The 230,686-nt window shown below is 59.7% G+C and carries 204 protein-coding genes and 6 pseudogenes (1 of these 210 cut by a window edge); 121 read left to right on the plus strand and 89 right to left on the minus strand.

The annotated features are described in order from the left end of the window. Positions 1-643: 643 nt before the first annotated feature. The 6 genes from EOS_RS10015 to EOS_RS10040 all read left to right on the plus strand — a co-directional run bounded on the left by EOS_RS10015 (position 644) and on the right by EOS_RS10040 (position 5,258). Positions 644-1,582 (plus strand): aldo/keto reductase, encoded by a 939-nt coding sequence (locus tag EOS_RS10015; RefSeq protein ID WP_047846478.1) that lies wholly within the window; start codon positions 644-646, stop codon positions 1,580-1,582. 33 nt (positions 1,583-1,615) lie between these two features. Further along, a complete protein-coding gene (locus EOS_RS10020; RefSeq protein ID WP_047846479.1) occupies positions 1,616-1,999 on the plus strand; it encodes a nuclear transport factor 2 family protein in 384 nt (127 codons plus the stop codon). A 421-nt stretch (positions 2,000-2,420) separates the two neighbouring features. Next, positions 2,421-2,792, plus strand: a complete 372-nt coding sequence (locus EOS_RS10025; protein WP_047846480.1) for a DUF6697 family protein — start codon at positions 2,421-2,423, stop codon at positions 2,790-2,792. Positions 2,793-2,965: 173 nt separating this feature from the next. Next, positions 2,966-3,733 carry a tetratricopeptide repeat protein gene (locus EOS_RS10030; protein WP_047846481.1) on the plus strand — a complete coding sequence of 256 codons (768 nt, stop codon included), beginning with the start codon at positions 2,966-2,968 and terminating at the stop codon, positions 3,731-3,733. Between the two features lie 138 nt (positions 3,734-3,871). After that, on the plus strand, positions 3,872-4,264 hold the full coding sequence (locus EOS_RS10035) for a carboxymuconolactone decarboxylase family protein (RefSeq protein ID WP_047846482.1): 393 nt from the start codon (positions 3,872-3,874) through the stop codon (positions 4,262-4,264). A gap of 37 nt (positions 4,265-4,301) precedes the next feature. Continuing rightward, entirely contained in the window at positions 4,302-5,258 is a 957-nt protein-coding gene (locus EOS_RS10040) for an SAM-dependent methyltransferase (RefSeq protein ID WP_047846483.1), read from the plus strand. Between the two features lie 9 nt (positions 5,259-5,267). Here EOS_RS10040 and EOS_RS10045 read toward each other — a convergent pair whose 3' ends face one another. Then, positions 5,268-6,662 carry a heavy metal sensor histidine kinase gene (locus EOS_RS10045; protein WP_047846484.1) on the minus strand — a complete coding sequence of 465 codons (1,395 nt, stop codon included), beginning with the start codon at positions 6,660-6,662 and terminating at the stop codon, positions 5,268-5,270. Continuing rightward, positions 6,659-7,330 carry a heavy metal response regulator transcription factor gene (locus tag EOS_RS10050; RefSeq protein ID WP_047846485.1) on the minus strand — a complete coding sequence of 224 codons (672 nt, stop codon included), beginning with the start codon at positions 7,328-7,330 and terminating at the stop codon, positions 6,659-6,661. The genes EOS_RS10045 and EOS_RS10050 overlap by 4 nt, the downstream gene beginning before the upstream one ends. A 521-nt stretch (positions 7,331-7,851) precedes the next feature. On the opposite strand from EOS_RS10050, the gene EOS_RS10055 reads away from it, so the two are divergent. From EOS_RS10055 to EOS_RS10080, 6 genes are all read left to right on the plus strand, one after another. Beyond that, positions 7,852-9,108, plus strand: coding sequence for an efflux RND transporter periplasmic adaptor subunit (locus EOS_RS10055; protein ID WP_047846486.1), 1,257 nt, complete (start codon positions 7,852-7,854; stop codon positions 9,106-9,108). A 12-nt stretch (positions 9,109-9,120) separates the two neighbouring features. Further along, on the plus strand, positions 9,121-12,225 hold the full coding sequence (locus EOS_RS10060; RefSeq protein WP_047846487.1) for an efflux RND transporter permease subunit: 3,105 nt from the start codon (positions 9,121-9,123) through the stop codon (positions 12,223-12,225). 20 nt (positions 12,226-12,245) lie between these two features. Then, positions 12,246-13,739: an efflux transporter outer membrane subunit gene (locus EOS_RS10065; protein ID WP_047846488.1), complete on the plus strand. Its 1,494-nt coding sequence runs from the start codon at positions 12,246-12,248 to the stop codon at positions 13,737-13,739. Between the two features lie 924 nt (positions 13,740-14,663). Further along, positions 14,664-14,981: a DUF4148 domain-containing protein gene (locus tag EOS_RS10070; RefSeq protein ID WP_047846489.1), complete on the plus strand. Its 318-nt coding sequence runs from the start codon at positions 14,664-14,666 to the stop codon at positions 14,979-14,981. 658 nt (positions 14,982-15,639) lie between these two features. Continuing rightward, entirely contained in the window at positions 15,640-16,440 is an 801-nt protein-coding gene (locus tag EOS_RS10075; RefSeq protein WP_152693106.1) for a hypothetical protein, read from the plus strand. A gap of 77 nt (positions 16,441-16,517) precedes the next feature. Beyond that, a complete protein-coding gene (locus tag EOS_RS10080; protein WP_047846491.1) occupies positions 16,518-17,765 on the plus strand; it encodes an oligosaccharide flippase family protein in 1,248 nt (415 codons plus the stop codon). A gap of 32 nt (positions 17,766-17,797) precedes the next feature. Here the strand turns inward: EOS_RS10080 and EOS_RS10085 are convergent, their stop codons facing one another. After that, positions 17,798-18,400 (minus strand): serine O-acetyltransferase, encoded by a 603-nt coding sequence (locus EOS_RS10085; RefSeq protein WP_047846492.1) that lies wholly within the window; start codon positions 18,398-18,400, stop codon positions 17,798-17,800. Between the two features lie 1,162 nt (positions 18,401-19,562). On the opposite strand from EOS_RS10085, the gene EOS_RS10090 reads away from it, so the two are divergent. From EOS_RS10090 to rfbD, 11 genes are all read left to right on the plus strand, one after another. After that, positions 19,563-21,758 carry a polysaccharide biosynthesis tyrosine autokinase gene (locus EOS_RS10090; protein ID WP_047846493.1) on the plus strand — a complete coding sequence of 732 codons (2,196 nt, stop codon included), beginning with the start codon at positions 19,563-19,565 and terminating at the stop codon, positions 21,756-21,758. Between the two features lie 5 nt (positions 21,759-21,763). Then, positions 21,764-23,014 carry a hypothetical protein gene (locus EOS_RS10095; protein WP_053063829.1) on the plus strand — a complete coding sequence of 417 codons (1,251 nt, stop codon included), beginning with the start codon at positions 21,764-21,766 and terminating at the stop codon, positions 23,012-23,014. Then, on the plus strand, positions 23,011-23,853 hold the full coding sequence (locus tag EOS_RS10100; protein ID WP_047846494.1) for a glycosyltransferase family 2 protein: 843 nt from the start codon (positions 23,011-23,013) through the stop codon (positions 23,851-23,853). Before EOS_RS10095 ends, EOS_RS10100 begins: the two co-directional genes overlap by 4 nt. A 2-nt stretch (positions 23,854-23,855) precedes the next feature. Beyond that, positions 23,856-24,899, plus strand: coding sequence for a glycosyltransferase family 4 protein (locus EOS_RS10105; protein ID WP_053063830.1), 1,044 nt, complete (start codon positions 23,856-23,858; stop codon positions 24,897-24,899). 42 nt (positions 24,900-24,941) lie between these two features. Next, positions 24,942-25,769 carry a glycosyltransferase family 2 protein gene (locus EOS_RS10110; protein ID WP_047846495.1) on the plus strand — a complete coding sequence of 276 codons (828 nt, stop codon included), beginning with the start codon at positions 24,942-24,944 and terminating at the stop codon, positions 25,767-25,769. A gap of 115 nt (positions 25,770-25,884) precedes the next feature. Then, the gene (locus tag EOS_RS10115; RefSeq protein WP_160312475.1) at positions 25,885-28,680 is read left to right on the plus strand and encodes a DUF4838 domain-containing protein; all 2,796 of its coding nucleotides are present in this window, start codon (positions 25,885-25,887) and stop codon (positions 28,678-28,680) included. A 37-nt stretch (positions 28,681-28,717) separates the two neighbouring features. Next, a complete protein-coding gene (locus EOS_RS10120) occupies positions 28,718-29,746 on the plus strand; it encodes a glycosyltransferase family 4 protein (RefSeq protein WP_047846496.1) in 1,029 nt (342 codons plus the stop codon). 14 nt (positions 29,747-29,760) lie between these two features. Next, positions 29,761-30,822, plus strand: coding sequence for a dTDP-glucose 4,6-dehydratase (gene rfbB, locus EOS_RS10125; protein WP_047846497.1), 1,062 nt, complete (start codon positions 29,761-29,763; stop codon positions 30,820-30,822). Between the two features lie 18 nt (positions 30,823-30,840). Further along, complete coding sequence (gene rfbA, locus EOS_RS10130) at positions 30,841-31,734, plus strand: glucose-1-phosphate thymidylyltransferase RfbA (protein ID WP_047846498.1); 894 nt, start codon at positions 30,841-30,843, stop codon at positions 31,732-31,734. Beyond that, positions 31,719-32,270, plus strand: a complete 552-nt coding sequence (gene rfbC / locus EOS_RS10135; protein ID WP_047846499.1) for a dTDP-4-dehydrorhamnose 3,5-epimerase — start codon at positions 31,719-31,721, stop codon at positions 32,268-32,270. Before rfbA ends, rfbC begins: the two co-directional genes overlap by 16 nt. A gap of 10 nt (positions 32,271-32,280) precedes the next feature. Next, positions 32,281-33,174, plus strand: a complete 894-nt coding sequence (gene rfbD / locus EOS_RS10140; RefSeq protein WP_047846500.1) for a dTDP-4-dehydrorhamnose reductase — start codon at positions 32,281-32,283, stop codon at positions 33,172-33,174. A 49-nt stretch (positions 33,175-33,223) separates the two neighbouring features. Here the strand turns inward: rfbD and EOS_RS10145 are convergent, their stop codons facing one another. Continuing rightward, positions 33,224-34,201, minus strand: a complete 978-nt coding sequence (locus EOS_RS10145; RefSeq protein WP_047846501.1) for an O-fucosyltransferase family protein — start codon at positions 34,199-34,201, stop codon at positions 33,224-33,226. A gap of 1,161 nt (positions 34,202-35,362) precedes the next feature. Here EOS_RS10145 and EOS_RS10150 point away from each other — a divergent pair. From EOS_RS10150 to EOS_RS10160, 3 genes are all read left to right on the plus strand, one after another. After that, entirely contained in the window at positions 35,363-36,505 is a 1,143-nt protein-coding gene (locus tag EOS_RS10150; RefSeq protein WP_047846502.1) for a sterol desaturase family protein, read from the plus strand. A gap of 125 nt (positions 36,506-36,630) precedes the next feature. Beyond that, entirely contained in the window at positions 36,631-37,818 is a 1,188-nt protein-coding gene (cfa, locus tag EOS_RS10155; protein WP_047846503.1) for a cyclopropane fatty acyl phospholipid synthase, read from the plus strand. 153 nt (positions 37,819-37,971) lie between these two features. Beyond that, positions 37,972-38,586, plus strand: a complete 615-nt coding sequence (locus EOS_RS10160; protein ID WP_047846504.1) for an HAD family hydrolase — start codon at positions 37,972-37,974, stop codon at positions 38,584-38,586. Positions 38,587-38,634: 48 nt separating this feature from the next. Here the strand turns inward: EOS_RS10160 and EOS_RS10165 are convergent, their stop codons facing one another. Continuing rightward, positions 38,635-39,060: a phasin family protein gene (locus EOS_RS10165; RefSeq protein ID WP_047846505.1), complete on the minus strand. Its 426-nt coding sequence runs from the start codon at positions 39,058-39,060 to the stop codon at positions 38,635-38,637. 1,108 nt (positions 39,061-40,168) lie between these two features. On the opposite strand from EOS_RS10165, the gene EOS_RS10175 reads away from it, so the two are divergent. Both EOS_RS10175 and EOS_RS10180 read left to right on the plus strand, forming a co-directional pair. Continuing rightward, a complete protein-coding gene (locus tag EOS_RS10175) occupies positions 40,169-40,768 on the plus strand; it encodes a LysE family translocator (RefSeq protein ID WP_047846507.1) in 600 nt (199 codons plus the stop codon). A 224-nt stretch (positions 40,769-40,992) separates the two neighbouring features. After that, entirely contained in the window at positions 40,993-41,922 is a 930-nt protein-coding gene (locus EOS_RS10180; RefSeq protein WP_047846508.1) for an alpha/beta hydrolase, read from the plus strand. 73 nt (positions 41,923-41,995) lie between these two features. Here the strand turns inward: EOS_RS10180 and EOS_RS10185 are convergent, their stop codons facing one another. Next, positions 41,996-42,889 (minus strand): NAD-dependent epimerase/dehydratase family protein, encoded by an 894-nt coding sequence (locus EOS_RS10185; RefSeq protein ID WP_047846509.1) that lies wholly within the window; start codon positions 42,887-42,889, stop codon positions 41,996-41,998. 207 nt (positions 42,890-43,096) lie between these two features. On the opposite strand from EOS_RS10185, the gene EOS_RS10190 reads away from it, so the two are divergent. The 4 genes from EOS_RS10190 to EOS_RS10205 are packed head-to-tail and all read left to right on the plus strand — an operon-like array spanning position 43,097 to position 47,320. Beyond that, the gene (locus EOS_RS10190; protein ID WP_235442765.1) at positions 43,097-44,098 is read left to right on the plus strand and encodes an ABC transporter permease; all 1,002 of its coding nucleotides are present in this window, start codon (positions 43,097-43,099) and stop codon (positions 44,096-44,098) included. A gap of 54 nt (positions 44,099-44,152) precedes the next feature. Continuing rightward, a complete protein-coding gene (locus EOS_RS10195) occupies positions 44,153-45,100 on the plus strand; it encodes a sugar-binding protein (protein ID WP_047846510.1) in 948 nt (315 codons plus the stop codon). Between the two features lie 26 nt (positions 45,101-45,126). Beyond that, a complete protein-coding gene (locus tag EOS_RS10200) occupies positions 45,127-46,632 on the plus strand; it encodes a sugar ABC transporter ATP-binding protein (protein WP_047846511.1) in 1,506 nt (501 codons plus the stop codon). 31 nt (positions 46,633-46,663) lie between these two features. After that, positions 46,664-47,320, plus strand: coding sequence for an aspartate/glutamate racemase family protein (locus tag EOS_RS10205; protein WP_047846512.1), 657 nt, complete (start codon positions 46,664-46,666; stop codon positions 47,318-47,320). On the opposite strand, the gene EOS_RS10210 is transcribed toward EOS_RS10205, so the two are convergent. From EOS_RS10210 to EOS_RS10220, 3 genes are all read right to left on the minus strand, one after another. Then, complete coding sequence (locus EOS_RS10210; protein WP_047846513.1) at positions 47,295-48,074, minus strand: Crp/Fnr family transcriptional regulator; 780 nt, start codon at positions 48,072-48,074, stop codon at positions 47,295-47,297. The two genes, EOS_RS10205 and EOS_RS10210, sit on opposite strands and share 26 nt — an antisense overlap. A 193-nt stretch (positions 48,075-48,267) precedes the next feature. Next, the gene (locus EOS_RS10215; RefSeq protein WP_047846514.1) at positions 48,268-49,563 is read right to left on the minus strand and encodes an MFS transporter; all 1,296 of its coding nucleotides are present in this window, start codon (positions 49,561-49,563) and stop codon (positions 48,268-48,270) included. 111 nt (positions 49,564-49,674) lie between these two features. Continuing rightward, positions 49,675-50,769 (minus strand): tartrate dehydrogenase, encoded by a 1,095-nt coding sequence (locus EOS_RS10220; RefSeq protein WP_047846515.1) that lies wholly within the window; start codon positions 50,767-50,769, stop codon positions 49,675-49,677. A 112-nt stretch (positions 50,770-50,881) separates the two neighbouring features. Here EOS_RS10220 and EOS_RS10225 point away from each other — a divergent pair, with 112 nt between their 5' ends. From EOS_RS10225 to EOS_RS10240, 4 genes are all read left to right on the plus strand, one after another. Next, positions 50,882-51,793: a LysR family transcriptional regulator gene (locus EOS_RS10225; RefSeq protein ID WP_047846516.1), complete on the plus strand. Its 912-nt coding sequence runs from the start codon at positions 50,882-50,884 to the stop codon at positions 51,791-51,793. A 359-nt stretch (positions 51,794-52,152) separates the two neighbouring features. Next, on the plus strand, positions 52,153-53,526 hold the full coding sequence (locus EOS_RS10230; RefSeq protein WP_047846517.1) for a sigma-54 dependent transcriptional regulator: 1,374 nt from the start codon (positions 52,153-52,155) through the stop codon (positions 53,524-53,526). A gap of 612 nt (positions 53,527-54,138) precedes the next feature. Then, positions 54,139-54,432: a hypothetical protein gene (locus EOS_RS46175; protein WP_152693107.1), complete on the plus strand. Its 294-nt coding sequence runs from the start codon at positions 54,139-54,141 to the stop codon at positions 54,430-54,432. A 428-nt stretch (positions 54,433-54,860) separates the two neighbouring features. After that, positions 54,861-56,009 (plus strand): methyl-accepting chemotaxis protein, encoded by a 1,149-nt coding sequence (locus tag EOS_RS10240; protein WP_047846519.1) that lies wholly within the window; start codon positions 54,861-54,863, stop codon positions 56,007-56,009. A 17-nt stretch (positions 56,010-56,026) separates the two neighbouring features. Here EOS_RS10240 and EOS_RS10245 read toward each other — a convergent pair whose 3' ends face one another. From EOS_RS10245 to EOS_RS10280, 8 genes and pseudogenes are all read right to left on the minus strand, one after another. Continuing rightward, entirely contained in the window at positions 56,027-56,641 is a 615-nt protein-coding gene (locus EOS_RS10245; protein WP_047846520.1) for an ankyrin repeat domain-containing protein, read from the minus strand. 67 nt (positions 56,642-56,708) lie between these two features. Continuing rightward, positions 56,709-58,162: pseudogene (locus EOS_RS10250) on the minus strand (catalase). Between the two features lie 980 nt (positions 58,163-59,142). Continuing rightward, the gene (locus EOS_RS10255; protein WP_053063831.1) at positions 59,143-60,219 is read right to left on the minus strand and encodes an ABC transporter substrate-binding protein; all 1,077 of its coding nucleotides are present in this window, start codon (positions 60,217-60,219) and stop codon (positions 59,143-59,145) included. A gap of 94 nt (positions 60,220-60,313) precedes the next feature. Beyond that, positions 60,314-61,384 (minus strand): ABC transporter ATP-binding protein, encoded by a 1,071-nt coding sequence (locus EOS_RS10260; protein WP_047846521.1) that lies wholly within the window; start codon positions 61,382-61,384, stop codon positions 60,314-60,316. A 2-nt stretch (positions 61,385-61,386) separates the two neighbouring features. Continuing rightward, positions 61,387-62,169 (minus strand): ABC transporter permease, encoded by a 783-nt coding sequence (locus EOS_RS10265; protein ID WP_047846522.1) that lies wholly within the window; start codon positions 62,167-62,169, stop codon positions 61,387-61,389. Positions 62,170-62,186: 17 nt separating this feature from the next. Then, positions 62,187-63,101, minus strand: coding sequence for an ABC transporter permease (locus EOS_RS10270; RefSeq protein ID WP_047846523.1), 915 nt, complete (start codon positions 63,099-63,101; stop codon positions 62,187-62,189). After that, positions 63,098-63,628 (minus strand): NAD(P)H-dependent oxidoreductase, encoded by a 531-nt coding sequence (locus EOS_RS10275; RefSeq protein WP_047846524.1) that lies wholly within the window; start codon positions 63,626-63,628, stop codon positions 63,098-63,100. Before EOS_RS10275 ends, EOS_RS10270 begins: the two co-directional genes overlap by 4 nt. 22 nt (positions 63,629-63,650) lie before the next feature. Continuing rightward, entirely contained in the window at positions 63,651-64,964 is a 1,314-nt protein-coding gene (locus EOS_RS10280; protein ID WP_047846525.1) for an NtaA/DmoA family FMN-dependent monooxygenase, read from the minus strand. 365 nt (positions 64,965-65,329) lie between these two features. Between EOS_RS10280 and EOS_RS10285 the strand changes: the two genes are divergently transcribed. Continuing rightward, positions 65,330-67,099, plus strand: coding sequence for a helix-turn-helix domain-containing protein (locus tag EOS_RS10285; protein ID WP_082163294.1), 1,770 nt, complete (start codon positions 65,330-65,332; stop codon positions 67,097-67,099). 164 nt (positions 67,100-67,263) lie between these two features. Then, positions 67,264-68,043 (plus strand): alpha/beta hydrolase, encoded by a 780-nt coding sequence (locus tag EOS_RS10290; protein WP_047846527.1) that lies wholly within the window; start codon positions 67,264-67,266, stop codon positions 68,041-68,043. 157 nt (positions 68,044-68,200) lie between these two features. On the opposite strand, the gene EOS_RS10295 is transcribed toward EOS_RS10290, so the two are convergent. From EOS_RS10295 to EOS_RS10305, 3 genes are all read right to left on the minus strand, one after another. Continuing rightward, positions 68,201-70,525, minus strand: a complete 2,325-nt coding sequence (locus tag EOS_RS10295) for a PIG-L family deacetylase (protein WP_053063832.1) — start codon at positions 70,523-70,525, stop codon at positions 68,201-68,203. Positions 70,526-70,665: 140 nt separating this feature from the next. Next, a complete protein-coding gene (locus tag EOS_RS10300; RefSeq protein ID WP_047846529.1) occupies positions 70,666-71,784 on the minus strand; it encodes a nickel/cobalt transporter in 1,119 nt (372 codons plus the stop codon). Next, positions 71,778-72,395 (minus strand): DUF1007 family protein, encoded by a 618-nt coding sequence (locus EOS_RS10305; protein ID WP_160312476.1) that lies wholly within the window; start codon positions 72,393-72,395, stop codon positions 71,778-71,780. The genes EOS_RS10300 and EOS_RS10305 overlap by 7 nt, the downstream gene beginning before the upstream one ends. Positions 72,396-72,764: 369 nt before the next feature. Here EOS_RS10305 and EOS_RS10310 point away from each other — a divergent pair, with 369 nt between their 5' ends. Next, positions 72,765-74,450: a SulP family inorganic anion transporter gene (locus EOS_RS10310; RefSeq protein WP_047846530.1), complete on the plus strand. Its 1,686-nt coding sequence runs from the start codon at positions 72,765-72,767 to the stop codon at positions 74,448-74,450. Positions 74,451-74,657: 207 nt separating this feature from the next. Beyond that, the gene (locus tag EOS_RS10315) at positions 74,658-74,849 is read left to right on the plus strand and encodes a YqaE/Pmp3 family membrane protein (RefSeq protein WP_047846531.1); all 192 of its coding nucleotides are present in this window, start codon (positions 74,658-74,660) and stop codon (positions 74,847-74,849) included. 330 nt (positions 74,850-75,179) lie between these two features. Here EOS_RS10315 and EOS_RS46180 read toward each other — a convergent pair whose 3' ends face one another. The 7 genes from EOS_RS46180 to EOS_RS10350 all read right to left on the minus strand — a co-directional run bounded on the left by EOS_RS46180 (position 75,180) and on the right by EOS_RS10350 (position 80,983). After that, a complete protein-coding gene (locus EOS_RS46180) occupies positions 75,180-75,512 on the minus strand; it encodes an MFS transporter (RefSeq protein ID WP_047846532.1) in 333 nt (110 codons plus the stop codon). Positions 75,513-75,590: 78 nt separating this feature from the next. Continuing rightward, complete coding sequence (locus EOS_RS10325; RefSeq protein WP_047846533.1) at positions 75,591-77,231, minus strand: methyl-accepting chemotaxis protein; 1,641 nt, start codon at positions 77,229-77,231, stop codon at positions 75,591-75,593. Between the two features lie 200 nt (positions 77,232-77,431). Then, entirely contained in the window at positions 77,432-78,073 is a 642-nt protein-coding gene (locus tag EOS_RS10330; RefSeq protein WP_047846534.1) for a DUF1109 domain-containing protein, read from the minus strand. Between the two features lie 365 nt (positions 78,074-78,438). Beyond that, positions 78,439-78,942, minus strand: a complete 504-nt coding sequence (locus tag EOS_RS10335) for a DoxX family protein (protein ID WP_047846535.1) — start codon at positions 78,940-78,942, stop codon at positions 78,439-78,441. Positions 78,943-78,947: 5 nt separating this feature from the next. Beyond that, on the minus strand, positions 78,948-79,727 hold the full coding sequence (locus EOS_RS10340; RefSeq protein ID WP_047846536.1) for an HvfC/BufC N-terminal domain-containing protein: 780 nt from the start codon (positions 79,725-79,727) through the stop codon (positions 78,948-78,950). Further along, positions 79,717-80,586 carry an MNIO family bufferin maturase gene (gene bufB, locus EOS_RS10345; RefSeq protein ID WP_063177455.1) on the minus strand — a complete coding sequence of 290 codons (870 nt, stop codon included), beginning with the start codon at positions 80,584-80,586 and terminating at the stop codon, positions 79,717-79,719. The genes EOS_RS10340 and bufB overlap by 11 nt, the downstream gene beginning before the upstream one ends. An 85-nt stretch (positions 80,587-80,671) precedes the next feature. Then, entirely contained in the window at positions 80,672-80,983 is a 312-nt protein-coding gene (locus tag EOS_RS10350) for a BufA1 family periplasmic bufferin-type metallophore (RefSeq protein WP_047846537.1), read from the minus strand. A 1,186-nt stretch (positions 80,984-82,169) separates the two neighbouring features. Here EOS_RS10350 and lhpH point away from each other — a divergent pair. The 6 genes and pseudogenes from lhpH to EOS_RS10385 all read left to right on the plus strand — a co-directional run. Further along, positions 82,170-83,078: pseudogene (lhpH, locus tag EOS_RS10360) on the plus strand (trans-3-hydroxy-L-proline dehydratase); the annotation flags it as partial. A 182-nt stretch (positions 83,079-83,260) separates the two neighbouring features. Then, the gene (locus EOS_RS10365) at positions 83,261-83,986 is read left to right on the plus strand and encodes a haloacid dehalogenase type II (RefSeq protein ID WP_047846540.1); all 726 of its coding nucleotides are present in this window, start codon (positions 83,261-83,263) and stop codon (positions 83,984-83,986) included. A gap of 120 nt (positions 83,987-84,106) precedes the next feature. Beyond that, a complete protein-coding gene (locus EOS_RS10370) occupies positions 84,107-84,832 on the plus strand; it encodes a haloacid dehalogenase type II (RefSeq protein ID WP_047846541.1) in 726 nt (241 codons plus the stop codon). 42 nt (positions 84,833-84,874) lie between these two features. Next, positions 84,875-85,369, plus strand: coding sequence for an Lrp/AsnC family transcriptional regulator (locus EOS_RS10375; protein WP_047846542.1), 495 nt, complete (start codon positions 84,875-84,877; stop codon positions 85,367-85,369). A gap of 398 nt (positions 85,370-85,767) precedes the next feature. Then, complete coding sequence (locus tag EOS_RS10380; RefSeq protein WP_047846543.1) at positions 85,768-86,010, plus strand: type II toxin-antitoxin system CcdA family antitoxin; 243 nt, start codon at positions 85,768-85,770, stop codon at positions 86,008-86,010. Beyond that, positions 86,010-86,330 (plus strand): CcdB family protein, encoded by a 321-nt coding sequence (locus EOS_RS10385; RefSeq protein WP_047846544.1) that lies wholly within the window; start codon positions 86,010-86,012, stop codon positions 86,328-86,330. Before EOS_RS10380 ends, EOS_RS10385 begins: the two co-directional genes overlap by 1 nt. 388 nt (positions 86,331-86,718) lie before the next feature. Here EOS_RS10385 and EOS_RS10390 read toward each other — a convergent pair whose 3' ends face one another. Further along, positions 86,719-87,645: a LysR family transcriptional regulator gene (locus EOS_RS10390; RefSeq protein WP_047846545.1), complete on the minus strand. Its 927-nt coding sequence runs from the start codon at positions 87,643-87,645 to the stop codon at positions 86,719-86,721. Positions 87,646-87,759: 114 nt separating this feature from the next. Between EOS_RS10390 and EOS_RS10395 the strand changes: the two genes are divergently transcribed. The 5 genes from EOS_RS10395 to EOS_RS10415 all read left to right on the plus strand — a co-directional run bounded on the left by EOS_RS10395 (position 87,760) and on the right by EOS_RS10415 (position 94,342). Next, positions 87,760-89,160 (plus strand): M20 family metallopeptidase, encoded by a 1,401-nt coding sequence (locus EOS_RS10395; protein ID WP_047846546.1) that lies wholly within the window; start codon positions 87,760-87,762, stop codon positions 89,158-89,160. 60 nt (positions 89,161-89,220) lie between these two features. Continuing rightward, positions 89,221-90,531 (plus strand): MFS transporter, encoded by a 1,311-nt coding sequence (locus EOS_RS10400; protein WP_047846547.1) that lies wholly within the window; start codon positions 89,221-89,223, stop codon positions 90,529-90,531. An 11-nt stretch (positions 90,532-90,542) separates the two neighbouring features. Continuing rightward, the gene (locus tag EOS_RS10405) at positions 90,543-91,688 is read left to right on the plus strand and encodes an aminotransferase class V-fold PLP-dependent enzyme (protein WP_047846548.1); all 1,146 of its coding nucleotides are present in this window, start codon (positions 90,543-90,545) and stop codon (positions 91,686-91,688) included. A 139-nt stretch (positions 91,689-91,827) separates the two neighbouring features. Next, positions 91,828-92,952, plus strand: a complete 1,125-nt coding sequence (locus EOS_RS10410; protein WP_047846549.1) for a cupin domain-containing protein — start codon at positions 91,828-91,830, stop codon at positions 92,950-92,952. Positions 92,953-93,169: 217 nt separating this feature from the next. Beyond that, the gene (locus EOS_RS10415; protein WP_047846550.1) at positions 93,170-94,342 is read left to right on the plus strand and encodes a porin; all 1,173 of its coding nucleotides are present in this window, start codon (positions 93,170-93,172) and stop codon (positions 94,340-94,342) included. A 159-nt stretch (positions 94,343-94,501) separates the two neighbouring features. On the opposite strand, the gene EOS_RS10420 is transcribed toward EOS_RS10415, so the two are convergent. Both EOS_RS10420 and EOS_RS10425 read right to left on the minus strand, forming a co-directional pair. Continuing rightward, positions 94,502-94,732: a hypothetical protein gene (locus tag EOS_RS10420; protein WP_047846551.1), complete on the minus strand. Its 231-nt coding sequence runs from the start codon at positions 94,730-94,732 to the stop codon at positions 94,502-94,504. A 220-nt stretch (positions 94,733-94,952) separates the two neighbouring features. Continuing rightward, positions 94,953-95,579: a TetR/AcrR family transcriptional regulator gene (locus EOS_RS10425; RefSeq protein ID WP_047846552.1), complete on the minus strand. Its 627-nt coding sequence runs from the start codon at positions 95,577-95,579 to the stop codon at positions 94,953-94,955. Between the two features lie 475 nt (positions 95,580-96,054). On the opposite strand from EOS_RS10425, the gene EOS_RS10430 reads away from it, so the two are divergent. Then, positions 96,055-96,894, plus strand: coding sequence for an aldo/keto reductase (locus EOS_RS10430; protein WP_053063834.1), 840 nt, complete (start codon positions 96,055-96,057; stop codon positions 96,892-96,894). A 487-nt stretch (positions 96,895-97,381) separates the two neighbouring features. Here the strand turns inward: EOS_RS10430 and EOS_RS10440 are convergent, their stop codons facing one another. Beyond that, positions 97,382-97,915 carry an RES family NAD+ phosphorylase gene (locus EOS_RS10440; RefSeq protein ID WP_047846554.1) on the minus strand — a complete coding sequence of 178 codons (534 nt, stop codon included), beginning with the start codon at positions 97,913-97,915 and terminating at the stop codon, positions 97,382-97,384. After that, a complete protein-coding gene (locus EOS_RS10445) occupies positions 97,912-98,286 on the minus strand; it encodes a DUF2384 domain-containing protein (protein ID WP_047846555.1) in 375 nt (124 codons plus the stop codon). Before EOS_RS10445 ends, EOS_RS10440 begins: the two co-directional genes overlap by 4 nt. A gap of 498 nt (positions 98,287-98,784) precedes the next feature. Between EOS_RS10445 and EOS_RS10450 the strand changes: the two are divergent. The 7 genes and pseudogenes from EOS_RS10450 to EOS_RS10470 all read left to right on the plus strand — a co-directional run bounded on the left by EOS_RS10450 (position 98,785) and on the right by EOS_RS10470 (position 104,369). Then, a pseudogene (locus EOS_RS10450) lies at positions 98,785-99,975 on the plus strand (tyrosine-type recombinase/integrase). A 464-nt stretch (positions 99,976-100,439) separates the two neighbouring features. Further along, on the plus strand, positions 100,440-100,829 hold the full coding sequence (locus EOS_RS45605; protein ID WP_047846556.1) for a hypothetical protein: 390 nt from the start codon (positions 100,440-100,442) through the stop codon (positions 100,827-100,829). A gap of 480 nt (positions 100,830-101,309) precedes the next feature. Continuing rightward, a complete protein-coding gene (locus EOS_RS10460; protein ID WP_200908625.1) occupies positions 101,310-102,383 on the plus strand; it encodes an MFS transporter in 1,074 nt (357 codons plus the stop codon). A 159-nt stretch (positions 102,384-102,542) separates the two neighbouring features. Further along, on the plus strand, positions 102,543-102,863 hold the full coding sequence (locus tag EOS_RS47730; protein ID WP_200908626.1) for a hypothetical protein: 321 nt from the start codon (positions 102,543-102,545) through the stop codon (positions 102,861-102,863). 291 nt (positions 102,864-103,154) lie between these two features. After that, positions 103,155-103,325 (plus strand): annotated as a pseudogene (locus EOS_RS48005) (malonic semialdehyde reductase); the annotation flags it as partial. A 160-nt stretch (positions 103,326-103,485) separates the two neighbouring features. Next, positions 103,486-103,652, plus strand: a pseudogene (locus EOS_RS44325) (TIGR00366 family protein); the annotation flags it as partial. 24 nt (positions 103,653-103,676) lie between these two features. Further along, positions 103,677-104,369 (plus strand): cytochrome b/b6 domain-containing protein, encoded by a 693-nt coding sequence (locus EOS_RS10470; RefSeq protein WP_047846687.1) that lies wholly within the window; start codon positions 103,677-103,679, stop codon positions 104,367-104,369. A gap of 44 nt (positions 104,370-104,413) precedes the next feature. Here EOS_RS10470 and EOS_RS10475 read toward each other — a convergent pair whose 3' ends face one another. Next, positions 104,414-104,833, minus strand: a complete 420-nt coding sequence (locus EOS_RS10475) for a CHRD domain-containing protein (RefSeq protein ID WP_047846557.1) — start codon at positions 104,831-104,833, stop codon at positions 104,414-104,416. A gap of 636 nt (positions 104,834-105,469) precedes the next feature. Here EOS_RS10475 and EOS_RS10480 point away from each other — a divergent pair. Further along, positions 105,470-106,807, plus strand: a pseudogene (locus tag EOS_RS10480) (MFS transporter). Positions 106,808-106,941: 134 nt separating this feature from the next. Here the strand turns inward: EOS_RS10480 and tnpA are convergent. After that, the gene (gene tnpA / locus EOS_RS10485; RefSeq protein WP_047846558.1) at positions 106,942-107,376 is read right to left on the minus strand and encodes an IS200/IS605 family transposase; all 435 of its coding nucleotides are present in this window, start codon (positions 107,374-107,376) and stop codon (positions 106,942-106,944) included. Between the two features lie 163 nt (positions 107,377-107,539). Between tnpA and EOS_RS10490 the strand changes: the two genes are divergently transcribed. Together EOS_RS10490 and EOS_RS44330 are read left to right on the plus strand one after the other, a co-directional pair. Continuing rightward, positions 107,540-108,331 (plus strand): SDR family NAD(P)-dependent oxidoreductase, encoded by a 792-nt coding sequence (locus EOS_RS10490; protein ID WP_047846559.1) that lies wholly within the window; start codon positions 107,540-107,542, stop codon positions 108,329-108,331. Between the two features lie 8 nt (positions 108,332-108,339). Beyond that, positions 108,340-109,209, plus strand: coding sequence for an SMP-30/gluconolactonase/LRE family protein (locus EOS_RS44330; RefSeq protein ID WP_075645309.1), 870 nt, complete (start codon positions 108,340-108,342; stop codon positions 109,207-109,209). Here EOS_RS44330 and EOS_RS10495 read toward each other — a convergent pair. Then, positions 109,108-109,611 (minus strand): serine hydrolase domain-containing protein, encoded by a 504-nt coding sequence (locus EOS_RS10495; RefSeq protein ID WP_053063836.1) that lies wholly within the window; start codon positions 109,609-109,611, stop codon positions 109,108-109,110. The two genes, EOS_RS44330 and EOS_RS10495, sit on opposite strands and share 102 nt — an antisense overlap. Positions 109,612-109,905: 294 nt before the next feature. Between EOS_RS10495 and EOS_RS10500 the strand changes: the two genes are divergently transcribed. The 9 genes from EOS_RS10500 to EOS_RS10540 all read left to right on the plus strand — a co-directional run bounded on the left by EOS_RS10500 (position 109,906) and on the right by EOS_RS10540 (position 118,684). Beyond that, the gene (locus EOS_RS10500) at positions 109,906-110,412 is read left to right on the plus strand and encodes a metal-dependent hydrolase (protein ID WP_047846560.1); all 507 of its coding nucleotides are present in this window, start codon (positions 109,906-109,908) and stop codon (positions 110,410-110,412) included. Positions 110,413-110,724: 312 nt separating this feature from the next. Next, on the plus strand, positions 110,725-112,812 hold the full coding sequence (locus tag EOS_RS10505; RefSeq protein ID WP_235442766.1) for a TonB-dependent siderophore receptor: 2,088 nt from the start codon (positions 110,725-110,727) through the stop codon (positions 112,810-112,812). A 431-nt stretch (positions 112,813-113,243) separates the two neighbouring features. Continuing rightward, a complete protein-coding gene (locus EOS_RS10510; protein ID WP_047846562.1) occupies positions 113,244-113,933 on the plus strand; it encodes an ABC transporter permease in 690 nt (229 codons plus the stop codon). A 17-nt stretch (positions 113,934-113,950) separates the two neighbouring features. Beyond that, on the plus strand, positions 113,951-114,664 hold the full coding sequence (locus tag EOS_RS10515; RefSeq protein ID WP_047846563.1) for an ABC transporter permease: 714 nt from the start codon (positions 113,951-113,953) through the stop codon (positions 114,662-114,664). 63 nt (positions 114,665-114,727) lie between these two features. Next, positions 114,728-115,519, plus strand: a complete 792-nt coding sequence (locus tag EOS_RS10520) for an ABC transporter ATP-binding protein (RefSeq protein WP_047846564.1) — start codon at positions 114,728-114,730, stop codon at positions 115,517-115,519. 85 nt (positions 115,520-115,604) lie between these two features. Further along, entirely contained in the window at positions 115,605-116,579 is a 975-nt protein-coding gene (locus EOS_RS10525) for a GlxA family transcriptional regulator (protein WP_047846565.1), read from the plus strand. 85 nt (positions 116,580-116,664) lie between these two features. Then, a complete protein-coding gene (locus EOS_RS10530) occupies positions 116,665-117,468 on the plus strand; it encodes an ABC transporter substrate-binding protein (RefSeq protein WP_407639120.1) in 804 nt (267 codons plus the stop codon). Between the two features lie 106 nt (positions 117,469-117,574). Then, positions 117,575-117,724 (plus strand): hypothetical protein, encoded by a 150-nt coding sequence (locus tag EOS_RS46985; protein WP_160312477.1) that lies wholly within the window; start codon positions 117,575-117,577, stop codon positions 117,722-117,724. Positions 117,725-117,859: 135 nt separating this feature from the next. Beyond that, positions 117,860-118,684 (plus strand): transporter substrate-binding domain-containing protein, encoded by an 825-nt coding sequence (locus EOS_RS10540; protein WP_047846568.1) that lies wholly within the window; start codon positions 117,860-117,862, stop codon positions 118,682-118,684. A gap of 25 nt (positions 118,685-118,709) precedes the next feature. Here EOS_RS10540 and EOS_RS10545 read toward each other — a convergent pair whose 3' ends face one another. Then, positions 118,710-119,633, minus strand: a complete 924-nt coding sequence (locus EOS_RS10545; protein ID WP_047846569.1) for a LysR substrate-binding domain-containing protein — start codon at positions 119,631-119,633, stop codon at positions 118,710-118,712. Positions 119,634-119,842: 209 nt separating this feature from the next. Between EOS_RS10545 and EOS_RS10550 the strand changes: the two genes are divergently transcribed. The 7 genes from EOS_RS10550 to tdh all read left to right on the plus strand — a co-directional run bounded on the left by EOS_RS10550 (position 119,843) and on the right by tdh (position 127,625). Beyond that, positions 119,843-120,541, plus strand: coding sequence for an aspartate/glutamate racemase family protein (locus tag EOS_RS10550; protein ID WP_047846570.1), 699 nt, complete (start codon positions 119,843-119,845; stop codon positions 120,539-120,541). Continuing rightward, positions 120,538-122,010: a dihydropyrimidinase gene (gene hydA / locus EOS_RS10555; protein ID WP_047846571.1), complete on the plus strand. Its 1,473-nt coding sequence runs from the start codon at positions 120,538-120,540 to the stop codon at positions 122,008-122,010. The genes EOS_RS10550 and hydA overlap by 4 nt, the downstream gene beginning before the upstream one ends. Positions 122,011-122,052: 42 nt before the next feature. After that, on the plus strand, positions 122,053-122,994 hold the full coding sequence (locus EOS_RS10560) for an N-carbamoyl-D-amino-acid hydrolase (RefSeq protein ID WP_047846572.1): 942 nt from the start codon (positions 122,053-122,055) through the stop codon (positions 122,992-122,994). Between the two features lie 22 nt (positions 122,995-123,016). Further along, positions 123,017-124,291: an MFS transporter gene (locus tag EOS_RS10565; RefSeq protein WP_082163301.1), complete on the plus strand. Its 1,275-nt coding sequence runs from the start codon at positions 123,017-123,019 to the stop codon at positions 124,289-124,291. A 178-nt stretch (positions 124,292-124,469) separates the two neighbouring features. After that, positions 124,470-125,237: an SDR family oxidoreductase gene (locus EOS_RS10570; protein ID WP_047846573.1), complete on the plus strand. Its 768-nt coding sequence runs from the start codon at positions 124,470-124,472 to the stop codon at positions 125,235-125,237. A gap of 144 nt (positions 125,238-125,381) precedes the next feature. Beyond that, positions 125,382-126,581 carry a glycine C-acetyltransferase gene (locus tag EOS_RS10575; RefSeq protein ID WP_047846574.1) on the plus strand — a complete coding sequence of 400 codons (1,200 nt, stop codon included), beginning with the start codon at positions 125,382-125,384 and terminating at the stop codon, positions 126,579-126,581. 15 nt (positions 126,582-126,596) lie between these two features. Then, positions 126,597-127,625 carry an L-threonine 3-dehydrogenase gene (tdh, locus tag EOS_RS10580; protein ID WP_047846575.1) on the plus strand — a complete coding sequence of 343 codons (1,029 nt, stop codon included), beginning with the start codon at positions 126,597-126,599 and terminating at the stop codon, positions 127,623-127,625. Positions 127,626-127,670: 45 nt separating this feature from the next. On the opposite strand, the gene EOS_RS10585 is transcribed toward tdh, so the two are convergent. From EOS_RS10585 to xylA, 5 genes are all read right to left on the minus strand, one after another. After that, the gene (locus tag EOS_RS10585) at positions 127,671-132,545 is read right to left on the minus strand and encodes an NAD-glutamate dehydrogenase (RefSeq protein ID WP_047846576.1); all 4,875 of its coding nucleotides are present in this window, start codon (positions 132,543-132,545) and stop codon (positions 127,671-127,673) included. 95 nt (positions 132,546-132,640) lie between these two features. Continuing rightward, positions 132,641-133,840, minus strand: coding sequence for a sugar ABC transporter permease (locus tag EOS_RS10590; protein ID WP_047846577.1), 1,200 nt, complete (start codon positions 133,838-133,840; stop codon positions 132,641-132,643). Then, complete coding sequence (xylG, locus tag EOS_RS10595) at positions 133,837-135,393, minus strand: D-xylose ABC transporter ATP-binding protein (RefSeq protein WP_047846578.1); 1,557 nt, start codon at positions 135,391-135,393, stop codon at positions 133,837-133,839. Before xylG ends, EOS_RS10590 begins: the two co-directional genes overlap by 4 nt. Before the next feature lie 75 nt (positions 135,394-135,468). After that, positions 135,469-136,497, minus strand: coding sequence for a D-xylose ABC transporter substrate-binding protein (gene xylF, locus EOS_RS10600; protein ID WP_047846579.1), 1,029 nt, complete (start codon positions 136,495-136,497; stop codon positions 135,469-135,471). A 253-nt stretch (positions 136,498-136,750) separates the two neighbouring features. After that, on the minus strand, positions 136,751-138,067 hold the full coding sequence (xylA, locus tag EOS_RS10605) for a xylose isomerase (RefSeq protein ID WP_047846580.1): 1,317 nt from the start codon (positions 138,065-138,067) through the stop codon (positions 136,751-136,753). 242 nt (positions 138,068-138,309) lie between these two features. Between xylA and EOS_RS10610 the strand changes: the two genes are divergently transcribed. Beyond that, positions 138,310-139,518, plus strand: a complete 1,209-nt coding sequence (locus EOS_RS10610; RefSeq protein ID WP_047846581.1) for a XylR family transcriptional regulator — start codon at positions 138,310-138,312, stop codon at positions 139,516-139,518. Between the two features lie 12 nt (positions 139,519-139,530). Next, positions 139,531-140,616: an aldose epimerase family protein gene (locus EOS_RS10615; protein WP_047846582.1), complete on the plus strand. Its 1,086-nt coding sequence runs from the start codon at positions 139,531-139,533 to the stop codon at positions 140,614-140,616. A gap of 28 nt (positions 140,617-140,644) precedes the next feature. On the opposite strand, the gene EOS_RS10620 is transcribed toward EOS_RS10615, so the two are convergent. Together EOS_RS10620 and EOS_RS10625 are read right to left on the minus strand one after the other, a co-directional pair. Next, positions 140,645-141,049: a cupredoxin domain-containing protein gene (locus EOS_RS10620; protein WP_235442767.1), complete on the minus strand. Its 405-nt coding sequence runs from the start codon at positions 141,047-141,049 to the stop codon at positions 140,645-140,647. After that, positions 141,046-142,011, minus strand: coding sequence for a metallophosphoesterase family protein (locus EOS_RS10625; RefSeq protein ID WP_047846583.1), 966 nt, complete (start codon positions 142,009-142,011; stop codon positions 141,046-141,048). Before EOS_RS10625 ends, EOS_RS10620 begins: the two co-directional genes overlap by 4 nt. 276 nt (positions 142,012-142,287) lie before the next feature. Here EOS_RS10625 and EOS_RS10630 point away from each other — a divergent pair, with 276 nt between their 5' ends. The 4 genes from EOS_RS10630 to EOS_RS10645 all read left to right on the plus strand — a co-directional run bounded on the left by EOS_RS10630 (position 142,288) and on the right by EOS_RS10645 (position 144,996). Next, positions 142,288-142,896, plus strand: coding sequence for an RNA polymerase sigma factor (locus EOS_RS10630; protein ID WP_047846584.1), 609 nt, complete (start codon positions 142,288-142,290; stop codon positions 142,894-142,896). Then, positions 142,886-143,569, plus strand: a complete 684-nt coding sequence (locus tag EOS_RS10635; RefSeq protein ID WP_047846585.1) for an anti-sigma factor family protein — start codon at positions 142,886-142,888, stop codon at positions 143,567-143,569. Before EOS_RS10630 ends, EOS_RS10635 begins: the two co-directional genes overlap by 11 nt. Positions 143,570-144,077: 508 nt before the next feature. Then, positions 144,078-144,440: a hypothetical protein gene (locus tag EOS_RS10640; RefSeq protein ID WP_407639121.1), complete on the plus strand. Its 363-nt coding sequence runs from the start codon at positions 144,078-144,080 to the stop codon at positions 144,438-144,440. A 25-nt stretch (positions 144,441-144,465) separates the two neighbouring features. Next, positions 144,466-144,996 (plus strand): YMGG-like glycine zipper-containing protein, encoded by a 531-nt coding sequence (locus EOS_RS10645; RefSeq protein WP_047846586.1) that lies wholly within the window; start codon positions 144,466-144,468, stop codon positions 144,994-144,996. Positions 144,997-145,886: 890 nt separating this feature from the next. Here the strand turns inward: EOS_RS10645 and EOS_RS10650 are convergent. Next, a complete protein-coding gene (locus tag EOS_RS10650; protein ID WP_082163302.1) occupies positions 145,887-146,711 on the minus strand; it encodes an IclR family transcriptional regulator in 825 nt (274 codons plus the stop codon). 163 nt (positions 146,712-146,874) lie between these two features. On the opposite strand from EOS_RS10650, the gene EOS_RS10655 reads away from it, so the two are divergent. The 5 genes from EOS_RS10655 (at position 146,875) to EOS_RS10675 (ending at position 151,029) form a co-directional block, all read left to right on the plus strand. Continuing rightward, complete coding sequence (locus EOS_RS10655; RefSeq protein ID WP_047846587.1) at positions 146,875-147,642, plus strand: ABC transporter substrate-binding protein; 768 nt, start codon at positions 146,875-146,877, stop codon at positions 147,640-147,642. Positions 147,643-147,673: 31 nt separating this feature from the next. Beyond that, positions 147,674-148,330 carry an amino acid ABC transporter permease gene (locus tag EOS_RS10660; protein ID WP_047846588.1) on the plus strand — a complete coding sequence of 219 codons (657 nt, stop codon included), beginning with the start codon at positions 147,674-147,676 and terminating at the stop codon, positions 148,328-148,330. Next, positions 148,327-149,073: an amino acid ABC transporter ATP-binding protein gene (locus EOS_RS10665; RefSeq protein ID WP_047846589.1), complete on the plus strand. Its 747-nt coding sequence runs from the start codon at positions 148,327-148,329 to the stop codon at positions 149,071-149,073. The genes EOS_RS10660 and EOS_RS10665 overlap by 4 nt, the downstream gene beginning before the upstream one ends. A gap of 9 nt (positions 149,074-149,082) precedes the next feature. Continuing rightward, positions 149,083-150,375, plus strand: coding sequence for an NAD(P)/FAD-dependent oxidoreductase (locus EOS_RS10670; RefSeq protein WP_047846590.1), 1,293 nt, complete (start codon positions 149,083-149,085; stop codon positions 150,373-150,375). Positions 150,376-150,558: 183 nt separating this feature from the next. Then, positions 150,559-151,029, plus strand: a complete 471-nt coding sequence (locus EOS_RS10675) for a hypothetical protein (RefSeq protein WP_047846591.1) — start codon at positions 150,559-150,561, stop codon at positions 151,027-151,029. Between the two features lie 109 nt (positions 151,030-151,138). On the opposite strand, the gene EOS_RS10680 is transcribed toward EOS_RS10675, so the two are convergent. Further along, complete coding sequence (locus EOS_RS10680; RefSeq protein ID WP_082163303.1) at positions 151,139-152,671, minus strand: GGDEF domain-containing protein; 1,533 nt, start codon at positions 152,669-152,671, stop codon at positions 151,139-151,141. 824 nt (positions 152,672-153,495) lie between these two features. Here EOS_RS10680 and EOS_RS10685 point away from each other — a divergent pair. The 3 genes from EOS_RS10685 to EOS_RS48010 all read left to right on the plus strand — a co-directional run bounded on the left by EOS_RS10685 (position 153,496) and on the right by EOS_RS48010 (position 155,316). Further along, positions 153,496-153,720, plus strand: a complete 225-nt coding sequence (locus EOS_RS10685) for a hypothetical protein (RefSeq protein ID WP_047846593.1) — start codon at positions 153,496-153,498, stop codon at positions 153,718-153,720. A 418-nt stretch (positions 153,721-154,138) separates the two neighbouring features. After that, a complete protein-coding gene (locus tag EOS_RS10690; protein WP_235442768.1) occupies positions 154,139-155,095 on the plus strand; it encodes a glycoside hydrolase family 71 protein in 957 nt (318 codons plus the stop codon). Continuing rightward, complete coding sequence (locus EOS_RS48010) at positions 155,086-155,316, plus strand: hypothetical protein (RefSeq protein ID WP_235442769.1); 231 nt, start codon at positions 155,086-155,088, stop codon at positions 155,314-155,316. Before EOS_RS10690 ends, EOS_RS48010 begins: the two co-directional genes overlap by 10 nt. A gap of 16 nt (positions 155,317-155,332) precedes the next feature. Here EOS_RS48010 and pyrE read toward each other — a convergent pair whose 3' ends face one another. Continuing rightward, positions 155,333-155,848 (minus strand): orotate phosphoribosyltransferase, encoded by a 516-nt coding sequence (gene pyrE, locus EOS_RS10695; protein WP_047846594.1) that lies wholly within the window; start codon positions 155,846-155,848, stop codon positions 155,333-155,335. 277 nt (positions 155,849-156,125) lie between these two features. On the opposite strand from pyrE, the gene EOS_RS10700 reads away from it, so the two are divergent. Beyond that, positions 156,126-156,524: a hypothetical protein gene (locus EOS_RS10700; RefSeq protein WP_235442770.1), complete on the plus strand. Its 399-nt coding sequence runs from the start codon at positions 156,126-156,128 to the stop codon at positions 156,522-156,524. Positions 156,525-156,761: 237 nt separating this feature from the next. On the opposite strand, the gene EOS_RS10705 is transcribed toward EOS_RS10700, so the two are convergent. Further along, positions 156,762-158,393: an NAD-dependent malic enzyme gene (locus tag EOS_RS10705; RefSeq protein ID WP_047846595.1), complete on the minus strand. Its 1,632-nt coding sequence runs from the start codon at positions 158,391-158,393 to the stop codon at positions 156,762-156,764. Between the two features lie 159 nt (positions 158,394-158,552). Between EOS_RS10705 and EOS_RS10710 the strand changes: the two genes are divergently transcribed. Beyond that, positions 158,553-159,452 carry a LysR family transcriptional regulator gene (locus EOS_RS10710; protein WP_047846596.1) on the plus strand — a complete coding sequence of 300 codons (900 nt, stop codon included), beginning with the start codon at positions 158,553-158,555 and terminating at the stop codon, positions 159,450-159,452. 265 nt (positions 159,453-159,717) lie between these two features. Further along, positions 159,718-160,044 (plus strand): DUF4148 domain-containing protein, encoded by a 327-nt coding sequence (locus tag EOS_RS10715; RefSeq protein WP_047846597.1) that lies wholly within the window; start codon positions 159,718-159,720, stop codon positions 160,042-160,044. A gap of 164 nt (positions 160,045-160,208) precedes the next feature. Here the strand turns inward: EOS_RS10715 and EOS_RS43490 are convergent, their stop codons facing one another. From EOS_RS43490 to EOS_RS10735, 4 genes are all read right to left on the minus strand, one after another. Then, on the minus strand, positions 160,209-160,928 hold the full coding sequence (locus EOS_RS43490; RefSeq protein ID WP_053063837.1) for a hypothetical protein: 720 nt from the start codon (positions 160,926-160,928) through the stop codon (positions 160,209-160,211). A 13-nt stretch (positions 160,929-160,941) separates the two neighbouring features. Continuing rightward, entirely contained in the window at positions 160,942-161,724 is a 783-nt protein-coding gene (locus tag EOS_RS10725; protein WP_047846694.1) for a fumarylacetoacetate hydrolase family protein, read from the minus strand. 112 nt (positions 161,725-161,836) lie between these two features. Then, positions 161,837-163,084 (minus strand): formyl-CoA transferase, encoded by a 1,248-nt coding sequence (gene frc, locus EOS_RS10730; RefSeq protein WP_047846598.1) that lies wholly within the window; start codon positions 163,082-163,084, stop codon positions 161,837-161,839. Positions 163,085-163,590: 506 nt separating this feature from the next. After that, positions 163,591-164,247 carry an FkbM family methyltransferase gene (locus EOS_RS10735; protein ID WP_200908628.1) on the minus strand — a complete coding sequence of 219 codons (657 nt, stop codon included), beginning with the start codon at positions 164,245-164,247 and terminating at the stop codon, positions 163,591-163,593. Between the two features lie 613 nt (positions 164,248-164,860). Here EOS_RS10735 and EOS_RS46990 point away from each other — a divergent pair. Beyond that, positions 164,861-165,031, plus strand: a complete 171-nt coding sequence (locus tag EOS_RS46990; protein ID WP_160312478.1) for a hypothetical protein — start codon at positions 164,861-164,863, stop codon at positions 165,029-165,031. On the opposite strand, the gene EOS_RS10740 is transcribed toward EOS_RS46990, so the two are convergent. The 5 genes from EOS_RS10740 to oxlT all read right to left on the minus strand — a co-directional run bounded on the left by EOS_RS10740 (position 165,009) and on the right by oxlT (position 169,576). Further along, a complete protein-coding gene (locus EOS_RS10740) occupies positions 165,009-165,764 on the minus strand; it encodes a GntR family transcriptional regulator (protein WP_047846599.1) in 756 nt (251 codons plus the stop codon). The two genes, EOS_RS46990 and EOS_RS10740, sit on opposite strands and share 23 nt — an antisense overlap. Beyond that, on the minus strand, positions 165,754-165,975 hold the full coding sequence (locus EOS_RS10745; RefSeq protein WP_047846600.1) for a hypothetical protein: 222 nt from the start codon (positions 165,973-165,975) through the stop codon (positions 165,754-165,756). The genes EOS_RS10740 and EOS_RS10745 overlap by 11 nt, the downstream gene beginning before the upstream one ends. 114 nt (positions 165,976-166,089) lie before the next feature. Continuing rightward, on the minus strand, positions 166,090-167,118 hold the full coding sequence (locus EOS_RS10750; RefSeq protein WP_047846601.1) for a 2-dehydropantoate 2-reductase: 1,029 nt from the start codon (positions 167,116-167,118) through the stop codon (positions 166,090-166,092). A 134-nt stretch (positions 167,119-167,252) separates the two neighbouring features. Then, positions 167,253-168,224: a LysR family transcriptional regulator gene (locus EOS_RS10755; RefSeq protein WP_047846602.1), complete on the minus strand. Its 972-nt coding sequence runs from the start codon at positions 168,222-168,224 to the stop codon at positions 167,253-167,255. Continuing rightward, positions 168,221-169,576 carry an oxalate/formate MFS antiporter gene (gene oxlT, locus EOS_RS10760; RefSeq protein ID WP_047846603.1) on the minus strand — a complete coding sequence of 452 codons (1,356 nt, stop codon included), beginning with the start codon at positions 169,574-169,576 and terminating at the stop codon, positions 168,221-168,223. Before oxlT ends, EOS_RS10755 begins: the two co-directional genes overlap by 4 nt. Before the next feature lie 367 nt (positions 169,577-169,943). Between oxlT and EOS_RS10765 the strand changes: the two genes are divergently transcribed. Together EOS_RS10765 and EOS_RS10770 are read left to right on the plus strand one after the other, a co-directional pair. After that, on the plus strand, positions 169,944-170,864 hold the full coding sequence (locus EOS_RS10765; RefSeq protein ID WP_047846695.1) for a LysR family transcriptional regulator: 921 nt from the start codon (positions 169,944-169,946) through the stop codon (positions 170,862-170,864). 132 nt (positions 170,865-170,996) lie between these two features. Further along, complete coding sequence (locus EOS_RS10770; protein ID WP_047846604.1) at positions 170,997-171,347, plus strand: hypothetical protein; 351 nt, start codon at positions 170,997-170,999, stop codon at positions 171,345-171,347. 147 nt (positions 171,348-171,494) lie between these two features. Here the strand turns inward: EOS_RS10770 and EOS_RS10775 are convergent, their stop codons facing one another. The 10 genes from EOS_RS10775 to EOS_RS10820 form a co-directional block, all read right to left on the minus strand. Beyond that, positions 171,495-172,946 (minus strand): aldehyde dehydrogenase family protein, encoded by a 1,452-nt coding sequence (locus EOS_RS10775; RefSeq protein WP_047846605.1) that lies wholly within the window; start codon positions 172,944-172,946, stop codon positions 171,495-171,497. Between the two features lie 64 nt (positions 172,947-173,010). Beyond that, entirely contained in the window at positions 173,011-173,454 is a 444-nt protein-coding gene (locus EOS_RS10780) for a PAS domain S-box protein (RefSeq protein ID WP_235442771.1), read from the minus strand. A 101-nt stretch (positions 173,455-173,555) separates the two neighbouring features. Further along, positions 173,556-174,806, minus strand: coding sequence for a formyl-CoA transferase (frc, locus tag EOS_RS10785; RefSeq protein ID WP_047846607.1), 1,251 nt, complete (start codon positions 174,804-174,806; stop codon positions 173,556-173,558). A 112-nt stretch (positions 174,807-174,918) separates the two neighbouring features. After that, positions 174,919-176,673: an oxalyl-CoA decarboxylase gene (oxc, locus tag EOS_RS10790; RefSeq protein WP_047846608.1), complete on the minus strand. Its 1,755-nt coding sequence runs from the start codon at positions 176,671-176,673 to the stop codon at positions 174,919-174,921. Positions 176,674-177,020: 347 nt separating this feature from the next. After that, a complete protein-coding gene (locus EOS_RS10795) occupies positions 177,021-177,641 on the minus strand; it encodes a nucleoside/nucleotide kinase family protein (protein WP_082163304.1) in 621 nt (206 codons plus the stop codon). Between the two features lie 106 nt (positions 177,642-177,747). Continuing rightward, positions 177,748-178,623, minus strand: coding sequence for a sugar phosphate isomerase/epimerase family protein (locus tag EOS_RS10800; protein ID WP_047846609.1), 876 nt, complete (start codon positions 178,621-178,623; stop codon positions 177,748-177,750). After that, on the minus strand, positions 178,620-179,612 hold the full coding sequence (locus tag EOS_RS10805) for an ABC transporter permease (protein ID WP_235442772.1): 993 nt from the start codon (positions 179,610-179,612) through the stop codon (positions 178,620-178,622). Before EOS_RS10805 ends, EOS_RS10800 begins: the two co-directional genes overlap by 4 nt. Positions 179,613-179,647: 35 nt before the next feature. Next, a complete protein-coding gene (locus EOS_RS10810; protein ID WP_082163305.1) occupies positions 179,648-180,661 on the minus strand; it encodes an ABC transporter permease in 1,014 nt (337 codons plus the stop codon). Next, entirely contained in the window at positions 180,654-182,165 is a 1,512-nt protein-coding gene (locus tag EOS_RS10815) for a sugar ABC transporter ATP-binding protein (RefSeq protein ID WP_087881919.1), read from the minus strand. Before EOS_RS10815 ends, EOS_RS10810 begins: the two co-directional genes overlap by 8 nt. 167 nt (positions 182,166-182,332) lie before the next feature. Next, complete coding sequence (locus EOS_RS10820; RefSeq protein WP_047846612.1) at positions 182,333-183,325, minus strand: substrate-binding domain-containing protein; 993 nt, start codon at positions 183,323-183,325, stop codon at positions 182,333-182,335. Positions 183,326-183,567: 242 nt separating this feature from the next. Here EOS_RS10820 and EOS_RS10825 point away from each other — a divergent pair, with 242 nt between their 5' ends. Beyond that, complete coding sequence (locus tag EOS_RS10825) at positions 183,568-184,632, plus strand: LacI family DNA-binding transcriptional regulator (protein ID WP_047846613.1); 1,065 nt, start codon at positions 183,568-183,570, stop codon at positions 184,630-184,632. A 21-nt stretch (positions 184,633-184,653) separates the two neighbouring features. Here EOS_RS10825 and EOS_RS10830 read toward each other — a convergent pair whose 3' ends face one another. Together EOS_RS10830 and metE are read right to left on the minus strand one after the other, a co-directional pair. Next, the gene (locus tag EOS_RS10830) at positions 184,654-185,562 is read right to left on the minus strand and encodes a pyridoxal-phosphate dependent enzyme (RefSeq protein ID WP_047846614.1); all 909 of its coding nucleotides are present in this window, start codon (positions 185,560-185,562) and stop codon (positions 184,654-184,656) included. A gap of 145 nt (positions 185,563-185,707) precedes the next feature. Beyond that, complete coding sequence (metE, locus tag EOS_RS10835) at positions 185,708-188,011, minus strand: 5-methyltetrahydropteroyltriglutamate--homocysteine S-methyltransferase (RefSeq protein WP_047846615.1); 2,304 nt, start codon at positions 188,009-188,011, stop codon at positions 185,708-185,710. Between the two features lie 140 nt (positions 188,012-188,151). Here metE and EOS_RS10840 point away from each other — a divergent pair, with 140 nt between their 5' ends. Continuing rightward, positions 188,152-189,063, plus strand: a complete 912-nt coding sequence (locus EOS_RS10840) for a LysR family transcriptional regulator (RefSeq protein ID WP_047846616.1) — start codon at positions 188,152-188,154, stop codon at positions 189,061-189,063. 38 nt (positions 189,064-189,101) lie between these two features. Here EOS_RS10840 and EOS_RS10845 read toward each other — a convergent pair whose 3' ends face one another. From EOS_RS10845 to EOS_RS10855, 3 genes are all read right to left on the minus strand, one after another. Then, the gene (locus EOS_RS10845; RefSeq protein WP_047846617.1) at positions 189,102-190,142 is read right to left on the minus strand and encodes an AraC family transcriptional regulator; all 1,041 of its coding nucleotides are present in this window, start codon (positions 190,140-190,142) and stop codon (positions 189,102-189,104) included. 18 nt (positions 190,143-190,160) lie between these two features. Continuing rightward, on the minus strand, positions 190,161-191,045 hold the full coding sequence (locus tag EOS_RS10850) for an oxidoreductase (protein WP_047846618.1): 885 nt from the start codon (positions 191,043-191,045) through the stop codon (positions 190,161-190,163). Between the two features lie 141 nt (positions 191,046-191,186). Further along, positions 191,187-192,191: an aldo/keto reductase gene (locus EOS_RS10855; protein WP_047846619.1), complete on the minus strand. Its 1,005-nt coding sequence runs from the start codon at positions 192,189-192,191 to the stop codon at positions 191,187-191,189. A 117-nt stretch (positions 192,192-192,308) separates the two neighbouring features. Between EOS_RS10855 and EOS_RS10860 the strand changes: the two genes are divergently transcribed. After that, positions 192,309-193,199, plus strand: coding sequence for a LysR substrate-binding domain-containing protein (locus EOS_RS10860; protein WP_047846620.1), 891 nt, complete (start codon positions 192,309-192,311; stop codon positions 193,197-193,199). Positions 193,200-193,215: 16 nt separating this feature from the next. On the opposite strand, the gene ltaE is transcribed toward EOS_RS10860, so the two are convergent. After that, on the minus strand, positions 193,216-194,247 hold the full coding sequence (gene ltaE / locus EOS_RS10865) for a low-specificity L-threonine aldolase (protein WP_047846621.1): 1,032 nt from the start codon (positions 194,245-194,247) through the stop codon (positions 193,216-193,218). 602 nt (positions 194,248-194,849) lie between these two features. Here ltaE and EOS_RS10870 point away from each other — a divergent pair. Then, positions 194,850-195,029 (plus strand): hypothetical protein, encoded by a 180-nt coding sequence (locus EOS_RS10870; RefSeq protein WP_047846622.1) that lies wholly within the window; start codon positions 194,850-194,852, stop codon positions 195,027-195,029. Positions 195,030-195,041: 12 nt separating this feature from the next. Beyond that, positions 195,042-196,661, plus strand: a complete 1,620-nt coding sequence (locus EOS_RS10875; protein WP_200908629.1) for an IS66 family transposase — start codon at positions 195,042-195,044, stop codon at positions 196,659-196,661. A 26-nt stretch (positions 196,662-196,687) separates the two neighbouring features. On the opposite strand, the gene EOS_RS10880 is transcribed toward EOS_RS10875, so the two are convergent. Then, a complete protein-coding gene (locus EOS_RS10880; RefSeq protein WP_047846624.1) occupies positions 196,688-197,056 on the minus strand; it encodes a calcium-binding protein in 369 nt (122 codons plus the stop codon). 320 nt (positions 197,057-197,376) lie between these two features. On the opposite strand from EOS_RS10880, the gene EOS_RS10885 reads away from it, so the two are divergent. From EOS_RS10885 to EOS_RS10920, 8 genes are all read left to right on the plus strand, one after another. Next, positions 197,377-198,588 carry an AAA family ATPase gene (locus tag EOS_RS10885; RefSeq protein WP_047846625.1) on the plus strand — a complete coding sequence of 404 codons (1,212 nt, stop codon included), beginning with the start codon at positions 197,377-197,379 and terminating at the stop codon, positions 198,586-198,588. Positions 198,589-199,774: 1,186 nt separating this feature from the next. Beyond that, on the plus strand, positions 199,775-200,449 hold the full coding sequence (locus tag EOS_RS49185; RefSeq protein WP_407639123.1) for a cobaltochelatase CobT-related protein: 675 nt from the start codon (positions 199,775-199,777) through the stop codon (positions 200,447-200,449). Between the two features lie 88 nt (positions 200,450-200,537). After that, positions 200,538-201,068: a MarR family winged helix-turn-helix transcriptional regulator gene (locus EOS_RS10895; RefSeq protein WP_047846698.1), complete on the plus strand. Its 531-nt coding sequence runs from the start codon at positions 200,538-200,540 to the stop codon at positions 201,066-201,068. 6 nt (positions 201,069-201,074) lie between these two features. Further along, positions 201,075-203,216: an FUSC family protein gene (locus EOS_RS10900; protein ID WP_047846627.1), complete on the plus strand. Its 2,142-nt coding sequence runs from the start codon at positions 201,075-201,077 to the stop codon at positions 203,214-203,216. Between the two features lie 40 nt (positions 203,217-203,256). After that, positions 203,257-203,466: a DUF1656 domain-containing protein gene (locus EOS_RS10905; RefSeq protein ID WP_047846628.1), complete on the plus strand. Its 210-nt coding sequence runs from the start codon at positions 203,257-203,259 to the stop codon at positions 203,464-203,466. Beyond that, on the plus strand, positions 203,463-204,476 hold the full coding sequence (locus tag EOS_RS10910) for an efflux RND transporter periplasmic adaptor subunit (RefSeq protein ID WP_047846629.1): 1,014 nt from the start codon (positions 203,463-203,465) through the stop codon (positions 204,474-204,476). Before EOS_RS10905 ends, EOS_RS10910 begins: the two co-directional genes overlap by 4 nt. Further along, positions 204,473-205,927, plus strand: coding sequence for an efflux transporter outer membrane subunit (locus tag EOS_RS10915; RefSeq protein ID WP_082163306.1), 1,455 nt, complete (start codon positions 204,473-204,475; stop codon positions 205,925-205,927). The genes EOS_RS10910 and EOS_RS10915 overlap by 4 nt, the downstream gene beginning before the upstream one ends. Positions 205,928-206,045: 118 nt before the next feature. Then, on the plus strand, positions 206,046-207,110 hold the full coding sequence (locus tag EOS_RS10920; RefSeq protein ID WP_047846630.1) for a zinc-binding metallopeptidase family protein: 1,065 nt from the start codon (positions 206,046-206,048) through the stop codon (positions 207,108-207,110). Between the two features lie 44 nt (positions 207,111-207,154). On the opposite strand, the gene EOS_RS10925 is transcribed toward EOS_RS10920, so the two are convergent. Then, a complete protein-coding gene (locus EOS_RS10925; protein WP_047846631.1) occupies positions 207,155-208,525 on the minus strand; it encodes an MFS transporter in 1,371 nt (456 codons plus the stop codon). Between the two features lie 430 nt (positions 208,526-208,955). Between EOS_RS10925 and EOS_RS10930 the strand changes: the two genes are divergently transcribed. The 3 genes from EOS_RS10930 to EOS_RS10940 all read left to right on the plus strand — a co-directional run bounded on the left by EOS_RS10930 (position 208,956) and on the right by EOS_RS10940 (position 212,694). Beyond that, complete coding sequence (locus tag EOS_RS10930) at positions 208,956-209,930, plus strand: hydroxymethylglutaryl-CoA lyase (protein ID WP_047846632.1); 975 nt, start codon at positions 208,956-208,958, stop codon at positions 209,928-209,930. Between the two features lies 1 nt (position 209,931). Then, positions 209,932-210,315 carry a VOC family protein gene (locus EOS_RS10935; protein WP_047846633.1) on the plus strand — a complete coding sequence of 128 codons (384 nt, stop codon included), beginning with the start codon at positions 209,932-209,934 and terminating at the stop codon, positions 210,313-210,315. A gap of 351 nt (positions 210,316-210,666) precedes the next feature. Next, positions 210,667-212,694 (plus strand): ATP-binding response regulator, encoded by a 2,028-nt coding sequence (locus tag EOS_RS10940; protein WP_047846634.1) that lies wholly within the window; start codon positions 210,667-210,669, stop codon positions 212,692-212,694. 119 nt (positions 212,695-212,813) lie between these two features. On the opposite strand, the gene EOS_RS10945 is transcribed toward EOS_RS10940, so the two are convergent. Further along, complete coding sequence (locus EOS_RS10945; RefSeq protein ID WP_326972917.1) at positions 212,814-213,527, minus strand: response regulator transcription factor; 714 nt, start codon at positions 213,525-213,527, stop codon at positions 212,814-212,816. A 262-nt stretch (positions 213,528-213,789) separates the two neighbouring features. Here EOS_RS10945 and EOS_RS10950 point away from each other — a divergent pair, with 262 nt between their 5' ends. Next, a complete protein-coding gene (locus EOS_RS10950; protein WP_047846636.1) occupies positions 213,790-214,251 on the plus strand; it encodes a response regulator in 462 nt (153 codons plus the stop codon). A 39-nt stretch (positions 214,252-214,290) separates the two neighbouring features. On the opposite strand, the gene EOS_RS10955 is transcribed toward EOS_RS10950, so the two are convergent. Next, positions 214,291-214,755, minus strand: coding sequence for a membrane protein (locus EOS_RS10955; RefSeq protein WP_047846637.1), 465 nt, complete (start codon positions 214,753-214,755; stop codon positions 214,291-214,293). 134 nt (positions 214,756-214,889) lie between these two features. On the opposite strand from EOS_RS10955, the gene EOS_RS10960 reads away from it, so the two are divergent. Next, positions 214,890-215,072, plus strand: coding sequence for a hypothetical protein (locus EOS_RS10960; RefSeq protein WP_047846638.1), 183 nt, complete (start codon positions 214,890-214,892; stop codon positions 215,070-215,072). Between the two features lie 268 nt (positions 215,073-215,340). Here EOS_RS10960 and EOS_RS10965 read toward each other — a convergent pair whose 3' ends face one another. From EOS_RS10965 to EOS_RS11025, 13 genes are all read right to left on the minus strand, one after another. Continuing rightward, entirely contained in the window at positions 215,341-215,565 is a 225-nt protein-coding gene (locus EOS_RS10965) for a hypothetical protein (protein ID WP_047846639.1), read from the minus strand. A gap of 386 nt (positions 215,566-215,951) precedes the next feature. Continuing rightward, positions 215,952-216,155: a cold-shock protein gene (locus EOS_RS10970; protein WP_031362000.1), complete on the minus strand. Its 204-nt coding sequence runs from the start codon at positions 216,153-216,155 to the stop codon at positions 215,952-215,954. 248 nt (positions 216,156-216,403) lie between these two features. After that, entirely contained in the window at positions 216,404-216,688 is a 285-nt protein-coding gene (locus tag EOS_RS10975; protein WP_053063838.1) for a DUF6723 family protein, read from the minus strand. Further along, positions 216,685-216,969: a hypothetical protein gene (locus tag EOS_RS10980; protein ID WP_047846640.1), complete on the minus strand. Its 285-nt coding sequence runs from the start codon at positions 216,967-216,969 to the stop codon at positions 216,685-216,687. Before EOS_RS10980 ends, EOS_RS10975 begins: the two co-directional genes overlap by 4 nt. 67 nt (positions 216,970-217,036) lie before the next feature. Beyond that, positions 217,037-217,414 carry a hypothetical protein gene (locus tag EOS_RS10985; protein WP_063779069.1) on the minus strand — a complete coding sequence of 126 codons (378 nt, stop codon included), beginning with the start codon at positions 217,412-217,414 and terminating at the stop codon, positions 217,037-217,039. Positions 217,415-217,882: 468 nt separating this feature from the next. Next, positions 217,883-219,232 (minus strand): MFS transporter, encoded by a 1,350-nt coding sequence (locus tag EOS_RS10990; protein ID WP_047846641.1) that lies wholly within the window; start codon positions 219,230-219,232, stop codon positions 217,883-217,885. A 106-nt stretch (positions 219,233-219,338) separates the two neighbouring features. Next, on the minus strand, positions 219,339-220,529 hold the full coding sequence (locus EOS_RS10995) for a CaiB/BaiF CoA transferase family protein (protein WP_047846642.1): 1,191 nt from the start codon (positions 220,527-220,529) through the stop codon (positions 219,339-219,341). A 103-nt stretch (positions 220,530-220,632) separates the two neighbouring features. Next, complete coding sequence (locus tag EOS_RS11000) at positions 220,633-221,562, minus strand: LysR family transcriptional regulator (protein ID WP_047846702.1); 930 nt, start codon at positions 221,560-221,562, stop codon at positions 220,633-220,635. A gap of 62 nt (positions 221,563-221,624) precedes the next feature. Then, the gene (locus EOS_RS11005) at positions 221,625-223,028 is read right to left on the minus strand and encodes an efflux transporter outer membrane subunit (RefSeq protein WP_235442775.1); all 1,404 of its coding nucleotides are present in this window, start codon (positions 223,026-223,028) and stop codon (positions 221,625-221,627) included. Positions 223,029-223,036: 8 nt separating this feature from the next. Continuing rightward, complete coding sequence (locus EOS_RS11010; RefSeq protein ID WP_047846644.1) at positions 223,037-224,611, minus strand: DHA2 family efflux MFS transporter permease subunit; 1,575 nt, start codon at positions 224,609-224,611, stop codon at positions 223,037-223,039. Continuing rightward, entirely contained in the window at positions 224,608-225,708 is a 1,101-nt protein-coding gene (locus EOS_RS11015) for an HlyD family secretion protein (protein WP_047846645.1), read from the minus strand. Before EOS_RS11015 ends, EOS_RS11010 begins: the two co-directional genes overlap by 4 nt. A 52-nt stretch (positions 225,709-225,760) precedes the next feature. Then, positions 225,761-226,183 (minus strand): MarR family winged helix-turn-helix transcriptional regulator, encoded by a 423-nt coding sequence (locus EOS_RS11020; RefSeq protein ID WP_047846646.1) that lies wholly within the window; start codon positions 226,181-226,183, stop codon positions 225,761-225,763. Between the two features lie 124 nt (positions 226,184-226,307). Further along, complete coding sequence (locus tag EOS_RS11025; protein ID WP_047846647.1) at positions 226,308-227,204, minus strand: LysR family transcriptional regulator; 897 nt, start codon at positions 227,202-227,204, stop codon at positions 226,308-226,310. 212 nt (positions 227,205-227,416) lie between these two features. Here EOS_RS11025 and EOS_RS11030 point away from each other — a divergent pair, with 212 nt between their 5' ends. The 5 genes in view from EOS_RS11030 to EOS_RS11050 are tightly spaced (at most 47 nt apart) and all read left to right on the plus strand, a layout consistent with a single transcriptional unit that may run on beyond the window. Further along, positions 227,417-228,157, plus strand: coding sequence for an IclR family transcriptional regulator (locus EOS_RS11030; RefSeq protein ID WP_047846648.1), 741 nt, complete (start codon positions 227,417-227,419; stop codon positions 228,155-228,157). A 47-nt stretch (positions 228,158-228,204) separates the two neighbouring features. Next, positions 228,205-228,951: a transporter substrate-binding domain-containing protein gene (locus EOS_RS11035; RefSeq protein ID WP_047846649.1), complete on the plus strand. Its 747-nt coding sequence runs from the start codon at positions 228,205-228,207 to the stop codon at positions 228,949-228,951. 26 nt (positions 228,952-228,977) lie between these two features. Beyond that, on the plus strand, positions 228,978-229,643 hold the full coding sequence (locus EOS_RS11040) for an amino acid ABC transporter permease (protein WP_047846650.1): 666 nt from the start codon (positions 228,978-228,980) through the stop codon (positions 229,641-229,643). Between the two features lie 2 nt (positions 229,644-229,645). Continuing rightward, positions 229,646-230,425 carry an amino acid ABC transporter ATP-binding protein gene (locus tag EOS_RS11045; protein WP_047846651.1) on the plus strand — a complete coding sequence of 260 codons (780 nt, stop codon included), beginning with the start codon at positions 229,646-229,648 and terminating at the stop codon, positions 230,423-230,425. Beyond that, positions 230,422-230,686 carry the 5' portion of a formimidoylglutamate deiminase gene (locus EOS_RS11050; protein WP_047846652.1) on the plus strand. It continues 1,145 nt past the right edge of the window, so the window shows 265 of its 1,410 coding nt (coding positions 1-265); its start codon is at positions 230,422-230,424; the stop codon falls past the right edge of the window. The genes EOS_RS11045 and EOS_RS11050 overlap by 4 nt, the downstream gene beginning before the upstream one ends.

The following is a 230,686-nucleotide window of genomic DNA, read 5'->3' on the forward strand; positions in this document are numbered from 1 at the left end:
GGCGTATTGAATAAAATCACCCTACCCGGCCAACTTGCCACGTACGGTATCGTCAATCGATGCCTTGAAGGGGAAGGCTATTAGTCGAATCGAATATAGGGGAAAGAACAAACGAATCACTGCTTTGAGCCACGCCAAGTGGCCTCTGCGGGTCGGCTGCGGAAGTGTGGCATCGGTCCGTCGGCCATTAGAAAGCTTCCCCTGCCGCCCTGGAATTCGTCTGCTACACTGAACCAAGAAGCAGACCTATTGGGCGCTCGGTTTGACCCTTATGGCGGCGGCTAAGTTGCGAATCAACGCGACTCCGCCAAGACTTCAACTCCCGCACACTCGATACAGAATTCGGCCTTTAGAGAGAAGGGCTTCACGGCCACGCTGCTGCTCGCATCGGGTTATCGAGACGATTCCGACCCCTTTGCCAACGCTCCGAAGTCACGCCTGCCGATGAAGCGGCAGTTCACATTCCTTCGAATAACGAGACTCAGTAGGCAGTTCACGAACTCTTTAGCTAGGGATTCGCTATGAAACGGTTAGCCGACTCAATGATGTCGACGTTTTTTCTGTTCATGGACCTGGCGCCACAATCGCGCGCTCAAGCATCTGTCCTTTGTCGCTGGGCGCGAGATAGTGCGGAGGTGTCGTCATGACTGATCCTTCCGATTTTCGGAGCAGAAGGATAGTGCTTAATCACGGCGGCGGCCGTATGCCCGCGCTCGGATTTGGCACGCTGATCCCCGATGCAGCTACGACCACCCGCTCTACCAGAGACGCGCTGGAAGCCGGATATCGACACTTCGATTGCGCCGAGCGATATCGCAACGAGCGTGAGGTGGGCGAGGCCCTGCGGGTAGGGCTTGCTGCTGGAGGAATCGCGCGCGAAGACATCTTTGTGACCACAAAATTGTGGAACTCCAATCATCGGCCCGAGCGTGTCGAACCGGCTCTCGAGGCGAGTCTTGGCAGGCTCGGGCCCGACTATCTGGATCTCTATCTCATTCACACTCCGTTTGCGTTTCAGCCAGGGGATGAGCAGGATCCGCGCGATGAAAACGGCGATGTCATCTACGATAAAGGCGTGACTTTGCTCGACACGTGGAAGGCGATGGAAAATCTCGTCGACCATGGAAGATGCCGCGCCATCGGACTGTCTGACATCAGCTTGAACGAATTGCGGCCCCTCTACGAATCGGCACGAATCAAGCCGGCCGTGGTGCAGGTCGAAGCACATCCGTATCTTCCGGAAACGGAACTTCTGGAATTCTGCAAGGAGAAAGGGGTAGTGTTTTTGGCCTTTGCGCCATTGGGTCACGGAATAAGGCCGGGGCCGCTTGAGGACCCGGTCATTTCCCAGATTGCCGGGCGAATTGGAAAGACGCCAGCGCAGGTACTGCTTGCTTGGGCGGTGCAGCGTGGCGGGGCTTTGCTTACCACCCCCAAGACTGCGGCCCGCGCGCGAGAAAATTTCGACATCTCTGCGCTTCCAGCAGACGCGTTTGACGACATCAATCGGATTCAGACCAGGCAGAGGTTCAACGAAGTCGTCAAGACTGGCAGCCCGGGCTTCATCCCGCAAAGTAAATGATAGTGAAACGTGGACCGCGGTCGGAGGCAGCCGATGCATGAGGAAAAAATACGTGAAGCCCTGAATGCGCACTGGAACGCGTCGGCAGCCGGCGATCTCGACGCGGAACACGATATTTACGATGACGATGCCGTCTGTGATTATCCTCAATCAGGTGAACGAATCCTCGGGCGGATCAATTTGCAGGCATTGCGGAGTCATCATCCAGATAAGCCATCGGGTTTCGACGTCAGGCGAATTCAAGGAGAAGGTAATCTCTGGATCACGGAATACACTATCGCCTATCAGGGGCGAGCGGCATACGTGGTGAGCATCATGGAGTTCTGCAACGGTAAGGTCGTTCACGAGACCCAGTATTTTTCGGATCCCTTTGAAGCACCGGGTTGGCGGAATCGATGGGTGGAGCAGATCGCGTGACGTCGCGTTGCGGGCGCCCCGTGTCCACCGTCCGGTGAGAGTCGAGAAAACTCATCCGCTTTTCTTGTCAGCGGACATTCGTAGCAGCGCAACCACGAGGTATCCCGAACGACCGCAATGGCCGAACTTCGGGCGTTCGCCTCGACAAGACGATTGTCTCTTCATGACCCCGACCTTGCCTTTCGGGATCGGCTTATATCGACCCGAATGAGCTAGCCCACCTCCTTGCCGCGACACACCAGATTTTCCCGTCGCCACTGACCACGCGGCTGCCTACCGCGCACATATAGCCAGGATCGCAAGAACCCATACATACGGGCGGTTTATCTCCGCAGCAATAGATTTGATCTATTTTTTACGCACGTTCCGCTATCGTTCGAGGTTGAAGTGGGAGTGTGTCGTATACGTTGCTGGAGATAGCATGTTCGAATTAGGAAAAGAGTATTCACGCGAATACATTCACGCGGTATGCGGGGGCAATAAACAAGCGTTTTTACCGGCTAGCAAAGGAAAAATCGTAGCCGCTTGCCTGCGGCCAGATCTGAATCCTCAAGCGCCTGACGTGATCATCTGCAACAGTAGCAGCTCGGCCCGGGCAGCGGGAAGAACGCTTGCAAGGCAGGGCGGCTCCATCCCTGTGTTCATCGAGCAGGCGACGGATCGCCTGCGATACGCAGGTGACTACGCTGTCGCTGAATCGCTGACTGCGCCTCTGGATTGTGAGCCTTATGCCCGGAATACCGGTTTCACCATCCGGCAGATATCGCGGGTCATCAAGCTCAAGCGCTGTTAGCCCGCAGCCCTGTGGAGCGCATGTGCCCCCGCCCATGAAAGGTTTCATCCCACGACCTGGACATTGAGCCGGGGGCAACTTTATTATTCGCTGGACGCGTACTACTCTGTATATGAGGAACACAAAGGATGCGGACCCGCCGCATAACTCTGAGCCCTCAAAAACGAATGCACATGCCATACCTGGGAATCGGTCTTCACGTAATTGTTGCGATCTACTTTGCCGTGCATGCGGTACGTAGCCGCCAGAACATATACTGGCTTTTGCTTTTGTTTGCTTTCCCGATGCTGGGAAGCCTCGTGTATTTCTTCGCCATCTACCTGCCAAGCCTGCGCCAGTCGCGCGGCGCGCACGTGGCCACGCGGGCCATCTCTCAACTGGTCGACCCTAATCGTGCGATACGCGAGGCGCGCTCCGACTTCGACCGCGCGCCCACCGTGGAGCACCGCATGCGCCTGGGTGCAGCGTTGCTTGCGGCCGGCAACGCCGGCGAAGCGCTCGAGCACTATCAGGCCGCTGCGAACGGCCCCTTCGCCACTGACCCAGCGCTGCTGCTCGGCCTGGCACAGGCACAGTTCGCTGTTGGTCAACACGCCGCAGCCGACGCTACCTTGTCCAGCCTGTTTGCTGCCAACCCGCGGGCGCGTCAGCAGCCCGAACCGGCCTTGCTCTATGCGCGCACCCTGGCCGCGCTTAAGGCGCCCGGAACGCAAGCGGCCTTCGAGCAGGCCCTGGCGTGCGCCAGCGACGCCGCACCCCGGTGCTTGTTCGCAGACTGGCTGGCCGGGCAAACGGATGAAGCAGATCACCGACGGGCCAGCAGCTTGTATGCGGAAATTGCTCACGATGCCAAACACTGGCCGCGTCACGCCAGGGAACACAACCGGGAATGGCTGCAGCGCGCGAACGCGGCGCTGGCCACGGCATCGTCACGTCGATAAACGGCGGTTAAGACCCGCCATGCTCAGTTGGCGAATGGGCAAGTATCAGGTGACGACGCAGCGCGCTTTCGGCATGCTCCGCTCGTTGGAGGGCATAATCTTCAAAGGCAAAATCGTGCCGATATCGAGGAGAAACACATGAGCTACCCAGGTCCGGTCGAGTACGACCAAGGCGCGCCCGCGGTCCGCGCGGTATACGACGATATTATGCACACCCGCCAAGTGGACGACGTCAACAACTTCTGGAAATTCATCGCGAATCACCTTCCAACGCTTGCGCGCACGTGGCATAGCCTCAAGGACATCATGGCGCCGGGAGCACTGGATCCGCTGGTCAAGGAACTGCTCTACGTTGCGGTCAGCGTAACCAACAACTGCGCATATTGTGTGGCGAGTCATACGGCGGCCGCCCGTCGCGCAGGCATGACCGACGAGATGTTCGGGGAATTGCTTGCCGTCGTCGGCATGGCGAACGAGACCAACCGGCTTGCAGTTGGATATCGCGTGCCCATAGACCCCGCATTCGAATAAAATCGATGAGACAACTCCCTTAGCCGCAGGCTGAAGAATGAAAAAAACCCCTGAATCCCAAGCCTCAGACACTAGTCACAATCCACTGATATCTCACGGCGCCGACTCACAAAATGGCTGGGAAGATCGGCTGCAGGCTATCAAGGCACGGTTGCGCAAGGCAGGCGATCTTCCGGGTGCAACCGTTGACCAGCAAGTCAGCTTGCTGGAGCAGTTATCTGCTTTCGAACTCGGCCGGTTCCTGCTTGAGAATCGTGGTCTGAATGCGTACTGGACGCACCAGTTGGTGACCTACCGTCAAGGTGCCGAACCGGCGGGCTCACTATCCCCGCTCGAGGTCCGGATTTTCGAGAAGTTGCCCGCCGTACTGGCAACCCGGGAACGTTTCGGGATCTTCCGTCAACAGTTACAAACCTTGCTCAAACCGGGGCTTGCACTGGCATCGATTCCCTGTGGGTTGATGGGTGAATTACTGCTGCTCGACTATGACGGGCAGTCCGATATCACCTTGACAGGCATCGACCTCGATCAAGAGGCGTTGAATGGCGCCCTGGCGCTGGCGAAAGAACACGGGCTAGCCGATCGCTTGTCGCTGCGCTGCGAGGACGCCTGGATTTCTGGACCAGAAGGGGAGTTCGACGTACTCGCGAGCAACGGTCTAAATATCTACGAACCGGACAATGCTCGCGTAAAAGCGCTGTATCGCTCGTTCTTCAACGCGCTGAAACCGGGAGGCACGCTGGTCGCGAGCTTCCTGACACCACCGCCGGCTCTGTCCGAAGAGTCTCCGTGGAATCTGACAGAAGTCGACCATGAGTCGCTGGCGCTTCAGCACCTGATGTTTGTACGCATCATTGAAGCGAAATGGAGCGCCTTCCGTACGCACGGGCAAACCATGGCGCAACTCGAGGAAGCGGGTTTTGTCGATATCAGGTTTATCAATGACCGCGCGCGTATGTTCCCAACCGTTGTCGCTCAAAAGCCGATGCGATAAATACCGGATTCAGGCGAGGCGCGGAAAATACAGTGCGAAGGTCGTGTTGTCGCGTTGGCTCATGACGTCGACTTTACCCCGATGCGATTCCATGATGGATTTCACAATCGCGAGGCCCAGGCCCGTGTTTTTTGCTGACCCCTGTCTCGACGCATTGACCCGATAAAACCGATCGAAGATCTTCTCGACGTGCTCAGGTGGAATAGGCTGGCCCTTGTTCGTGACCTCGACGACTACGTATCCTTCCGACTGGTAAGTGCGCAGTTCGACGTCGGATCCCACGGCGGCATGGTCGAGCGCATTCGACACCAAGTTGCTGACTGCCCGCCGAAACATCAGCGGGTCCGCCAGGATCCTGGTATTCCCATTGATGACGAAGTGGACGCCCGCTCCCTCTGCGATGCCTTGAAAATACGAGGTCAACCTGGCGAGTTCAAATTGGCAGTCGACTTCGCTCAGCTTCAGGTGCTGCTTCGAATTGTCCGTCCGCGCGAGAAACAACATGTTCTCGATCATGCGCTGCAGGCGTTCGCACTCTTCAATATTGGACTCGATGAGAATCTCGTAGTCTTCAGTCGTCCGCGTGCGCGATAGCGTAACCTGCGATGAACTGATCACGTTCGCTAGCGGCGTTCGCATATCGTGCGCGAGATCGGACGAAAACTGCGAAAGGCGCAGAAACGCCCGCTCCAGACGATCAAGCATGCGGTTGACCGATGTGGCAATCTCCTGCAGTTCGACCGGACCGGCGGCTATATCGAGCCGCTCGTTCAAGCGATGCGCTTCGATGCTGGACGTCTGGTGGCCAATGGTCTTGACGGGTGAAAGACCCTGCCTGGCTATGGCATAACCCAGGGCACCCATCAGAATCGCACCGGCCGCTATCGCAAGCCAGACGTCTTCCTGATAGCTTCTGAGCAGCGAGTGCCGCTCGCTTGCTACATGTGCCAGCACGATGCGAATGGTTTCTCCCGATGGCAAGGTTTCGTCAGCATAGATGCAGCGAGACGATCCGATGGTCGGGGGATTACATGAATACGCCGCGTGTTGATAGTGACGCCCCGGCCCGACAGAGTTCAGCTTGCGGGCAGGCGTGATGGAGTGCTCCACCAGCATATCGCCGCGCTTGTCGGAGAGGGCGAGAAATACTGCGGGGTGCGACTGCAGGACTTCGTGGAACACGGCGCTGTGTTGAACCACCGCTTGTGTTGAACCGAAGTCGCGAGCCTGTTGCAGGAACTGATCAAGCTTCTCAGCGATCTCCATGTCGTCGCGTCGTTGCAGTTCGAGCGCCAGAGCGTTGTACAAGAATCCGCCTACCAGCGCGAACGCCAGCAGGGCGACGATCGAAAATGCGACTGTCAGACGCTTGAGCAGCGAATAGGGCTTGGCGACGGCAGTCACGACCGGTCCTCGAGGACATAACCCATGCCTCGAACGGTATGCAGCAATTTCTTCTCGAAGCCGTTGTCAATTTTCGCGCGCAGCCGCTTGACGGCGACGTCAACCACATTCGTGTCGCTGTCGAAGTTCATGTCCCAGATCTGGGAAGTCACGAACGTTCGTGTCAGCACCTCGCCCTGCCGCTCGGCAAGGAGTTGCAACAGAGCGAATTCCTGCGCGGTGAGATCGATGCGAGCGTTTGCGCGCCGGCTCCTTCGCCTGACCAGATCGACTTCGAGATCCCCTACGGTCAGGACATCGCGTGTCGCACGCGGTGCCCGGCGAATGAGCGAGCGAATCCGCGCGAGAAATTCGACGTAAGCAAACGGTTTGGACAGGTAGTCGTCTGCGCCCAATTCGAAGCCGGCGACCTTGTCGTCGACCGTGTCTCGTGCGGTGAGCAATAGCACCGGCGTGTTTTTCGTCATCCGCAAGCGCTTGAGCACCTCGAGCCCGCTCAGTTCCGGGAGCATCACGTCGAGCACGATCAGATCGAACTCTTCATGTAGCGCCAGGAAGAGGCCGTCTTTTCCATCCGCGGCGGTATCGACAGTGAAACTTGCTTCCGTCAGCCCTTTTCGAAGATAGGACGACATCTTCGGCTCGTCCTCGATGATCAGTATCCGCATTGCACGTTTAATTTGATGATGGGAAGCCGGTGGGTTCGATCCCAAAGCTACCGCAGGTTAGCTTGACGATAAGGGCGCAAAAATGGCGACAAAATTACATTTTTGTCATGTAGCAGCACCCGGCAAAACAGTCATCCGGTTAGCACGTCGCCGTCATGTTCCAGCTGACAAGCTAGCGAATCCGATCGTATCAGTTGCGCTTCGCGTTGTCTTTTTGCGGCTTTTTTACAAGCAAATGCGGCTCTGAGGACACGTCCAGGAACCCGCTCTGCAGATGACCGGAATGTCATTTTTCCGCCACGATATGTTCAGTGGTGCGATCCAACAATCGAGACTCTCAGAGGCCGGCCTCAACGACTTTCGTTCGGGCCTTAAGCATCCTTAATCGATTGATCAAAGAAAATGAAAAACATTCAGGCTGCAGCAACGTGTATGTTCGTTTGTCCAACCGTGGCGGGTGAGGCAGTGAGTCCCACCATGTGGCGGCGGATACCGCGGTGGAACCCTTTCGGAGCTGCATCATGCTGATCCGCAAGCGGCTCTATGTATCGATCGGCGCGGCAGGCGCCGTTATCCTGGGCGGTCTCGCCGTTCATCATGCGCAGTCCTCGCCGGCGCCGAATCCGGCGCTGGCCGCTGCCACCGAGGCAGCGCCGGCGGTGCCCAATGCAGTGGACGTATCGCGCGAGGCGCTGGGCAATATGAATTTGCACTTTGCCACAGCCGAGCTCCAGCCTCTGGTGCGCACGACGCAGGTCACGGGCGTGGTCGGCTTCAACGCGAAGCGTCTGGCTCAAGTCAGTTCTCCTTCACGTGGACGTATCGAAGCGATCGACGTGGTCGTCGGACAGCACGTGCACGCGGGCCAACGGCTCGCCATCCTGGACGACTTCGATCTCAGTGACGTGCGCAGCCAGGTGGCCGGTGCGCAGGCCGCGGTCGCCGATGCGGCAGCGGCGGCCACCACAGCCGAGATAGCGTTGTCACGCGGCACCGAACTGCTCGGCATTGGGGCAATGGCCCAGAGCGAACTCGAACGTCGCCGCGCAGCGGTGGCGAGTGCACAGGCCACGTTACGCTCGCGCCAGGCGGAGCTGCAAAAATGGCAAGGCATGAGACAACGGCTTCAGCCAACCGGATCGATCGCGAGGAGCGGCGAAAGCAGCGCCGTTGCCCAACTCAGTCCTCGCGATTCGCTGGGCGCAGTCGTTGCGCCCTTTGACGGTGTCATCAATACGGTGGGCGCCGCACCCGGCGATATTGTGGACACGTCTCTGCAGATCTTCACGGTCGCGGACCTCTCCACGGTTTGGATGCAAGCCAACGTCCCCGAGCGTGAACTGAGCGAGATCAAGGAGGGCGACGCGGTCACAGTCACCGTGGATGCTTATCCCGGCAAGCAGTTTGCGGGACATGTCGCCTACATTGCCGATCAGGTCGACCCAAACACCGGCACCGTTACCGTACGAGCCGACGTGCCGAACACCGACGGTGCGCTGCGCGCCAACATGTTCGCGACGGCAAACATTGCCTCGCCGCTCGGCCGCAACGCCGTGCTGGTACCCGATGAAGCCCTGCAGGATGTGGACGGTAAAACGGCGGTCTTCATTCCTTCCGGTGCCGGCCATTTCACGAAGCAGATCGTTCGCACGGGCATGAGCAGCGACGGGTTGACCGAAGTTGTCGACGGCTTGGCGGCCGGCACGCGGATCGTGACCGGCGGAAGTTATTGGCTAAAGGCCGATTTCCTTCAGAACGCCATTCCAGACGAAGGCTGAGAGGCCACTCACATGATCACAAAAATTGTCGAATCGGCGCTGCGGAACCGCGCCGTGGTGCTGATGCTGGTCCTGCTGCTGGTCGGTATCGGTTTCATGAGCATGGACCGTCTGCCCTTCGATGCCGACCCCGACATCTCGCCGCTCCAGGTGCTCGTTACAACACAGGCGCCGGGACTTGCGCCACTCGATGTCGAGCGCAACATCACCGCGCCGATCGAACTTGCCTTGCAGGGTCTGCCGGGCATGCATGGCCTGCGCTCCATCTCGCGATACGGCGTTTCCGTGCTTTACGTGCGCTTCGCGGATGGCGGGGACATGTACCTCGATCGCAACCTCGTGACCGAACGCCTGCGCGACGTGCAGTTGCCGCCGGGCACCAGTCCGCCGCAGTTAGGTCCTCTCTCCGATGGCCTGAGCGAGATCTACCAGTTCCAGGTGCGCGGCAAGGGACGCTCGCTGATGGACCTGCGCACGATCCTCGACTGGCAGGTCGCTCCGCGGCTGCGGCAGGTGCCTGGCGTGGTGGATGTGAACGTCAATGGCGGCGAACTCAAGACCTACGAAGTACAGGTATCGGACGATGCGTTGACTCGCTACGGCCTCTCTATCGACGACGTGTACAACGCCGTGCAGATGAACAACGGCGCAGCCGGGGGAGCCACGATCGAACATAACGGCGGCGAGGCCATTATCCGCGGCGAGGGATTGCTCCAGAGCCGCGCGGACATCGGCAACATTGTGCTGCGCACCCGCAGCGGCGGAGCGGCGCTTTACGTGCGCGACGTTGCGAAGGTGGTCGAAGCGCCGATGCCGCGCCTGGGTGGCGTGACGCGCGACGGCAAGGGCGAGGCCGTTGTCGGTGTGGTGTTGATGATGCTCGGACAAAACACGCGGGTGGTCGCGCAGAATGTCGAATCGTCTATCAGGCAGATCCAGAAGTCCCTGCCGCCCGGCGTCGAGATCGCTCCTTACTACAACCGCGCGGATCTCATGAATCGCGTACTGCATACCATTGCCCACAATCTCGCCGAGGGTGCGATTCTCGTCATGGTCGTGCTGTTCCTGCTGTTGGGGAATATCCGCGCCGGGCTGATCGTGGCGCTCGCTATCCCGCTCTCCATGCTGGCCGCGATCACGGCGATGTACTACGCCGGCATGTCCGGCAACCTGATGAGCCTTGGCGCGATCGACTTCGGCCTGCTGGTCGACGGTGCGGTCGTCCTGATCGAAAACGTGGTGCGCAGGCGCGCTGAAATGCCGGATCGTCCGGTCGAGCAAGTAGTCCGCGAGGCTGCACAAGAGGTGGCGCGGCCGGTCACCTACGCCGTCATGATCATCACCGCCGTGTACCTGCCCATCCTCAGCTTGCAAGGGGTCGAAGGGAAGATGTTCAAGCCGATGGCGATGACTGTGATCTTCGCGCTCATTGCATCCCTCGCGCTGACCCTCACACTCATGCCGGTACTGGCGAGCTTCCTGCTGCGGCGTCGCGTGGCGGAACATGATAGCCGCATTATTCAGTGGGCTCGCCGGGTCTACCGGCCGGCACTGACACGAACCGCCCGCCATCCCGCCATTACCATGGGACTGGCCGTGCTGCTGCTGTTGAGCGCCTGCATCGCCGGCTCGCGGCTCGGCGCGGAATTCCTCCCACGCCTCGACGAAGGTGCCCTGACTGTTACTACGACCAAGCTGCCGGGCATTTCGCTGACATCGGCCATCCAGACTCAGACGATGATCGAGCGTACGCTGATGCGTTTTCCGGAGGTGCAGTCGGCAGTCACGCTGGGAGGAACTTCCGAGATCCCGACAGACCCGATGGGCGTCGAGCAGAGCGACACCTTCATCATGCTCAAGCCCACCGCCCAGTGGCGCACCGCACGGACGCAGGCGGGGCTGATCAGCGCCTATTCAGACGCATTGAACCGCGCCGTGCCCGGCCTGCAACTGAGTTGGGCCCAGCCTATCGAGATGCGCATGGACGACATGCTGCAAGGCGTACAGGCCGATCTTGCCGTGCGGATCCACGGCAACGACCTCGACCTGCTGCACGATGCGGCCGAGCGCGTGGCAGCCGTTCTCGCGCGGGTTCCGGGAGCAGCCGACGTACAGGCCGAGCAGACCGTCGGCCAGCCTTACCTGCGTATCGTCGTCAATCGCGAGGCGGTGGCGCGCTACGGCCTGAATGCCAGTCAGGTACTCGACCTCGTGCAGTCCCTCGGGGGCCGCACGGTGGGCACGATCGTCGATGGGGACGGCCGGTTCGACATCCGTGTTCACCTCCAGCCGAATGACAGGAACAGCGTCGCGAGGATCGGCGATCTTCGCGTGAGCGACGGTGCAGGCCGCGCGGTCCCCCTTAGCGAGATCGCGGACATACGGATGGAGCCGGGACCGTCGGCGATCGCGCGGGAGCAGGGGCAGCGCGTCATCACGGTTCAGGCTAATGTGCGCGGCCGCGATCTTGCCGGCTTCGTGGCGGCCGCACAGGAGGCGGTAACGTCCCAGGCGCATTTGCCGCCGGGATACACCGTCTCGTGGGCCGGCAGTTTCCAGAATCTGCAGGAGGCCATGTCCCGGCTCACCATCGTCGTTCCGATAGCGCTCGCGCTGATATTCGCTCTTCTGTTCCTGATGTTCAAAAGCATGCGGCTTGCAGCCCTTATTTTCTTCAACGTGCCGTTTGCATCGATTGGCGGAATCTTCGCGCTCTGGATGCGCGGCCTGCCATTCAGCATCTCCGCTGCAGTCGGCTTCATCGCATTGTTCGGTATCGCGGTGCTGAACGGCGTGGTGATGGTGAGTTACATCGAAGAGAAGCGCGCAGCCGGCCTCGATCCCGTGGAAGCGGCCATGCAAGCGGCAATGACACGGCTTCGTCCGGTGCTGATGACCGCGACTGTCGCGAGCCTGGGTTTCCTGCCCATGGCGCTTTCCACAAGCTCAGGCGCCGAAGTTCAGCGCCCGCTTGCTACGGTAGTGATCGGCGGCCTGGTCTCGGCCACGCTGCTGACGCTATTGGTCCTGCCCGCTGTGTATCCCTGGTTCATCGGCAAGCGACGGGAATCGCGGGCGTTGGTCGAGCCCGCGTCGCGGCCGCAACTCGCAGAATAAGAAAGGTAGGTTTCCCAGTCATGGCTTCAAAACGCTCATCAAGCCTGTTCGCGACACTGCTGCTCGCGGGTTGTGCCGTTGGACCGAACTTCAAGCAGCCGTCCGCGCCGGCCGGTGCCGGATACACGCCGGAGCCACTGGCGCCGGCCACGGTGTCAGCGCCGGGTGCGCTTGGACAGGCGCAGAAATTCGTTCAAGGTAAGGATATTTCCAGTCGATGGTGGGAGCTGTTCCGGTCACCGCCCCTGAACGATCTCGTGGACCGGGCGCTCAAGGCCAATCCCACCATAGCGGCGACGCAGGCGTCGCTCAAGGTCGCCCAGGAAAATATGCTGGCGCAGGGCGGGTCGCTGTTTCCGAGCGTCAGCCTGGATACGTCCGCCAGCAGGAACGAGACGTCGACCGCGAGCCTTGCACCGGTTGCCGCAAATGGCAAGCCGATCTATTCACTCTATACGGCCGGCCTTAGCGTTTCATATTCACTCGATGCGTTCGGTCTTAATCGCAGGACGATCGAGTCCTATGCGGCGCAGGCCGACAATCAGCGCTTCGAACTCGAGGCGGCGTACCTGACGCTGAGCACTAACGTCGTGCTCGCTGCGGTCCAGGAGGCTGGATTACGCGGCCAGATCGCGGCTCAAGAGGAGACGATCCAGGCCGACACGAAACTCCGGGACATCCTCCAGCGCGAATATGCAGTGGGGGAAATCGCCCAATCGGACGTCATTCAGCAAGACGCCGTCCTGGCCCAGGCGCAGCAACTGCTGCCACCTCTGCAGAAACAGCTGGCGCTCCAGCGCAACGCGCTGATTGCGTTGGTAGGCGGCCTGCCGAATCAGGATGTCGTCGAGAATTTCGATCTTTCCTCATTGCATCTGCCTGAGGACCTTCCAGTGAGTATTGCTTCGAACCTGGTCGTTCAGCGCCCCGATATCCTCGCCGCGGCGGCGACGCTGCATGCGGCTAGCGCGCAGGTCGGCGTCGCGATTGCCGACCGGTTGCCGCAGCTTTCATTGACGGCGACGTTAGGCACGTCGCCCAATGCAATAGCTAGTGCATTCTCGCCGTACAACCAGTTTTTCACGGTGGTCGGGAAGTTGTCGCAACCGATTTTTCAGGGCGGAATGCTGTTGCATCGTCAGCGAGCGGCACAGGCCGCATTCGACCAGGCTGCCGCGCAATACCGAGTGACGGTAATCGGCGCCTATCAGAACGTGGCCGATGTCCTGAGGGCCTTGCAGTACGACGCCAACACACTGCAAGCCGCCGTCACCTCCGAGCAGGCGGCTTCCCGAAGTCTGGAACTGGCACGCCGTGAACAACAACTCGGGTCGATATCCTATCTGTATGTCTTGAATGCAGAGCAGACCTATCAGGCTGCCCGGCTCGCGCTGGTACAGGCGCAGGCGGCTCGCCTGTCCGACACGGCGGCGCTGTTTCAGGCCTTGGGCGGGGGCTGGTGGAATCGTCCCCAAGCGAATCCGCGAGGCAGTGCACAGATAGCGGGCAAGTGATTTTTCGTCCGGCTGTTTTGGCCGGGTGACAAAATCATTTTCACAATTTATTTGATTCGATTTCCTCAATAATTCATCCATAGTGTGGAGGCGGCACTGGACTGACGCCCGGATTTGCGCCCTGACAATGCTGGACTCTTATGCTGTGGCCGGTGCTCCTCTGTTCTATCGGCGCAGGCATCGTTCCATACGTGACGGGTGCTTTTCAGATTACGGAAACGTCATTTTCGCGTCACCTCACGTTTGGGTGCGCGATCCAATAATAGAAACTGTACGAGATCAACACACAGTCCGGTTTCTCGCTCTCAAGCAGATTTTAGAAGATTAAGTTTGCCGCTGAATTAGACACTACGACGTTTTAAACATGAGCGTTTTCTGATGATCGTCGAAACTGGCTTCTCGTTAATAATTATGTATAACTGAATAAAATACATTGCTTTGACCGCTTGATTAGTCTTCAACGGAAGACCACGCTGCAATCGGTCGACGCATCACCTCAAAGGTCAACTCATGGCGACAATATCTTCTACGCTGGGCCGTCTTATCGTCACTTTGGTTTTACTCGGGGCGGTGGCGGGGTGCGCCGCCCCTGCGGCGGGAAGAAGCTTGTATGCATCGCGCTCCAGCGAAGCACCGAGACTTCCGCCTAGCTATCCCTGTCAGAACATGCACGTGAAAACATTGAACTGTCCCTCGAGATGAGCGGGCTATCGCGGTAGCGGGAGCTTGTTTCGTTCGCACCCGGATCGCGGCGGCAACGAATATCAGAACATGACGGCGATGTAATGTACGCGTCAGTCTTGCGTCACTCCCTCTTGCGCAGAATAAGGCTTACTCACTCTCCTCACGACGAGGCGGTGAGACCCGAGGCTTCATTCGCAGTGTGTGAGGCCGTCCACAGCTAAATGCAAAAGGTAATCCACCATGAAATCTCTTATCTATGTAGCGTTGGTTGCAAGCGCGCTGGCCGCTCCGGTTCTCTCGTTTGCGCAGGAGTCCAATGGGCCGGTGACGCGTGCTGAAGTGCGCGCGGACCTGGTACGTCTGGAACAAGCCGGATATCGCCCGGGCGTGAACGACGTGCACTATCCAGCCGATATTCAGGCCGCTGAAGCGCGCGTTCAAGCGCAGGACGGCACGACGCTGAATAACACCGCGGTCGGCGGAGTCTCGGATGGTTCCTCGCAGGCGGGCGCACCAACAACAATTCCTGGCGCTCACTCGATCTATTTTGGTCATTGATCGATCGGTACCCGGTTTGCATATGCTACGAACTGGCTCTCAGGCGTTATCCACGGCGAGCCGGCAGTGCTTCTACTTCGACCACGACGTCGGCCCGTGGTGGGTAACCCAACACCTTTGATGCAGGTTCCACCAACGTTCGCTCCCGGCACCGACCCGGGTAGTAGACGTTCGCGCATTGGCCCACGCTAAATTTCTCCGAACGATGTTGGGACAAATGGAGCCTCAGACTCGCAAGTGCAGGATCGTTGCGATGGTGCATGTTCCGGTGGTGTCCTGAAATCCCGCGCAACAACTCACGCTCTCCACGTTCCCGCCGCTCTTCGAGTCGTACTGCTACTCCTTATTATTTCAACACGGGGCAAGGCGACTTAGCCAAATTCCGACAAAGCACAGATTCAAGGCGACATGCCGGGTTTTCACCGTTTTGAGATGTTCTACTGACCTAATATAGCCGTTGAGTTGTGGCTGACCTGAGTTGTATGCTGAAGGTCGACAGCCCAAGGCATGGGTCATTTGGCTAGGCGGCAAATCTGGCACCGCGGCCTTAATGGGGTCTTGAATTTTACTTGTCGTCAACCTGGACGTTGAGCAGGACCAACATGAGGGATGAATTCACATGGATGGCGAGGGCGACCGTAGCGTGAAAGGAGAAGATATGCACATGATCGTTGTAGTTTACTACCCCGCTTACTTGAAGAAAATCGCACAAATTACGCGGGTCTTCGCCGCCTGGCAAGAAATGAGATCGTTGCGAGTAGTAGTAAATAACCCGGCAATCAGCGAAAGTCATGCAGAAAGCGTATTTTCCAACGTCTCCTCGCACGTAAAGATCATTCGACACGACAATGAAGGGCTCGAATTTGGTGCGTACCAGCGAGGCTTGAACGACCTGAGAATGAGCGTTCCTGGAAGTTTCGCTTGCTTGTTTGCTAACGACACACTCGGCACGCATCAGCCAGTTGACAAATTTTTCTTGCGAAACCTGCACCGCGCGGCACGCACCCATATGGGGACGAAATTCATCGCGGGCCGGATCGATTCAGCGGTACGGCAGGTCGAAGTCAACCATCTCCTTGGCACACGTTGGGTGCGCTCCAATCTTTTCGTAATGGATGATGCCGCGCTCGTGAGCATCGACCACGCGATCTACGCGCCGGAGCTGAACGCTTATATCAACGATAGTCCGGACGAAGACATTTTTTTTGGACCGGGCGTTGCTCGTTCTCTCAGGCAGCACATATCGGGCTGGCTCCTCTCAACGGATCCACCAGCCTGGTACAAGGCCGAACCGCTGTCGGTTAAAAATCACGCCAAGATGGCAAATAAAGCCCGATGCATACTCCAGGAGTTATTTTTCAGTATGCGTCTTGCAAATTCTTCAACCGGCTTTGTTCAGCCGTCTCCGTTGACTATCGTGGAAAAAATTGCAGTTAAAGCAGGGTTGAAGAAATTTTAGCTGAAGTGGAGCGTCCGTTGCGAAATAAGATTCGCCTCCGAATGCTTCGAACCGACCAATTTTAACGAACGAGTACCATGGCATCGACAAGAAAAAGTATCGTTGCTCTCTATGCGGTCCAGCTGATAACTTACGCTCTGCCGTTGATCACGATACCGTATCTTTCGTACGTCCTGGGTCCGGCCGGTATCGGTACGATCGGTTATGCGCAAACGGTCGCACAAATCCTGCTGATTTTTGTCGATTTCGGGTTTGATCTTACGAGCACTAGAAAGATTGCCATCCACAGGAATGAGCCGGGCATAATAAATAGAATATATTGGACAACGATGAGCGCAAAAACCGTGCTGGCGTTGATCGGTTCGGGAATCCTGATTTTTCTCGCTCTGGCTGTTTATAAAAGTCCCGAAGATCAAACTTCGCTGTTACTCGCGAACCTGGTTTTATGGGGGAACGTGCTCACTCCCACTTGGCTGTACCAGGGATTGCAGCGAATGTCGGTGCTTGCGGCGTCGGTTGTGGTGACAAGAATCGTCCTATTGGCGCCGCTTTTCTTGCTTGTAAAGGGGAGTGGGGACGTCGGGCTGGCAGCGGGTTTGCAATTTGCGCCCTCATTAATTTCTGGCCTGGTCCTTACGGCAATTGCATTTTTTCAAAGTGAAATACGTCTTAAGGTCGAGACAACGGCCGAATCGATCCTCGCAGAAGCGAAGGAATCGTATCATCTCTTTCTCAGTTCGGCTTTGACCTCAATATACATGTATGCCAACGTGTTGCTCTTGCGATTAATAAGCGGCAGCGTCGGCGTGGGGTACTACGTTGCCGCGGATAAAATAACAACACCTCTTCGCCAACTTTCAACACCTCCCATACAAGCGTTTTTCCCGAAGATATGTGGCATGTATGCGGAGGGTGACCATCTCGGCGTTCAGAAAATCATACGACGGTTTATTTTGGCATTTTTGGCCTCAGGCATACTGATTTTTGTGGGATTTGAGCTCTTTGGTGCGTGGTTCATCCAGAATTTTTTTGGAAGCAAATTTCATGAAACCTTCCAGATATTGCGGGTAATGATTATTGTGCCCGTTATCATCGGTGTTGCAGCGACACTCGTTCAACTTCGCCTCATCGCCTCTGGAAATCAGGCCGTGCTTAAAAAGATCTATTCTCTCGGCGCTATTTTCCACGTCTGCCAGGCACCGTTCGTCATCTATTATTGGGGGGCGGTGGGCGCAGCTTATTCTGTAGTAGCAACCGAAGTACTAATGACTGCCATGATCATCTATGCTTCTAAAGAGGTCAGCGAAAAGTACCGTTTTGCATAACGCGTTGGCGGCGTGGAAAACGCTGAAAGTGATCAAGAAAGTGATTCGTTCACGCGCTTGCCATCGCGTTTGACAATCCGGGCGGGAACACCAACAACGGTTGAGTTAGCCGGCACGTTTTTAACGACAACTGCATTCGCCCCGACCTTCGAGTTGTTCCCTAGTGTAACGGCGCCGATCAGTTTGGCGCCTGCGCTGATCGTCACGTTGTCGCCAATGGTTGGGCAGTCGTCGGTATTGGAATACCCAATCGTAACCTGTTGATTTATCCAGCAGTTTGCTCCGATCGACTTCGCAGCAATTATCGTGGCAAAACCGTGCTGAATGAACAAGCCAGGTCCAATAACGTCGGTCGAGATGAACAGGGTGTTCATTGGGCGGCACAACGGATTGACGATTTTTCCGAGCCAACCCACGCGATGATAAAAAAGATTCCGATATTCGGGGTAGATGGTCATCAATCGAATGAACGCGAGGGCAGGGCCGGATTTTTTATCTTTCATATATATGTCGTTCCAGCGATCGATATCGGCTCGAATCAGCCCATTTTTATCCCGGGTTGCCAGCAGAATTAAATGGGGAATGAGACGAATAGCACTGAATACCATGCCAATCGTTTTAAGAAAATTCTTCATAATATGTGGCTACTAAGGAAAACAGAGTGATCGCCGTATCGTGTTCGAGCGTGATGACAGATGGTCTCGCTCAGAACGTTCGCGCGCCGGTAGTGGTTGGCGCGGCGCAGATGGATGGATGGATGCGCTGCGAGCATCGACGGCAGCAACACAATGAATATGTCCAATCCCGCATCTGAAGCTTGATTCGGAATCCGAACGATAGATAAGGCTAGCCAACAACTTGCCTGCTTTCCGCTGTCACTTCCGTGCCGACGCACCGTCCGGGTGCGAGCAACGCGCGGAACGGGCTGTGTTGCGATCTCGTGCATGCCAAGCGTGCCCTGTAATTACGCGCGCTCGCAATGAAGCTGCACGGCTTTGGTGAGTGCGGCCTGTAATGCATCTTCCGGGTTGTCAAAGAATCCCGTGGACGGGGTGTATGGACGTGCGTCGCTACGGGACCGCAAGTAATACGTGTATTTCGGACCAAGCTTACGAACTTCGATCAGATACTCCCCGTCGTCATGTGGACTGTATGTGTACACGAGAATGCCTCACATCGCCGATAAGTTTGAGACGAAGCGTAGCCACGAAGAAACGCATCGTCAACCGCGCGGGTGAAGTTGACGGTCGAGATTTTTTTGATGGAACGTCATTAGGGAGTCATAGAACAGGCCATTGAGTGTTTCGCAAGGCCTGTCGACTTCCTTGCAGATCGTACCAAATTTTTTCCAGTAAGAAGGAATGCAGTGCAATTGTTACGCGCTGACAAAATTTATTTGTGAGGCGTTAGGCTTTGCAAAGTCTTTGGTCGTGAGAGCGCACGGACGCGACGTCTCTATCAAGTGCGGATCTGACTCCGGCTTCAAGACTTCTTTACAGTTTTTTGACACGTTAGGTATCCTTATCGTAACAGTGTGTAATAAATCCGATTTTCACGATACGAAACAGTCGGTGCTCAAGCGCACGTCCGCCGTAAGTTCTTGGTTAAAAGATAGTAGATAGAAGACAACAACGGGGACTCAATCGCCAAGTCTCGTTTCCGGCGGGTTCGTGTGATTTACTCCTGCCTAGCAACCAAAGAGTTGCTTCCTGCCACCGGAGACTGGCCCCATGAAACGAATTTTCACTCATATTTTCGAGTTCTATGTTTCGAGCTCTGTGACGAGACGAGAGTTCTATGACGAGACGAATCGCGCCGCGCTATATCGACCCGCCAGTGAGGGATGACGTTTCGCTGTCTGAGAACGTTGATGTTGTAATGGAAAACCGAAAGACGGTTTTCTGGGTCGTAGTAACCATCTTCTTGCTAGGTCTTGCCTACGCGTTCCTTGCGCCGCCAGTCTATCGCGCAGACGCCATGATTCAGGTCGAAGACCCGAACAGCAGCAACACCAGCAGCCCAACACCCTGGCAGAACAAGGACGCGAGTACTCCGTTCGACCCTGCTGCCGCGACTGCTGCCGAGTCTGAACTGATCCGTTCCCGCGCAGTCATCCAGCCAACCGTCAAGGCGCTCAACCTGAGCGTTGACGCGACACCAAAATACTTTCCGGTCATCGGTCACTGGATCGCGCGGCAGATGACGGGCAGCGAGCCGGCCAAGCCGTTACTCGGCTTGAGTGGTTACGCGTGGGGTGGAGAGAAGATCAGCGTCGCCACGTTTAGCGCGAAGGAGGACGAGACCTACACCCTGACGGCCGGGACTGGCGGCTCCTACGTTTTGCAGAACAGTGACGACATCATCGTCGCGCGAGGGACAGTAGGCGAGGACACGGTTGGCAACGATCAGGGCGAGAACGTTTCGATCAAGGTCAGCAGTCTTGCGGCCAATCCCGGTACACGGTTTTCGGTCAAGCGTTTGCGTGAACTAGATGCAATTGATCGTTTGCAAAATGACCTGAAGGTCGAAGAGCTGGGTAAACAAGCTGGAATTCTTTCAGTTACGCTTGAAGGTCAGGATAACGTAAAAATTACACAGATTGTCAACGAGATTGCGCGTAAGTATGTCGCACAGAATGTGGAACACAAGAGGCAGGAAGCGCAGACAACACTTGCGTTCCTGGACCAGCAGTTGCCCATACTGAAGACGGCGCTTGAGCATTCCGAAAATGCCTACAACGCGTTTCGCAACGCGCACGGTACGGTCGACTTGAGCGAGGAGAGCCGATTGCTACTTGGGCAAATGGTAGATGCCCAGTCCAGGCAGATGGACCTCGAGCAGCGGCGCAACGAGCTCGCGCATCGGTTCTCGGACCAGTACCCGGCTGTTGCTTCTCTGACCCAGAGCATCGAACAGTTGAAGGAGCAGCAACGCGCCTTCACCGATCGCGTCGCGGTGTTGCCAAACACCGAACAGAACGCGCTCAGGCTGTTGCGCGACGTACGCGTCAATACCGAGCTGTATACGAACATGCTCAACAGCGCACAGCAGTTGAACATTGTCAGGGCGGGGCAGATGGGCAACGTCCGGGTGGTCGACTGGGCGATGACGTCAGCCAAGCCGGTCAAGCCGAGAAAGACGGTCATTGCCGGTATGTCGCTGATGGTTGGGTTGGTCCTGGGTCTGGGGATGCCCTTCCTGCGTCGCCGATTTCGTCCGGGCATGGAGCACTCCGAGCATTTCGAGCATGTCCTCGGTGCACCGGTCTACTCGGTCGTGCCTCACAGCGAGAAGCAGGCCAAGCTCGAGAACCGGTTGCGTCGCGGCGCGAAAGGACAGCATTTGCTGGCTACGCAGGCGCCGGACGACATTGCGGTCGAAGCAATTCGCAGCCTTCAAACAGCGCTTCACTTCGGCGCGTTTCAACCGCAGAACAACATCATCCTGCTCACTGGGCCGCGGCCGGACGTAGGAAAATCGTTCCTCGCTGCGAACCTCGCTACCGTATTGGCAGCGGGAGGAAAAATGGTGCTGCTGGTCGATGCAGACATGCGCGGCGGCGATATCAACACGTACTTCGATGTCCCGGCCAGCCCGGGCTTGTCGGAAGCCGTAGGAGGTCAGCCGCCTGAACGTTTGATACGCCGTGGCGTAGCGGGGACCAATCTCGACTTTCTTCCAAAGGGCACGAAGCCGGGCAACCCGACTGAACTGCTGATGAGCAACCGGTTCAAGAGCTTGCTCGACGAGTTCTCTAGGCGCTACGACGTGGTCGTGATCGATGCGCCACCGCTGCTGGCCGTAGCGGACGCAGCGGTAGTCGCGCGCTACGCCGGTACGACGCTGTTCGCAGTGCGGCATGGACGGCACACCTCGGCCGAGATCGCTGAAGCCGAGCGGAGACTGTTGAACGCGAACGTTGAAGTGAGCGGTGTGCTGGTGAACGACGTGCCGCAGCGAAGCATGAAGTACGGGTCGTACTACCCGGGGTAACGCCGATGAAACCAGTTCGTGCGGCGCGGGTAGGAGAGCAAGGATTCGACCGCTACCCAAGCGCTGCGAATACATTCCGGCGTTCAGACGATACGCGACACGTTCTGTTCGACGTGTTCTTGCTCAGTGGTCTGTTGCTTCTGTCGCTGCAGTGCACGCAAGTGGGCGGGGCCCAGTTGAATCAGTTCTGGTCGTTGATCGTGTTCGCGCTGCTGCTGGCGACACGAAGCGTCCATGTGATGGGCCGCGAGGTGCTTGCTTATCTTTTCTTTCTCGGTGTCGCCATATGGCTGACATTGTTTGCGGGTTATCCGCATACGAAGGAAGTGCCGCAGATCATCAAGTTTGCACTCGTGTATCCGGTGTTTTATCTGGTGGGCCGGCAGTTTGGCCGCCACTATCTGGAGAACAGGCTGCCTTATGGGTACGTTACCTTGATCGTTTTTTTCTTGTTCCAGATTGCCTTGCAGAAGCTCGATGTCCCCTACGTCTACAAGCAAGTGGAATTCATGCAAGACGCCATACACGGCTCGTTTCTGGAGCGTAACTGGTTCGCGCTGTTCTTTTTCGGCGCGAGTTACATGTTGTTTCTCCAGTCGGACCGCAAGCCTTTCGACGTATCCATACTCCTGGCGTTCGGGGTGGCGAATGCGCTGGTGAGCGAGTCGAAGACCGTGCTGATTCCCTGCGGCATCGTACTCATGATGCAGTTGAAGGGCTATAACGGCATCAAGCTGCTACTGCTGGCGCTGGGTGGCGGGCTCTATTACTGGCGATTCGGCGGGGAGCTTTCGGGTGACATGTTGAACGTTCGTCTTGAGGAAGAGCGCGGCCTGGCGTTCACCATCAGCATGGGTCTGATTGCGCAGGACTGGCTGGGCCACGGCTTCGGTTTTGTTGAAAGCTTTTTCTCGACCGCCGTGGTCGACGTCAAGGGATTAGGTGCTGGTACGAACTCAGTCTTTTCCTCGCCGATCGACATGGCGCTGATCGCAGGCATCCCCGGGCTGATCGCATGGCTGGTGTTTTTCTGCGGCCTGGGTCTTGGTTGGGCGACGATGATTTGCTTGGCGCCAATAGCGGCGTGGTCAATATCGAATCCATTGCATCAGAACGAGACGGCCTATTTTCTTATCGGCTATCTCGTATCGTGGGGGCGCGGTGGGCCTTCCATAGCGGCTCGCGCGGCCAGGAGCTTACGTAGTCGCGCTGAACGATTCGGCTCGCCGGTGCAGGTTCACGGTGAGCCGATATGAAATTCTCGCTGATCATGGCGACACTGGGGCGCAGCCGAGAGATCGAGCGTTTGTTCCGTTCTCTTGCGGAGCAGACCTATCGTAATTTCGAACTGATCGTCGTGGACCAGAATCACGATGACCGCGTGACCGCGATCATCGACCGCTTCAAGGATGATTTTCAGATTGTTTATTGTCGTTCGGAGAAAGGCTTGTCGCGTGCGCGCAATGTCGGACTGCAAGCTGTAAGCGGAGACATTGTTGCCTTCCCGGACGACGACTGTTGGTACCTGCCGCACGTTCTCGAATTCGTGGCAGGCAAGCTCGGCAGTGACGCCGCACTCGCCGGAGTGACCGGGTGCAGCGTAGACGGCGACAACAACCCTTCACAGGGGCGTTGGTCAACGAGCCCGTTGACGGTCAACCGCTACAACATCTGGACCTGTGCAACGTCGTACACGATCTTCCTACGTACAGAACCTGTACGCGCCGTGGGAGGGTTCGACGAGCAACTGGGCGTGGGTTCGGGTTCGCGCTGGGGCGCGGGAGAAGAAGTCAATTTTCTTCTTGGCGTGCTCAATGCCGGATACAAGGTTTGCTACGAGCCGGCGCTGCGTGTCTGCCACCCGGAGCCGCTGGCGATCTACGACGAAAAGGCTTACGCCCGTGGAAGGCTCTACAACCGCGGTTTCGGCCGGGTACTGTCGCTGAACCGGTATCCGATGCATTTCGTTCTCTACGTCGCTGCCAGGCCGGCCGCTGGCTGCGTGGTGTCGTTTCTGAAAGGAGACCTGGGTCGCGCGCGCTATTACTGGATCGCCGCGACGCATCGTGTGCTCGGATGGGTTGATCAGGGATAGATATGAATAATTACTCTCGCCTCGCTGTTGCCCTACCTGCGCTCACTGTCTACGCGGACCTTCGCTGGCCGGCGAAGACGGGCATCGGTAACGTGATGACGGCTTGTATGGAGCGTGCGCCGGCTGAAATCAGCATCGTCCCGTTGAAAATAGAGAGTGGCCTGGGCAGTCCCTGGTCGCCTTTCGCGATTTCGCGGGCGCTCGATGACGAGGACGATGGCGTGTTCTGGAATCCCGGGTTTGTTCCTCCGGCGTTCAGCAACCGGCCGGCCGTCGTGACCGTCCATGATTTGACGCATCTGCATTTTTACTCGCGGCTGCATCGCGCTTACTACGATGTCCTGTTCAGGCGAATGTACCTGCGTTGCGCAGCAGTGATCTGCGTTTCCGACTACACGCGCAACGAGTTCCTCGCGTGGTCGGGCATGCCTCGCACCCAGGTTCACGTTGTGTACAACGCGGTAGATCCGGCTTACGCAAACAACGACGAGGTGCTTGAGTCCGATGCCCCTTATATCCTTTATCCGGGCAACCGGCGGAACTACAAGAATCTCGAGCGGTTGCTTACGGCCTATGCACGCTCGTCGCTTCCCGCGAGAGGAATCCACTTGATGCTGACGGGCAATCCCGACGCAGCGCTCAAGGAACTGGCGCACGCCCTGGGCATCTCATGGCGCCTGCGCTTTGCAGGAGATGTCCCGGACGCGTCAATGCCGAAGCTGTACCGGGGAGCACTCTTCGTCGCTTTTGTATCGCTTTATGAAGGATTTGGTTTGCCGATCCTGGAAGCAATGGCATCGCGCGTACCGGTGCTCACCTCGAACGTGTCGGCAATGCCCGAAGTCGCCGGTAGTGCGGCCATTACCGTCGATCCAAGGTCGGTTGACGACATCACCCAGTCGATGAACCGGCTTGCAGAAGACCGCGTCCTGCGGGAAGAGCTGATCGAGTGCGGTTGTGAGCAGGCGATGCGATTCAGTTGGGATCGTTCAGCCGATGAACTTTGGACCATTGTGGAACAAGCGTCGCTGGCAAGAAAACAATAGCTTCATTGTCCGGCGTACTGTGTAGCCCGTTGCGAGGAAGCCATGAACACTGAAGGCCATTTGAACGTTGTAATAGTAAACTTTCGTACACCTGATCTTACTGTAAGGTGCGTGAAATCACTGCTCGCTTTGCGCATTGCGCGTGCGTCCGACATGGTCATTGTCGAAAACGCTTCACCCGATGACTCGTATCAGCGTTTGCGCACGGAGCTGCCAGATGGCGTGCGCCTCGTGCGCGCGTCGATGAATCGCGGCTTTGGGGCAGGAGTCAATCTCGGCGCGGTTGCCGGGACGCGAGAAAGAATCCTTGTCCTTAACCCCGACACCTACTTTGTCGACAACAGCATCGAGAAAGCGCTGGCCGTTCTGGACACCGCGCCGGACGTCGCCATGGTCGGGTTGGACTTGACCTATCCCGACGGCGTGCGCCAATACTCCGCGCGCCGCTTCTACAGTCTCCTGGATATCATCGGGCGTCGTACGCCGCTCGGTAAGCTGAGGTTGCTTGAACACCGTGTCAAGCGCCACATGATGATCGAGGCCTGGATTCCCGGTGTGCCTTTCGATGCAGACTGGGTCATGGGAACCGGGTTCATCGTGAAGCGGAATGTTTATGAAGAGCTGGGCGGCATGGACGAGCGCTATTTCCTCTATATGGAAGACGTCGATCTATGCGCGCGCGTGTGGAATTCCGGCTATCGAATTGCCTGCGTGCCCGGCGCGCGCCTGATGCACGACCACCAGCGGCAGTCAGCCGGAGGGCCGCTGTCGCGCGCAGGCCGTTATCACTTGCAGAGCCTGCTGCACTTCCGTAACAAGTTCCACTTGCCGCTGTTGATGCCGCCCAGCATCGATGGCGTCAAGAGATAGCGCGATGCGCGTTGTCACGCTGTGCCCCCTTGCGGAAACAATTGAGCGCTTGCACCCGCCGCGCGCTAGCGGGTCTTTGTGGCTTCGAGCGTTTCTCGTCATCTCGGTCCTCGCGATGACTTGTTTTAGCCGCCACGCGTTCGCCGCGACGCTGCTTGTCAACGGCGATTTCGTACAAGGCACGACAGGCTGGTGGGGAGAGAAGTTCGCCATTGCCCCCGATGCAAAATACGGCAATGCGCTCGAGGTGCAGTCGGGTTACGCCGCCCAGGACAAGATCGTCATCCAGGCAGGCCGGCGTTATCGAATCAGCTTGAACATCCGCTCTATCGATGCTCCTGCGAAGACAGCGTTCGTTCAAATCAGCTTTCGCGGTCCTGGAGTCGATCCGGGCTGGAGAGGGATCGAATCTGTCCAGCAGCCCTGGGGAACGGAACCCGCGCTGGTGGTGAACAACGGCATCGACAACGAGTGGCACAGCTCCAGCGTTGTCGTGCAAGCGCCCGAGGGGGCGAACCAGATGATCCTGTATCTGCGTAAAGCGAAGGGGCAGTCCGGCGCGGCGCGATTCAGCAGGATCAGTGTGACGGCGACCGACGATCCCGTGACGACAGCCGACACATTGCAAGGTGCGCTGATGCGAGCGAAACTTTTGCCTGCTCCCATCGCCGCTGGGAAACGGGAAGCGTTGCTCGCCGCGATCATCAAGTCGGGCGGACCGCCTGCGCGGACGCTCACGCTCGCGGATCATGGCGCCACGCGATACCACGTGCAGGTCGGAGCACTCGCCGATGCCGTGACGTTGCACGCTGCCACCGATCTTGCCAATTACCTGAAGCGCATGACCGGCAGTAACTTCGGGCGGCTTGCTGACGACAACGCGCCGCAGGAGGGGCCGTCGATTGTTATCGGCCTCGACAACCGGCTCGCGCGTGCGTTGTGCCCCTCGGCCGCTTTTGAAACACTGAGACCGGATGGATTTGTGCTGTGTACCTCGGGCGAGAATCTCGTGATTGCGGGCACAACATCGCGCGGCACCTTGTACGGCGTGAACTGGTTTCTCGATCGGGTGCTTGGCGTGAAATGGCTCGCTCCCGATGCCACGTATGTGCCATCGCGGCCCACGTTGCAAATCGATGCACCTCATGATCGACAGGTTCCGCGCTTCGCCTACCGCGAGGTCCTCAGTTGGGAAGGACAGGACAAGGCTTTCCGCGCGCACAACTTGTTGAACGGCGAGTCTCATGGGCCGTCGTTCGAACCCACGCCCGCCGAACTTGACGACTGGGATCACAGCTGGCTGGCGAAGGGGGGCGACGCATCGTTCTGGGACTTGCTGCCGCGCGATAAATACTGGAAGAGTCATCCGGACTGGTACGCGGGTGGCCAGGTCGCAATGATGAATGCCGATGTCCGCCGGATCATGGCGGAACAAATCGTCGAGAGGCTCAAGGCCTTGCCGGATTATAGAAAAGTCTGGTTCGGGATTCACGACATGGATTGGGGCTGGGACATGGATGCGGACAGCCGCAAGTTCGCTGACCAGCACGGCGGCAATCCGTCCGCACCGTTGGTTGACATGGTCGAGGACGTGGCCAAGCGGGTGAGAGCGGTCATGCCGGGCGCCCGGTTCGCCTTCAACGCGTATCACTGGGGTTTCGCGCCACCGGCCGGCATGGTGTTGCCGGATTACATCCTCGTCTATCCGATGACCATCCAGGTGGACTACAGCACGCCGCTGAATCTTGGCCGCAATGTTCAGTTGGGCCGGAGCCTGGCTGGTTGGAACGTGATGGCAAAACACATGCTCGTGTGGGATCACGTGACGAATTTCGCCGGCTTCCTGCAGCCCACGCCGAACATCTATCCGATCGGCGCCAGCATCAAGTGGCTGGCGACGCTCCCGAGCGTTTCAGGATACTTCGCGGAAGGGAGCTGGGCAACGCCCGCTGCGGAGTTCGCGAGCCTGAGGGTCTGGATGATAGGACGTCTGCTGTGGGATCCGCGGCAGGACGTGCACCAACTGGTGACTGAATATTGCCGGGACTACTTCGGAGCGGCTGCACCGCAACTGGTTGCGTATATCGACTTGATGCATGCCGCGCTGGCTGCAAGCGGCGACGTCCTGTCCGAGCAGACGCCCGTGAACATGAAGATGTACTCCCCGCAATTTGTTGCACAGGCAGACAAGCTGTTCGACAAAGCAGAGCAGGCGGTCGCAAGTGATCCAGCGTTGTTGGCACGCGTGCGTCAGGCTCGCATGCCGCTCGATTTCGTGATCCTCGTGCGTCGTCGCGAGTACCAGGACGCGCAAGCGGTCCCCGGCTGGCAGCTCGACTATGCGCAGCGAATTGCGCGCTTCAACAGCACTGTGCAACGCACGCATGTGTCTGCATACCGTCAGGAGGGAGACCTCGATGGGCTCAACCAGCTGCTTGCCATCGAGCGTCGCCCTGCCAGCCGGCCGGCACCGAGTGCGGGACTGCCGTCTGGGGACTGGAGCGATATCCAGGATCTCGGCCTGAATATTTATAGTTCGGCGCGGATTGTCGCGGATGCCACAGCTTCCGACGGGGCGGCGATACGCATGCCCGGAGACTCGTCGGTGTGGGCGGCCCAGCTCAAACTCGACAAGCTGCCCCGTGAGGGCAAGTGGGACCTGTTCGTCGATGTTCGGGTCGCGGGCGGAGGAGAGGGCGGCGTGCGGGTCGGCTCGTATCCGCCAATGGATCGCTTCGAACAGGTCCCCGCTAGCGCGTTGAACCGCGGAAGGTACCAGTCGATCTCCGTGCCCGGTGGCCCGTTCGTCTTCGAATCGGATCACGAGAAGGGCGTGTATGTGCAGGCAGTCGATATGAAGGCCGGCGACGCGGTGTTCGTGGACCGGGTCGTCGCCGTCAGGCACAAGTGATGGGCCGGCTCTCTGAAACGACTCCGACAGGTGAAGCATGAAGACTCATTCGACCGTGGCAATGAACGAAAAGCGAGTGCTCTACTCTGGTTTCCGCTGGGACCATCATGACGAGGTCTCGGGGTATCACCACGTCGTGGCGTCTAGCGCGGACTACGTCGACGGCGGTGCGTTATGGGGCGGCCACAGCGCAGTAGGGTCTCGTTTGCGGAGAGTCAACTTCCTGCTGATCGACGTGCTGACGGTCGTACGCGCGTTGCGTTACCGGTCCGTGCTTTTGTTCTATCCGGAGCAGACGGGTTATTTCTCCGCGCCGATTTTGCGCATTCTCGGCAAGAAGGTGATCTATGTAGTGCATCTGGGCGAGGACTATTGGCTCGAGCGTGATGACTCCCTGTTCCTCAAGCTCAAGCGCTTCAATCTCCGCTTCGTGAGCAAATTCATTACCTTGACCCAGCAGCAGAAATCGATTTTTGAAAGTCGGTTCCCGGGGAAGGTAGCGCGGATTCCACATGGCACCTGGTGCCGGACACATAACCCTGCGCAGGGACCCGCCAGCGACAACAAGCTGCATCTGACCGTAGTAGGTGACACCTATCGCGACTACGCGTTGCTGGCACGTATCATCGATTTTTTTCTCCATGCCGATCCGAACGTGGTTTTTGATCTGGTCGGGATGAAGTACGAGAAGCTCGGCGAGAGCCGGCACGCAACCAACGTCGTTTGCCACGGCCGCCTCGACAGCCGGCAGTATCAGGACATCATCGAAAACTCGCTGTTCCTGCTATTGCCGCTGAAGTTCGCTACCGCGAACAATGCTTTGCTCGAAGGCCTCGTCGCCGGCGTTCCGGTGATCTGCAGCAATGCGCACGGCGTGCGCGAATATCTTCCTGCAGGGGACTATGTGTTCGATTCGATCGAGGATCTTGCACTGAAAGTGCAACGCCGAAGCCAGTTGACACAAGCCGAACGGGCGGCAGAGGCCGAGATGCTGACCTCGTTTGTGAAGGAAAACTATTCGTGGGATGTGATTCGTAACAGGGTCATCGATTATTGCCTGGTGTAGTCAAGAGGAATGCCATGATATTAGTGACAGGCGGTGCGGGTTTTATCGGCTCCAACTTCGTGCTCGACTGGCTGCAGGGCACCGGCGAATCCGTGCTCAACATCGACAAGCTGACGTACGCGGGCAATCTCGGTACGCTCGAGCCATTGCACGGTAACGTGAAGCACGTCTTCGTGCGCGCCGACATCTGCGATCGTGGCGCGATGGATGCGCTGTTGGCGGAACATAAACCGCGTGCGATATTGCACTTCGCTGCCGAAAGCCATGTCGATCGATCGATTCATGGTCCGGCCGACTTCGTGCAGACTAATGTGGTGGGCACCTTCACGCTGCTCGAAGCCGCGCGCGCCTACTGGATCACACTGCCGGCAGCTCAGAAGGCGGCGTTCCGGTTTCTGCACGTGTCGACCGATGAAGTTTTCGGTTCGCTCTCGGAAGACGATCCACCGTTTTCCGAAACAACACCTTACGCTCCGAACAGTCCCTATTCCGCCACGAAGGCCGGATCTGATCACCTCGTTCGAGCGTATCACCACACCTACGGTTTGCCGGTTTTAACAACCAACTGTTCGAATAACTACGGACCCTATCAGTTTCCCGAAAAACTTATTCCGTTGATGATCGCCAATGCACTCGCCGGCAAGCCGCTGCCTGTGTATGGCGACGGCAACAACGTGCGCGACTGGCTTTATGTCGGGGACCATTGCGCTGCAATTCGTCGCGTACTTGCAGACGGAAAACCGGGTGAAACCTACAACATTGGTGGCTGGAACGAAAAGAAAAATCTCGATGTCGTGAGCACGCTATGCGATCTGCTCGATGCGTCAAGACCGAAGGCAGAGGGCTCCTATCGCGAGCAAATCACCTACGTAAAGGATCGTCCGGGTCACGACCGTCGCTATGCAATCGACGCTCGCAAGCTCGAACGCGAAGTCGGCTGGAAGCCGGCGGAAACCTTCGAGACCGGGCTGGCCAAGACCGTTCGATGGTATCTCGACAACCGGGAATGGGTAGATGAAGTCGCTTCGGGTGAATACCAGAAGTGGGTAGAGGCCAACTATGCAGAACGCGTGTAACAACCAAAAGGACTGACGATGGCACGAAAAGGCATTATTCTCGCCGGCGGTTCGGGAACACGGCTTTACCCGATTACGACAGTCGTATCGAAGCAGTTGCTGCCTGTGTACGACAAGCCGATGATCTACTATCCGCTGTCGACGCTCATGATAGCGGGCATTCGCGACGTGCTGGTCATATCCACGCCGCAAGACACGCCGCGGTTCGAATCGATGCTCGGCGATGGCAGTCATTGGGGAATGAATATCCAGTACGCGATGCAACCATCGCCTGATGGGTTGGCGCAGGCCTTCATCATCGGCAAGCAGTTCATCGGCAACGACCCGTCTGCGCTGATTCTCGGCGACAACATTTTCTACGGTCACGATCTCGGCGCACAGCTTGAAAGTGCCGACCTGCGCGCTGACCGCGCCACCGTGTTCGCTTACCACGTGCATGATCCCGAGCGTTACGGTGTAGTGGAGTTCGACGGCAAGTTCCGCGCCTTGTCGATCGAAGAAAAGCCGGTCAGTCCGCGTTCGAACTACGCCGTCACGGGACTCTATTTCTACGACAGCAACGTTTGCGCAGTCGCCGCCGACATCAAGCCGTCGCCCCGTGGCGAGCTCGAAATTACCGACGTGAACTTACACTATCTGGAACGGGGCAAGCTTGATGTCGAGATCATGGGGCGAGGTTATGCATGGCTCGATACAGGCACGCACGACTCTCTGATTGAAGCCGCGACTTTCATTGCGACGTTGCAGCGGCGGCAAGGGCTGGTGGTCGCGTGCCCGGAAGAGATTGCGTATCGGCGGAACTGGATCGACGAGGAGCAACTGCTCAAGCTTGCCAAGACGCTTTCGAAGAATGCGTACGGCCAATATCTGCTCAACCTTTCCAAGGATCAGGTCGCATGGCAATCCACGTAACTGCTACGGCGCTGCCCGAGGTCAAGCTCATTGAGCCGAAGGTTTTCGGCGACAAACGTGGCTATTTCTACGAGAGTTTCAACGGCCGCGAGTTCGCTGAGAAAGTGACGCCGGACGTTGAGTTCGTGCAGGACAATCACTCGCGTTCGGCACGCGGCGTGTTGCGTGGTCTGCATTACCAGATCGCGCATGCGCAAGGAAAACTCGTTCGCGTGGTGGAGGGCGAGGTTTTCGACGTCGCCATCGACATTCGCAAGCGCTCACCCAATTTTGGCAAATGGGTCGGAGTGAAACTGTCGGAAGAGAACCGCAGGCAACTGTGGGTTCCGCCAGGGTTTGCACACGGCTTTCTGGTGCTATCAGAGTCGGCGCAGTTTTTATACAAGGCTACTGATTATTGGTATCCCGACCATGAACGTAGCATCCTATGGAACGATCCTGAGATCGGTATCGAGTGGCCGCTGGAAATTGAGCCGTTGCTAGCCGCAAAGGACGCCGCGGGGAAGCGGCTTATCGAAGCCGAGCATTTCGCGTGAGGATCATCCGGTGAATGGACGCAAACAGCACACGATTTTGCTGACTGGTGTGAACGGTCAGGTCGGCTTTGAACTGGAGCGCAGTCTACAAGGCCTTGGCCGCGTGGTGGCGTTTGATCGAAGCAGCCTCGATCTCGCGGACCTCGATCAGATGCGGCGGGTCGTGCGCGAAGTAAAACCGGCTGTGATCGTGAACCCGGCGGCGCATACGGCGGTCGATCGCGCCGAGAGCGAGTCGGATGTAGTCATGCGGCTGAATGCGCATGCACCGGAAGTGTTGGCTAACGAGGCCAGGCGTCTCGGAGCGCTGCTGGTTCATTACTCTACGGACTACGTCTTCGATGGTAAAAAAGAAGGGGCGTACGTAGAAGACGATGCGGTCAATCCTCAGAACGTTTACGGTAAGAGCAAACTCACGGGCGAACAGGCGATAACGGCGTCGGGATGTGCGCATCTTATCTTCCGAACCAGTTGGGTGTATGGGGCACGAGGAAAAAACTTCCTCCAGACAATGTTGCGGTTAGGCGCCGAGCGTGACGAGTTAAGCGTTGTAGCCGATCAGTTCGGTGCGCCAACCTGGTCGAACACGATTTCAACGCTGACGTCGAACGTGTTGTCAGAAGTGCTCACTGGGGACATGGACTGGTGGGGGCAGGACTCCGGCATCTATCACCTGACGGCTTCGGGTTCAACCTCATGGTATGGATTTGCCGAGGCAATCTTCGAACGCTCGAAGCTGCGGCGCAAGCCTGTGCTTAAGCCGGTTCCGGCGGCCTCATATCTGAGCGCTGCAACGCGGCCCGCAAACTCGCGATTGTCGAATCAGAAGCTGTTCACCACGTTCGGCGTAATGGCGCCAAACTGGGACGAGGCGCTGGATCTGTGCTTGAAATCGTCCGCTTGAACAGAGCTGCGGACAGTGTTGGAGGTGTTTGAGCGGTCGCACAAACACCTCAAGACACTGGCGACAATTCGGCAGCTTTGCTCTGCAGTTCCTGCTCATCCCAAAGCCTGCTGTCGGGAAACCAGAACGCGTCCGGACGAGGCGGTGACGCGAGCTTCACCGGAAGTGACGGATCGAATATTTTGGACCAGGCCGACAAGTAAGATGGCGTTTTCACAAGCAATCCGCAATTCGAAAGCAGCAAGCTTGAAACCAGCGCTTCACGCCCGATTTCGAGTCCTGGGTAGCCGCTGAAATGGATAGGCACGCTGCCGCGTGCGAGTAATTTCGCAGGCGCTGCCCTGACTGGCTTTCCGAATGGCCACGCGATAAAAAAGTCGATAAACGCCTGTTCGTCGCTCGATACGAAAATATTGCTTAAGTTCGGGTTTTCCGCCAGCACGGATTCCACCAGCCGGCAAAATTTTTCCCAGGAAACCGGGATGGCCTCCAGCTTTTTATCGGTGCCTCTGAAATGGACGCCGAGGGTCGACTTGCTGATTTCGAGCCTCTTGCAGATCGACCTGACTTCGTCTGCGATATGCGTGGCCGGTCGATAATGTGACAGGAAGAGTTCGCTCGCAGACTTGAGTTGCAGTCGGGTTTCATACCGCTGTCGGAGGCCCAACTGAACCAGATCGCGAACTGTCGATGTTCTCACCTTCTGCGTGGACGTTGCCTCTGGCGGTGTCCGTACGGTCTCAAAGTAGGCCGAGAACCAGTCCATTTCTCCCAACGGATCGCCGTATATACCACCGCGTGCGGAAATGCGCGGTGTCAGGCCTTTCTCCTCGCAATACATCAAGATAAACAAGATCATCTGCATCACCGAGAAAAACCCGGAATTCTCCTGGATCTCGATGGCAAACACCCCTTTGTTCAAACGCTGCCTTGCGTGGAGGGAAACCCGGCTTGGCGCGGCCAAAGAGTGCTTGAACCCTTCGCTGCGTCGGATCAGTCTTGCCCGGTCGATTATTTTTCGCAACATGCTGAACTCCCAATTGTTTGGGTTATTTATTTGAGATTGCACACGCTGCTTTACGAATTAAAAATGGAATAACCCTTTAAATGGAAGTGCCGTCGTGTCTGGACGGCAGCTCGTATTGCCGGTTGTAAATCATACACGTTGGTAAAAGGCATTGAATAAATGATCAGGCCGACAAGCGTCAGGGCGCGCGGCGAAAAATCGCCGCGACTCATCGGGCCGGTCCTTAGGGTTGAGTTGTATCGTTCGTATGGCTAATAGAATCAGGCACCTCGTTTTATGTTTTATCGGGCTGTATGGTCAGAATAACATCGCTACATTCTTCATCAAGTAAATTTGTCCCGCTCAGGTGTCCTTGCGCACAAAGGGCTGGTGGTTTCCTCTATCCAAGCCCGGCATCTGGACTCGCCGTGCGCTTCCACCCGACTACGGACGCGGCCTGCTAGCGCAAGCGAGGTGGCCATGCACCTGTGCATGGATTAGAGACTTCTCGCTGCGCCCGGGTAGTGTCGTCGCGGCGGGGAGGTATGCCCGCGGCGCTCAGTCTTCTTCGATTAAATATATTGGTTGAAATGATAAGCAATCCAGATCATATGGAAAATTGTTTTGCTGTCTGTCACGATTGAACAAACGTCAGCGACGCGCCCTAACGTGCACGGTAACGCTCGGAGTCCTCGAACCCGGCCGAAGCCGCGCCGAGGGAGACCAGCCCCCGTCATAAATAACGCAATTCGAATTCTTCATCGTTATGCTTTACTCGGCTAACTCGAGCGTTGACGAAGCTAAATCAGGCAAGCGTCATGTAAGTGTTTGGTAAGTGAAGCATCGGCACGATTGACGCGGCTTTTTGATTGTGTCATCCGTGAAATACCGGCGTTGACACGCCAACGCCACCGGTTAGCAAGCGGTGTTTGCGGAGATTCTGTACGATTCCGGGTTAATCGATGATTAGCTATCACGACGGCGTTCCAGGGGGGCGCTGCTGAGGGCCATGACTGATTCGCAGCGGCCGCGCCGAACGGGTAGGGCTGCCAGATTTCCAATCCTTACCCGGCACGCCGGCAAGCTCGGCCGGCTTGACCACCTGTTCCCGCTGCAATCGAACCGTTGGTTGCGTGAACCTGGACGCTTCGTATAGCCGACACCACTTTGCTGAGATTGTGAATGGACAAGATCATCGTTTTCATACTGCCTGTTTTCGTTGTTCTGATCGGCGCCGAGTTCGCTTACGGCTGGTTCAGGCAACGTAATACCTATCGGCTGAACGATTCACTGAGCAGTCTCAGCCAGGGCCTGATAAGCCAGTTGCTGGCGCTGGTCACGCAGCTCTTCCAAATTGGCTTGTATGCCCTTGTGTTCAATGCGCTGACCCCAACCCCTAACGTCAGGCTCTGGGATACCTGGTACGGCTGGCTGATCGCCATCGTCCTGTTCGATTTCTTCGACTATTGGCTGCATCGCGCTGGGCATGAGTGCGCTGTCATGTGGGCCGCCCATGTCGTCCATCATCAAAGCCAGCACTTCAATTTCTCGACCGCCTTGAGGCAAGAAAGCACCGTCGCGCTTATTGGCTGGATCTTCTACCTTCCCATTGCGGTGATAGGCGTGCCGCCGGAGCAGTTTGGCGTTGCCGGACTCATTGTCCTCGTGTATCAATTCTGGATTCACACTGAACACGTCGGCAAACTCGGCTGGTTCGATCGCGTGTTTTCTTCGCCTTCCAACCATCGTGTGCATCATGCGGTTAACGACCAGTACCTCAACAAGAATTACGGCGGCATGTTCGTGATCTGGGACCGGATGTTCGGGACTTTCGCGGAGGAACGGGAGCCTTGCGTCTATGGAACGAGGACGCCCCTGCAAAGTTGGGATCCGGGCTGGGCAATCTTCGCGGAATACTGGTCGCTCGTGCAGGCAACCCGTCAAGCGAGGTCGTGGGCAGACAAGTGGCGCATCTGGCTCAAACCTCCGGGCTGGCGACCTTCCGACTCCAGTGCGAACCTTCAGGCAGAGCCCTCTGCGCCAACGTTCGACCTCGACGCGGCGAAGCAGTTGTACGGAGAGCCGCTTGCCAGCAGCGCTGCGATATTTGCGTCCGTGCAATTTGCCCTGATGATGGGAGCAACGGCGGGTTATCTATGGTATGCGGAGGAGCTTTCATATTCGACGGAGCTGGGGCTGACCGCTGTTATCGTCGCCGGACTTTGGGCTTTGGGGGCGTACTTGCAAGGCCGTGTGAGCGTCATCCCGGTCATTCTGGCCGACCTAGCGGGCGTAGCGGCTGCGGTCCTGATGTTCAGAGCTTGACCGTCGCTTGGCCGTCACTTCCGCGGCGGTTCGAAGGTGAACGCCCCCCAGGCTACAAGCGCGTGAATTCTGACACTGGCCCCTTTTGCGTTACAGTGCGCTACAACCCTTTCGGTCAAGAGGCAATGGTGACGATCAACACGAATCGCAATGAAGCCGTCCTAGCGGACACCGCCTCTCCCAAGCTTAGACGCGCCGCACCCAAAATTATCACGCAGTTACTTGAGCATGCAGGGGTTCAAGTAAATGGCCCAGCGCCCTGGGACATTCAGGTCCTCGATAAAGCATTCTTCCGGAAGATGTTCTCGACGTGGGAGTTGGGAATTGGCGAGTCGTATATGGACGGCGACTGGGATTGCGAAGAACTGGACAGCTTTTTTCATCGGATAGCGAGTACTGACCTTGAACAAACCGTAGTCGGCCCGGCAAGGATCAGATTCATTGTTGAAATGGCGCGGCAAAAGCTGCTGAATGCGCAAAGCAAGAGTCGCGCATTTCAAGTGGGTGAGCGCCATTATGATATTGGCAATGACATCTTTGAAAGCATGCTGGACTCGCACATGATGTATTCGTGTGGCTATTGGGAGCAGGCTCAGACACTTGAAGAAGCCCAGTTGCACAAGCTTCAGTTGATATGCCGGAAACTGCAACTCAAGCCCGGCGAGCGTCTGCTGGATATTGGCTGCGGTTGGGGCGGCCTGGCCCGATACGCTGCAACGGAATACGGCGTCGAGGTCGTGGGCATTACCGTTTCCAAGGAGCAGCAGAAGCTGGCGCAGGAACGGTGCGCCGGCTTACCCGTGACGATTGAGCTCACCGATTATCGGAATCTCACTGGTCAATTCGACAAGATCGTTTCGGTCGGAATGTTCGAACACGTCGGCCCGAAAAACTACGATATTTACTTCAACATTGTGAGGGATCTGCTGCGCCCGGATGGCTTATTCTTATTGCACACGATTGGTAATTTCGTGACAGAAAAGAAGACGGATGCCTGGATCGATAAATATATCTTTCCGAACGGCCATTTACCGTCGGCCAAACAAATAGCGACTTCTCTGGAAGGGCGCTTTCTTATTGAAGACTGGCATAATTTTGGCCGGGACTACGATAAGACGTTGATGGCCTGGTCTGCCAAATTCGACGAAGCATGGCCGCGCCTGAAGGCTCAGTATGACGAACGATTCTATCGGATGTGGAAGTACTTCCTCTTGTCGTCCGCCGGCTTTTTCCGATCGGGCCAAGGCCAGTTGTGGCAGTTGGTGCTGAGCAAGCGCGGACGGAGTGATGCGTATCGATCCGTCCGTTCCTGAATTTTTTTGATTATGCTGAAATTCGGCCAGTAACCGAACGTGCCGGATCGTCGGCGCACCGAGGCACAATAGACGCTGCCGGCGGTCTGAAGGAAGGCACATCGCCGGATGGGTTCTTCCTTTTCTGGAAGCTTTCGACGTGAGGCCGACAGCATGACAGCATCCACCACGCTGGTCCTGTTCGACATGGAGGGCGTACTGTCTCACTACGACCGCTCCGCACGAGTCGACCACTTATCGGCCGTATCAGGTCAGGCACCCGAAACCGTGCGTCATGCCATCTGGGGATCCGGGCTTGAAGCACGCGCCGACGCGGGCCAGATCAGCGACGACGAGTATCTGAGCGAATTGGGCGATCTTCTAAGCTGCCGCATCAACCGCAACGACTGGCTGGCTGCTCGCCGCGCGTCTATCACGCCGTACACGGAAGTGATCGCGCTCGCCGCGAGAGTCGCCGAGCGCAATCGGATTGCGGTGCTGACCAACAACTGCCGTCTGGTCACCGATCATATCGGCTATCTGAATCCTGCAGTCGCTCAGCTCTTCGGTTCCCACGTCTATGCATCCGCTTCGTTCGGCGCAGCGAAGCCGGCGCCTCAAGCCTATCTTCGCTGCCTTGAACAACTGGGCGTTGGGGCGGCCGACACGCTTTTCATCGACGACACAGACGCTAACGTAGCGGGTGCGATCAATGCCGGCCTTCACGGATACAAGTTTGTTAGCGCCGATGCGTTATCAGAAGAACTGGAGCGGCGCCGGTTGATGTAGTGCTGCCCGAACCGATTGTCTCGGCAAGGGCAGGACGCTCTGCAACGGCTACTGCTTCGGTTGCTCCAGCGACGACTTCAACTCCTTGGCCGCCTCTTCAATTCGCTTTGTCACAATCGCATACGCCTCGGTTTGAGCCTGCTGCGTCTTTTGGGCAATATCCTGCATGTCGGCAAGCGCTTGATGCAGTGCTTTTTGAACGACCTCGGTCGGATTGGCCGAGGCTTCTTTCGGCGAGCCGGCGAACTGCTGCGCGATGCCTTGGAAATCACTGAGCGCCCGGCGCAGGATTTCGATCTGTTTATCTCGAAGCGCTTCTATGCCGCCGAACGCGACGCGGTTCGCGGCGGCGAGGGCTTCGACGTCTTTTCTGCGTGCATCGAGGATTGCCTGGACGTCGAAACCGGGAAGCTTGTATTGCTGAAACATCGCGGAAAACTGACTGAACGGATCGCTGTGCTCGGGCTTCGTCATGTGCGTCTCCCTGGGGTTATTTGCGTTCTCGGAAACGTTGACGCTCCTCAGGCGTGGAGGGCGCGCCTAACGCTTGTTCGATAGTACAGGGGAATGATCTTTGCGCAATCCAAGGGAAAACGCGCACAGGGCGACGAGCTGCGGCTAGCGGGTTTCCAGAAACGGCGCGAACATAGCGGTGCGCGTCGGCTATTCCTAGCCGACTAAGTATTTTCGAAGTGATGCATTCACCTCGACTGGCCGGTCTGGCAAATATCTTGCCATGTCGATTTTCCGCGCAAAAGTACAGGGACGACCGTAAGCCGCAAGGCTGTAAACTTAAGTGACAATTATTCGGGAACGTGGCTATTTCTCGAGACTCTTATTAAATGGAATGAGTCCCGCGGAGCGGCTATTTTTAAGTTCACCGGGGCACGGGCGAGTGCTGCGAATGCCGCCTGATGCGTCGTCGCCTCCCGGTTGGGAATAGATGCATCGGATGCGCAAAGCATTTAAGGTTTTCATGGAGTCAGCAATGAAAGTCGCGACAAAGAATATGTTGATGTCAGTCTTGATTATCGGTATGTCAGGCGCGGCCTATGCGCAGTCAGGGGGCACGACCGACGGTGAGAATGGAACGCTCGTTCCTGGCGTCAGCAGTGCTGGCACGGCGACGCCAGGCGCCATGCCCCCCAGCAATGACCTGAGAGCCGCCGCTGGCCTCTCGAAAGGCTCAGACGGCATAATCAGCAGCATGAGGGCCAACGGCACGAGAACAACCGAGAGTTCAGTCGTAAGACCGCCTAATCGCACGGGCACCGTGTATAGACCGTAACGGGTGAACGACGCGCTCGCCACCACCCGCAAGAAGCATCGCCCGGATCAGAACGGGCGTTTGGGCCACCGGCCCGCGATCATGAAATAGCCGGGCTGATCGAATTCGCAGCGCACTCGCCGGCCGCGATAGGAGGAGACCGGCGAGCAGCGATCAAAAGCATCCAGCGGAATTGGCTATTCTTCAAGCGGCCGTCCGGACCTCGTTGTCGGAGCGTATTTATTTTGCGCGCGGTCCTGTGAAATCTGCGTGTGATAAAAAGCATACTGCTCCAGCCTTCCTATTCGCCAATACATGCTTTCAATTTCCAGCACAGCACTGTTCGTGCTCGGCACTGTCATCGTGCTGATCATGCCGGGCCCGACCAATACGTTGCTCGCCGCGGCGGGGCTAAGGGACGGGGTCATGCGCTCGGCGCGGCTAACTGGCGCTGAGCTAGCCGGCTATGTCGTCTCGATTACGGTCTGGGGACATTTCCTCTCACAGGCTGCACATTCGCTGACATGGCTGCCGACGCTCGTGCGTATCGCCAGCAGCATCTTTATTGCGTACCTCGCGATAAAGATGTGGTGTACAGCGGTCTTGCCCCCAACGTCCGGGCAACAGGCGATCGGCCTGCGAACGCTGTTTGTCGCGACCTTGTTCAATCCCAAAGCGATCCTGTTTGCCGGCACGATTTTTCCGGCGGTTGCGTTCGCGAGCTTGCCCGCCTATTTCGAAGCGATGGCTATCTTCGCCACCCTGTTGATTCCGATTGGCCTCGTGTGGGTCATGTTCGGTGCGGCGCTCGGCAGCGGCCGGCTGATGTGGATCAGTCCCGCTCATCTGCTCCGCGGTGCGTCGATCGTGCTGGGGACGTTCTCTTTGTCGCTGGCTTGGGTCGCGTTTCACTAGCGTGGATGGTCTTGGCGGCGTCGCTGCTCGAGCGCCTGAGTCACTGTCTTTGAACGGGAAAGCTCATCCCAGCCGTTTTTTCCTTGACGTCGCAACGCGTCAACTTGTAGTCGTAAGTGGGCGATTTATGGACAAATTGAGCTTGTACTTTATGGCATTACATCGACGGGCAGTGGACAACCTATAAAGTCGGATAACTAACTAAAAAAACTAGATAAAAAGCGATGCTCGAAGCGGAAATGACGGAGTTTGTGCGACGCACCTATGAAATGTATCCGCCGGACGCCGCCACCATGACGATTGCCGGGCAACGCCGTCTGTACGACAACTACGCCAAGGCATTTACACCAGCGCTGCCTGACGGTCTGAGTATCGAAACAGCAGCGCTTTACTCGGCCGCCGGACATCGTATTCCGCTGCGGCGGTATCGAAAGACGAACGGCGTGGGTCAAGCAGGCACCGTGCTTTACTTCCATGGAGGGGGCTTTGTGCTGGGATCGCTCGATAGCCACGAGGCGATCACCGCGCGTCTCGCGGCCGATACGGGCATGCACGTGATCGCCGTGGACTATCGGCTCGCGCCTGAGCATCCCGCGCCTGCCGCCCATGAGGATTGCGTTGAAGTCACCCTTGCCGCCATCAACGGCACGCTGCCGTTTTCGGGACTTCCGGCGAAGTTACAACTCGTCGGCGATAGTGCCGGAGGCAATCTCACCGCGAGCGTTGCCGCGATTCTCCGTGACCGGGGTATCACTGGCGTAGCGGGCGTGGTGGCGATCTATCCGGCGCTCGCACGCGAACCGGAACTGCCCGCGCGCGAGACCGAGGCCAACGCTCCGATGCTCTCGCTGACCGACGTCCGTGCGTACCGCGATCTTTACTGGCAAGACAGGGAACCCCATCCGCAGATGACACCGCTCGCCGCCACCCACTTTGGAGGCCTGCCGCCAACATTAGCCATCGGCGTCGAACATGATCCACTGCGTGATGACGCACGCGTTTACATCGAACGAATCAAGGCCGCGGGAGGAGAGGGCCATCTGTGGATAGGCGCAGGACTCGTACATGGATGCCTGCGCGCACTCGGTACTAGTCCGGGCGTGAAGAAACTGTATCAAACAGTCTGTGAATTTCTGACGCGCGTGCAGGTTTGATAGGGCAGAGAAGACTGCAGAAAGAGTCTGGCAAGCTGAGGATGGCGCCCAGGCTACCCTCAGCGAAGACGACTTACCGCGGTGCTTGCTCCCTCCACCGATACTGTTGCTGCCAGCCGAGCAGCTTTTTCAGTTTCTCGTTACTCAGCAAGGTCTCGAACTGTCCAAGTTGCTTCTTGACAGGCACGCCCGGATAAAACCGTTTCAACAACTCCGCTGTCGGCAGATCGGAGGACACATCGTCAGCCGCGACGTTCATCACTTCGAAGCCGAGCCCGTCCTTTTCAATGCCGAGCCGGCAAGCGGTGGCCAGATCGCGTCCATCTATATAACTCCATGCGATCCGCTTGCGCAATCCGGGGTCCTTCAGCCATCCCGGGAATTTCTGATAGTCAACCGGATCAAGTACGTTGCCAATGCGGAAGCAATAAATATCCGCGCCCGTACGTGCATGAAACGCCTTGGCTGTGACTTCGTTGATCACCTTGGACATGGCATAGCTGTCCATGGGGTCGACCGGATACTGCTCGTCCAGCGGGAAATATTGAGGATCCCGATGCCGGTGAGCGAACACTATTCCATACGTTGTCTCGCTGGAGGCGACGATTACCTTCTTGATGCCAAGCTTCGAGGCAGCGTCGAGCACGTTGTAAGTCGCCATCACGTTGATCCGGAACACCTCGTTGTCGGTGGTGACCAGAATGCGCGGAATCGCAGCGAAATGAACGATTGCGTCGATGGGCTTGGGCTCGAGATCGTCATCGAACTCCTTGGGCGTGGTACTCGACGCCATCGCGTTGAATACCTGCCCCGCGTCAGTTAGATCGGTAATCAATGTACGGGCCACCGGCTTCGCCATGGGCACGCGATCGAGATTAAGCACTTCGTAGCCGTGTGCTACCAAGTCCTCGACGACCCATTTTCCCGCAAGCCCGCTGCCGCCGGTCACTATTACTCGCTTCGTCATACGCTGTGCTCCTGGTTCGATTAATGGGTCTTGACCTTGGAACCAATATTACCGACGGCCAAGCACGAGTTCTGTGACGAACTTCATAGTCATGCAAAGACCATGATCAGGGACAACCCCGATATGGTTGTATGACGCGCGTCACAGACTTGAAGAACGCAGCCACCTAGCATCCTCCTAAACCAGAATTAAACGGAGAAGACACCGGTGACCGCAATATCGTCCAAAGAGGATCCGCAGCCACATTCGGTGCGTCTTGCCGACATGCTGCGTAGCTGGCTCAAGATCCGAGAATTGAATGTTCTATCGGTATTGCTATTAGTCGGAATCCTGATCAGTATTTTCTCCCCCTATTTCCTGACCACGAACAACCTGATGGGCGTGTTCCGGTCATTTTCGCTGGTCGCCATCATGTCGATCGGCATGATGCTTGTCATCATCACGGGCGGCATCGATCTGTCGGTGGGCTCCGTGATGGGCTTGTCGTCGCTTGTTACCGCGCTGGCCTTTCAACATGGAGCCGGTCCTATCCTGGCCGTGATTGCCGGACTGTCGGTCGGTCTCGCCGTCGGATGTTTCAATGGATTTCTGATCACCTGGATTCAGTTGCCGCCGTTCATTGCCACGCTCGGCACACTGAGCATTGGCCGGGGCTTGATGTACATGATCACCAAAGGGGTTCCGGTCACACCCGACGTGCCCGACAGCTTCACCTTCCTCGGCCAGGGATACATTGGCTTCGTGCCGTTCCCGGTGGTCATCATGATCTTCCTGACAATATGTTTTTCGGTGCTGATGCGGCAAACCCGTTTCGGCCGGCATGTCTATGCCACCGGCGGCAACGAGATGGCAGCCCGGCTTAGCGGCGTGCGTACCTTCCGCGTGAAATTCATTGTCTACGCGCTCTCGGGACTCATCGCCTCCATTGCGGGCATCGTCAGCTTCTCGCGGTTTGTTTCGGCAGAGCCTGCGTCGGGGTTCGGCGCCGAGCTCGATGTCATTGCGGCAGCGGCCATCGGCGGCGCAAGTCTCTCGGGCGGAGCGGGCAGTGTCGAGGGAGCGATCATCGGCGCGGCGCTGGCGGGAATCATCACTAACGGCGTTGTGCTGCTGAATATCGACACGTACGCACAACAGGCTATTACAGGCTGCGTGATCCTGATTGCGGTCAGCATCGACATCTGGCGCGTTCGTCGAAAGGGGCATTGACGCCCGCATCGTCTTAACCTTGCTGCACCACTACAAATAAACATGGAGATAAAAATGGACAAGAATTTTCGCCGCGCGCTAAGTATCGGATTCTCTACGGTTGCTTTATCGCTAGGCGTATCGGCGCACGCCAAGGACGCGAAAGATATTTCCGTCGCGGTGATTCCGAAGGTAGCTGTGCCGTTCTTCGACGATTGCAACAAAGGCGCGCAAACGTCCGCCGACAAGCTGGGTGTGAAGTATCAATGGGTGGTGCCGCAAAACACGCAGGGTTCGACACAGGTACAAATCATTGAGGATCTCATTTCCAAACACGTTGATGGCATCGCTATTTCCGTCAACGAACCGAAGTCGGTCGAGAGCGTGATGAAGCGCGCCGCACAAAGCGGGATAAAGGTGCTGACTTACGACTCGGACTCGCCCAAGAGCGGCCGTTCGATGTATATCGGCACGAACAACGAAGCGGCCGGCGCGACCATGGCCGAGACAATGGGCAAGGCGCTTGGCGGAACCGGTGAAGTCGCGGTCGTGACCGGGCAGCTTGGCGCGGTAAACCTTAACGAACGCATTGCGGGAATCAAGAAGGGGTTGGCGAAATATCCGGGTATCAAAATCGTGGAAACCCAGGGCACGGACGACGACCTTGCCAAAGGCGTTTCAGTAGTCGAGACCACGCTGCGTGCGCATCCGCAGTTAAAGGGCATTTTCGGCGTGAGTCAGGTCGGTGGGCCAGCTGTGTCCAAGGTGCTCAATACCAAGGAGTTTGGCGCCATGAAGGGCAAGCTCGAAGTCCTTGCCTTCGACGATCTTCCCGACACCCTCAAGGCGCTTAAAGACGGCTCGATTCAAGGGATCATGGTCCAGCGCCCGGTAACCATGGGCTCGCTTGCAGTCGATCATCTGGTCGCGCAGATCCAGGGTACGGATACGTCGCCGCCCAAGGACATTGACACCGGCGTGACGGTCGTGACCAAAGACAATGTCGGAACCTATACCAAGTAACCCGGTCGGGAAGCCAAGGGAAAGTGATGGAATCGCCATTTCTGGAGATGCGAAATATCTCCAAGACGTTCCCCGGTGTCAAGGCACTCGACGGCGTCAACCTTCAGATCAGGCAAGGGGAGGTGCTGGCGCTCGCCGGGGAGAACGGGGCGGGCAAGAGCACGCTGATGAAGATACTGACGGGTGTCTATACCCCCGATCCAGGGGGCAGCATCCTCATCGAGGGCAATGAGATCGCACTGCGCGATAGCAACCACGCACGCGTGCTTGGGATCGGCATTATTTATCAGGAGTTGTCGGTCGTCGAGAACCTTAGCGTCGCGGAAAATCTTTTTCTCGCCAGGGAGCCGCTCAATCGCGTTGGTTTGCTCGACCGCGCACGCATGAACAGAGATGCGAAAAAGATGCTTGAGATGATCGAGCTTGATCTCGATCCTTCCGCGCGCGTGAGTGGATTGAGCGTTGGGCAGCAACAGATGATCGAGATCGCCAAGGCGCTTGCTTACCAGTCGAAAGTCATCATCATGGACGAGCCGACAGCTTCGCTTAGCCATCACGAGACGCGCACGTTGCTGGGGCTGATCAAACGCTTACGCGATCGAAAGATTGCGGTGGTCTACATCTCGCACAGGCTGGAAGAGATTTTTGAACTCGCCGATCATGTGACCGTGCTTCGCGATGGCCGTACCGTAGACACATCGCCAATCGCGGAAGTCACACGCGATTCGCTGGTTCGCATGATGGTCGATCGTGAGTTGAGCGAGCTATATCCAGAGTCTGCCTCTCACGCAAGCGCGGAACCGGTACTGGAAGTTCGCGACTTGTCGTTGCGTGCAGTGAGGGGCGCCGAAGCCAGGATCCGGAACATCAGTTTCACGTTACATCGCGGTGAAATTCTTGGCGTTGCGGGACTGGTCGGTTCAGGGCGTACGGAGATCATGGAGATGATCTTCGGCATGCGCCCCTGCACGGGAAGTATCGCCATCGAGGGGAAGCCGGTGACAATCCGCAACCCTCATGACGCGATAGAACAGGGTATCGGTTTTGTGACTGAGGACAGGAAAGCGCAGGGACTCGTGCTGGGAATGAGCGTGCGTGAAAATTTCAGTCTCACCCATCTGAAGCGCTATTCACCCTTCCAGTTTCTACAACGCGCGAAAGAAGAGGCTAGTTGCAAACAATTTGTACGCAGCCTTGGCATCAAGACGCCTGGCACCGAACAGAAGGTCGTCAACCTTAGCGGTGGCAATCAACAGAAGATCGTGATTGCCAAGTGGGTGGCGCGCAATCCCAAGGTTTTAATCGTGGACGAGCCCACGCGCGGCATTGACATTGGCGCGAAGGCGGAGGTGCACGCGCTGCTGGCGCGTCTGGCCTCCGAAGGCATTGGGATCATTGTGATTTCGTCGGACCTGCTGGAAGTGCTGGCGGTCAGCGACAGGATTTTGATTGTGCGTGAAGGGCGGTTGAATGGCGAGATGACGCGTGAGCAGGCGACCCAGGAACGCGTGATGGCGGCAGCAACCGCTTGACCCCTGTTTTTAACCGATTGAATGGAAAACCATGACAACCATAGCTGTTATTCATACTGGCCCGGTAACGGTTCTGCCGATCAAGAATCAACTAAGCGAGTTGATTGCCGATGCTCGGGTCATCAACATCATGGACGATAGTTTGTTGAACGATGTCCGCACAGCGGGGCATCTGACACCCGAGGTCGCCAGCCGCATCTATAGCTATATGTCGAATGCGCAGGCGATGGGCGCGGACATCATTCTCAACGCGTGCTCGTCGGTTGGCGAAGCGACGGACGCGCTAAGAGATCTGATCCGCACGCCGATCGTCAAGATCGACGAATCCATGGCGGAAGAGGCAAGTGCGATCGGCTCGCGCATTGGTGTGGTCGCGACCGTATCGACAACACTGGATCCGACCGTGCGCCTGATTCGCCGCAAGGCCGAAGAGCGCGGTCGGACCGTCGATGTAACCGAGCGGATCGCGGAAGGCGCTTTCGAGGCACTGCTCAGCGGTGATGGCGCACTCCACGACGAGATTCTGAAAAGGACGATTATCGAGCTCGCCGATCAGGTCGACGTCGTGGTGCTCGCACAAGTCTCCATGGCGCGTCTTGTCCCCGCGCTGGGCGAGTTGCGCGTGCCGGTGCTGTCCAGTCCGCGTAGCGGCGTCGAGGCGGTCAAACGCGCGCTAGCGGCGCTTTGACGACCTGGCCGTTGACGGGACGCGCGGTGAACGACGTTGACAAAACCGCCTGTCCCGACACTATCTTTCGTCGCAAGAATTTCGCGACGAAGAGGGGCGTCAGCACGATCTTGCGTTCATGGATGGCGGTCAGCCCCTCGGCCTTGAGGTCGTTGAAGTGCCGGTTGACCGATTCACGCGAGGTGCCGATAAATTCCGCGAGCTTGTCTTGCGGGATCGACAGGTCGATCAGCACGGCATCTCCTGTACCCAGGTAGTCGAATTCAATCCCTATCTGGTTGGCGAACATCGCGAGAATGTTGGTGAGACGCTTGCGGACGTCATGCAGCGACAGGTTTTCGATCAGTTGCTGCGCCTCCTGCCATCGCTGGTAGTGGCTGCTCAGAACAAACTGGTTGATGACGTCGTAGCGCGCGAGCAGTTGCTTGAAATCCGCCTTGCGGATGTAGCAAATCATGCTTGGTGCAAGCGTCTGCGCATGATGCGAATAATTGGCTTCGTTCAGGACGTCGCCGTCGCCGAACAGCATTCCCGCCTTGATGAACGAAAGCGTAATTTCCTGTCCGTCCTCGGTCAGCCTGAAGAGCCGGACGCTGCCGGTCTTGAGCAAATACACATGCTCGCTCAGGTCTTCCGGCCTGTAGATGGTCGCGTTTTTTCGCACGGTCCGGTGATCGCTGAAGGCCGGCATGACCTCATCGAGACAGTGACGTTCGATTAGCGAAAGCAGCTCACTTTTTCCGACAAACCACATTACGTGTCTCCTTGAAATGTGTCCTGGGTAATGACGAACGCATGTGAAGTGTTTTTATAAAGGCGTTCGTCACCTGTTCGAATCATGAAGCCTACATGTGGCCCTCTAGCATTGCCCATAAAGAGTAACACTGCACCGGATACTGTGCAGTGTCGACGTGGATTACCGGTTCGCGTCTCGCGACGCACCGGCGCTAGTGCGCGGCAGGCGCCACTTGATATCTCCTTCGACCGATCATCAACGTAAGCAGTGCCGACACTGCCAGGCTTCCCGCAACAACGTAAAGCCCGGCGGCATATCCGCCGGTAACCGATTTCAACCAGCCAATGGCAAAGGGCCCGACGAAGCCGCCCAGATTGCCGATCGAATTGATCATCGCGATGCCGGCAGCAGCACCCGCGCCGGACAGGAACGTGCTGGGCATTGCCCAAAGCGGCGCCTTGGCGGCGCTGATGCCGACGTTGACGAGCACGAGCGCCAGGACGACACCCAATGCAGTTTCGGTCGAGCCAGCCCACGCGAGGCCGACGCCGGCTACCACGCAAGGGATGACAACGTGCCAGGTGCGCTCGCCGCTGCGGTCGGAATGCCTAGCCCAGAGCACCATCGCCAGGACCGCCACGACGCTTGGAATGGCGTTCAACGCGCCGGTACCGAGGGCGCTGAAACCGAACTGACGGATGATCAAGGGTGCCCACAGGCCAAGCGTATAAAGTCCCGCCGAGGTGCCGAAGTAAATCAGCGACATCACCCACACGCGCGAGTCGCGAAGGGCGCTCAACGCACCCGATGCATGGCCCGCCTGCGATTCGCGACCCATGCTTTCTTCACGCAACGTCGCGATGAGCCACGCTTTTTCATCGGCGGCAAGCCACTTTGCTTTGTCCGGAGAATCGGTCAGGACCCTCAAGACGATCAGGCCAAGGATCACTGCCGGGATCGCTTCGATGATGAAAAGCCATTGCCAGTCCCTAAGGCCCGCCAAGGCTGGCATCTGCATGATGGCTCCCGAGATCGGCGAGCCGATCGCCGTTGAAAGCGGAGCCGCAGCCATGAATGCCGCCGCTGCAACAGCCCGTTGCCGCGTCGGAAACCATTGACTCAGGTAAAGGATGATGCCGGGGAAGAAACCGGCTTCGGCCACGCCTAGCAAGAAGCGTAACAAGTAGAACGAGTTCGGCCCGACGACGAACGCCGACGCGGCCGAAACAAGCCCCCATGTCACCATGACGCGGGCAATCCAGATGCGCGCGCCCACCTTGTTAAGAATCAGGTTCGACGGCACTTCGCACAAGAAATAACCCAGGAAGAAGATGCCGCCGCCGAGGCCGAACATGGTCGGTGTCAGTCCCAGGTCCTTGTTCATGGTAATGGCCGCAAAACCGACGTTCACCCGGTCAAGGAAGCTGACGAAGTAAAGCAGCATCACGAACGGCAGGATGCGCCACGTCAGCTTGCGAACCACACGGCCTTGTAAATCGTTAGTCATGCAAGTCTCCGCTAGTCGCCCGTGACAGGGTTGTCCGGGCGCTCTATCTGTTTTATTTTTATTGCCCTAGACGCTTGGGCAATCTCTCAGGCAGCCCTCCCAGGAAATCTCTTAGGCCGCCTCGGATGTCACCGCCGAATTCGACGCGAGGAGGGCGCACACGGCTTCGGTAACCTGCGCAGTGGTTGCCTTGCCGCCCAGGTCGCCGGTGTGCAGCGTCGGGTCTCCCGTAACGTGTTCGATCGCAGTCATCAACGCGCGCGCTGCACCCCTCTCGCCGAGGTGCTCCAGCATCATCACGACCGACCAGAATGTGCCGATCGGATTGGCGAGGCCTTTCCCCATGATGTCGAAGGCGGAACCGTGGATAGGCTCGAACATCGAGGGATAGCGGCGCTCGGGGTCGAGGTTGGCGGTCGGTGCAATGCCAAGACTGCCGGCAAGTGCCGCTGCCAGGTCGCTCAGGATGTCCGCGTGAAGATTCGTGGCAACCAAGGTATCGAGCGAGGCCGGGCGGTTCACCATGCGGGCGGTCGCGGCATCGACGAGTTCCTTGCCCCAGGTGACGTCCGGAAACTCCTTCGATACTTCCAATGCAATTTCATCCCACATCACCATGGCGTGACGCTGCGCATTACTTTTGGTGATCACCGTAAGCAGCTTACGGGGGCGCGACTGTGCAAGGCGAAATGCAAATCGAAGAATCCGCTCGACGCCTGCCCGGGTCATCAGGGATACATCGGTTGCGACCTCGATCGGATGTCCCTGATGCGCACGGCCGCCAACGCCGGAATACTCACCCTCCGAGTTCTCCCGGACGATCACCCAGTCGAGGTCCTTCGGAGAACAGCGCTTGAGCGGACCCTCGATGCCAGGGAGGATGCGCGTGGGGCGCACATTCGCGTACTGGTCGAAGCCCTGGCAAATCTTGAGGCGCAATCCCCAAAGCGTCACATGATCGGGAATGTGCGGGTCACCTGCCGAGCCAAAGAGGATTGCGTCCTTGTCGCGAATCGCGTCGAGTCCATCGGCTGGCATCATGACGCCATGCTGACGGTAATAGTCGCCACCCCAGTCGAAGTCTTCGAACTCAAAACCGAAGTCGTTGCTTCGCGCAGCGATTGCTTCAAGCACGCGCTTTCCCGCTGGCACGACTTCCTTGCCGATTCCATCGCCCGGAATGGTTGCGATGCGATAAGTCTTCACGGTGCTCCTCCTCATTAGTAAACATATGGCTAATGCTAGAGCCTTAGCTGGTTGCGGAAATGCTGCTAGACTCAAACCGCTGTTAACTTAAAGTTAATAATTGGGTGAGTTAATGCGTTCACTAATACAGCCGGAAGACTTGCGGTTTTTTTCGGTTTTGGCGACTAGCGGAAGCCTGACTGCTGCCGCGCGCGAACTGGGCTTGAGTACCGCGGCGGTAAGCAAGCATTTGTCGCAGATGGAGTCGCGCGCCGGCGTGGCGCTTGTCAGCAGGACGACTCGCCGAATGAGCCTCACGCCGGAGGGCGAGCTTTACCTGACGCGTGCGCGGCGAATCCTTAGCGAAATGGACGACCTCTCGCAGCTGCTTGGCGGTTCGCAAGCTGCTCCCAAGGGCTTGCTAAGAGTCAATGCAACGCTTGGTTTCGGACGAGGTCACGTTGCGCCGCTAATTTCGAAGTTCGTTCGCGCGTTCCCGGAAGTGGATGTGCAGCTTCAGCTTTCAGTGGACCCGCCGCCGTTGAGCGACGATACCTTCGATGTCTGCGTGCGTTTCGGTGAACCGCCGGATGCCCGCGTCATCGCGCGGCGCATTGCGCCTAACAGGCGCCTGCTCTGTGCGGCTCCTTCCTACTTCGCTAAGCGGCGAATACCAAGAAGCCCCGCCGAATTGTCTCAGCACAACTGCATCGGCATTCGACAAGGCGACGACGGATACGGTGTGTGGCGGCTCATAAGCGGGCGGGGCGCAGCGGAGAAAACAGAGACGGTGCGCGTGCGCGGCAACCTGACTACGAACGACGGCGAAATTGCCGTGAAATGGGCGCTTGATGGCCACGGTATTCTGATGCGCGCGGAGTGGGATATAGCGGAGTATCTTTCCGACGGCCGTCTGGTCCAGGTGTTACCGGAGCATAGAACGCCCGGCGCCGATATCTATGCGGTGTATCCGCAGCACTTGCAGATGACGGCACGAGTGAAAGCGTTTGTCGAGATGCTCGTACAGACGTTCGGTGCTGAGTAGTGGTTAGCGGAATTCGCGGCGGCTCCATACACGTATCTGTAAGCCGGATCTAAGCCTCATCTAATGTGCAAAGCACCGCAAGGGCGAGGGACTGCCCGCGTTTGCCGTTTACACATTTCAGTTACATATAGCGACCTTTTCTCATCGACAGAAACGCAACTTAACTTTTCGTTTCACCTGTCGTGAATTGGCGCCGCTACGATTTCGTCATGATGGGAACTCCGCCTCGCTGTGGGACCTCTCTAATTTTCCGCTAAGTGTGCCTCCATATCGCTTGAGGTGACGAACGATCGTAAAGGAATGGAAAGCCGTTAAGACCGAGATGTAAAGAAGGGCCTACCAGAGAACCTCTTACAACCATGGACAGCGCTCATCGCACGCTTTTATACATTGGCGGTAAGCCAAACGAATCGCTTCTAAGGCGCCTTCGCGATCGCGCCTGGCTTGTCGTACCGGCGATGAGCGCCAACACCATGGCGAAGCTGGCGCGCGCGCCAATGGCAGGCCTGCTCGATTTGACTGATGGTATTCACGAAGGCCGGATCGCGAGGGTCGAACAGCTGTCACGTTCTTTGCTAGTGGCATGGGTCGCGCTGGTATCGCAAGAGACGCGAAAGTGGTCGGCCGTGCGAGACGTAATCGCAACACATTGCTTTGACTTTGTAACGGTACCGACATCGCATGAGCGGATCGTGAATGTAGTTGGCCAGGCTATTGGTATGGAGGTTCTTCGTTCCGAGGTGGAGCCGCCAGAGCTTAATGATGCGTTAAGCGACGGCATGATAGGTTCATCCGAGGCGATGCTGGAGCTTCATCGAGCCATTGGAAAGGTCGCCGCGACTGATGCAACGGTTTTCATTTCGGGCGAGTCGGGGACAGGCAAGGAATTGACCGCGCAAATGATTCACGCCCGGTCGGAGCGCCGCGATAAACCTTTCGTCGCCGTGAACTGCGGCGCCGTTCCGCACGATCTCCTGCATTCGGAACTGTTCGGCTACGAACGCGGCGCCTTCACCGGTGCTACACAACGCAAGATAGGGCGCGTCGAACAGGCTCGTGGCGGCACCTTGTTCCTGGACGAAATTGGCGATCTTCCTTCCGAAAGTCAGGCCGCGCTGCTGCGTTTTATCCAGGAACGCAAGATCGAACGGTTGGGCGGTCTTGAGAGTATCGACGTCGATGTCCGGGTGATAACGGCGACGCATCAGGATATGCAAAGTGCCGTGGACGAAGGTCGTTTTAGAGCAGACCTTTTCTTTCGGCTTTGCGTGCTTCAGGTTCGGGAGCCGCCTCTTCGCGTGAGAGGCAAGGACATTACCGAACTTGCAGCACACACGCTTGAACGATTCAAAGACGAGCGCGAGCGTCGGATACACGGCTTCGCACCAGACGCGATCGCGGTATTGCATAACTACGGCTGGCCTGGGAACGTCCGGGAACTGATCAATCGTGTGCGACGCGCGATAGTTTTGTCTGACGGTAAATACATCACTGCCGAGGACCTTGAACTAACGGACTACGTGTCGCTCGCGCCAGACTCGCTTCGGGAAGCGCGGGCGGCGGCAGACAGGCGGGCGATCGAGCTCGCGCTATTTGTGCATAGGGGCAGGGTTGTCGACGCCGCCCGTGGCCTTGGCATCTCGCGGGTGCATCTGCATCGGCTGATGCAGGAGCTCGGAATACCCCCGCGAGCAACCGTTGACGAAGTACACGATCTCAGTGATACGGGGTGAAGCTTTCCGAGGCGGCCGATGAACCTCTGAATGTAAGTGATGGAGAATCATATGCGCTTGCTCGAGTCAATCGACCACACCGCGTGGGCCACATGCCAGCGGTGCGGAAACACCTGTTCAGGCGGCCAACGGTGCAGCCGATGCGGCCAAACGCCGACCCTCCTGCAACGTCTAGCAAGTTTTTCCAACTTCTCGAACGGAAAGAAAGGTGGCTCGCGCGCCATCCTGCGTCGCACGCGTTCGCGAGGCGCGTATCCGGGACTGGCAGAAACCGCGCTTCTTTTTGATCAGGAACGCAGGAGGCGCATGACGCGAATTGCGCTTGCTTGCGCGATTTGCGCTGTAGCAGTCGCTACCTATTTTTTCGCGGCACCTCATCTTGCGGGCATCGGTTTGCACCCGCGAGCCGATGACGCACACATACTTGTAGCAGGGCCAGTGATCAAAAGCGGTGCGGCGGCTGCGCCAGGAACGAACGTCTTGCCGACACAGTCGTCGCAATTGAATAGCGGCCGAAATGCCGACACTAAATCGGTAACGAATGAGAACGCGCGAACGCAGAATCCCGATGTCAGCGAATTTTATCGCTCGTTGCAGAGCCGGAATCTATTCGTGGCCCACCGGCGTCTCGCCGGGATGTCGGAGAACGGTAAAGGTCCCGGCCAGTTGGAACAGATGCACGCCGACCTGGCCAGCCGCGAACATATGCGGGATGAATATATGCAACGCGCCAGGCACTGCCGTGACGTAGACGACTGGCAGTGCGTTTCCGAAAACGCCACGCAAGCGTCCGCCATCGATGCATCCAGCGTGCAGGCAAAACGTCTTGTCGCCCTGGCAGCGAAGGAAATGGGCAATGGTTCGGGTGGGTTGCATAGGGGCCGCGCTATCGGGCACCCTGCGTGATATCGGCCAGAGCATCTCTCACGTCGCCAATCAAAGCTGGCCACCCCGCCTCGCGCTGGCGGAACAGATACATATTGTTGGGGTACCACGGTGATCTGGATCCTGTTCGATGCCAGCGCCAGTCAACCCCCGTTTGCGGCAGCATCAACCAGCACGCAACACCCAGCGCACCGGCCACATGACGGGCTCCTTGCACTGTGGTCGGTCGCCGATACTTAAGGGATCGCTTATCTCGCGCCCGCAAAATCCGCGAAAAAACATTACTCGGCTCTCGTAAACCCGGTTGTCGGGCATCGCAGGGACGGCCGTAAACACTGACAACAGCAAAGAATATCGGGCGCTGTGCCTGACAACGAGGCGACGCGCTCCAGTGTCTTACGCGAACGGTCCTGACCGGCGCAGACGGAGCAGGCCAGAGTGAGTGAACGATGATCAAACTTTCGAACTTCCGCTTGACGACGCGAATTACGTCGGGCTTTGCAGTGATGGTGCTTCTGGTGGCCGGCGTGGGCGCTATGGCGATCTGGGCGATGCAAAGTGCACTGGATGCCCAGGCATCGACCGCATTGCGCGCACGGATGGGCACGATGTTGTGGATGGTCGGTGTTGCCTCGGTTTGCGCAGCAGCCGTTGGCATCGCGCTCGGCTGGGCGATTCGACGCAGCATCAAGATACCGGTCGAACGAGTGGTGGCGTCAGTCGGACGCATTGCGGGCGGGGATCTGGTTACCCGGGTCGAATCGCACGGCCGGGACGAAATTGCATGGCTGAACCATGAGCTTAACCAGATGCGCAAGAAGCTGCAGACCACGATCGCCGACGTAAGGAGTTCAGCGGAAGCCGTTGCCCAGGCGTCGGGCGAAATCGCTTCCGGAAACAACGACCTGAGCGCGCGTACCGAGCAACAGGCAATCAGTCTTCAGCGCACCGCACATTCAATGGACTCGCTGACCGACACGGTCAAGCACAACGCCGACCACGCGCAGCAGGCCAATCATCTGGCCGCGAAAGCAAGCGATGTTGCGATCAAGGGCGGCCGGGTGATGAACGAAGTCGTGACGACGATGGGCGAAATCAACGCGAGCGCCAGCAAGATCGAGGACATCATCGGTGTGATCGACGGCATCGCGTTTCAAACGAATATCCTGGCGCTGAATGCGGCGGTCGAGGCCGCGCGTGCAGGCGAGCAAGGGCGAGGCTTCGCGGTGGTCGCCACGGAAGTGCGCGGACTGGCACAGCGCAGCGCCGCCGCCGCGAAGGAGATCAAAGCGTTGATCGGCCAGTCGGTGACGAAGGTCGAGGCGGGTGTCCGGCTAGTCGATCTGGCAGGTAACACCATGGGCGAAATCCTGAAGAGCGTGGAACAGGTCACCCAGATCATGGGCGAGATCAGCACCGCCAGCGCTGATCAGCGAGCCGGCATCGAGCAGGTCGACGAGGCTATCGCGGAGATAGAAAGCGTCACCCAGCAGAACGCTGCGCTGGTCGAACAGGCTTCAGCTGCAGCGGGGTCGTTGCAGGAGCAGTCGCAGACGCTCGCAAACGCGGTGAGCATTTTTCAGATCAAGAAAGTCTGACTCGGACAGCCACGCGTTTATTGCGTCGCGCCGACCTGGCGCAGTGCATCCTCTGCAACCATGTTGCGTTGTGCGGTCGCCATTTGCAACGCGGTTCCACCACGTGCGTCGACATGATTGACGTCAGCGCCGTGGGCAACAAGCACGGGAATCATATCGAGCCGGCCGAATAGCGCAGCAAACGACAATGCCGTTTCCCCCGCGTTGTTGGTTTGATCGATATTGCAATGCGTGTCGAGCAGTATCTTCGCAATATTCGTCTCGCCTTTGAAGAGCGCGCCCATCAAAGCCGTGTTGCCGTGTACGTCGGCGGCGCAAGCGTTGGCTCCCGCGGCAAGAAGCACCTTCAAGGTATCGGGGTGATCGTCGTATGCGCTCAGGATGAGCGCGGTATATCCCTGGGGCGTTTTCGTCTCCAGCGGGTAATGTGCATCGATCAGCGCCTGCACAATATCCGTACGCCCGGCACGCGCGGCGGCAAACCAGTCATCCGAAATTCGCGTGGCATCGACCAGTCCCGAATAGCCGCCCGGCAAATAAGCGTGCTCCGCACAACCCGCCATTAACAGTGCGGCTATGGCAGTGACCGTGGCGGCGCGAACAAGATGCCGCGCGGTGGAAAAGCATCGCATTATGTTCTCCGTAATGAACCATATTCAACCAACAGGGAGCCCGCTTGACGCAGGCTCCCTTAGTGCTTCAGTTTTCGCTCAGGTGCGCGGCCGCATCCTTCACCCGCGCAACATCCGCGTTGGTCGCACGCGCAAGGCGAGTACCGTAGTCGGCATCGGCCTTATAGAAGTACGAAAGCATGGCGTACTTGTTCGCGTCGTTGGTGACGCGGCCAAGGTCGCCCGATAGCGCCGTGATGAGGTCGGTCTTCCCGGTTTCAGACAACGTCCGGTAGTACTCACCGGCCTGACGGAAGTCGAGCGTCTTATGGATCGCTCTTTGCTGCGTCGTGCCCATGAGCGGCGTCTGCACGGACTTGTACTTGTCCTGCTGGGCAATCTCAGCGACTCCGGAAGGCTCATAGTTCACCTCACCCTTTCGATCGCCGGCATTCATGAAACCGTCCTGGTTGTTATTGCTGACCGGGACGACCGGGCGATTGATCGGCAACTGGTTGTAGTTCGGGCCAAGGCGATACATCTGCGTGTCGGCGTAGGAGAACAAGCGTCCCTGCAACATCCGGTCCTCGGAAGGCTCGATGCCCGGCACCAGCCGCGAGGGCGCGAATGCCGACTCCTCCGTCGACTCGAAGTAGTTATCCGGAACGCGGTTGAGCGTCATCGTGCCGACCTTCTGTTCAGGGATGGACGATGGCCACACCTTAGTGTCGTCAAGCGCATCGAAATCGAACTTGTCCAGGTCCTTGGGCGAGAGCACCTGGATGTACAGGTCCCACTGCGGATACGAATGCGCCTTGACCGAGTTGTACAGGTCGTTGGTCATCAGGTTCCAGTCGGCGCCGATCGAATGCGGGATGTCCTGAGGACGAATGCCTTCGACCCCTTGACGGCTCTTCCAGTGAAACTTCACGTAGTGGACTTCGCCCTTGGCATTGACGAACTTGAACGCGTGCACGCCGTAGCCGTCCATGTGCCTGTATGAATCCGGCATGCCCTCGTCCGTGTAAAGGTGCGTGAGCATATTCGTCGCTTCAGGCGAATGGGAGAAGAAATCGAACGCCAGGTTCGGGTCCTGCACACCCGTTACGGCCGATGGTTTGTTCGCATGCACGAAGTCCGGGAACTTGATGGCGTCGCGAATGAAGAAGATCGGCCAGTTGATACCGACCATGTCCCAATTGCCCTGCTGCGTGTAGAACTTGACAGCAAAGCCACGCGGATCGCGAGCTTGCTCCGGCGATCCACGATAGCCCATCACCGTCGAGAATCGTACGAACACCGGTGTCTTCGTCCCAGGAGTGAAAACCGCAGCCTCGGTCAGCGAACTGATGTCGCTGGTCGGCACGAACTCGCCAAAAATCCCCGTGCCCCGCGCATGCACGACGCGTTCGGGTATGCGCTCCCGATCGAAGCGTTGCAGCTTTTCGATGAGATGCGAGTCCTGCAGAAGAACCGGCCCTCGGGCCCCGCCGTCTGGGAATTCTGGTTATCGCCGACCGGCGATCCGCTATCCGCGGTCATGCCTTCAGCGTAGGCGAATTGGGCAATTGATATTGCCGAGATAAACGAGAAGGTACTTGCGGCGATTTGTTTCTTGGATATTTTCACGTTGTATTCCTGTTTCAGGTGGAAACCGCAGGAATACTAGAACCCGGTCATTCGACGCGCCAATCTCTTTTTTCTATGAACGCAATAGCAACTGGTTTTTATGGAATTAAGAAACATTACAGAAGCGAAAAAGAAATCGGATTAATTCTTGTTGCGTGATCGGTGAACCCCTGATAAATCATCGAGATATATGACGTGAATGTGAAGGCAGTGAATTATTGCGGTTTCCAGAGAAAACTCAGATCAAGGCGTCTTTGCATTGCTGTTCCATAAACAATGCATGCTCCGTTTGCAGCGCTACTGGAAGCTGTGGTGGCCGGAGGCGACGTTGTGTGAGTGTATTGTGTGCCGGTGTCCTGACGGACGCTGTTAAGGCTGACTTGAGTGGAGCACATCACAATTGCGTGAATTTTGGGATATCGTTTATGAGGTGTTGATTGTTTGTCTCTGATTTTTACGAATTATTTTATTGTGACGTAGATCACTAAAAAGTCAAATGGCGCGGGAGGCATGGGAGCAAGAACCGTTGAGGAAATCGGATGACCCAGCCGGATTACCGGGCCAATTGATATCACGCGTCCGCATCAATACATTGCAGATACCTTTGAACTCTGTGACAAAATCAATCGCGGAGATATTCCGTGTCGCTAGTTCATGAAACTAAGTCGCTGTTGCGAAATTAGTTGAGTGGACGGGGGGCGTTCGCACTCGGGGTTGGTCTGGGGTTTTTGGGGCGGGTGGTCGGGGGTGATGCTGGGTTGCTGCTTTCGGCCTTAGTGGTCTGCGGGAGTTAGACAGACCGGCCACGGACGCAGAAAGCAGCAACCCGGCATTGACCCCGACCACCCACACCGGCAGCCCCAGACCAACCCCGAGTGCGAACGAAACCCCCGTCACTTGGCGAAGTCGGTCTTAATCTGCTCCCAAAGTTCGACATATTGAGCACGACGCGCGTCGGGTACCGGATGCACGAAGCGCAGGCGCTTTTGCACGTCGGGCGTGCCCATCACCACACGGTTAAACGCATCGGCAGGAAGTGCATCCACCGCAGCCCGGTTGGCGGATACCGCAGCGCCTATGTCCGTGTCCCACTTTACATAGAATTCCTTACTAAGCATGAAGTTGATGAACTTGGCGGCATCGGCGGGATGCTGGGACGTATTCGGAATAGCCATCGCATCGAGCCAGGCAATGGCGCCTTCGTCGGGGATCACGAACTTCACCGGCAGCTTGTAGCGTTTGGTCGCCCGGGCGGCGGCACCGGCCCAGATCGCGCCGATATCGAAATTGCCTGCCGCCATGCCTTTGAGCCACTCATCCTCGGACGACCAGAACATGCGCACCTGGGGTTTCAGATCGAGCAGCTTTGCCTTGATCTTGCCCATGTCCGGTGGATTGTTGATGTCCTGGCCCGTCGCCAGCGCGGCGAGGTTCACCGCGAAGGCAGAGTCGTCGCGCATAGCCAGGCGGCCCTTGAAACGGGGATCCCACATTGCCTGGACCGAGCCGATATTGCCCTTGACCTTGTCCGTGTTATAGGCAAACGAATTGATGCCCCACACCCAGGGCACGGCGTAGAGGTTACCGTTGAAATTCAAGTCGGGGCTATTGCGCATTGAAGGCTGCACGGTGGCCATGTTGGGAATTGACGATGGATCGATCTTCTTCAAGAGGCCAGTCTGATAAACCGCCAACACGGTCTGGTTGCCGATCACGACCACGTCGTAAGCGCCCGGGTTGGTGGCCAGCTTGGTGCGCATCTCCTGGTCCGAGCTGTAGTAGTCGTTCACCACTTCAATGCCGGTTTGCTTCTCGAACATCTCCAGTGCGAATTTCTCGTCGGTGCCATAACCGTGCCAGTTCAGCACGCGGATCTGCGTCGCCGCATGGGCGTATCCACTGAACAGACCGGCGGTCGCGAGCACGGTACCCAACGCCCAGGTCAACAGGCGATTCTTCAGCTTAGCCATCGATATTTCCTCTCTTGTGTTCGCCAGGGACAACCAGCTTGTAACGCGGTAGCAGACGGCGGGTATTGCGGGTATTGCAACCACCGCCGGGGTCTTAGTTCACCAGCAGCGTATCTGCCGGGTTCCATTCAATGACGGCTTGCTGGCCCGGATAAAGGGCGCAGCCATTGTTGTTCTGCAAGAAGAGGTTCAATTGCTGGTCGCCCATCTCGATCTTGTAGGTGATGCTGTTGCCGGTATAGATCTCGTGAGCAATCCGGCCGGTGATGCGGTTGGCCAGGTTCTGCGTCGATCCGATAGCGGAGGCGTACAAGCGCTCGGGACGCACAGCCGCCAGCACCTTCTCCCCGGTTCGCCGGTTCGATCCATGGGATGAATAGATGATTTGTCCGTCTTCCAGCGTGACGTGGGTGACACCGTTCACCTGCGCGGAGACCTCGCCGGGAAAGAAATTGGACTCGCCCAGGAAGCTCGCCGCGAAGCGCGTTTCCGGCCTCTCGTATACCTGCCTGGGCGTGCCGACCTGTACGACCTTGCCGCCGTTGATGATGGCGACACGGTCCGACATGATCAGCGCCTCGTCCTGATCGTGAGTGACGAAGATGGTGGTGATGCCGACTTCGCGCTGGATCTTTTTCAGCTCGATCTGCATTTCGTCACGCAGTTTCTTGTCTAGCGCGCCTAGCGGTTCATCCAGCAGCACCACCCGCGGTTGCGTAGCCAGGGCACGGGCCAGCGCCACGCGCTGTTGCTGGCCGCCGGACAGTTCACTCGGGCGGCGCTCTCCGAAGCCCTGCATGCGTACGAGTGCCAGCAACGCTTCGGTGCGCCGTTTAATTTCATCCTTGGGACGATGCCGCACGGACAGGCCGAAACCAATATTGTCGGCAACGCTCAGGTGCGGAAAGAGCGCGTAGTTCTGGAACATCATGCCGATCTCGCGCTGGTTGATCGACACGTCGCGCATGGGGCGGCCATCGATCTCGACGCTGCCGCTGTCGGGTTCCACGAAACCCGCAATCGATCGCAACAGGGTCGTCTTGCCGCCGCCGCTCGGGCCCAGCAGCGCGAAGAATTCTCCTTCCGCGATGGATAGCGAAATGTCGTCCAGGGCCCGCGTCTTGCCGTAGTCCTTGAAGACATGCTTGATATCGACTCTACTCATGCTCAGCGCTCCCCACCGAATTTGCTGAATCGTGCGAAAACACCCATCAGTCCCATGGAAAACAGGATGATGAGGGTCGAGATGGCATTGATCTCGGGCGTGTAGCCCTTGCGGATTGCCGAGTAGATTTCCACCGGCAATGTCGAGACGCCGATAGGCGCAAGGAAATACGAAATGACAAACTGGTCGAAGGAAACCGCGAAGGCGAACAGCGCCGCCGCGACGATTCCCGGCGCAAGCAGCGGCACGGTGATGCGCCAGAAGGTCTGCCATGCGCTCGCGCCAAGGATGGTGGCGGCTTCTTCCAGCGATAGGTTGACGGACTTCAGCCGGCTGCCGACGATCAGTACGACATATGGTAGCGACAACGCAACATGCCCCAGCAGGATGGCATGCAGGCTGCGGTTGATGCCGACCCAGTAGAAGAAGATCATCATCGCCGTTCCGGTGATCAGCCACGGAAAGATCAGCGAGGGCATCAGCAGCAGGTGCAGCAGCGGTTTGCCGGCGAATGAGTAGCGCGCGAATGCCAGCGCTGTCAGCGTGCCCAGCAGGGTGGCGATCAAGGTGTTGGTCATCGCGATCAGGACGCTGTTCAGGCCGGCCTGGAGCAGTTCATTGTCCTGGGCCAGCGTCTTGAACCAGACCAGATCGAACTGAAAGGGCAACTGGTACAGTTCCGAGCGGTTGAACGCCATTGCCATCATGATGACGATGGGCAGGTAGAGGAAGACCAGCACGAGCCCCAGATAGCTGGAGGCCAGTGCGCCGAGCAGACGTTGCATGGATCAGCTCCTCTTTGTCAGCCGGCCAGATGCCGGCGCAGCAGGGGGAAAAACAGCGCCATGACAACCAGGATCATGGCGAGCAATACAAAGCCCAACGCGGCGCCCAGTGGCCAGTTGAAGGCGGCCGTGAACTGGCTCTCGATCAACGTGCCGAACATGATTGCCTGCTGTCCGCCCAGCACCCGTGCTTCCATGAAGGAGCCGGTCACCGGAACGAAGGTCAGCACACAACCCGCCACCACGCCCGGCAGACTGAGCGGCAGGATCACGCGCAACAGGGTTTGCGTACGCGAGGCGCCCAGGCTGCGCGCCGCCTCGATCAGCGCGTCGTCTATGCCTTGGAGCGCGACATAGCAGGTCAATACGAGGTAGGGCAGATACGCATGGACCAGGCCGATCACAATCGCCGGATAGGTGTAGAGAATGTCCACCGACAAGCCGGGCGCGATCATATGCACCAGATGCCCGAACAGCCCGCTGTCGCTGAGCACCATGGTCCAGGAGAAGGCGCGCACCAGCGCGTTGCTCCAGAAGGGCAGCATGACCAGCAGCAGGATCGCTTCGCGCCAGCGTCCCTTGACGTGCTTGGCTAGCAGGAAAGCAGCCGGATAACCGATCGCGAGGCAGCAGAGCGTCACCTCCAATGCCAGCGTTAGCGAGCGTCTCGCATTGATCAGATAGAACGGCTTGGTGAAGATGTCCCAATAGTGCTGCAGGGTGAAGCTACCGCTTTGCCCGGCGATCGGCGCTACCGTCAGCAGGCTGAAATACAGCATGGTCAGCATCGGCAGGAAGACGGTGATCAGGAGCCAGAGATAGGTCGGCCCGGTCATGGCGGCCAGTGCACCCGTTCTCCGGCTCCTGGCGCTCGACCGCCGGTTTTCTTCCACCGCGTCGAGCACACCCGAGGTCGAGCTGTTGGAACTCATGCGATAGCTCCGCGATAGAGCGCGATGAATTCACCCACGGCTTCGCGGCAGCGGGCAAGGAGCAAGGGGTCGACACAGCGACCATCGACGAACTCGCTGTCGGATGCGTAGACCGCTGTCGGCACGGTATGGGCGCCGAAGAAGCCGAACAGCGGACGCATCTGGTGTTCCACCATCAAGGCGTGGCGCAACCCGCCGCCGGTGGCACCCAGCAGCACGGGTTTATTGCGCAGGCTCAGAGGATCGACCAGATCGAACACATGCTTGAACAAGCCTGAATACGACCCCTTGTAGACCGGGCTGGTGACAATCAGTCCTTCCGCCTGCTCGATGCTTTCCACCAGCGCGCGAGAAGATGCGTCGAGTTCGTCCTTTTGATAACACGCTCCCATTTGCCGCCCGTGCACCACGAGGTCGTGCACTTGCACGGGCAGCCCGCTGACAGTCTCGAAGGTGTCGACGAGGGTCTCCAGCAGCGCCCGGGTCTTCGACGGCATATGCGTATTCGCGGACAGCGCGATGATCATGTCAATTCTCCAGCCATCAATATCAGTCTTTGAGGTTTTGCCGCAGCGTATTGCCGCTGTACGCCGTACGGAACACGCCTCGCCGCTGCAACTCGGGTATCACCGCGCGGCACAGGGATTCGTGAGAGCCGGGGAAGTAGATGGGAGCTACGACAAAACCATCGCACGCACGCGCGTCGAACAGCGCCTGCATCTGGTCTGCAACGCTCTCGGCTGTGCCCACGAACTGGTCGGGCAAGGATTTTTCCGCGGCGCGCTTGAAGTCGCCACCCTCGGCGGCGGCGCGTTGCCTGAGGAAATCCGTGACGCCCTGGATACCCTGGTTGCCCTGCAACTCGGCGAGCCCGGCATCGGTGGTATCGCTGGTGACTTTCGACAGGTCGGCGCCCACATTGCTCGAACTCGCCGCCAGGACAAGCTCGGGATTGGCCAGCGCGTTGAGGTACTCGGCTTTCTCCCGTGCGATGGATTCGGTTTCGCCTACCACGATGGTGCCTTGCAAAAGGATCTTGCAGTCGTTCGGATCGCGTCCGCCGGCGCTCATTCGCTCATGCATGTCGTTGTAATACGCTTGCATGGCGGCGGTTGTGCCATGAACCGTGAAGATGAGTTCGGCCCAGCGTGCGGCAAAAGCGCGGCCCCGTTCCGATGAACCCGCCTGCATCAGCACAGGCCGGTTCTGAGGGCTGCGCGGAATGGAAAGCGGCCCGCGCGTTGCGACCCAGCGGCCCTTGTAGTCGGCGTATCTCACCTTGCCCGGATCGGCGAAAACGCCCGTGCGCTTGTCATGCACGAACGCGTCCGGTTCCCAGCAATCCCACAGCGAGCAACAGGCTTCCAGAACTTCGTCGGCGTGATCGTAGCGCTGTTCACGGGGAAGAATACTGTCGAAGCCGAAATTCTGTGCTTCCAGATCCGTCGCCGACGTCACCACGTTCCAGGCCACGCGACCCTTGCTCAGCACATCGAGTGAATTGAGGGAGCGCGCAAGATGATAGGCATTAAAGAAGGTGGTGGACAGCGTCGCGCCCAGGCCCAGATGACGGGTAGCGGCGGCCATCAGCGGCAACACAGTCATCGGGTCCAGATAACTGACCTGGCCGCCGTGCTTGACGTAGCTGTCGAGGCTGCCCTTGTGAATATCGTACAGGCCGAACAGATCGGCGAAGAAGCAGGCGTCCACGCAGGCCGCCTCCAGCTCCTGCGCGATCTGCTGATAGCGCGAGGGTTCGAACAGGTTGTCAAGACGGGCTTCAGGATGACGCCAGCCTCCGACGTGGACCGCCGTGGGACCGGTTTTCAGATAAGCCACCAGGTGCATCATTCGCTTGGACATCTTGTCTTCCGTTTTTTTAGGAGTGTCCAGACGATAAGCAGCCGATAAGCCCTCGTCTTCACCGGAAAGAGAGGGGATTTGCGCCGGTCCGATCCTACGGAAAGACTGTCCTCCTTTAAAAACAGGAACATGGCGTTAGTCTTCTCCTACGAAAGAGTGGAGAGCGCAGGCCCGGGGCGCCTGGAGGCTACGAGCGTGTTTCCCGGGCTTCGCGGCAAGCGGTGCGCCCCAGGCCTCGGCCGCGAGCGTTCGGCCCGGCAGGGTCCTTTTTGATCGCTTACGATTTGTGCTTATAAACCGGCGGCCAAGCCGGTGGCTAGGGCGCCAAATAAAGCGGGTGTGGAATTCAGCTTCTGGAGCGGTGCATGAGCGCAAATAGGTGCGATGAGCGGGTGCCCGGCGTGGCACGGTCGATGACTGAACCGGCGCAGCCGGACGTCAACGCGGTCGACCGGCAATGGGCGCGTCTGTATAACGCGTTCGACCACACGGAAGGTCTCGACGCGACGCTGCATAAACTGACGGCGCTGGCCTGTACGTTGTCGCCGTGGTATGCGAGCGCGGTGGTGGCTATCGATAAAGAGGGCGGGTTTATCGAGCGTCTCGCGGAAACCGGCGAGCGGGCTCCGATCTTTGCGCTGCTGCCGACACGCTGGCCGTTGCAGACGAGCCCCTGCAGGGAACTTATGCGGACCGGCGAGAACCTCATCATCACCGACGTGGGCGCCTGCCGCGACTATCCGCTCTATCAGGCTGAAGCGGTGGCGCAGGCTTATCGTGGCGTGGGCTTGATGCCGTGCGGGTCGGACGGGGCGGGGCGGCCGCTAGCGTTATCGGTGCACAGCCGGGAAGCGGTAGAGGATTCAGATGATATGCGCGAGCTGCTTTCGCGGCTGGCCTGCATCGCGCGTGGCGAAATTCTCCGCGCCAAAGCCTGCGATGCCGAGCAGGCACGGCTTCGCAGGATGGAGCGTTACGCCGGGCTGGGCGCCGAATTAATGGAAAGCGTACTTGGCGGCCGGAGCGCGTCCGAGGTCGTCGGGCAGATGGCGCATAACGCCGGTTTTCGTCTGGCGCTGCTCGACATTCCGGCGCAACGCGCCTATTTCACGCATGCAAAGGATGAGGCGCTGGCGCCCGCGTTGCTCGCGGACTGGCATAACCGTGGCACTGCTTCAACCCATTCTCCAAGCGGTACGGTCGCGCTAAGCGAGCCCATCGTGATCGAAGGGCGTCTTGCGGGAGCGGTGATCTATCTCGACGGCACCATTGCAGCCGATGAAGTGCGCTACCTCTTGCTCCACGTTAAATCCGCGCTGAGTTCCTTGCTGCTGCGCAGTCATCTGCACGCCGTCGGGATGGCAGCGGGACTCAAGTCGATATTCGAAACCCTCGCGACGGGCGAGTGGCAGAACAGTCAGGTGTTCGCCTCCAGTGCTCGCCACCTGGGTCTCGATCCGGCGGCTCCCGCACAATTGTTCGCGCTGAACATGGACGCCGGGGTGGCCGCCGATGCGCCCGAGCGGCTCGCGCATCCACTGGCCTCGTGTTGCCCGGGAGCCGTATGCGGCCGGGCGGCCGACTTGCTGCTGATCTACGTGCCCTGTCCGTCGGACGGCCTTTCATCAACGATGAAACAGCGCATAGCGCAGATCGTCAACGATACCTTGTCGTTGTCCGCGCGGGCGCTCGCCGAGAGCCCGGTGATCACGGCCATCGAAGCCTATCCGGGCGCGATACGCACCTTGCGCCACGTGCTGCGACTAGCGCAGGCCCTTGGGCGCAGCGGCCGGGTGACCATGGCCACCTTCGATCCCTTTGCGTTCCTCGCGGCCACGCTCGATAAGAACGCGGCGCCCGAATTCATCACTTCGACGCTGGGTCAGATACGCCGCTACGACACGACCCATTCGACCCGTTTCGTCGATACCTGCATGGCGTTCGGTGAAAGCGGTTGCCGCTATCAGGAGACGGCGGACCGCCTGCATATCCACGTTTCGACGTTACGGTACCGGATAGCCCGGATCAGCGAACTGTTCAACATTCAACTGACCGATCCAGACGTGCGCTTTTCGCTGGATCTGGCTTTTCGCCTGGAGCGGTTGTTGGGAGACGGGGCGTTGGCACATGGGTAGGGAGCTGCGCGTGATTCGCGTGAATAGTTGACGCGTGCTTCTCCCTGGTGGCGCTTTCGTCTTGCGCGGGAGTGAGCGGAAAAATATTTTCATAGCGACGGGAATAGCGGGATGGGTAGCGGTGTTCGTCCCATTGCAAACCGCAAACTTCCCAGGAATTGAAAATGAAAATCCGTCACGCTACGTTACTTTTGTCGCTCATCGCCAGTGCCTTCATTTCAGCCGGCGCCATGGCTCAGCAGACCCAACCCGCCAAAGGTCCCGTCAAGAACATCGTGCTGGTCCATGGTGCGTTTGTTGGCGGTTCGGGCTGGAGGCCGGTCTACGATATCCTGACCAAGGACGGTTATAACGTCACCCTGGTCCAGGAACCGCTGACGTCGTTCGCGGAAGACGTGACCGCGACCAAGCGCATTCTCGATCGTCAGGACGGACCCGCTATCCTGGTTGGTCATAGCTACGGCGGCGCGATCATCACCTCGGCCGGAAACGACTCCCATGTCGCCGGTCTGGTCTATATTGCGGCTCACGCGCTGGACACGGGCGAGACCGAAGTGGGCAACGGCAAGAAGTTTCCGAATTCCGCAAGGCCGCTCGTGAAGACACCAGACGGTTTTCTGTTCCTCGATCCGGCCAATTACCCGGCCGACTTCGCCGCGGACCTGCCGTTGAAGCAAGCGCAATTTGAAGCCCGCGCGCAGATGCCGACATCGGCCACGGTTTTCTCGACCGCAATGACCGATCCCGCATGGAAAGTGAAGCCTAGCTGGTACATGGTCGCTAAATCGGACAAGATCATCAATCCTGACCTGGAACGGATGTACGCAGCGCGTGCGCACAGCCATACCGTCGAGATCACCGGCGCGAGTCACTCGGTTTATGAGTCGCATCCCAAGGAAGTCGCGGCCTTGATCGAGCAAGCTGCCGAACACGCACAGGACTAAGCTTCATTTTCACGAAGAAGAATAGGGCAGGAATCGCTGGACAGTTCGATTCCATATAGATAGGAATACTTATATCTGGATAGAGTCGAATTGCTCAGCGATCCAAGCCCTCAAGGCTTTGGATACTTTCTTGAACGGAACCGTCTGACACACCTCGTTACTGCGACAGCGTGTTGATCCATAACGCTTCCGAAAAGAGCCCCGGCAAGTCGCCCCAGATCTGCACCGGACCGAGCTTAAACGACGGTTCGAAGTCGTAGCCGACAAGACTCGGTGCGCCACCGGTGAAATAGAAATCGCCGAGCCTGGCGTTTGCGCGCTTGAAAAGCACCAGCGTTTCATTCCGGTCACGCCGTACAAGCGCGGGAACAGCGTCGGCATAGGACGATTCATGCAGGGTGGCGACCTTGAGGGGCTCCCCGAACTGCGCGCCGCCTTTCATTCGCCACACATCGATATTAGGTCCATCTCCTCGTGGCTGAAGCACGACCAGATCGTCGAACCCATCGCCGTCCACATCGCCCGCTACCACCTTCGCGAAAGCGGGTGCGAATTCCGCATAGGTGTTACCGCGTAGCCGGCCAGCGAACGCGCTGCCCGAACTGGCGAGCTGCGTGACGGCCATCGCCGAATTCACCGTTTCGATCGCGATCAAGCCAGTGCGCTGCTGTGATCCAGCCACGCGAGCAGGCAGGAAGCGCGCGTTCGTACTAAGTCCGCTTGCCTTCATCCAGAGCGCGGGTGCACGCCCGGTCATGCCCTCGCTCGCGACTACCCAAAGGTCAAGCGTGGCGTCGCTGCGTTTTTGCGCGATCGTCACGCCGGCGCGGCCGCTGCCATTGAAGTCTCCGGCCACGTATTGCTGCGCGCTGGCGGGCGTCAAGGCAGAGGAGGTCTGGTACCAGAGGTGCGGCGCCTCGAAGCGCGTACCGGTGCTGCGCATCAGCCAGAAGGCGGTGCCGCCGTTACGCGGGGCGATGACCATCAGGTCGTCGCGTCCCGTGCCTTCGAAGTCTCCGAGCAGGAAACGCACGCTGTCAAAGCAGAGCGTGTCACCGGCGCATGTGGGGGTGCCGGCATGGGCGTCGAACGGCACCGCGTTCATATACCACGGCGCGGCAGTCGGCAGCCGCGACATGTCCGCGACCCACACGTTGAAGCCCGGTCCATCCCGGCGACGCTGCACGTAGACCGTACTGATCCGCTTCTCGCCGTCGACGTCCCCTCGAACGTCCCCGTACATCGCTGCGTCCTGACGCAGATCGGTCCATTGCGAGTGAGGCGTGGGCGCCCATCGCGATTCCGCGGTCAGCGACGAGCAGCGCCCGGCCAACAGCGTGCCGTCGTGTGCCGCGAGGCAGTGTCCGAGCGGGGTGTACACGAGGCCAAAGTCCCACGGTGTCCATTTCTGAGCCGCTTCGTTTTGACTGCACGGTTCTTCGACCAGGTTCCCGCTGCGTTCCGCGACGCACTGCTGCGTCGATTCATCGACGAGCTGCGAGTTGTTCTTCGTGCCCGGCATGGCCGGCACCGGTTGCCAGTGCCAGTCCTGTGTCTTCGCGCCCGAGCAGGCTGCAAGTGTCGGCTTGCCGTTCGCGCCGGCCGAGGTCAGGCACTGGCTCGTATACTCGTTGACGAGGTTGCTCGAGCGCGGCCGGAACTCCAGGCCTGCCGAACTCGAACTGGACTCGGTCCAGTAGCGGCGCGCAATCCAGTTGCCGTCCCACTGATATTCGCCGAAGACGTGCTCGCCGTTGTCGTCGCCATCGATGGCGAAGTAGGACGCCACGTCGTCGCGCTTGTTCTGCGTATCGCCGGCGCTGAGGTTTTTCGGCATGCCTCCGGTCGGATACGTGACGTGATAACCAATCGGGATGCTCCGGTTGAGACCCTGGGCGACCACGCGCGTGATCCTCGCGGCATAGATATGGTCGGGGTGTTCGATGAAAGGCACCGTGTCCGGGTTCAGCGTGTAGATCGCGGTCGCGGGAGCGAGGATCTGCTTAAGCGTGGCTACGGTCTCCGCGCGGTCGTAGTGAGTAGCGCCGGAGCCGTCGTTGTTGATGGGATAGGTGTCGATGGTTGCACCCTGGTCCCACATCAGGCCGAGCGGCACCTTGCCGCCGCGTACCCCGCCTCCCGGCATCCGCAATTCCAGCAGCGTCACCTTCGGCTGCTGTTTCAGCACCATCTGGTGGACGGGTTTTCCGGCGAACATGACCGTCGATTCGATCCAGTCGTCCGGTACGCCCGCCATGCGCGCATAGGCCAGGCGCGTGCCTTTTTCGCGCAGTTTCACGTAGTCGAAGTTTGCGCCGTTAGCCCCGCCGATCAGGTGCACGGTGGTGACGCACCAGCCTGCCTCCAGCTTGTCGCTGATGCCTGGATTGACGAAGAGCAGGTCGTCGTCGAGGTGGGCAACGACGGTGACGAGCGTGCCGGCATGGCAATCGGCTGCACGCGAGCTGACAGGGGCGAGCATTGCGCCTATCCCCGTCATTACCAGCAGTAGCGCAGCAGCCGATCCCCGCAGCCGACTGCATGTTCGCATGACAACCCCGTATGACATTTTTTTGGCCCACGTAATTATTGGCCCATCCAAGCCGACCGCCCGATCAGACGTCAGGCGAGCGTTGCAGCCTGCGTTCCGGACACTAGCGCAAACACTTGCCACGCCGCGAACGCCGTGATGAAAAGGGCGCCTGCGAGAGCCAGGCCGAAACGAACTCGTTCGATTTTCTGGTGCCTGAAAACAGCCGCTTTCGATACCATCCGGTTCATCGACAAACTCGTCATGCCGATCGCCAGGACCGTGCAAGCGACACCTGCACCCATCGCTAGCGAGGCAAGCACGCCCACTATAAAAACCTTGTTGGCGAGCGCCGCAATCAAGACAAAGATGGCGCCTGCGCACGGACGCACACCGACTGCAACGCCCGTCATAAGTATCCGCCTGCGGACCCGGGACGGTCCTCGTTCAGCGTCCGTTGGCGTCCAGCGTGCACGGGAACGTCGTTGAGCCAAACTCGCCCCGAGATACCGGGCCTGGTCCTTCTCATCCGAACCCGCCTGTATCAGGCTCACGTGTTTCTTCGGCACGAGCTCCAGACGATCGACGTCGCAACAATCGCGCCTGGTGACGACCGCCCATAACGTCCACGCACCGACGCAGAGCAAGACAATATAGCTGGCGAGTTCAAGACTCGACGCCCGGGTCAATACGCCGCGCAGTCCCTCGCGGCTCAACCATGCCGCGCCTCCGACAAGAACAATCGCGGACATCGACTGAACCAGCGCACTCCATCCGCTCAGGAGGGCTGCATCGACGAAACGTGCCCGGTGCGACGCCAGATATGCACTGACGACGATCTTGCCGTGTCCTGGTCCCAATGCGTGCAACACGCCATACACGAACGAACACAGCACGATCATCCCCGTGGTGAACAGGTCTGACCCATCGCGCTCGTTCGCGAGCGTCTCCTGCAATTGTTCGTTCAGCGTGCTTTGCAGATGGATGCTGGCGTTCACTGCATCGCGGATGATAGATGGCATCGCGCCGGGTGCGGGTCGAGGAGCATCGGCCGTGTTGGCAGCGCTTGGCGTACAGGTCGAAGTACGCCCGAAGACGTCCGTGGTTTGAGCAAAGACGCTATGCGAAGCGAGCATCATGGCAAGAGCCAGACACACACCAATCGCCTTGCGATGTGCGCCGCCGAACCAGCTTACGAAGCATGTCAACACGATAGTCTGCTCGCTTGAGGAAAGAGGGTGCCGCCGAAAATCGGGTGGTCGTGATCCTCGAATGGCACGGCCCGGCACGTATCCGGCTTGCCTGTACTGAGCGTCGGCATGGGCTGCGCAGCGTTTTCAAAATCTACGAAAAACGTATCGTCCCAGACGCCGAGCGTCACTCGCGCGCGCTTGACGTCCACCGGTTTTCCGAGCGGCATCAGGAATCGATATACAACGTGGCCGTCCTCGATACCCACACTGAAGTCACGTGGTTCGCCCAGGGCAACGGCCTTGCCGTCGGCAAAAACATGCGTGAAATAATCCGCGCCCTTAAGCGATGAAAAGGCCTGAGCCTTGAACGTCGCCGTGTAACTTGCGTTGAGCGGACCGGACTTTGGCATGCTGGAGAAATCGCCGACCATCGAAAACGGGAAGCCTTTCGAAAAGGTCCACGTCTCCTGCACGGCAACGAGCAGCGTTCCTTGCGTCTGGGCGACCATCGAGTAATTGATCCACACATGCGGATGCGCTTGGGGTGAGGCCGGAAGCGCACCAAGCAACAGGGCGCAACACGCGGACAGCAGATAGCGATGAAACCAGCGCAGAAGCAAGGATCTCATCGACGAATTCGCGGATACCCGCGAGCCCGGCCCGTTGAACGTTCCGGCCGGAGCATTAGCATCTGCGCTGGTCTTCGGCCCTGTTAGCACGGTCCGGACAGGGCATAGCCTCATGTAACGAACGTAGTGCCGGTTACCTTTCAGAAAGCTCACGCTCATGTCACCCTCGCAGTGACGAAACATGCCTATGTTCGCCCGCTTTATAGCATGGCGTTTTTCTATTGCCCACGAGATGCAGCCCAGACACCCCGCCCGGCGAGACAGCCGTCAAGAAACCTTGCTCTTCCAAATCAAGTTGCGGCACGATGCGCCAATGACAAAATTCATTTTTATCGCACCCTCGGGTGCGACATCGTTCGGGGACGCACAATGCGCTTTAACTTATTGAAGGGCGTCCTGCCGCTCGGCCGCGCTACGGCACTCCGCGATCTCCTGGCCGGTGTGACGCTCGCGTCAATGGACATCCCGCAAGTACTGGGTTACGCGCGCATAGCGGGAATGCCGGCCGTGACCGGTCTTTACACCGCATTTTTACCGCTCCTGGCATTCGCGATCTTTGGCGCGTCTCGTCATCTGGTCGTCGCAGCGGACTCCGCGACGGCCACGATCTTCGCCAGCCGGCTGTCGACCATGGCAGCGGCCGGAAGCCCGCAATACATGGCGCTCGCCGGGGTCGTCGCGCTGCTGACTGCCGGACTGCTATTGATCGCGCGGATCTTCAAGCTCGGTTTCCTGGCCGATTTTCTATCCCGCACCGTCTTGCTCGGCTTCCTTGCCGGCGTCGGCATTCAGGTCGGCGTCGCCATGCTGGGCGACATGCTCGGCGTCCACGTGGGGTCGTCCCGGACCGTGGGGCAGATCGAATCGATTATCCTCCACCTGCCTCAGCTGTCGGTTCCGACACTGGGTATCTCGGTGGCGGTGGTGAGCTGCATCCTCATTTTCAAGCGCCTTTTGCCGCATCTTCCCGTCGCCATGTTCGCAGTGGTCGGCGGCATTGCGGCAAGTTATGCCTACGACTTCGCCGGACATGGAATCGCGGTCGTAGGTCCGGTTGCCGGGGGCCTGCCCGCGCTGAGCTTCCCGGTTGCCACCTGGGAGCAGACGCTGGACCTGGTACCCGTGGCCGCTTCGTGTTTTGTCATGATCATCGCGCAAAGCGTCGCGGCGGGCCGCGTGTTTGCGGAGCGTTATCACGAACCCGTCGACGCCGATGCCGACATCCTGGGGATAGCGGCAGCCAACGCAGTTGCGTCGATAAGCGGGGCGTTCGTGGTCAACGGCAGTCCGACCCAGACCGCCATGGCGGATCGCGCCGGTGCGCGCAGCCAGTTCGCGCAAGTGGTTTTCGCGGGCGTCGTGGGCGTGGTGTTGCTGTTCTTCAGCAAGTGGCTACAGTATCTTCCGCACTGCGTGCTGGCGGGCATCGTCTTCACGATCGCCATTGGGCTGATCGACGTGAAAAGTCTTTACGCCATCCGGCGCGAAAGTCCTGGCGAACTCACGCTGGCGCTCGTCACGGCCACAGCCGTGGTGGTCATTGGCGTGGAGGATGGAATACTTCTCGCGGTCGCGTTGTCGTTGCTGCGCCATGTACGCCATAGCTATCATCCGCACACCATGATGCTGGCGCCCACTGCGGCCACTGGCGGACGCTGGGCGCCCGTGCCCGCGACGCCGGGCACCCAGACGGCACCCGGCCTGATCGTTTACCGGTTCGGCGCCGACCTGTTTTTCGCGAACGACCATTTTTTCGTCGACGATGTGCGTCACCTGCTCGACCGCGCGCCCACGCCAGTCCGCTGGTTCATAGTCGATGCCGGCGCCATCACGGATCTGGATTATTCGGCGGCAAGGACTCTCGCTGAATTCTGCCAGAGTTTGAAGCAGCGTAGTATCAACGTGCTGTTTGCGCGCGTTAACCAGTATCTGCGAGCCGATATGGACCGCCACGGAATCACGGTTGTGCTGGGGGAAACGCACCTCTTCGAGACGCTGCATGCGGCGCTTGTCGCGGCTGGATTCGATCCGTCGGCGGCCTCGAGCACGCATTAGTGATGCACCGGATGGGACAGGCGAGACGCCGCACCGCAGCAAGCTCCAACGCTGAGCGCGGCGTAGAACAGCAATCGCCAATCGTTGATCAGGGTCGTACGGAAAGGGCTAAAGTTTCAAAACCGCAGGCCGTTATAGCGTGGTCGTACGACGTTATACCGCGGTCGTCACCGTTGGATGACCTTCCACTAACATTACGGAAAAACCATGCGCCTCCTGCTCGCCATTTTCTTGCCCTGGCTTCAGTTCTTCACGATTGGCCGGCCGTTTGCCGGGATCATTTGCCTCGCGCTTCAACTCACGGTTATTGGCTGGATCCCGGCAGCGATCTGGTCGGTCTACGCACTGAGCGAATACAAGACTGACCGGAAAATCGCGCGCGCGGTCGCGGGGCGGTAAGGGCAGGGGTTTTCGTTCGCACTTGGTCGAAGGCCCGCGAAGCCGAAGCGGCGGATGTCCTGGAGGACATCAAGGCTCGTGTGGCGGAATTCGGATTTACGGTCGATGACGTGTTCTCTGCCGGCAAGAGAATACGCAAACGCCACGAACGCAGCGGACCCACGTATCGAGATCCTGTTTCGGGTGCAACGTGGAGCGGGATGGGCCGCGCACCTGGCTGGATCAGAGACCAGCCGGGCACACGGCCCACGACCGATCCGGCCGATGCCAAGCGCCCAACCTACGCCGGCTGCGCAAATGCGTGTGGGATAGAACCCACCCACGAAAGCATTAGCCTGCCTGACCGTCCACAATGCAAAAGCCCGCGCAGAACACGGCCGGCAACACCAGGCCAAGGTTCGCACCCACCGACCCCACAATACTAATGAAAAGCGCCGCGCACGCAAACGCCACACCGAGCACCAGAGTAGGCGTGATCCGATCCGAGAGATAGCCGACGACCAGCGCGCCGATCGTGCCGCCAACCTGAAAATACGCGGTAGTGCGAACAGCATCGCCGGTATGAAGCCCGCTGCCGATAAGCACGGCCGGCAGCCAGTTGGTAAAGAAATACAGAACGACCAGATTCATCACGATCGACAGCCAAATCAGCGATGTTGCCACCGCCCGCCTTGGCCTAGAGCGTTAAGACGAGACCCAGTCGGTTTGCGGTTCTACTGCGTCGCGAACGACACACGTTCCTCAACTGGCAGTTTCTGGAGTGGCGTTAGCTGATGGTAAAGCGGCGACTGCAACTCGAGGCGTCGGAAAGTCAGCCCTTGAAGGATCGGCTCCCAGCTTGAAGATCGACACTATCTCGCGTAGCGTGCTGGATTGTGCCGCCATCGACTGCGCGGCGGCAGACGCTTCTTCAACCAATGCGACGTTTTGTAGTGTCACCTGGTCCATCTGCGCGACGGCGGTATTGACCTGCTCGATGCCGGTAAGCTGTTCAAGGGACGCTGCAGTAATCTCCCCCATCAGGTCGGAGACACGTTTGACTGCCAGGACTACTTCGCCCATGGTCGTCCCCGCTTCTTCGACCAAAACCGAACCAGCCTTCACACGGTCAACGGAATGCGCTATCAGCCCCTTGATTTCCTTTGCCGCGCTGGCACTTCGTTGCGCGAGGGTGCGCACTTCCCCGGCGACTACGGCAAAACCGCGACCTTGATCACCAGCACGCGCTGCCTCCACCGCTGCGTTCAGCGCGAGAATGTTGGTCTGAAATGCAATAGCTTCGATCACGGCAATAATATCGGCAACCTTTGCCGAGCTTGCCGATATAGCGTGCATGGTCTCGATCACCCGGCCCACTACGTCGCCGCCACGTTGTGCGATATCGGAAGCGTTTGCGGCAAGCGTATTGCCTTGTCGGGCGCTTTCGGTGTTTTGCTTGACGGTGGCGGTCAGCTCTTCCATGCTCGCTGCGGTTTCTTCAAGTGACGCTGCCTGCTCTTCCGTGCGCTGGCTCAGATCCGTATTGCCTGCCGCGATCTGATCAGCTCCCGTAGCAATGCTCTCGCTGCCAGATCTAACACGCCCAACTACTTCTGCGAGTCTCTCATTCATGTGTTTCAGCGCTCGCAGAAGTTGGCTTGTTTCGTCTTTGCCACTCACTTCGATCCTCGAGGTCAGGTCGCCTTGCGCGACCGTTTGTGCAATCTTCACGGATATGCTGATTGGAACCGTAATGGAGCGGGTGATGACGAACGCGACAACGAGGCTCAATGCAATGGCCATTCCGATCAGCATCCACGTGAACAGCAATGCGTTGTGAAACGCGGCCGCAGCCTGCGCACTGTCGTCGTCCGCCCCCTGGCTGTTCAACGCAATATCCTGCGCGACAAGTTCAGTGACCGTGGTGAACGCGCGCGAAGACTCACCCTCGGCGAGAGATCGGGCGTCAGCGAAATGCTCATCTCCGCTGTCGGAAAGCGCATTCAGCTTTTTGTCCAAAGAGAGATAGGTGTTCCACGCCGCCTTGATCTTGTTTGACAGCTGCAGTTCCTCGGCGGAGCCCACCACTGCCTCGTATTGTGGCCACACTCGCGAAAGCTCACTAAGCGCTGCGTCATGCTTCGATCGTTGGGACTTGCGTTCTGAAGAACTGGTTGCGATCAGGTAACCTAAGGATGCTTGGCGAGTCTCACTAGCCAGCGCCTGGATATTGCCTAGCCGCTGGACGCTGGGAAGCAGGTTCGTTGCGAGGTCCTGTGTGCCGTCATAGATGCGAGAAGCCTGAACCAGGCCTAGCGCGCCTACCAGACATAACAAAACGAGCGTCGCGCCAAATCCTATTCCAAGGCGAACGCCGATCCTGAGGCTACCAATAACTTTCACGATTTTTCCTTTGTGTGTGTCGACCGCTATAAGCAAAACGACATCGAGAAAAGATTCTTAGGCGCCGCAGAAGCCTATGGGAAAGGCGATCGCGGCGAGGTGCAATTAAAGGGCGTGGGCAGATGACACGCCGGTATTGACGGTCATGCAAGCGTTAACTGATACGTGGTTCAACGTAACAAGGTGTTGCTTCCGCTGCCTTACCACCGCAAGTAAATCGGAGCAAGTGCAGCCCCTATGCCGGCGGTCACGACAACTGCCAGTACATACCAGACACCCCAGAACGGCACGGACATCTCTGAACAGTAAAGGGAGTACACAAGCAGTCCTTGCGCGCCGGCGAGCAGTCCGACACCTGCGCCAGCCAATGCAAGGCGGGTAGGGGCGAGTCCCTTCATGGCGCGCATCACAGCGGCAAGTGATGGCAGAGACAGCAGAACGACATTAGCCGTGGTGACTCGCCATGTTGTCCCCAACATCAGTTGCAGACGATAGCCTGGCGGTGTCGCGAGCAGAATAAAGATGACCATGAGCATCATGGTCACGAAGGGCATTGCGACCGCGAACCATGCAAGCTTGAGCAGCGCGCCGGGACGGCCAAGACATGCAGCGAGTTTCATTGCAGTCACAACGGTCGCCGTCGGAAACGCAAGCCGTACCCAGAACATCGTCGTCAGTATCAGTTTCGGCATATCGCTCCTGATGCCGTAGAGCACCACCAGCAACGCCATGCTGCCCGCAAAGCCAACTATGAGCGCTCGATTGAGCCTTCTCGATACGGCATTGGACTCGACGGGCGTCAGATCATTAGCCAGCCGAAATATCAGATCGCCGGTTTTCATTTCGCCTCTTCGTGTCGAATCTAAGCGCGCGTCCGTTTGACGGTATAGTCGCTACCGCCGGGAAGCAGGCGCAAGCTTCCAGATGACACATGGTGATGGCGCCAGGCTTACCACGCGTGCTCGTTCCTTTCCTTCTGAAACTTCAAGTACTTGGCGTTCCGCCAAGTACTCCTGCAGAGGAGAAGTCCAGATATCGCTGGCAATTGAACGGGGACGGGCGGATTTGGACCTCACCGTTGGTTAGTCGGAAAACACTTCCGAAGTCCTATAGGACTCTTGATGGTCGTTCCAGTCGGGTAACACATCGAACCTCACGTCCAGGAGAACATTCAGCGCACCAGCCCGTGTTTGGTAGATGCTCCGGGTCAGGATCTGGGCGACTTGTCACCAAGCATATAGTCAATGGAAACCGCGCCTGGGCCCCACGCCGCGATTCCCAAGGCCATTGCAAACCAAGTCAGGTGGATCGGCCAGCCGTCCGGTACAGTCAGCTCGATGATGCACGTCATAAGTATGATGCCGGCTGCAGCGAACCGGGTTCCGAAGCCAAGTACGAGCAGCACCGGGAACGTTACCTCACCGCAGCCCGATAGAAATGCAAAAACAGCTGGGTGAGGAAACGGATATGGACCACCCGGGAGGTGCAACTTGAACTCCTCCGTGAACAGGTCGATCGCCGTATCGTTGAGTTGAAGGAATCCGTGCCATTTGAGGATGCCCGATTTCCAGAACGGCACGGCCAAGGCAAGCCGCAGCACCAGTTGAACGAGCCACGGTTGCGCGAGCCGCTGGATCAGCCGCTTCGCCGTGCCAATCGTGGATATGACAATGCCTGGAAACGGAAGTCTTACGTCTTGTTGGTCTGACATGTTGATCAATCTCCATGTTCAATGGCGGTAAACACGCCGGCTGAGATCATCCCTACCAGGTTGGCCTGGAGATCGAAGGAAGGGGCTTCTTGAAATGCGGCCGCGACCGCTTCACCCAGTGATGCACCCCCGAGAAGACTGATGAGGAAGGTCGCACCACCGGGCGGCAGGCGCGATACCACCACGTCCCGCTCCGGTCGCGTCACGAGTGCATCCTCCGGTTCGCTTGAGCGGAGCGGAGCAACAGGGCCATCAGTCCGGTTCATCGCAAAGATTGCGACGGCCGGATAGGGTGATCGTACGATCCGCGCGGCGGGGTGCGCCTTGAAACGCACGCTTGCCAGCGACGCCGGCTCAATGCTTCCCAACGCTTCGGCAGCAAGCACGGGCAGGTCGGCAGCGTGATAGGCATCCAGCCACGCCCGCTCGATGCGCGCCGTATCCGCCAGCCACGGCATGTCACGGGAATATTCGTAGGACTCGATGAACGCAGGAAAATCCCGCCCGTACTCGAACAGCAACGGCGAAGCAGGAGGAGTTTCGCGAATGTGGAAACGGGCCATCGCCCTGAAGAATTCGACGCCCGTAATGCGCTGGATAGCAGGATAGATAGCAGCGAGCGCGTCGATCAAGCTGACCGTGACGTTATTACGATAAATGTTATAGCGCTTGATTACGCCCTTTCCCGACGGGGCGACCACGTCGTCCGATGCCACCATCGCGGGGTCCGTCAGACCCGGTGCAAACGCTGCGGCGTAGTCGTATAGGCGATATTCAGACCTCATGGTTGAGCTCCCCGGTCAGCACTATCCCGTGTTCATTCATGATCCGCCGAGCCGTCATTGCCTGAGCCCGCAAGACGGGCCAGTCGGGAAGGTTGCTATCCCATTCGATCAGCGTTGGTCTCGGTCCAATGCGCGATACGACATCCCTGTAAAGCATCCAGACAGAATCGGAGATGACGCGGTCGTGGCTGTCTATGAGCAGCAGTTCGTTCTCGTCGTCGAGTTGCTCGCTATGGCCGGCGAGGTGTATCTCCCCCACGTGTTCAAGTGGGAAATCGGCGAGGTACGCTGAGGCCGAAAAACCGTGATTGTTCGCCGATACAAAAACGTTATTGACGTCCAATAGCAGTCCGCAGCCGGTGCGTTGCGAGACCTCGCGGATGAAGTCGGTTTCGCTCATTGTCGAGGAAGCGAAAGCAACGTAGGTCGACGGATTCTCAAGGAGAATGGGACGTCTTATCGCTTCCTGCACCTGGTCGATGTGCGCGCACACCTTATCGAGCGTGTCTTTCGTGTACGGCAAAGGCAGGAGGTCGTTGAAGAATGTTCCGCCGTGTGAGGACCATGCGAGGTGCTCGGACACAAGCATGGGCTCATAGCAAGCGACCAGGTCGCGAAAGCGCGCGAGATGGGTTAGATCGAGTGCTTCCGGTCCGCCGATCGACATACACACGCCGTGAATGGAAAGCGGATAGTCCTCACGAATGGCCGAAAGCACCCGATGTGGCGGACCGCCAGCGCCCATGCAGTTTTCTGCATGAACCTCGAAGAATCCGTCCTTCAGGCCGTCGGCGAGAATCGCGGACAGGTGTTCATGCTTGAAACTCGTTCCGACAATCGCCTGAGCGCCGGGCTTCATTTGAAAGGGGCGGTCTGGTTCGCCAACTGCCGTTGTGCTGGTGGAATCGTCCATGTCCGCCCCGTTCCTTTTGTCGTTCGCCGGATCAGGACTTCAGCGGGGTGAGGGAGCCGTGGCCGCCACCCGGCACTTCGATACTCGCGCACGTGCCGCCCTGAACGAACTTCCACGAGTTACCCTGGAAATCCGTCGCCGAAGTACCCTGGCACGTAGTGCCGGGACCGGCGGCGCAGTCGTTTTGTCCCTTCAGGGCGACGCCGTAACACTTCTCCTTGTGCGCGGCGACAGCAGCGGCTCCTTCGGCCGGCGTAAGCGGTGCTGCGTGGGCAATCGATGCGAGCAAGCTCGCGACAACGCCAGCGAGCAGGGTGGCACTAACAGTGGTTTTTGCAGACATTGAATCTCTCCGGTAGTTGGGATAGAAGGTACCCGTGATGGGTACGTTATCTATTTCGAGGGGGGCAGCTGTTTGGTTACAGGGGAATCGTTTTTTTTGCTTTCAACCTGCGGAGCGATGAAATCAGCCATTTGATTAGGAGATGACATAGATCTGTAACAAGCAGCAGTCGAACCTTCTTCGCGGAAGGTCGCCCGCGCCGACCACGGTATGGGATGCCGGCATGATGCTGGAGATTGCGGTCGCCACGGCGGAGCAGTCAGATGCGATCGAGCAGGTGAGCCGCGTCGTCGAACACCTAGATCGAACGATCTCAGTAGACTGCCGCACTCGTTGAGCGAACGGCGACAGCCGCCGGCTCATTGAGGGGCGAAGCTGCGCGTCTCATGGATTCAGTAAGCGTGTTTCGACTCCCGGGCGGGCCACCTTTTCGTCTGAGGGCGGTGCCGAGACGTTGCCGCCCGCTATCGGCCCGATGGCGATGGCGGGCACGTGACCGATTGTTTGTGGTTTTGCGGTGTGCCCCTGAAATATCTGGATAGAGCGGCTTTTCATCAATTACCTGGCTGCCGTTACTCGGCAATAGACCGAGGCCACGAGACCCCTCATGTGGCTTGCGGCACTGCTGATGTTGTGTGCGGTGTTGTCGTCGTATGCCGCCGGTTCGTGCAGCGCGATGGGTGGTGCGGGTACCGCTGCAGTCGTAGAGCTTTGCACCAGTGAAGTTTATTCAAGCTGCCCGCCAGCAGACCACGAGCTGAGCCGGCTGAGAGAGCCGATGAGTGCGACACAGGTGGTGATTCCGTTGGGATTGCAAGTCACTTACCGGCTGGAAAGACGTTCTGGCGCAGAAAATCTTCGATGCCCACCAGGAGAATCTGGTCGCCGTGCATCAAGGGTGATTGATATATACCCTCCAATTTTTTTTGAATGGTGAAGAGCTCCGGATGTGGCGAGGTACATTACCCGAGGCGGTCCGGAAGATCAACGCAAAACCGGCTGGCTCCCGTAAGTATCACTTTGACTTTGACTTTGACTTCGACACCGGGACCGGGACCGGATGATACGGTGGCGCTAGATGCCACCGTAGCCCCGCGCAATCCGGAGGTTGCCGGGTCTCTGTATCTGATTGTCACCGAAGATGCCTTGTCTTGCATGTGCTGCGTCCCTGGCTCGACCCGGTCCCCTCGTGGAACGCCGCGCATCGGTGCGCGAGAACGCGGACGAGATCCGTCAGGCCCTGATGTTTGAGCCGCGTGGCCACGCTGACATGTACGGCGGTTATCTGACGTCGCCAGTTTCACCGACAGCAGATTTCGGCGTCATCTTTCTCCATAACGAGGGCTATAGCGATCATTGTGGGCATGGCGTAATTGCATTAGCGACAGCTGCGGTTGAACTTGGATGGGTGCAGCGCCAGAGTCCGGAAACGCGGGTAGGTATCGACGCGCCATGCGGATTCATTGAGGCATTCGTGAAGTGGGACGGCACGCACGTGAATGGTGTTCGATTTATCAATGTGCCGTCGTTCATCTACCAGCGAGACGTCACGGTCGAGACACCGACCTACGGGACGGTGACCGGAGACATCGCATTCGGTGGCGCCTTTTACTTTTATACAGACGGTGCACCCCATGGTCTCGCGATTCGAGAGTCGTCGGTCGAGACGCTCAAGCAGTTTGGCGCCGAGGTCAAGCTTGCCGCCAATCTCGCGTATCCGGTCCTCCATCCGGACATTCCCGAGATCAATCACATCTATGGGACCATCATTCATGGCGCGCCGAGATCTGATGAGTCGACTCAGGCGAATTGCTGCATCTTCGCCGATCGGGAAGTCGACCGTTCGCCTACCGGATCAGGAACCGCGGGCCGCATCGCCCAACTTTACCTTCGTGGCGAAATCGAGCGGGGAGAGGTACTCGTCAACGAGTCGATTATCGGGTCTGTGTTTCGCGCTCGTGTGCTGGAAGAAGTGCAGCTTGGCATGTACCCGGCGGTGATCCCGGAGGTCGAAGGCTCCGCTTACATTTGCGGATTTGCCAACTGGGTCATCGACGAGCGTGATCCGCTCAAATACGGGTTCCTCGTACGTTAAAACCGTGTATTGGGTGGCCCGATCGCGGCGACATAGCAAACAGGAAGAACCCCGCAGCAGATTATGCTGATGATGTGCGGGCGATCAACAGAGATTGCCGATGCGGTGCGCAACATGAGTAACGGTTGCTGGGCGTGCCCAATAGACTAGGTCTAGCTCACCAACCAACAGGAGGAGTTACTATGAAACTGACCGACTTCGATACACTGACTTTCGACTGCTACGGCACGCTCATCGACTGGGAAACGGGCATCTTCGAGGGGTTGCGTCCTCTGCTCGAACGCGTCAACCCGCCGCTCGCGCGGGATCAGGTTCTCGAAGCCCACGCACGTCATGAGTCATCGCAGCAGGCCTACACGCCGGCTAAGCGTTACCAGGAATTGCTTCCGATCGTGTACAAGCGACTGGCCGAGGAATGGCAGGTGCCTTTCACGCACGAGGAGTGCCTGGCCTACGGCAAGTCCGTACGTAATTGGCCGGCATTCGAGGACTCTGCAGACGCGCTGCAGTATCTGAAGAAGTACTACAAGCTGGTCATCCTGTCGAACATCGACAACGACAGCTTCGCGGCCAGCCAAGCGAAGCTCCACGTCGAATTCGACGCGATCATCACCGCCGAGGACGTCGGCTCCTATAAGCCGTCGCCGCGAAACTTCGAGTACATGCTGGACAAGCTGGGCGACCGCGGTATCCGGAAGGAGAAGATCCTCCACACCGCGGAAAGCCTGTTCCACGACCACAAGCCCGCGAACGCGTTCGGGCTTGCATCGTGCTGGATCTATCGCCGCCATTCGCAGACCGGTTTCGGCGCGACGATGAACCCTGGTGAACAACCCACCATTAACTTCCGCTTCAACAGCATGGCGGAGCTTGCGAAGGCTCACCAGGAAGTGCTGCTGCAGAAGTAGGCAATCTACGTCATTCACCGGCGTTCGTGCCGGTTTGATTCGCCGCGCCGCTACCGGCGCGGCGTTTCCGAGCGCAGCGCGGTCCGCGCGAGCCGGAACACCCCAGTTAAGGAGCCCTTCATGCGGCTGACGGATTTCAAGGCCCTGACATTCGACTGTTACGGCACCCTGATCGACTGGGAGTCGGGCATCGTCGCGGGTCTGTCCGCGTTGGTCTCATCGCTCGACCCGCCATCGACCCGCGACCAGGTGTTGGAAGCGCACGCCCGCCACGAGTCATATCAGCAGAGCGCGACGCCCGACATGCCGTACAACCGGCTGCTCGAGGTGGTCTACAAGCGGCTCGCGGAGGAGTGGGGCGTCAGCTACACGCGTGAGCAGGCGGAGGCCTATGGCCGTTCGGTCCGCCATTGGCCTGCCTTCCCGGATTCGGCAAGTACGCTGCAGTATTTGAAGAAGTACTTCAAGCTGGTCATCATATCGAACGTGGACAACGAGAATTTCACCTACAGCCGCGCCAAGCTGCATGTACCCTTTGACGTCGTCGTCACGGCTGAGGACGTGGGAAGCTACAAGCCGTCGAGCCGTAATTTTGAATATGCGCTCGACGTGCTGTCGACGCTCGGCGTGCGTAAGGACGAAATCATGCACGTCGCGGACAGCATGTACCACGATCATGAGCCGGCCAACCGGCTGGACATTCGTTCATGCTGGATCCATCGGCGCTTCGAGCAGCGCGGACTCGGCGCGACGATGCGCACATTTGCAGAGCCGTCTGTCGATTTCAAGTTCACCAGCATGGCGCAGTTCGTCAAGGCGCATCACGAGGAACTTTCCCGCGTTTAGCGGGAAAGCCGGTTCGCCCGCCGTTTTCGAGAATAGAACGATATGAGCAACCGACCCAAACTCGACCGGATCGACATCAAGATCCTCGCCGAATTGCAGAGGAGCGGCAACATCACGAACGCGAATCTCGCGGCCGCCGTCGGCCTTTCTGCGAGCCCATGCCTGCAGCGCGTCAAGCGTCTTGAATCAGCCGGTGTGATCTCGGGATACGGCGCGCACGTGAATGTCGCGAAAGTGACCAGCATCGTGTCGGTGTTCACGGAAATCATGCTGCACGATCATCGGCGCGAAGATTTCGTGCGTTTCGAGGCGAACGTGCGGGATTTCGACGAAATTACCGAATGTCACCTGGTGAGCGGTGGGTACGACTATCTGCTCAAGTTCGTCGTCAAGGACATTGGTCACTACCAGGAAGTGGTTGAGCGCCTGCTTGACCGCAATCTCGGCATCGAGAAGTATTTCAGTTACATCGTGATCCGTTCGCCGTTCGTCAAGCACGGAGTGCCGCTCGACAAGTTGCTGACAGATAACGACTGAATCGACGCGCGAGGACCGGCGCGTCGACCCATTGTCCATCAATCTGTTCTTCAAGCGAGCGTGTTATGTGCGCTTCGAAGTTCAGCGCGCACGTCCGGCTGATAGTGGATGAGTCGATCGAGTTCGCGCATCGTCATGGTGATCATCCCGGTAAGCGCCACGATGAACTCCGGCAGTCTGAAGAACCGGCATTCAGCATGGCCCGAAAACGGCTTGGCTACGACATTTGTACTTTGCCTAAGTACGACATTACAACTTTGCTCTAATACAACTTAAAAGTTGATAATTTATCTTATGTCAAATTAAGATCCAAACCAGTTGCGGAGAGGAATATTCTCCACGAGTGATCGCCGATCATGTGGGCTATAATGCACATGTTTTCACACATGGAGGTGCGCATGGGTAAGGCACTCGAAGTCCGGGCACGCAAGTCTACGAACGTCACGCTGCCGCCTGAAGTCCTGGATCGGGCCAAGGAGCTCGGGATCAACCTTTCGCGCGCGAGTGAACGTGGCGTGCGCGAGGAAATTCAGGAGACCGAGGCTCGTCGTTGGGCCGACGACAATGCCGAGTTGGTCGCAGCATACACTGCGATGGTTGAACGCGACGGGCTGCCGCTCTCGAAGTACAGGACGTTTTAATGGCGCGTTTTGATCTCTACGCTAATCCCGACGATGAGACTCGGCGACTCGCACCGTATCTGCTCGACGTGCAGAGCACGCATGTCGGAATCTTGCCGACGCGCATCGTGATACCTTTGCGACCTACCCCGGATCTCGGCTTCTCAGGCAAACCGTCTGATTTGCTGCCAGTATTCGAGATCAATGGTGCGAATCACTTCCTCGACACGCCAGCCATGAGTGCTGTTCCCTTGAGCGCGCTTGGCAGGCGCATCGGCTCCTTTGCGGATCACCGCGATGCCATCTTGGCCGCGCTCGACCGAATTTTCGGCGCCTACTGACTAAAGGCAACATGGGGTTGGTCTGCTAGGCGGAAACTGCCCAAGGTGCAGAAATCAGCGGCTCTTTTGACACTCGACGTTGCGCGCTTGTGTTGATCGCCAACTTCTATAATTCCGTCTATCTCACTGCCTGGCACTGCCTCCCTTTTCGTGATTCGTGCGCCGCTGTGTTATGTGGCTCATAGACTTGCCAAGCTTTCGTTGAGATTTGCCCTCCGCTCGATGCAGCAGTCATTAATTAGTTCGCATAACTTATTAAAGTTCGGCAATTCGCTTTATTCAAAATTACTTTGAATGGCCCGAGCGCAAGCTTTCACTGACGTGGTCGACGATGCCCAAATGACGGCGGCCGACATCTGTCCAGCAAGTCCTTCTATCTCCCCACTCGCTATATACCAAACATTCCTTTCGCGGTAGCGTTAAGATCCTGCACGATCCAATCTATGCACTCTTGCGCTAATCCATCCAAAGGCCGCCCCGCAAGTGTCTTGACCTGAAGACGGCGCTGCTGCAAGAGCGGGTTGTCGAACGGCAGTGCGATCAACCCGTCGCCTGCCAATCGCTTTGCGACCGAGACATAGCCCGAGGGCATGACGGCGCGCGGCACTGTTTGTACGAAACGGTACAACGCGGCCACATACCGGCTACTGACGAAGGGCACGATCTCTATCCCTTCGACGTTGCACGCAATATCGAACAGTTGACGGTTCGTCGTACCCGGGTCTTGCAACAGCACCGGGAAGCGGACGATGTCGGCGAGCTGTACGGTCGTGTGGCTCGCAAGATCATGGTCACGGCGCATCAACGCCATAACCGGGGCCGGTAACGTCAGGCGTACGACCACGCCGGGCTCCGGCTTGAAACTGAATGACAGCGCAATCGATACCTCGCCGCTCATCAGCATCTGGCTCGCGACTTCTGACGAGACAACTTCCAGTTCGACGGCCGCATCGGGATGATTCGAGTAAAAGCCGCCGAGCGACACGGGAAGGAAATCGAACGCAAAACCTTCGGTGCAGGCAATCCTGATGGTCCGCGCGCGCTTGCGTTCGTCACCCTGGATCTCGGCGATGACCGACTGTGCGTCGGCGAGACTGCGCTGCGCGTGGCGGGCAAGAAGCCGGCCTGCATGCGACAGCACCATGCCCCGCGCGTGCCGCTCGAAGAGCGCCACGCCCACATCCCCTTCGAGCTTTGCAATATGCCGGCTTAGCGCGGACACGGTCAGCCCGAGTTTTTCCGTCGACGCCGTCAACGATCCAGACTGCGCGACCACCGAAAAATAATAGAGCGAAGGCTCGAGCAATTTGCGCATATTCGGACCCGCGGCAAGGTTTGACGAAAACGCAAATGTACCTTGTTTGATTGCGAATACAAAAAAGATCGCGGGGCATTAATCTGGCTCGACTGACACACCGAGCCGCCTTGAATGACACGCCAGAAAGCCATCGATCATGTATCCGCCTACTTCGACAGCGGCAAATTTCGTGCTGATCTAAGCCGCCGCATTGCGCGGCGAACGGAAAGCCAGCTTGAAGAAGCGGCCCCGGCGCTGCGCGCTTATTTATCGGATGAAATAGCGACCGCGCTCGACGCAATGGGCTTTACGACTGAAATCGCCGATAACCCCATCGCCGGGATGCCACCGGTGCTTCTTGCCCAGCGCATCGAAGCCGCGCATCTGCCCACCGTGCTCATCTATGGGCATGGCGACGTGATCAACGGCGACGCGTCGAACTGGACCAGCGGGCGTTCACCGTGGGAGCTTCAGGTTGAAGGCGAGCGCTGGTACGGTCGCGGCACGGCTGACAACAAGGGCCAGCACTCGATCAACCTGGGCGCGATTCAATCGGTTCTGCACACACGGGGATCGCTCGGGTTCAATGCAAAAGTGATCATCGAAATGGGAGAAGAAGTAGGTTCCCCAGGACTCGATGAAACTTGCCGGCTGAACGCAACGCGACTCTCGGCCGACCTTTTGATTGCATCGGACGGACCACGTCAGAAGGCATCCTCTCCCACCATTTTCCTGGGTTCGCGCGGCGCACTTCATTTCCGGCTTACCGTCAGGAACGAGTTTGGCGCACGTCATTCGGGCAACTGGGGCGGCGTGCTGGCGAACCCCGGCACCGTGTTGGCCAACGCCGTGGCGAGCCTTGTAGACGGTCATGGCCGAATCCGGATCAACGGACTGCTCTCGCCCCCGATTCCAACGCGCGTCAGGGAACTAGTCTCGGACCTTGAAGTCGGGGCGGACGAAGGCGACCCGCCACTTTCCGGTGGCTGGGGAGAGCCGGGCCTGACGGCGGCGGAGCGGATCTATGCCTGGAACACACTCGAAGTACTGGCGATGAGAACAGGCAACGTCGAGCGCCCGATCAGCGCGATTCCGAACGCTGCCGAGGCCGTTTGCCAATTGCGGTTCGTGGTGGGCACCGATTGGCGCAACGCGAAGGCGATCATCACCGACCATCTGCGCCGCGAAGGCTTTCCTCAAGTCGAGGTGTCCATCGAAGCATCGGGGAGTGCCACACGCCTCGATCCCGATCACGCGTGGGTGAACTGGGCCCATGCGTCGATTGCCGCGACCACCGCCAAGGCCGTGACAATCCTGCCCAACCTGGGCGGGACCATTCCGAACGACTGCTTCGCGACCACCCTGGGGCTGCCCACCATCTGGATACCGCACTCGTATCCGAACTGCCGGCAACACGCACCCGACGAACACCTGCTTGCAAGCGTGGCCCGTGAAGCGCTGCAGCTCATGACGGGGCTTTTCTGGGATCTGGGCGACCCATACGCAGCCATGCCGGGGCGGATCAGCGCATAGGTCAAGCGCCGATACCCCGTCAACCTCATCCGACCGCTACCATCAACGGGAAATTCCGCCATGGCCTCTTCTGTCACCGAAGAATCCGGACAACGCATCGCCAACGAGATCGACAAGCCGCTGAAGCGCCTGATCTTCGCGACCAGCATCGGCAACGCGCTCGAGTGGTTCGACTTCGCCGCCTATGGATTTTTTGCCGTCACGATTTCGAAGCTGTTTTTTCCTGCGCACGATGAAACGGTGTCGTTGCTGCTGACCTTTGGCACCTTCGGGCTGTCATACGTTTTCCGGCCACTCGGTGCGTTGTTGCTCGGACGTTACGCCGATCGACGCGGGCGCAAGGCTGCCTTGCTTGCGTCGCTTGGACTGACCATGATCGGCACGCTGGTGTGCGCGATCATCCCGACGTACGCAAGTATCGGCCTTGCTGCGCCGATCGGACTGATGATCGCTCGCATCCTGATCTCGTTCTCAACCGGCGGAGAATTCGGCAGCGGCACCGCGCTGATGATCGAGCAAAAGTCCAAACGCAAGGCCTTTCTCGGCAGTTGGCAATTCTCCAGCCAAGGCATGAGCACCGTGCTCGCGTCGTTTGCCGGACTGGCCCTGAGCACGCAGCTCTCGCCCAGCCAGATCGAAGCATGGGGCTGGCGCGCGCCGTTTATTTTCGGGCTGCTGGTGGGCCCGGTCGGGCTGTATATCCGCAAGCATATCGACGACACCTTGCCCTCTGCGCAATCGCGTGATGCGTCGGAAAACAGCGCACCGATCAGGCAGTTGCTGGCCGGCTACAAGGGACGAATTTTGCTCGCGGCGGGCATCATGGCGGTATCGACCGCAGCGAGTTACCTGATGATTCTCTACATGCCGACCTATGCGGTGAAGCAGTTGCATCTGCCTGCGTCCACAGGGTTCGCTGCCACCGTCGTGACCGGCACGATCCTGATGGTCGTGACGCCGCTGATGGGTCATTTCGCCGATCAATACGGTCGCGGCCGCATGATGGTGGTGTCGGCGATGGCCACGCTCCTGACGATCTATCCCTGCTTCAAGTGGCTGATGTCAGCGCCGTCGATGGCCGTCCTGATGAGCATCATGTTTCTGGCCGGCCTGCTGAAAGCGATCTACTTCGGCCCGCTCGCAACCGTCCTCTCCTCGCTTTTTCCAACCAGCATTCGTAGCACAGGTCTCGGCTTCAGCTACAACATCGGCGTCATGGTATTCGGCGGCTTTACGCCATGGCTCGTGACCGCGATGATCGGATGGACGGGCGACCCTCTGTCGCCGAGTTTCTACCTGATGGGTTGCGCCGTGCTGAGCCTTGCGTGCATCGGGATCTACAACAAGAACAAGACGGTCAAATACCTCTGAAAGGACGGGTCATGATTCATACCTCAACGCCCGGCGACGGCGATTTCAGCGGCTGGTTGATGTATCACTCAGTGGGTGTCTTCCCCGGGCAAAAGAAGGCGATCACTGAGGCGCTCGCTAGCTTCACCGCTTCCTGGTGCGCACCTGACGACCAGCGATGGGACATCGCCTTGAACGCGCGATCCGCACTGCTCGCGAACTGGGCAACGCTGATTGGCGCAAATCCCGCCGACGTGTTCGGCGCGCAAAATGTGACTGAGGCGTTCGCGCGGTTTATCGACGGGCTCGACGACAATGCCCTGCGCGGGCGCACCGTGCTCGCCGCAGCGGACTGCTTTCCCAGCCTTCATTTCCTTCTTGCCGGCCTCGCCGAGCGACGTGGGTTCACGCTTCGCACGGTAGCTGTTCGGGACGGTGAGGCATATGTCCACGATGATGATTTCATCGCGGCCTGGACGCCCGATGTCGCACTCGCCCTGGTGACATGGGTGTCGTCGCTCACGTCAAAACGCGTGGATCTTGAGACCCTCGCTGCACACGCGCAAAGGCAGGCAAGCCTGGTCGCCGTCGATCTCACCCAAGGTATGGGCATCCTGCCATTCGACGTACGCACAACCGCCGTCGATTTCGCCTGCGGGTCGACGCTCAAATGGTTATGCGGCGCACCAGGAACGGGGCTGGGCTATGTGTCGCCTGCCCCGATGAAACGCGGCATGAGGCCTGCCACACGCGGTTGGTTCAGTCAGGAGAATCCATTCAATTGGGATATCGAAGCATTTTCCTACGCACCCGATGCCCGGCGTTTTGACACGGGAACGCCATCCGTATTGCCCTTCATTGCATCGAAGCCAGGCTTTGACTGGATGCTCGCTCAACCGGCAGGCTCGGTCCGCGTGCACAACCTGAACCTGTGCCACCAGATCATCGAGATGGTCGATCGCTTGGAATATCGCCTGCTGTCACCTCGCGACGATCAAGCCCGCGGCGGGAGCATCATGGCGGAACTACCCCGCCATGCCGATGCCGGGCAAGTAATCAGCATGCTGGCTTCGCAGCGCGTGAGCGTCGACGCCCGTGGCCGCACGCTGCGTATGTCCCCGGGTGCGAGTACGACGTCCGGTGGAATCGAGCGCCTCGAACGGTGCCTTTCGCAATGACTTCCCGCTACCCGGCACGATCGAACGCACCACGACAATCGGGCATTGCTTGCACGCTGACCGGGCCGCCGCTGCCCTTCCCCCGCGAACCCTTCAGGAGCGCTCACGCCAATTAATCCCGCCGTCCAGGAAGAACGACATGAACACCCACGCCCCCGCACCCGCCAATGCGACCAGTACGATTACCGGAATCCGGGCTTTCCACGTCCCCATGAGCTGCCGGGAACTGGTGCCCACCATGCAGTTTTTTGTCGATGCACTCGGTTTTCGCATCGATGCGATCTATCCCGCCGACAACCCGGGCACCGCGATCCTTTCCGGCCATGGCCTGACGATTCGTTTGGGGATCGGCTTGCCGCACGGCATTGAGGAACTGCATCTGCTGTGCGATGACCCCGGGCAGTTGCCGCCCGGCGCGCGCTCGTTGACCGCTCCCAACGGCGTCGTCATCCGCCTCTCGCCCGCCGATCCGCCAATGAAGACGCCGGCGACCCGCCAGGAACTGGTGTTATCGCGCGCGGATGCCGCCGCATCATGGAGCGTCGGGCGTGCTGGAATGCGGTATAGGGATCTCCTGCCGGACCGGCATGGCGGTGCGTTTATCGCCTCGCATATTCGTATCCTGGAAGGTGGCCCTGTCCCCGACTATGTGCACTTTCACAAAGTCCGGTTCCAGATGATCTTTTGCAGAAAAGGCTGGGTGCGGCTTGTGTACGAAGCGCAAGGCGACCCATTTGTCTTGAACGCGGGCGACTGCGTGTTGCAGCCCCCCACGATTCGTCACCGCGTGCTGGAAAGCTCAGCAGGCGCCGAGGTGATCGAACTGGGAAGTCCGGCGGAACATATCACCATGGCCGATTACATGTCGTCACTGCCGAGTTCCGATTACGACCCCGAGCGTGAATTCGAAGGCCAGCGTTTTGTTCGACACATTGCGGCGAACGCAACATGGCTTCCATGGAAAACGGCGGGCTTTGTAGCAAGCGACACCGGTATCGGAACCGCAACGAAAGGATTAGCGGGTGTTCGCGTGATCCGCACGGCGGGAGAGAGCCCCTTGACTCAACGCGTCCACGATACCGAGTTCTGCTTCTTTTTCGTCCTGTCAGGAACACTCGAAGTTCATCAGGGCGACGACACCTACACCCTTTCCACCGACGACAGCATCACCCTTCCTGGCAACATGCCGTATCGCTTCGGCCATTGCAGCACCGATCTCGAGTTGCTTGAAGTGACCCTGCCGGCAGATTTCTCGCTTCAATGATCCTGAGACCAGGCTCGACCGGATCGCCGTGACACGCGCAGCCGGTCGAGCCTTGTTTGATTCGCAAACCTGTCTTGTTTAATTGCGAACGCTGAAAGCCGGCGAATTCGATACTGTTGTTGCTATTGCGTCGCCACATCCGGCTTGAGTAGCCAAGGTGCTTTCTCCGTCGAATCAAATTGAATTCTATATAAATAGTTATCCGAATCAATATCCCATGAAAACCAAACTTCTTTGCGCCACCCTCTTCGTCACGACCTCCGGTTTGGCACATGCACAAAGCAGTGTCACGCTTTACGGGCTTATTGACTACGGGATCAATTATCAAAGCAACAGTGGCGGCGGCCGCGTTATCGCCGGATCGAGTGGCATCATGCAGGGTTCGCGCTGGGGCTTCAAAGGCGTCGAGGATCTGGGCGGCGGATTGTCCGCCATTTTCACCCTGGAGAACGGATTTGATCTTGGAAAAGGATCGTCGCTGCAAGGCGGTCTTGAATTCGGCCGCCAGGCATTCGTGGGCCTGTCGAGCGCGAGTTACGGGACGCTCACGTTGGGCCGTCAATACGATTCCCTCGTCACGTTTGTCGAGACGAAAATGAACTCGGCTAACTATGGCGGCGGCACGACATCGCACCCAGGAGATCTGGATAACCTGAACAACAGCAAGCGCATCAACAATTCTGTCAAGATCGCGACCCCGACTTTTCGAGGTCTGACCCTCGGTGCGGTCTATGGACTCGGTGGCCAGGCAGGCGATTTTTCCCGCAACCAGATCTGGTCGGTCGGCGGCTCGTACGACGCCGGTCCGTTCTCCCTGGGTGCGGCGTACCTGAATGCGCGCAACCCTAACCAATCGTATTTCACCAGCACACCGACGGATGTGTCGGGTACGAGCCTGAACAACATGACGTCGAGCCCCATATACAGCGGATATGCGTCGGCGCATTCATATCAGGCCATCGCGGCTGCCGCAAAGTATGACGTGGGCAACGCGACCGTCGGTTTGGTGTACAGCAATGTCCAGTTCAAGAGCCTTGGCGATACATCGTCGGGAAGCGACCCCCTGCACCTGTCGGGCACGGCAAAATTCGATACCGGCGAAATTAACCTCACTTATCGATGGACACCGGCGCTCTTCACCGAGGCCGTTTATAGCTACACGCGAGGCTCGGGCACGGGTTCAATCGGAACCTCGCAATACAACAACGTCTCATTGTCACTGGATTACCTTCTCTCGAAGCGAACCGACGTGTACGTACTGGGCACGACGCAATTTGCCAGCGGCACCGATTCAACCGGACAGGCTGCCCGTGCGACGATCAACGCGCTTACCGCCTCATCGACGAATCGTCAGTCATTCGTACAAGTCGGCATTCGACATAAGTTTTGACCGCCAATCGCGCCAGAGACTCGCTAAGCAACGGTGTTAGGGTGCCCTCAAGAAAGGGATTTTTTCGTGCGCTAAGCCGACACTTCAAGCGGTACAGAGCCTCTGCCCGACGTTTAGCGGCGAATGGGACACGATCGTCCATCCGAACACCGTGCGTGCTCACTTCTCTGGTTGCGTCCGATGGCTACGCTCGGATTTGTGCACATCTCGATAACGAAGCATTTTTATCAACTGCTGCTCCTTCTCTTCGTCGAATCCACAGGTGTGGCGCCACTCACTCGGGTTCTCGTAAGTCCCGAACAACATGTCCCACCACGTGATATCGCCGTAGTTATTCTTATGCCGGCCGTAATACACTTCGACGAGACTGGGGACAACATGTTCTGCCATTCCCTTCTGAGTCAGTTCTGGAGGAGTTATGTCGCAGTCCAATAGGCAATTGCATCGCGCCCACGTCCTCGCTCACAGTGCCGCCCGTCCTTTGGTTGGAAGGCGCGTCAGCGACTCGAACCAAAACCTGAATACGGCCGAGACCTCCTTGGGTATCGGCTGGAGGTTTTAGGCGAAGACAGGCAGCAATTGCGCCTCGATCGATGGTTCGGTTGTCGCGTTAGGAGTCGGCACTTTTGACGCGGCCTCTCCGGACCGGCGGCGGTCGGGCGGCTGGCCCATCGATCAGACTCTGGAACATCGCGGCGAGATCATCAAAAAGGCCCGCGCCGCTTGCATCGGCCAAGGCGCTGGTGCCAATCACTTTGCGGAAAAATTGAAAGCCAGTGGCCAAAGCAAGGATCATGGCAGCGCGCTCACTTGCTCTCGGACCCTGCAGTAGAGCCGTCAATGGGCGCTCACAATTGCGAGCGAAACTGTCGCGCAAAATATCCGCCGCTCGCGGATTGGGCGCGGAGCGCAGCAGCAGAAGCAAGACATCGCTGCGCTCGGCACCCTTTTCCTTTTTGTCCATGATCTCGGAAGCGAAGCGCTGGGCAAGCAGCGTGCGATCGCCTTGAAACAAACTGCTATCGGCAAACGCTAGCTCAACAACCGCGGAGAATAGTTCTTCCTTGGAGCCGAAGTATCTATTCACAAGAACGGCGGTCACGCCGGCTGCCTGCGCGATTTCCCGAACGCCAATCCCATCATAACCGTGACGCGAGAATGCGGCCAAAGCGGAATGCAGAATTGCGTCGCGGGTTGCCGCCGCGTTGCGTCCCCGCTTGGGTGGATCGGATGTCAAAGCTTGCTCCCCTGCGATGTATACGGATGTTGACTTACCCTCCAGTGCAAGTATACAGTGGACTACATGCGAGGCTCAATTCCTTTCGGCCGCCGCTCGACTGCAGACGACGTTTTGGCAGGTCTTGACTTGTCGGGCCGCACCATACTACTGGTCACGGGTTGCAGCTCGGGCATCGGGTTTGAGACGTTTCGCTTGCTCGCCGCGCGGGGTGCCACGTCATCGGGCTGGCCCGATGACGTGAGGCCGCACGATTCGCGTGTGAGCGGGTAGGTGGGTCTTCGACACCCGGTGCATGTGACCTCGCGAACCTAGACTCGGTGAATGCGACATGCGCGACGGTGGTGAAGCTTTGTCGTTCGCTGGACGCGATAGTGGCCAGTGCCGGCTTAATGGGATCGACGCGGCTCGACGTTCGTGAAGGCGGCGAGCTTCAGTTCCCGATCAATCATGTGAAGAGTAAGGAGTCTTAAGTATGGAAATGCGAGAATTTGGGGGCACCGGAATACGGGCGTCGGTCGTCGGGTTGGGCTGCAACAACTTTGGTATTTATCAGAACGCTGCGCAGGCTGTAGCCGTCGTTCGCAAGGCGCTCGATGTCGGAATCAATTTCCTGGACATGGCTGGCGAACATGGGAGCGGGCTAGAGGAAAGCCTGGTCGCTGAGGCGCTGGGGCGGCGCCGCAAAGAGGTAATCATCGCCACGAAATTCGGGCAAGCCGAAATGCTCGGGCTCAAGGACGGCGACCTCGTCTTCAGCGAGGACAAGACTCGTCAAGGCGCCTCCCGCCGCTGGATCATGCAGGCCGTGGAGGAAAGCCTGACGCGCCTGAAGACAGACTATATCGATCTCTATCAGGTGCATGTCGCCGATCCCGAAACGCCGCGCGAAGAAACCTTGCGTGCGCTCGATGATCTGGTGCGCCAAGGCAAGGTGCGCGCGATCGGCGAGGCGGCGACCTTCGCCACCGCCGACGACCTGAACGCCTCGCAAGCCATCGCCGCCGCCAATGGCCTGACGCCCTTTGCCACCATGGAGGCCAATTACAGCATCCTGGTGCGTGACGCCGAGAAGACGATCATTCCCGCGCTGCGCGATCACAAGATGCGCTTGCTGCCCTATATGCCCCTCGCCAGCGGTCTGCTGAGCGGGAAATATCGCGGTGGCGCAATTCCGACGGGCTCGCGCTTGGACCGGATGCCGTTCATGAAGGGTTTCCTGCCGCAAAATCTAGGCGCCATCGATCGCTTGCAGGCTATCGCCGCCGACCGCGCGGAAATCGAGGTGAGCGCGCCCGGGCCCGTCCAAGGGTGAGGGCATGTCCTAGTGACTGACCTCGAAGGGCTGCGTCGGCTACTGCCGGTGGTCGATGGCAAAGCGGCCATTGATCAGCCGTGCCCTTTCTCGGTCATCACAGCGTCTCATAGCGGCCGGCGGCTTTTGTTGGACCAGCGGCAGCACAGACCGACGACCTGTCGGCAAACTCGGCCGGCGAATGACCGCAGTCCATTCGAAACGCGACACGGCGCGAATGATGCGTTGACCGACCATATCGGGTCGAAAGTGCGCATTCGCGGAATGCGTACGCGGCTTTTCGAGACGACCAAGTAATCGAATGGCCGTTCAGCAGCGTACAACGGCCACCTCAAGGCCGATGAGCCACAGTCGGCTACCCAGTGATTTTGAGTTTTGATACGGCCTCGGTCGACTTCTGCCTGACGCGGTCAGCTTAGGCCGCCATTCGATCGCCACGGCGCAGCGTTGTCCGAGAAAGCATTTATCGACCAGCCGTGCTTCAATTTCATCCCCGCGACCACGAAGACGCGTTCTTCGGCAGCAGCGCCCCGGGATCAAACACACTGGCCTTGTATCCAGTCGTTTTCGCCAGCTCTGGAAAGAGGACGAGACATATCCCCGATGGACTGCGCGCCGAGCGATACAGTATGCCTGGATACCCGGCCTCCCTGACGAGATCGCCAACAACCCAACTGGGCGGTTCGATCTCGTCCAGGAACGCCATCCCCTTCCAGTTACAGTACGCTTCAGCCCAAATCGGATTCCACGTCTCTTCGACAAAGCCACCCGTGAAATCAACCACGTTCTCGGCCGTCACCAGAAAACTCGCCAGGGTCGCCGGCGGCAGGATCGGGGATTCGCTCTGGTATTCGAGCAGCGCAACATCGGCACTGGCCGCAAGATAGCGAGCCTCAACGCCTTGACGGTTGAATCGTCCGCCCCTTGCGGCAGCACCTGCACCGCTTTCCGGTTGATACGCCCACTGGGGCGTGAAGGCCCTGAAAAAGGTGTCCTCAGGCCCAATGTGCGTCAGGATCATCCCGTCGAACCGCTCGCAATCGAAAGCAGATACGAAATCACCGCTTCCGTCTTACCCGCCGACACCAGTTGCTCGCCTGTACGGTGCTGGAATTCAGGGATCGGCGTATTTTTATACCAATACATCGCCTGAGCCTGATCCGGATTGATCTCCATCGCGGCCGACAACACCCTGAGCGTGTCGCGCATGAACTGTTGCAGTTTCACGTTCGCGGGTGCCGCCGATACTGTGGCGCGATGGACGTGAGCGAGCTCCGCCAGGTCTTGCTGGCGCAAATGAAAGGCCGCAGCAAACCGTTCCGGCGCGATAAGCGGCCGGTCTGCTGCCTGCAAGCCCTGAGCGAATTGCTGAAAATCAAGAACAGCCGACATAGAACCTCCGTCGATTTATTGCTGATTTTACGTCGTTTTTCTGTCGATTTCAAGCTGGTACCGCGACGCCAAGCGATCGCACTGCCCGTTGCACGAACATCTGGCCCCGTTAAGTCAACTCTATCATCGCCGTTTCCTGGTTTTATCTCCCCATCAGGGGCGCGCGCCTGCGCTGTGCTGCCGCACTACGTGCCGATAAGCCGTGCTAGTCGCACGAACAAATCGTCGATGCTTGTACGGTACGCGATACGCTTAGAACCTGACCGATTCGAGCGAGTGAATAAATGAAACTCCATCTCCATCGCCATCATCCCCTCGGACGGCGGCCTTTCAAGTCGCGTATCGATCCAACTGAAAAACAGCCAGATCCAGCGAACGACACAACGCTTCGCGACGCATGATCGCAAGCCAACATTCCCCGAACCTTTGTTTCTTGATCCGTGCGCTTCATCAACTCGAGAAAAGCCACGTCACTGATGGGCAAAGCGCGACACCGGATTGCACAGCGATGCGGAGAAGTCCGAGCAACTGCCGCTTGAACCGCTCGAGCAGTTGTTTCTGCCGCCCGATCTCGACGGTGGCCACGGCACGAACCGCGCGCTCGGCGCCCGTTCCCAGATTGCCGCGCACACCGACGTCGATGCCATCAAGGCGTGGCTCGCGCGCTTCGCCGAGACGCAGGCGACCTTCGACACCTACCGCAAGGAGTCCGAACGCCTGCTGCTGTGGTCGACCACCGAGCTGCGCAAACCGCTCTCCTCGCTCACGCACGAAGACCTGCTGCTCTACCAGCGGTTTCTTTCGGATCCTCAGCCGGCGCAGCGCTGGGTCATGACCGGTCGCAAAGTGGCCCGGTCAGATCCGCGCTGGCGGCCGTTCGCGGGACCGCTCTCGCCCGCCAGCCAGCGGCAGGCGTTTGTCATAGTGAATACCCTGTTCGCCTGGCTGGTCAGCGCGGGTTACCTGGCCGGCAATCCGCTGTCCCTGTCGCGCCAACGGGCACGCAAGGCCAGGCCACGCGTGACACGCTTCCTCGAGGACGATCTCTGACAGGCCGTCAAAACCTCGATCGACGCGATGCCGCGTGACACCGCACGCGCGCAGGAGCACTACGCGCGCGTGCGCTGGCTGATCTCGCTGCTCTATTTGATGGGTCTGCGCATCTCGGAAGTCGTGAGCAACCCGATGGGCGGCTTCTTTAGACGGCGCGATCGCGACGACCAGGACCGCTGGTGGCTGGCGATCACCGGCAAAGGCAACAAGGAACGCTTGCTGCCGGCGACGACCGAACTGATGGCGGAGCTCGCACGCTATCTCCGACACTACGGTCTCGCTGCCTTCGCCTATGGCGGTGAAACGACGCCGTTGCTATTACCGATCGGGGGCATTCACCGGACGATGACACGCGGCGGTGTACACCTAATCATCAAACAGGTGTTCGACAACGCGATCGACCATCTGCAGTCGACGGGCGAAGCGCACGAGCGCGCGGCCGAGCGGTTGCGCCAGGCCTCCGCTCACTGGCTGCGGCACACAGCGGGCTCACACATGATGGACGGGCAAGTTGACCTGCGATACGTGCGGGACAACCTGGGGCATGCATCGATCTCGACGACCAGCCAGTACCTGCATGCGGACGACGACGACCGGCATCGTGCCACGGAGGCCGGACTGAGACTCAACTGGTAGCACGATGACTATTGCTTCAAGTTCCGCATTAGCAGGACCGTGACCGGTACCCACCCAGAGGCCGCTATTGCGCCCAGCGAATGCCTCAAATTGTTAAGGATTGTAGGACGCCTGCCCTGCGACCCAGAAGCGACGTTCGACATTCCGACTGACGGGCGTCAGGTCACAGGGCGCAGAGCAGACATTCGGGAAATCAGCGTTGGGCCAGTATCGTGGCCACGCTGACCGTTCGCGTATTGCCGGCGGCGGCCATCCGTCGCGTCCGCTTCAGTACTTCGCGATCGGTTACCGGCCACATCTGGTTCGGAGTCGATTCGGTCGGATCGTCGCAATCGGCCTCGAAATCGATGCTTGAGTCGTGACTACGCGATCATGCCAATTACAGTTAATTACAACTGTCCGGCGTTGCGGGCACGTGCCGTTCGTACAATCGACGCACTCAAGCAAACTTTTGGAAAACGAAGATGAAAACAGTGCATTGGATTGCCGCCGGCCTCGTGGCGCTCGCGTCCGTGTCGTCCTTTGCGGCAGCGGGCGGCAACGGCGGCGGTAATGGAGGCGGCAGTGGCGGCGCCGGACACGGTGGCGTGGGCGGCAACGCGGGCGGCATGTCCGCCGGCCACATGAGCAGCAAGGGAGTAAGCAACACCAATGGTTTTAGTTCAGCCGATCGCGATGCCGGCCTTGCCCGCGCGGCGGATCGATCGGACTCGCAAGCAGATCGTGCCGGCACGCATACGAGCCATGCCGGCCTACATGCGGGGCATGCCGTTCACTCCCATTCACGCTCGCTTGCACGGGTGAGCACGCATCTTCACCACAGCAAGCCCTCCACCATCAGCCATTCGAGCTAACAGAGCGCAAAGGGCGCAGGCGCCCGTATTTGTCCATCGTTTTTCTCGTCAGCAGTTTACGATCGGCGATACGCTCTCACGCATATGCTAGCGCGGCGCCACTATAATTCTGCCGATCAGAAGTCATGGGACATGGCTTTTGGTTTTCGAGAAACGCTTGCTTGACTTCGCCCTAGTGGGTCATCGAAGCGCGGTCGAGGCATCTCTCGTCTTACCAAACACACGGCATTGAATTGCGCGTTCCCGCAACGCGGTGTTTGACTAAGGCTTGACGTAACAGAATTCGCCTCGAACTCCTTACCACGTCAGAACTGGTACGGCGCCTGTTCTTAGGTTTCTGGTGGTTTGCGATTGGCCAGACGCCACCACGCGGCGTGCCCAATGAGTCGTGGTGGAAGTTGATCAAGATGGGCGCAATCCTTGCGATGTGATCTCTCGTTGGGCCGATCATCGAACGACCAACGTGCTACTTTGAGCCCCATGAAACCTTCAGATCGGCGCGCACCTGACGGGTCACATCCGAGATCAACTCAAGCTGTCGAGAATGCAGCGACGGGTAACTTCTGGGTATTGATCGCCGCGATTCTTGGCTCGAGCTTGGCGTTTGTCGACGGTACGGTTGTCAACATCGCGCTGCCTGCAATACAAAGTGGACTTCACGCGACCTCGAGAGACCTCCAGTGGGTGGTTGAGTCTTATGCCCTGTCGCTAGCGTCGCTGCTGCTCGTCGGAGGTTCGTTCGGCGATAGCTACGGCAGAAAAATGGTCTTCCTGTTCGGTACAGTTTTATTCGCAATCGGGTCGGCATGGTGCGCGTTCGTTGGATCAATCGAAGGACTGATAGCTGCCCGGACAGTTCAGGGGATCGGTGCCGCTTTCCTTGTGCCAGGCAGCCTATCGCTCATCAGCTCGGCCTACCCGCCCAGCACTCGCGGGCGCGCAATCGGTACCTGGTCGGGATTCACAGCGATGATGGGCGCGGGTGGCCCCGTGCTCGGAGGCTGGTTGGTCGAACACTTTTCGTGGCGATCGGTATTCGTGCTCAATCTGCCGTTAGCGGCGGTTGTTGTGGGCATCACGCTATGGCGGGTAAACGAGAGCAAAAACGAAAAACTTGATGAAGCGCTGGACTGGTCAGGGGCGTTATTAGCATCGATAGGACTCGGCGGAATTACGTACGCACTGGTCGAGGCTTCTGAAAAAGCGTCAGGCGTTCTGGTAGCTGCGTCGGCTGGCGTTATCGCTCTCATCGCCTTTCTGATTCGCGAGGCTCGATGCCCCGCTCCGATGGTGCCATTGGCACTCTTCAAGTCGCGCACATTTGCAGGCGCAAACCTGATTACGTTCTTTCTCTATTCCGGACTTGGGGGAATACTTTATTTCCTGCCGTTCACCCTTATTCAGATCCATCATTATTCTGCGGCTGAGGCCGGAGCCGCGCTATTGCCGTTAATCTTTATTATCTTCGTGCTTTCACGATGGACTGGCGGACTGGTCGCAACCTATGGCGCGAGAGCGCCACTCACCGTGGGCTCCATCATCGTCGCTGCGTGATTTGCGCTTTTGGCATGGCCCGGAGTTGGCGGTTCGTACTTAAAGACCTTCTTCGCGCCAGTCATCGTGCTTGGCCTGGGCATGGCGATTTGCGTTGCCCCGCTAACCACGTCGGTCATGAACGCCGTTCCAGAGAATCAGTCGGGAGTCGCATCCGGGGTGAACAACGCGATATCTCGAGTCGCCGGGCTTCTCGCCGTAGCGGTCTTCGGCCTTGTCCTATCGGTGCTATTTAATAAATCGCTCGACGTGCACCTTTTGCCGCTCGGCCTTTCTCAAGCCATGCAGCGGCAGGTGAACGAGCAGCGCGCGCTTCTTGGTGCAGCGGTCAATCCGGACGCCCGCGTCATGGAGGCGACGCGCGAGTCATTTGTTTTCGGGTTCCGCGTGATAGTGCTAATCGCATCTAGTCTCGCGCTTGCGAGCGCCATCAGCGCATGGCTTCTGCTTGACCATGACAAGAAGCGTCGCAGACCTTGACAACTCAATGGTCGTGGACCTGAAAGGCCCGTCGAATTATTGATAGTCGCCGGGATTCTCAATGAAAATTTCCCGACATATTCCCAAGGTGCATGTCTTTTGTTCTTTGGGCAAGCATTTGCATGGCGGTGTCGAATCCAAGTGTTGATGGTCGTTAATTCTGCTAGCGCAGTTGCCCCCGACTCCGTACGTCGTGTCACGGTAATCCGTCGAACGGCTTTCTCGATGGGCTCGAACACTGTGTGGGGCTTGACAGTCCCGCTGCTGTCGGGCCCATTGAGAGCGTGCAAAATCTATGAATTTTTTCCTGCGAGCGCACAGGAGGGCACCTTCCAGCAGGAGTACTTTCCCGACAGCCACATCAAGTCGAATTTCCTCTGCAATCTGGGCTATGGTGATCCGGCAGGGTTGTTCCCGCGCAGCCCACGCCTAGATTTTGACGAGGCCTGCAAATTGCTCTGACCTTCAGGAACCCTGCTTCGCGGGCCTGATCTCCCTCGCCTAGGTGCAAACGGCTCACATGCCGGTGGATCAGCATGTGGGCCCAATTGCATGGCCACTGCAAAGAAGACGTTCCGGTCCGGTGCGGGCATATCCATACGACCCGACACAAACATGGGTGCATGCGGACCTGGCCAAGGCGGCGATGGCAATCGCTTTCGGCGAGGCTTGGACCAATATGGTGCAACCGTTCTGGCGCTGCCGGCGCTCGCGATTGCGGGGCTTGGCGTACGGGGCATCATGGGCTACTGCGTCACCGCGTTGCTATTCCCCGGCGTGGTGTTCATCCACTTGCGGACGGAGGCGCGACACATGGATGCTAATGAACTTGTCACGCGGCCGACACAGCCTGTCCGCCGCCCGGTGCTGGTCTGGGACGCGCCGGTGCGACTGTTTCACTGGCTGGTGGTCGTGCTGGTCACGGCGGCCTATGTCACCTTGAAGCTGAACTGGATCGACTGGCACGTCCGGGTAGGCGAGATGCTGCTCGCATTGGTTATTTCCCGGCTGCTGTGGGGCTGGTTTGGCAGTGAGACCGCGCGCTTTCGCAGTTTCGTGGCGTCGCCCGCGGCTGCACTTCGCCATTTGCGTCACCTATTTCGCCGCGAGCCGGATGTGCAGGTGGGCCACAATGCGGCCGGCGGCTGGATGGTGCTGCTGCTGCTCGCGTTGCTGCTGGTCGAGACGCTGAGCGGGCTCTACGTCAACAACGACATCGCCGACGAAGGGCCGTTGACCGAACTGGTGCCCGCGTGGCTCGCCAACGCTATCTCGACGCTGCACGGGCTTGTCTGGGACGTGCTGCTCGCCGCGGTGGCGCTGCACGTGCTCGTGATCACTCTCTACGCAGTAGCGAAGGGACACAACCTGCTGCGTCCGATGCTAAACGGCTACAAGCTGTTGCCCTCGTCCATCGATGCGCCGCGGCAGACGCCAGCGCTGCTGGCGCTGCTGCCACTCGGCGTCGGCGCTGCCGTGGTGATGCTGCTCGCGGCTTATCTCTGAGCTTGCCGCGAACCTGATCTCGGGGTGCCGCTTCAGTGGTTGCGTCAGTTGCTCTTCGGCGGCACCACTTGGCCGCGGATCTCGCCGTTCGGATTGTTCTTGGTGTGAACGTTGATGTACATGTCACCGGCTTCGAACATCTTGGCGTCCTCCGGGGATAGCGTGGCCTGACCGCTTATCGAACTCGTCATCTCCATTTTGCCTTTCTGAGACACGCCGGCGTTTTTGCCGGCCGGGGCGGGCCCATGGAAATGCGCCATCGTGGCCTGACTCGGCAGTCCGCTGAAGCTGACGTTCCAGGTTACGACCCGCGTGCTGGGGTCGTACGTAAGGTCGGCGCTGCCGCTGCCTGGAGTCTGCACCGGCGGAACCTGTTGGGCGCCCGTCAACGGCACTTGAAATGAGACCGGCGCGGCTTGCGCCAAGGTCAGCGTACCCGCTAAGGCCAGGCCACCGAACACCATGAAAGCGCGCTGCGAGATGGATCGTGACGTTTGGTTTTCTCCTTTTGGGTTTGCCCTTGCTGGGCGGTAGCCGTTATCGAAGAGTGCGGAAGACCTCGTCGGTGCCACTGGCAGCCAAAGAGGTGAGACAAGGATAGACGTAAGCCGCCGGTAACTCCAGGTGAGGTCCCAGATGGAAGCCTTTGGCCTTGAAGTGCTTGATCTTGGCCATTTTTGTCCACCCTCCGAAAACTGAAAATGCGCCTTCGGAAAGCACGAGGAGCCGGCACAATCCACCCAAGTTAAGAAATAGGATCTTTCAGCAACGTTTTTGCGTCATGGATTTGTGGGGTTTCGAGTGGTGTTTTCGTTGCTTTGAGATTCGTGGCCGATGATGGAAGGTATGGCGTGCGCTGAGGGCCAAGACGTCGGCCGGCAACGTCGCGGCGGGTGATCGCAGGCTTTGCGCACGGCGCTCGCTTGCATAAGCCAGATCAATATCCTAATTTTTTGATAGTCTCGCAGGAAGGAAGCAGTGAGCGGGAAGCAAAACGCACGACGCACATCGTGTTCGACCAACTGGCTCACAGCAACGGCCACAATTTTCCCCCGCCGTGCGGCGTCGGGCCCGCCGCGCGACGCTCATGGACTTCCGACATGACCCTATCCAGTCAAGCCCGGAATGTGTCGACCAGACCGCCGGTCCCTCGCTTGTCGACGCTCAGTCACATACAGATCGCGTCGCTGTGGTTTGCGCTCTTTACGCAATGGATGACGGTCGTTCCGGTGCTCGTGCCGGCACAGGTTGCCGAAATGCTCGGAAGCGATGCCGCGTTAAAGGAAGGCGTGACCGGCTCCGTCATTGCGGCCGGCGCATTCATTGCGATGGTCGTGGCGCCGCTGGCCGGGGCGCTTTCAGATCGCTGCTCTGCAAAACATGGGCGTCGGCGACCGTTTCTCGTCGCTGGCGTGTTCGGCACCTCGGTCGCACTGGTATGGCTTGCATCGTTCAACGGCGCGGGGAGCGTATGGCTGTACACGCTCGCGTTCCTGCATCTCCAATTCTGGTGGAACTGGGCGGCGGGTCCGTACGCCGGGCTGGTGCCAGATGTCGTGCCGAAACAGGAAGCTAACCGCGCGAGCGCGTGACTCAACGTGATGACCGTGCTCGGCACCATCACTGGCAACGTGGTGCTCGTTGCGTTCTATTCTCCGCGTCGCCTGTATCCCACGGTTGCCACGTTCATTGCGATCATGTTGCTCTGCCTTTGGCTGACGATTTGCGGCTCGCGCGAGCCGACGCCTGCCGGATCCCGCGAACGGTTCGAGCTCTTCGCGTTCATCCGCTCGTTCTATCTCGATCCACGCCTGCATCGCAACTTCTACTGGGTACTGGTAACCCGCCTGTTCGGTAACATGGGAATCTGGTCAATCTTCACCTTCATGTTGTACTACCTGCAGGACGTGATAGGCATTCGTCATCCGACCAGTCTCCTGAATGGGCTGCTTGGTGTCGGCGTGGTGCTGGCGATCCCGGCCAGCCTCCTGGGTGCGCGGCTCGCCGACCACCATGGCGTCGTTCCCGCCGTCCGCGTGACAAGCTGGATCATGGCCGGGGCTGCAACCGGCTTTGTCCTCCTGGCGTTGCATCCGAACCTGTTGCTGGTGATCACGGTCGGGCTGGTTTTCTGCGCCGCTTACGGCACCTATCAGTCCGTCGATTGGGCACTCGCGCTGCAAGTGTTGCCAGACGATGCGTCCGCCGGCAAGGACATGGGCATCTGGCAAGTGTCGATGGTGCTACCGCAGATCCTCGGCCCTGCCGCGACCGGGTGGATGCTGTCATGGGTCAAGGGGTTTGCCGGTGCCGGACCCGCCTACGTCGCCGCGTTCGTCGTCGCCGCGGTGTGGTTCGTGCTGGCGGCGTGGCTCGTCTCGCGGATCAGGATTGCTTCACGGCAACACGTATCCACCGGACTCGTCAGGCGATCATGATATGGCGCCCGCCTCGCCCATTGCGTTCTCATCCCGGCGCATGACCAGTAGTCAGATACCACCGGCAAAGCCGGTGGCTTGAGATTGTGAGCGCCTCAAAGGCGCCCATAAAATCGTGAGCCGCCCGTGGCGGCTTATTCCATGACCAGCTTCATCTGGTCGTAGCGCTCGTCCTCTTCCTCCTGGTTGCGGATATAGGCTCGTACCATGTGCTCGTCCAGCCCTACCGTGGATACAAAGTAGCCTCGAGCCCAAAAGTGCTCGCCGGTGAAGTTTCGTTGCCGTGCTCCGAACTTTCGCGCTATCTGAATCGCGCTCTTGCCTTTGATGTATCCGACCACGTTGGATACGGCATACTTTGGCGGAATGCTCAAACACATATGAACGTGGTCGGCCATGATGTGCCCTTCGACAATCTTCGATTCCTTGTGGCCCGCCGGTTCGTGAAATATCTCTCCCAGCTGCCGCCGCAGCACGCCGAAAATTCGCTTCTTCCGTCGCTTCGGAATAAACACCACGTGATATTTGCAGTCCCAACTCATGTGGCGCAGGCTCTGATACTCTTTCATCGTGAATCTCCGTCTCTTGGCAGAGATAGGAAATTCGCGCCGACCGTCGTAAAGGTCAAACCTTGGTGAGTCCTCCGGCAGAGCAGGAGGCTTACCTCACTGAGTTAATCATCCGTCAATCTACTGTTGCCTGTATAACAGCGGGCAGGAAAACGGGGGCGTTGTGAGTGAGCTAATAGGCAAAGGCGCGGTCGTGACCGGCGGTGGACGCGGTATCGGGCTGGCATGTGCACGGTTGATCGCCAAGCGCGGTGGATCCGTAGTATTGCTGGGGGAGGACCCTGAAGTGCTAGAACAGGCAGCGGCGACGTTGCGCGCCGAAGGACTCAATGTCACCGCTATCGTCGCCGATGTTGGCATCGAGGACGAAGTTGCCGTCGCGATGGAACAGTCCGCCGCATTTCTGGGTTCGATCGACATTCTAGTTAATAATGCGGCGATTCAGCCCTATGGCACCGTTGCGTCCATGGGATCGGCTCAGTGGGACAACGTCATCCGTGTCAATCTACGAGGAACGTATCTGGCATGTCATCACGCATTGCCATACATGCTCAGGTTACAACGCGGTTCGATCATCAACATCGCCTCAGTACAAGCGCTTGCCAACCAGACCCGGGTGGCGGCCTATGCCACCTCGAAGGCTGGCATGCTTGCTCTAACGCGCTCGCTCGCCGTGGATTTTGGCCCTTCGGGCATACGCGCAAATGCAGTCTGTCCGGGCTGCATCGATGCGCCGATGACACGCTTTGCGGCCGCTCAAACCGCTCCGGGGCGAGAGGAAGAAATCCTTCGGGAATGGGGAAAGGCGCAGCCGCTCGGCCGAATTGGGCGCCCGGAAGAAGTCGCTGAGGTCGTCGCCTTCCTCGCCAGCGATCGCGCAAGTTTTTGCACAGGAGCGGAATTCAAGGTTGACGGGGGGCTGATGGCAAGCCTCGGCGTGACATTGCCGGAGTGATAGAAACCATGGTTGACATGCAATGCGTCTGGAATGGCGAGGCGGTCCTCGGTGAGGGACCGGTCTGGGATGTTGCAGAGCAAGCGCTCTTCTGGGTCGACATCAAGAAGCAAACAATCCATCGGCTTGATCCGCACAATGGGGCCGTCCAGACATGGGGCATGCCAGGCCAGATCGGTTGTGTGACACTGGATTACGGTGGAAATTTCATAGCAGCCTTGCAGCAAGGCATTTTTCGCGTCGATAGGTCCAGCGGCGTCTGCGAGCTGCTGGTCGATCCAGAGCCTGCTCTGCCCACGAACCGGTTCAACGACGGTAAGGTAGACCCGCAGGGTCGTTTCTGGGCGGGCACTCTGCCCGACAACGAGGTGTGGGACCCCGTTGGAAGTCTCTATGTTCTCGGTAGCAATGGTATCTGCGAACCACGTCTGGCCGGTCTTCGTTGTTCGAACGGCCTTGGCTGGAGTCCGGACTGTCGCACCATGTACGTCACCGACAGCATGGTCGGTACCATCTGGGCTTTTGATTTCGATGGATTGAACGGTGCACTCAGTGCCCGACGCATCTTCGCACAATGGCCTATAAGCGAGGGCGTACCCGACGGTCTTGCTGTGGATGAAGACGGCCATGTCTGGACAGTGGTCTGGGACGGATGGTCTATTCGTCGTTACACGCCGTCGGGTCGCCTCGTGAAAACCGTTCCGATACCCGTCCAGCGACCAACGAGCTGTGCTTTCGGCGGCGCTCGCCTCGACATCCTCTATGTAACGTCGGCCTCAATAGGCATGGACGCTCATGGGACTCTTGATGGCGCACTCTTCGCGTTCGAACCCGGCGTGAAGGGGCTGCCTATACCCAGATGCGGGATTTCCCCCTGAAACTTCACGGGTCCAGTGATGCGTGGGGTTCGCGAGCAGCGCCTTGAAGTAACGTGGGTCATCGGCGTGATCGTATAAGCCCGCGCTGTGGCTCAAAAGCTGACGGACCGTGATCTTCTCCGTACGATATCCCCGGGATTTCAACAAGCGGTTCTGCGTTGGCGTGAGCAGCGGCGAGATGGGCTCATCGAGGGCAAGCGCACCTTGCTCCCACAGGCGCAGGACCGTCGCCGCGACGAATGTCTTGGTATTGCTCGCGACACGCAGCGGCGTGTCGATGGTCAGCGCTCTGGCGGTGGACGCATCCGCCATCCCCGCCGCGATGCCCCAAGGCTTCGGCACGTCTTTGCCCGTGACAAACAGGGTCATCGCCGCCTGCTGCTCGTGCAAGGCTGCAGTCAAGACTTCCGGTCGTAGAAAATCTAAACTCCTCTCCTGGTTATCGATGCAAGCTCAAAGCACCCGCGTGGATGTTGTTGGCGCACCTCGAAGATTACCGGGAAACGTCCGCTGAACCGATCGGCGACAAAAACACGCTTGCGGCGAACGCGAGCGCCCTTCTTCCGGCTATCTCCCGTAAGCCAGTCGAGTTTTCAAATTCACCGCGCCCTGAACATGCCACGACATCGCGCACAACGCGCAGCTCTTGTGTCAACATGCCCGACCTTATTTCATCGCTACACGTAGCATCACCTCATGGCTTCGAAGAACGCGCATCACGCGACTGGGTGGGCAGCAGGTTTGATCGCAGCAGCAGTCGTCAGCAAGGCAGGCGCAGCCGGCCCGTATCACCTCTGGAGCGCGCTGAGTGTTTGCGCAGGCGTGTTCGGCGGCACCGCGCCAGACTGGCTCGAAGTGGCGTGGTGGACGCGAGCGCGAAAGTTATGGATCACGCACCGCACGCTCACGCATTGGGGCGTGGGCTGGCTCGCACTGCTCGCGGTTTCGTACCATTTTCTCGGCATCCACCCGTGGGCCGCCATTAGCTTCGGCTTCGCATGCGGCGGCTTGATGCATCTGTTCGCCGACTGGCCCAACCCGCTGGGCGTACCGTGGCTCATCTCGCGACACTCCCTGAACTGGTGGAACAGCGGCCGATGCGACGCGCTGATCGTCGGCGCGGCATGGATCGCAGCAGCCGTGCTGGTGGACCACGTCTGGTTCCACAGCGCCTACGGTCTCAGGCTGCTTCACGCGTTCTGAACACGCGCTAACCGGTGTCTCCCACGGCTACTCCGCTCGATAGCCGAAGGGATTCCGTTAATTTACTGTTGTATGTAAATGCGAATCACTTGTATTATCGTTTACCTGCGTTCCGGGTAAATTCACGAGAGCGCGGGCCAAAGGACCGCTAAATGGGGGATGTTTGCAGCATCGAACGGCGGTCCGTCATAAATCGACACACGCCAACCGATGACCGACCACCACCACCGCCGTACCAAAACCAACAAAACTCCTGCCGTCGCGTCAGTTCCACTTCACCTCGGCGCCGGCCTTCTGATCAGCGCGGGTGTGATGCTCTCGAGCTTGTCATCGGCTGCGATGGCGCAGACCGCCACGGACGCCGATCCAGACACCAAGGTCCTGCCGGCGATGAAGATCACCGCGGAACGCGATACGGTGCCGCTGAAGGTCGAAACCGTCAGCGGCGGTGCACTCGGTAGTCGCAAGCAGGTCGATACGCCGTTCTCCACGCATGCGATATCCAGCGAGGAAGGCCAGGACCTGATGGCATCGACGGCTAATGACCTTTTCAAATACGATCCCGCGGTGACAAACGGCGGCGACAACCTGACCGGTGAGAACTCGTTCTTCAGTGTTCGCGGTATCCAGATCGATTTTCTCAACGGCATGAAGGTGGACGGCCAGTCGTTCCCGGCGTGGGATACCGAGCTCGCGCTCGAACCGTTCGAACAAGTCGAACTGCTCAAGGGCCTGTCCGGTTTCATGTACGGCTTCGGCGCGCCTGGCGGGATCGTGAACTACGTGCTCAAGCGCCCGACCGATGACCCGTATCGCAGCTTTTCGGTGGGTTATCAGTCGGCGGGAATCTTCAGTGAAAAGCTCGACGTGGGCGGCCGCTTTGGTCGCGACGATCGTTTCGGCTACCGCTTCAACGTCGCGAACGAAGAAGGCAATACGGCGGAAGCGAACGGCCACGTGCGGCGCAAGGCGGCTTCGCTCGCACTCGACTTTCGCATCACGCCGGATCTCACGTGGACGGTGGACGGGCTCTATCAGAAGCGCAAGACCAACGGCACGCTGTTTGGCATCTATCTCGGTTCGGGCGTCGGTGTACCCGACGCAGGCTCAATCAGCCGCAGCCTGACGCAGCCGCAGAACTTCTACCAGACCGAGATGGCGTCGTTCGGCACGGGCCTCGAATACAAGATCTCGCCAAACTGGAAAGCGAACATCAAGTACCGTTTTGCAAAGGAAAACCGGACAGAGGCAGACAGCCAGTTATCCGTCTTCAACAACGCTGGCGATTATACGAATACGCTCTACGCGGCATTGACGCGCTACTTCTATCAGAACGTCGACGCGATGGTCCAGGGCACGTTCAACACGGGAAGCGTCAAGCACGACGTGGTCGTCGGTGCGGGTTTCCAGACGCAAACAAGCGAATACGACAACAGCACCGGCTGGAACAACGGTTACGACCTGGGCACCGGCAACCTGTATGGCAGCACGCTGCTCACGAACGCAGACGTGAACATTGGCGGCAACATGTACCGTCAGTCGCGCACGACGCAGGCAGCGCTCTACGCAAGCGATACGGTGCAGTTCACGTCACGCCTTTCGGCACTCGCCGGCGTGCGTTATACGCAGTTCCGCGAGCATGTCTATGATCCGAGCGGCGCGGTGTCGTCGCAATACAGCGCCGATCCGGTTTCGCCGACGTTCGCGCTGATGTACAAGACCGACCCGTATTCCACGCTCTACACGAGCTACGTCGAATCGCTGCAGCAAGGCGGTGCAGCGGGCAATACGAACGCCAACTTCCCGACGACCTACGGGCCGCTGAAGAGCAAGCAATATGAAGTGGGCTTCAAGACCGACCGCAAGCATTGGGGGGCGAACATCGCGTTGTTTCGCGTCAACCAGGGCTATGAATACACGAACACGGCAAATGATTTCGTGCAGGACGGCCGCAAGCAGTACACCGGCGTCGATGCAAGCGGCTGGTATCAGCTCGCCGAGGACTGGCGTGTGATGGGCGGCGTGATGTGGCTAGACGCCAAGTCCGTGGATGTGGACGACCCATCCGTCGACGGCAAGCGGGTCTACTCGACGCCGCGTTTCACCGCCACGGGACGCGTTGAATACAACCCGTCCACCATGCGTCGCCTGACGCTTGCCGTGGGCGGGAAGTACGTGGGCAACATGGCGGTCGATGCGGCCAACACGCAGTTCGTGCCCGCCTATACGACCTTCGATGCAAGCGCCAAGTATGAAACGCGCATCGGCGGAGAGGACGTGACGTTCCGCGCAGGCGTGAACAACCTGTTCAATCGACGCTACTGGATGTCGTCCTGGGGTTACTTCGTGCTGCCGTCCGCGACACGCACCTTCGTCGCGAATGCCACGATCGTGTTTTAAGCTGATGCAGCGTTAAACGCTCAGCCGGAACAACACCTGAAACGCCCGCGCTTCGATCAGAAGTCCGGGCGTTTTAACTTTCCTGCCGGTCTTCAATCCGGCGAGCAAATCTACCCTGCCAGCCGCTGCTAAAAGCGCTTTGCCGGCCCCCTTGGTTTCTATCGGAAAAGCGACGCAAAACCTGTGGATTCCGCTCGCTGGCCCGCACGGCGCAAAGCGTCATACGAATGCCGCGACGCGCAGAAGCCCCTGTCCCGTGGACCATCGCACGCCATGGTCCTTGACCAAAGCGCATGTTGCAGCGCAATAAACACCTACCCCGGCATTTGAGCAATTAATTTTCGCTGGTGACTATCGGCGCCAGTCGTGCGGACAATGCCGCCGCCATAAGGCGCATGTCCGCACGATCCCTTCAACAGACGGAGACGCACTTGTTCCTTTACGGTTATGGTCCCCTGCTGCTGGCGGGCGCGAAGCAGACGGTCGAGCTCGCGGTCCTGTCTCTCGCGGTATCCGTCCTGCTCGGACTGGCAGGCGCGAGCGCCAAGCTTTCGCGCAACCGCGTCACACGCGGCATCGCCACGGCCTACACGACGCTGATCCGCGCGGTGCCCGACCTGGTCCTGATGCTGCTGCTTTTCTACAGCATCCAGATCGCGGTCAACAACCTGACCGATGCTTTCGGCCTGGACCAGTTCGACATCGACCCGTTCACAGCGGGTGTTCTCACGCTTGGTTTCATCTACGGCGCGTACTTCACCGAAACCTTTCGCGGCGCTTTTCTCGCGGTGCCGCGCGGACAACTGGAAGCAGGCAGCGCCTACGGCATGAGCGGCGTGCGTGTGTTCGTCCGCATCCTGTTTCCGCAGATGATGCGCTTTGCGCTGCCCGGTATCGGCAACAACTGGCAGGTGCTGATCAAGGCGACCGCGCTGGTATCGATCATCGGTCTCGCCGATATCGTCAAGGCCGCGCAGGATGCCGGCAAGAGCACCTACAACATGTTCTTCTTCATCATGATCGCGGCGCTGGGCTACCTCGTCATCACCACTGCCTCGAACATCGTGCTGCTGTATCTCGAACGCCGCTATTCCACCGGCGTGCGGCACGCCGACCTCTAAGCGCCGGACGACCCCTCATGATCCAGATACTTGCCGACTACTGGCGCCCGTTTCTCTACTCCGACGGCATGCGCGCCTCGGGTCTCGTCGTCACCTTGTGGCTGTTGGCGAGCTCGATCGCGCTCGGGTTTGTCACGGCGGTTCCGCTTGCCTGTGCACGGGTCTCGAAGAACCGCTGGCTCTCCACGCCGGTGCGCATCTACACTTACGTGTTTCGCGGCACGCCGCTCTACGTGCAGTTGCTGCTGCTCTACACAGGTATGTACAGTCTCGAATTCGTGCGTTCGCAGTCGTTGCTCGAAGCGTTTTTTCGCAGCGGCTTCGACTGCGCGATCGCGGCCTTCGCACTCAATACCTGTGCATACACCACCGAGATATTCGCGGGTGCGATCCGCTCGACACCGTACGGCGAAGTGGAAGCAGCACGTGCTTATGGCATGAGCACGTTCACCGTGTACTGGCGCGTGATCCTGCCTTCCGCACTGCGCCGCTCGCTGCCGCTGTACAGTAATGAGGTGATCCTCATGCTGCACGCCACCACGGTTGCGTTCACGGCGACCGTACCGGACATCCTGAAGGTCGCACGCGACGCAAACTCGGCAACCTATCAGTCGTTCGAGTCGTTCGGGATCGCCGCGCTGATTTATCTGGTGGTGTCGTTCGTGTTGATCGGCGCATTCCGGCGCGCCGAAAAGCGCTGGCTTGGGTATCTGGGTACGGCGCGTCGTTGAGATTCAAATCAGATCGTTACCTTGTTTAAACCGTATTACAGTCATCACTCTCGGGAGTACGCGTTGGAGCTAACCGCCAAAGATGCCGCGACGAAACTGGTCGCGCAAGACATTCACAAGCGCTACGGCGACAATGAAGTGCTCAAGGGCGTGTCGCTTTCCGCTCGTGCGGGCGACGTCATCAGCATCATCGGTGCGAGCGGTTCGGGCAAGAGCACGTTCCTGCGCTGCATCAATTTTCTCGAGCGGCCGAACGCGGGGCAGATCGTGGTGGACGGCGAGACGGTGCTCGTCAAGGCGGACCGCGCGGGCAACCATGACGTGGCCGACCGCAAGCAGTTGCAGCGTGTGCGCACGAAGCTCGCCATGGTGTTCCAGCACTTCAACTTGTGGTCGCATATGACGGCCATCGAAAACGTGATGGAAGCGCCGAGGCATGTGCTGGGTCTCTCGAAGAAGGAAGCGGAAGAGCGCGCGCGGATGTATCTTGACAAGGTCGGTCTCGCGCCTCGCATCGAGAAACAATATCCATCGCATATGTCCGGTGGGCAGCAGCAACGTGTGGCGATTGCGCGCGCACTGGCAATGCATCCCGACGTGATGCTGTTCGACGAACCCACTTCGGCGCTCGACCCGGAACTGGTCGGTGAAGTGCTGAAGGTGATGCAGAAGCTTGCCGAAGAGGGCCGCACGATGATCGTGGTCACGCACGAAATGGGCTTTGCCCGCAACGTCTCGAACCATGTGATGTTCCTGCATCAGGGCCGCACGGAAGAAGAAGGCGCGCCGGCCGACGTGCTCACCGCACCGAAGAGCGAGCGGCTGCGCCAGTTCCTCTCCGGCAGTCTCAAGTAAGCGCGTGAGCGTAAGCGTGAACCCGGGCCTGGGCGCAAGCGCAAAACCGCTCAAGGTGGCAATAGTCGTACTGCCGCCCTGTTCCATGAGCGGTGTCGGGCTGATCCTCGACAGCCTGCGTCTCGCGAACGAGATCGACGGCCATGCGCTCTACGAGTGGCAAATCTGCTCGTGGGACGGCCGCCCTTTGACGTTCGCCGGCGGAGCGCAGCTTCCCGCAGACTCCGCGTTCGGCGATGCCATTAGCGGCGACTGGCTGATCGTGGTCAGCGAGCGATATCAGCAGTTCGCCGACTACCGGCTCTTTCTGCAAAGCCTCTCGCGCGTCGGCGTCCGCACCCCGCGCGTGACCGGTATTCACCACGGCGTCTGGTGGCTCGCAATGGCCGGCCAGTTGAGCGGTTACCGCGTGGCGGTGAACTGGGAAACCTACCAGCAGTTCGCAGAGGAATTCGAGCGTTCCATCGTCACGCAGCAGATCTTCGAGATCGACCGCGACCGTTCGACTTGCACGGGCGGCCAGGCGACCGTCGACTTCATGCTGGCGATGATCGCGCGCGACCAGGGCGCGGACCTGGCGGAACGGATCGCCGATTCGCTGGGTATCGGCGTGCTGCGCTCCGGCGAAGAGCGCCAGCGCATTCCGTTCGTGACCGCGCCGGGGGAGCGCCATCCGCGCCTCAACGACGCGCTGCAATTGATGGAAGCCAACATTGAAGACCCGCTTGCCACCGATGAAATCGCCGGGCTCATCGGCATCTCGCGACGTCAGCTCGAACGCCTCTTTCGCCAGTACCTCGGCGCGATGCCGTCGAAGTACTACGTCAACCTGCGCCTCACGAAGGCACGCACGCAGTTGCAGCGCACCAGCAAGTCGGTGGTGCAGATCAGCCTCGCGTGCGGATTTGCATCGGCGGCGCATTTCTCCAATGCGTACCGCGACCGCTTCGGCGTGACACCGCGCGAGGAGCGCCGCAACTGGATCGAAAAACATAGCGGGCAGGCCCCGGATGAACCTCGCGGCGGCGCGCTGCTCGGGTCATCGCGCGAACCCGTTTGATTGTCTTTAGCCCTTAGTCCCGCGTTCGCCGGTTATCACCGTCCGAACGCATAAAATGTCCGCCCCAAAACCTGAGAGGTACAAGTTGAAGAACGTTTTTTGGCTGAATCATAAAGTCGCCGCTTTCGCAGTCGCTGCCACCACCGCGTTCGCCGCTTTAAGCGCGCAGGCCGCGGATTTCAAGGAAATCCGTTTCGGCGTCGAGGCGTCGTACGCACCGTTCGAATCGAAGTCGTCGAGCGGCCAGCTGATCGGTTTTGACATCGATGTCGGCAATGCGGTATGCGCGAAGCTCAAGGTTAAATGTGTCTGGGTCGAGAACTCGTTCGACGGTCTGATCCCGGCCATGCAGGCACGCAAGTTCGACGCGATCAACTCGGACATGACCATCACCGACCAGCGTAAAGGGGCCATCGATTTCACCAATCCGATCTACGCAATCCCGAATCAGCTGATCGCGAAGAAAGGCAGCAAGATCCTGCCCACAGCCGATGGCCTGAAGGGTGCTCACGTCGGCGTGCTGCAAGGGTCGATCCAGGAAACCTACGCGAAGGCGAAGTGGGCGACGGCGAGTGTCGACGTGGTGTCGTATCAGGCGCAAGACCAGGTCTATGCGGACCTCGCGGCCGGCCGGCTGGATGCGGCTTTCCAGGACGCGGAAGCTGCGTCGAAGGGCTTTCTGAAGACGCCGCAGGGCGCAGGCTTTGCGTTCGCGGGACCGGCAGTGGCCGATGAAAAACTGCTCGGCGCGGGTGTGGGTTTTGGCGTGGCCAAGAACAACCATGCATTGAAAGATGCGCTCAATCACGCGCTCGCGGATCTGAAGTCCGATGGCACCATCGATCAACTGGCAGCGAAGTACTTCGATGTGAAGGTGGTGGTGAAGTAAGACGGGTCGACGACACTCAAGCCGAGTGTCAACACTGTGCCGGTAAATGGTCTGCAACGACCTCGCCGGCACAACTCGACATAGATCGCTCTCACACCGGACGCTCGTGACGCCGCCCGCTGCCCTGCACTCGCATCACAACGAAGGCCATGGACCGCGTGCCCGCTTCCTGATCGTGCAGGACGGCGGGCTGTATTACCACGGGCGCACGATGGGCTTTGCGTTTGCGGATGACTCCGGGAATGCCGAACCATAGCCTGCAGCTATATCGCATCGATATTGGTCTATTTTTTTTGCTCCGTCGTGGTTGATAGCATCCGCCGGTCTTTTCGCAAGATTGTCGCAAGAGCCGACGACACGCGTTGTCCACTCACCTTCCACGGAGCATCCGATGAAACTGTTCCCCTCTTTCCCGCGGCCTCGCGCCGCTCGCCGCAGCCGCCTGCCTGCTCTTGCCGCACTGGTGTCGCTGGTCGTTGGAATGACCGTTCAACCCGCTAATGCGGACCAGCTCGATTCCATTCGCGCAGCGCATGTGCTCAGGGTTGCCGTGCCGGAAGACTATCCGCCCTTCGGTTCGCCCGGCGCCGACATGAAACTTCAGGGCTACGACATCGACATGGCGAACTTGCTGGCGAAGACAATCGGTGTCGAGGTGAAACTGATCCCAGTGACGAGCGCGAACCGCGTAGCCTACCTGCTGAGCGGCCGCGCCGATCTGACCATTTCCTCGCTGGCGAAGACGGCGGACAGAGAGAAGGTCATCGACTTTTCCCAGGCCTACGCACCGTACTTCCAGGGTGTGTTCGGTCCCGCCGACGTCAAGGTGGCAGGACCTGCCGATCTGGCCGGCAAGACAATTGGCGCAACACGCGGCACCGTAGAGGAAATGACGATTACGCAGACCGCGCCGCCGAGCGCCACGATCAAACGTTTCGACGACAACGCCGGCACGATTGCCGCGTTCCTCTCCGGACAGGTTCAGTTGTTCGCGGCGGGTAACGTGGTGGCGACGGCGATCATCGCGAAGCATCCGCCGCGCGTGCCGGAGAGCAAATACATCTTCCGCAATTCGCCGTGCTATATCGGCGTGTTGAAGGATCAGCCGCGACTGCTGGATCTCGTCAACCAGACCATCGACCGGGCCAAGCACGACGGCACGCTGAACAGCATCTCGCAGAAGTGGCTCGACATGCCGCTGCCGGCCAATCTCTGACATGCGGCGGACGTTGCGCTAGAGACTAGACACCCGGCACGGCCTCCAGCACCTGCCGCAGTACGTCGAGAAACGCGCGGGCCGGATGCGACAACGGCTCCGCTCGTGAGTACACGGCTTGCACCTCCAGTGTCTTCTCGGGCCGCAGCGGGCGCACGTCGATGCGCTCGCGCAACGCGGCATCCAGGCAGAACGGGTCGACGAGCGCCACGCCCACGCCCTCCTGCACCAGCGTGCAGGCACTGATTGCCGAACGCACTTCGACGATCGGCGCCGGTCGTGGCTCGCTGCCGAACGCCTCGCCCACCACTCGCCCAAGGGGAGTGTCATGACCATAATCGATCCATGGCCGCCCCTGCAGATCACGCAGGCGCACGGTCTTGTGCGCGGGTAGCCAGCCAGCCGGACTGACGCACATGAGCGGCACCTTGACGAGCGGTTCCGTCGCAAGGTTCGGGTGCACCACGTCGAACATCGATACGCCGAGATAATTCTTCCCGAACAGCACCCGCGGAATCAGGTTGTTATGCGTGAGCGGTTCAAAATGGATCGGAAGGTTCGGATAACGCCGGTTGAAGACTGCAATCGCGCGCGGCACCAGATGCGCCCCGAGACTCGGACTGCAGACCACATTCAGCTTGCCGCTACGCCCTTCCACGAGCGCCCGCACGAGTTCGTCGACGCGTTGAACACCCGCGTAAGCCGACTCCACCTCCTCGAAAATACGCCGGGCTTCGGGAGTCGGATAAAGACGGCCCCGCGAGCGTTCGAAAAGCAGGAAACCGAGCCGCTCTTCGGACACCGACAGCACCCGGCTCACCGAAGGCTGGGCGATAAACAGCATGCGCGCCGCCTCGCTGATCGAGCCCGCGATCATGATGGCGCGAAACACTTCAATCTGACGCAGGCTCATCGTAAGCCTGCGTTGCGGCGAGTCGTCGTAGGTCATCAGCTCTCCAATTGCCTCTCGAGTCCTGTCGGCTGGGGCGGCCCGACGGCGCAAGCTTAACGCTATCCACACGCCCGGACGAGATGCATGCATGCCGTCTATACCCCTTAAATTTTGGCGTATTTCACTACTGGAGCGGCGATTGATATCGTTACAGCCTATCCAGCGCAAGCGTGCACCACGATTGCGCGTTTCAAGGCGATCCCTCCATGATTCAGCCGATCCACGTCATCAATCCGAACTCGCTCGCGGACGTCACCAGGCGCATTGATCGCACTATTCAACCGGGTGCGCCAGCGGGCGGTCCAGCCTTGCGTTGCGTCACGCTCGAGACCGCTCCGCCCGGCATCGTCTCGCAACGGGATGCGGACGCCGCCGCGACGCTCGTCGCCGACTACGTGGAGCGCAATGACGCGTCCGCCAGCGCCTTCGTGATTGCCTGCTATAGCGATCCCGGCCTGTTTGCCGCGCGTGAAGTGACGACGAAGCCTGTGATAGGGATCGGCCAAGCCGGTCTTTCAGCTGCCCTTCAGTTGGGCGAACGGATTGGCGTGATTGCCGTGAGCTCGCGTGGCATACCCCGTCATCTGCGTTATTACCGCACGCTGGCGCTCGATCGCCGGATCAGCGCCGAACTCGCGATCGACCTGCCTGTGGCCGATTCCGGCGATGAAAACCTTGCACTGCAACGCCTCATTGAAACAGCGAAGAGCTTGCGCGACGACACGGGCGCCGACGTGATCGTGCTGGGCTGCGCGGGCATGGCCGAACTGCGCTCCCGCGTGGAAGCCGCGGTGGGTGTGCCCGTGGTCGATCCCTGCACGGCAGCGCTCGCGTTCGCTATCGCGCGCGTGAAGGATCACGCCGAAGCAACGCGTCATCAACTATCCCAGGGCGCATCCCTATGACCGGTTTCGATCTCACCATTCGCGGCGGCACCGTGGCCAGCGACACGGAGGTGTTCCGCGCCGATGTCGGCATAGTCGGCGACCGTATTGTTGCCGTCGAAACCGGTCTGCCTCCTGGGCGCCGCGACATTGATGCCAAGAACCACCTTGTTTTGCCGGGCGGCGTGGATACGCACTGCCACGTGGAGCAGCGCTCGGGAATGGGCCGCATGGGCGCGGACGACTGGTACTCGGCGAGCGTATCGGCTGCGTTCGGCGGCACGACGACCATCGTGCCCTTCGCGGCCCAGCATCGCGGCATGTCGCTCAAGCAGGCAGCCGCCGATTACGCCGCGCTCGCGTGTCAGAAATCGGTCATCGACTACAGCTATCACCTGATTCTCTCGGAGACCGATCCGCAGACGCTTCAGCATGATCTGCCGGAGTTGATCCGCTCGGGCATCACCTCCTTCAAGGTCTACATGACCTACGATCAGTTGAAGATCGACGATTATCAGATGCTCGACGTCCTGGCCGTCGCCGCCCGCGAGCGGGCGCTCGTAATGGTGCATGCCGAGAACAACGATGTGATCCGCTGGGTCTCGCAGCGCCTGCTCGAACGCGGTTACACCGCGCCGAAATATCACGGCACGAGCCATGTGCAACTGGCTGAGACTGAAGCGACGAATCGCGTGATCCAGCTCTCGCGCCTGTTCGACGTACCCGTCCTGATCGTGCACGTATCGGCGCGTGAAGCGCTCGCGACCATCCAGGCCGCGCAAAAAATCGGCGCGCAAGTGTACGGCGAGACCTGTCCGCACTATTTGCTGCTGACGGAAGACGACATGGACCTTCCCGGCACAGAGGGCGCGAAATATTGCTGCAGCCCGCCGCTGCGCGATGCCGCTGCTCAGGAAGCACTATGGGACGCGCTCAGGCAAGGCACGTTGCAGACGCTATCGTCGGACCATGCGCCGTACAGATACGATGCCAGCGGCAAGCTGCCCGAAGGCGACAAAACGACCTTCAAGCAGATCGCAAACGGCCTGCCCGGACTGGAGACGCGCTTGCCGCTGCTGTTCTCGGAGGGGGTTGGAAAAAACAGGCTGTCGATACCCGAATTCGTCGCGCTGAGTGCGACCAATCACGCTCGCCTGTATGGTCTTTTCCCGCGCAAAGGGCTGCTTGCACCGGGCGCGGACGCCGACGTCGCTATCTGGAATCCAACGCGCGAAGTGACGCTTACCGCAGGTGCGCTGCACGATCAGGTGGGCTACACCCCCTACGAGGGAATGACCATCAAGGGCTGGCCGGAAACGGTCGTAAGCGCCGGACGCGTGATTGTCGAGAACGGCCGGTTGAACGCGGCGCGCGGCAGCGGCCGCTTCATCCCGCGCTCCACGCCCATGCCGTGCACGACTGAACGTGAGCTCACGCCATCGACTCGCTTTTTCCGCTCGTTGACCGGCAGCAAACCGGTCTCCTTGTAATCCGCTTACGTAATTCGAATCGATTTCAACCAGAGGTCAAGCATGCGTAATTCCCGAAAACTCGGTCTCGCCGTGGCGCAGATGGGTCCTGTCAACCTCGCCGATGATCGCCCCAAAGTGGTCGCGCGTCTCGTCGACATGTTGCGCGAGGCGAAGGGCCGCAACGCAGATCTGGTCGTGTTCCCGGAGATGGCGTTGACGACGTTTTTCCCGCGCTACTGGATGAGCGAGGAGGAAGCGGTCGAGCGCTTCTTCGAGCATTCGATGCCCAACGCCGCCGTCCAGCCCCTCTTCGATGCAGCCCGTGAACTCGGCATCGGCTTTTATCTCGGCTATGCAGAGCTGACACCCGAAGGCCACCGCTTCAACACCGCCGTGCTGGTCGATAAGGAAGCGAAAGTGATCGGTAAATATCGCAAGATCCATTTGCCCGGTCACGCAGACCATAAGCCCGATGCGCCATTCCAGCATCTCGAGAAGAAGTTCTTCGAGGTCGGCGACCGAGGTTTTCCGGTATTCGAGTCGTTCGGCACGAAGGTCGGTATGTGCCTGTGCAACGACCGTCGCTGGCCGGAGACGTGGCGCGTGATGTCCTTGCAAAGCGCGGAGCTCGGCGTGCTCGGCTACAACACGCCCTCATGGAATATTCACTGGAACGAACCGCCGCATCTTCGCATGCACACGCATCTGATTTCGCTGCAGGCCTCGGCTTACCAGAACGCGATGTGGATCGGCGCGGCAGCGAAGTGCGGTTTCGAGGACGGCTTCCATATGATCGGCGGTTCGGTGATCGTGGCGCCATCGGGCGAGATCGCGGCGCAATCGTCGAGCGAAGAAGACGAGGTCATTTTCTTCAACATCGATCTCGCCATTGGCGACACGTTCCGCGAGCATGTGTTCAATTTCGCCAAGCATCGCCGGCCCGAGCATTATGGATTGATCGTCGAGCGCACCGGTGCAGGCGCGCCGCTGCCTCACGACTAAGCGCGCACGGAGCCCTTCCTTCATGACAAGCTACAAGCAAGATGGCGTCGAGGCACTCGAGGTCACTGCACACGAGAGCAGCAACATCCTCGCGCCTCTCGCGGCCCCAACGCAGAGCCCCGTTCGCGCGCTGATCGCAGCCGTTTCAGGCTACGCGATGGACGGATTCGATCTGCTCATCCTCGGCTTCATGCTGAACCTGATTTCCGCCGACCTCGGCCTGACGAGTTCTCAAGCCGGATCTCTGGTGACGTGGACGCTTATCGGCGGCGTGGTGGGCGGCTTGGGCTTCGGCATCCTGAGCGACTATCTCGGCCGCGTTCGCGTGCTGACCTACACCATCCTTCTCTTCGCGCTGTTCACGGGCCTCTGCGCGCTCGCGACGAGCTATGGCGACCTGCTCGTCTATCGTTTTATCGCGGGTGTCGGGCTCGGTGGTGAGTTTGGTATCGGCATGGCGCTCGCCATCGAAGCGTGGCCTGCGGACAAACGCGGGCGCGTCTCGTCATATGTCGGCATGGGTTGGCAACTGGGTGTGCTCGCGGCGGCTATCGTCACGCCGCTGCTGCTGCCGCATATCGGCTGGCGCGGGATGTTCGTGGTCGGCCTGTTTCCGGCAGTGGGATCGTTCATCATCCGCAAGGCCATTGGCGAATCCGAACTATTCGTGCGCACGCACGCTGCGAAGAAACGCGAGTTCCCGATCAAGACCCTGTTTCGCGACAAAACCACGACAAGACGTAGCATCGGCGTGATCATCCTGTGCTCGGTCCAGAACTTCGGGTACTACGGCCTCATCGTGTGGATGCCGGGTTATCTTTCAAAGATGTTCGGCTACACGCTCACCAAGTCGGCCATCTGGACCGGCTCCTCGATCCTCGGCATGCTGGCCGGCATCTGGATCTTCGGGCAGCTTGCTGACCGGATAGGACGCAAGCCGGCGTTCGTCGGTTATCAAATCGGCGCGCTCGTGATGGTGTTCATCTACTCGACCCTGACTACCCCCAATGCGCTTCTGATCGGCGGCATTTTCCTGGGCCTGTTCGTGAACGGAATGATGGGCGGTTATGGCGCGCTGATGGCGGAGCTCTATCCAACCCATGCTCGCGGTACCGCGCAAAACGTGTTGTGGAGCATCGGGCGCGCGGTGGGCGGGTTTGGTCCGCTGGCTATTGGTGCGCTCGCGACGCACTATTCGTTCGGCACGGCGATCGCTTTGCTGGCATCGATTTATATCGTCGATCTGCTGGCAACGATCTTCCTGATTCCAGAGTTGCGCGGCGTCGAGCTGGAATGATTCCTCTGATGTAAAAACGAAAGGCGGACACTTCGTACCGGCGGGTCTTCTTCGAGACCCGCCGCTTTGCGTTTCATGCGGCCGTTCCCACGGCCTGAGACAATGCCATGTTGGCGATCCTGCCCGGTCGCGGCTATCGTATGAAACGCGGTGCGAACTCCACACAGAGGACACGTGCATGTCAGAGTTATTCGATTTGAGCGGCCGCACGGCGCTCGTCACGGGATCGGCACGCGGTATCGGCTTCGCGCTTGCGGAAGGATTGGCGAAGGCAGGCGCGTCTGTGATTCTTAACGGCACACGCGCCGATACCGTTGCAGAGGCAGTGGCCCGCTTAGAGGCGAAGGGTTTCGCCGCTACCGGTCGCGCGTTCGACGTGACCGACGAACACGCTGTCGCCGAGGCCTTCGCGCAGTGGGACAAGGACGGTGTCCACATCGACATCCTGATCAACAACGCCGGCATCCAGTTCCGCAAGCCGCTTGTGGAACTGGAACTCAGTGACTGGCAGCGCGTGATCGATACCAACCTGACCAGTGCATTCATCGTCTCGAAGCAGGTGGCCAAGCGCATGATCGCGCGCGGATCGGGTGGCAAGATCGTGAATATCGGTTCGCTGACGAGCGAGGCAGCACGCGCAACCGTGGGCGCGTACACCGCGGCCAAGGGTGGCATCAAAATGCTGACGCGTGCGATGAGCGCCGAATGGGCCGCGTCGAATATCCAGGCGAACGCCATCGGCCCGGGCTACATCCTGACCGACATGAACCAGGCGCTGATAGAAAACGCCGCGTTCGATGCATGGGTGAAAAGCAGCAATCCATCTCAGCGCTGGGGCAAACCCGAAGAACTGGTCGGCACGGCGGTGTATCTCTCTTCGACGGCGTCGAGTTATGTGAACGGCCAGATCATCTACGTCGATGGAGGCTGGCTGGCGGTTCTCTAGGTTCTCCGGGTTTTCCGATCCCGGTCAGCGCCGTCCGAACGTTCGCGCAAATGGCATTTTCCTTCATACTGGCAGCCGCGCCATCGAAACGGCGTTGCCGTGCGGTCCTCGTGACTGTCCTCGTATTACTTAGGAGCATGATCCATGCACGATTCTTATCTTGCGCATGTGCGCAGCACCCTCGATCAGATTCGCGCCGACGGTTTCTACAAGACCGAGCGTGTGATCTCGAGTCCGCAATCCGCCGACATCCGGCTCGCGGGCGGCGGCGACATGCTGAACTTCTGCGCCAACAATTATCTCGGTCTCGCCGACGATGCACGCCTGATCGAGGCCGCAAAAGCGGGCCTGGATCGCGACGGATTCGGCATGGCGTCGGTGCGGTTTATCTGTGGCACGCAGACCGTCCACAAGGAACTCGAGCAAGCGCTTGCCGCCTTCCTGCAAACCGACGACTGCATCCTGTACTCGAGTTGCTTCGATGCAAACGGCGGCCTGTTCGAAACCCTGCTCGACGAATCCGACGCCATCATCAGCGACGAACTGAATCACGCGAGCATTATCGACGGCGTGCGCTTGTCCAAGGCGAAGCGTTATCGCTACAAGAACAACGATCTCGCCGACCTTGAGACGAAGCTGCGCGAAGCGGATGCAGCCGGCGCGCGTTTCAAGCTGATCGCCACCGACGGCGTGTTTTCGATGGACGGCATCATCGCAAATCTTGCCGGCATCTGCGATCTCGCCGATCGTTACGGCGCACTGGTCATGGTCGACGACTCGCATGCAGTAGGCTTTATCGGCGAAAACGGACGCGGCACGCCAGAGCATTGCGGCGTGCTGTCGCGCGTCGACATCATCACCGGCACCTTAGGCAAGGCGCTGGGCGGCGCGTCCGGCGGTTACGTAGCCGCGCGCCGCGAGATCGTCGAGTTACTGCGGCAGCGTTCGCGTCCTTATCTGTTCTCGAATTCGCTGGCGCCGAGCATTGCCGCTGCCACGCTCAAGGTGCTGGAACTGCTGGCGAGCGACGAGGGCGCCCGGCTGCGTGCCAGCGTGCGAGCCAACGGCGCGCATTTCCGCGACGCCATGAGCAAGCTCGGTTTCACGCTCGTTCCCGGCGAACATCCCATCATCCCCGTCATGCTCGGCGACGCGCAAGTCGCCTCGCGCATGGCAGACGCGCTGCTGCACGAAGGCGTCTACGTGATCGGGTTTTCGTTCCCGGTAGTGCCGAAAGGCCGCGCGCGTATCCGCACGCAAATGAGCGCCGCGCATACGCCGGCACAGATCGATCGCGCCGTGGATGCGTTCGCGCGCGTCGGCCGCTCCCTGGGCATCATCTGAGACATCGAGACAACCATGAAAGCACTGGCAAAACTAGAACGTGCACCGGGCCTGACGCTGACTCGCGTGAAGAAACCTGAAGTCGGTCATAACGACGTGATGATCCGCATCACGCGCACGGCCATCTGCGGCACCGACATCCATATCTGGAAATGGGACGAGTGGGCGCAGAAGACGATTCCCGTGCCTATGCATGTGGGTCACGAATATGTGGGCGAAATTGTCGAGATGGGGCAGGAAGTGCGTGGCTTTGCGATCGGCGATCGCGTGTCGGGAGAAGGTCATATCACCTGCGGCTTCTGCCGCAACTGTCGTGCGGGGCGTAGGCATCTGTGCCGCAATACCGTGGGCGTAGGCGTCAATCGTCCCGGTGCATTTGCTGAATTTCTCGTCATTCCCGCATTTAACGCGTTCAAGATTCCGCCGGAAATTTCCGACGATCTCGCCGCTATCTTCGATCCGTTCGGCAATGCAACGCATACGGCGCTGTCATTCAATCTCGTCGGCGAGGACGTGCTGATCACGGGTGCCGGGCCGATCGGCATCATGGCCGTGGCGATTGCCAAGCATGTCGGCGCGCGCAATGTGGTCATCACCGATGTGAACGATTATCGGCTGGAGCTTGCCCGCAAGATGGGCGCGACGCGAGCAGTGAATGTATCGGAGACCTCACTGCGCGACGTGATGGCCGAGCTGCACATGACGGAGGGGTTTGACGTCGGGCTTGAAATGTCCGGCGTGCCGAGCGCGTTCACCGGCTTGCTCGAAGCAATGAATCACGGCGGCAAGGTGGCGTTGCTTGGCATTCCGCCGGCGCACATGGCCATCGACTGGACCCAGGTGATTTTCAAGGGACTGGAGATCAAAGGTATCTATGGCCGCGAGATGTTCGAGACCTGGTACAAGATGGTCGCCATGCTGCAAAGCGGGCTCGATCTTTCCCCTATCCTCACGCACAGCTTCGCCGTTGACGACTACGAAGAAGCGTTCGCGACTATGCTCTCAGGCCAGAGCGGCAAGGTGATTCTGGACTGGACCGTTTGAGACCGCGCAGGGCCGGAATCATGTCTATGCTCCGGCCCTACGCGACTACGCGCGTTCCAGCGTCGCTATCTCGCGGACCACAACCAGCAGCATCGAAAGACTCGCACCGGTCGTCGCGCGCAATTCTGCAAGCAAACGTGCGTAACGTTCGACCGCGGCCTCCCTTCTCGACCGCCAGTTTTCAACGATCACTTCGGTTGCATCGATATCGCGTGTCTGTTCGAGCGCGCTGATCGTCAGTGCGCGCTTGAGCCGCGCGAGTTCTTCCAAAGCAGCCGCCCGCGCGAGCAGATCCCAGTGAGTGGACGCCGGCAACGCCATCGCACGCTCGGCGATCCAGCCGTAGTTCAGCAACGTGCCTATAGCGAAGTAAACGCTCGCGACCACCTCGAGACTACGGCCGCAACTTGCCGCCACTTCGGCACTATCGAGCACGGCAGTCGGTATCTCTCCGCTCGCCGCCTGCGCCGCCAATACCTCTTCGACGCCCGCTTCCTCCAGCACGCGGCGCCGTTCTGTCCATTCTTCGAGCTCTCCGGTAGGGAGCAAGGCCGGCAACTGCGGAGCAAGCCTTTGCGCGGCCTCACGACACCGCGCGACCCGCTCGGCCGCGAGACTAGCGTCCTCCGTCGATACCTTCAGGTGACGCAGGAACCAGAGCGTCGCGCCCTCAAGCAAACGCACCACATCGACAAACATGCGTGCCTGCACTTCGTCGGCGACGCGATTGTCGAGTGCGTCGATATTGCGCCAGATCTCGTTCAGATCGAATACATCGCGCGCCATGATGCAGGCGCGCACAATCTCGCTCGGACATGCATCGGTCTCCTCCATCAACCGATGCACGAAGGTGCAGCCAACCCGGTTGATCAACGCATTCGTCAAGTGTGTGGCGAGAATTTCACGCCTGAGCGGATGGCGCTGCATCGGTTCGCTGTAGCGCGCCTGCAGGGGCAGCGGGAAATACTCGGGCAGCATGCTGGCGACAAGCGGGTCCTCTGGAACATCGGAGGCAAGCAACTCGTCGTACAGCCACATCTTGCTATAGGCAAGCAGCACAGCGCGCTCGGGCGACGTGAGCCCTTGTTTGGCCGCCTGACGTTCGGTGATCTCTTCATCGGAGGGCAGGAATTCGATCTTGCGTTTCAGCCGACCCGCGCGTTCCAGCCAACGCATCAGCCTCGCCTCGGCGTCAAGCATCTCGGCCACGTAGCGGTTCGCGATCGATAACGCCTGCGTCTGCGCATAGTTGTCCTTCAGCACGAGCAAGCCGACTTCATCGGTCATCTCGGCGAGCAGCGCGTTACGCTGCTTTTCGGTCATCTCACCGTCGGCCACGACAAGGCCCAGCAGGATCTTGATGTTCACCTCATGGTCCGAGCAGTCCACGCCCGCGGAATTGTCGATGGCATCGGTATTGATGCGTCCGCCTTGCTGCGCGTATTCGATCCGGCCAAGCTGCGTCACGCCAAGATTGCCGCCTTCGGCAACTACCTTGCAGCGCAGTTCCGAGCCGTTGACGCGCACTGAGTCATTGGTGCGGTCACCAACCTGTGCATGGGTCTCGCGCATCGACTTAACATACGTGCCCACGCCGCCGTTGTACAGCAGATGGACGTCTGCCAACAAAATCGCGCGGATCAGTTCGTTCGGCGCGAGCGTCGGCGCTGTTACGCCGAGCGCGGCCTGGACCTGCTTCGATAGCGCAATCGTCTTTGCCGTTCGCGGGAAGACACCGCCACCGGCTGAAATCAGCCCGACGTCATAGTCTGCCCAGCTTGAACGCGGTAGTGCGAACAGCCGTTCGCGTTCATTGAAACTCGCGACGGTATCGGGATCGGGATCGAGGAAGATGTGGCGATGATCGAACGCCGCGATCAGGCGGATATGACGCGAGAGCAGCATGCCGTTGCCGAATACATCGCCCGACATATCGCCGATACCGACCACGTTGAAATCCGTCGTCTGGGTGTCGAGACCCATCTCGCGCGAATGCCGCTTCACCGACTCCCACGCGCCGCGCGCGGTGATCGCCATTCTCTTGTGGTCGTAGCCTACTGAACCGCCCGAAGCGAAGGCGTCATCGAGCCAAAAACCATATTCATGCGCGATGGCGTTGGCGTAGTCGGAGAACGTGGCCGTGCCTTTATCGGCCGCAACGACCAGGTACGGGTCGTCGGGATCGTGGCGCACGGTGTCGGGCGGCGGCACGATGACACCGGCCACGCGGTTGTCCGTCACGTCGAGCAGACCGCGCAGGAACATCTGATAGCACGCCACACCTTCACGCGCGAACGCTTCACGATCGGTCAGCGGCGGCGGGTTCTTCACCACAAATCCACCCTTCGATCCAACCGGCACGATCACGGTATTTTTCACCATCTGCGCCTTCATGAGGCCGAGCACTTCAGTGCGAAAATCTTCTCGACGATCTGACCAGCGCAAGCCACCGCGCGCGACCTTGCCGCCTCGCAAGTGCACCCCTTCGACGCGTGGCGCATAGACCCAGATCTCAAACATTGGCTTGGGTTCAGGCAAGCCTGGCACCATCGACGGATCGAGTTTGAATGACAGATAAGGTTTTGGCTTACCTTCGGCATCCTTACGAAAATGATTGGTCCGCACCGTCGCGTTGATGACACCCAGGAACTGCCGTAGGATGCGGTCTTCGTCGAGATTGGGTACGTTGTCCAGCGCGGTTTCTATTTCGGCAAGCACATGCTGCGTGCGTGTGTCGCGAAGTTCACGGCTTTGGGGTTCATCGCTGGCCGAGCCGGGAAGTGCCGGATTGAAGCGCACCAGGAACAGCTCAAGCAACTTGCGCGCGATCGCCGGATTGCCGGTCAGCGCGCGTTCTATGTAGGCGTCGCTGAACGTCGATCCTACTTGCCGCAGGTATTTCGCGTAAGCGCGCAGGATGGTGACGTCGCGAGCGCCAAGTTGCCCGCGCAGGACCAGCCGGTTGAAATCGTCGTTCTCGACTTCACCGGTCCAGACACTCGCGAACGCGTTCTCGAACAGCTCCTTGACGCGATCGATGTCAAATTCCACATCGTCGGCAAGCTCCAGGCCGAAGTCGTGTATCCAGGCGTGCGGCGCACCAAGCGGTTCGATGCGGTAAGGCCGTTCTTCATCCACGCGCACGCCAAGATGCTCCAGCATCGGCAGGCTATGCGACAGCGCGATCGGATCGCCCACGCGATACACCTTGAAACGAAACGCCCGCCGCCCCGCTTCAATGGGCCGGTAAAGACTCATCGCCAAACCGCCCGCCCTCACCTGCGTCTGTTCGATCAGTTCGATATCGCGCACCGCGGTACGCGCCGGATAATCTTCGCGATAACCGGCCGGGAAGGAATCCGCATATCGATTCAATAGCCGGTTGCCCTGCTCTTCACCGAAACTATCGATCAGCGCATCCGCGAGATCATCCTGCCAGCGGCGCGCAACCTGCACGATGCGTTGTTCGAGTTCGCGTGTATCGGCTTCGGGCATCGCGCCTTTATCCGAACGCACCGTGATATAGATGCGTGCCAGCGGCGACTCGGACAGCAGCGGCGTGAACTCGATGCTCTTGCCGTTGAACGCCTCCATCAGCACTTTCGCAATGCGCTTGCGCAGGTCCGTGTTGAACTTGTCACGCGGCACGAAAACGAGGCACGAGACAAAGCGGTCGAAACGATCGCGCCGCACGAACAGGCGTGTGCGCTGATGTTCCTGCAAGCGCAGCACGCCGAGTGCGATGTCGAACAGGTCGTCCTCATCGGCTTCGAAGAGTTCTTCGCGCGGATATTGCTCGAGCACCGTGACCAGCGACTTGTGCAGATGCCCCTTCGCGAGAAAGCCGGCACGCCTGATGATGTTCGCGCATTTGCGTCGCACGATCGGTATCTCGGACGTGGGAACCAGATACGCGGTCGACGTGTACAAGCCGATAAACCGGCGCTCTCCGATCACCTTGCCGTCCGCGCCAACCCGCTTCACGCCGACATAATCCAGATAACCCGGCCGATGCACGGTCGCTCGCGAATTAGCCTTGGTGAGAAAAATCGGCGCGGAGCCATTGATGATGGCCGCGGCGGCGGGAGGCAATGGCGTGACGTTATCGGCTGTGGGCGGACGCAAGCTTTCGCGCAGCAGTCCCGCGCCGGAACCCGGCACGCCGCGCAGCGCGAAGACGCCATCTTGCGTAATGAGTTCGTAGTCGCGGTGCCCGAGGAAGGTGAAATGATCCGCGACCATCCACTCCAGGAACGCACGAGCCTCTACGCCCTCCGCGCCTGTCTCACGCGTTTTCATTTCACCGATGGTCGAGCGCGCCACCTCGAGGATCTTCGGCCAGTCTTCCACCGCAGCACGCACGTCGCCCAACACACGCGCAATGTCGCTGCGCAGTTCTTCGAGCTTTGCGGCCTCGCTGCATCGGTCCACTTCGAAATGAATAAACGACTCGAGATGCGATTGCGGGTCGCCGCCGTCGACGTGACCCAACGCGATGCGCGTGATCGCGCCGCTTGCGTCGCGGGAGACACGGAACACCGGGTGAATGGCGGAGTGCATCGCCAGGCCGAGACGGTTGACCGCCATGGTCACCGAGTCGACGAGGAACGGCATGTCGTCGTTGACGATCTCCACGATCGTGTGATCGGAGTGCCAGCCGTGTTGTTCGAGGTTGGGGTTGTATACCCGCAGGACCTCGTGGCCTGTCACGAATTTCTGCGCCGTCTGCCAGTGTGCCATAGCGGCGCCGTAGAGATCGGCTATATCGCGGCTCTGGACGTCTTCGGGATCGGCGAGTTCGTAGTAGTGACGCAGGAGTGGGTCTATGACGTTGAACGCGGGCTCTGGCAGCCTCCCCCGTGCAAAGTCGACCACATCGGTAAGGAGATGCGCTACGCGCTCTTCGTTCTTCGTCAGCATGGTCGCTCCCGGATCTAGCACGTTCGGTGCTCGGATTATGCGCCAAGTTTTGTGACACTTGGCCTCCGGTCAAACCACCATTGAAAACCCTGACGCTAACGCTGATTAGACCCCGACACGACATCGATCCACACCGCCAGCACAAGAATGCCGCCCTTCACGATCATCTGCCAATACGAATCGACATCGAGCATCGACATGCCATTGTCCAGGCTCGCCATCACCAGCGCCCCGATCAGCGCGCCATAGACCGTCCCCGAACCACCCCGCATCGAGGTCCCGCCGATGAAGCACGCGGCGATGGCATCAAGCTCGCCCATCGTCCCCGCCGAGGGCGATCCGGCTGCCAGCCGCGCCGTGTTGACCAGCCCGGCAAGCGCACACATCAGCCCCATCAACGCAAAGATCATCAGCTTCACGCGGTTTGTATTCACTCCCGACAAACGCGTGGCCTCAAGGTTTGAACCGACTGCATAAATGCGCCGGCCGAACACCGTCTGCGTCGCGATATAGGTGAAAATACCGAGCAGCGCAAGCAGCAGCAATACGGGTACGGGAATACCGCCGTACCGGTTCAACGTGGTCACGAACGCGAGCAGCACGAGCCCCGCCGCGACGATCTTCACGCCGTCCTGCCAGAGCGGCACGACCGGCAAGTTATAGCGCAAGCGGTTCTGCCGCTGGCGCACGGTCAGTGTCACCAGCAGTACGAACAGCACAACGGCCAGCGCATTGCCCGCCATCCGCGGCAGATAACCCTGGCCGATAAACACCAGATGGTCGGAGACCGGCGCGATCGTCGAACCGCCTGTCACACCGAGCAGCACACCGCGATACGCCAGCATGCCGCCGAGCCCCACAATGAACGACGGCACCCGCAAATAGGTCGACCACCAGCCGTTGAACATGCCGATCGCGATGCCAAGCAGCATGACCGCCGGCACGGTGAACTGGATCGGCCAGTGATGCGAGACATCCAGAATCGCGGCCACGCCGCCGAGCAACCCGAGCAACGAACCCACCGACAAATCGATCTCGCCCGAGATGATCACAAAGACCATGCCGCACGCGAGCATGCCGGTGATCGACATCTGCCGCAGCAGGTTTGAAAGATTGCGCGGTGTGACGAACGCGCCATCGGTGAGGAAGGAAAAGAAGATCCAGATGACCGTCACTGCAAGCAGCAACGCCAGCAGCTTATAACGCGTGAACAGTTGCCTGAAGCGTTGCCCGGATGATGCGCTCGCACCGCTGGTGGCGCTGCGTTTCGGAGACGAAGTGACGTCAGGAGTCATGCGACGCTCGCTTGAAAAGAGGGGGTCTGAGGGGTCGCGCGGATGGCCGCCGCCAGGATATGTTCTTGCGTGAGCCCAACATTAACGAAGTCGCCGCGTAGTTGACCCTCGCCTATCACCAGCACGCGGTCGCTTACACCAAGCACTTCATTCAGTTCAGACGACACCACGATAATCGACACACCGCGCCGGGCCAGCGCGAACATCAGCTTGTATATCTCGAACTTGGCGCCGACGTCGACGCCGCGCGTGGGTTCGTCGAGAATAAGGATTGCCGGGTCGGTCAGCAGCATCTTGGTCAGCACGGCCTTCTGCTGATTGCCACCCGACAGGCTGGCGATAGACAACATCGGCGTGGCGGCGCGTACGGAGAGGCGCTTCATCTCGGTATGAATCGTGTCGAGTTCAGCAGCGGAATCGATCCGGCCACCCTTCGCAAAACGGTTCAGCACAGCAAGCGTGATGTTATGTCCCACCCCGAGTTGCGGCACGATGCCGTGGCGCTTGCGGTCTTCGGGCACCATGCCGATGCCGGCATCGATCGCATTGGCCGGCGTCTTGATCTTGAGGCGCTTGCCGTTCAGATAAACCTCCGCCTCACTGATGCCCGGATAAGCCCCGAAGATCGCCTGCATCAGTTCGGTCCGCCCCGCGCCGACCAGGCCCGCAACGCCAAGAATCTCGCCTTTGCGCAGCGAGAACGAGACATTGTCCACACGCTTTCGCCGCGAGTTGGTTACGTCAAAACACGTGACGTTGCGCGCCTCGAAGATCACTTCGCCAATGTCATGCGGCTCGCGCGGGAACAGGTTCTTGATCTCGCGGCCGACCATCATCGCGATGATGCTGTCGGTGCTCAGATCCTTCATTGGCTGCGTGGCGACATGCTTGCCGTCACGGATCACGGTGATGGTGTCGCAGACGGCTTCCACTTCGTCGAGCTTGTGCGAGATGTACACACACGCCACGCCGCGCTTCTTCAGATCGCGCACGATATCCAGCAAGATCCGTATCTCGCTTGCTGTCAGCGAGGACGACGGTTCATCCAGGATCAGCAGCTTCGCGCGCTTGTTCAACGCCTTGGCGATCTCGATCAGTTGCTGATGGCCGCCACCGTAGTTCATCACGGGCTGCGCCACGTTGATGCCGCTGATGTTCAGTTCGCGCAGCAGTTCGTCGGCGCGCTGATACATCGCCGCATAGTTCATGCGGCCGCCGCTCAGCGTGATCTCGTTACCGAGGAAGATGTTCTCCGCCACCGACAACTGCGGCACCAGCATCAGCTCCTGATGAATGATGACGATACCCGCATCCTCCGTATCGCGGATATTGGCGGCCCGTAAAGGCTCACCTTCCCAGCGAATTTCGCCTTCCCACGTACCGTGCGGATAGACGCCGGACAACACCTTCATCAGGGTCGATTTTCCTGCGCCGTTTTCGCCGCACAAACCGACGCATTCCCCCGGCGCGACGACGAGATCGATCCCGTCGAGCGCCTTCACGCCGCCAAACGTCTTGACGATGCCGTGCATTTCCAGCAGCGGGTTTGCCATGCAGTTTTTATCCTGGACAGTGAATCCGCGTGAAGGCCTGTGCGGCCTTCACGCCCTGCGTGACGCAGCAGGTTATTAATTTCCCGCCAACTGGGCCTGCGTGTAGAAACCGTCCTTCACCACCGCATCGACATTGCTCTTCGTCAGGAGCGTCGGCTGCAGCAACACGGTGTTGACCTGCTTCATGCCGTTGTCATATTTAGCGTTGTAGGCCGGTTGCTGCCCTTTAGCCAGATCCACCGCAAGTTTGGCGGCTTCGCCCGCAATCAGCTTGAGCGGCTTGTAGACGGTCATGGTCTGCGTGCCTCCCACCAGACGCTTGACCGCCGCAAGATCCGCATCCTGGCCGGAAATAGGTACCTTGCCTGCAAGGTGTTGCGCGGCCAGCGCCTGGATGGCGCCGCCGGCCGTGCCATCGTTAGACGCGACAATGGCGTCGATCTTGTTGTTGTTCGCGGTAAGCGCGTCTTCGGTGATGCGCAGCGCGGTCGCCGCGCTCCATTCTGGCACCCATTGCTGGCCGACAATCTTGATGTCGCCGCGGTCGATTGCCGGCTTCAGGATCTTCATCTGCCCTTCACGCAGCATCTTCGCGTTGTTGTCGGTCGGTGCGCCGCCGAGCAGGAAGTAGTTGCCCTTCGGCTGCGCGTTGAACACGCCTTGTGCCTGCATTTCGCCGACCTTCTCATTGTCGAAGGAGATGTAGGCGTCCACATCGGCGTCGAGGATCAGGCGGTCATACGACACCACCTTGATGCCTGCCTTCTTTGCTTCGGCCACTACGTTGCCGAGCGTTTTCGAATTGAACGGCACGATCACGATGACATCGACGCCACGCGAGATCAGGTTTTCAATCTGCGATATCTGCCGTTCTTCGCTGGCATCGGCGGATTGCACGGACACTTTGGCGCCCAGCTTCGTGGCGGCGGCAACGAAATAATCACGATCGCGCGACCAGCGCTCGACCCGCAGATCGTCAATACAGAAGCCAATTTCAGGCTTGTCCTTGCTTGCGTGAGCCAGGGACGGAAGCACGGTCAAACTTGCGAACATCGCTCCACAGACTAGCGATCCGAGCACGGCACGGCGTTTTGCGGACTTCATGTCTCACTCCTTTTTATGGTTGACTAGCCGATACGTCTCCCTGCGTGGCCGGTCAGGGCAACGCATAGGCGAGAGAGGAGACGTCGGCGGAATCTACTGCTTGCGCCGCGATCCATGTTCGCGGTCGTTGGTTTTACAGAAGCTTGTCTCTTGATTTTGTCGTTAGCTTGGGCCTTCATTCGCCTTGGACGCAATTGCGAAATCGGCCGGGCCGCTTAATGATTTTAGATGCGGATTTTGCAGGGTAAGCGTGTCACTTATAGATTGCCCTGTTCACGATATTTTCGAGTTGCTCCTGTTGGCCGCTCACATGCTGAGGGTTAACGCGACGTGCCAGCGCGTCAATGGCCAGTGATTCGAGAGAGTAACCGCCCGAGAGAATCTTGCGGCCGAATTCCGTGTCCCATCCCGCATAACGCTGGTTCTTGAACTCCGCAAGCTTGTCGTTCTCGACCAGCGTAGCCGCCCGTTCCAGAGCGATCGCTATGACGTCGATCGCGCCGATATGACCATAGAACAAGTCCTCCGGCGCCACGCTCTGACGCCGCACTTTGGCATCGAAATTCATACCGCCCGTGCTAAAGCCCCCGTGCCTCAGGATCTCATACAGCGCCAGCGTCAACTCTTCAACGCTGTTCGGAAACTGGTCGGTGTCCCAGCCGTTTTGCGGATCGCCCCGATTCGCGTCGACACTGCCAAAGATGCCGAGCGCGTAAGCCGTCGCAATCTCGTGATGGAACGAATGCCCCGCGAGCGTTGCGTGATTCGCTTCAATGTTCACGCGGATTTCATTTTGCAAACCGAACTGTGCGAGAAAGCCGTGGACCGTCGCCACGTCGTAGTCGTATTGGTGTTTGGTCGGTTCCTGCGGTTTCGGTTCGATCAGCAAAGCGCCCTTGAAACCGGTCTTGTGCTTGTGCTCGACCACCATGTTGAGAAAACGCCCAAGCTGATCGCGCTCGCGCTTGAGGTCGGTGTTCAGCAGTGTGTCGTAACCCTCGCGGCCGCCCCACAGGACATAGTTTTCGCCCCCAAGCCTATGGGTAGCCTCCAGCGCCTGGAACACTTGCGTGGCCGCGAACGCAAACACTTCCGGGTTGGGATTGGTCGCAGCGCCTGCGGCATAACGCGGGTGCGAGAACAGATTCGCCGTGCCCCATAACAGCTTGATGCCGGTTTCTTCCTGCTTGGCCGCCAGATAGTCCGTGACGCCTTTGAAGTTGTTGACGTAGTGTTTGATGCTGTCGCCTTCGGGCGCCACGTCTGTGTCATGGAAGGTGTAATACGGCGCACCCAGCTTCGAGAAAAATTCGAACGCGGAGTCGGCTTTCACATGAGCCCGTTCGATTGCGTCGCCGGGCTGCTGCCACGGCCGGTGAAACGTGCCCTGCCCGAACATGTCCACGCCGGGCCATACGAACGTGTGCCAGTAACAGACCGCCAGCCGCAAGTGATCTTCCATGCGCTTGCCGAGAACAAGCTTGTCGCGGTCGTAATGGCGGTAGGCTAAAGGATTGTCGGACTGCGGGCCTTCGTAACGCACGGCGGGCAGATGCTCGAAATACGACATGGACGTCTCCTTCTTTTAATGTGGCCCCATGCTGCCAGCTTCGCCCCGCACCCAGCAATTGCGAAATCCGCCAGCGCTCATGGTGTTTCTTCAGCTTAGTGGAAATCAGGCTGGCGGTCAGCCGATAGCCGGGCCTAGAATCAGCAAACGCTAAAAACAGCCGCATACAACACGCGCATATTGCGCTGCAACGGAGACGACGGACCTATCGCGGCACTGCGGTATGGTTCGTCCGGAGCTCGATGACACGACCACAGACCGCTCAGACCTCGCACCGGATCGCGCTGCTGTTCAACGCGAACAAGGTGTATGACCGCGAGGTCATTACCGGCATCGGCAATTATCTGCTGTCCACGCGCGTGGCGTGGGATCTTTTCCTGGAAGAGGATTTTCGCTGCCGGCTGAACGGCATCGAACGATTTGAAGGCGACGGCATCATCGCGGATTTCGATGATCCGGCGGTGGCCGAAGCACTCGGAGATTCGCAGTTGCCTGTGGTCGCGGTGGGTTCGTCTTACGCGGACGCCGCTTGTTATCCGGCCAAGCTGCCTTATATAGCCACTGACAACGCCAAGCTGATGTCGCTTGCGTACACGCATCTGATCGGCGCGGGCTTGCAGCGTTTTGCGCTGTACAGCCTGCCGGAAGCACCGGAAAACCGCTGGGCGCAAGAACGTGAACTGGCATTCAAGGCGCTGCTCGCCGCCGATGGCCTCGACGCGGATATTCATCGCGGCTTGCCGACGAGCGCGCCGGTCTGGAGCCAGGCAAGCGCGCAACTGACCTCGTGGCTGGAGAGTTTGCCGAAGCCCGTTGGCGTGATCGCCGTGACCGATGCCCGCGCGCGTCATCTGCTGCAGGCGTGCCTCATCTCCGGCATTCCCGTGCCTGAGCAAGTAGCCATCATTGGCATAGACAACGATCCGCTGACGCGTTCACTCACCCGCATACCGCTTTCTTCGGTCATTCAAGGTACCGAAGAAATGGGCCGCACCGCGGCGCATTTGTTGCACCAGATGCTGGGCGGCGCGCGCTTTCACGGCAGACGCATTCTCGTGCCGCCGGTCGGCATCAACGTGCTCGAATCGACGCGCCATCAGCCTGTATCGAGTCCCTATGTCATGCGTGCCCGCCACTACATCCGGCAATATGGATGCCAGGGCATCAAGACAGAACAGGTGGCCGATTACGTCGGAGTATCGCGCTCGTCACTTGAGGATCATTTCCGCCGTGAACTCGGCTACACCGTGCATCAGGAAATCCTGAATCACAAACTCGATGTTGCAAAGCAGCTCCTGGCGCGTCACGACTTATCCAGCGCCGAAGTTGCTATCCGTTGCGGTTTCACGTCGCTGCAATACATGTACGCCGTGTTCCGCCGCGAGCTGGACTGCACGCCGCGCGAGTATCAGGAGCGCTTGCTCGTCGCGCCTTGCGCGCAACCCGGCTGATCCTCGCCCTCTATGTATCTCGCCGATATGCCCGCCATCGTCCGTCCAGGCTCTGCGCGCGTAAGTGTCGAACGCTGGGGCGAATTGCCCGGTGGCGATGTTGCGCGCCTGTTCACGCTACGCAACGTGCACGGCATGCGGGTGACAATCAGCGATCTCGGCGCAACGCTGGTCTCGTGGAATACCGCGGATCGCGCGGGACGTGTGGCCGATGTCCTGCTGGGTCACGACACACCGGCTGAATATTTCGCCGGCCACGCTTATCTGGGCGGTGTGATCGGACGCTGGGCAAACCGGATCGAGAACGCCCGCTTCGCGCTCGACAACGTGGCGTATTCACTCGATCGCAATGAGGGCGACAACTTGCTGCATGGCGGCGCGGCGGGATTTCACCGGGCGCTGTGGGATGCACAGGAAGTAGATGGCGGACTCGTCCTCACGCATGAATCGCCGGAAGGTGACGCGGGCTTCCCAGGCAACGTGTCAACCACATTACGCTACACGCTCGACGACGACGGCACGTTGACACTCGCCTATGAAGCCGTATCGGATGCACCTACGCCGCTCAACCTGACGAACCACGCGTGCTTCAACCTGTCCGGCGATGAAACCGCCGACATCCGCGGCCATGTTATTTCCATCGATGCCGACACCTTCTTCGAAGTCGACGCCGCCCTGATCCCCGAAGGCCGCGCGCAAGTCGCGGGCCATGCGTTCGACTTCCGCGCAAGTGCTCCGCTCGGTGCGCGACTCGACTGGCCGCACGATCAGCTCGCGCGTGCGGGCGGCTTCGATCATTGTTATGTAGTAGGGGAAAGCGGCAACGCGCTCAAACCCGTCGTGCGGCTCTACGACCCGGGCAGCGGCCGCGAGTTGACGATGGGCACGAGCACACCCGGCGTGCAGTTCTATACCGGTAATCATCTCGATGGCATCGTGGGACGGCATGGACGGCGCTACGGCAAACACGCCGGCCTGTGTCTCCAGGCCGGCGCGTTTCCGAATCAGGTCAACATGGCGGACGCCGGAAGCGTGATCGTGCGCCCCGGCGAGCCGTATCGGCAGGTCACCTGGTATCGCCTGGGCCTACAGCAATAACGTGTTGTTGCGCCGTCCGCCAGCCCATCTATTTCACGACGATGGTTCCTGTCATATGCGGATGAATCGAGCAGAAATACTTATACGTGCCGGGCTTCGAGAACGTCTGTGAAAAGTGCTCCCCGGAATCGATCGGCGCTGATTTAAATTCGCGCGGCGTTGCGTCGTTGACGATGGTATGAGGCATATCGTCATGGTTCTCCCAGGTCACGGTCGAACCCGAGGCAACGGACAACTGAGCAGGACTAAAGGAAAAGTTGTCGATCACTATGGTGGTAGCCGGCTTCGTGTCGGCCGCGAATGCGGGTGCAGCGGCTAGCGCCGTTGCCAGCCACATTGCGGCCACGGTCTTGGCCATTGTCCTGGCCACTAAAGCACGCCCAAGATCAGGCATTGTCATCATCGCTCTCCGCTTGTTTGGATGGCTGCTCATACGCTGAGCCGGGTGTCGACTACTGCGAGCTGGCCCTTACCCGGGACATAGTTGACCGAACGCACGCCAAGCATTTTGCGCAGCTGGTCGGCGGGGACTTTCATCGGACCGGGACCCGCTGCCGTGCCGGGCGCCGGCTGCGGAAAGGCCGTTGACAGCGCGGAGTAGAAACTGATTTCACCTTCAACCTTTTGCGCGACCTGATGCACGTGGCCGTTGAGCACCGTGACGGAACCGAAGCGCTTCATCAAAGTCAGGGCACGGGCGCTGTCGTCGGTGCCCCACCCCCACTGCGGATACAGCGACCAGAGCGGGATGTGCGCGAACACCACAATTGGCGTGCTGCTCGTGCGTGCGTGCAGATCCTGTTGCAACCAGGCGAGTTGTTCGTCGCCGAGAAAACCCAGGCCACCGCCTCGCAGGTCCAGCACATTGGTCAGGCCGATAAAATGAACGCCGCTTTGATCAAAGCTGTACCACTTGGGGGCGGACGGTTTTGAAAAGCGCTCGAAATACGAATTGCCGTCGTCGACCAGAACATCGTGTTCGCCCGGGACGTAGTGCACGTCGAGCCCCGTGCTCTGGATGATCTGCGTGGCGGTGTCGAACTGGTCCGGCTTCGACAAATGGCTGATGTCGCCGGTATGAATAATGAACTTGGGCTTTTCCGAGCTCGTGCGAATCTTGTCGACGGCTTCCTGCAGCGTGCTCGCGGGGTCGAGGTTCGGGTCCTTGCTGAAGCCGATATGACTGTCGCTGATCTGCACGAAACTGAACGCGTGACGGTCCACTTCGGCGGCCTGCGCGGTTCCGCCAATCAGCTTGGACCCGGGTACGCCGCCGTTCAGGGTCCAGAGCATGCCGGCGCCGGCCCACGCCATGCAAGTCAGTGCGGTGCGCCGTCTGGCACCATGTTCGGTGAGTGGTTCGGGCGGGACAGCGCTTGTGTCGAGGTCGGGCATGAATGGCTCCTGGTAAATGGGCATGGGCAATGCGCATTGGGCGTACGTTGCCCATGTCCATCTAACTCAGCAGCCTGCAGTTTTATTCCCGCTAAATTTTTTTGTTAAAACCGCATAATTGGGAACAAAGCGGGAATAAAGCCGGAAGCTCACCAGTAAGTACAGTTGAGAGCCGGCGGGTTTGATTGCGAACCGACCGGCACCCGTAATGCGCGTTGGCGCATGGCGCACGTTAGGCACGGTCCGAGGCAACACCGGTTGCCAGGGAGAATACTGATGGCGAAGCGCTCGCCGGTTCGTTTCGATGAGGTGATGCTGCCGCATCTGGACGCGGCGTATAACCTTGCTCGCTGGTTGAGCGGCAGTCCCACGGACGCCGATGACGTCGTGCAGGAAGCCTTCCTGAGAGCCTTTCGTTTCTTCGATGGCTACCAGGGCGACAATCCACGCGCATGGCTGCTGGCGATCGTGCGCAACACCTGGTTCACCGAATGGCGCAGGCAGCGTCACCGCGCGGATGCCACGCCGTACGACGACTCGCTCAATGTCGACGAGCAGCTTCCCGGCTGGGCCGATGAAAGCGGCGACGATCCGGAAAAGCTGGCGGTCCGCCAGGACGAGACCGAACTCGTGCATCGGGCGCTGGCTACGTTGCCTGTCGAGTTTCGCGAGGTGATCGTGTTGCGTGAGCTGGAAGATATGAGCTACAAGGACGTAGCAGCGGTCGCGGGCATACCGCTCGGCACGGTCATGTCGCGGCTATCGCGTGCTCGCCGTTTGTTATGTACGGCCGTGCGGGCGGCCCAGGGCGGGTCGGAACTACCGGCCATTCGCCTGATCAAGACACCACCCGCCGGTCCGGAGGAGTCCAAGCGTGGAAACTAAACCTAACTCATCGCTCGCCGACAAGCTGCGCGACGGTTCGCTTTACGAACGGGCGCCGGCATCCTTGCGTGCGCAGGTGCAAGCCCGGCTGAAGGCAGAAACAGCCAGGAAAAATCCGTCGCCGTGGAACTGGTCGTGGCGCATGGCCGGCCTGCCGTTCGTTGGCGGTGGAATAGCGGGGATCGCTTTGTGTTCGGCGGTATTCATGACGCTGCTCTGGACGCAACAGCCGCCCCGTGGCGGCGATCTGCAGCAGGAGATCGTGTCGAGTCATGTGCGGGCGCTGATGTCGGCGCGCACGATGGATGTGCTGTCGAGCGACCAGCATACGGTGAAGCCGTGGTTCAACGGCCGCATTGACTATGCGCCGCCGGTGGTCGACCCTCAGGCGCAAGGGTTTCCGCTGGTCGGTGGCCGGCTCGATTATGTGGATCATCGTCCGGTTGCTGTCATGATCTACCGGTATCAGAAACACCCGATCGACTTGTACGTGTTCCCCGATGATCACGGCAAGACCGCGTCAATATCGACACCTTTGATTACCCAATCCGACGATGGTTATTCGCTCGTCGAGTGGCATCAGGACGGCATGACTTACTGGGCCATCAGTGATGCGTCGCCGGTCTACATCAAGCGATTCGCCGACGCGATCCGAGCCGGTACACGGCAATAGGATGGTCCGCGTGGCTTGACACCGGTGGTCCGCGTTTCAAGCGTTCGCGGACCGCTCGGTGCACATCTTCATGATCTGGCCGTCGCCCTCGCCACTTGTTTCGTGCGCCGTCGAGCGAAGGCTTCTTCCTCTCACGAACGGCCTCATGCGGAAGGACGCTCCACGCCCGGGAGCGTTGGGCGAACCATGCTTTTCGACCATCAGGACGATGCCACCGGATTGCCTCCGGCAAGTTACGGCATGCGTTTCCAAAACCCCTCAGTATGACCTGCGATTCTTTCGAAGGCTGGTTGTAAAACACCTTACTTACGACTGCCCAATCCCGTTTATATGCGGTGTCAAAGTTTCCTCTGTAACGATTGGAAAAATGGCGCGTAACGTCTGTAATGGCACTTCGTGGTCAACTGAATTAGCGTTAAGTTGTGCTGGTTAAGCGCGTCGGACAGCGGGAGGGGTCCGTAATCTGCTTACAGAAAATTACTCTTCAAACCAGGTTGGGAGAAACGTCGTGAAACGCCTGAATCCTTGGCTACCGCTGGCGGCGGTGGCAGTTGCTGCGGCCTGCGTTTGCGGACCCGCGAATGCTGCACGCGTCGGTGTTTATTTTGGGGTGGGCGCGCCTTACTACTATCCGGTCGCGCCTGTTCCGTATTACTACCCTTACCCGCCGGTGGTGGCCGTGCCGGCGCCGCCGCCCGTCGACTACGTCGAACAAGGACAAGCACAGGACCAAGGGCCATCGGTCGATGCATCCGGACAGCCGGGCGGTTCCTGGTACTACTGCGAGGCATCGAAAGCGTATTACCCGTATGTGAAGGACTGTCCGGCTGGTTGGCGTGCCGTGGCGCCCCGGCCTGGCAACTCTCAGTAATCATTGAACGGAAGATCACAGCGTTATGAAGTATTCAAGACTTGCATTACTCGTTTCGATGGGGGTGTCGCTGGGCATTCTTGGCGGATGCGCCGTGGTGCCGACGGGGCCGAGCGTGATGGCCCTTCCTGGCACAGGAAAGAGCTTTGATCAGTTCCGTGCGGACGACGGTTCGTGCCGCCAGTTTGCGTTTGGTCAGGTGGGTGGGGTGACGACCAATCAGGCTGCGACTAATAGCGCGGTGGGCAGCGCTGTGGTCGGCACGGCGTTGGGCGCCGCGGCGGGTGCGGCGTTCAACGGTGGGTCGGGTGCCGCCGTGGGTGCCGGTGTCGGGTTGCTGGCTGGGAGTGCGTTTGGTGCGACTGCCGCGCAGGGTTCGGCTTATGACGTTCAGCGCCGCTATGACTACGCGTATCTGCAGTGCATGTATGCGAATGGCAATCGCGTGCCGGTGCGGGGGCGGATGATGACCACGGCACCGGGGGGTTATGCGACGCAGCCGGCGCCACCGCCACCGCCGCCGGGGATGCCGCCGCCTCCGCCGGTGGGGTATTGAATGGTCGCTCGCGCCGGTGGACGGTTTTTTGGGCTGCCGGGGCGGGTGGGTGGGGGCTTGTGCCGGGGTGGGGGTTTTGGGGTTAGTGGTCGGGGGTTGGTGCCGGGTTGCTGCTTTCTGCGTCTGCGGTCGTTATATGTTAGTTATTCTATTTATCACTATTAGCCACTGTGCGTGGCGGCACGTCATTTCTTTGCAAATGCGCAAAGAAACGAAGCAAAGAAACGCGTTCCAACAATCGGCAAGTTAGTGTCCCTAGCGTGCAGGCTAGAAGTTTTTGGCACCTGATAGCACGGTGCTCGCCAGACTGGAGGATGTGTGAACCCCTCCTTCTCGCGAATCCTGACACGAACACGCTTCGCCCCCAACGCTCTCGGGCAAGCACCGTCACCCACGGACCATGACGGCCTGACGTGTGCTGGTTGCCGCATTTCGTGGTGGGTTGGCTACGTGGACTGCAAGGTTATTTCTTGAGGGGGTTGTACGCGGATAGCGCGGGGTGAACCGTGGGCAGGTTCAGTCACTGGTGGCGAAGCGTGTGGGTATCCGTGTTCGGAGAGGTCGGGCTTCAAACATCGGTGATGTCTGGCGAGCACCGTGCTATCAGGTGCCAGAAACTTCTAGCCTGCACGCTAGGGACACTAACTTGCCGATGGTTTGAAAGCGCTTTCTTTGCGTCGTTTCTTTGTCGCTTTGGACAAAGAAACGACGCGTCGCCACGCGCAGTGGCTAACAGTGATAAATAGAATAACTAACATATAACAACCGCTGGACTGGAAAGCAGCAACCCAGCATCAAACCAAGACCGCTAACCCCGAAACCCAGCATCAACCCAGCCCACCCACCCCGGCAGCCCCCAAAAAACCGTCCACCGGTGCGAACAAAAAAACCTACCCGAGTGTGCGGATCGAATTACTAATCCCGCGCGCGCAATCAATCACCGCCGGTGCCAGCCGCTGCTCCGCTTCAGCAAGCGTCCACCTGCTCGTAGGCGCAACCACATGCACCGACGCAACCGGCCGCCTCTCCCCATCAACCACGGCCGCTGCAATCGTCATATCGCCGATAAACAACTCCTCCCGATTCGACGCATAACCACTAAGCCGCCCCTGCGCCAGCCGCGCCTCGATCTCGCCAAGATCCGTCACCGTGTACTGCGTATGCACAACCCGCTCACTCCCCTCAAGCAGCAAACGCGACTCGTCCTCCGGCAGCGCCGCAAGATACGCCCGCCCCGAAGCCGTGCAATACATCGGAATGCGACTGCCAATCGGCATGTGGATCGGCAAGAACTTCGTGCAGACAAACCGCGCGACATAAACCATATCGACACCATCCGGCTCCGTCAGGTTGGTCGTCTCCCCCGTCACATTCGTAAGCTCGGATAGAAACGGATTGGCAACGTCGATCAACGTGTCCGCCGCCAAGTAATTAAAGCCAATCTGCATCGCCTTCAACGCAAGCTGATAACGCTTCGTGCGCGGATGTTTCTTCACATACCCCAGCTTTTCCAGCGTGTAGATCATGCGCTGCGCAGAACTCTTGGTGATCGATGTCGCCTCCGCCACCTCCGGAAGCGTCATCGTTCGCCGCTGCGCACTGAACGCACGCAACACCGCAATGCCCTTCTCCAGCGACTGGTTAAACAGCGCATCCGGTGCGTCGTCAGCTGCGGAAGGCACGTCAATCTGAAGGTCCAGCTTGTTTCGGCTCATGGATTTACCCAATTGTTTGGCCCAAGGCCCAGGTTCATCCTGCAACACTACCATATCGAATATCGATACACATATTTCGATTGACGATTTTTTTGTCTCGAATAAGATGATCCAAACATCATTTATCGATTTTCTTCGATCCTTCCCATCAGTGGAGAGTCACATGTTCCAGTTCGTCAAACGCTTCGCCTCTGTCTTTGCAACCGGATTACTGCTCGCGGGCGTGCCAGCGTGGTCGCCCGCCGCCACTCCCACTTATACGGTCGGCTCGACCGCCACCGGCGTGCCGTTCACGTTCCTCGACGTCAAGACCAACTCGATCCAGGGCCTGCTGGTCGATGCCATCACCGCAACCGGCAAGGCAGCAGGCTTCGACGTCGATGTCCAACAAACCACGTTTTCCTCACTGATTCCGTCGCTCACTACAAAGAAGATCGACATCATCTCGGCCGCCATGCTGAAGACGCCGGCACGCCAGCAGGTCGTCGACTTCTCGGACACGGTTTATTCGTACGGCGAAGGCCTCATCGTGCGCGCCGACGACACCGGCAAATACCCGTCGATGGACGCGCTCAAGGGCGAAGTGGTCGGCGCCCAGGTCGGTACGGCGTTCGTTGACGCGCTGAACAAGAAAGGCATCTTCAAAGAGGTACGCACCTACGATTCAGTCGCCGACATCATGCGCGACGTCGCACTCGGGCGCATCAAGGCGGGCTTCGGCGACCATCCGATCATTGCTTACCAGCTTCAGCACAACCCGAATCCGCAGCTGCGCCTGGTCGCCGAATACCAGCCGGAAGTGAAAGGCCAGTTGTGCTTCGTTGTACGCAAGGGCGATACGGCCACGCTCGACCAGTTGAATGCGGGCATCAAGAAGATCAAGACCGACGGCACCCTGATGCAGATCATCAAGAAATGGCAGGTGGAATAAAGACAGCCTCGGCATAGAGAGGACCGAAGCCATGTTCTTCCAGAACGCCATCGACTTCCTGCCGATCCTGCTGAAAGGCGCGGTCGTCACGATCGAGATCACCTTCTGCTCGTTCATCCTGAGCACGCTGCTCGGACTGCTGCTGGCGCTGATGCGCGTGTCGTCGAACAAGCTTGCCTCGCACGCCGCCGCAACGTTCATCAACGTGATTCGCGGACTGCCGATCATCGTCCAGCTTTTTTATATCTACTTCGTGCTGCCCGATCTCGGCGTGCGGCTGTCCGCGTTTCAAGCGGGTTTTATCGGGCTGGGCATCGCGTATTCCGTGTACCAGGCCGAAAATTTTCGCGCGGGCATCCAGGCAATCGATCATGGGCAAATAGAAGCGGCGCAGTCCATTGGCATGCGCGGCGGACTGATCATGCAGCGCGTGGTGTTGCCGCAGGCGTTCAAGATTGCACTGCCGCCCTATGGCAACACGCTCGTGATGATGTTGAAAGACTCCTCGCTCGCATCCACCATCACGGTCGCTGAAATGACGCGTGCGGGGCAGTTGATTGCATCGTCGACGTTCCAGAACATGACTGTATTTACGCTGGTTGCGTTGCTTTATCTCGGGCTCAGCCTGCCACTCGTGTATGGCTTGCGTCGTCTGGAACGCCGTCTCGGTCTTAAGGGGAAACGATGATCAGGGTCGAGTCGATTCATAAACGCTTCCACGATCAGGAAGTGTTGAAGGGCGTCAGCCTCAACGTGGAAGCAGGCCAGGTCGTCTGCCTGATCGGCCCCTCGGGATCGGGTAAATCGACGCTCCTGCGCTGCATCAACGGCCTGGAAACGCATGACGCCGGCACGATCACGGTGGACGGCCTCGCAGTCGACGCCCGCTCGAAGCACATCCATGAACTGCGCATGCAGGTCGGCATGGTGTTCCAGCGCTTCAACCTGTTTCCGCATCGCACCGCGCTGGAGAATGTCTGCGAAGGCCCGGTGTTCGTGAAAAAGGAAGGCCGTGCACAGGCCCGGGAAAAGGCGCGGCATCTGCTCGATAAAGTCGGGCTCGCGCATCGAATAGATGCTTACCCGTCGGAATTGTCGGGCGGTCAGCAGCAACGCGTGGCGATCGCCCGCGCACTGGCCATGGAGCCCAAAGCCATCTTGTTCGACGAGCCCACGTCGGCGCTCGACCCCGAACTCGTTGGCGAAGTATTGAACGTCATGCGCCAACTCGCGTACGACGGCATGACGATGATCGTCGTCACGCACGAAATGAGTTTTGCGCGCGAAGTGGCGGACCGGGTGTGTTTTCTCTACGACGGCACGATCTGCGAGGAAGGCGCCGCAGCCGATCTGCTCGAACGTCCGCAACATCCCCGCACGCGCGATTTCCTGCGCAGGGTGCTCACCTCCTCCGACGCGCCTTCGACCTGAATACCCAACATGAGCCTTGTTGAAGTTGCACGACCGTTGCCGCCCTCCCTCTGGGCTGCGACTGCGGAACCGGCCGTCGATACCCCGCCACTCGACGCCTCCGTTAAAACCGATGTGCTGATTGTCGGTGCGGGTTATACCGGCCTCTCGAGCGCATTGCATCTTGCCGCGCACGGCGTGAAGGTCTGCGTGATCGATGCGAACGAACCGGGCTGGGGCGCGTCCGGTCGCAACGGCGGCCAGGTAATTCCAGGGCTTAAGTACGATCCCGACGAACTGATCCGTCGTTATGGTCCGCGCGATGGCGAAACCCTCGCGCAGATCGCGGGCAATGCCGCGGACACCGTCTTCGATCTCATCGAACGTCACCATATCCAATGCGACGCCACACGCAATGGCTGGATTCAACCCACGCATTCGAACAAGCTGCTCGGCACGCTTCACGCCCGCGCACGGCAGTGGGAAGCGCGTGGTGCGCCGGTCGAGTTGCTCGACCGCTCGCAGGTATCGAAGCGGCTTGGTACCGCGGCTTTCGTGGGCGGCTGGATCGACAAACGTGCCGGCAGCGTGCAGCCCTTGAGTTATGCGCGGGGTCTGGCGCGCGCGGCCAAGGCTGCGGGCGTCGCGATTCATGGTGCGACACGCGCGGCTGCGCTCGAACGTGGCCCCTCAGGATGGCGCGTGCGATGTGCGGGCGGTAATGTCGTCGATGCAAAACAAGTGCTGCTCGCGACCAACGGTTATACCGATGCACTCTGGCCTGGCCTCGCGCAATCGGTGATCGCGGCGAACAGTTTTATCGTCGCGACGCGGCCGTTACCCGCTGATATAAATGCAACGATCCTGCCCGGACGCGAAGTGGCCTCGGATTCGCGGCGACTGTTGCTGTATTTCCGCAAGGACGCCGCGGGCCGCTTGCTTATGGGCGGTCGCGGTCCTTTCAGTGATCCACGCAGCGCGACCGATTGGGCGCATCTCGAACGCGCGGCGCGATTGATGTATCCGCAACTCGAAGGCATCGAATATGAATACCGATGGGCCGGACGCATCGCGATTACGCGGGATTTCCTGCCGCATGTGCACACACCCGCTGAAGGTTTGACGATCGCGCTGGGTTACAACGGACGCGGTATCGCGATGGCAACGACGCTGGGAAAACATCTGGCGGCGTTCATGAGCGGCGCGGCGCAGGGACTGCCGGTGCCGCCCACATCGATCAAACCAATTCCCTTTCACGCGCTGCAGCGCGTCTATATCAGCGCGGGCGTGGCGTGGTATGGCTTGCTCGATGCGCTTTCCTGACAAGGCTCAAGAATCACTGGAAAGACCGCGCCGGCCTCCGAAAAAAGACACCCGGGAACCAAAGAAGCGTAGATTTCATTGGATAGGTTCCGGCCTGTTGCGTGGTCATGTGACCGATGTGACTTATGTGACTTACGCAACCGGTCACCGTTGAAGTCGGACAGTCGTACAGGAGGAGCAGCCATGAACACAAAACAAAGTAAAAAGGGACATCTCGAAGCAGCAGCATCGCATCACGAGCAGGCAGCAAAATTTCATCGCGAAGCGTCACATCATTTCGACGCAGGCAAGGATTACGACCACGCAGCACATCAGGCGATCCTGGCGCACGGTCACGCGCTGCATGCTATCGACGAGGCCAACAACGCCGTCAAGCACAACGCCGGCGCGTCGACGGTATTGCCGCCACCAACGGGTTCCGCGGACAGCACGACCGCAGCGCAGCATCACGCGACTGCCGCAGAGCTCCACGGGCAGGCAGCGCAGCATCTGCGTCACGCAGCAAAACACTTCGATGAAGACCGTAGCGCGGTCGCTCACGACACCCAGCTAGCGTTTTCCCTTGCATTGCGCGCGCTTTCTCACAGCAACGAGGCGGCCAGGCAGCATGTCACGTCGACACGCGATAAGAGTACGGTGACCGGCGCGGCGTAAGGGAAGGAATGCGGCTGGACAGACGGTGCCGGTATCGAGGCGAGGCGTGCCCTCATCGCCTCGACCTCTTCTAGCGGAGCACGAAGCGCTCGGCGCTTGGAAACACAACTCAGGTCGTCACGGCCGCGTCGCCACACGGCTCGGCCGCGCTCGTTTGATTTCTGCCGGATGCTTTCGCCCGATACACGGCCTGATCCGCCACCTTGATCAGCGCGAGCGCGTCGGCCACCTCCTCGGTGTCCGTACAGGCCACGCCGATGCTCACCGTGATGACACCGTGTTCGCTCTCGGTGTGTTCGATAGCCAGCGCGCGGACAGCCGAATGAATATTGGCGGCAACAACCGCAGCACCCGCACCGTCCGTCTCCGGCAGCACCACGACAAACTCCTCGCCCCCGAACCGGGCCGCTATGTCACCCTGCCGCTGACTGTTTCGCGCGATCGCCTGTGCAACGGCGGTCAACGCGTCGTCACCTGCCTGATGACCGTACGTGTCGTTGTAATTCTTGAACCGGTCGATATCTACGAACAGCAGCGCCAACGGTTTTCCCGAGCGTTTCGAGCGGAGCCATTCGAGCATGAGACGATCGTCGAGACTACGACGGTTGGTTAGTCCCGTGAGGCCATCAATACGCGTCATGTTGCGCAAATGTTCCTCCACTTCCAGCCTGTGCCGGAACTCCACGGAGAGAAGCTGTGCGGCAAACAGAAGGCCGACGATCAACAGCGCGGTCACAATGCCGATATACCACGCCCGGCTCGTCCAGTCCGCGAAGACGTAACGACTCGACGGCGCAATGATGACAATCATTTTCAGCTTTTCGAATTCGCGGAAGTTATAGAGCCGCTCCTGACCGTCCCGGCCCGATGTACCGAAGAACGACGTCTCATGAGTTCTTCTGAATCGCTCAAAGTTTTTCCGTCCCGTGAAATCCTCGTCGACCTGGGTTTCATCATTCGGATAACGTAGGATCACGTGTCCGTCGTCCTGCAGGAGCGTGATGGCGCCGCCCGGACCGAGCCGGACACCTGACAGCAGGTTTTTGAAGTAGTCGAGCCGGAAAGCTGCCACCACAACGCCCGCGAACGAGCCGTCAGGATGATTCACCCGCCGGCTGAACATAAGGTCGACTTCGTTGGGATTGAGGCGCGAGCGCAATGGACGGCTGATGAACAGCCCCAGGTTCGGGTTGTCGCGATGAACCGTGAACCACAATCTATCCGCGAGATCGACGCTGCGTGGAACTGCGCTTGTAGAGTCGACAATGATCTTGCCGCGTGAATCAAGGCACAACAACGAGCCTATGTACTGGCTGGCGGTAGCGGACCGGTCGAACAGAAGCTCTTTACGCAGGTGTTCCGGTAACCGCATGACATCTGCGTCTTGTGCACCGTCCACGGCTGCTTGAATCGAAAGGTCCGTCAGTTCGGCGGTGTAAGTGATGTCATGCTCAATGACGCGTGCGAGGTTGTCCGCATTCTCGATAGCGCGAGCGGTCGCATCCTGCCGCGCCTGCACCAGAACCGCCAGGGCGAATCCGAGCACGATCACCGAGAAAGCAATGCTGCCTACACCGATTGCATTCGGATGGCGCGCCAAAGCCGCTCTTAGCCGAAAGAAAATAGTCGGTTTTATTAACATTCGAAGGCTTCCAACGCTCGCGCGCTATTGTCTGGCGCTTGGCCGACCTCAGCCGGACCGCGCCTATTCGCACTTCGCCGATCGACCCTTTCGCGTGCAGGAAACGGCTCCACTCAGCCGCAATCACTCACACAATCACCTATCGCCTGGCTCGCGCGTCCGACCTTTCGATTTGCTTAATTTCCCGCGTTTCTTCAGTGTGCACCCTGCCGCTCATTCGTCATGCAATTATTTTATGCGCTCCGGGCTGAACGCGCGAAGATCTTCTTGCTCACACGCGCATGGTCGCCAAGTCTGTCAGTGCAATGCCACCAAGACGCCGATCGCACGGCGAAACGCCAGATGCGAAAAGTCGTTCCGCACAGTGCCAAAACGGTTTTTTCAGGGACTGCTTAATGCGGATACCTGACCGCTCATCGAGAGACCCGGACGCACGTTAAGTCCCGTCATTGCGATCGCAATGTTGGTGTTTTGTAATCTGAAAAATCCTTACCGCAGCTTCATTGTTCAAGCCGTATTCAGGACTCCGGTCTGCAGACAGCGCCCAAGCGCGCAACGTTTTCCCGTCTGTTTTCATCGAATCGTTGTTATGCGGCGTAACGCATGTAAGCAGCCTTGCAACGTATTTGCGGCGGGCACGGCCTACACTGATCATGCGTCTTCTCCCAGACGCAGTTGTGAGTGATGCAAGTGACTGCAGCTTGGCCCGCCCTCAGGGGTGGGCCATTTTTTCTTCACCCTCTATGAGTCCGGGTAGGCGAACGCAGCTTGCTCGCTATGGCGCCTGACCGAGATCGTTCCAACTGAAGACATAGGCCTGACTAATGAATCGCATCCTGATCGTGCCGGGCGTCGCATGCCTGTTATTCGTTTCCTCAACTTACGCGCAGTCGAGCCAGGACGCGGCCAACTCGGCTATCGCACAGAACTTCCAGTACATCAATCATCCGCCCGCGCCGCCCGTTCAAGCCAGCGCTCCAGCCGCTACGGGAAAAGCGCGTGGGCATCGGCGCCAGCAAAGCTCGACAGATACCGACCAGACTCAGTAGCCACGCGTTATGCGAGGCGTTCCGGGGTTTCTCTGATCGGCAGCAAAACGGTCACTAATCCTTTGGATTGCTAACGCTTGTGTACCATGCGCTTCGCACTCGCGTTCACGATCGCGTGTGTGGTTTCGGCGAATCGTTCATGTGCCTAACCCGCACATGCAGATCCTCGCGATGCGGCTACTATCGGGGCAGATACTTTTTGAGCTGCCCTCTATGACATCAAGTCCGATTCCGGGACGCCGCCGCTTCATGCTTGCCTGCTTGTCGTTGTCGTGCACAGTACCTCTCGGCGCAAGCGCCGCAATACCGCCGCTTGCTGCGGACAGTACACGCAAACATGTCTTTGCTCACTACATGGTGGCCTGGCCTCGCGGTGGACCACAGGCAACCGTCGCGTCATATCAGGCGGAATTCCGCGATGCGCACGCGCGGCATCGACGGCTTCGCACTCAATTGCGGTGGCTGGGATGCCAGTGAGCCGCACTATAAAAGGCGTGTGCTGCGCCTGTACGATGCGGCCGCGAGTCTCGACTTCGACTTCAAACTATTCGTGTCCGCCGACGGCCGGGCGCCGGACGAGCTCAAGGATATCGTCGCAACCACGCGCGGTCTCAAAGCGCAATTGCGTGTAGATGGCAAGCCGGTACTGTCCGCCTATGCCGCAGGCGGCAAAGGTTTCACCGATAGCACCGCGCTCGCGAGCGAAGCCGAGAGCCTGGGTGCGTTCTTCGTGCCTCACTTTTTTCTCGCCACGGGCGAGCGCCAGATCTCTGCGCGCGAAGCCGCTCAGGTCGCGCAACGTCTTGGCAGTGCGAACCGTTATTTCTACTTCGGCGCGGCGGGTGCGCCGGACCTGATCGCGAAATCCACCGAAGCGCTCAGCGCGGAACTCAAGACCCGCGGCAAAGTATTCATGGCGCCGGTCACGCCGTATTATCGCGGGCTGCCGGCGGGCACCAACTATCGCGCGTTCGAAACCAGCGGGTTTTCCGGCATGGCGACCGAGTGGGAAGCCGCAATCGCATCCGGCGCCACGTGGGTGCAGATCGTGACCTGGAATGACTGGGCCGAGTCCACGTATGTTGCGCCAATCGAGCCGGTCGCGCCCATCGGCGGCACAGGCCGGGCTCATGTCTATGACGACCGCTTCGGCGATCTGCTCTCGCATACCGCGTATCTCGACGCGAGCGAGTACTACATCCAATGGTTCAAGTCGGGTAGCAAGCCTGCAATCACGCGGGACCGGCTATTCTATTTTTATCGGCTGAATCCGCTCGGGCGGGAGCGTCGGCTTGGGCTAGGCGCACACGATGCCAGCACCCCGCCGCACGCTCAGGAACCCCTGTCGTCGCAGATCCATGTACAGTGTTCCTGACGGCGCCGGCCGTGCTTGTGGTGACGTTGGCGGTCTCGGCCATGCGCTTCGACGTGCCCGCGGGTGTGACGCATGTCAGTTCGAATGCGCGGGCTGGCACGCCTCGTTTCGTGCTGCAACGGCACGGCGAAACCATCATCGACAAGGCCGGCGAACAAGCCATCACCGACGACGACTTCTCCGGCGCATACAACTACTTTTCTGGCAGCGCGGATGCGTAGCGAGGCGTGGGGCCGGTTATTGGCCAGCTTCGATCTGCGAGAACGTATAGAGGGATTTCAACTCGATACCGATTCCGGCGAGCATTTCCTTTCCGCCACTTTCACGGTCGATCACACACAGCGTCAGCGAGACCGGCACGCCGTCGGCGCGAAGTTTCGCCACGGCGTCGGAGATCGCGCCGCCGCTCGACACAATGTCCTCGATCAGCACGAGCTTGCGTCCGGCCAGCTCGGCGCCTTCCGCATACTTGCAGGTGCCGTACTCTTTCGCTTCCTTGCGGATGTAGGCGGCAGGTAAGCCGGTCACCTGGCTGAGCATGGTCACGATAGGAATACCGCCCATCTCGAGACCGCCCAATACTTCGGTGCCTGGGGGGATCAGGGGCACCATCGCTTCCGCAATTGCTTTCAGCAATACGGGATCGGACTCAAAGCGATATTTGTCGAAGTAGGTGTTGCTGCGCTTGCCTGAACGCAGCAGGAAATCGCCGCTCAACTTGGACACTTCGCGGATTCGCCGGGCAATGGTCATGAATGGTTTCCTCTTACTTTTACCGGGTAACAATTGTTTCGCGGTCGCAAATCTACGCGAAAACTCGCTTTCGAGGAAGCAATTCTCCAAAGCCCGGTGATCTGATTGCACGCAATAACAGGATCTCAGCCCGAATTATCCGGCCATAAAACGCTTCGATAAAGCCCGTCCACATGCCCGCCACGGGCGAAGGGATACCGCCCCGGACGCGCCAGGCAGCGATAGACTTGGCGCGCACCAGCCCCCGCCCGTCAGCATAGCCACTGAAGAACTGCCCATGATCACCCTGCAAAAATCCATCGAAACCTATATTCGGGCCAAGGACGGCAATCGCCCATTTTTGATCGCGGACGCGTTTACCGCCGACGCCGAACTGACGATGCAAGTGAACACCCAGGAAATCTCGTTTCCGGGCACGGTCAAAGGCGCGAAAGCTATTTCGAACGTTCTGGTGAGCGAGTTTGCGCAGCGTTATGAGAACGTCTACACGTTCTGCATCGGAGAGCCGCCCGCCGGCGGCCCGGCGTTCAATTGCGACTGGCTGGTATGCATGTCGGAAAAAGGCACCGGCCTGGCGCGCGCCGGTTTCGGCCGATACGAATGGCTCGCTGTAGAGGATTCCGGACAGGTCCGGAAGCTTCGAATCATCATCGAGGAAATGACGACGCTGCCATAGGACACGGTCCAGCCGATCCTGCGATGGGCAGACGCCCTGCCGTACCCGTGGTGCCCCCGCGAACGGCTGGGCGAAGGTGCCCCGGAGATCGAGGCGATCGAACGCATCCGGGCCGCGCTCGCCTAGCGTATCGCGAGCCGCGGCTAGCCGGATGCGTCAGCACAAGGTCCCATCGGGCAACTACGGAAAGCGTTGCCGTTTTGGCAAACGGAACGCTTCTCCTCCCACAGCGCCTGATCAGAGGGCCGCGTATGCCGGCTTATAAGCGCAGTTGCGGATCAGTGCAGTGATGTCGTCCGGCCTTGGCACACGCGCCAGTTGGCTGTCGAAAATACACTCGGCCACGCGCACGGCCACATGAAGCGACGCCTCGAAAATCTTGCTCTGCGGCGGATAGATCAGGCCGGTTGCAAGACTCGCTTCGGAGACCTGCTCGGCCACCGCTTTCGCCGCGACAATGAACATCTCGTCCGTCACGCGGCTCGCCTGCGTGGCGAACACGGCCATCCCCAGCGCGGGGAAAATATAGACGTTGTTGCCCTGTCCGGGAACAAACGTGCGCCCTTCTATTTCCACCGGCGGGAACGGGCTGCCGCTTGCGAAAATAGCGCGCCCGGCGGACCACCGGTACGCTTCCTCGGCTGTGCACTCGGAGCGCGATGTCGGGTTCGAATACGGGAAGATGATCGGACGCTCGTTGATCTCCGCCATAGCCTCGATCACGTGCTGATTGAATAGCTTCGGCACCGTACTGACACCGATGATGCCCGTCGGCTTCAGCGCTTTGACCGCATCCACAAACGTGTCTACGGGCGCGTGATCCACGGCGAACGGCTTCTGAAAATCCGCGAGATCCTGACGCGATTTCACCATCAGCCCGTTCACGTCGAACAGCGCATTGCGTGCCCGCGCTTCGTCGATACTCAAGCCCTCAAGCACCATCGCCTGGCTGATCAATTCGGCAATGCCGGTCCCCGCCGAACCACCGCCCAGAAACAGGAAACGCTGGTCAACGAGCTTTTGCTTCGAGATGTGGAGGGCGGCGAAAATGCCCGCCAGCGCGACGGCTGCGGTGCCCTGGATATCGTCGTTATACGTGCAGATCTTGTCCTTGTAACGCGCGAGCAACGGGACGGCATTGAAGTTCGCGAAGTCTTCCCATTGGACGCAGCATTTCGGATGCAACTCCTGCGCCGCTTCGACGAACTCGTTCACAAACGCATGATATTCGTCGCCACGGACACGTTCCTGACGCAGGCCGAGATAGAGAGGATCGTCAAGCAGGTCGCGGTTATTGGTGCCCACATCCAGCATCACCGGCAAGCAATATTGAGGCGGTACACCCGCGCATGCGGTGTAGAGCGAAAGTTTGCCGATAGGAATGCCCATCCCGCCGACGCCCAGATCGCCTAGTCCGAGAATGCGTTCGCCATCCGTCACCACGATAAAGCGAACATCCTTCTCCGGCCAGTTTTGCAGCAGTTCCTTCACCCGGCCGCGTGTCGAAATGGGCACATACATGCCCCTCGTTGCGCGAAAGATATGGTTGAATTTCTGGCATGCCTCGCCGACCGTCGGCGTATACACGAGCGGCATGAACGTCGCCGGATCGGACATGATCGTGGCATAGAACAACGTCTCGTTGCGGGCCTGAAGATCGGACAACAGAAGATACTTTTGCAGGTCGTTGTCGAGGGCAGCGAGTTCCGTATGCGTGCGCGCGACCTGAAGTGCCAGCGAACTGCAACCCGGAGGCAACAGCCCTTCAAGATGGTACTGGCGGCGTTCGGCTTCGGTGAAGGCGGAGCCTTTGTTAAGACGCGGATCGCGAAGAAGGTCGCGGCCGGTAAGCTCGATAGGTTTTTGCATTGCAATACTCCTGTTAGCCGGCGCTGGTGGACTGCGCCGATTAGCGGATGAATACGTCGGGATGCCTTCAACCCGCCGTGCCGTACAAGCTGATAACGAAGCTTACGCTCCCATTGCCGCGTTACACTTCACCGGTACTCATTTGATTATTCAGTTTAAGTGAAGAACGACGTCACCTCCGATCTCGAGTTTTTTGTCCAGCTAGCGCGCCTCGGCAGCTTGTCTGCCGCCGCGCGTGCGCTTGATCTGACACCGCCTGCAGCAACCCGGCGGCTCGCGCTGATGGAGCAGCGGCTGGGCGTCAGGCTCGTGAACCGCACCACGCGCAGCGCGAGCCTGACCGACGAGGGCGACACTTATCTGCGACACGCTACGCGTATTCTTGCCGCCGTGCGCGAGATGGAAGACGCCGTATCGCGCAGCCGCGAAGCGCCGCGCGGCATATTGCGAGTGAATGCCTCGCTCGGCTTCGGCCGCACGACCATCGCACCGCTCGTCTCGGCGTTCGTGCAACGTTATCCGCAAGTCGAGGTTCAACTGGATGTGACGGACCGGCCGGTGGATATCGTGGAGCAGGGTTTTGACCTTGCGCTCCGGTTCGGGGCGTTGCCCGATACACGGCTCAACGCGCGCCGCATCATGTCGAACCGGCGCTATCTGTGCGCATCGCCGGCTTATCTGCAGCGGCACGGCAACCCAACGGCGCTTGCCGATCTCGCGCGGCATAGGACGATCCTCCACCGGCAGAACGACGACGCTTACGGCGTCTGGCGTTTCACGCGCGACGGCGAGACGGTGTCGGTCAAGGTACAGGGCGGCTTGTCGAGTAATGATGGCGACATTGTGCTCGGTTGGGCGCTCGATGGACACGGTATCTCGATCCGCTCCGAATGGGACCTTGCTAAATATCTGGAGAGCGGCCGGCTGAAAGTCGTGTTGCCTGAATTCCTGCTGCCGCCGGCCGACTTGTTTGTCTACTATCCAAGCCGCCGCAATCAGCCTGCGCGTATTCGTGCGTTCATCGACTTCCTGGTCGAGCACTTTCGCGTCTCTCAGTGATGTCTCTAGTGATACCGGCATTTATTGCTGACTTATTCAGCAAACATTTACATCAGAGATTTATTACCGAAATTGGACTGTCACGTAGTTTTCATATTGAAAAATTCGCATATTGTTGCCGAAACAGCAAATATATTTCGCTGAAACTATCGTTTTAAGTGGTCGATAGGCGACCTAGACTTGTTTTCATCAGAAGCGAATGCAGACACCAGCACTCAGTCGCAACGCATTCCGAAACCGAAAAACAAACTCTGGAGGTTCCATCATGACCAAGTCACTTCTCCCCGCTCTGCTTATTGCCTCGGCTCTTGCTGCCCCTGCATTTGCCTTTGCTCAGGACAACGCGCCTGTGACGCGTGCTGAAGTCCGCGCCCAGTTGACCCAGCTCGAGCAAGCTGGCTACAACCCGGCAACCAACGACAACTATTACCCGCAAGCGCTGCAAGCGGCAGAGCAGCGTGTCGATGCAAAGAACGGCGTCGAAGCACAATCATATGGCCCGGCAACGAGCGGTACGTCGGCCTCAGGTATGCGGGCAACCGTTGCGCCGGCTTCGGGCATCAACCAGCATTCGATCTACTTTGGCCACTAAGATCTGACCGTCCACGCTGCGAATTGATTGCGTGGCGTAGGAACATAAAATCGCTCATTGCTTAAAGGCTCCGGGCGATTTTTCATGCTCAGTCATTAAATAAGGCATGCTGACTATCTGGAAAGGCCACATCTTACGGCAGTAACAAGTCCATTGCGACGCGCTTACTTCTCTCTAGGCGCACCCGACGGCCTGACGCTCGTACACGTCGCCACGCATCCGAGCACGAGCGCCACACCGGTCACCACGAGCGCGCCGTTTGCCAGCCCGACGCCCGCCGCGACGACCGAACACGCCGCGTACCCATTCAACGCAGCGATGAAAACCGGGTACGCGCGATCGGCCATGGCCATCGCGAGGTAAGCGCCGATCAACGCAACCATGGCACCGATGATCACTACCGACACCGCGCCGCCTTCGAACCCCGCCGGATACGCAATGACCGTACACAATGCGGCGCATGTGAAGTGCATCGCGTTCATCAGCTTTGTATTCGATACCCCGAAGCGCACGCGGCCCAGCACCAACGCGAGCGCAATCGCCGCGAGACCGCCGAGCGCCGTCAGCCCAAGCGAAGCACCCGGGTCGAAGCCAAGCGCGCGATCCGCCGATGCCGACGCAAGCGCAGCCAGCGCCAGCGCGCTTTGCAGCGACGCGGGCGTGCTCCGGCCGAACCGCGGTGTCAGCATAGCGAACGCCGCGATCGCCAGCGCGACCAGCGCCGAGTCGAAGCCAGTCGCCATGCCGTAAGCCACAATGACCGCCGTGCCCACGCCAGCTGCATCGCGCAATGCCTGCCGCCGCGCTGGCGACACCCTGCCCGGCGTCTTCAGGCTTTGCATCGACGCCATCACTGCGAACGCACACAACGCACCGTCGAGCATCGGTGTCTCCGTGTCAGAGCAGACGGTTGACCAGTGTCCCGATTCCTTCGATCGAGACACTTACCTCGGCCCCATCCTTGATCGATCCGATGCCGAGCGACGTGCCGCATGCGATGACATCGCCGGGTTCGAGCGTCATGTCGTGCGAGATCAGGCTGACCTGTTCGGCGGGCGTGAAGATCATGTCGTCGAGCGGATAGTTCTGCCGTTCGACGCCGTCGAGCGTGGTGATCACGCGCGCCGCGCGCCAGTCGAATCCGGTCGCGGTCGCGATCGTGGGTCCGAGGCAACCGAACGTATCGAATCCCTTCGCGCGGCACCATTGCGGAAAGTTCGGATCTTCCTGCAGCAGTTCGCCGGCCGTGACGTCGTTCACGCACGTGTAGCCGAAGATGGCGGCCTCGGCTTCTTCCACCGATACCGATGAGCAGCGCCGGCCGATCACGATGCCGAGTTCGCCTTCGTAAGCGATCTTGCCGCTGTAGCTGATGGGCCGCCGTATCGCTTCATGCGTGCCGATGACAGACCGTGCAGGCTTGATCAGGAACAGCGGATGGGTAGGCGGCGCTTTATCGAGCTTCTTCGAGAGCGCATAGAAGTTGTTCCATAACGCGACGATCTTGCCCGGCTGACAGGGCGCCAGCAGTGTGATGTCTTCTACATCGAACTCATGACCTGCCGGTTCCGCGCTCTCGAAGGGAGAACGATCGAATGGTGTGACACGACGGCCATCTTCCGACAGCGTGCCGAAGCCCACCGCGCCATCGGCGCGGGAAAAACGTATCCAGTTAGCCACGTTGAAAGCCCTGAAGAAGTGGTGCTGCCGTCTTTGAAGCGCGGCAGCCAAAACCAGCGATGCCTACCTAAACCCGACGTACATGACGTACGCCACGTACGCGCGAGGTGAACTAGATCGCGCCGAGGCTTCGCAACGTCGCGACCTGATCGGGCGAATACCCGAGCTCCGCCATCACTTCGTCGGTGTGTTCGCCGAGCAGCGGTGAACGCACGACGTCCGTAGGGCTATCGGAGAGCTTGATCGGGTTGCCGACGGTCAGATATTTGCCGCGCACCGGATGGTCCACTTCGACGATCGTGCCGGTCTTGCGCAACGACGGGTCTTCGGCAATTTCCTTCATCGACAGGATCGGGCCGCACGGAATGTCGTGCTGGTTGAGGATCTCCATGGCCTCGAACTTGGTCTTGGTCATGGTCCACTGTTCGATCTCGGCGAAGATGCCCTTGAGATGCGGAAGCCGTGCGGCCGGCGTGCGGAAGTCGGGATGATCGATCCACTCCTCCTTGCCGATCACCTTGCAGATCTCGCCCCAGACTGGGGCCTGCGTGATGAAGTAGATGTACGCGTTCGGATCGGTTTCCCAGCCCTTGCATTTCAGGATCCAGCCCGGCTGCCCGCCGCCCGATGCATTGCCGGCGCGCGGCACGGCCTCGCCGAACGTGCCGTTCGGGTATTGCGGATATTCCTTCATCGTGCCGGTGCGCTCCAGCCGCTGCTGGTCGCGCAGCTTGACGCGGCAGAGGTTGAGCACGCCGTCCTGCATCGCGGCGAGCACCTTCTGGCCGCGGCCGGTTGCGTTGCGCTGATAGAGCGCTGTGACAATGCCGAGTGCGAGATGCAGGCCCGTGCCCGAATCGCCGATTTGCGCGCCGCTGACAACGGGTGGGCCGTCGTCGAAACCGGTCGTCGATGCTGCGCCGCCTGCGCACTGCGCGACGTTTTCGTAGACCTTGCAGTCTTCGTAGGGGCCGGGACCGAAGCCTTTCACCGACGCCACGATCATCTTCGGATTCAGCTCCTGGATGCGTTCCCACGTGAAGCCCATCCGGTCGAGTGCGCCCGGCGCGAAGTTCTCGACCAGCACGTCGCATTTTTTCACGAGCGATTCGAGGACCTTCTTGCCTTCCGGATTTTTCGTATCGATGGTGATCGAACGCTTGTTGTGGTTGAGCATCGTGAAGTAGAGGCTGTCAGCGTCGGGGATATCGCGCAGTTGCTCCCGCGTGATGTCGCCTGCGCCGGCGCGCTCGACCTTGATGACATCGGCGCCGAACCATGCAAGCAATTGCGTGCAGGTCGGGCCTGATTGAACGTGCGTGAAATCGAGGATACGCACTCCGTCGAGGGCTTTACTCATGCCTGTCTCCTAACCTTTAGCAGGTTTTATATCGTGGTACTGGTGATGCCCTTCGGGCGGTGCTGGGTCTTGCTACGGTGAATCATTCGCCAACACGATTGTGCCGTTCTCCGGTTTCAGCGGCTAGCGAGGCCGCCGCAACATCGTCGTGAGGTGCGTCCGCTCTGATATACAATATTCCATACACAGTATTAGTCAAGTAATTTTGCACTGTGTGAACAGGATGGTGCGGTGCAATCGCCCGCAGAGGCTGATTGGCTGGCATGTTTGCGATTCGCGCGCTGCGGCGCAACGAGGACGGATTATTCGACAGGCAGCGGACGCCTCGGACGCATCAACGCTTATACGATACGCCTGCGTAATGAATAAACGGACGAACGGCGTCGAACGGCACGAGACGGCGACGAAAATGTCACGACGGCGGTGTCCCGCTTGCAGCTCTTTCGTCAGAGCCCATTTGATGCACACATTGACGGTTTGAACAGATTGCTGGCCACGAATTCTTGTTATCGAGCGAATGGGTGAAATCCAGCGTCGGTGACTTCTACAAGCGGCAATTGGGCAACCCCTGTTTCGCGAGGGAGTGCAAGCATATTGACGGCAACGACGTTCTGGTACAGGCCTTCGCTCTTTCCTCGAAAATTGTCCTCGTTAAATAGCGGGCATATGTGCCACCACAGCCTGTATTCCTGCGCCCATAACCATTCAATGAGTTCACGCGAGTTATCGACGCGATCGTTTTCCACATACAGCGTTGGACGAGATCGCCGTAATACCTGAAGCGCGCCCCGCAGCGCAGCCAACTCAAACCCTTCCACATCCAGCTTGATCAGAGTGACGTCGCTCTCGCCGAGCACGCTATCGAGTTGAACCCACGGAGCCGGTACGAGGTCCGGCGACGTTGTCTCACTCTGCATTGACACGCCCCCGAAGTTGCCCGGCTGTGCGTAATCCTGGCGTGCAAACCAGACTGTCCCGGCGTCTGCGCCACACGCCCACGGCCATGCGCGAACATTAGTGATGCCATTCAATGCCAGGTTGGCGCACAGGTTTTGGAAAATAAACGGTTGCGGTTCGAAGACAACCATCTCGCCACCCACCGCAGCCGAACGCTTTGCCAACGGCAATAGTGTGGGTTCCGACATTCGCTCCGACTTCCACAACGACACCGCCGCGCGTTATCAACTGAGAAAGAAACTGGACTTCCTTCTCGCAGCACTCACCGTAGTGGATCAATGCCTGGCCAGGGAAGGTGTCGTTTCGGTTTGCCAGCATGAGTCCGTGACGCGAGCGAACCAGCGTATAGGGTGGCGCCGCCTCGATCGCTAACGGGTCCAGTTCCTGGGAAGAGGTAATCGGGTGAAGGGTCGGTAAATTGCTCATTGTGTTGCGTATGCTCTGGTTGGCTGCAAGCTGAAGCGCTTGCACTTTGTCTAGCTGGGAAATCGGCAACGGCTTCTCACATACGCCTGCCCCAAAGCGGCAGGGTAGCGAGGGTTCCGTGACCACCCCCATGCATCGAGCTACACAATACCTTGATGACACTCGCTACGGAATCTTGCGCCTTAAAATAAGCGTCGCTCGTGCGTAGCTTGATTTATTGGCGCGACATTGATTCGGATACCGCAATGTTTGCAAAACGTCTGATTCGGAACCTTCACAGGCTGCTGCGCCGCGTTGCGTGCCAAACGGTCCGGCGGCGGAGTCCGTGTGCAAGGGTTTCGTTGTAGCCGTTTGACGACGCCGTCAGGTCGATTATTCACCTGCGCGACTTCAATGACGAACATCATTGACTTAGGTATGCAAAATAATTTGAATAATATGACCCAGCCCCGCAACGGGGGCGAGGAAACTGAAAAACCGGGTGATGGGTTAAACGAAATCGAAACAAGACTGCTGAGCGCCGTCAGCGAGACCCACACCCTCAGTCAAGAAAATCGCAATTAGCCTCGACAAACGCCGCCAAATCAAGCGAATGCTGGCGCACCAGCCTCTCGACCAACTCGGTATCCCGCGCCTCGAGCGCCTCGATAATCTTCATATGGTCTTCAATCGACCGCGCCGCCCGGTCGCTCTGCGAAATCGTCATCTTCCGGATCGCACGCACGTGCACGAAGATGTTCTTGATCGTATCGAAGATAATCTGCGACTTGCTCAACTGCACAATCGCCTGATGGAAGGCAATGTTCGCCTCCGAATACTCTTCAATATGTTCCGCCGGCGTCGCATTCTGAAAGTGATCGAACATGTGCCGCAACGACGCAATCTCAGCATCCGTCGCCCGCAACGTGGCAAGCCTCGCCGCCATGCTTTCCAGCGCGGCCCACATGTTGATCATCTCGACAATCTCGTGCTTGGTCTTGCGCACGATGTAAATCCCGCGACGCGGCACCGTTCGCAGAAACCCTTCCTGCTCGAGCAACGTCATGGCTTCGCGAATCGGCGTACGACTCACGCCGAGCGCTTCAGTCAAATCCTTCTCATCCAGCCGGATCTCTTCCCGCGACCGATAGATGTCCGCCTCCGAAATGGCCTGGCGCAACCGCGCATAAGCCTGATCGCGCAACGAAACCGTCGCGTTGATCGGCGCCAGCGAGAGGGTTACACCAGCAGGCTTGCTTTCCGTCCGCGGTTCAAGAAGATTGGCCGACGTTGTAGCAACTTCAGTATCAGATGGCATTGATGGTTTGATGTCCCAGGTTCCGCGCGCCCGTCGTCGCCCGTGTACCCGTGCTGCCGCCCTGATCGTCCGCCGTCAAACCGGCATAGCGACCATTGTCCTGCGCACGCTGCAACACATCTTGCGGCAGCGCCGACGCCAGTGCAAACGTCACACCAACACCGCCCGCTACCAAGGCGATTCCGATCACGACTAATAAAGCGATGCTCATTTCCGGCTCCTAGTGGTTTACTCCAAGAGCCTTCAGTATATGTTGCGTCGCAGCGCAACGCAACATATTTCGTATGTGATATATCACAAACAACAGTCCTTCCGTGTTCGCAGTTTAAGCGGCTTTTTGCGAACGCGTGAAAGATTCAATTGCTTTGATACTCGGCCGTGCCGTCCCCTGGTTGACGCCCTCGCGCAGCTTGATCAGCGCCAGGACGGCGTCGATCATCGGGGTGTCGACAGCAAGCTTCCGGCCGATTTCCTGCACGACGGTCACGATCGGATCGATCTCCATGGGCCGGCCCGCTTCGCAATCCATCAGCATCGAAGTCTTGTGAGCGCCGACCGCGCCCGCGCCGTTGATGCGCTTTTCCACATCGACACGAAAATGAACGCCCAGTTGTTCCGCGATCCCCTGCGCCTCCTCCATCATCCGGCGCGACAGTGCGCGAACAGCGGGATCGCTGGTGAGGACATCGAGTGTGGCGCCCGTCAGCGCGCTGATCGGGTTGAAACAGAGGTTGCCCCACAGCTTCAGCCAGATTTCGTCGCGGATGTTGTCGCGCATCGGCGCTTCCATGTCGGCGGCGGTCATGATGTCGTGGAACGCCTGCAGGCGCGGCGTCACCAGCCCGCTCGGCTCGCCAATAGGAAATTTCTTGCCGTACACATGGCGGATCACGCCGGGTTCCGCAATTTCGGCGGCGGGGATTAGCACGCAGCCGATCGCACGCTCCGGCCCGAGCACCTGCCATTGACGGCCGCCCGGATCGACGCTTTCCAGCGTGGTGCCCGACAACGCACCGCCGTGCTCATGGAAATACCAGTACGGCAAGCCGTTCACTGCGGTCACCACCGCGGTATCGGGTCCCAGCAGCGGCGGGATCAGCTCGACGATACCCGGCACCGAATGCGCCTTGAGCGCAATCACCACGTAGTCCTGCGGTCCGAGCTCCTCAGGATTGTTCGTGCAGCGGACCTTGACGGTGTGCTCCTCGCCATCGATCTGCAAGCGCACGCCGTTCGCCTGCATGGCCGCCAGATGCGGCCCGCGTGCGACAAAACTAACGTCCGCCCCGGCTCGAGCCAGTTGCGCACCCATGTAACCGCCGATCGCACCGGCGCCGTAAATGCAAATTTTCATTGTCGTCTCCTAGACCAATACTCTTCTGATATACAACATATTAGATTCAGTATTGGATAACAACGGCGAAAGCGCAAGTAAAAAGCGCGACTCTTTTCAAGGAGCCGCGCTTCGATTTTTCAGGGAATTAGGGGTCAGGCGTCAGCGGTTTGCAACGGCTTGTGTTCTTCATCATAGGACGAAACGACGTGCGTCCAGATACACGCTGCCTGCGCCGGCAGCGTACGGTTCCTGCGCTTGACCAGCATGACGGTTCGAGTCACCGATGGCCACAGCGGCACCGGCTGGACCAGCGTTTGAGCCGAGGCTGGACCGGCACGCATCGGCTGGATGCCGATTCCGAGTCCTGCTGCGACCATCTGCATGACGCTCGCGGCCTGCGTCAGACGCTGCAGCCTGAGGCTCGACGCGCCGTGTTCGTCGAGCGCTCGCGCGATGACGTCGAAGCTGCCGGCGTCGTCGTCGAGCAGGAACAGGCCAGCGCCGCTCAAGTCGCGCCATCGCACCGTGGCGTGCGACGCAAACGGATGACGCGCCGGCACGATGGCGCAGAAGTTATCGGAGAAAAGTGTTTCCGTCGATAGATCGCCGAGGCTATGAGGATCGCTCGAAGGGCCGATGAGCACGCCCATGTCGGCATCGCCGGCGCGCACGAGTTCGAGCACCCTGCCCTGCGGCGCGTCGTGCAATGTCAGCGCGATATTGGGGTAGCTCGCCCGGCACGATGCGAGCAGCGCGGGCAACACGGAAGCCACCACACTGGAACTGCTCGCGATCGATACCGCGCCGCTTTCCGCAGTGGACACCTGCTGCCCGAAACGCAACGCCACTTCGAGTTCATCTACCAGCGACGCGATGCGCGGAAGCAAGGCACGGCCGGTATCGGTGAGTGCGACCTGGCGCGTCGTGCGGTCGAACAACCTCAGTTCCAGCAGGTCTTCCAGCTCCCTGATGCTACGGCTCGCCGCCGACTGCGTGACGCCGAGCGCGTTGCCTGCCTGCGTAAAACTCCGGTGCTGTGCAAGGATGACGAACAGGCGTAACTGCTGCAACGACACGCCGGACGCTTTCAATCCCTGCACGGCATCAGTCTGACTTCGCGTCATTGTGCCGACGAGTTGCGCGGCGCTTCTGTCCAGCCTGCCTGAAACGTAGCGGAAGAATTGAGCCGGCTCGATTCGGCGACCGTGTTGTCGATCCAGCGCTTTCTCATCGGTGCGAGGATAAACTTGGCGCACAGGCCGGCGGCAATCGAAATGGTCGCCGTCGTAATGAACACCGCATCCCATGAGCCGATGGCCGACAGCACCGAGGCCAGCGGTACCAGCATCGAAGCCGTGCCCTTCGCCGTGTACAGCGTGCCGGCGTTGGCGGCTGCGTATTTGCTGCCGAAGGTATCGGCGCAAGTGGCCGGGAAGATCGAGAAGATTTCACCCCAGCACAGGAACGTCACGGCCGCGAAGAACATGAACAGGTACGGGTTGTGACCGAACTCCATGAGCCCCAGCAACGCAAGCCCTTCGCCGATAAAGATGAAGAACATCGTGTTCTCACGGCCGATCTTGTCGGAGATCCAGCCGCATAACGGACGCGTGAAACCGTTGCAGAGATTGTCGATGGACAGCGCCATCGTCAGGAGCGGCAAGGTCACGCCGAGCAGGCTGACCGGCATCTTGGCGAAGCCATATTCCTTCGCGATCGGACCGAGTTGCGCGGTGGCGATCACGCCACCCGCCGCGACGAACACGAACATCATGTACAGGACCCAGAAGAGCGGCGAGCGCACCATCTGTCCCGTCGTGTAATCGATCTTCGACGCCACCACGCGCTTGGCCGGCACCGCATGAAGCGGCGGCCGCGGACGAACCAGCATCAGGCCGAGCAGCAGGATGCAGACGCCCTGGAAGATGCCGAAGAACACGAAGGTATGTTCGTAGCCCGAGGTCTGGATCATGTTCGAAATGGGAATGACCGTGACCGCTGCGCCTGCGCCGAAACCGGCCGCCGTCAAACCCGCAGCAAGGCCGCGCTTGTCCGGGAACCACTTGAGCGCCGTGCCTACGCAGGTGCCGTACACGCAGCCCGCCCCTATGCCGGCGATCACCGCCGCGATGTAGAGGTGAATGAGACTGGTGGCGTTTGCATCGATGATCCAGCCAATCGCCGCGCAGATCGAGCCGCCGATCACGACCGGCCGCGGGCCGAATTTATCGACGAGCCAGCCTTCCAGCGGCACCAGCCAGGTTTCCGTGACAATGAAAATGGTGAACGCGGTTTGAATCGCCGCCTGACCCCAGTGATGTTTCGCATCCATCGGGACGACGAACAAAGTCCACGCGTATTGCAGATTCGCGACCAACCCCATGCAGACGATGCCGATGGCGAGTTGCGCCCATCGATTATTGTGCCGCCCTAGCTTGGGCTGGCCCTCGGCCGATGCCGTACCTGCGTTTGCCATGTCTGTCTCCGTTATGTATCTGCGCTCGTGCGGCGCGTAATCGACTGCGGCTCACCGGTCTTTGAATCACCGGCATGAGAGTGGGTTTTGGTCGGTCAGGGTACGTGCCCATGGCGCCACTGCGCCGGCTGCAGCCACGCCAATGCGGCGGGCCGGAGGAATAAGGGAGGTGATCGAAGAATCATTTTCAAGCGATTCCCAACGAACTGATGTTTATAGGGGTTGACCCTTCTGCGGCCCTCTCCCGACATGCGCCTTACGGAACTAGGGCACGTTGAAACCATGCTGCGGCAGAAAAACGATTAGGGAAAGTTAGAAAAATTTATTGTATAAATTCAGGATCGTTTATGGATGGAGATTCGTCATGATGCGTAATGCGACGCTCAGGCAACTGAAAATATTCGAAACTGTTGCCCGCCGGCTCAGCTTTTCGCGCGCCGCCGAGGAGCTCTACCTCACCCAGCCGGCCGTCTCCACGCAGGTCAAGCAGCTTGAGGAGCACGCCGGATTGCCGCTTTTTGAACAGCTCGGCAAGAAGATTTACCTGACGTCTGCCGGCCAGGAAATGCTTCATCACAGCCGCGCGATCCTCGAACAGTTTCGCGAAGCCGACGACGCCATGGCGCGACTCAAGGGTATTTCCGGAGGCACGCTGAACGTGGCCGTGATCAGCGCGGGAGACTATTTCTTTCCGCGCCTGCTGGCCGAATTCACCAAACGCAATACCGACGTCAAGCTGAACCTGGCCGTCCATAACCGCGAAGAACTGTTGCACCAGCTCACCGACAACCTCACCGACCTCGCGATCATGGTTCGTCCGCCGAAGGACATGGACACCGAGAACGTGTCGTTTGCGCCGCATCCCTACGTGATCGTCGCGCCGCCGGATCATCCACTGGTGGGCAAGAAAAACATTCCGCTGGAGTCGCTGGCGGAGGAGCCGTTCATCGTCAGGGAGCGCGGTTCGGACACCTGGAATTCGATGGAGGAAGGCTTCGCCGGACGGCTCAGGGCGCTGAATATCTCGATGGAGATCACCAGCACGGAGACGATCAAGCAGGCGGTTATCGCGGGCATGGGGATCAGCTTCCTGTCGGCGCACACGGTCAGCGTGGAACTGCAGATCGGACGACTGGCCGTGCTGGATATCCAGGGTTTTCCCGTGATGCTCAACTGGTATCTCGTGCATCGTCATAACAAACGGCTGCCGCCAGTGGCGATGGCGTTCAAGCAATTCCTCATCGACGAAGGAGCGGCGCAAATCGCGGCAATCACGCATATCGGGTAAACCATCTATTAGTTATCTTGAATAGTTAATAAAAAAACAAGTAACTATCGTATATGGATAAAGCTTCCTATCCTGCAGTTAAGCCATGCAGCCAAGTCACGCTGCCCATCACGGCCAACTCAGGAGACGACCATGATCCGTTCACAAGCCACGATCGCCGATGCGCGCGAACTCCAGACGCAGCTTTGCGCCTACAACAGCGCCTTCGAAGAACTTGACCTGATGTTCCGCTGGGACGTCGACACGCTTCAGTCGCTGGCGCACGCTCCCACCGATCAGGCGCGCATCGCGCAGTACATCGAATCGCATTGCCCGCACTTGCTCAAGGCCTATAGCGCGGAGTTCCTGTGCCAGGCCATCGTCGACAAGAAGAACGCGCATTACGACGCTTGCCGTGCTACGACCATCGCCCGGGCCGACGATACGCGCGGCGCGCGCATGTGGCGCCCGGAGTGCGATCGCAAGCATGCTGAAGCCGCTTGATACAGGCTTGATACCTACCGGCTTGATACGGGATTCGTTCGCACGGGGTCTTCGCGGGGTTCTGCCAGCGAACGCCTAGAGCCCCAGTGCGAACGAAAACAAATGTCCACGTGGGCGGGCTAATCAAGCCCGCCCTTTCTCGCTTTCTCATTGCGCCAGCGACACCCACACGCTCTTCGGCTCAGTGAAATTCTCAATCGCCATGTCACCGTGCTCGCGGCCAAAACCTGAATCGCCCGAGCCGCCCCACGGCAATCGCACGTCCGTATAACCGTACGTATTCACCCACACCGTGCCCGCCCTGAGCGCCGACGCCATCCTGTGTACTCGGCCTATATCGGCGCTCCACACGCCCGCTGCGAGGCTGTACAGCGTCCCGTTGGCGATGCGCACGGCATCGGCTTCATCGTCGAAGGGAATCACGCTTGCCACGGGGCCAAATATCTCTTCCTGCGAGATCCGCATCTCGTGCTCGACGTTGGCAAATACCGTGGGTTCGACGAAATAACCGCGCTCGCCCCATCGCCTGCCGCCCGATACAAGCGATGCCCCCTCGCGCTTGCCGATGTCCACGTAATCCAGCACCGTCTTCATCTGCTTCCCGGAGATGAGCGGACCCATCGACGTCTCTTGCCGCGATGGATCTCCCAACGTCACTGACTTGGCACGCTGCGCCAGACGCTCGACGACCTCGTCATACACCGGTCGCTGGACCAGCACTCGCGAACCCGCCGAACATACCTGCCCCGCGTTGAAAAAGATCCCCGACGCAGCCGCGCGTGCGGCCTGATCGAGATTGGCATCGGCGAAAATCACGTTGGCGGACTTGCCGCCCAGTTCAAGCGTGACCCGCTTGAAGTTGACCGCCGCGCCCTGCAGGATTCCCCGCCCAACCGATGGCGAACCGGTGAATGTGACCTTGTCCACGCCGGGGTGCGCGACGAGTGCATCGCCGACCACGGAGCCCTTGCCGGTCACAATATTGAGCACGCCCGGCGGCACGCCCGCTTCCAGCGCGAGACGGCCCAGCATCAACGCCGACAGCGGCGTCAGCTCCGCGGGCTTGACGACCAGCGTACAGCCGCACGCGAGCGCGGGCGCGATCTTCCACATGCCGATCATCAGCGGGAAATTCCACGGCACGATCGCGGCGACCACACCGACCGGTTCGCGCACGGTGTAAGTCAGCGCGTCCGGGCGCGTGGGCACCACTTGTCCGTTGATCTTGTCGCACCAGCCGGCGTAATACGCGAGGGTATCGATGGCAGCCGGTACATCCTGGCGACGCACGCCGGAAATCGGCTTGCCGCCGTCCAGACTTTCTACTGCGGCGATCTCTTCCTGATGCGTGCGCATTAGTTCTGCAAAGCGCATCAGGATCCGGCCACGCTCGGCTGCCCTGATCGCATTCCACGGTTTCAGCGCGGCACGCGCGGTTTGCACGGCGCGGTCGACATCGGCTGCGGTGCCTTGAGCCACGCTCGCGATCGGCGCTTCGGTCGATGGATCGAGAATGGTGGAATACGCGCCTCCACCGGGCGCCACTGCTTCGCCACCAATCAGCAGTTCGTAACGTTTCACGTCCGCTTGGGCGGTCATTGCTGCCTCCTTTTACCGTAGTGCAGTCTCGTGCGCCTTCGGGCGCATTCCGCGCTTATTCCGATCATGCGCCGGATTTTGCTTCGAGTTCAGCCAGTCGCTTGCGCAGGTTTCGCTCTTCAGCAAAACGGCTGGTTTCATCGCGGATAACGGCGACGATGCCTGTCACACTACGTTCCGGTCCCGCTGAATGAAGCAGCGCGACCGTAAATGCAATCGATAAGGACCGGCCGTCCTTGTGCACTGCCGGCACGCGCAGCACGTCGTGTCCGTAGCGCGTTTCACCGGTCGCCATGGTTTTTTCGTAGCCGCTCCAGTGACGCCCTCGCAAGCGTTCGGGAATGATGAGGTCCAGCGAATTGCCAAGCGCTTCTTCTTGAGTGAACCCGAACATGCGCTCGGCAGCGGGGTTCCACAGAGTGATCGCGCCACTGGCGTCGGAGATGACAACCGCGTCGCCGATCACGTCGACCAGTTGCTCGAAATCGATGGGGGATGATGTTTGCACGGCGGGAGTTTGTACGGCGCTATTCATGGTTGAAACGGCCTTCTTCGATTCAAGCAGCGCCGTGGTGCGCCAAAGCGATCCACAGCGCTGCCGTCTTGCGTTTAAACGGCCTGAGCTTCGTGCAGGTGAGCGATTTGCGCGCTGCTATAACCGAGGCTCTCGAGCACTTCGTCGGTATGCTCGCCCAGCAACGGCGACGCTGTGATCTCCGGCTTCATGTCCGAGAACTTGATCGGGCTGCCCACCGTGAGGTACGAGCCGCGCTCCTTGTGCGGGACTTCGGCAATCGTGCCGCTTTCGCGCAACGAGACATCGTTGGCAAGCTCTTTCATCGTCAGCACCGGCGCGCACGGAATATCGAACTTGCGCAGGATATCCACGGCCTCGAACTTGGTTTTATCGGCGAGCCATTCTTCGATGGTCTTGAAGATGTCGAAGATGTGCGGCTGACGCGCTGTCGCCGTGTTGTAGTTCGAATCTTCGATCCACTCCGGTTTGCCGATCGCGCGGCAAATCGGCGCCCAGGCGTGACCCTGGATCGTGAAGTAGATGTACGCGTTCGGATCGGTTTCCCAGCCCTTGCATTTCAGCACCCAGCCCGGCTGGCCGCCGCCGCCTGCATTGCCGCCGCGCGGAACGACGTCGCTGAATTCGCCGTGCGGGTATTGTGGGTATTCCTCCAGGAAACCGAGCCGGTCCAGGCGCTGCTGATCGCGCAACTTCACGCGGCACAGGTTGAGCACGCTGTCCTGCATCGATACCGCGACCTTCTGCCCCTTGCCCGTCTTGTCACGGCCGATCAGCGCCGTCAGGATGCCGATGGCCAGGTGCATGCCGGTATTGCTGTCGCCAAGCGCCGCTGCGCTGATAGTCGGCGGGCCGTCCCAGAACCCCGTGGTCGATGCCGCGCCGCCCGCGCATTGCGCGACGTTCTCATAGACCTTCAGGTCGTCGTAATGGTGACCGTCGCTGAAGCCTTTCACCGACGCCAGAATCATCTTCGGATTCAGTTCACGGATGTATTCCCATGAGAAGCCCATGCGATCGAGCGCTCCCGGGCCGAAGTTCTCCACCATCACGTCGGATTCCCTGATCAGCTTTTCCAGCACTTCCTTGCCTTCCGGCTTCTTCGTATCCAGCGTGAGCGACTTCTTGTTGCTGTTAAGCATCGTGAAATACAGCGCATCAACGTCCGGGATGTCGCGCAACTGGCTGCGCGTGACGTCGCCCGAACCCGGACGTTCCACCTTGATCACGTCGGCGCCGAACCACGCGAGTAATTGCGTGCAAGCCGGCCCGGCCTGTACGTGCGTGAAGTCGATGATCTTGATTCCGTCGAGTGGTTTGCTCATGATTCCTGTCTCCTGACTCACTGGCTAAAGGTTTGGTTACTCATGTTCTTGCGGCGGTACCGGCGGCACGTGCTGCGCCCGCTGCACGTGCCGCCGATACCGTCGAACCCAATTACTTTTTCATCGCTGCGCTTTGTGGATTCAGATTGGTCAGGCGACCGCTTTCGGTGCCCGCCGCTTCGTCGATGACGGCATTGATGAGTGTCGGCTTGCCGGAGGCGATGGATTCCTGCAGCGCCTTCGTCAGCTCTTCCGGCGTCGTGGCGTTGTAGCCGATGCCGCCGAATGCTTCGATCATCTTGTCGTAGCGGGCGCCCTTGACGAACACCGTCGGGGCAACATCCTTGCCGCCTGTCGGGTTCACGTCGGTGCCGCGATACACGCCGTTGTTGTTGAAGACAATCGTGCAAACCGGCAGGTCATAGCGACAGATGGTTTCGAGTTCCATGCCGCTGAAGCCGAACGCGCTGTCGCCTTCAATCGCGACGACCGGCTTGCCGCTCGTCACCGCAGCGCCGATGGCAAAACCCATGCCGATACCCATGATTCCCCACGTGCCCGAGTCGAAGCGTTTGCGCGGCTCATACATGTCGATGATGCTGCGAGCGTAGTCGAGGGTGTTGGCGCCTTCATTGACCACGTTGATGTCCGGGCGCGTCTTCAACACGTCGCGGATCGCGCGCAGTGCGCTGTGGAAATTCATCGGCGACGGATTCTTGGCGAGCGTCGCGGCCATCTTCTCGAGGTTCTTGTTCTTGCGTTCGGAGATCGCTCCGGTCCACTCGGTACTCGGCTTCGGGAAGCTTGCGTCGATGCCGCCCAGCAAGGCCGATACGCATGAGCCGATATCGCCGATAACCGGCGCCGCGATAGCCACGTTGCTGTCGATTTCCGTCGGCGCGATGTCGACCTGGATGAATTGCTTCGGTACCGCGCCCCACGTCTTGCCCTTGCCATGCGACAGCAGCCAGTTCAGGCGCGCGCCGATCAGCAACACGACGTCGGCTTCCTGCAGGACGAACGAGCGAGCCGCCGATGCCGATTGCTCATGGGTGTCAGGCAGCAACCCCTTGGCCATCGACATCGGCAGGTAGGGAATGCCGCTCTTTTCCACGAGCTCGCGAATCTGTACGTCGGCCTGGGCGTAGGCAGCGCCCTTGCCAAGGAGGATGAGAGGACGCTTCGCGCCCTTCAGCACGTCGAGCGCCCGCTTGACTGACTCAGGCGCGGGAATCTGGCGCGGAGCCGCGTCGACCACGCGCACCAGGGACTGCTTGCCCTTCACTGCGTCGATGGTCTGCGACAGGAGTTTCGCCGGTAGGTCCAGGTAGACGCCGCCGGGACGGCCCGACACAGCCGCGCGGATCGCGCGCGCAATGCCGATACCGATGTCCTCAGCGTGCAGGACGCGGTAGGCGGCCTTGGCGTAGGGCTTGGCAGCATTGAGCTGATCCATTTCCTCGTAGTCGCCTTGCTGCAAGTCGACAATCTCGCGCTCGCTGGATCCGCTGATCAGGATCATCGGGAAGCAATTGGTGGTCGCGTTGGCGAGCGCCGTCAGGCCGTTCAGGAAGCCCGGCGCCGAAACGGTCATGCAGATCCCGGGCTTTTGCGTCATGTAGCCGGCGATGGCCGCCGCATTGCCCGCATGCTGTTCGTGACGAAAGCCGATGAAGCGCATGCCTTCAGCTTGCGCAAGCCGCGCCAGGTCGGTGATGGGAATACCGACCAGCCCAAAGATTGTGTGAAGGTCGTTCAGTTTCAGGGCATCGATGACCAGATGGAAGCCGTCGGTGGTCTCCGGTGCTTCTCTTTTCGCTGTTTCTGCTGCAGTGGCGGTCTGCGGTGTGATCAGTACTTCAGCCATAACGTCTGTCTCCTTGGCGGGCGTTGTTTGTGATATACAATATTCCACACACAGTATTAGTCAAGTGGATTTCTGTATTGCGCGCGGCGTGGTGCAATGCGATGAGGTTGAAAATGCTGGCGCTACAGCGGATTTGCTGTTTTTTTTGCTGCGATGCAATGGGGGATGTTTCGGCGATTTACAGACGTGCCGACAGGCGACTGAGGATAGGTAGGACGATTCGGGAGAGTTGGTTTTGCTCGCACCAGTGGTTGGTTTACTGGCGCGTCGAGGCGGTTCTGCCCGAGGTAGCGGGTGCCAATCCTGGGGGGCTGGCTGGCGCAGCGGGCGACTCGGGTTGAGGCGTTCTACGACGGCCAGTGGTAAACCAGATCGGCGTTCGCGCGCGTCGAATCGATCAGGGCAGCGTTCACCTCGTCAGTTTGCTGGACCCATCGTCTGGCAGCGTCTTCATCGCGGCCGAACTCCACATGGCGGGCAACAAGCCGCTGCTTGCGCAGCTCCGGATCGATGTCGACATACCAGGCTTCGTCGAGCAGCGGGCGAACGGCTTTCCAGTGGCCGTGCTGCAGCAGCAAGTAGTTACCTTCGGTGATCACGAGCGGCACGTCCGGCATAACGGGAATGGCCCCGGCGACGGGTTCTTCGATCTCCCGGCGAAACGTGGGGGCGTAGATCATCTCGTCGCGACGCTGTGCGCGCAAGCGCGCGAGCAGTGCGACGTAACCGGCACTGTCGAATGTATCCTCGGCGCCCTTGCGGGACGCACGGCCGAGACGTGCAAGTTCGACGTTCGCAAGATGAAACCCGTCCATCGGCACTACCACCGCGCGGCCTGGCAGTGCTTCGAGAATGGCCTGCGCCAGCGTTGATTTGCCGGCGCCCGGCGCACCAGCCAGCCCGAGGATACGGCGCTGGCCGTCGGCCATAAGCTGCTGCAGCCGTACGAGAAAGCGATCTTCGATCATGGACGCAATCCTGAGTGGTTTCGAAAAAGTGATGGTGATTGTCGCCCATGTCCACGTGGCCGGGACGCTCGCCGCGAAACGAAGAGAGAACGCGACCCGGATCTCGTTAATGGTGAGCCCTCGCTTTGGCCGCAGCGTTGATGCCGCCAGCAATGAACGTCCGTGCATGAGTGGCCAAATCCATGCTGTCATCCCACAGGTTTCGCCAGATCGCCAGCGCGTTTGACAGCTGCTCGTTCACGACAGTGGACGAGAAGCTCTCGAAGGTGACCACTCCCTGATAGTCGATCATGGCCAGCGCATGGAAGAACTGTGCGAAATCAATGGTGCCGGAGCCCAGGTAACCTCGATTACTTTCGCCGATGTGAACATAGCCCAAACGCTTGCCGCACGCCAACACCGGTTGCATAAAATCGGATTCCTCAATATTCATGTGATAGGTATCGAGGTGCACAACGACGTTGGGCGCATCGACTTCGTCCAGCATGGCGAGCGCTTGCGACGCCGTGTTGAGCAGGTTGCTTTCGTAGCGGTTCACCACTTCGAGGCCGAGGGTGACGTCCTTCTTCAATGCGAAATCGGCGATCTGCTTTAACGAGTCAACCGCGTTGCGTCTTCCCTGAGCGGTGAGCGGCGCCTGGTACTTCGCCATCGCGCCGTACAGGATGCCGCCGAAGTACTTGCCGCCAAGCTCCGCCGTGATGCGCACGCCTTCTTCCAGCAATGCCAGGCCACGCGCCACCGACTCCGGATTGTCGCTGGATACGTCGGCATCCAGCGTAAGGCCCCGGGAACAGCCAATCTCCAACCCGTGCTCCTGAAGCAAGTCGCGTGTGAGCGCCAGGTCCATGACCTTCGGCCCGTGAAGGGACAGTTCGACAAGATCGAAACCGGCAGCCTTGGTTTGGCTGATTACCTTGCGGGTTGACTCCGGCGTCAGATCGCCGGCCCATACCAATGCATGAACCCCGAGCTTATTCATTGCGTAACTCCTCCCGTAGCGGTCGCGCGTCTGCGGACCAAAGACTGAAAATAGCCGTGTGCCCATGCCCAGCGCAGGAGCATCACGGCAAGCAAAAACACGCCCCACAAAGCGGTGGCCAGGTGCTGGTTGGCACCGAGCAGGCTCAGGCCAGAGGCAATGACCTGCAGGATGACGAGCGCTATCACGACTGGAACGACGCGCCCAAAGCCGCCGAACGGATCCACGCGCCCGAGGAAGCAGGCAAGCACGGCGATCAAGAGGAATGCCTCGCCGTGCCCGACGCGCACGGAATTGAAACTGGCCAGCATCACCACGCCGGCAACGCCACACATCAGGCCGGACAGCATGTAGATCCGGGTCACCGAGCGCCGTGTATCGATGCCCGAATAACGGGTCGCCTCGATATTCGAGCCGATCATGCGTGTGGCGAAGCCGAGCCGGGAGCGCGTCATCACGACATGCCAGAGAGCCGCACAGCCGGCGAAGATCCAGAGCGGCACCGGAACGCCGAGCAAAAGGCCGTTGCCCATCTTCAACACGAAAGGCGGAAACCCGGAAATGTCTCCGCCGTGGGTCAGGAATTCCCCGAGGCCGCGCAGGAAGATCATCATCGAGAGGGACACCAGGATCGGGCTTGCACCGGTGTGCGCGATGATGGCCCCCATGATCCATCCGGCTGCCGCACCCGTGGCAAGTGCCGCGGCGATCCCAAGCACGATAGCTAAGGCGCCGGCATCCGCCCCGCCCTGCGAATGCAGCACCCAGGCCATCGCGAGCCCGGCTATGTTGGCCGTGAAGGTCACGGCCAGGTTAAAGCCGCCGGAGATCAGCGGCATCAGCATGGCCAGCGTAAAGAGCCCCAGTTCGGGCAACTGGAACGCCACCGAAACAAAGGTGTCGGCGGAAAAGAAGCGATCCGAGGCGAGGCTCATAGCCGCGATCACGATGGCGAGGAATCCGAGTAGACCGACGACGTCGGCTTGCACTAGCGGTACAGCGGAGCGATGTGACGAGGAGGTTTTCATGACGAGGCCTTTGCTCGTTGTGGCAAGAAGCGCGATCCGGCCAGCTTGGCGAAGCCATCGCTCGACAAGGTGATGGCGATCAGAATGATGGCGCCGATGATCATCTTGAACGCGTAGGGCGAAATCCCGAGTAAATTCAGCCCGTTCGCGGTGATGGCTGTCAGCAGGACGCCAAGGATGGCGCCGAGGATCGTGCCGCGCCCACCACCCAGCCGGGCACCACCGAGTACCACCGCAGCGAGTACGTCGAGTTCGCGGCCATACAGCGCGTTGGGCACCACCTCTTGTACGTAATGAGCCTGCATGAGTCCGGCGATGCCGGCCATCATGCCGAGCCAACCAAAGGCCACGTAATGCATGGCCCCCACGTTGACGCCGACACGCCGGGCCGCCTCGGGGTTGTCGCCAATTGCGTAGAGTTGCCGGCCGATGGTCGTGCGCCGGAGCAGGAACCAGGTGGCCGCTACCATGACGGCCATGACTGCGACGGGCAGTGCAAGCTCCGCGACGCCGCTTGACGTCTTGAACGCGACAAGCGAAACGCGAGTCATCCACCAGTCCGGCAGGTCATAGATGGACACGCCTCCGGTGAGGAACATCAAGCCGCCGAAGAACACGTTGAAGGTCGCTATCGTCACGACGATCGACACGATGCGAAAGTGGTAGATGATGGTGGCATTGAGGGCGCCCAGCAGAAAGCCGAACCATGCGGCCACCATGAAGCCCAATGCCCAGTTGCCGCCGCCAAGCCGCATGACGGTGAGCGCGGTCAAGTACTGGACCACGGAGGCGCCCACTGCAAATGAGATGTCGATCCCGCCGGCAATGAGCACGACCAGCAATCCGACAGCGAAGATGATGTTGACCGCGCTTTGGTTAAGCAGGTCGAACAAGTTAGGCAGCGTGAGGAAAGTTGAAGTTGAAACGCCGAGGCCGGCCACCATCGCGGCGATGACTACAATCAGCAGGGCCTCGATCGAACCGATCCCCCATTTGCGCAGATCAGGCATGGACGTCTCGCTCGATTTGGTCGATGGTTGTGGTTCCGGGCACGTATTCAGCGACCATGCGCCCGTTGCGCATATGCAGAATACGGTCGGCGTTGAAATAGACCTCGGGGATCTCGTCGGAGATCAGCAAGATGGCCACGCCCTGTTCGGCGAGCTTGTGAATGATGGCAAAGATGCCGGCTCGCGCACCCACGTCGACCCCTACCGTGGGCGAATCCAGGATCAGCAGTTTCGGGTTGGTCGCCAGCCATTTGGCAAGCACAATGCGCTGCTGGTTGCCACCGGACAGCGTCGAGACCGCATCTTGCGGCTTGCCGATCTTGACCGCCAACTTCTGAACCCAATCGCGACTCAGGGCATCCCGCTTGCCGGGCGCGATCAGACGGGTGGCGTCGAGCAGGTCGTCCAGCACGGCGGCCACGGTGTTGTCGCCGATCGACTGCTGCTGCACCAGGCCTAGCTGAAGGCGATCTTCCGAAACATAGGCGATGCCGGCCCGGATCGCGTCGCGGTTCGAGCCGAGCGATAATTTCTTTCCATCGAGGCTGACCGCGCCGGCGCCCGGCCGCGTCATTCCGAACAGCGACAACGCAAGTTCTGTTCGCCCTGCGCCGAGCCGGCCGGTGACGCCGAGAATCTCGCCTTTCTTCACGCAGAAGGAGACGGCATCGTATTCATTTCGCCGTGACAGGCCCTCGACCTTCAGCACGACGGGCGCAGCGGACAGATCCGTGGTGCGCACCGCATAGTCGAACGTGCGACCGGTCATGAGTTCCGTGAGGCGGGTTTGCGTCATGCCGGCGGTGGGGAAGGTGCCGACATACTGCCCGTCACACAACACGGTCACGCGAGTACACACATCGAGCACTTCAGCAAGCCGATGGCTAACAAAAACGACGGCGATCCCGTCGACCGACAGGCGGCGGACGATGGTCAGCAGTGCTTTGGTTTCGGCGTGACTGAGCGATGCCGTCGGCTCGTCCATGAACACAAGCCGGGCATCGGCGACGAGTGCGCGGGCGACCGCCACGATCTGCCGCTGAGCGATAGACAGCGAGCGCACGGAACGGCCGAGGTCGATGGCAACGCCCAGCCGCTCCAGAATGCGACGAGCAGCGACTTTCATCTGGCCGTAGTTGACCAGGCGCGGACGAGGACCGAGGTTGCGTTCGAAGGCAATATTCTCCGCGACTGTCATCTCGGGAAATAGCGCGAGATCCTGCCAGATCACCTGAATACCCAGGTCCCGGGCCTTCGCCGGTTCCAGACCCTCGATGGATTGCCCGTCCATCAGCATGACGGCTCCGGATTCGGGCTGATAGACGCCGCTGATCACCTTAATGAGGGTGCTCTTGCCGCAACCGTTTTCGCCCGCAAGGCACAACACCTCGCCCGGCATGACGTCGAACTTCACGGCCTGCAGCGCCTTTACGCCACCGAATATCTTGGTGATATTTTCAAGCTTGAGCAGCGCGGCGCGGCCGGTGTCGACGGCAACTGGCATATCACTCGTGGTATTGCCTCGCTCGGGCGCGAGGCGGTCCTTGGAAGCCGCTGGAAACATGAAAACACTCCGATGCTACCGATATGTAGCCTGATCTGACGCGCCGTTTATCGGTCGAGTGAAGGTCAGTCTTCCTGAGCTTCACTCATCTCGAGACTCGATCGTGGTCAGAGCCCCATCTTCGCGAGGTTGTCGACCGTTTTCGCGTTGAGGTCCACCAGTTGGTCGACGATCAGGTTATGGCCGTCGGGATGGACGACCCCAAGCCCTTCGATTTTCGTGCCATCCTTGATCGGTTCGCCCTTCGCGACCATCACACCCAAGGTCACGAACACTTCACCAGCGACTTCGGGATTCCACATATAGCCCCCAGTCAAGACGCCATCGTGCACGAGACGCTTGCCCTGCCCAGGCGAGAACGGACCGAGCACAAGAACATTCCCCTGCGCGTGCTTTTCCGCCACCGCGCGAGCAGCCCCGATCGGGCCCTGGCTGCCGAATGCCAGGATGGCTTTAAGGTTGGGGTGCGCCCGCATCAGATCGAGCGCGGTCTTGCGTGACGCGTCGACATCTTCGGCGACACCGTAACGGTCGCCCACGAGCGTCATGCCGGGATCGTTCGCTTTGAGATAAGCGATCGCGGCGTCGGCCCACGCATTGTGTAAAGGAACAGTCAGCGACCCGACGAATACGGCGTATTCGCCCTTGCCACCCAAGGCAGCCGCCAGGTTCTTTGCGTACGCTTCGCCGAAGCCTTTGACCGAGGCAAGTTCGAAATCCCAATCAGCATTCTTTTGCTTCGGCGACTCGTGCGTGATGACCTTGATGCCCGCAGCGCGCGCCCGTTGCAAGACGGGTTCCAGTACCTCGGCGTCGTTCGGCACAACGCCGATGACATCCACATGCTGTGCGATCAAATCCTCGATCGCCCGCACCTGTAGCGCTGGATCGGAACTGGTTGGCCCGACCATGAAGGCTTTGACGCCAAGCTGGTCCGCTCGCTTCTTGATTCCGGCGTCCATGGCGTTGAACCACGGAATTCCGCCGATTTTTACCACTACCCCAATGACAGGTTTGTCGGGTGAAGCCAGAGCCAGACCCGTTCCAAACGCGAATGCAGCGACGCCTACGCACAGAGCGCGTACGAAGTACCTTGACATGTCTCCTCCTCCGCGTGGACTCCGGTGAGCCTCGCCCAAGGGAATCCGTTGGTTTGATTGTGGACAAAATTGCCGGGTCGCTGAACTCATTCTCGACTTGCTAAATCCATTCAGCTAACGACGGAACTGATGCTGAATCCATTTAGCAATGTGGTCAACTCTCGGATACCCTAGTATGGTTTCCGGCCGAAGCAGGTCAGCCTTCGGGTGACGGCGCAACGCAATTGAAAGGGGAAATACAGATGGCCCGCAGCGGTAATGGACGCAAGTCCACGATCTACGATATCTCCGAGGCGACCGGCACTTCGGTCACCGCGGTGAGCATGGTGCTCAACGGGAGCTGGACGCGGTATCGGATCAAGGAAGAAACCGCTAACCGCATCCTGGAGAGCGCGCAGCAGCTCGGGTACAACGTCAACATGCGGGCCAGAGGGTTGAGGCTCTCTCGCTCCGGACTCGCCGGCATGATTCTCCCGCACTATCGCAATCGTTTTTTTGCAGGGCTTGCGGAAACCTTCGAAGAACAGGCAAGAAGCCGGGGCCTGTGCCCCATCGTCGTCAGTACTCAACGGGATCCGGCGGTCGAGACAAGCGTGACGGAGACGCTCCTCTCGCAACGGGTCGAAGTCCTGTTCATTGCCGGCGTGCGAAACCCTACCCCGCTTAATTCACTGTGTGCGGCGGCGGGCGTTTCCTGCATTAATGTCGACTTGCCCGGCGCGGGCGCACCCTCGGTCGTCTCGGACAATCGCGGCGGTGCTCGCGCGCTCACCGACGTGTTGATCGACAAAATGAGGATGCGCGGTGGTGCTCCCGAAGAAATGGTCTTTTTAGGCGGGGTCGCTGGTGAGTACGCAACGGAGGAACGCATTGCAGGGTTCCGCGACGCCTTCGAGGCCAGGGGAATCAGCCCGGCGGCCGATGCGGTCGACTGCTGCGGATACAACGCGTCCGCCGCCCGGCAAGCGCTCGCTCGTGGTTACGAGAGCCTCGGCCGGCTGCCCGCGGGATTGTTTATCAACTCGATTACAGCGTTCGAAGGGCTGGTGCAGTTCACGTCGCAACTGTCCCGGGATGTTGTGCAATCGGCGGTTGTCGGATGCTTCGACTGGGATCCGTTTGCCGCGCATCTACCGTTTGAGGTGACGATGATGCGTCAAGACGTGCATAAGATCATTTCGGAGGCCTTCGCGCTTGCCGACAATCAGGACACGACGAACACCCACCCGCTCGTCGTTGTGCCGACGGGCTTCGGAGACGTGCTCGACGAGGACGATCAATCGATTCAACACCCATACGACCGCTAGGCGCTGCGCTATTAGCTGTAATTAGCTGGCCCAGTCCGCCACCATTCTTGCATCGACACTCACCCCGCCGCAGACCACGATCACCACATCGTGCGCGCCAGCAATCGCCGGATGATCAAGGTAACCGACAGCAAGCGACACCCCGCAAGCCGGTTCAACCAGTTGCCGATGGTCATCGGCGAAACGAGTCACGCCCAGGATCGCATCGGCGTCGGACAAGACTACCGACTCGTGCGGAAACTGCTTGATGGCATCGACAGGCCAGCTCGCCACCTGAAGCGCCGCGAGCGACTTCGCGATGCTGTCGACGCGATCTAGTTTCACCGGATGCCCCGCATCGAGCGCCGCGCGGAACGACGCCGCGCCCGTCGTCTCGCACGCGATAACCCGGCAATCCGTGCGGCCATGCCGCAATAAACCCGTCAAGATGCCTGAGAGCAACCCGCCCCCACCCACGCTGGCCACGACCGCATCCACTTGCGGCAGCACGGCGACAATCTCATCGATCATCGTGCTATGCCCTTCCCACAAAACGGGGTGATCGAATGCGGGCACGTACTCGACCTCATCGGATGCCGACAGCGCAAGCGCATGCTCGTTCGCTTCGTCCCAGACGTCCCCGCGCACGATCACCGTCGCGCCGAGCGCGGCAATCCGCTGGCGCGTGCTTTCAGGGGTCGTCGACGGCACCACGATTTCAGCCTGCATGTCGAGCAACCGCGCTACAAAAGCGGTCGCGAAACCGGCGTTGCCGCCAGACGCGCAAACCACGCGGCGCTTGCCTGCCGCTTTCGCGCGCGAACATAGCAGACCCATGCCGCGCATCTTGAACGAGCCGCTCGGTTGCAGGTTTTCAAGCTTGAGCCAGATGCGGCGCGTGGGCGTAGACAGTCCGGGATGCAGGATCAATGGGGTTTCGATGTGAAGCAAGATCGGTCCTTTTCAAACTGGATTTCCGGGACCAGTCCGCTGCCGTGATGGCCGCGACTGGATTCAAGCCTCACAGTTTATTGCATCGGCCCGCACGAGCGTATGAACTCGTGGCCCGTGCGGACCGTCAATCACGGGAATTGATTTAACCAGGCACTGCGCTTTCCGACAATGCTTCTATAGCAAGCTTCGCGCGTAATGCCTTCGCCGCTTCCACCATATTCGCCAGAGCCGCCTCCGTCTCGGGCCAGCCACGAGTCTTCAACCCGCAGTCGGGATTGACCCAAAGCCGCTCAGCCGGAATCACCTCGCACGCGCGTTCCAGCAGACGCTGGATTGCTTCGACGCTCGGCACGCGCGGCGAATGGATGTCGTAGACACCCGGCCCGATCTCGTTTGGATAGTCGAATTCGCCGAACCCATCGAGCAGCTCCATCGCCGAGCGCGACGTTTCAATGGTGATCACGTCAGCATCCATGGCCGCGATGGACGGCAGGATATCGTTGAACTCCGAATAGCACATATGCGTGTGGATCTGCGTCTCGTCGGCCACCGCCGACGCCGATATCTTGAACACGCGCACCGCCCATTCCAGGTAGTGCGCCCAGTCGCTTTTACGTAACGGCAGGCCTTCGCGGAACGCCGGTTCATCGATCTGGATCACGCGGATACCCGCCTTTTCCAGATCGCTGACTTCGCTGCGAATGGCCAGTGCAAGCTGCAGCGCGGTCGTTGAACGCGGCTGGTCGTCGCGAACGAACGACCATTGCAGCATGGTGACCGGCCCTGTCAGCATGCCCTTCATGAGACGCTCGGTCAGCGACTGCGCATAACGCGTGGTGTCGACGGTCATCGGCTCCGGACGATAGATATCGCCGTAGATGATCGGCGGTTTCACGCAGCGCGAGCCATAACTCTGGACCCAGCCGTTCTCCGTAAACGCATACCCCCACAACTGCTCGCCGAAGTACTCGACCATGTCGTTGCGCTCGGCTTCGCCATGAACGAGGACATCGAGGCCCAGTGCTTCTTGCCGGCGCACGGCCGTTTCGATCTCTGCGCGAATGCGCTCCAGATAATCGAGCGCGCCAATGTCGCCGCGCTTGAACGCCGCGCGCGTCTGGCGGATCGCGGGCGTCTGTGGGAACGAACCGATCGTAGTCGTCGGCAATGCTGGCAACCGCAGGCTTTGACGCTGGATGATGTTGCGCTCAGCGAAGCCGCTCTTGCGCTCCGCCATATCGTCCGTCACCGCGCCGACGCGCTTCTGAACCAGCGGATTGACCACTGCCCCGGACGAACGGCGAGCATCGAGCGCGGCATCGGCGGCGGCCAGTTGTTGCTCGACCGCAGGCTGACCGTCGTTCAAAGCCCGCGCGATCACATTCAGTTCGCTGAGCTTCTCGGTGGCAAACGCCAGCCACGACTTGACGCTCGCATCGAGCTTTCGCTCCGCTTCCAGCGATACCGGGACATGCAGCAGCGAACACGACGGCGCGATCCACAACCGGTCGCCCAGTTCGGTTTTTAACGTCTCCAGGGAACGCACGATCTTCCGAAGATCGGCACGCCAGATGTTGCGGCCATCGATAACACCCACCGACAGCACAGTCGGCGCAGGCAACACCGCGCGCCACACGTCGAGTTGCTGCGGCGCACGCACGAGGTCGATATGAATACCGTGGACGGGCAGCTTCGCGACGAGCCGGGCTTTATCGGCCGCAGTGTCGAAGTAGGTCGCCAGCATCACGTTCACGCCGCACGCGCCCAGGTTGTCGTACGCGATCGCGAATGCGTCGAGCCATTGTGGTTCGAGATCGAGGCACAACGCGGGTTCATCGAGTTGCACCCATTCGATGCCGCGCCGCCTGAGTTGCTCGAGGATCGCGGCGTATCGCGCGATCAGTGCGGGCAGCAAGCTCAGCCGGTCGAACCCGGATTCATGCGTCTTCGATAAATACAGATACGTCACCGGCCCGACCAGCACGGGCTTGACCGGCAAATTCCGCGCAAGCGCTTCGTCGATTTCATCGAAGAACCAGTCGACCCCGCCGTCGAACGTGGTCTGCGATCCCAGTTCCGGCACGAGGTAGTGGTAATTCGTGTCGAACCACTTGGTCATTTCCATCGCTGGCTGAGCCGTGTTGCCGCGCGCCAGTTCGTAGTATTGCGAGAGTGTCAGCGTTGAGGGCGTGAACCCGAAACGAGCAGGCAATGCGCCGAGCAGCGCGCTCAGGTTGAGCATTTGATCGTAGTACGCGAAGTCGCCGACCGTCACGAAGTCAAGCCCGGCCGAGCGCTGCAGCGTCCAGTGACGATTGCGCAAGTCTTTCGCGACGCCGCGCAAGGCCGCTTCGTCCGACTCTCCGCGCCAGAAGGCCTCTTGCGCGAATTTGAGTTCACGGTGAGCGCCGACGCGCGGAAAGCCGAGGATGTGAGTGCGTGCCATGTGAAACTCCTGATTGAATAGCCGGGAGTCTGCGAGTCGCGCTAATATTCGTCTAGCGAGATGTTTTCATCCATGTATTAGTTTTGTTCATATCGCTATGGCGATGCACCGTGGCCGTAGCTTAATCTGGATCACTAGAGATGCTGGAAATACGTCATCTGCGCTCGCTGGTCGCGATCGCGGAATCGGGAAAACTCGTGGCTGCCGCCGAGCGCGTCAACCTGAGCCAGTCCGCGCTGTCCCATCAGATCAAGGACATCGAGAGCCACTACGACGCCTCGCTGTTCGAGCGGACGCGGCATGGATTGCGTTTCACGGCTGCGGGCGAACGGGTCCTGGCGCTTGGACGCGAAGTGCTGGCGGCGGTCAGCGCCGCCGAGCGCGACGTCGCGCGTTTGAAAGGCGACACGCGTGGTGAACTACGGATCGTGCTGGAGTGCCACACGTGCTTCGACTGGCTGATGCCGGTGATGGACGAGTTTCGACGACGCTGGCCCGAGGTCGAAGTGGATCTCGTCGCGGGTTTTCATGCGGACCCGCTGCGCCTTCTTATCGATGGAAAAGCGGACGTGGTGATCGGATCGCGGCCGGAGACCAAGCGCAATTTGCACATCGCGGCGCTGTTCCGGTTCGAGATCCTAGCGGTGATGGCAAATGAACATCGACTGCGAAGCAAACGCCGGTTGAGTGCGGAGGATCTGCGAGGCGAGACGCTGATTACGTACCCTGTACCGGAACCGCGCATCGATTTGATCAGGGACGTATTGGAGCCGGCGGGTATCAAGCTCGAGCGCCGCACGGCGGAGTTGACGGTCGCGATCATGCAACTGGTGGCGAGCCGGCGCGGCATTGCCGCGCTACCGAACTGGGGCGTGAAGAATTATGTCGACCACGACTACGTGCTGGCGAAGCGCATTGGGCCGGCGGGGCTGTGGAGCGAACTGTATGCGGTATCGATGAAATCGGTTGCCAGCCGCCCGTATTTCGAGGACTTCGTGAGCATTGTGCGCGATACGTGTGCCGCGCAACTGGACGGGATAGAACTGCTGTAAGAATCGCCCGCTTCGAGGCAATTCATCAGCAACCCGAATCAAACCACGGGTTCTGAAAACGACCGATCATGGCTACTGCCCTCGTTTCCTCTCCATCGCTGAGGTGTCGTCCCTTCCCACTGGCTAAAGGCCCGGGAAAACGAGTTGACCTCCTCGAAGCCAAGAAACCACGCAATCTCGCCCGCAGCGAGATCCGTACTACCTAGCAGCCGGCGCGCGATCCGGCTGCGCACCCTGTCTAACTGCTGCTGATAGCTCGTCCCGTCGAGCGCAAGCTTGCGCTGCAACGTGCGTGTGCTGATTCCCAACTCACGCGCCAGCGCTTCAACGCTCGGCCGCTGCCCGCGCATGCTTCGCGCGATGACGGCATCGACGTGATCGGCAAAAGTCTGCTCGCGGTCGAGCGCAGCCAAGCCGGCATCGAGTTGGGGCAACACGGCGGCGAGCAAATCGACGTTATGTGTCACGAAAGGCAGCGCGAGACTGGAAGCATCGAAGACGAGCACATCGTTCGGGGCATCGAACACGATCTCGCAGCCATAGTGGCGCGCGAACATCGTCCGATGGGCAGAACGTCTTGTCAGCTCGACGCGACGCGGTTTTATCGCAACACCCGACCCGCGCCGCGCCATTGCAAGCGCCGACGCGAACAACGCATCTACCAGAAGGTCGGGGATAAAACCATCGGCAAGCAACCAGCGGAACGTCACAGCCGCCTCGTCACGCTGCACGGCGACGAGCACCTCCTCCGGACAACTCAGTCGTTTGTAGCGTCCGAGCTTTGCCAGCGCTTCACCAAAATTAGCGGAATGCAGCGCTGCGAGCAACATGGCGTCGAGCTGCCCATACGAGGTTTCCGCGCCGATGCGCAAGCCGATGGCAGGGTCACCGCTCACCTGCGCGATAGCCTCCCACAGCGCGAAGTACTTCTGCGTTGTGAGCCAGAACCGGCCCGGCTCGGCGTTCGCGACAGCGGGAACAGGCAGACCCGCTGTGCGCAAAGTCCGCGGCACATCCACGCCCAGCTTGTCCAGCCGCGCGAGCAGTGCGTGACTGACCGGAACACTGTCAGTTTTCATACGCTTATCCAACCCTCATCAATCCCTGACCGGCTGCTTTACGATATCGAGTTTATCGATCAGACCGCGCCAGTCAGTGGCATCGCTGGCATCGGTCGACAGGCTCACGTGGCGCCACTTCGCATCCATCGCGCCACGCGCTTCGTGAACTTGTCCCGCGATATGCACCGCGTCGCTCCCAAGCAGCAAACGCAGCGGCGGCTCGTCCAATTCAGCGATGCCAAGAATCGCCTGCGCCGCTTTCGCCGGATCGCCGACCGGCTTGTGCGAGTTACGGTACTCCAGCAAAGGCGCGATGCTCGTAGCGTAATCCGGGCCGGGCGTGTGGATGGTCATCGACGAACCGGCCCAGTCGGTGCGAAATCCGCCCGGTTCGACGATCGTCACCTTGATCCCAAGTGGCGCGACTTCCTTCGACAACACCTCCGAGAACCCTTCCACCGCCCATTTCGCCGATTGATACGCGGCAAGCCCGGGCGAACCGACACGTCCGCCTATCGATGAAATCTGGATGATATGGCCGCTGCGCTTCGCGCGCAGGACCGGCAACGCAGCGCGGGTGACGTTAAAGACGCCATAGAAATTGGTTTCCATCTGCGCGCGGAAATCGGCGTCGTCGCCTTCCTCGATCGAGGCGATGTTGCCGTAACCGGCGTTGTTCACAACGACATCGAGACGGCCGAAGGCATCGACGGCCTGCTGAACGGCGGCCCGCGCCGAAGCGGGGTCGGTCACGTCGAGCGCGACGGCGCGCATGCGCTCGCCATACTGCACGGCGAGCGCGGAAAGATCCTCGGGACGACGCGCGGTCGCTACAAGACGATGACCTGCGGCAAGAACGGCTTTCGCCAATTCGTTGCCGATGCCACGGGAACTGCCGCTAATAAGCCAGACTGACGACATAAACGTGCTTCCTTTAACGGTGAACGATGAGTGCTGCGTTCACCGGATTTTAGGAGCGCGCTCCCCGCGGCACTAATCCGATCGCGCCAACTTGCAATCGGATCGCGCCAACGCCGTCAGACCGGCGGGGCTGGAACCGTTTTAGCCGTGGCTCGACTCGCTGTCCAGATGGGCCATTTGCGCGGCGGCGTAACGGTCGCCGGCCGCGGCGCCCTTCGGCACTGCGTGTTCGATCGCGCTGAGGTCGTCCGGGGTCAGCACGACATCGAGCGCGCCGAGCGCTTCCGTCAAACGATCTCGCCGCCGCGCGCCAACCAGCGGCACGATATCCTTGCCCTGCGCCGCAACCCATGCAATCGCGATCTGCGCCACCGACACGCCCTTCGCTTCTGCAATCCGCCGCAACGCTTCGACCAGTTGCAGATTGCGCTCGACGTTTTCGCCCTGGAAACGCGGGCTGTACGCACGGAAATCGCCGCCGCTCATGTTTTGCGTCGCCTGCCAGTGACCGCTGATCAGCCCGCGCGACAACACGCCGTAAGCCGTCACCCCTATCCCAAGCTCGCGGCACGTCGAAAGAATATCGCCTTCGATACCCCGTGAAATCAGCGAGTACTCGATCTGCAGATCAACGACGGGATGCACCGCAGCCGCGCGCCGGATGGTCTGCGCACCGACCTCGGACAGCCCGACGTGGCGCACGTAGCCGGCCTTCACCATGTCGGCGATCGCGCCCACAGTGTCCTCGATCGGCACGTTCGGATCGAGTCGCGCGGGACGATAGATATCGATGTAATCCACACCCAGGCGCTGCAGCGAGTACGTCAGGAAATTCTTGACGGCCGCGGGCCTCGCGTCATAGCCGACCCAGCCGCCCGACGGATCGCGCATCGCGCCGAATTTCACGCTGATGACTGCGGCGTCGCGTTTGGTGCCCTTCAGCGCTTCGCCGATCAACGCTTCGTTATGGCCGCTGCCGTAGAAGTCGCCGGTGTCCAGAAGCGTGATGCCGGCGTCGAGCGCCGCATGAATCGTGGCGATGCTTTCGCTCCGGTCGGACGGTCCGTACATGCCGGACATGCCCATGCAGCCGAGTCCAAGCGCGGATACGCGCGGTCCGGTCGCGCCGAGTTGCAGATGGTTCATTTCCCGTCTCCTTGAGGTCTGGCGTCGCGTGATTGCGAGCGTTGGAAGGAGTATGCGAGCCGTTTTGTCGTGCGACAATCCGGCCGTCACAGAACGGGCTGTACGGAAAAACGCACAATGAACGATCCCGATCTCTCCGATCTCAGCGCCTTCGTGGCGGTCACTGAAGTGCGCAGTTTCAGGGCTGCGGCGCGTTTGCGCGGTGTCTCGGCGTCAGCGTTGAGTGAGGCAATCCGTCGGCTCGAAGCCCGGCTCGGCGTGCGGCTGTTGAACCGGACCACGCGTAGCGTCACGGTCACGGAAGCCGGCCAGCGCCTGCTGGAGAGGCTTGGGCCGGCGCTCGGCGAAATTGCCGGCGCGCTCGACGCCGTTAACAGTTTCCGCGACAGCCCGACCGGCACCTTGCGCCTGAACGTCCCGACCATCGCGGCAATGCACGTTTTGCCACCCATCGTCGCGCGCTTTCTCGCGGCGCATCCGGGCATCACGCTGGAGGTGGTATCGAACGATACGTTTATCGACGTGCTGGCAGCAGGTTTCGATGCCGGCATCCGCTACGACGAACGGATTGAACGCGACATGATTGCCGTGCCGATCGGACCGCGCACCCAGCATTTCGTGGCGGCGGCCGCGCCGGCCTATTTCGCGGCGCGTGGGTGGCCGGAGCATCCTCGCGATTTGCTGGAACACGCTTGCATCGGGCATCGGTTTGCAAGCGGCGTGCTGGCGGCGTGGCGCTTCGAGCGTAATGGCGAACAGGTTCGCTTTACGCCGAACGGGCCGCTGGTAGCGTCGGTGATCGAGCTTGAAGTGGGCGCCGCAACCGCCGGTTTAGGAATGATCTATACGTTCGAGGAGTTCTTGCGGCCGGCGATACAAAGCGGCGCACTCGTGCCGGTGCTGCACGAGTGGTGGGAAAGCTTTTCAGGGCCGTTTTTGTATTACCAGAGCCGCACGCATATGCCGGCGCCGCTGCGCGCGTTCATCGACTTCATCAAGGAAGAATGAACGCCCGAGCGGGTTTTTATCTTGCCGAGAAGAACGCCTGGACTGCTGCCAGCGCCGTTTCAACCGCCGCGCTGTCCACATCCAGATGCGTGACCCAGCGCTGCTTCGTGGCGCTATACGCCGACGTAATGCCGATCCCGCGCGCCGCCAGATGAGCCTTGAAGTCGGCGGCAATCGTGCTGTCGACTTCCACGAACACGATGTTCGTGTCCGGCATTGTGACCTTCAGTTGTTCGTACGCCGACAGGCCTTTAGCCAGGGTTGTCGCGTTGGCGTGATCGTCGGCTAGGCGCGCTACGTTGTGCTCCAGCGCGTAAAGCCCAGCCGCAGCGAGAATACCGACCTGCCGTAAGCCGCCGCCGACCATCTTGCGCGTCCGCCGCGCCTTCGCGATCAACTGCTCGCTACCGACCAGCACCGAGCCGACCGGCGCCCCCAATCCCTTCGATAAACACACGGACACCGTATCGAACGGCTTCGCCAGTGTGGCCACCGGCGTGTTCAGCACCGTAGCCGCGTTGAATACTCGAGCGCCATCCAGATGAGTTGCGAGGCCGTGGCGACGAGCGAGCGCCGTCGCCGCTTCCATGTAGTCCTGCGACAAAACCTTGCCGCCAATGGTGTTCTCCAGCGCCAGCAGCCTCGTGCGCGCGTAGTGCGAATCGTCGGGTTTGATCGCGTCCTCGATATCCGCCAGCAGCAGCGAGCCATCCGGCTGATTGTTCAGCGGTTGCGGCTGGATGCTCCCAAGCACGGCCGCGCCGCCCGCTTCCCACCGGTAGCAATGCGCTTGCTGGCCGACGATGTACTCATCGCCACGTTCGCAATGGGCCATCAGCGCGACGAGATTCGATTGCGTACCCGACGTCAGGAACACTGCCGCTTCCTTGCCAAAACGCTCGGCCATCACGGCCTCCAGCTTCGTGACGGTCGGGTCGTCGCGGAAAACATCGTCGCCGACTTCCGCCGATGCCATCGCGGCGCGCATCGCCGGGCTGGGTCGGGTGACGGTATCGCTGCGGAAATCGTGCTGAATTGGGGTGCTCATTGCGGCTCCTGGTCGGGGAAGCGGCTATTTTGCCATCAGGAGACGGAAGGTGCTGTGCGGGTGGGATGGTGGATCAAGGGTATGCGGATGATAGTTCATCCGCTTTCGAGCTTGTAAGCAGCCAAAATTTGCTCGGTAAGCGACGAAAAATGCATAAAAATCAAATGGATATGGGCCGCATTCAATCTAAAATATTAGAAATTTAGTTTTTCCCAATAAAATCAAATGTTTATTCTATTTTTATGTAGTTAAACAAGAACATGAGGAAGATTTGATACGACACTTTAAGATGCACCATCTTCAGAGCAATTCTTTTTTCGCAAAAACAGACGTTTACATCTGCTTGTGACGGTGATTTCGAGATTCGGCAAATGGCACACACATTTCTAAAAATATTCATTAAGTATCAATTACTTAACTATAAATATAGTAACTGCTCAATAACCTGGGGCAATCCCGCCAGGCGTTGCGTCAGCTTTGGCTGGATCATCGGGCTAGGATGCAGGCGACGACCTTCTCGCAGGCCGCAACGAATTTCGCTTGTAAACCGTGGACGGCGATGTTAACTTTCGTCGCGTCGCCACTCTCTACGTTGCCAGGTCATGAGCATCTCTCAAAAATTTATCCCGCCGGATATCGCGCGAGACGAATTGACGCCGCGGGAGCTTGAATTGCTGGCGGTGCTCGAGCAACTGACCGATATGGTCAATCGCCAGCAAGAGCGGCTTCAGGCACTGGAACAGGAAATCGCCCGGCTGCGCAAAGCTGGCAAGCGCGCATAGCCTCGCGCAGTCGTGAGGAAAAAACTCGCTGCGCCGTATATCCCCAAAGTCGAGCACACGCCCGCGGTCATGAGGTTGCTCTCCTGGGGTGAAGGCCTCATCGAAATCATCCTTCGCCTGCAGGAGCAGGAGTTGCATCTGAAGGATGAAGTCGCCGTGCTCAAGGGTGAGAAGACGCGCCCGAAGTTCAAACCGAGCCGCATGCATGAGGAGGCTGGCAAAGCCTGCGCACCCGATCGGCAGCAGCAAACGAAGCCGGCCAGACGACGTGGTAAGCCCAGCAGGAGCAAGACCGCCCAACTGAAGATCGATTGCGAAGAGATCATCGAGCCGGCCGAGCGGATCCCGCGAGGCTCCCGATTCAAAGGGTATCGAGACTTCGTGGTGCAGGACCTGGTGATCGGCTCTCGCAACACGCGCTATCGGCTCGCACGCTGGCAAACACCAGACGGTCAGACCTTGACCGGGCAGCTTCCCCGAGCCGTCGCCGGCAGCCACTTTGGCGCGACGCTGGTCAGCTATGTGCTGTACCAGCATCACCATTGTCACGTGACGCAGCCGCTGTTGTGCGAGCAACTGCGCGAATGGGGCATCGAGATCTCGTCCGGGCAGCTGAACGTGCTGCTGCAAGAGGGCAAAGAGCGCTTTCACGCGGAAAAAGACGGGCTGTTGTCCACTGGGCTCGCGCTCTCAGCGTATGTGACGGTCGATGACACGGGCACTCGCCATCAAGGCAACAATGGTTACGTCACCCACATCGGTAACGAACACTTCGCCTGGTTCAAAAGCACGTGCTCGAAAAGCCGCATCAATTTCCTCGAACTGCTCGGCGCGGGACATGGCTACCAGATCAACGAAGACGCGCTCGCTTACATGAAAAAGCAAGGGCTCTCGCAAGTGTTCCTGCAGGCGCTGCGTGAGCACGAGCGCGCAAGCTTTGCCGATCAGCGCGCGTGGCAACTCCACCTCGACGTCCTGGGCATGGACGTTGCCCGCTACCGCAACATGGCCACCGAGGGCGCGTTGCTGGGCAGCCTGAAGCGGCGCGGCGTGGCTCAGGATCTCGCCATCATCAGCGATGACGCCGGACAGTTCAATGTCTTGATTCACGGCTTATGTTGGGTACACGCGGAGCGCCTGGTTCACAAGCTGCTGCCGTTGAATGATCAACACCGCGAGGATATTGCACGCGTGCGCAGTGACATTTGGTCGCTGTACGCGCAGCTCAAGGACTACAAGCGGTATCCCACCCTCAAACGCAAGCGCGAACTGAAAAAGCGCTTTGACGCGGTCTTCTCGCAGAAGACCCGCTACGCGACACTCAACCGTTTGCTCAGGCGGATTCGCCTGAACAAGTCCGAGTTGCTGCTGGTGCTGGAGCGCCCTGAGGTCCCGCTGCACACCAATGACAGTGAGCGCGATATTCGCGATCACGTGAAAAAGCAGAAGATCAGTGGCGGTACGCGCAGTGAACTCGGTCGGCAATGTCGCGACACCTTCTCCAGCCTGAAGAAGACCTGTCGTAAGCTGGGCATTTCATTCTGGAATTACCTGACCGATCGCGTTTCATACAGCGATCACATCCCACCACTGCCGCACTTGCTTGAACAACGCCTCGTTCGCTCTGCTTGAACGTACCCGTCTGCGCGTTTCAGAAGTCAAAATGCGTAGCCTTGATCATGCCAGTAGTGCCAGTCGGCAACTGCCACTCGTGTCGGCTCATCAGGTCTCACCGGGACGAGTTGAGCCAAGGGCACCACCAGATCACGTTGGTTGCACCGAACCCACACGAAAATGCCGACCCGACACAGGTCTTCATGAGCAAGCCCGGTGGCCGAAGCAGTTTCACCAGGCCGCAGCGGCGAAGCAGCCATGGCTTGGCGGATGCGAGCTTCGAATGGAAACGTGAGTTGCTCTTCGAGATAGTAGTACCACGCCATCGCCCTCTCTTCTTCGTTGTAGGCATCGACGACGATCTCCATTGTGATCCGATGTTCGCGCTCTCTGTTGATTCTGGCCTTGGGCATGACGGTGGAGACCAGAAAAGGTCAGGTTATACGTCGACGATACGCCGCAGTAGCGCCATCGTATCGCTCCTGTCTCCGAACAGCGAGGATGCCGCCGTTCGCCCCAGGTTATTGAGCAGTTACTAAATATAAATCTAAAACATGAAGTTTGGAGCAGCCAGCCCACGACCTCGAACATTCCGTGGCCCCAACCCTGAAAAAGCTCCCTTCGCGCGGACCACAATTCCGCCATCTCCCTGAACCACGCCCCTCGACCGTGTAGAGTTTCGAACATCCGGCTTCATCCATTCACCATTCATCGCGCCGATGCCCGAAATCCAATGAACGCGCCCGAACCCAAGTTTCAAGACGATCCTCAAATTGGCCGGTACGAGCGCTTGACGGGAGAAACCACCGAGTGGTGGCAGGTGACGCTCTCCGACCGGCCGCAGATGTATCGGATCGAGCACGGACACGGCGATGGGCCGGCCAATATCGACACAGTCGTCGACCTGGAAAACCTCAAGTCGAAGCTGCAAAAGTGGCATCGAGAGGGTTTTTTCCGCCCCGGGGACCCCGTGCTTCGGGCGCTGCCGGCTGCCGGACCGACCGGGTTTCTGAAAGAGCTTCGGCAAGCGGTGCACCAACCGTTACAAGTCGCGAATCGGGTATCAACCGTAGCAACGACGGTCATCGGCACGGTGGAAATGCCTGTCGGACAGGCCGGTCCGCTCGTGCCGCGCCTGAACCCCGCGTATCTCTTCCCCGAGCGTTTCGGCGACGTCCTTCAGGACATCGTGGAGAACCGTCGCGTGCTGCTGATCGGCCATACCGGTGCCGGCAAAACGAGCCTGATCGAACAAGTCGCCGCGCGCACGCAACGCGGCGTCTTGCGGGCGAATATGAACGGGCAGACGACCATCGGCGATTTCGTGGGTTTCTGGACCGTGAAAGGCGGCGAAACGATCTGGGTGGACGGCGTGCTGCCTACCGCGATGCGCGAAGGCCTGTGGCTCGTCGTCGATGAAATCGACTTCGCCGAGCCATCGATTCTCGCGGTTCTCACCGCCGTGCTCGAACCCCACGGCCGTTTGCTGCTCAAGGAAAAAGGCAACGAACTGGTCGCGCCGCACCCGTCTTTCCGGCTGTTTGCTACAGCGAACGCGGTCGGCGCGATGAGCGTTTATCGGCATTTGTATCAGGGCGCCAACCTGATGAACGAGGCGTTTCTGGATCGCTGGCGCGTGTATCTGATGAATTACCTGTCGCCGGAGGAAGAGGCGGAAGTGTTGATGCGCACGCTCGGCGCCCGTGTCACGCGGCCGATGGCGCAAACGCTCGCCGCGATCGCCGCCGATTGCCGGGCGGCGTTTGCCCGCGAGGATCTAGCGAGCGCGTTTTCCACCCGGCGTTTGCTCGACTGGGCCGACCTGATGCTGCGTTCCGGCGACCCGGAACGCGCCGCCGGCCCCGCGATCTACGCGAAAGTGAGCGTCGAGGACGCCGCGCTGATCCGCAGCATCATCCGGCATCACATCGCGTTCGACGAATGAGCGCGGTGCTTAGGCCGAGTCACGCAAGCGTTGGACCATACGCGGGGCGTGTGAGCGCGGCGTTTGGGCTCGATCAAGGACTTCCAGGCGAAGCGGAAAGCAGCGTGAACCTCAACTTCATCCGGTAACCGGCGTGGCCACCCCCAACGTCACCCATTCAGACGCCATGCTCGGCAAGATCGCGCGCGTTCTGACGGGCCGATACGGCGTGACGGTGTTATTCGATACAAGCGGACCGCGCGTGGAACGCGACCGCATCGTGTTACCGGAACTCTCCGCGGAGGCCGAAGGCGCGATTGATCTGGACGCACTCACCGGCCAGCTCGACTTGCTGGTGGCGCGCTCGAAGTTTTCCGCCATCGATGAAATCAGCGCGCTCAATCCCGGCGTAACCCGGCAGATCGCGCAGGCGATCGAGGATCGGCGGGTGTGTGAGCGGCTGTTCAGCGACTATCCCGGTGCGCGCGGATTTGTCGGCAAACTGCGCGAACGAACGGCACGAAACACGCACGAACGCTGGCCCACTCTGCCCTGGCGCGACAAGCTGATCTGGTTCATCGACAAGACGCTTTGGGACGAAACACCTGCCGTGACCGAGCGAACGCCTGCCCTCATCGCCACGCTCGGCGCCGTGAGTGAACTCCTGCAGACCGCCCGCGCGAGCCGCTCGACGGGCGAAAGCGTGGCGGGCGCACAGGCGCTGGTTGCGCGGATCAGGTCGCTTGCAGCCGGCGATGTAAACACCATGATGTTTACCGCCGATGCCGACGACACGCTCGACGCCGAGCGCGTGTCGGGCGATCCGGATGCGCTGGATGCGGCGGCATCGGCGGAAACGTCCGACGCCGCTTCCGCCGATGCCGCCAGCGTGGCCCAAGCGCCGTCGGACGCCACGGCGGAGGCTTCGGAAGCACGGGCGCCTGCAGCCCCGATGGCGCTCGATATCGACATGATCGACGGCCGCCCTCGCCTGTCAATTCCGCTCACGACCGAGTTCGATCTCATCACCGATCTCACAGGCCTCGGCGATGCCGGTGTATGGCGCAACCTGCGCGCGCTCGCGCGTGCGGAAACCGCGCCGCTTACGTCACGTCTCGAACGCGCGTTAAAAGCCGACGAACAGACGCACTGGAAACGCGAACAGGAACGCGGGGAGATTGATCGCCCAGCGCTGGCGAAATTGGTGGTGTCACCGGGATACCGGACGCCGTTTCGCGTTAAGCGCACAACTGAAGGCCGGGACGCCGCTGTCACGCTCCTGATCGACCGCAGCGGCTCCATGGCCGGCCGAAAGATGGATCTCGCACGGCTCTGTGCCGCCGCCCTTTGCGACGCACTGATGCAACTGTCCTTTGCCTGCGAAGTGCTGGGCTACAGCTCAGTCGAATCGCCGGAGATGCACGCACTTTACGAGCAGAAACTAGCAGAAGGCGAAGACTTGAGCCGCTACAACCGCCGCATCGAACGACTCGACCTGCAAATCTACAAGCGTTTCGGTTCGAACAATCCAGTGGGTTTAGGCGCGATCGATTGCGGTCACGAGAATCCGGACGGCGAGGCGCTGGTCTGGGCCGCAGAGCGCTTGGCTGCGCAACGCGCCGGCCGTCGCATCCTGATGGTGCTGTCCGACGGTTACCCCGCTACGGGCGACGGTCATCCGGTGATTCTGCGCACCGACTTGCGGGCACGCATCGACCAAATCACGAACTCAGGTATCGAACTGATCGGCGTCGGACTTCTCGACGACACCGTAGAAAAGTTTTATGCGCATAACATCGTTGTGCGCAAACTTGATGAACTCCCCACGATGGCGTTCGCGGTACTGAGCAAACTCCTGCTCAAGCGCGGCCACGCGCGATAAGCGCGCCTTCCGAACGCCGCTCCATCGCGCTTCAGAAAATTAATTAAGTAGCTTGCTAACGAATTGTCGTCGAAATACAATGCGCGCCATGCCAGCAATCGATGTCCTTCGTCAATCCGTCAGCAGCGCACTTGTCATCTCCGCCCGCCAGTGGCGGCGCACGAGCCAAGGCGTCATCGCAGCCTATAACGTCTCCGAAGCCTGCGCGACACCGCTACTCATCGCGGCACGGCTGGACGCGCCCGTCCGGCAGGTCGCGCTGGCGGAACTGACCGGCATCGAGGGACCATCGCTGGTGCGCCTGCTCGATCAGCTATGCGCAGCCAATCTGGTGCGTCGCGACGAAGACCCCGACGACCGCCGCGCAAAAATAATCTCGCTCACCGACGAAGGCCGCACGGTGACCGCCAAGATCGAAAAAGAGCTGATCGGACTGCGCGCCGACGTGCTGAACAACGTGACCCGCGAGGACCTGGAAGCGACCCTGCGGGTGTTCGCTGCGTTTAAACTTGGCGCGTCCAGTCCGGCACAGCAAGCTTCTATAGAGCTTTCAACGTCAGCGTCACCCGAAGCCAAAGCCGGCACCCCTACCGATACCGACACGGAAGAAGGCGTCTAGCGCACCATGACGTACCCCACTTCGCGCGACTGGATATTCTCGGTCAAGACCTTCGCGGCTTCCATGCTGGCGCTGTATATCGGCCTCAAGCTGGAGTTGCCGCGTCCTTACTGGGCGATGGCGACGGTCTATATCGTGTCGAATCCGTTCGTGGGCGCGACTCGTTCGAAGGCGCTGTATCGTGCGCTTGGCACCATGATCGGCGCGTCGGCGGCCGTGCTGTTCGTGCCGCCCTTCGTCGAGTCGCCCTACCTGTTCAGCGCAGTGGTCGCGTTATGGACGGGCACGCTGCTGTTCCTCGCCATCAACGACCGTACCGCGCGCAGTTATGTGTTCATGCTGGCCGGCTACACCATGCCGCTCATCGCACTGCCCTCCGTGATGGACCCAGCCGGCATCTTCGATCTCGCCGTCTCGCGGACCGAGGAGATCGTGCTCGGCATCGTGTGCGCCAGCGTGGTCGGCGGCGCCATCTTGCCGAGCCGGCTTGCGCCGACGCTCATCGAACGGACCGATGCGTGGTTCCGCGACGCCGCGTTCTACGCGAAAGAAACGCTCTCCGGGCGGATGGGCGGCAAGACTATCTCGGCGTGCCGGCAACGGCTCGCGATCACCGTCAACGGGCTCGAATTTCTCTTGAGCCAGCTCGCCTACGACCACACGCGGCCCGACGTGCTGGCGCGGGCGCAGGCACTGCGCGGCCGGATGCAGTTGTTGCTGCCGATCATGTCGGCAATCGGCGACCCGCTTGCAGTGTTGTTGGGCGGCAAGAACCCGCCGCCGCCCGGCCTCGAGCCGCTGCTCGCCGACATCATCAAATGGTTCGACGAACCCTTGTCGACGCGCATCGACGAATCAGCCCCCGCCGACGCCGATCCGCAAGCCGATGCGCTGCGCAGCCGGATCGCGAGCCTGCAACCCGATCCGGACGGGCTGCGAACCTGGGAAGGCGCGCTGCTGTCGAGCACGCTGTGGCGGCTGAAACAACTCGTGGATGTCTGGCAGGATTGCCGCGCCCTGCGTGTGATCATCACGAACGAACAAGGTCGCTGGCAGCCCCGATACCGGCATTGGCGGCTCGGCGGCACGCAGCAATACTTCGATCGCGGCATGTTGCTGTTCTCGGCGGGTTCCGCGGTGCTCGCCATTTTCATTTCGTCGAGTCTCTGGATCGCGTCCGGCTGGAACGACGGCGCGAGCGCGGTCGTGCTGGCGGCGGTCGCATGCTGTTTCTTCGCCGCCCTCGATGAACCCGCGCCGCAAGTGTTTGCGTTCTTCACCTATACGTGTCTTGCCGTGGTGCTCGCCGGACTGTACCTGTTTGTCGTCCTGCCGACGGTGCATGACTTCCCCATGCTCGTGATCATGTTCGCCGTACCGTTCATCCTGATCGGCACGCTGATCCCTCGCCCGCAATTCAACCTCGCGACCATGCTGACGGCCGTGAACACGGCCACGTTCATCAGCATCCAGGGGACCTATGACGCGAACTTCCTGACCTTCATGAACAGTAATCTGGCCGGCCCGGCGGGTTTGTTGTTCGCGTTCGTCTGGACCCGCGTGACGCGGCCGTTCGGCGCTGAACTGGCGGCGGCGCGGCTGGTCCGCTCGGCTTGGCGCGACGTGGTGCTGAGCGCATCCACGCGGCCCGTCGCCGATCACAAAAATCTCACCGCGCGCATGATTGACCGCCTGATGCAGATCATCCCGCGTCTGGCTGCCAGCGATGACCAGCGTCATCCGGCCATCGACAGTTTTCGCGATCTGCGCATTGCCTTCAACGCACTCGATCTGCGGCGTTTGCGGCGGCGTCTGCACGACGCGGATCTCGCTTCGGTGGATCGCGTGCTGGAAGGCGTGCGTGCCTATTTCCAGCAGTGCGTGGAGCGCGGTGTGCGCCAGCCGGTGCCGGCGAGCCTGGAAACGTCGATCGATCTGGCGCTGGACCGCATCACGCGGCGCGGCGGCGCAGTGCAGTCGGAAGCGGAAGCACAAGTCCACGCAGCGGCGGCGCAGCCGGGTCAGCCTCGCCCCGTCCCCGTCCGTCAGATTCGCGATGCGCTGCATGCGCTGGTCGGCATGCGTTTATCGCTGTTCCCGGAAACGCTCACGCCCGGGCTGCCGCCCGAACCGGAGCCTGCTGCATGAAACGCCGCTCCCTCCGCTCCCTTTTTGAAGGCACCTCGCGATGATCGGCGAAATCGATATCTACGGTGTCTTCCTGCCCGCCGTGCTGATCCTGATGCTGGTCTCGTACCTGCTCTGCCTGGTCGTCACCCGGGTGTTCGCGCGTGTGGGTCTTTACCGTTTCGTCTGGCATCGCTCCATTTTCGATCTCGCGATCTACGTGATCGTGCTCGGCATCGTGGTCATCGTTTCGCATCGGCTATTACCGTGAAAAAAACCTGGTTCTCCGTTGGACAGATTCTCTTTACGCTCGTCGTCGTGGCGATCGCCGCGTTCGTGTTGTGGCGGTTGGTCGGCTACTACATGTTCGCGCCCTGGACCCGCGACGGCCACGTGCGCGCCGACGTCGTGCAAGTGGCGCCCGACGTGGGCGGGTTGATCGTGAGCGTGAACGTGGCCGACAACCAGCCGGTGAACGCGGGGCAGGTGCTGTTTGTCATCGATCAGGCACGTTATGCGCTCGCACTGCGCCAGGCCCAGGCAACGGCCTTGCAGCGTCGCGCAACGCTCGATCAAGCGCGCCGGGAAGACGCCCGCAACCGCACGCTCGGCGATCTCGTCGCGCGTGAAGTGACCGAGGAAAGCCGCTCGCGCGTGGAGCAGGCGGAAGCAGCGTTGGCGGATGCGGATGTTGCTATCGATACCGCGCGGCTTAATCTGCAGCGCACGACGGTGGTGAGTCCCGTCGACGGTTATCTCAACGATCGCGCGCCGCGCGCGGGCGAATATGTCACCGCGGGACGCTCGGTGTTGTCGGTGGTGGACATGTATTCGTTTCGCGTCGATGGGTATTTCGAAGAGACGAAGCTGCATGGCATCGATATCGGGCAGCAGGTGGACATCAAGGTGATGGGCGAGCCCAAAACACTGCGTGGGCATGTGCAGAGCATCGTGGCGGGGATCGAGGACCGCGACCGTTCGCAGGGATCGAACCTGTTGCCGAACGTGAATCCGGCGTTCAGCTGGGTGCGGCTCGCGCAGCGGATTCCGGTGCGGATCGCGCTGGACGAAGTGCCCGCAGACTTTCGCATGATCGCGGGGCGGACAGCGACGGTGTCGGTGCGCGATATCGCGCCGCTTGCCAAATCGAATGCGGCAGCGACCGGTGGCGCGAGCGGTGTCGTGGGGGCGTCCGGTGCAGCGAGCGCCCCGGGCAACGCAAGTAGTGTCGCGCCGGTTAGCGGTATAGCGAACGCCTCGGCGCCGGGTGCGAACCGATGAACATGCCGCGCGCCCTCGTCCTGACGCCGTTCGTGCTCGCGCTTGCCGCGTGTTTCACGGTCGGTCCCGACTATTCGGTGCCTAAAGATGCCGTGGTCAACGCGCCGTTCACCAACGCTCCGCTCGACGGCGCGGATGGTCAGAAGACCGTATCGGGCGGCGCCGTACCAATGCACTGGTGGCGTCTCTATGATGACCCCGTCCTCGACGATCTGGTCCAGCAAGCCATGACGTCGAACACGGACCTGCGCGTCGCTGCCGCCAATCTCGGCCGCTCGCGCGCCGCCCTGAGCGTGGCGCAAGCGCAAGGCGGCTTTTCAGGCGGCACATCGGCCGCGTTCAAACGCGCGCAGGAATCGGCTGAGCAATACTTGCTCACGGAAAAGCTTCCGGTCACGAACGAAGGCGATGTCGGCATCAACATTTCGTATGAGATAGACCTGTTCGGTGTGATTCGCCGGGGTGTGGAAGCCGCCCGCGCCGATAGCGACGCGACCCAAGCCGCTGCCGATCTTGCCCGCATCACCGTGGTGGCGGATGTCGTGCGCGCGTACGTGCAGAATTGCTCGGCGGCGGAGGAACTCGGCATTGCGCAGCGCTCGCTGGACCTGCAGCGCCAGCGGGTGTCCGTATCGCGACGGCTGCAACAAGCGGGGCGCGGCAATGTACCCGATGTGACGAGCGGCCAGACGCAGGTAGCCACGCTCCTGGCGAATATTCCTGTCTTCACTGCACGCCGGAAGGTCGCGCAATACCAACTCGCGACACTGCTGGCGCGTGGACCCGCCGATCTGCCCAAGGGCGTGTTTGCCTGCAACAAGACGCCGACGATCGCGCAGCCGCTGCCCGTCGGCGATGGCGCCGCATTGCTGCGCCGGCGTCCCGATGTGCGCGAAGCCGAACGCAAGCTGGCGGCGTCGACGGCGCGGATCGGCGTGGCGACCGGAGCGCTGTATCCGACGGTCAGTATCGGCGCTTCCGCTGGCTTGACCGGGATTCTCGAGGACCTCGGCACACAGCCCACAGCACGATGGGGTTTCGGTCCTCTGATTAGCTGGACCTTTCCGGTGAACGGCGCACGCGGGCGGATTCGCGAAGCGCAATACGGCGCCGATGCTGCGCTCGCTCAGTTCGATGGCGTCGTGCTGAAGGCGCTGCAGGAGACGCAGTCCAGTCTCGCCACTTATGCCGCCGATTACACACGCGCCGATGCGTTGCGGGCCGCGCAGAAATCCGCGGCTGAATCTGCTGATCAAACGCATCGGTTTTACGTCGCTGGACGGGAATCGTTTATTGCCGATCTGGATGCTACGCGCACACTGACCTCCACGAACGCGCAGTTGGCGGCGGCAGAAGGACAGGTCGCGCTCGATCAGGTCAATTTGTTCCTGGCGCTGGGCGGCGGTTGGGAGATGAACCCTGCGGCGGCGAGTGCTGGCGCAGACAACTAGGCGTCGACGTGCCCCAGGGAATGATTTCCCCGGCGGCATGCAGGTTGCTGCGAAGAACATTCAGCGCGCCGGCCCATACTAGGGGAACATGCGCCATGTACTTCGATACCCCCGGCCTATGAAAACTTTCCATTGCAATCATTGCAATCAGCTGGTGTTCTTCGAGAATTTTCGCTGCGAACGCTGCGAATCGCTGCTTGGTTTCATCCCGGAAATTGCCGAAATCAGCGCCTTCGACGACGCCGGCAATGGTCTCTGGCGCAGCCGGCACCCGGAGCGCCCGGAAGCGCTGTACAAACGCTGTCATAACTACGAAGTGGAAAAGGTCTGCAACTGGATGGTTCCAGCCGAATCGGCCGACCCGCTCTGTCACGCCTGCCGCCTCACGCACACCATCCCCAACCTGCGCGTGGCGAACCGCCGCTATTACTGGTTCCGCCTGGAAGCCGCGAAACGCCGCCTGCTCTACACACTCGGCGCGCTGGGGCTGCGTGTGGAATCGCGTCAGGTCAACCCGAAAACCGGGCTTCAGTTCAAATTCCTCGAGGACAAACGCGGCAAAAAAGTGCTGACCGGTCACGACAACGGACTGATCACGATGAACATCGCGGAAGCCGACGACGCACAACGCGAACGTGTCCGGCTCTCGATGGGCGAGCCATACCGGACGCTGCTGGGTCATTTCCGGCACGAAATAGGTCACTACTATTTCGATCGCCTGATCGCCAATACGCCGTGGGTCAAAGGCTTTCGCAAGCTATTCGGTGACGAGCGGGCCAATTATCGTGAAGCGTTGATCAAGCATTACAAGGACGGAGCGCCGCCGGACTGGGGCAAATCCTTCGTGAGCGCGTACGCGACGACGCATCCGTGGGAAGACTGGGCGGAAACCTGGGCACATTACCTGCACATCGTGGATACCATCGATACCGCCATGGCCTGCGGCGTCGCCCTCATGCCAGGGAATTCGCTCGACCCCACGCTGGAACTCCAGGCCACCGCTGGCGAAACCACCTTCGATCATCTGATGAAACAGTGGTTTCCGCTTACCTACGCATTAAACAGCCTGAATCGTAGCCTCGGCATGCCGGATGCCTACCCGTTCGCGCTCGCGCCGCCCGTCGTCGAAAAACTGCGATTCGTGCATCGCGTGATCGCTGCCTCGGGACACGTCCAGCAGTAGCCGGACGCGTCCGTTTTAACGGTTATCGAATTGGCAGCAACCAGCTAGGCCGCTGACCCCGGTACGCTTTTCAATGCCGCGCCGGCGGTTGCATCGGGATGGGCAAGACTCGCGCCATGCAGCGAGACCTTCGACGTTTCCGGCAACATCAAACCACCGATTAATCCCATTACCGAGATCACGATCAAATACAACGCCGGCGACATGTTGTTGCCCGTCGTCGTGATAAGCCAGGTGGCGACGAGCGGCGCCGTGCCGCCGAAGACCGTGTACGCGAGGTTGTAGGTGATGGCGGAAGCGGTGTAACGGGTGCGTGTCGGAAACACCTCGGACAACAACGGCGCTGTCACCACGCCCGACAATACCGCTCCGATCGCCAGCAAGCCCACGCCGATCACCGACGGCAAAAAGTGGCCTGAACCCGCGAGCGAGAACGACGGGTAGACCGTCGCGATCAGGATGACGCATGCCGTCAACACGGTTTTCCTGCGGCCCACCAGATCCGAATACAACCCGGCCAGCGGACACAGTGCCGCCGCAAACAGCAACGCGATCACCGTAATCAGCAGCGACGTCGCGCGATTCAACCCGCCTGCAACCTGCAAATACGTCGCGAAATACGTGGTGAACATGTAGAACGACAACGCCGTCACCGAGATGAACGCGCCCAGCTTCAAAATGCCTGGCGCCTGCGTGCGCAGCGTGTCGCGCAACGGCGCATGCGCCACGTCATGCTCGCCTTCGAGCGCGCGGAAAGCCGGGGTTTCGTTGAGATTCATTCGCAGATACAGCCCGATCAGACCGATCGGCGCAGCGGCCAGGAACGGTACGCGCCAGCCCCAGGTGCTCATGGCGTCAGCGGAAAGCGACGCGTCGAGCGCGTAGGCCACCACCGCGGCGGTCGCGAAGGACGAGAACGTCGACACTGGCACGAAGCTGCCGTACCGCGCCCGCTTGTGCTGCGGCGCGTGCTCCATCACGTAGGCGCACGCACCGGCATATTCGCCACCGGCGGAGAAGCCCTGCACGCAGCGAATAACCGTCAGCAGCAACGGTGCGAACGCGCCGATCGCGGCATAAGTAGGCAATAAACCGATCAGCGTGGTGGCGCCCGCCATCAGCAGGATCGTCAACGCGAGCGTGCGCTTGCGGCCGATCCGGTCGCCGATCACACCAAACACAATGCCCCCGAGCGGCCGGAATGCAAACGCCACGGCGAACACGGCGAAGGTCTTGAGCAGCCCAACAGCCGGGTCGCCGCTGGGGAAAAATTCTCGCGTGAGGATGGTCGCGAGAAAACCGTACGCGGCAAAGTCGAACCATTCTACGAAGTTGCCGATCGACGCCGCGAGGATCACCTTGCGCAGCGTTTTCAGATCGACTTCAGGGGGCGATGCTTCCAGCGTTCTCGACATTCGATGACTCCTGGGAAAGGAACGGTGTTGCAGGATGGTTTTTTAGCGAGCCGGCACACCGGAAACGCGCTGGATGGGTCCCTTTGAGTAGATGCGACCATAACTCCGGCTCCTAGAACGATCGCGTCATAGTGCTAGGACCGAAGCGACATGAACCCGATAACAATCCAATAAGAGCGGGCACGAACACAGCGCTCCTAACGAATGGCACACCGCCTACCATTTGCAAAATCTGCGTGCAATACGCCTTCGCACGTCATCGTTGCCGGCTCGCTACGGAACCCGCAGCAGGAACGAAGGAGCTTCTGGCATGCAGGTGCTCGCGGACCTTGACGAGCCTTTCCAATTTGGAAACGGTCGTGGAAAATCCAGCGATTTTCAGGCCGCCGACGCGGGTTCATGATGTCCGTCTAGCGCGTCATCACCCGACATGAGGAGCCCCATGAAACGCCTGTACATCCAGGAAGTCGCGACCCGCGACGGCTTTCAGAACGAAAAGCAATTCGTCGATACCGACGCGAAGATCGCGCTGATCGATGCCTTGAGCGCATGCGGCTTCGCCAAGATCGAAGTGACGTCGTTTACATCGCCGAAGGCCATTCCCGCGTTGCGCGACGCCGAAGCCGTGATGCATGGCATTGCGCGCCGTCAGGGCGTGATATACACCGTGCTCGTGCCGAATCTGCGCGGGGCGGAACGCGCGTTGTCGTGTGGCGTCGATGAAGTCAACCTCGTCATGTCGGTGAGCGAGACCCACAACCGCGCCAATCTGCGCATGAGCCGCGAGCAGTCGTTCGCGCAATTGCGCGAGGTGATCGGCGTAGTGAAAGCAACGCCGGTAGCGATCAACGTATCGCTGTCCACGTCGATGGGCTGCCCGATGGAAGGCGACGTCGCGGTGGAAGAGGTCCTGCGCTGGACCGAGCGTTTCACCGCGCTCGGCGTGCATGGCGTGACACTCTGCGACACCACCGGCATGGCGTATCCGTCGCAGGTGAACGCACTATGCGAGCGTGTGCGTCGTGCATTCCCCGAACTCGAACTCACCCTGCACTTCCACAACACGCGCGGCATGGCGCTCGCCAACACGCTGGCGGCGCTGGACGCGGGCATCGATCGTTTCGATGCCTCGCTGGGCGGCATCGGCGGCTGTCCGTACGCACCTGGTGCCACCGGCAACGTCTGTACGGAAGAACTGGTACATATGCTGGAACTGGACGGCTACGACACCGGCGTCGATCTCACCGTGGCGCTCAACGCATCGGCGTTGTTACCCGGGCTCATCGGTCATGACGTGCCGAGCCAGATCCTCAAGGCAGGCCGCAGGCTCGACCTGCACGACGCGCCGCCCATGGATGCACGCGGCGCACCCGCACAACAAGCGTTCGCAAAAGAAGGAGCCTGACATGGCCATCATCGATCACCTGGATCACCTCGTGCTGACTTGCATCGACGAAGCGGCGACCCGCCATTTCTACACCGAAGTCCTGCAGATGAAGCTCGAAACCTTCGGCGCGGGGCGAACCGCGTTCCGCTTCGGTAACCAGAAAATCAACGTGCATGTGCGCGGCAAGGAGTTCGAGCCGAAGGCGCATGTGCCGGTGCCGGGCGCGCTCGACCTGTGTTTCATTGCGGCCGTGCCGCTGGACGAGGTGATCGCGCACCTCAAGCAGTGCGAGTGGCCGATCATTGAAGGGCCGGTCGAGCGTACCGGCGCCACGCAGAAAATTCGGTCGGTCTATGTCCGCGATCCCGATCTGAATCTGATCGAGATCTCCGAGTTGATCTAAGCAGGGACGCTTTCGTCGTTGTCCTGAAGCCGGTCCGCATCGCGGGCGACCGCGCTCGGCGTTCGCGACTTCACATGGAAGAAATATTCACCCGTCACCCTCGGGGCAGTATGGCGATATAGCGGCGTCCTTAAAGATCAGACAAATCAACACCCGATCGATCGCTGTCCCGTACGCGTGAGAGCCAGCCTAGCGCGACAAGCCGTCATTGGCGAGCGCGCGCCGGTCATCGGGCCCATGACACTCAGTTATAAAAGGTAAGGACTCGATATACTTTGTAAAAACGATGTTTGCTTCAGGCGCGCGGTCAGCTAAAGTAATCGATCACGCCCTTTTTCGAGTGAGCGAATCATGGACGTTCCGGAGCACATTGCCGACATCGCCGCGCCCAAGCCGTCGCGGGACTTCACCTCGTCCGCGCGCGATGCGGGCCTGAGCCTGGTACGCAATCTCTCCATTCCCAAGCCCTTCCCTGAAGCCGCTCTCGAAGCCCAGTTCCTCGAAGACCACAGCCGCCGCTTTTGCGCGTTCCGCCGCGCGTCAGCGCTTCTCGCGCTGACCGTGTGGGTCTGCTTTCTCTGGTACGACTTCAATTTCGGGCGCGAGAGCGCCGTGCTTGCGCCCGTCTTCATGAAGATCATGGCGCTGCGGGTAGCCGGGATCGTGCTGCTGGTGTTCGTCGGCAGCCTGACCTTGAGGGCTTCGTTCGCGTCGCATGCCGCGTCGCAGCGCGTGATCCTCACCGGCGTCTACGGCTGTAACTTGCTGCTTCTTTTGCTGGTAGCCCTGGCGCCGGGGCCGTTCAACTACACGTGGTATTTCGTCGGCCTCTACCTGGTATTTTTCTTTCAGTTCGGCTTCTTCTATCTGAAGTCGAGGGTTGCGCTGACGGCCGCGGTCATCACGTTTTCATCGATTGTCCTACTGCAGGTCACCATCAGGATTCTTTCGCCCGAAGACTTCTTCATGGGCCTGTTTTATCTCTTCAACGTGGTCGTGATCGGTCATGGCGTGTGTGTGCACGCGGAACGGGTATCGCGTGAACGCTTCGCCGCGGAACGTGCGCTCGGTGTGCTCAATAACGAGCTCCTTACCGCAAACGTTCAACTAGAAAAAAAGAACCTGGATCTGCTGGCGTCGAAGAAAGATCAGGAGACCAAGACCAACGCATTGCTCGCGTTAAAGGAGCAGCAGATGCTCGCGGCGGAAACCGCGAGCAAGGAGAAGTCGAATTTCCTCGCGGCCGCCACGCACGATTTGCGGCAGCCCATGCACGCGCTCAATCTCTTCCTGCAGGCTGCCGCCGAAGCGCTGCATCACGACGACGTAACCGAAGCCGCCCGGCTTATCGATGAATCCGGCCGTTCGTCGGTGATCCTCGCACGCTTCCTGAACGCGGTGCTGGATTTGTCGCGGCTCGAATCGGGCCGCGTCGTGCCGCGTTATCACGTGTTCGACCTCAAGACAGCCGTGCTCGAAGCGGCCGAACAATTGCGCCCGCTCGCGGCCATGCACGGCGTGGACCTGCGGCTGCGCATGCCCGCGGCGCCAGTGTATGTACGCAGCGACGCGCACTGGCTCGGGCGGGCCATCGTGAACCTGGTGTCGAACGGCATTCGTTACGCCGATGCCAGCAAGAAAGCCGAGCCCGTGGTTATCGTGGGCGTGGTGCGCTCAGCTACGCGAACGCGCATTGACGTGGTGGACAATGGCATTGGCATTGCACCGGAACATTGGGATTCGATCTTCCAGCCGTTCTTCCAGGTCGGCAATGCCGAGCAGGACAACGACCGGGGACTGGGCCTCGGCTTGTCGATCGTGAACGCCGTGGTGTCCATTCTGGAAGAGCATCGGATCGAGCTGAAATCGACGGAAGGACGCGGTTCGCGGTTCTCGCTCGAAATGCCTATTTGCGGTTCGCCTCTCGGTGAAACCGCTCCGCGTTCACGGGGCGAGACGTCCGATTTGCAGACCGTGCCGCTAGATGGGCTCTATGCGTTGCTGGTAGAGGACGATAGCCTCGTGCGGGCGTCGACGGAAGCGTTGCTCGTGCAATGGGGCATGCTGTTCGATTCCGCGGGCAGCTTCGAGGAGTTCGAGGAGACGCTGCGCACCATTGAGCGTTATCCGGATCTCATCATCACGGATTTCCGTTTGCGCGATTCGAAAACAGCACGCGACGTGGCCATGCTCGGCGCGACGAAACTCGGCCGGCGCTGCCCGTGCCTGGTCGTGACCGGCGAACCCGCCGCGACCATCGTGCCGCTGGCATGCGACCACGACGTGCTGAGCAAACCGGTCAGTCCCGCCGAATTGCGCAGGCAGATTGCGTCGCTGATATCAGGCCGCTCGGTGGGCGATACCGCGAGGCCCTGTTGATTGTTTCCCTGCCAAAGCAGCAAGGCATTGGCGGCATTGTAGAGACACGGGTACTGATAGGGCGGCGGCAAAGCCCGCCCATCCTTCTTTTTTTTAAAAATCTCTCAGGTCCAGCCAACCTACCGCGGCGCCGCCACGGCCACCGCCGCATTCCCCATCGGCATCTCGATTCCCCGTCGCGCCATTTCCACGATCAGGAAGGTCCGCCGCGTCACGTGAAACCGCGCGAGGAGATCGCTTGAATACTCCTTTGCGGTGTTCTCGCTGATATTCATCTTTCTCGCAATCGCCTTGTTCGACAAACCCTGCAGCAAATAGCGCAACGTCTCGGTCAGGCGTGGCGGCAAGTTCAGCGACTCGACCGTCACGCCCGAATGCGTCGACACCGGCTTAGGGCTGTGACCGCCCTTTCCCAGCACGCTATTGGGCAGGTACACGCGGCCGCTCAGAATCGTCTTGAGGGCCTCGCGGAACACGCCCGCCCCTTGCTCACTCGCCTTCGAAATAAAGCCGCATGCGCCGCTCCTGATGCATTCCAGCACCGTATCGCGGTCGTCTTGTGCGGACAGCATGATGGTCTGTACCTCGCGCTCCTGCTCCCCGATCCAGTGCAGCAGATCGAGTCCCGTGGAATTGCCCCGTAATTGATAGTCGAGGAAGACGAGATCGTACGAGCGCTCGGAGAGTTTCTCCGTGGCCTGTTCGAAGCCGTCGGCCTCATCGATATCGAGCAACGGTTCATTGGCCAGGATCAGGCTTTTCATGGCGCTTCTTGTAAGCCCCTCATCCTCGACCAGTAGCACCGTTTTGAAATTCCCGTTTTCCATTGCCATTCCCGTAAATCACATCCTGATAGTACCGACATGTCGGGGTGCCGCCACCCCTCCTTTCGCAGGGATACGAAGGAGGGTCTGTGGCCCCCCCGAAAAAACCACAGGGTTCCCCTCCTCAACCGGGTTTTGCGGCAAATGCTTAAACGCGACACTGCGTCATCGATTCCGCAGCACTCCCAACGCCGGACTCGAAGCTGCCGTCAATGGAGGTCATACGGCTCCGGCGCCCCACCCAGTCACATAGAACCAGGAGGAGGACACCATGAGCAATCGTTTAGGCACGGATGACGAGAGACACTTTGCACTGTGGAGCCGCAAGCAGGCACGCATGCCGATAGGCTCACCGCGGGTACTGATCGCCCATCAGGACAAATTGATCGGGGAATCGCTTGCCGCACTGCTGCGGCTGACCGGGCTGCAGGTCATGCAGACCCAGAGTCTCAAATCGGCGCGTTCGTTGCTGCAGAACTGGAAACCTCAGGCATTGATACTGGACACGCGGCTCGACAGCGAATCCGGTTATGCCTTCATCAATGCACTACGCCCCGACGCCGATATCACCGGCCGGTTGTTGGTCGCGATCAGCAATATCTGGCCGGCCGATCCGATCGAAACCCTGAAAGATGCAGGCTTCGACGCCCATTGCCGGCGCCCCTGCGCCACTTGGCGCCTGGCCGAAATGCTCACCACTTACTTTTCGATACCGCAGCGGCGCCAGTACTGAAAACCACGTCGACGCCGACGTCGACACCGGTAGCTAAGCTCAAGCCAACGCCATGATGATCAGCGCCGCGCCGCCCACCGCCACGATATCTTCTATCAGCGCCGCCGGCAGATCGCGGCCCATCGCGCGAGCCAGCGCACCGCGGGCGCTCGCACCGCCCAGCGTGCCGACGACAGCGCCGATCAGCCCCGCCACCGCACCGCCCAGCATTGAGCCCGCCACCGCACCCAACGCGGCGCCGCTCACCGCGCCGGTCACGAGCCGCGCGCCGAACTGCATCGGCACCTTGCGGCTAGGGGTTTTCGGCAGTTGGTCGGTGATCAGCTCGCCAATGGCGAGCACGGTCAGGATATAAGGCGTGACGGTTGCACCGAGGAACGCTAGCGGCGTGTGCTGCAAAGGCAGCCAGCCCAGATGCGCAGCCCAGCTCACGGCGGCGGGAGCGGTCATCGCACGGAGGCCGGCGACAACGCCGATCAGCAGGGCAAGAAGATAGACGGACATCGACGGCTCCGGTTCTTGTGGATTTGGGATGAGCGCGCTGCTGGGGTGCACGTGCCTGCCCGGAAGGAATACCGCAAATCCGCGGCATTAGAAAGAGATGAAGACACTTAGAGCGATCGACTCAGGGACTTCGAATGACGTTCGCTATTGCCGATATGAATATGAATGCGCCAGGGAAACCGGTGCTGAAAAACCAGCGTGTCGACATCAAGAATACAGCGCGACGAGACCAGCTAAAAAGACTTGTTTGCAGCACGAAGCGTTATCTGATCGACGGCTTCATCAGAAAGCCTGGCCGTAACGCAATGAGCGCATGAAAGACGGGATAACTAAAAAAGCGCATCTGCGAGGCGCGAAAAGCAGCGCGAGTATGCACGGCAGCTCCATCAGCCTTGTCCAGCATGGTCAGCCGGAAATGAAAACGGCGCACCTTTTGGTGCGCCGGCGGGACATCGCGCTTGCCGCGCGTGTCAGGGAACTACAGTAGAAAAGTCGACTAGATCGAACTTAAGAAAACGGATGTCTCGACTCTGCTTTTAGCAGCAAGCCGTTTCGATGGGCCACATATCGACCCGCTGCCAACGATCAGCCGCGGGTGTCGACCCAGTGCCGGGCCCACTTGCGTGAATGACCGAGCGCTTGCGCTTCGTTCTTGAAATAATCGAGAACGTGGAACTGATAACGGTTGCCCTTCTCGCTGCCGCTATTGCGTTCAAGCAAAAGGTTCGACGCAAACGATCCATCAGGCAGACGATGTGCGGAGGGAATGACTTTATAGCCGTTGTACTGGTAAATATTAGAGTTATGCATGATTGATACACACGAACAAACGCTGGTCCGACAAACATTGATTGTCAGGACGCGTTGATGATTGGCACAAGGCCTAAAAATTCGCAGAGGAAACAGCAGAAAAACAGCAGAAAGCAGCCGAAATCACAAGCGCGACAACGAACAATTAGCGTTCGAAGCTAGATCGCGACGTGTGGCAGCGAGTTGCAGGAGATTGCAGAGGGACTAAAGCGGACTAAAGTGGAAGTGCAAACAGATGCAAGCAGAGGCAGACAGGTGCAATGCTGGTGGTAGCGGCGCCGTTCAATAAAAGCGACTACCGCAACCGGGAACCGAAGCTCCGCGAAAACATTTACTGCTCGCGTAAACCAGCGCAAGCCGATTTACGCGATAAATCACATCACCAATTACAGCGGGGTGATGTTCGAAGCTTGCAGACCCTTCGGGCCTTGCTTGGTTTCGAAGCTAACCTTTTGGTTTTCGGCGAGCGTCTTGAAGCCGTCGCTACGAATTTCCGAAAAGTGGGCGAAGAGGTCGTCGCCGCCTGCGTCAGGCGTAATGAAGCCGAAGCCCTTGCTGTCGTTAAACCACTTGACGATACCGGTATCCATGAGAATTCCTTGAAAATATAAAAATGATGCAACCCCGTATTGAGGCGAGAGAAGCTTCAAGGAAGTGAGAGGACAACAAATACCGCGGAGATAACGAGGCAGAATGATGAACAGCAATCGAGCTTCTTGAATACTTCGACCTGCAGATTACGTCCCGCGGGAAGCGGTGTCAAGCTATTTCGGACTGAGCCTAGTCACGTTATGTAACGATTGCAGCCGTTGCCCGCCACCGGCTTGTCAGTCAGGCCCTACTCCGGCACCGCGATGTCGCCGTCGACAAGGCTTGCGCCATACTGCTCGGCGTAATCGCGTGCGGTTTGTGCATCGGGGAAAAGCGGCATGTCTGCGCAGCCAACAAACGGATAGATCACGCGCTTGTCGCTCAGCCGGGTCACGCGCAGCGTGGGCATGGTTCCGCCCGTTGCGCGCCGTGACGACGCTGCCACGTTGTAATTGGCCCACCCGGCCGGCTTGTCGGTCGTCCGGTTATCCAGCGAAGAGGCCAAGGGCTGATGATCGAGCGAATAACTCATAGATCGGCGATCGATTCGCCCGCGACGTTGCCGTCGATCAGCCGTTCTGCATAACGCGTGGACGCAAGCCGCGCCTCACCCGACCCGCTGAACGGACCGGCGCCCGGCACGCGATACACGCGGCTGGTGGTCGTGCTGTCGTCAGCGCCACGGCGGGAAATCTTCACCGCAGCGTCGAAACCCGAGTCGTAGTGACGCGAACCGTCCGCACCGCGCGGCTTATGCGGGTAGATCAGCGGATAAATTTCGAGGCCGCGGTAGCTTCTTACAGTGTCGTTCATGATGATCTTCGGTTATTGCGTGACGTCCCGAGACTTTGTCACGCGTGGGTACTGCGAGCGTTGCCGCTCATGTGGCGTTGTCGGCGCCGCCTGGCAGCGAAGGTACAGACAGTGCCGGCACGGACGGCTGGAACCGTCGTACGGAGCGGGAAAAGCGCCCGCTTCGCGCGTTATACAGCGCACCGGCCTGTACTTTGCCGTCGATGATGTCCCGACCGTATTGCATGGCCAGCTCGATTGCCTCGTCGGCGCTAGCCGGCTCGGCGCCCTTGATGGCCGGCGAATAGCGCTTGGACGTCGCGCTGTCGGACGGTACTGCGTCTATCTGAACAATTGCGGAAAACCGCTTGGGACCTTTTGCAAACGGATCACCATGCGGCGGGAAAATCTGCTGCGAATAAGCGCGCAATGCATAGCCGCGATATTCGATTGTATGGATGGTCATAACGCACTCGCTGGACACACTGCGCTGACCGTCGTGGAAATTTGCTGAAGACCGATATGCAAATAGGCGGTCATCGGCATCGGAACGATTAAGAATGCGCCGAATCGTTGCGCGAGGCAAGGCAAATCGAAGCTTGACTGTGTTCGCGACGATGGTGCAGGTGCTTGCGGGACGGCTGCGTCACGACGATTTTTAAAGCACTGGTTGAAGTATGCCGGTCGCTTTTTCCAGCAAGTGGCCGATGCCCGGAGTAAGCGGTATTTTTGGCCGCATTTGAATCTGGATAACCGATTCGGACTGTTTTAATGCGTCAAAGCAGCGGGCTAAAGTACCGGACGCAAACTGGATTTCTGTCGGCAACGCGGCGAAACCTTTTGCTTCCTCTTTTAAAACTTCAGGTGGTCAAGCCAAATGGAAACGCCGTTTCAACTCGCGTTGAAACGGCGCTTTTGCTCCTGCCTGGCCAGTTTATCTCCTGGAAGCGCGAGCCTCCGATGGATCCTTCTGCTTCAATATTTCCGGCAAGCCGAACAGGAGGAGTAATGCACTGATGAGGCTCATGGCACCGATCGCATACAGCGCGGGTGTCGTGCTCCCGGTCAGGTCGCGAACCCGCCCCACCATCACCGGACTCACAATGCCGCCGAGTTGCCCGATCGTGTTGATCAACGCGATGCCACCCGCTGCGCCCGCCCCCGTCAACAGCTTCGGCGGCAATGCCCAGAACGCGGGGATCGAGGCCACCACGCCCGCGCCCATCACGCCCAGCGCGACAATAAGAAAACCGGTTTGCTTATCGAAGATGCCGGCGGCGAAAAAACCGAGCGCCGCCATCACCAACAGCCCGCATACAAACTTGCGGCGCTCGCCGCAGGCATCGGAGAGGCGGCCCACCACGACCATGCAGATCGCGCCGCAAATATAAGGCACAGCCGTCAGCAAACCGATGGTGGTCGGATTGTGCGTACCGGCGCTTCGAATCAGTTGCGGCGCCCAGAAGTTGAGACCGTACGACGCCACCTGAATCAGGAAATAAATAAGCCCAAGCACCAGGAAGCCGGGTGTCCTGATCGCGTCGAGCAACGAACGGCTAGCGTCGGTATGCGGTGCTTGTCGCAAGATGCGGCTTGCCAGCAGCGACTTTTCCCCGGCGCTCAGCCAGCCCGCATCTTCGATACGATCCTTCAGCAGCTTCAGCACCATGATGCCGAGCAAGACACACGGCAAGCCGCCAAGCAGAAATAGCCAATGCCATCCACGGATGCCAAGCACGCCATCCATATGCCCCAGGACGAGGCCCGACAACGGCGCGCCGACAAGCCCGGAAAATGCTGAGGCAAGGAACAGCATCGACGTGATGCGGCCGCGATGGCTCGCTGGAAACCACAACGTGAGGTAATACAGCACGCCGGGGGCGAAGCCCGCTTCCATTGCGCCGATGATGAAACGCAGCGCATAAAACTGCCATTCGTTACCGACCAGCACCATTGCGCTCGTGGCGATGCCCCACGAAATCATGATGCGCGCAATCCAGCGGCGAGCGCCTACTTTGTAAAGCATCAGATTGCTCGGCACTTCGAACAATACATAGCCGATCACGAAGAGGCTGGCGCCGAGGCCGTAGGCGGTATCGGAGAAACCCAGATCGCTTTGCAGTTGAAACTTCGCGAAACTGATGTTGATGCGATCGAAGAACGCGAACAGATAGCAGATCATGATCAGCGGCATCAGCCGCCATGCCACCTTGCTGATGACCGCTTTCAAGTCGTTTTCGCTGTGTGCTTGCGGTACGGCCGCAGTGGCGCCAAGATCGCTCATGATCGTCTCCTTGCCGGACTGGCCTGCGGCCGCCCGGTCATATGTGTTCTGGTGATGTGGAGGTGAAGCTTCTACGGGCGAATGTCCTGCCCGATTGGATCATTCATTACACGGCGCCCTCGCTGCGCAGTCGCGCGACGTCGCGTGCATCGAATCCAAGGTCAGATAGTACGGAATCCGTATGTTCTCCAAGAGCCGGCCCTTGCCATCGAACTTCGCCGGGGGTGTCGGAGAGTTTAGGCACAATGCCCGGCATCTTCACCGATACCCCGCCGGGCAACACCGCGTCGAGCAGCATGTCACGCGCCTGATAGTGCGGGTCTGCGACGATGTCGGCAACAGAATAGATCCTTCCCGAAGGCACTTCGGCCGCCTCGAGTGCGGCGAGCACATCGTCCGTCGAATGATGCGTGGCCCAGGCCGCGATCGCTTCGTCCAGACGCGTGCTCTGCGCGGCGCGGCCGTCGTTGCGGGCGAGCTCGGGGTCATCGGCGAGATCGGCGCGCCCTACCACGTGCATCAGGCGCTTGAAGATCGGGTCGCTGTTGCCCGCGATCACCACATAACCGTCGTCCTCGGTGCGATAGGTATTCGACGGCGCAATGCCCGGCAACGCACCGCCGCTGCGCTCGCGCACATGCCCGAGCAAGTCGTATTCGGGGATCAGGCTTTCCATCAGATTGAAGACACTTTCGACGAGCGACACATCCACTACTTGCCCGTCGCCCTGCCCGGTCTTCACTCGCAGGATCGACATCAACGCGCCGATCACCCCGTGCAGCGAAGCCAGCGAGTCGCCGAGACTCACGCCTACGCGCGCCGGAGCGCCATTGGCTTCGCCAGTCGTATAACGGATGCCGCCCATGGCCTCACCGATCGCGCCGAAGCCCGGACGATCGCGATACGGTCCCGACTGTCCGTATCCGGAGATGCGGACCATCGTGAGTTTGGGATTGAGTGCGTGCAGGACGTCCCAGCCAAGGCCGAGTTTTTCGAGCGCGCCGGGACGGAGATTTTCGATGACAACATCGGCGTGCGCAGCGAGGCGTTTGACCACATCGACGCCGTCCGGCGACTTCAGGTTCACGCATACGGACTTCTTGTTGCGCGACTGCAGATACCACCAGAGCGACGTGCCCTCATGCAGCTTTCGCCATTTGCGAAGCGGATCGCCATTGTCCGGTGCTTCGATCTTGATGACGTCGGCGCCGAACTCCCCCAGCATGCGGGCAGCGAACGGCGCCGCAATCAGAGTACCGATTTCTATGACGCGAATACCTGCGAGCGGTCCTGCCATGATGCATGTCCCCCAAAAACCTGATCTGGAAGACAGCTTAGGAGCCGGCAGCGCGCCCCGTCCAACCGCAATTCGCCAATGACCGTTCGCGAATGGCGAACGCTCAGGCGCCTTTCTGCTCGTCGTGCTCCACAGCAAGCAGATGATCGAACAGCATCCGGCTCACTGGCGGGAGCGCCGCTGCGTCGCGGACTACGACAATCAGATCGCGCTGGCTCCAGGGTTCGTCGAGTGTGACTGCCGTGAGTCCAAGCGGACGCCCGACAGTGTTGAATACCTTGAGCGGCAGCACGCTAATGCCCAGACCCGCCTGCACCATGCGGCAGACGCCATCGAAACCCGGCACCTGGATGCGCAGCCTCAATGGTTTACCCGCCTGACGCGCGGCCATATGCGTGCGCAAGTTGATGGAACTGGCTGCATGCAGGCCGACGTAGTCGCTATCCAGCGTCTCGACAAACGTAACCTGCTCGCGGCCGGCAAGCGCATGATCCTCGCGCATCACGACCACGAGCGAGTCATGCCGGTAGTGCGAGACATCGAGACCGCGTGTATCGGCTTCTCCTGAGCAGATGCCGACGTCGGCGAGACTGTCGGCTATGCCTTCCACTACCCCGCTGCTCGGGCGCTCTTCGAGGTCAAGCTTGATGCGCTCGTTCATCGAGAAAAACGCGCGCAGATCTTCGGGAAGGAATTCGACGATGGCCGAAAGGTTTGCCATCATGCGTACATAACCGCGCACGCCGGTCGCATGCTCGGCCAGTTCGATGCCGATGTTCTCGACGTCGCGCAACACTCGGCGCGCGTGGTGCAGAAGAGTTTCGCCGGCGGGCGTGAGCTCCATGCCCCTTGCCCGGCGCACGAATAGCGTTGCGCCCACGGCCTGTTCGAGTTCAAGCAGGCGCTTGCTCGCGGCCGATATCGCGATCGCCTCGCGCTCGGCCGCGCGCGTGAGCGTGCCCTCCTCATAGACCGCGAGGAAGAGCTGCAGCGTGGTCAGGTCGAGCCGTCTCAACAGGTTTTTGAGCGCCATGCGGGTGGTGGGCAGCTTGAACACAAAGGATGCCCGATGTTACCCGAGCCGCGCACAGCGCATCACTCCTGTTTCGTTTCGCTCCAGCCGCCGCCGAGCGAACGGTACAACGCGACCGCTGCCAGCGCATGCTCGCGCCTCGCCTGATTCAGCGCATCCGAGTCTTGCAGATACGCTTCCTGCGCCGCGAGGACATCCAGGAAACCGCTCGCACCGCCCTTATAAAGCTGCGTGGAGAGGCGCAGCGACTGATCGGAGGATTGCAACGCGTCGTTCAGGCGGTCGGCCTGTTCCGACGTGCTAACGAGATCGCTGCGCGTGTCTTCCACGTCTTTCAGTGCCTGCAGCATGGTCTGACGGAGATGCAAATCGGACTCGCGCATGCGGCTTTCGCTCTGCTCAATGCCTGCCGTTATGCGGCCGGCGTTGAAGATCGGACTGGTTGCGTTGAGCGCGGCGCTAAAGAGGTTGTCGGTGAGCGTGGGCAAGCCGAGATATGACGATGCCAGCAAACCATCAGTCAGTTGCAGCGAAAACTTCGGGTAACGGTCCGCTTTCGCGACGCCCACTTCCGCTGCACGTTGCGTTAGCTCGGCGTAGGCGCTGCGGACATCGGGACGGCGCAGCAACGCCTCCGAGGGCAACATCTGAGGCACGGCGCTGGAAGGTGTCGGAATGGTGCCGGGCGTGGCGAGCACCAGGGCATCCACCGACTCAGGCGTGCGCCCCGAGTACACCGCGATCAGGCTTAGCTGATGCTGAATGGTGGATGCCACGCGCGGCAAACGCGCCTGCAAATCGCTCAACTGATTCTGTGCGCGGGTAACGTCGAGCCGCGGCGAGAGCCCGTATTGCAGCCGTTCCTGCGTGAGACGCAGCGCGCGCTCCCGGATCGCGATGTTGTCCCGCAGGATTTTTTGCTCGCTTTGCGCCCAGCGCAAATCCACATACGCCGACGCCGTGTTCGCCGCGAGCGCGAGACGAAGTTCATCGACGGCGTGTTGACGGCCCGTCAATTGCGCTTCTGACGCCAGCAACTCGAGACGCTCGCCGCCGAATACATCGGGTGTCCAATTAAGGGCCAAGCCGGCACCCGCCTGACGTACATATCCCAGCGGCGGCGGCGTGTTCTGGCGCACATCGGCCGCCGTGGCGGTCGCATCGAGTTCCGGCAGAAGAGCCGCGCGACGCTGTGTGGTAACGGCCTGGGCCTGCTTCACGCGCTCGAGCGCAGCTTGCACATCGAGGTTCTGGTTGAGCACCGACGTCACCAGTTCATGCAGCACGGGATCGCCGAATTGCTGCCACCACACAGCGGAATCCGCGCTGTCTTGCGGGGCGTCGACGCTCCAGTCCGATGGTGCGATTGACTGCACGGTCGACGGCAAATCCGCATGGCTCGCGGGCTGCACGGCGCACGCCGCGAGCGTCAGGCTTGCCGCAAGTGATAACAAAAGCTTGTACATGATCGATCTCAATGAGCGTCAGGAGAAGGCGGCGCAGCGCCGATAGGCCGCACGAAAATCACGCTGACTATGCCGACGGCGAAGCACATCGCGAGTACGTAGAAGGTGTCGGAGAAGGTCATCACCAGCGCTTCGCGAAACACCAGGGCGTGCAGATTGGCGAGGCCTGCGTTCGTCGCGTTCAACGCATCTCCTGCGACCGATCCCCAGTGCGCGAACTGCCGCGACAGGAACGCTTCGGTTTCTGGGCTGCCCGTCGTGACGCTTTCGCTGATCCGCAAATAGTGAAAATTCAGCCGGTCATTGAGCATGGTCGCACTGACCGCAATGCCGATCGCACCGCCAAGATTGCGCATCAGGTTGAACAGGCCGCTCGCTGACTTGAGACGCGATTGCGGCAGCGACCCCAGCGCCATCGTCACAATGGGCGGCACCGCGAACTGCTGGCCGATCCCGCGCAGCGCCTGCGGCAGCAGCAGTTGCTGCCAGCCCCAGTCGTTCGTAAGCGGCACGTAGAAATAGCAGCCGAGACCGAAACACACGAGACCGAAGAGCAACAACCAGCGCATGTCGACAAGGCGCGAAGCCAACGCATAGGCGCCGAGCGCGAGCAACTGGAATACGCCCACCGAAAGCAACGCGATACCGATCTGCAGCGAATCCAGATCGCGCACGCGGCTTAAAAACAGCGGCGTGAGAAACACCGCGACAAAGATGCCGATGCCCGTCACGAACGACAGCAAACAGCCAATTGCAAAGTTCCTGACGGCGAGCGCGCGCAAATCCACTATCGGATCTTTCGCGGTGAACGCATGCACGATGAACAGGAAACCGCAGATGGCGGAGATCCAGGTGCAGGTGATGATCACGTCGTCACCGAACCAGTTCTTGCGCGGGCCTTCCTCGAGCACATATTCAAGGCAGCCGAGAAAACCCGACATCAACGCAATGCCGAGGTAATCGCCCTTCTTCAATAACGACAGATCGGGTTCGTCGATATGCACGAACTTTGGCACCAGGAACGCAACAACGAGCCCCGGTACAAGGTTCAGGTAGAACAACCAGTGCCACGACCATTGCGACGTGATCCAGCCGCCGATCACCGGCCCGATCGCCGGTGCGAGCGAAGCGAGCGCGCCGATTGTCGTCGATGCAATCAGCCGTTGCTTGCCGGGGAACAGCACGAATGCCGTGGTGAAAACGGTCGGGATCATCGCGGCGCCGGCCGCGCCTTGCAGACCACGGAACAGGATCATCGAATTGATGTCCCATGCGAGGCCGCACAGCATGCTCGTGACGGTGAAGCCCACGGCCGACGCGACGAACAACCAACGCGTGGAAAAGACTTTGGAGAGCCAGCCGGACATCGGGATCACGAGGATTTCGGCGATCAGGTACGCGGTCTGCACCCACGAGAGTTCGTCCTGACTCGCGGACAAACCGCCGCCGATATCCTTCAGCGACGACGCCACGATCTGGATGTCGAGCGTCGCCATGAAAAAGCCGAGGCACATCAGCGCGAACGCAAAAACACGCTGTTTCGTGGGCTGATTGGCGGGGTTAAGCGGAACGGATGAGGTCATGAACGGCTCGCACTGTCGAGGTGAACCTTAACCGTTGCCGAGAGCCCGGCGCGCAGCACGTTCTGCATGTCATTCGATGCATCCAGGCGAATCCGCACCGGCACGCGCTGCACGATCTTCGTAAAGTTGCCGGTCGCATTCTCGGGTGGCAGCACGCTGAAGGTCGCGCCGGTCGCGGGCGCCAGGCTTTCCACATGACCGTGGATGGTCTCGCTGGAGGCATCGAGCGAGATGTCCGCGCGATCGCCCACATGCATCTTCTTCAACTGGTCTTCCTTAAAGTTGGCGTCGACCCACAAGCCATCGGCGGGCACGATGGTGAGCAGCGATGCCCCCGTGTTCGCAAGCATGCCCACACGCGCTGTCCGGTTGCCGACATAACCGTCCACAGGCGCGCGAATGGTCGTGTACTCCACGTTCAGCTCGGCCACCCGACGCAATGCTTCGGCAGTGGCGACACGCGCACGGGCGTCGTCGATCTGCGCGGCAAGCACGGCCAGCTGGCGCTGCGCAGCAAGCGCCGCTGCGTTGCTGTTATCAAGCGTGGCACGCGCCTTCAGGTAATCCGCGTCGGCACGTTCGACTACCTGGTTCGACACCGCTTCGTCCTTGACGAGTTGCCGGTAACGCACCTGGTCGGACGCGCTGCGCGTGACTTCGGCCGACGACGCCCGCACTTCCGCCTGGCTCTGGTTGATCACGGCGGCCTGCAATTGCTGTTTCGCTTCGAGCTCGGCGACGGCGGCACGCGCGCTCTGCACGTCGGCATTCGCCTGCGCGAGCCTTGCGTCGTAGTCGCGCGAGTCGAGGTGGATCAGCACCTGGTTGGCCTTGACGCGCTGGTTATCGGAGACCAGCAGTTCGGCGACGAAACCGTTCACTTTCGGCGCCATCACGGTTACGTTGCCGCCGACGTACGCGTCGTCCGTGCTTTGAATGAAACGCAGCACGGTGAACCAATAGGTCGCAGCGGCAGCCAGCACGATCACCACCACGGTGATCGCGAGCGGCATCCAGCCGATACGAAAAGGCCGCCGCGCTTCGCGCTCAGCCGTGGGCGCGGCGGTAGACGGAAGCGGTGAGGAAGGAGTAGTCATCGGTGGGTCCTGTTGGTTGCATCGGATGGTTGTTGAGACACGCTGGTCACGCTCATTCGCTCGTCAGGCGAAACAGCTCGCGCCGCAGACGCGCTGCCTGCCGGCGTCCGAACTTCGCTTCGAACTCGTCTTGTGCTGCCTGCCAGTGCCGAAGTGCGTCGGCGAGCTTCGCCCGGCCGCCTTCAGTCAGCGTCAGCTGCAAACGCCGCCGGCACGGTCCGCCCAGCTCCGCCAGCACCAGGCCGCTGCGCAGCAGCGGCTGCAGCACCCGGACGAGCGTCGTGCGCTCCATCACCATCGCCTGGGCGAGCTCAGCCATCGTCATCTCCGGCATACGCGCAAGCGCGGAGACGATGCTGAATTGCGTCGGCGTAATCTGTACCGCCGACAAATGCCGCTCGTATAACTGCGAGATGTGCCGCGCAGCCTGGCGGACCGCAAAACAATCGTCATGGCTAGGAAGTCGTGTGTGCATGTGCACAGATTATGTGTGCATATGCACGACGTCAACCGTCATCTCACGCATCAATTAATGACGAATCGGTTAACAATCGAACGGGAATCGATGCGGAATGAAGATTAAAACTTGTCCGGGACGCTCAGGTCTCGAAGAATTCGGCGGCATGTTCGATGAACGCCCGCACTTTCGCCGGCAGCAATGTGCGGCTGCTGTACGCCAGCCGGATTTCGATCGCGCCGTCGACTATTTCAAAGTCGTCCAGCAGCGACACCAGCTTGCCCGACGCCAGTTCGTCGCGCACCAGCGCAGCCGGCAACACGCCCAAGCCGAAGCCCTGCAACACCAGTTCGCGATTGAACACCGCATTATTCGATGTCACGTCCGCCTTCAGCGGCACGGTGATCTGCTCACCGCCATCGAGCCGGAACGTCAGCAGCGGCTTGCGGATCGATGCGTGCATGGCGACGAACTCATACCCGGCGAGGTCGGACGGATGGACGGGCCGCTGCTTGCCCTCCAGATACCCCGGCGTCACCACGATGACCAGCGGAATACGCTCGAGCAGGCGCGTGACGGTGGTGTCACTGGTCAGCATGAAGGGCAACACCACACCGAGATCGAAGCCGTCCGCCACCAGGTCCACGGGACGCTCGGTCAGGGTCACGTCGAGTCCGATCAGGGGGTATCGGCGGCGGAAGGTCGCGATCAGCGGCACCAGCCGGTTGACCGTTGCGGTCGTGTGGGCGACCAGGCGCAGCATGCCGGTGGGGTCGCTGGTGCGATCGGACGCCTGCGCCTCCAGTGCGTCGAGCTCATCCAGCACGCGCGTACAGCCCGCGAAGAATTGCTCGGCGGTTTCGGTCAGCGAGATGTGCCGCGTAGTGCGGTGGAAGAGCCGGTTGCCCAGCCGCTGTTCGAGGGTGGCGATGGCGCGCGACACAACCGGCGGCGACACGCCAAGGATATCGGCGGCACGCGTAAAGCTTTTCGCCTCCACGACCGCGCGGAACACTTTGAGGCTTGTCAGATAGTCCATGTCTCGGTCCTTGAGGATGCGGCGCGGGTACTCGTGGCCGGTTTTTTAGCGACTGAGCGATTGGGCGCGCAACGCCCGGATTCTCCCGCAAGCCGGCTTTTTTTGCCGATCAGCATGAGGCGAGAGTGGAAAAGACCCGCTCCACGAGATGATTTTCCCATGCAATAAGAATTGATTTCTTTTTTTGAGAATTGGCGAGAGAGACTTTCGGCATGAAACAACCAGCCGAATCTTCCTCCGTTGTCGATCGCGTGCTCCACGCGCTGACCAGCGTCGCGCGTGCGGGACGGCCGATAGGCGCCAAGCAGATCGCAGCGGAAATCGGTGCGCCGTTGTCGACCGTGTACCGGCTGCTGAGCTCGCTCAAGCAGTGGGGACTCTTGCAGGAGCACGCAAATTCCGGCCTGTTCGAGCCGGGTCCGTCCAGCGTGCAACTCGCGTGGGGCTTCGACCAGAACGCACAACTCGTGACCCAAAGCCGCGACGAAATCCGCGTGCTCGTAGAGCGGACCGGCGAGAGTGTCGGCTTGCTGGTGCCGATCAACGACGCGGTGGTGTGCCTGTCGATGGTCGAAAGCGACCAGCCGCTGCGCTGCTCGTTCGCCCGCGGCCGCGCGCATCCGCTGACACGCGGAGCCTCGGCGAAAGCACTGCTCGCGTTCCTGCCCGAAGCCCAGGCCGACGTCCTGATCGCCGACAGTGCGCCCGATGACCCTGAAGCTGTCGCGGCGCTGCGGGCACAACTGGAAGAAATTCGCCGCCGGCGCTTTGCGACGAGCGAAAGCGAGGTCGATATCGGCGTATGGGGCGTGAGCGCGCCGCTCGTATCGGACGTGGGACGGCTGGAAGGAACCATCACGTTGATGGCACCCGTCGCGCGGATTGCGGGACGCGAAGCCGAGCTGGCGCAACTCACGCGCGCCGCGGCAGACCGCATCAGTTACAAGCTTTGAGCCATTTTACTTTCAACTTTGCTTGCCCACGCATCAAGGAAACCAGCATGAAACTGACCCAGGCTTTTTCCGCCCTCGCGCTCGCCGTCCTCGTCAGCGTGGCGGCTGCACCCGCCGCCCGCGCTGCCGACGACACCATCCGCGTTGCCACTGACGCGACCTTTCCGCCGCTCGAATTCGTAAAAGACGGCAAGCGCACGGGCTTCGATATCGAGTTGATCGAGGCCATGGCCAAGACGATCGGCAAGAAAGTGCAGTGGGTGGACATCGACTTCAAGGGGCTGATTCCGGGGCTGATCGCGAATCGCTTCGACGTCGCCGCGTCAGGCATCTATATGACGGATGAGCGCCGCAAGGTCGTCGATTTCACCGACCCGTACTACAAGGGTGGTCTCGTGGTGCTGGTGCGCAAGAACGACACGTCGATCAAGACGCCCGCCGATCTCGACGGTAAAAAGGTGACCGTCCAGGTCGGCACGAAATCGGTGGCTTTCCTGAAAGACAACTATCCGAAAGTGCAGCGCGTGGAAGTTGAAAAGAATCAGGAGATGTTCGATCTCGTGAACATCGGCCGCGCCGATGCCGCGGTCACCGGCCGCCCCGCCGCCGTGGAATACGCGAAGGTGCAGCCCAACGTGCGCGTCCTGGACAAGGGCCTCACTACCGAGTTGTACGGCTTCGCACTGCGCAAGGACGAAACCGCGCTGACCGCGGAGATGAACAAGGCGCTGCAGACGTTGCGTGCGAACGGTACTTACGACGCGCTTACGACGAAGTGGTTCGGCAAGCAGTGATACGCCGCCCCTCACAGGATTAACCGATGACGCTCGATTTTTCTCCCGTATGGGCAGGCTGGGAAGCGCTCGCGACAGGCGCTGCGACGACGATCGAAGTCACGGCCTGCTCGCTCGTACTCGGCTGCGTGCTGGGCCTGCTGGTGGGTATCGGCAGACTCGCGCCGCAGCGCCGCGTGATCTACGGCCTTTGCACCGCGTATCTCACGTTCATACGCGGCACGCCACTGCTCGTACAGCTTTTCATCCTGTTCTTCGGCCTGCCGCAGTTCGGCATCATGCTGCCCGCATTTGCGTGCGGCGTGCTGGGCTTGGGCGTTTATAGCGGCGCTTATGTGTCGGAGATCGTGCGCGGGTCGATTCAATCGGTGGATCGCGGCCAGATGGAAGCGGCACGATCGCTTGGGATGCCTTATCGAATGGCCATGCGCAAGGTGATCCTGCCGCAGGCGTTCGTGCGCATGATCCCGCCGCTCGGGAACGAGTTCATTGCGTTGATCAAGAACTCAGCGCTGGTCTCGCTACTGACGATCAACGACCTGATGCACGAAGGCGAGAAGATCATCAGCGTGTCGTACCGGTCGCTGGAAGTGTATATAGCGATCGCGTTCATTTACCTGATCCTCACGAGCGCGACGTCGCTGGTGCTGCGCAGGACCGAAAAATCGCTGCGTGCCGACGGGAGGGTCTGACCATGAGCACGACCGCGAATGAACCCATTGTTTCAGTCAGGCAACTGGCGAAGTCGTTCGGTGCGAACCGGGTATTGAACGGTATCGATATCGACGTGCAGCCGTCGCAGGTGATCGTGGTGATCGGTCCGAGCGGCTCGGGCAAGAGTACCTTCCTGCGCTGCCTGAACGGGCTGGAAACCGCCGAAGAAGGTACGGTCCGGATCTGCGGCCACGCGCTCGTGGACAACGGCCGGATGATCGATGAGAACGGCCTGAACCGCATCCGCCGAGACGTGGGCATGGTGTTTCAATCGTTCAACCTGTTTCCGCATCTGACCGTGCTGCAGAACGTCACGCTTGCGCCGCGCTCGCTGGCTCGCGCGAGTGCCGTGGATGCCGAAAGCCAAGCGCGCGCCCTGCTCGCGAAGGTCGGGCTCGGACACAAGGCCGACGTTTATCCGGGCACCCTGTCCGGTGGACAGAAACAGCGCGTGGCGATTGCCCGGGCGCTTGCCATGCGCCCGCAAGTGATGCTCTTCGACGAACCCACTTCCGCACTGGATCCCGAACTGGTCGGCGAAGTGCTGCAGGTCATGCAGACGCTCGCGAGTGAAGGCATGACCATGTTGATCGTCACGCATGAGATGAATTTTGCGCGCGATGTTGCGGATACGGTCGTGGTGATGGATCACGGCAGCGTGATCGAGGCAGGACCGCCGGCGCAAATTTTCGGGGCGCCGCGCGAAGCCCGCACGCGCAGTTTCCTGCAAGCGGTCTTGTCGCGCGAACAGGCGGCATGACTTCGGCGTCGTACGTCATGGAACACGGCGGCGGTCTTTTTGCATCGGCCGCGTTCCTCTTCGACGGTTGGCATCGCGATGTGGCATTGCGCTGGAATGCAGCCGGCGAACTGACGCACGTCACGCCCGACGCCACTCGCGACGCTCGCTTTCCCCGCGCGCGCGGGCCCGTGATCCCAGGCATGCCGAACCTGCACTCGCATGCATTCCAGCGCGCGATGGCAGGACTGACTGAAACCCGCGGCAACCCGGCCGATTCTT

The sequence above is a fragment of the Caballeronia mineralivorans PML1(12) genome (assembly GCF_001028175.1).
Classification (GTDB): Bacteria; Pseudomonadota; Gammaproteobacteria; order Burkholderiales; family Burkholderiaceae; genus Caballeronia; species Caballeronia mineralivorans.

Bases quoted from the DNA above. Each gene is read 5' to 3' on its own strand.
- EOS_RS10945 (WP_326972917.1), bottom strand. From the start codon at position 213,527: ATGGCAATGGAAAACGGGAATTTCAAAACGGTGCTACTGGTCGAGGAT.
- EOS_RS10750 (WP_047846601.1), bottom strand. From the start codon at position 167,118: ATGAAAATTTGCATTTACGGCGCCGGTGCGATCGGCGGTTACATGGGT.
- EOS_RS10400 (WP_047846547.1), top strand. From the start codon at position 89,221: ATGGCCTCTTCTGTCACCGAAGAATCCGGACAACGCATCGCCAACGAG.
- EOS_RS10900 (WP_047846627.1), top strand. From the start codon at position 201,075: ATGACGTACCCCACTTCGCGCGACTGGATATTCTCGGTCAAGACCTTC.
- EOS_RS10215 (WP_047846514.1), bottom strand. From the start codon at position 49,563: ATGACTAACGATTTACAAGGCCGTGTGGTTCGCAAGCTGACGTGGCGC.
- EOS_RS10145 (WP_047846501.1), bottom strand. From the start codon at position 34,201: ATGTTGCGAAAAATAATCGACCGGGCAAGACTGATCCGACGCAGCGAA.
- rfbA (WP_047846498.1), top strand. From the start codon at position 30,841: ATGGCACGAAAAGGCATTATTCTCGCCGGCGGTTCGGGAACACGGCTT.
- EOS_RS10930 (WP_047846632.1), top strand. From the start codon at position 208,956: ATGAGGAGCCCCATGAAACGCCTGTACATCCAGGAAGTCGCGACCCGC.
- EOS_RS11040 (WP_047846650.1), top strand. From the start codon at position 228,978: ATGACGCTCGATTTTTCTCCCGTATGGGCAGGCTGGGAAGCGCTCGCG.
- EOS_RS10245 (WP_047846520.1), bottom strand. From the start codon at position 56,641: ATGCGATGCTTTTCCACCGCGCGGCATCTTGTTCGCGCCGCCACGGTC.
- EOS_RS10625 (WP_047846583.1), bottom strand. From the start codon at position 142,011: ATGCCCGACCTCGACACAAGCGCTGTCCCGCCCGAACCACTCACCGAA.
- EOS_RS11025 (WP_047846647.1), bottom strand. From the start codon at position 227,204: ATGGACTATCTGACAAGCCTCAAAGTGTTCCGCGCGGTCGTGGAGGCG.
- EOS_RS10870 (WP_047846622.1), top strand. From the start codon at position 194,850: ATGAGCATCTCTCAAAAATTTATCCCGCCGGATATCGCGCGAGACGAA.
- EOS_RS10970 (WP_031362000.1), bottom strand. From the start codon at position 216,155: ATGGATACCGGTATCGTCAAGTGGTTTAACGACAGCAAGGGCTTCGGC.
- EOS_RS10165 (WP_047846505.1), bottom strand. From the start codon at position 39,060: ATGACGAAGCCCGAGCACAGCGATCCGTTCAGTCAGTTTTCCGCGATG.
- EOS_RS10280 (WP_047846525.1), bottom strand. From the start codon at position 64,964: ATGTCCAAGCGAATGATGCACCTGGTGGCTTATCTGAAAACCGGTCCC.
- EOS_RS10225 (WP_047846516.1), top strand. From the start codon at position 50,882: ATGCGTTCACTAATACAGCCGGAAGACTTGCGGTTTTTTTCGGTTTTG.
- EOS_RS10935 (WP_047846633.1), top strand. From the start codon at position 209,932: ATGGCCATCATCGATCACCTGGATCACCTCGTGCTGACTTGCATCGAC.
- EOS_RS10950 (WP_047846636.1), top strand. From the start codon at position 213,790: ATGAGCAATCGTTTAGGCACGGATGACGAGAGACACTTTGCACTGTGG.
- EOS_RS10415 (WP_047846550.1), top strand. From the start codon at position 93,170: ATGAAAACCAAACTTCTTTGCGCCACCCTCTTCGTCACGACCTCCGGT.
- ltaE (WP_047846621.1), bottom strand. From the start codon at position 194,247: ATGAGCACCCCAATTCAGCACGATTTCCGCAGCGATACCGTCACCCGA.
- EOS_RS10645 (WP_047846586.1), top strand. From the start codon at position 144,466: ATGAAGTATTCAAGACTTGCATTACTCGTTTCGATGGGGGTGTCGCTG.
- EOS_RS10335 (WP_047846535.1), bottom strand. From the start codon at position 78,942: ATGTCAGACCAACAAGACGTAAGACTTCCGTTTCCAGGCATTGTCATA.
- EOS_RS10370 (WP_047846541.1), top strand. From the start codon at position 84,107: ATGCGGCTGACGGATTTCAAGGCCCTGACATTCGACTGTTACGGCACC.
- EOS_RS10740 (WP_047846599.1), bottom strand. From the start codon at position 165,764: ATGCCATCTGATACTGAAGTTGCTACAACGTCGGCCAATCTTCTTGAA.
- EOS_RS10770 (WP_047846604.1), top strand. From the start codon at position 170,997: ATGATCCGTTCACAAGCCACGATCGCCGATGCGCGCGAACTCCAGACG.
- EOS_RS10505 (WP_235442766.1), top strand. From the start codon at position 110,725: ATGCTCTCGAGCTTGTCATCGGCTGCGATGGCGCAGACCGCCACGGAC.
- EOS_RS10845 (WP_047846617.1), bottom strand. From the start codon at position 190,142: ATGAAAACTGACAGTGTTCCGGTCAGTCACGCACTGCTCGCGCGGCTG.
- EOS_RS10925 (WP_047846631.1), bottom strand. From the start codon at position 208,525: ATGTCGAGAACGCTGGAAGCATCGCCCCCTGAAGTCGATCTGAAAACG.
- EOS_RS10775 (WP_047846605.1), bottom strand. From the start codon at position 172,946: ATGACCGCCCAAGCGGACGTGAAACGTTACGAACTGCTGATTGGTGGC.
- EOS_RS10850 (WP_047846618.1), bottom strand. From the start codon at position 191,045: ATGTCGTCAGTCTGGCTTATTAGCGGCAGTTCCCGTGGCATCGGCAAC.
- EOS_RS10960 (WP_047846638.1), top strand. From the start codon at position 214,890: ATGACGTTCGCTATTGCCGATATGAATATGAATGCGCCAGGGAAACCG.
- xylA (WP_047846580.1), bottom strand. From the start codon at position 138,067: ATGTCGTATTTCGAGCATCTGCCCGCCGTGCGTTACGAAGGCCCGCAG.
- EOS_RS10315 (WP_047846531.1), top strand. From the start codon at position 74,658: ATGCGCCTCCTGCTCGCCATTTTCTTGCCCTGGCTTCAGTTCTTCACG.
- EOS_RS10590 (WP_047846577.1), bottom strand. From the start codon at position 133,840: ATGACTCCTGACGTCACTTCGTCTCCGAAACGCAGCGCCACCAGCGGT.
- EOS_RS10860 (WP_047846620.1), top strand. From the start codon at position 192,309: ATGAACGATCCCGATCTCTCCGATCTCAGCGCCTTCGTGGCGGTCACT.
- pyrE (WP_047846594.1), bottom strand. From the start codon at position 155,848: ATGACCATTGCCCGGCGAATCCGCGAAGTGTCCAAGTTGAGCGGCGAT.
- EOS_RS10920 (WP_047846630.1), top strand. From the start codon at position 206,046: ATGAAAACTTTCCATTGCAATCATTGCAATCAGCTGGTGTTCTTCGAG.
- EOS_RS10545 (WP_047846569.1), bottom strand. From the start codon at position 119,633: ATGACCTACGACGACTCGCCGCAACGCAGGCTTACGATGAGCCTGCGT.
- EOS_RS10565 (WP_082163301.1), top strand. From the start codon at position 123,017: ATGACAAGCTACAAGCAAGATGGCGTCGAGGCACTCGAGGTCACTGCA.
- EOS_RS10995 (WP_047846642.1), bottom strand. From the start codon at position 220,529: ATGGCAGGACCGCTCGCAGGTATTCGCGTCATAGAAATCGGTACTCTG.
- EOS_RS10675 (WP_047846591.1), top strand. From the start codon at position 150,559: ATGAACACAAAACAAAGTAAAAAGGGACATCTCGAAGCAGCAGCATCG.
- EOS_RS10060 (WP_047846487.1), top strand. From the start codon at position 9,121: ATGATCACAAAAATTGTCGAATCGGCGCTGCGGAACCGCGCCGTGGTG.
- EOS_RS10310 (WP_047846530.1), top strand. From the start codon at position 72,765: ATGCGCTTTAACTTATTGAAGGGCGTCCTGCCGCTCGGCCGCGCTACG.
- EOS_RS10855 (WP_047846619.1), bottom strand. From the start codon at position 192,191: ATGAACCATCTGCAACTCGGCGCGACCGGACCGCGCGTATCCGCGCTT.
- cfa (WP_047846503.1), top strand. From the start codon at position 36,631: ATGGTGACGATCAACACGAATCGCAATGAAGCCGTCCTAGCGGACACC.
- EOS_RS10070 (WP_047846489.1), top strand. From the start codon at position 14,664: ATGAAATCTCTTATCTATGTAGCGTTGGTTGCAAGCGCGCTGGCCGCT.
- EOS_RS10210 (WP_047846513.1), bottom strand. From the start codon at position 48,074: ATGTGGTTTGTCGGAAAAAGTGAGCTGCTTTCGCTAATCGAACGTCAC.
- EOS_RS10570 (WP_047846573.1), top strand. From the start codon at position 124,470: ATGTCAGAGTTATTCGATTTGAGCGGCCGCACGGCGCTCGTCACGGGA.
- EOS_RS10035 (WP_047846482.1), top strand. From the start codon at position 3,872: ATGAGCTACCCAGGTCCGGTCGAGTACGACCAAGGCGCGCCCGCGGTC.
- EOS_RS10905 (WP_047846628.1), top strand. From the start codon at position 203,257: ATGATCGGCGAAATCGATATCTACGGTGTCTTCCTGCCCGCCGTGCTG.
- EOS_RS10885 (WP_047846625.1), top strand. From the start codon at position 197,377: ATGAACGCGCCCGAACCCAAGTTTCAAGACGATCCTCAAATTGGCCGG.
- EOS_RS10410 (WP_047846549.1), top strand. From the start codon at position 91,828: ATGAACACCCACGCCCCCGCACCCGCCAATGCGACCAGTACGATTACC.
- xylF (WP_047846579.1), bottom strand. From the start codon at position 136,497: ATGAAGTCCGCAAAACGCCGTGCCGTGCTCGGATCGCTAGTCTGTGGA.
- EOS_RS10380 (WP_047846543.1), top strand. From the start codon at position 85,768: ATGGGTAAGGCACTCGAAGTCCGGGCACGCAAGTCTACGAACGTCACG.
- EOS_RS11005 (WP_235442775.1), bottom strand. From the start codon at position 223,028: ATGTACAAGCTTTTGTTATCACTTGCGGCAAGCCTGACGCTCGCGGCG.
- EOS_RS10680 (WP_082163303.1), bottom strand. From the start codon at position 152,671: ATGTTAATAAAACCGACTATTTTCTTTCGGCTAAGAGCGGCTTTGGCG.
- EOS_RS10815 (WP_087881919.1), bottom strand. From the start codon at position 182,165: ATGCCAGTTGCCGTCGACACCGGCCGCGCCGCGCTGCTCAAGCTTGAA.
- EOS_RS10820 (WP_047846612.1), bottom strand. From the start codon at position 183,325: ATGTCAAGGTACTTCGTACGCGCTCTGTGCGTAGGCGTCGCTGCATTC.
- EOS_RS10475 (WP_047846557.1), bottom strand. From the start codon at position 104,833: ATGGTGTTCGGTGGCCTGGCCTTAGCGGGTACGCTGACCTTGGCGCAA.
- EOS_RS10575 (WP_047846574.1), top strand. From the start codon at position 125,382: ATGCACGATTCTTATCTTGCGCATGTGCGCAGCACCCTCGATCAGATT.
- EOS_RS10690 (WP_235442768.1), top strand. From the start codon at position 154,139: ATGCGCACGCGCGGCATCGACGGCTTCGCACTCAATTGCGGTGGCTGG.
- EOS_RS10240 (WP_047846519.1), top strand. From the start codon at position 54,861: ATGATCAAACTTTCGAACTTCCGCTTGACGACGCGAATTACGTCGGGC.
- EOS_RS10880 (WP_047846624.1), bottom strand. From the start codon at position 197,056: ATGCCCAAGGCCAGAATCAACAGAGAGCGCGAACATCGGATCACAATG.
- EOS_RS10615 (WP_047846582.1), top strand. From the start codon at position 139,531: ATGTATCTCGCCGATATGCCCGCCATCGTCCGTCCAGGCTCTGCGCGC.
- EOS_RS10825 (WP_047846613.1), top strand. From the start codon at position 183,568: ATGGCCCGCAGCGGTAATGGACGCAAGTCCACGATCTACGATATCTCC.
- EOS_RS10525 (WP_047846565.1), top strand. From the start codon at position 115,605: ATGAGCGGTGTCGGGCTGATCCTCGACAGCCTGCGTCTCGCGAACGAG.
- EOS_RS10705 (WP_047846595.1), bottom strand. From the start codon at position 158,393: ATGCAAAAACCTATCGAGCTTACCGGCCGCGACCTTCTTCGCGATCCG.
- oxlT (WP_047846603.1), bottom strand. From the start codon at position 169,576: ATGGCAAACGCAGGTACGGCATCGGCCGAGGGCCAGCCCAAGCTAGGG.
- frc (WP_047846607.1), bottom strand. From the start codon at position 174,806: ATGAGCAAACCACTCGACGGAATCAAGATCATCGACTTCACGCACGTA.
- EOS_RS10620 (WP_235442767.1), bottom strand. From the start codon at position 141,049: ATGAGCAGCCATCCAAACAAGCGGAGAGCGATGATGACAATGCCTGAT.
- rfbC (WP_047846499.1), top strand. From the start codon at position 31,719: ATGGCAATCCACGTAACTGCTACGGCGCTGCCCGAGGTCAAGCTCATT.
- EOS_RS10175 (WP_047846507.1), top strand. From the start codon at position 40,169: ATGCTTTCAATTTCCAGCACAGCACTGTTCGTGCTCGGCACTGTCATC.
- EOS_RS11015 (WP_047846645.1), bottom strand. From the start codon at position 225,708: ATGACTACTCCTTCCTCACCGCTTCCGTCTACCGCCGCGCCCACGGCT.
- EOS_RS10040 (WP_047846483.1), top strand. From the start codon at position 4,302: ATGAAAAAAACCCCTGAATCCCAAGCCTCAGACACTAGTCACAATCCA.
- EOS_RS10650 (WP_082163302.1), bottom strand. From the start codon at position 146,711: ATGAGCCGAAACAAGCTGGACCTTCAGATTGACGTGCCTTCCGCAGCT.
- EOS_RS10395 (WP_047846546.1), top strand. From the start codon at position 87,760: ATGACACGCCAGAAAGCCATCGATCATGTATCCGCCTACTTCGACAGC.
- EOS_RS11010 (WP_047846644.1), bottom strand. From the start codon at position 224,611: ATGACCTCATCCGTTCCGCTTAACCCCGCCAATCAGCCCACGAAACAG.
- EOS_RS10025 (WP_047846480.1), top strand. From the start codon at position 2,421: ATGTTCGAATTAGGAAAAGAGTATTCACGCGAATACATTCACGCGGTA.
- EOS_RS43490 (WP_053063837.1), bottom strand. From the start codon at position 160,928: ATGCTCGACGGTGCGTTGTGTGCGTTCGCAGTGATGGCGTCGATGCAA.
- EOS_RS10350 (WP_047846537.1), bottom strand. From the start codon at position 80,983: ATGTCTGCAAAAACCACTGTTAGTGCCACCCTGCTCGCTGGCGTTGTC.
- EOS_RS10585 (WP_047846576.1), bottom strand. From the start codon at position 132,545: ATGCTGACGAAGAACGAAGAGCGCGTAGCGCATCTCCTTACCGATGTG.
- metE (WP_047846615.1), bottom strand. From the start codon at position 188,011: ATGGCACGCACTCACATCCTCGGCTTTCCGCGCGTCGGCGCTCACCGT.
- EOS_RS10765 (WP_047846695.1), top strand. From the start codon at position 169,944: ATGCGTAATGCGACGCTCAGGCAACTGAAAATATTCGAAACTGTTGCC.
- EOS_RS10285 (WP_082163294.1), top strand. From the start codon at position 65,330: ATGAGCGCAAATAGGTGCGATGAGCGGGTGCCCGGCGTGGCACGGTCG.
- EOS_RS10810 (WP_082163305.1), bottom strand. From the start codon at position 180,661: ATGCCTGATCTGCGCAAATGGGGGATCGGTTCGATCGAGGCCCTGCTG.
- EOS_RS10185 (WP_047846509.1), bottom strand. From the start codon at position 42,889: ATGACGAAGCGAGTAATAGTGACCGGCGGCAGCGGGCTTGCGGGAAAA.
- EOS_RS10100 (WP_047846494.1), top strand. From the start codon at position 23,011: ATGAAATTCTCGCTGATCATGGCGACACTGGGGCGCAGCCGAGAGATC.
- EOS_RS44330 (WP_075645309.1), top strand. From the start codon at position 108,340: ATGGTTGACATGCAATGCGTCTGGAATGGCGAGGCGGTCCTCGGTGAG.
- EOS_RS10075 (WP_152693106.1), top strand. From the start codon at position 15,640: ATGCACATGATCGTTGTAGTTTACTACCCCGCTTACTTGAAGAAAATC.
- hydA (WP_047846571.1), top strand. From the start codon at position 120,538: ATGACCGGTTTCGATCTCACCATTCGCGGCGGCACCGTGGCCAGCGAC.
- EOS_RS10630 (WP_047846584.1), top strand. From the start codon at position 142,288: ATGGCGAAGCGCTCGCCGGTTCGTTTCGATGAGGTGATGCTGCCGCAT.
- EOS_RS10260 (WP_047846521.1), bottom strand. From the start codon at position 61,384: ATGAGTAGAGTCGATATCAAGCATGTCTTCAAGGACTACGGCAAGACG.
- EOS_RS10065 (WP_047846488.1), top strand. From the start codon at position 12,246: ATGGCTTCAAAACGCTCATCAAGCCTGTTCGCGACACTGCTGCTCGCG.
- EOS_RS10295 (WP_053063832.1), bottom strand. From the start codon at position 70,525: ATGCTCGCCCCTGTCAGCTCGCGTGCAGCCGATTGCCATGCCGGCACG.
- EOS_RS10975 (WP_053063838.1), bottom strand. From the start codon at position 216,688: ATGAGTTATTCGCTCGATCATCAGCCCTTGGCCTCTTCGCTGGATAAC.
- EOS_RS10665 (WP_047846589.1), top strand. From the start codon at position 148,327: ATGATCAGGGTCGAGTCGATTCATAAACGCTTCCACGATCAGGAAGTG.
- EOS_RS10090 (WP_047846493.1), top strand. From the start codon at position 19,563: ATGACGAGACGAATCGCGCCGCGCTATATCGACCCGCCAGTGAGGGAT.
- EOS_RS10275 (WP_047846524.1), bottom strand. From the start codon at position 63,628: ATGATCATCGCGCTGTCCGCGAATACGCATATGCCGTCGAAGACCCGG.
- EOS_RS10470 (WP_047846687.1), top strand. From the start codon at position 103,677: ATGGATGCTAATGAACTTGTCACGCGGCCGACACAGCCTGTCCGCCGC.
- EOS_RS10700 (WP_235442770.1), top strand. From the start codon at position 156,126: ATGATCACCCTGCAAAAATCCATCGAAACCTATATTCGGGCCAAGGAC.
- EOS_RS10405 (WP_047846548.1), top strand. From the start codon at position 90,543: ATGATTCATACCTCAACGCCCGGCGACGGCGATTTCAGCGGCTGGTTG.
- EOS_RS10965 (WP_047846639.1), bottom strand. From the start codon at position 215,565: ATGCATAACTCTAATATTTACCAGTACAACGGCTATAAAGTCATTCCC.
- EOS_RS10560 (WP_047846572.1), top strand. From the start codon at position 122,053: ATGCGTAATTCCCGAAAACTCGGTCTCGCCGTGGCGCAGATGGGTCCT.
- EOS_RS10330 (WP_047846534.1), bottom strand. From the start codon at position 78,073: ATGAAAACCGGCGATCTGATATTTCGGCTGGCTAATGATCTGACGCCC.
- EOS_RS10255 (WP_053063831.1), bottom strand. From the start codon at position 60,219: ATGGCTAAGCTGAAGAATCGCCTGTTGACCTGGGCGTTGGGTACCGTG.
- oxc (WP_047846608.1), bottom strand. From the start codon at position 176,673: ATGGCTGAAGTACTGATCACACCGCAGACCGCCACTGCAGCAGAAACA.
- EOS_RS10020 (WP_047846479.1), top strand. From the start codon at position 1,616: ATGCATGAGGAAAAAATACGTGAAGCCCTGAATGCGCACTGGAACGCG.
- EOS_RS10460 (WP_200908625.1), top strand. From the start codon at position 101,310: ATGAAACCTTCAGATCGGCGCGCACCTGACGGGTCACATCCGAGATCA.
- xylG (WP_047846578.1), bottom strand. From the start codon at position 135,393: ATGGCAAACCCGCTGCTGGAAATGCACGGCATCGTCAAGACGTTTGGC.
- EOS_RS10895 (WP_047846698.1), top strand. From the start codon at position 200,538: ATGCCAGCAATCGATGTCCTTCGTCAATCCGTCAGCAGCGCACTTGTC.
- EOS_RS10050 (WP_047846485.1), bottom strand. From the start codon at position 7,330: ATGCGGATACTGATCATCGAGGACGAGCCGAAGATGTCGTCCTATCTT.
- EOS_RS11000 (WP_047846702.1), bottom strand. From the start codon at position 221,562: ATGGCGCTCAAAAACCTGTTGAGACGGCTCGACCTGACCACGCTGCAG.
- EOS_RS46990 (WP_160312478.1), top strand. From the start codon at position 164,861: ATGACGAACATCATTGACTTAGGTATGCAAAATAATTTGAATAATATG.
- EOS_RS10755 (WP_047846602.1), bottom strand. From the start codon at position 168,224: ATGACGCGAAGTCAGACTGATGCCGTGCAGGGATTGAAAGCGTCCGGC.
- EOS_RS10390 (WP_047846545.1), bottom strand. From the start codon at position 87,645: ATGCGCAAATTGCTCGAGCCTTCGCTCTATTATTTTTCGGTGGTCGCG.
- EOS_RS10795 (WP_082163304.1), bottom strand. From the start codon at position 177,641: ATGATCGAAGATCGCTTTCTCGTACGGCTGCAGCAGCTTATGGCCGAC.
- EOS_RS10670 (WP_047846590.1), top strand. From the start codon at position 149,083: ATGAGCCTTGTTGAAGTTGCACGACCGTTGCCGCCCTCCCTCTGGGCT.
- EOS_RS10015 (WP_047846478.1), top strand. From the start codon at position 644: ATGACTGATCCTTCCGATTTTCGGAGCAGAAGGATAGTGCTTAATCAC.
- EOS_RS10375 (WP_047846542.1), top strand. From the start codon at position 84,875: ATGAGCAACCGACCCAAACTCGACCGGATCGACATCAAGATCCTCGCC.
- EOS_RS10840 (WP_047846616.1), top strand. From the start codon at position 188,152: ATGCTGGAAATACGTCATCTGCGCTCGCTGGTCGCGATCGCGGAATCG.
- EOS_RS10550 (WP_047846570.1), top strand. From the start codon at position 119,843: ATGATTCAGCCGATCCACGTCATCAATCCGAACTCGCTCGCGGACGTC.
- EOS_RS10745 (WP_047846600.1), bottom strand. From the start codon at position 165,975: ATGAGCATCGCTTTATTAGTCGTGATCGGAATCGCCTTGGTAGCGGGC.
- EOS_RS10200 (WP_047846511.1), top strand. From the start codon at position 45,127: ATGGAATCGCCATTTCTGGAGATGCGAAATATCTCCAAGACGTTCCCC.
- EOS_RS10105 (WP_053063830.1), top strand. From the start codon at position 23,856: ATGAATAATTACTCTCGCCTCGCTGTTGCCCTACCTGCGCTCACTGTC.
- EOS_RS10430 (WP_053063834.1), top strand. From the start codon at position 96,055: ATGGAAATGCGAGAATTTGGGGGCACCGGAATACGGGCGTCGGTCGTC.
- EOS_RS10180 (WP_047846508.1), top strand. From the start codon at position 40,993: ATGCTCGAAGCGGAAATGACGGAGTTTGTGCGACGCACCTATGAAATG.
- EOS_RS10205 (WP_047846512.1), top strand. From the start codon at position 46,664: ATGACAACCATAGCTGTTATTCATACTGGCCCGGTAACGGTTCTGCCG.
- EOS_RS10290 (WP_047846527.1), top strand. From the start codon at position 67,264: ATGAAAATCCGTCACGCTACGTTACTTTTGTCGCTCATCGCCAGTGCC.
- EOS_RS10120 (WP_047846496.1), top strand. From the start codon at position 28,718: ATGAAGACTCATTCGACCGTGGCAATGAACGAAAAGCGAGTGCTCTAC.
- EOS_RS10340 (WP_047846536.1), bottom strand. From the start codon at position 79,727: ATGAGGTCTGAATATCGCCTATACGACTACGCCGCAGCGTTTGCACCG.
- EOS_RS10440 (WP_047846554.1), bottom strand. From the start codon at position 97,915: ATGATCCTGACGCACATTGGGCCTGAGGACACCTTTTTCAGGGCCTTC.
- EOS_RS10540 (WP_047846568.1), top strand. From the start codon at position 117,860: ATGAAACTGTTCCCCTCTTTCCCGCGGCCTCGCGCCGCTCGCCGCAGC.
- EOS_RS11030 (WP_047846648.1), top strand. From the start codon at position 227,417: ATGAAACAACCAGCCGAATCTTCCTCCGTTGTCGATCGCGTGCTCCAC.
- EOS_RS10940 (WP_047846634.1), top strand. From the start codon at position 210,667: ATGGACGTTCCGGAGCACATTGCCGACATCGCCGCGCCCAAGCCGTCG.
- EOS_RS10990 (WP_047846641.1), bottom strand. From the start codon at position 219,232: ATGAGCGATCTTGGCGCCACTGCGGCCGTACCGCAAGCACACAGCGAA.
- EOS_RS10270 (WP_047846523.1), bottom strand. From the start codon at position 63,101: ATGAGTTCCAACAGCTCGACCTCGGGTGTGCTCGACGCGGTGGAAGAA.
- EOS_RS10030 (WP_047846481.1), top strand. From the start codon at position 2,966: ATGCCATACCTGGGAATCGGTCTTCACGTAATTGTTGCGATCTACTTT.
- EOS_RS10230 (WP_047846517.1), top strand. From the start codon at position 52,153: ATGGACAGCGCTCATCGCACGCTTTTATACATTGGCGGTAAGCCAAAC.
- EOS_RS10265 (WP_047846522.1), bottom strand. From the start codon at position 62,169: ATGCAACGTCTGCTCGGCGCACTGGCCTCCAGCTATCTGGGGCTCGTG.
- EOS_RS10515 (WP_047846563.1), top strand. From the start codon at position 113,951: ATGATCCAGATACTTGCCGACTACTGGCGCCCGTTTCTCTACTCCGAC.
- EOS_RS10715 (WP_047846597.1), top strand. From the start codon at position 159,718: ATGACCAAGTCACTTCTCCCCGCTCTGCTTATTGCCTCGGCTCTTGCT.
- EOS_RS45605 (WP_047846556.1), top strand. From the start codon at position 100,440: ATGAAAACAGTGCATTGGATTGCCGCCGGCCTCGTGGCGCTCGCGTCC.
- EOS_RS10150 (WP_047846502.1), top strand. From the start codon at position 35,363: ATGGACAAGATCATCGTTTTCATACTGCCTGTTTTCGTTGTTCTGATC.
- rfbB (WP_047846497.1), top strand. From the start codon at position 29,761: ATGATATTAGTGACAGGCGGTGCGGGTTTTATCGGCTCCAACTTCGTG.
- EOS_RS10110 (WP_047846495.1), top strand. From the start codon at position 24,942: ATGAACACTGAAGGCCATTTGAACGTTGTAATAGTAAACTTTCGTACA.
- EOS_RS10980 (WP_047846640.1), bottom strand. From the start codon at position 216,969: ATGAACGACACTGTAAGAAGCTACCGCGGCCTCGAAATTTATCCGCTG.
- EOS_RS10365 (WP_047846540.1), top strand. From the start codon at position 83,261: ATGAAACTGACCGACTTCGATACACTGACTTTCGACTGCTACGGCACG.
- EOS_RS10500 (WP_047846560.1), top strand. From the start codon at position 109,906: ATGGCTTCGAAGAACGCGCATCACGCGACTGGGTGGGCAGCAGGTTTG.
- EOS_RS10445 (WP_047846555.1), bottom strand. From the start codon at position 98,286: ATGTCGGCTGTTCTTGATTTTCAGCAATTCGCTCAGGGCTTGCAGGCA.
- EOS_RS11035 (WP_047846649.1), top strand. From the start codon at position 228,205: ATGAAACTGACCCAGGCTTTTTCCGCCCTCGCGCTCGCCGTCCTCGTC.
- EOS_RS10305 (WP_160312476.1), bottom strand. From the start codon at position 72,395: ATGAGATCCTTGCTTCTGCGCTGGTTTCATCGCTATCTGCTGTCCGCG.
- tdh (WP_047846575.1), top strand. From the start codon at position 126,597: ATGAAAGCACTGGCAAAACTAGAACGTGCACCGGGCCTGACGCTGACT.
- EOS_RS10800 (WP_047846609.1), bottom strand. From the start codon at position 178,623: ATGAATAAGCTCGGGGTTCATGCATTGGTATGGGCCGGCGATCTGACG.
- tnpA (WP_047846558.1), bottom strand. From the start codon at position 107,376: ATGAAAGAGTATCAGAGCCTGCGCCACATGAGTTGGGACTGCAAATAT.
- EOS_RS10160 (WP_047846504.1), top strand. From the start codon at position 37,972: ATGACAGCATCCACCACGCTGGTCCTGTTCGACATGGAGGGCGTACTG.
- EOS_RS11020 (WP_047846646.1), bottom strand. From the start codon at position 226,183: ATGCACACACGACTTCCTAGCCATGACGATTGTTTTGCGGTCCGCCAG.
- EOS_RS10080 (WP_047846491.1), top strand. From the start codon at position 16,518: ATGGCATCGACAAGAAAAAGTATCGTTGCTCTCTATGCGGTCCAGCTG.
- EOS_RS10955 (WP_047846637.1), bottom strand. From the start codon at position 214,755: ATGTCCGTCTATCTTCTTGCCCTGCTGATCGGCGTTGTCGCCGGCCTC.
- EOS_RS10660 (WP_047846588.1), top strand. From the start codon at position 147,674: ATGTTCTTCCAGAACGCCATCGACTTCCTGCCGATCCTGCTGAAAGGC.
- EOS_RS10195 (WP_047846510.1), top strand. From the start codon at position 44,153: ATGGACAAGAATTTTCGCCGCGCGCTAAGTATCGGATTCTCTACGGTT.
- EOS_RS10420 (WP_047846551.1), bottom strand. From the start codon at position 94,732: ATGGCAGAACATGTTGTCCCCAGTCTCGTCGAAGTGTATTACGGCCGG.
- bufB (WP_063177455.1), bottom strand. From the start codon at position 80,586: ATGAAGCCCGGCGCTCAGGCGATTGTCGGAACGAGTTTCAAGCATGAA.
- frc (WP_047846598.1), bottom strand. From the start codon at position 163,084: ATGAGTAAAGCCCTCGACGGAGTGCGTATCCTCGATTTCACGCACGTT.
- EOS_RS10055 (WP_047846486.1), top strand. From the start codon at position 7,852: ATGCTGATCCGCAAGCGGCTCTATGTATCGATCGGCGCGGCAGGCGCC.
- EOS_RS10385 (WP_047846544.1), top strand. From the start codon at position 86,010: ATGGCGCGTTTTGATCTCTACGCTAATCCCGACGATGAGACTCGGCGA.
- EOS_RS10985 (WP_063779069.1), bottom strand. From the start codon at position 217,414: ATGACCATCCATACAATCGAATATCGCGGCTATGCATTGCGCGCTTAT.
- EOS_RS10655 (WP_047846587.1), top strand. From the start codon at position 146,875: ATGTTCCAGTTCGTCAAACGCTTCGCCTCTGTCTTTGCAACCGGATTA.
- EOS_RS10915 (WP_082163306.1), top strand. From the start codon at position 204,473: ATGAACATGCCGCGCGCCCTCGTCCTGACGCCGTTCGTGCTCGCGCTT.
- EOS_RS10085 (WP_047846492.1), bottom strand. From the start codon at position 18,400: ATGAAGAATTTTCTTAAAACGATTGGCATGGTATTCAGTGCTATTCGT.
- EOS_RS10115 (WP_160312475.1), top strand. From the start codon at position 25,885: ATGACTTGTTTTAGCCGCCACGCGTTCGCCGCGACGCTGCTTGTCAAC.
- EOS_RS10685 (WP_047846593.1), top strand. From the start codon at position 153,496: ATGAATCGCATCCTGATCGTGCCGGGCGTCGCATGCCTGTTATTCGTT.
- EOS_RS11045 (WP_047846651.1), top strand. From the start codon at position 229,646: ATGAGCACGACCGCGAATGAACCCATTGTTTCAGTCAGGCAACTGGCG.
- EOS_RS10095 (WP_053063829.1), top strand. From the start codon at position 21,764: ATGAAACCAGTTCGTGCGGCGCGGGTAGGAGAGCAAGGATTCGACCGC.
- EOS_RS10610 (WP_047846581.1), top strand. From the start codon at position 138,310: ATGACACGACCACAGACCGCTCAGACCTCGCACCGGATCGCGCTGCTG.